This window comes from Acinetobacter sp. WZC-1 (assembly GCF_052544965.1).
This window is the reverse complement of record NZ_CP199370.1, coordinates 634387-865072: the sequence shown is the minus strand read 5'-3', so window position 1 is coordinate 865072 and position 230686 is coordinate 634387. Positions and strand designations below refer to the sequence as shown.

206 protein-coding genes, 6 tRNA genes, 1 other RNA gene and 3 pseudogenes (2 of these 216 running past the window's edge) are annotated in these 230686 nt (G+C 46.8%); 90 read left to right on the top strand and 126 right to left on the bottom strand.

Features of this window, described 5'->3' with window-relative positions; all coding sequences use genetic code 11:
- Positions 1 to 325, bottom strand: the start of a protein-coding gene (locus ACT6PV_RS04090; RefSeq protein ID WP_445115197.1) for an inorganic phosphate transporter. Its footprint begins 1298 nt before the window's first position; the window shows 325 of its 1623 coding nt (coding positions 1-325); it begins with the start codon at positions 323 to 325; the stop codon falls past the left edge of the window.
- 471 nt (positions 326 to 796) lie between these two features.
- On the opposite strand from ACT6PV_RS04090, the gene metH reads away from it, so the two are divergent.
- A complete protein-coding gene (metH, locus tag ACT6PV_RS04085; protein WP_445115196.1) occupies positions 797 to 4561 on the top strand; it encodes a methionine synthase in 3765 nt (1254 codons plus the stop codon).
- Between the two features lie 228 nt (positions 4562 to 4789).
- Here metH and ACT6PV_RS04080 read toward each other — a convergent pair whose 3' ends face one another.
- The 4 genes from ACT6PV_RS04080 to pnuC form a co-directional block, all read right to left on the bottom strand.
- Positions 4790 to 5641, bottom strand: coding sequence for a Cof-type HAD-IIB family hydrolase (locus ACT6PV_RS04080; RefSeq protein WP_445115195.1), 852 nt, complete (start codon positions 5639 to 5641; stop codon positions 4790 to 4792).
- Between the two features lie 306 nt (positions 5642 to 5947).
- Entirely contained in the window at positions 5948 to 8146 is a 2199-nt protein-coding gene (locus tag ACT6PV_RS04075; RefSeq protein ID WP_445115194.1) for a hypothetical protein, read from the bottom strand.
- A 711-nt stretch (positions 8147 to 8857) separates the two neighbouring features.
- Positions 8858 to 9136: a hypothetical protein gene (locus ACT6PV_RS04070; RefSeq protein WP_445115193.1), complete on the bottom strand. Its 279-nt coding sequence runs from the start codon at positions 9134 to 9136 to the stop codon at positions 8858 to 8860.
- A gap of 18 nt (positions 9137 to 9154) precedes the next feature.
- Positions 9155 to 9748, bottom strand: coding sequence for a nicotinamide riboside transporter PnuC (gene pnuC / locus ACT6PV_RS04065; protein ID WP_445117028.1), 594 nt, complete (start codon positions 9746 to 9748; stop codon positions 9155 to 9157).
- 154 nt (positions 9749 to 9902) lie between these two features.
- On the opposite strand from pnuC, the gene ACT6PV_RS04060 reads away from it, so the two are divergent.
- Positions 9903 to 10691 carry a crotonase/enoyl-CoA hydratase family protein gene (locus tag ACT6PV_RS04060; protein ID WP_445115192.1) on the top strand — a complete coding sequence of 263 codons (789 nt, stop codon included), beginning with the start codon at positions 9903 to 9905 and terminating at the stop codon, positions 10689 to 10691.
- A gap of 45 nt (positions 10692 to 10736) precedes the next feature.
- Here the strand turns inward: ACT6PV_RS04060 and ACT6PV_RS04055 are convergent, their stop codons facing one another.
- From ACT6PV_RS04055 to ACT6PV_RS04015, 9 genes are all read right to left on the bottom strand, one after another.
- Positions 10737 to 11192, bottom strand: coding sequence for a hypothetical protein (locus ACT6PV_RS04055; protein ID WP_445115191.1), 456 nt, complete (start codon positions 11190 to 11192; stop codon positions 10737 to 10739).
- A 247-nt stretch (positions 11193 to 11439) separates the two neighbouring features.
- Positions 11440 to 12570 (bottom strand): acyltransferase family protein, encoded by a 1131-nt coding sequence (locus ACT6PV_RS04050; RefSeq protein WP_445115190.1) that lies wholly within the window; start codon positions 12568 to 12570, stop codon positions 11440 to 11442.
- Positions 12571 to 12719: 149 nt separating this feature from the next.
- Positions 12720 to 13133, bottom strand: a complete 414-nt coding sequence (pgaD, locus tag ACT6PV_RS04045) for a poly-beta-1,6-N-acetyl-D-glucosamine biosynthesis protein PgaD (protein WP_445115189.1) — start codon at positions 13131 to 13133, stop codon at positions 12720 to 12722.
- 16 nt (positions 13134 to 13149) lie between these two features.
- Positions 13150 to 14415, bottom strand: a complete 1266-nt coding sequence (pgaC, locus tag ACT6PV_RS04040; RefSeq protein WP_445115188.1) for a poly-beta-1,6-N-acetyl-D-glucosamine synthase — start codon at positions 14413 to 14415, stop codon at positions 13150 to 13152.
- A 14-nt stretch (positions 14416 to 14429) separates the two neighbouring features.
- The gene (gene pgaB / locus ACT6PV_RS04035) at positions 14430 to 16451 is read right to left on the bottom strand and encodes a poly-beta-1,6-N-acetyl-D-glucosamine N-deacetylase PgaB (RefSeq protein WP_445117027.1); all 2022 of its coding nucleotides are present in this window, start codon (positions 16449 to 16451) and stop codon (positions 14430 to 14432) included.
- Between the two features lie 391 nt (positions 16452 to 16842).
- Entirely contained in the window at positions 16843 to 17184 is a 342-nt protein-coding gene (locus ACT6PV_RS04030; RefSeq protein WP_445117026.1) for an FKBP-type peptidyl-prolyl cis-trans isomerase, read from the bottom strand.
- 37 nt (positions 17185 to 17221) lie between these two features.
- Entirely contained in the window at positions 17222 to 18481 is a 1260-nt protein-coding gene (locus tag ACT6PV_RS04025) for a DUF2252 family protein (protein ID WP_445115187.1), read from the bottom strand.
- Positions 18482 to 18549: 68 nt separating this feature from the next.
- Positions 18550 to 19080 (bottom strand): YaeQ family protein, encoded by a 531-nt coding sequence (locus ACT6PV_RS04020; protein ID WP_445115186.1) that lies wholly within the window; start codon positions 19078 to 19080, stop codon positions 18550 to 18552.
- Positions 19081 to 19236: 156 nt separating this feature from the next.
- On the bottom strand, positions 19237 to 20265 hold the full coding sequence (locus tag ACT6PV_RS04015) for a CobW family GTP-binding protein (protein WP_445117025.1): 1029 nt from the start codon (positions 20263 to 20265) through the stop codon (positions 19237 to 19239).
- A 430-nt stretch (positions 20266 to 20695) separates the two neighbouring features.
- Here ACT6PV_RS04015 and ACT6PV_RS04010 point away from each other — a divergent pair, with 430 nt between their 5' ends.
- From ACT6PV_RS04010 to ACT6PV_RS04000, 3 genes are all read left to right on the top strand, one after another.
- Positions 20696 to 20929 carry a hypothetical protein gene (locus ACT6PV_RS04010; protein WP_445115185.1) on the top strand — a complete coding sequence of 78 codons (234 nt, stop codon included), beginning with the start codon at positions 20696 to 20698 and terminating at the stop codon, positions 20927 to 20929.
- A gap of 247 nt (positions 20930 to 21176) precedes the next feature.
- On the top strand, positions 21177 to 21650 hold the full coding sequence (locus tag ACT6PV_RS04005; RefSeq protein ID WP_445115184.1) for a DUF2846 domain-containing protein: 474 nt from the start codon (positions 21177 to 21179) through the stop codon (positions 21648 to 21650).
- Positions 21651 to 22034: 384 nt separating this feature from the next.
- Entirely contained in the window at positions 22035 to 22385 is a 351-nt protein-coding gene (locus tag ACT6PV_RS04000) for a hypothetical protein (RefSeq protein WP_445115183.1), read from the top strand.
- 72 nt (positions 22386 to 22457) lie between these two features.
- Here the strand turns inward: ACT6PV_RS04000 and ACT6PV_RS03995 are convergent, their stop codons facing one another.
- Both ACT6PV_RS03995 and ACT6PV_RS03990 read right to left on the bottom strand, forming a co-directional pair.
- Positions 22458 to 22973 carry an acyl-CoA thioesterase gene (locus tag ACT6PV_RS03995; protein WP_445115182.1) on the bottom strand — a complete coding sequence of 172 codons (516 nt, stop codon included), beginning with the start codon at positions 22971 to 22973 and terminating at the stop codon, positions 22458 to 22460.
- A 160-nt stretch (positions 22974 to 23133) separates the two neighbouring features.
- Entirely contained in the window at positions 23134 to 24093 is a 960-nt protein-coding gene (locus tag ACT6PV_RS03990) for a patatin-like phospholipase family protein (protein ID WP_445115181.1), read from the bottom strand.
- Positions 24094 to 24222: 129 nt separating this feature from the next.
- Here ACT6PV_RS03990 and chrA point away from each other — a divergent pair, with 129 nt between their 5' ends.
- Positions 24223 to 25479, top strand: coding sequence for a chromate efflux transporter (gene chrA, locus ACT6PV_RS03985; protein WP_445115180.1), 1257 nt, complete (start codon positions 24223 to 24225; stop codon positions 25477 to 25479).
- Between the two features lie 51 nt (positions 25480 to 25530).
- On the opposite strand, the gene gltS is transcribed toward chrA, so the two are convergent.
- Both gltS and ACT6PV_RS03975 read right to left on the bottom strand, forming a co-directional pair.
- The gene (gltS, locus tag ACT6PV_RS03980; protein ID WP_445117024.1) at positions 25531 to 26772 is read right to left on the bottom strand and encodes a sodium/glutamate symporter; all 1242 of its coding nucleotides are present in this window, start codon (positions 26770 to 26772) and stop codon (positions 25531 to 25533) included.
- A gap of 516 nt (positions 26773 to 27288) precedes the next feature.
- Positions 27289 to 28551, bottom strand: a complete 1263-nt coding sequence (locus ACT6PV_RS03975) for a DcaP family trimeric outer membrane transporter (protein ID WP_445115179.1) — start codon at positions 28549 to 28551, stop codon at positions 27289 to 27291.
- Between the two features lie 379 nt (positions 28552 to 28930).
- Between ACT6PV_RS03975 and ACT6PV_RS03970 the strand changes: the two are divergent.
- Positions 28931 to 29187 (top strand): annotated as a pseudogene (locus ACT6PV_RS03970) (nitroreductase family protein); the annotation flags it as partial.
- A 77-nt stretch (positions 29188 to 29264) separates the two neighbouring features.
- Here ACT6PV_RS03970 and ACT6PV_RS03965 read toward each other — a convergent pair.
- Positions 29265 to 30482: a multidrug effflux MFS transporter gene (locus ACT6PV_RS03965; RefSeq protein WP_445115178.1), complete on the bottom strand. Its 1218-nt coding sequence runs from the start codon at positions 30480 to 30482 to the stop codon at positions 29265 to 29267.
- 114 nt (positions 30483 to 30596) lie between these two features.
- Here ACT6PV_RS03965 and yccS point away from each other — a divergent pair, with 114 nt between their 5' ends.
- The 4 genes from yccS to ACT6PV_RS03945 all read left to right on the top strand — a co-directional run bounded on the left by yccS (position 30597) and on the right by ACT6PV_RS03945 (position 37299).
- The gene (gene yccS / locus ACT6PV_RS03960; protein WP_445115177.1) at positions 30597 to 32795 is read left to right on the top strand and encodes a YccS family putative transporter; all 2199 of its coding nucleotides are present in this window, start codon (positions 30597 to 30599) and stop codon (positions 32793 to 32795) included.
- Positions 32796 to 32932: 137 nt separating this feature from the next.
- Complete coding sequence (locus ACT6PV_RS03955; RefSeq protein WP_445115176.1) at positions 32933 to 33493, top strand: hypothetical protein; 561 nt, start codon at positions 32933 to 32935, stop codon at positions 33491 to 33493.
- 199 nt (positions 33494 to 33692) lie between these two features.
- Entirely contained in the window at positions 33693 to 36368 is a 2676-nt protein-coding gene (locus ACT6PV_RS03950; RefSeq protein WP_445115175.1) for a PepSY domain-containing protein, read from the top strand.
- A 145-nt stretch (positions 36369 to 36513) separates the two neighbouring features.
- Entirely contained in the window at positions 36514 to 37299 is a 786-nt protein-coding gene (locus ACT6PV_RS03945; RefSeq protein ID WP_445115174.1) for a YdcF family protein, read from the top strand.
- A 4-nt stretch (positions 37300 to 37303) separates the two neighbouring features.
- On the opposite strand, the gene ACT6PV_RS03940 is transcribed toward ACT6PV_RS03945, so the two are convergent.
- From ACT6PV_RS03940 to ACT6PV_RS03900, 9 genes are all read right to left on the bottom strand, one after another.
- Entirely contained in the window at positions 37304 to 37780 is a 477-nt protein-coding gene (locus ACT6PV_RS03940) for a DUF2750 domain-containing protein (protein ID WP_445115173.1), read from the bottom strand.
- A gap of 70 nt (positions 37781 to 37850) precedes the next feature.
- Positions 37851 to 37926, bottom strand: a tRNA-Val gene (locus tag ACT6PV_RS03935).
- Between the two features lie 140 nt (positions 37927 to 38066).
- Positions 38067 to 38143, bottom strand: a tRNA-Asp gene (locus tag ACT6PV_RS03930).
- Between the two features lie 52 nt (positions 38144 to 38195).
- Positions 38196 to 38271 (bottom strand) — tRNA-Val (locus ACT6PV_RS03925).
- Positions 38272 to 38399: 128 nt separating this feature from the next.
- Positions 38400 to 38476, bottom strand: a tRNA-Asp gene (locus tag ACT6PV_RS03920).
- A 52-nt stretch (positions 38477 to 38528) separates the two neighbouring features.
- Positions 38529 to 38605: transfer RNA gene (locus ACT6PV_RS03915), tRNA-Asp, on the bottom strand.
- A 24-nt stretch (positions 38606 to 38629) separates the two neighbouring features.
- Positions 38630 to 38705, bottom strand: a tRNA-Val gene (locus ACT6PV_RS03910).
- A gap of 246 nt (positions 38706 to 38951) precedes the next feature.
- The gene (gene elsL, locus ACT6PV_RS03905; RefSeq protein ID WP_445115172.1) at positions 38952 to 39449 is read right to left on the bottom strand and encodes a cell wall-recycling L,D-carboxypeptidase ElsL; all 498 of its coding nucleotides are present in this window, start codon (positions 39447 to 39449) and stop codon (positions 38952 to 38954) included.
- A 58-nt stretch (positions 39450 to 39507) separates the two neighbouring features.
- Complete coding sequence (locus tag ACT6PV_RS03900; protein ID WP_445115171.1) at positions 39508 to 39897, bottom strand: YbaN family protein; 390 nt, start codon at positions 39895 to 39897, stop codon at positions 39508 to 39510.
- Positions 39898 to 39998: 101 nt separating this feature from the next.
- Between ACT6PV_RS03900 and ACT6PV_RS03895 the strand changes: the two genes are divergently transcribed.
- From ACT6PV_RS03895 to dapE, 3 genes are all read left to right on the top strand, one after another.
- Complete coding sequence (locus ACT6PV_RS03895) at positions 39999 to 40850, top strand: DUF1853 family protein (RefSeq protein WP_445115170.1); 852 nt, start codon at positions 39999 to 40001, stop codon at positions 40848 to 40850.
- 127 nt (positions 40851 to 40977) lie between these two features.
- A complete protein-coding gene (locus ACT6PV_RS03890; protein WP_445115169.1) occupies positions 40978 to 41121 on the top strand; it encodes an entericidin A/B family lipoprotein in 144 nt (47 codons plus the stop codon).
- A 125-nt stretch (positions 41122 to 41246) separates the two neighbouring features.
- Positions 41247 to 42380 carry a succinyl-diaminopimelate desuccinylase gene (gene dapE / locus ACT6PV_RS03885; RefSeq protein ID WP_445115168.1) on the top strand — a complete coding sequence of 378 codons (1134 nt, stop codon included), beginning with the start codon at positions 41247 to 41249 and terminating at the stop codon, positions 42378 to 42380.
- 102 nt (positions 42381 to 42482) lie between these two features.
- On the opposite strand, the gene ACT6PV_RS03880 is transcribed toward dapE, so the two are convergent.
- The 6 genes from ACT6PV_RS03880 to pilG form a co-directional block, all read right to left on the bottom strand.
- Positions 42483 to 42938: a hypothetical protein gene (locus tag ACT6PV_RS03880; RefSeq protein ID WP_445115167.1), complete on the bottom strand. Its 456-nt coding sequence runs from the start codon at positions 42936 to 42938 to the stop codon at positions 42483 to 42485.
- A 2-nt stretch (positions 42939 to 42940) separates the two neighbouring features.
- On the bottom strand, positions 42941 to 47506 hold the full coding sequence (locus ACT6PV_RS03875) for an Hpt domain-containing protein (RefSeq protein WP_445115166.1): 4566 nt from the start codon (positions 47504 to 47506) through the stop codon (positions 42941 to 42943).
- 140 nt (positions 47507 to 47646) lie between these two features.
- Positions 47647 to 49728: a methyl-accepting chemotaxis protein gene (locus ACT6PV_RS03870; protein WP_445115165.1), complete on the bottom strand. Its 2082-nt coding sequence runs from the start codon at positions 49726 to 49728 to the stop codon at positions 47647 to 47649.
- Positions 49729 to 49775: 47 nt separating this feature from the next.
- Positions 49776 to 50306, bottom strand: a complete 531-nt coding sequence (locus ACT6PV_RS03865) for a chemotaxis protein CheW (protein ID WP_445115164.1) — start codon at positions 50304 to 50306, stop codon at positions 49776 to 49778.
- 6 nt (positions 50307 to 50312) lie between these two features.
- Positions 50313 to 50681: a response regulator gene (locus ACT6PV_RS03860; RefSeq protein ID WP_445115163.1), complete on the bottom strand. Its 369-nt coding sequence runs from the start codon at positions 50679 to 50681 to the stop codon at positions 50313 to 50315.
- Between the two features lie 21 nt (positions 50682 to 50702).
- Complete coding sequence (gene pilG / locus ACT6PV_RS03855) at positions 50703 to 51086, bottom strand: twitching motility response regulator PilG (protein ID WP_445115162.1); 384 nt, start codon at positions 51084 to 51086, stop codon at positions 50703 to 50705.
- A 343-nt stretch (positions 51087 to 51429) separates the two neighbouring features.
- On the opposite strand from pilG, the gene ACT6PV_RS03850 reads away from it, so the two are divergent.
- The 4 genes from ACT6PV_RS03850 to ACT6PV_RS03835 all read left to right on the top strand — a co-directional run bounded on the left by ACT6PV_RS03850 (position 51430) and on the right by ACT6PV_RS03835 (position 58122).
- Positions 51430 to 52014 carry a hypothetical protein gene (locus ACT6PV_RS03850; protein ID WP_445117023.1) on the top strand — a complete coding sequence of 195 codons (585 nt, stop codon included), beginning with the start codon at positions 51430 to 51432 and terminating at the stop codon, positions 52012 to 52014.
- A gap of 49 nt (positions 52015 to 52063) precedes the next feature.
- Complete coding sequence (locus tag ACT6PV_RS03845; RefSeq protein WP_445115161.1) at positions 52064 to 53185, top strand: efflux RND transporter periplasmic adaptor subunit; 1122 nt, start codon at positions 52064 to 52066, stop codon at positions 53183 to 53185.
- A gap of 15 nt (positions 53186 to 53200) precedes the next feature.
- Positions 53201 to 56305, top strand: coding sequence for an efflux RND transporter permease subunit (locus ACT6PV_RS03840; protein ID WP_445115160.1), 3105 nt, complete (start codon positions 53201 to 53203; stop codon positions 56303 to 56305).
- A 98-nt stretch (positions 56306 to 56403) separates the two neighbouring features.
- On the top strand, positions 56404 to 58122 hold the full coding sequence (locus ACT6PV_RS03835) for a proline--tRNA ligase (protein WP_445115159.1): 1719 nt from the start codon (positions 56404 to 56406) through the stop codon (positions 58120 to 58122).
- Between the two features lie 52 nt (positions 58123 to 58174).
- On the opposite strand, the gene ACT6PV_RS03830 is transcribed toward ACT6PV_RS03835, so the two are convergent.
- The 6 genes from ACT6PV_RS03830 to dcd form a co-directional block, all read right to left on the bottom strand.
- Complete coding sequence (locus tag ACT6PV_RS03830) at positions 58175 to 59119, bottom strand: DUF6160 family protein (RefSeq protein WP_445115158.1); 945 nt, start codon at positions 59117 to 59119, stop codon at positions 58175 to 58177.
- Between the two features lie 86 nt (positions 59120 to 59205).
- On the bottom strand, positions 59206 to 60648 hold the full coding sequence (locus ACT6PV_RS03825) for a hypothetical protein (protein ID WP_445115157.1): 1443 nt from the start codon (positions 60646 to 60648) through the stop codon (positions 59206 to 59208).
- 17 nt (positions 60649 to 60665) lie between these two features.
- Positions 60666 to 63125 carry a DUF6160 family protein gene (locus ACT6PV_RS03820; RefSeq protein WP_445115156.1) on the bottom strand — a complete coding sequence of 820 codons (2460 nt, stop codon included), beginning with the start codon at positions 63123 to 63125 and terminating at the stop codon, positions 60666 to 60668.
- Positions 63119 to 63823 carry a hypothetical protein gene (locus ACT6PV_RS03815; RefSeq protein ID WP_445115155.1) on the bottom strand — a complete coding sequence of 235 codons (705 nt, stop codon included), beginning with the start codon at positions 63821 to 63823 and terminating at the stop codon, positions 63119 to 63121. Before ACT6PV_RS03815 ends, ACT6PV_RS03820 begins: the two co-directional genes overlap by 7 nt.
- Before the next feature lie 12 nt (positions 63824 to 63835).
- Positions 63836 to 65935 carry a hypothetical protein gene (locus ACT6PV_RS03810; protein WP_445115154.1) on the bottom strand — a complete coding sequence of 700 codons (2100 nt, stop codon included), beginning with the start codon at positions 65933 to 65935 and terminating at the stop codon, positions 63836 to 63838.
- A gap of 262 nt (positions 65936 to 66197) precedes the next feature.
- Positions 66198 to 66767: a dCTP deaminase gene (gene dcd / locus ACT6PV_RS03805; protein WP_445115153.1), complete on the bottom strand. Its 570-nt coding sequence runs from the start codon at positions 66765 to 66767 to the stop codon at positions 66198 to 66200.
- Positions 66768 to 66986: 219 nt separating this feature from the next.
- Between dcd and ACT6PV_RS03800 the strand changes: the two genes are divergently transcribed.
- On the top strand, positions 66987 to 67538 hold the full coding sequence (locus ACT6PV_RS03800) for a DUF2062 domain-containing protein (RefSeq protein ID WP_445115152.1): 552 nt from the start codon (positions 66987 to 66989) through the stop codon (positions 67536 to 67538).
- Between the two features lie 203 nt (positions 67539 to 67741).
- Positions 67742 to 68515, top strand: a complete 774-nt coding sequence (locus ACT6PV_RS03795; RefSeq protein ID WP_445115151.1) for a DUF4882 family protein — start codon at positions 67742 to 67744, stop codon at positions 68513 to 68515.
- A gap of 336 nt (positions 68516 to 68851) precedes the next feature.
- On the opposite strand, the gene ACT6PV_RS03790 is transcribed toward ACT6PV_RS03795, so the two are convergent.
- The 3 genes from ACT6PV_RS03790 to ACT6PV_RS03780 all read right to left on the bottom strand — a co-directional run bounded on the left by ACT6PV_RS03790 (position 68852) and on the right by ACT6PV_RS03780 (position 72076).
- Positions 68852 to 69730, bottom strand: coding sequence for a 5'-methylthioadenosine/S-adenosylhomocysteine nucleosidase (locus tag ACT6PV_RS03790; protein WP_445115150.1), 879 nt, complete (start codon positions 69728 to 69730; stop codon positions 68852 to 68854).
- A 301-nt stretch (positions 69731 to 70031) separates the two neighbouring features.
- Positions 70032 to 71309, bottom strand: a complete 1278-nt coding sequence (gene apbC / locus ACT6PV_RS03785) for an iron-sulfur cluster carrier protein ApbC (RefSeq protein WP_445115149.1) — start codon at positions 71307 to 71309, stop codon at positions 70032 to 70034.
- Between the two features lie 302 nt (positions 71310 to 71611).
- A complete protein-coding gene (locus tag ACT6PV_RS03780; RefSeq protein ID WP_445115148.1) occupies positions 71612 to 72076 on the bottom strand; it encodes a hypothetical protein in 465 nt (154 codons plus the stop codon).
- A gap of 569 nt (positions 72077 to 72645) precedes the next feature.
- Between ACT6PV_RS03780 and metG the strand changes: the two genes are divergently transcribed.
- The 3 genes from metG (at position 72646) to ACT6PV_RS03765 (ending at position 77105) form a co-directional block, all read left to right on the top strand.
- The gene (gene metG, locus ACT6PV_RS03775) at positions 72646 to 74697 is read left to right on the top strand and encodes a methionine--tRNA ligase (protein WP_445115147.1); all 2052 of its coding nucleotides are present in this window, start codon (positions 72646 to 72648) and stop codon (positions 74695 to 74697) included.
- Positions 74698 to 74946: 249 nt separating this feature from the next.
- Positions 74947 to 75831 (top strand): 1-aminocyclopropane-1-carboxylate deaminase/D-cysteine desulfhydrase, encoded by an 885-nt coding sequence (locus tag ACT6PV_RS03770; RefSeq protein ID WP_445117022.1) that lies wholly within the window; start codon positions 74947 to 74949, stop codon positions 75829 to 75831.
- A gap of 65 nt (positions 75832 to 75896) precedes the next feature.
- Positions 75897 to 77105, top strand: coding sequence for an NAD(P)/FAD-dependent oxidoreductase (locus tag ACT6PV_RS03765; protein WP_445117021.1), 1209 nt, complete (start codon positions 75897 to 75899; stop codon positions 77103 to 77105).
- A gap of 262 nt (positions 77106 to 77367) precedes the next feature.
- Here ACT6PV_RS03765 and ACT6PV_RS03760 read toward each other — a convergent pair whose 3' ends face one another.
- From ACT6PV_RS03760 to ACT6PV_RS03750, 3 genes are all read right to left on the bottom strand, one after another.
- Positions 77368 to 77535, bottom strand: a complete 168-nt coding sequence (locus ACT6PV_RS03760; protein ID WP_445117020.1) for a hypothetical protein — start codon at positions 77533 to 77535, stop codon at positions 77368 to 77370.
- Positions 77536 to 77629: 94 nt separating this feature from the next.
- Positions 77630 to 79210 (bottom strand): mechanosensitive ion channel, encoded by a 1581-nt coding sequence (locus ACT6PV_RS03755; protein ID WP_445115146.1) that lies wholly within the window; start codon positions 79208 to 79210, stop codon positions 77630 to 77632.
- A gap of 224 nt (positions 79211 to 79434) precedes the next feature.
- Positions 79435 to 79578: a hypothetical protein gene (locus tag ACT6PV_RS03750; protein WP_445115145.1), complete on the bottom strand. Its 144-nt coding sequence runs from the start codon at positions 79576 to 79578 to the stop codon at positions 79435 to 79437.
- 160 nt (positions 79579 to 79738) lie between these two features.
- Between ACT6PV_RS03750 and ACT6PV_RS03745 the strand changes: the two genes are divergently transcribed.
- Positions 79739 to 80161, top strand: a complete 423-nt coding sequence (locus tag ACT6PV_RS03745) for a hypothetical protein (RefSeq protein WP_445115144.1) — start codon at positions 79739 to 79741, stop codon at positions 80159 to 80161.
- Positions 80162 to 80179: 18 nt separating this feature from the next.
- Here ACT6PV_RS03745 and ACT6PV_RS03740 read toward each other — a convergent pair whose 3' ends face one another.
- A complete protein-coding gene (locus ACT6PV_RS03740) occupies positions 80180 to 80941 on the bottom strand; it encodes a ferredoxin--NADP reductase (protein WP_445115143.1) in 762 nt (253 codons plus the stop codon).
- An 85-nt stretch (positions 80942 to 81026) separates the two neighbouring features.
- Between ACT6PV_RS03740 and gigC the strand changes: the two genes are divergently transcribed.
- Positions 81027 to 81911 carry a LysR family transcriptional regulator GigC gene (gene gigC, locus ACT6PV_RS03735; RefSeq protein ID WP_445115142.1) on the top strand — a complete coding sequence of 295 codons (885 nt, stop codon included), beginning with the start codon at positions 81027 to 81029 and terminating at the stop codon, positions 81909 to 81911.
- Positions 81912 to 81972: 61 nt separating this feature from the next.
- Here the strand turns inward: gigC and ACT6PV_RS03730 are convergent, their stop codons facing one another.
- The 15 genes from ACT6PV_RS03730 to ndhC all read right to left on the bottom strand — a co-directional run bounded on the left by ACT6PV_RS03730 (position 81973) and on the right by ndhC (position 98704).
- Positions 81973 to 82752: a hypothetical protein gene (locus ACT6PV_RS03730; RefSeq protein ID WP_445115141.1), complete on the bottom strand. Its 780-nt coding sequence runs from the start codon at positions 82750 to 82752 to the stop codon at positions 81973 to 81975.
- A 75-nt stretch (positions 82753 to 82827) separates the two neighbouring features.
- A complete protein-coding gene (gene upp / locus ACT6PV_RS03725; RefSeq protein ID WP_445115140.1) occupies positions 82828 to 83463 on the bottom strand; it encodes a uracil phosphoribosyltransferase in 636 nt (211 codons plus the stop codon).
- A gap of 119 nt (positions 83464 to 83582) precedes the next feature.
- Entirely contained in the window at positions 83583 to 85139 is a 1557-nt protein-coding gene (gene nuoN / locus ACT6PV_RS03720; protein ID WP_445115139.1) for an NADH-quinone oxidoreductase subunit NuoN, read from the bottom strand.
- Positions 85140 to 85142: 3 nt separating this feature from the next.
- The gene (gene nuoM / locus ACT6PV_RS03715; protein WP_445115138.1) at positions 85143 to 86753 is read right to left on the bottom strand and encodes an NADH-quinone oxidoreductase subunit M; all 1611 of its coding nucleotides are present in this window, start codon (positions 86751 to 86753) and stop codon (positions 85143 to 85145) included.
- 1 nt (position 86754) lies between these two features.
- On the bottom strand, positions 86755 to 88644 hold the full coding sequence (gene nuoL / locus ACT6PV_RS03710; RefSeq protein WP_445115137.1) for an NADH-quinone oxidoreductase subunit L: 1890 nt from the start codon (positions 88642 to 88644) through the stop codon (positions 86755 to 86757).
- Positions 88641 to 88949 (bottom strand): NADH-quinone oxidoreductase subunit NuoK, encoded by a 309-nt coding sequence (gene nuoK, locus ACT6PV_RS03705; RefSeq protein WP_445115136.1) that lies wholly within the window; start codon positions 88947 to 88949, stop codon positions 88641 to 88643. Before nuoK ends, nuoL begins: the two co-directional genes overlap by 4 nt.
- Positions 88949 to 89470, bottom strand: a complete 522-nt coding sequence (nuoJ, locus tag ACT6PV_RS03700) for an NADH-quinone oxidoreductase subunit J (RefSeq protein ID WP_445117019.1) — start codon at positions 89468 to 89470, stop codon at positions 88949 to 88951. Before nuoJ ends, nuoK begins: the two co-directional genes overlap by 1 nt.
- A complete protein-coding gene (gene nuoI, locus ACT6PV_RS03695) occupies positions 89470 to 90012 on the bottom strand; it encodes an NADH-quinone oxidoreductase subunit NuoI (RefSeq protein ID WP_445115135.1) in 543 nt (180 codons plus the stop codon). Before nuoI ends, nuoJ begins: the two co-directional genes overlap by 1 nt.
- Before the next feature lie 16 nt (positions 90013 to 90028).
- A complete protein-coding gene (gene nuoH / locus ACT6PV_RS03690; RefSeq protein WP_445115134.1) occupies positions 90029 to 91045 on the bottom strand; it encodes an NADH-quinone oxidoreductase subunit NuoH in 1017 nt (338 codons plus the stop codon).
- A 2-nt stretch (positions 91046 to 91047) separates the two neighbouring features.
- Positions 91048 to 93732: an NADH-quinone oxidoreductase subunit NuoG gene (gene nuoG, locus ACT6PV_RS03685; protein ID WP_445115133.1), complete on the bottom strand. Its 2685-nt coding sequence runs from the start codon at positions 93730 to 93732 to the stop codon at positions 91048 to 91050.
- 11 nt (positions 93733 to 93743) lie between these two features.
- On the bottom strand, positions 93744 to 95078 hold the full coding sequence (gene nuoF, locus ACT6PV_RS03680) for an NADH-quinone oxidoreductase subunit NuoF (protein WP_445115132.1): 1335 nt from the start codon (positions 95076 to 95078) through the stop codon (positions 93744 to 93746).
- Positions 95075 to 95584, bottom strand: a complete 510-nt coding sequence (nuoE, locus tag ACT6PV_RS03675; protein ID WP_445115131.1) for an NADH-quinone oxidoreductase subunit NuoE — start codon at positions 95582 to 95584, stop codon at positions 95075 to 95077. Before nuoE ends, nuoF begins: the two co-directional genes overlap by 4 nt.
- Positions 95585 to 95598: 14 nt before the next feature.
- A complete protein-coding gene (gene nuoC / locus ACT6PV_RS03670; RefSeq protein WP_445115130.1) occupies positions 95599 to 97386 on the bottom strand; it encodes an NADH-quinone oxidoreductase subunit C/D in 1788 nt (595 codons plus the stop codon).
- Positions 97387 to 97472: 86 nt separating this feature from the next.
- Entirely contained in the window at positions 97473 to 98150 is a 678-nt protein-coding gene (locus ACT6PV_RS03665; protein WP_445115129.1) for a NuoB/complex I 20 kDa subunit family protein, read from the bottom strand.
- Positions 98151 to 98155: 5 nt separating this feature from the next.
- Positions 98156 to 98704 carry an NADH-quinone oxidoreductase subunit A gene (gene ndhC, locus ACT6PV_RS03660; RefSeq protein ID WP_445115128.1) on the bottom strand — a complete coding sequence of 183 codons (549 nt, stop codon included), beginning with the start codon at positions 98702 to 98704 and terminating at the stop codon, positions 98156 to 98158.
- A 793-nt stretch (positions 98705 to 99497) separates the two neighbouring features.
- Here ndhC and ACT6PV_RS03655 point away from each other — a divergent pair.
- Positions 99498 to 99854, top strand: coding sequence for a hypothetical protein (locus ACT6PV_RS03655; RefSeq protein ID WP_445115127.1), 357 nt, complete (start codon positions 99498 to 99500; stop codon positions 99852 to 99854).
- A 170-nt stretch (positions 99855 to 100024) separates the two neighbouring features.
- Here ACT6PV_RS03655 and bfmS read toward each other — a convergent pair whose 3' ends face one another.
- Both bfmS and bfmR read right to left on the bottom strand, forming a co-directional pair.
- Positions 100025 to 101653: a sensor histidine kinase BfmS gene (gene bfmS, locus ACT6PV_RS03650; RefSeq protein WP_445115126.1), complete on the bottom strand. Its 1629-nt coding sequence runs from the start codon at positions 101651 to 101653 to the stop codon at positions 100025 to 100027.
- Positions 101654 to 101699: 46 nt separating this feature from the next.
- A complete protein-coding gene (bfmR, locus tag ACT6PV_RS03645; RefSeq protein ID WP_010115106.1) occupies positions 101700 to 102416 on the bottom strand; it encodes a response regulator transcription factor BfmR in 717 nt (238 codons plus the stop codon).
- Positions 102417 to 102993: 577 nt separating this feature from the next.
- On the opposite strand from bfmR, the gene ACT6PV_RS03640 reads away from it, so the two are divergent.
- From ACT6PV_RS03640 to ACT6PV_RS03625, 4 genes and pseudogenes are all read left to right on the top strand, one after another.
- Complete coding sequence (locus ACT6PV_RS03640) at positions 102994 to 105834, top strand: ribonucleoside-diphosphate reductase subunit alpha (protein ID WP_445115125.1); 2841 nt, start codon at positions 102994 to 102996, stop codon at positions 105832 to 105834.
- 69 nt (positions 105835 to 105903) lie between these two features.
- Complete coding sequence (locus tag ACT6PV_RS03635) at positions 105904 to 106035, top strand: preprotein translocase subunit YajC (protein ID WP_445115124.1); 132 nt, start codon at positions 105904 to 105906, stop codon at positions 106033 to 106035.
- 140 nt (positions 106036 to 106175) lie between these two features.
- Entirely contained in the window at positions 106176 to 107459 is a 1284-nt protein-coding gene (locus ACT6PV_RS03630) for a ribonucleotide-diphosphate reductase subunit beta (RefSeq protein ID WP_445115123.1), read from the top strand.
- 204 nt (positions 107460 to 107663) lie between these two features.
- Positions 107664 to 108661 (top strand): annotated as a pseudogene (locus ACT6PV_RS03625) (IS3 family transposase); the annotation flags it as partial.
- Here the strand turns inward: ACT6PV_RS03625 and ACT6PV_RS03620 are convergent.
- Both ACT6PV_RS03620 and ACT6PV_RS03615 read right to left on the bottom strand, forming a co-directional pair.
- Entirely contained in the window at positions 108651 to 108881 is a 231-nt protein-coding gene (locus ACT6PV_RS03620) for a hypothetical protein (RefSeq protein ID WP_445115122.1), read from the bottom strand. The pseudogene ACT6PV_RS03625 and the gene ACT6PV_RS03620 sit on opposite strands and share 11 nt — an antisense overlap.
- Positions 108878 to 110016, bottom strand: a protein-coding gene (locus ACT6PV_RS03615) for an IS3 family transposase (RefSeq protein ID WP_445114732.1) whose coding sequence is annotated in 2 segments (ribosomal slippage) — positions 108878 to 109758 and positions 109758 to 110016 — 1140 coding nt in all. Because the reading frame shifts where the segments join, the coding sequence is not laid out codon by codon here. Before ACT6PV_RS03615 ends, ACT6PV_RS03620 begins: the two co-directional genes overlap by 4 nt.
- Before the next feature lie 688 nt (positions 110017 to 110704).
- On the opposite strand from ACT6PV_RS03615, the gene ACT6PV_RS03610 reads away from it, so the two are divergent.
- The 3 genes from ACT6PV_RS03610 (at position 110705) to ACT6PV_RS03600 (ending at position 114723) form a co-directional block, all read left to right on the top strand.
- Positions 110705 to 112060: an alanine/glycine:cation symporter family protein gene (locus tag ACT6PV_RS03610; protein ID WP_445115121.1), complete on the top strand. Its 1356-nt coding sequence runs from the start codon at positions 110705 to 110707 to the stop codon at positions 112058 to 112060.
- 124 nt (positions 112061 to 112184) lie between these two features.
- Complete coding sequence (radA, locus tag ACT6PV_RS03605; protein WP_445115120.1) at positions 112185 to 113579, top strand: DNA repair protein RadA; 1395 nt, start codon at positions 112185 to 112187, stop codon at positions 113577 to 113579.
- Positions 113580 to 113706: 127 nt separating this feature from the next.
- Positions 113707 to 114723 carry a Tim44 domain-containing protein gene (locus tag ACT6PV_RS03600; protein WP_445115119.1) on the top strand — a complete coding sequence of 339 codons (1017 nt, stop codon included), beginning with the start codon at positions 113707 to 113709 and terminating at the stop codon, positions 114721 to 114723.
- A gap of 83 nt (positions 114724 to 114806) precedes the next feature.
- Here the strand turns inward: ACT6PV_RS03600 and ACT6PV_RS03595 are convergent, their stop codons facing one another.
- The 4 genes from ACT6PV_RS03595 to ACT6PV_RS03580 form a co-directional block, all read right to left on the bottom strand.
- Entirely contained in the window at positions 114807 to 115496 is a 690-nt protein-coding gene (locus tag ACT6PV_RS03595; RefSeq protein ID WP_445115118.1) for an aspartate/glutamate racemase family protein, read from the bottom strand.
- Between the two features lie 291 nt (positions 115497 to 115787).
- Entirely contained in the window at positions 115788 to 117203 is a 1416-nt protein-coding gene (gene glnA, locus ACT6PV_RS03590) for a type I glutamate--ammonia ligase (RefSeq protein ID WP_445115117.1), read from the bottom strand.
- A gap of 405 nt (positions 117204 to 117608) precedes the next feature.
- Positions 117609 to 118142: a GTP-binding protein gene (locus ACT6PV_RS03585; RefSeq protein WP_445115116.1), complete on the bottom strand. Its 534-nt coding sequence runs from the start codon at positions 118140 to 118142 to the stop codon at positions 117609 to 117611.
- An 84-nt stretch (positions 118143 to 118226) separates the two neighbouring features.
- The gene (locus ACT6PV_RS03580; RefSeq protein ID WP_445115115.1) at positions 118227 to 119171 is read right to left on the bottom strand and encodes a hypothetical protein; all 945 of its coding nucleotides are present in this window, start codon (positions 119169 to 119171) and stop codon (positions 118227 to 118229) included.
- Between the two features lie 502 nt (positions 119172 to 119673).
- Between ACT6PV_RS03580 and ACT6PV_RS03575 the strand changes: the two genes are divergently transcribed.
- From ACT6PV_RS03575 to folE, 6 genes are all read left to right on the top strand, one after another.
- Positions 119674 to 119838 (top strand): hypothetical protein, encoded by a 165-nt coding sequence (locus tag ACT6PV_RS03575; protein ID WP_445115114.1) that lies wholly within the window; start codon positions 119674 to 119676, stop codon positions 119836 to 119838.
- 719 nt (positions 119839 to 120557) lie between these two features.
- Complete coding sequence (locus tag ACT6PV_RS03570) at positions 120558 to 121142, top strand: aminodeoxychorismate/anthranilate synthase component II (protein WP_445115113.1); 585 nt, start codon at positions 120558 to 120560, stop codon at positions 121140 to 121142.
- Between the two features lie 9 nt (positions 121143 to 121151).
- Positions 121152 to 122198, top strand: a complete 1047-nt coding sequence (gene trpD / locus ACT6PV_RS03565; RefSeq protein WP_445117018.1) for an anthranilate phosphoribosyltransferase — start codon at positions 121152 to 121154, stop codon at positions 122196 to 122198.
- A gap of 11 nt (positions 122199 to 122209) precedes the next feature.
- The gene (gene trpC / locus ACT6PV_RS03560; protein WP_445115112.1) at positions 122210 to 123025 is read left to right on the top strand and encodes an indole-3-glycerol phosphate synthase TrpC; all 816 of its coding nucleotides are present in this window, start codon (positions 122210 to 122212) and stop codon (positions 123023 to 123025) included.
- Positions 123026 to 123590: 565 nt separating this feature from the next.
- Complete coding sequence (locus tag ACT6PV_RS03555; protein WP_445115111.1) at positions 123591 to 124277, top strand: Smr/MutS family protein; 687 nt, start codon at positions 123591 to 123593, stop codon at positions 124275 to 124277.
- Positions 124278 to 124371: 94 nt separating this feature from the next.
- Positions 124372 to 124920: a GTP cyclohydrolase I FolE gene (gene folE, locus ACT6PV_RS03550; protein WP_445117017.1), complete on the top strand. Its 549-nt coding sequence runs from the start codon at positions 124372 to 124374 to the stop codon at positions 124918 to 124920.
- Positions 124921 to 125081: 161 nt separating this feature from the next.
- Here folE and ACT6PV_RS03545 read toward each other — a convergent pair.
- A protein-coding gene (locus ACT6PV_RS03545) for an IS3 family transposase (protein ID WP_445114685.1) occupies positions 125082 to 126157 on the bottom strand; the annotation gives its coding sequence in 2 pieces (ribosomal slippage) (positions 125082 to 125905 and positions 125905 to 126157; 1077 coding nt in all).
- Between the two features lie 288 nt (positions 126158 to 126445).
- Between ACT6PV_RS03545 and ACT6PV_RS03540 the strand changes: the two genes are divergently transcribed.
- Positions 126446 to 127554, top strand: a protein-coding gene (locus ACT6PV_RS03540; RefSeq protein WP_445115110.1) for an IS3 family transposase whose coding sequence is annotated in 2 segments (ribosomal slippage) — positions 126446 to 126698 and positions 126698 to 127554 — 1110 coding nt in all. Because the reading frame shifts where the segments join, the coding sequence is not laid out codon by codon here.
- Positions 127555 to 127971: 417 nt separating this feature from the next.
- On the opposite strand, the gene ACT6PV_RS03535 is transcribed toward ACT6PV_RS03540, so the two are convergent.
- A protein-coding gene (locus tag ACT6PV_RS03535; RefSeq protein ID WP_445114732.1) for an IS3 family transposase occupies positions 127972 to 129110 on the bottom strand; the annotation gives its coding sequence in 2 pieces (ribosomal slippage) (positions 127972 to 128852 and positions 128852 to 129110; 1140 coding nt in all).
- A 71-nt stretch (positions 129111 to 129181) separates the two neighbouring features.
- Here ACT6PV_RS03535 and ACT6PV_RS03530 point away from each other — a divergent pair.
- Both ACT6PV_RS03530 and ACT6PV_RS03525 read left to right on the top strand, forming a co-directional pair.
- Positions 129182 to 129994 (top strand): D-alanine--D-alanine ligase family protein, encoded by an 813-nt coding sequence (locus ACT6PV_RS03530; protein ID WP_445117016.1) that lies wholly within the window; start codon positions 129182 to 129184, stop codon positions 129992 to 129994.
- 241 nt (positions 129995 to 130235) lie between these two features.
- A complete protein-coding gene (locus ACT6PV_RS03525; protein ID WP_445115109.1) occupies positions 130236 to 130412 on the top strand; it encodes a hypothetical protein in 177 nt (58 codons plus the stop codon).
- A 15-nt stretch (positions 130413 to 130427) separates the two neighbouring features.
- On the opposite strand, the gene ACT6PV_RS03520 is transcribed toward ACT6PV_RS03525, so the two are convergent.
- A protein-coding gene (locus ACT6PV_RS03520; protein WP_445114756.1) for an IS3 family transposase occupies positions 130428 to 131575 on the bottom strand; the annotation gives its coding sequence in 2 pieces (ribosomal slippage) (positions 130428 to 131329 and positions 131329 to 131575; 1149 coding nt in all).
- A 104-nt stretch (positions 131576 to 131679) separates the two neighbouring features.
- Here ACT6PV_RS03520 and ACT6PV_RS03515 point away from each other — a divergent pair.
- Positions 131680 to 132012, top strand: a complete 333-nt coding sequence (locus ACT6PV_RS03515; RefSeq protein ID WP_445115108.1) for a hypothetical protein — start codon at positions 131680 to 131682, stop codon at positions 132010 to 132012.
- A gap of 444 nt (positions 132013 to 132456) precedes the next feature.
- Positions 132457 to 132816, top strand: a pseudogene (locus ACT6PV_RS03510) (site-specific integrase); the annotation flags it as partial.
- 111 nt (positions 132817 to 132927) lie between these two features.
- Here the strand turns inward: ACT6PV_RS03510 and ssrA are convergent.
- Positions 132928 to 133288, bottom strand: a transfer-messenger RNA (tmRNA) gene (gene ssrA, locus ACT6PV_RS03505).
- A 140-nt stretch (positions 133289 to 133428) separates the two neighbouring features.
- On the opposite strand from ssrA, the gene glpK reads away from it, so the two are divergent.
- Positions 133429 to 134910: a glycerol kinase GlpK gene (gene glpK / locus ACT6PV_RS03500; RefSeq protein ID WP_445115107.1), complete on the top strand. Its 1482-nt coding sequence runs from the start codon at positions 133429 to 133431 to the stop codon at positions 134908 to 134910.
- 92 nt (positions 134911 to 135002) lie between these two features.
- On the opposite strand, the gene ACT6PV_RS03495 is transcribed toward glpK, so the two are convergent.
- From ACT6PV_RS03495 to ACT6PV_RS03485, 3 genes are all read right to left on the bottom strand, one after another.
- Positions 135003 to 136529 (bottom strand): DHA2 family efflux MFS transporter permease subunit, encoded by a 1527-nt coding sequence (locus ACT6PV_RS03495; RefSeq protein ID WP_445115106.1) that lies wholly within the window; start codon positions 136527 to 136529, stop codon positions 135003 to 135005.
- A 6-nt stretch (positions 136530 to 136535) separates the two neighbouring features.
- Positions 136536 to 137687: an HlyD family efflux transporter periplasmic adaptor subunit gene (locus tag ACT6PV_RS03490; RefSeq protein ID WP_445115105.1), complete on the bottom strand. Its 1152-nt coding sequence runs from the start codon at positions 137685 to 137687 to the stop codon at positions 136536 to 136538.
- 318 nt (positions 137688 to 138005) lie between these two features.
- A complete protein-coding gene (locus ACT6PV_RS03485) occupies positions 138006 to 138503 on the bottom strand; it encodes a thioesterase family protein (protein ID WP_445115104.1) in 498 nt (165 codons plus the stop codon).
- 118 nt (positions 138504 to 138621) lie between these two features.
- On the opposite strand from ACT6PV_RS03485, the gene hemB reads away from it, so the two are divergent.
- Positions 138622 to 139635 carry a porphobilinogen synthase gene (hemB, locus tag ACT6PV_RS03480; RefSeq protein ID WP_445115103.1) on the top strand — a complete coding sequence of 338 codons (1014 nt, stop codon included), beginning with the start codon at positions 138622 to 138624 and terminating at the stop codon, positions 139633 to 139635.
- A gap of 110 nt (positions 139636 to 139745) precedes the next feature.
- Here the strand turns inward: hemB and ACT6PV_RS03475 are convergent, their stop codons facing one another.
- Positions 139746 to 140207, bottom strand: a complete 462-nt coding sequence (locus ACT6PV_RS03475) for an ABZJ_00895 family protein (protein ID WP_445115102.1) — start codon at positions 140205 to 140207, stop codon at positions 139746 to 139748.
- A 567-nt stretch (positions 140208 to 140774) separates the two neighbouring features.
- Here ACT6PV_RS03475 and ACT6PV_RS03470 point away from each other — a divergent pair.
- Together ACT6PV_RS03470 and ACT6PV_RS03465 are read left to right on the top strand one after the other, a co-directional pair.
- On the top strand, positions 140775 to 142028 hold the full coding sequence (locus ACT6PV_RS03470; RefSeq protein WP_445115101.1) for an exonuclease SbcCD subunit D: 1254 nt from the start codon (positions 140775 to 140777) through the stop codon (positions 142026 to 142028).
- Between the two features lie 9 nt (positions 142029 to 142037).
- Positions 142038 to 145634 carry an AAA family ATPase gene (locus ACT6PV_RS03465; RefSeq protein WP_445115100.1) on the top strand — a complete coding sequence of 1199 codons (3597 nt, stop codon included), beginning with the start codon at positions 142038 to 142040 and terminating at the stop codon, positions 145632 to 145634.
- A 134-nt stretch (positions 145635 to 145768) separates the two neighbouring features.
- Here the strand turns inward: ACT6PV_RS03465 and ACT6PV_RS03460 are convergent, their stop codons facing one another.
- Positions 145769 to 146443, bottom strand: a complete 675-nt coding sequence (locus ACT6PV_RS03460; protein ID WP_445115099.1) for a YggS family pyridoxal phosphate-dependent enzyme — start codon at positions 146441 to 146443, stop codon at positions 145769 to 145771.
- Positions 146444 to 146561: 118 nt separating this feature from the next.
- Between ACT6PV_RS03460 and ACT6PV_RS03455 the strand changes: the two genes are divergently transcribed.
- Positions 146562 to 147599 (top strand): type IV pilus twitching motility protein PilT, encoded by a 1038-nt coding sequence (locus tag ACT6PV_RS03455; protein ID WP_445115098.1) that lies wholly within the window; start codon positions 146562 to 146564, stop codon positions 147597 to 147599.
- A 45-nt stretch (positions 147600 to 147644) separates the two neighbouring features.
- Entirely contained in the window at positions 147645 to 148763 is a 1119-nt protein-coding gene (locus ACT6PV_RS03450; protein WP_445115097.1) for a PilT/PilU family type 4a pilus ATPase, read from the top strand.
- An 81-nt stretch (positions 148764 to 148844) separates the two neighbouring features.
- Here ACT6PV_RS03450 and fur read toward each other — a convergent pair whose 3' ends face one another.
- Positions 148845 to 149282: a ferric iron uptake transcriptional regulator gene (gene fur, locus ACT6PV_RS03445; protein WP_445115096.1), complete on the bottom strand. Its 438-nt coding sequence runs from the start codon at positions 149280 to 149282 to the stop codon at positions 148845 to 148847.
- 112 nt (positions 149283 to 149394) lie between these two features.
- Here fur and ACT6PV_RS03440 point away from each other — a divergent pair, with 112 nt between their 5' ends.
- Positions 149395 to 149793 (top strand): outer membrane protein assembly factor BamE, encoded by a 399-nt coding sequence (locus tag ACT6PV_RS03440; protein WP_445115095.1) that lies wholly within the window; start codon positions 149395 to 149397, stop codon positions 149791 to 149793.
- A gap of 102 nt (positions 149794 to 149895) precedes the next feature.
- Here the strand turns inward: ACT6PV_RS03440 and ACT6PV_RS03435 are convergent, their stop codons facing one another.
- The 10 genes from ACT6PV_RS03435 to ACT6PV_RS03390 all read right to left on the bottom strand — a co-directional run bounded on the left by ACT6PV_RS03435 (position 149896) and on the right by ACT6PV_RS03390 (position 160197).
- Entirely contained in the window at positions 149896 to 150228 is a 333-nt protein-coding gene (locus ACT6PV_RS03435; RefSeq protein WP_445115094.1) for an RnfH family protein, read from the bottom strand.
- Positions 150228 to 151319 (bottom strand): hypothetical protein, encoded by a 1092-nt coding sequence (locus tag ACT6PV_RS03430; RefSeq protein ID WP_445115093.1) that lies wholly within the window; start codon positions 151317 to 151319, stop codon positions 150228 to 150230. The genes ACT6PV_RS03435 and ACT6PV_RS03430 overlap by 1 nt, the downstream gene beginning before the upstream one ends.
- Before the next feature lie 117 nt (positions 151320 to 151436).
- Positions 151437 to 152285: a class II glutamine amidotransferase gene (locus ACT6PV_RS03425; protein WP_445115092.1), complete on the bottom strand. Its 849-nt coding sequence runs from the start codon at positions 152283 to 152285 to the stop codon at positions 151437 to 151439.
- Between the two features lie 101 nt (positions 152286 to 152386).
- Positions 152387 to 153163: a GNAT family N-acetyltransferase gene (locus ACT6PV_RS03420; protein ID WP_445115091.1), complete on the bottom strand. Its 777-nt coding sequence runs from the start codon at positions 153161 to 153163 to the stop codon at positions 152387 to 152389.
- A gap of 131 nt (positions 153164 to 153294) precedes the next feature.
- Positions 153295 to 154200: an acetylglutamate kinase gene (gene argB / locus ACT6PV_RS03415; RefSeq protein WP_445115090.1), complete on the bottom strand. Its 906-nt coding sequence runs from the start codon at positions 154198 to 154200 to the stop codon at positions 153295 to 153297.
- A gap of 10 nt (positions 154201 to 154210) precedes the next feature.
- The gene (locus ACT6PV_RS03410) at positions 154211 to 155638 is read right to left on the bottom strand and encodes a phosphomannomutase/phosphoglucomutase (RefSeq protein ID WP_445115089.1); all 1428 of its coding nucleotides are present in this window, start codon (positions 155636 to 155638) and stop codon (positions 154211 to 154213) included.
- A 208-nt stretch (positions 155639 to 155846) separates the two neighbouring features.
- Positions 155847 to 156299, bottom strand: coding sequence for a dUTP diphosphatase (gene dut, locus ACT6PV_RS03405; RefSeq protein ID WP_445115088.1), 453 nt, complete (start codon positions 156297 to 156299; stop codon positions 155847 to 155849).
- Between the two features lie 83 nt (positions 156300 to 156382).
- Positions 156383 to 158422, bottom strand: a complete 2040-nt coding sequence (locus ACT6PV_RS03400; protein ID WP_445115087.1) for a UvrD-helicase domain-containing protein — start codon at positions 158420 to 158422, stop codon at positions 156383 to 156385.
- Positions 158423 to 158661: 239 nt separating this feature from the next.
- Positions 158662 to 159240 carry an OmpA family protein gene (locus ACT6PV_RS03395; RefSeq protein WP_445115086.1) on the bottom strand — a complete coding sequence of 193 codons (579 nt, stop codon included), beginning with the start codon at positions 159238 to 159240 and terminating at the stop codon, positions 158662 to 158664.
- 306 nt (positions 159241 to 159546) lie between these two features.
- Positions 159547 to 160197, bottom strand: a complete 651-nt coding sequence (locus ACT6PV_RS03390; RefSeq protein WP_445115085.1) for an OmpA family protein — start codon at positions 160195 to 160197, stop codon at positions 159547 to 159549.
- A 254-nt stretch (positions 160198 to 160451) separates the two neighbouring features.
- On the opposite strand from ACT6PV_RS03390, the gene ACT6PV_RS03385 reads away from it, so the two are divergent.
- The 7 genes from ACT6PV_RS03385 (at position 160452) to ACT6PV_RS03355 (ending at position 165536) form a co-directional block, all read left to right on the top strand.
- A complete protein-coding gene (locus ACT6PV_RS03385) occupies positions 160452 to 161378 on the top strand; it encodes an acyltransferase (protein WP_445115084.1) in 927 nt (308 codons plus the stop codon).
- Positions 161379 to 161410: 32 nt separating this feature from the next.
- Positions 161411 to 162475: a preprotein translocase subunit SecA gene (locus ACT6PV_RS03380; RefSeq protein WP_445115083.1), complete on the top strand. Its 1065-nt coding sequence runs from the start codon at positions 161411 to 161413 to the stop codon at positions 162473 to 162475.
- A 115-nt stretch (positions 162476 to 162590) separates the two neighbouring features.
- Complete coding sequence (gene minC, locus ACT6PV_RS03375) at positions 162591 to 163307, top strand: septum site-determining protein MinC (protein WP_445115082.1); 717 nt, start codon at positions 162591 to 162593, stop codon at positions 163305 to 163307.
- A 66-nt stretch (positions 163308 to 163373) separates the two neighbouring features.
- Complete coding sequence (gene minD / locus ACT6PV_RS03370) at positions 163374 to 164186, top strand: septum site-determining protein MinD (RefSeq protein WP_445115081.1); 813 nt, start codon at positions 163374 to 163376, stop codon at positions 164184 to 164186.
- 2 nt (positions 164187 to 164188) lie between these two features.
- Positions 164189 to 164461, top strand: a complete 273-nt coding sequence (gene minE, locus ACT6PV_RS03365) for a cell division topological specificity factor MinE (protein WP_445115080.1) — start codon at positions 164189 to 164191, stop codon at positions 164459 to 164461.
- Between the two features lie 97 nt (positions 164462 to 164558).
- Complete coding sequence (locus ACT6PV_RS03360; RefSeq protein WP_445115079.1) at positions 164559 to 164846, top strand: PA4642 family protein; 288 nt, start codon at positions 164559 to 164561, stop codon at positions 164844 to 164846.
- A gap of 150 nt (positions 164847 to 164996) precedes the next feature.
- Complete coding sequence (locus ACT6PV_RS03355; protein ID WP_445115078.1) at positions 164997 to 165536, top strand: hypothetical protein; 540 nt, start codon at positions 164997 to 164999, stop codon at positions 165534 to 165536.
- 26 nt (positions 165537 to 165562) lie between these two features.
- Here ACT6PV_RS03355 and ACT6PV_RS03350 read toward each other — a convergent pair whose 3' ends face one another.
- Positions 165563 to 168553, bottom strand: a complete 2991-nt coding sequence (locus ACT6PV_RS03350; protein WP_445115077.1) for a DNA translocase FtsK — start codon at positions 168551 to 168553, stop codon at positions 165563 to 165565.
- 567 nt (positions 168554 to 169120) lie between these two features.
- Between ACT6PV_RS03350 and trxB the strand changes: the two genes are divergently transcribed.
- The 4 genes from trxB (at position 169121) to ACT6PV_RS03330 (ending at position 173402) form a co-directional block, all read left to right on the top strand.
- A complete protein-coding gene (trxB, locus tag ACT6PV_RS03345) occupies positions 169121 to 170077 on the top strand; it encodes a thioredoxin-disulfide reductase (RefSeq protein ID WP_445115076.1) in 957 nt (318 codons plus the stop codon).
- Between the two features lie 117 nt (positions 170078 to 170194).
- Entirely contained in the window at positions 170195 to 171745 is a 1551-nt protein-coding gene (locus tag ACT6PV_RS03340) for a class I SAM-dependent methyltransferase (protein ID WP_445115075.1), read from the top strand.
- 85 nt (positions 171746 to 171830) lie between these two features.
- Complete coding sequence (gene aat / locus ACT6PV_RS03335) at positions 171831 to 172562, top strand: leucyl/phenylalanyl-tRNA--protein transferase (protein WP_445115074.1); 732 nt, start codon at positions 171831 to 171833, stop codon at positions 172560 to 172562.
- Between the two features lie 24 nt (positions 172563 to 172586).
- Positions 172587 to 173402: an arginyltransferase gene (locus ACT6PV_RS03330; RefSeq protein WP_445115073.1), complete on the top strand. Its 816-nt coding sequence runs from the start codon at positions 172587 to 172589 to the stop codon at positions 173400 to 173402.
- A gap of 81 nt (positions 173403 to 173483) precedes the next feature.
- On the opposite strand, the gene rimI is transcribed toward ACT6PV_RS03330, so the two are convergent.
- From rimI to ACT6PV_RS03295, 7 genes are all read right to left on the bottom strand, one after another.
- Entirely contained in the window at positions 173484 to 173951 is a 468-nt protein-coding gene (gene rimI, locus ACT6PV_RS03325) for a ribosomal protein S18-alanine N-acetyltransferase (RefSeq protein WP_445115072.1), read from the bottom strand.
- 164 nt (positions 173952 to 174115) lie between these two features.
- The gene (locus tag ACT6PV_RS03320) at positions 174116 to 175003 is read right to left on the bottom strand and encodes a metal-dependent hydrolase (protein ID WP_445115071.1); all 888 of its coding nucleotides are present in this window, start codon (positions 175001 to 175003) and stop codon (positions 174116 to 174118) included.
- Between the two features lie 231 nt (positions 175004 to 175234).
- Complete coding sequence (gene tuf, locus ACT6PV_RS03315) at positions 175235 to 176425, bottom strand: elongation factor Tu (RefSeq protein WP_445114724.1); 1191 nt, start codon at positions 176423 to 176425, stop codon at positions 175235 to 175237.
- A 95-nt stretch (positions 176426 to 176520) separates the two neighbouring features.
- Complete coding sequence (gene fusA, locus ACT6PV_RS03310; RefSeq protein ID WP_445115070.1) at positions 176521 to 178656, bottom strand: elongation factor G; 2136 nt, start codon at positions 178654 to 178656, stop codon at positions 176521 to 176523.
- 128 nt (positions 178657 to 178784) lie between these two features.
- Entirely contained in the window at positions 178785 to 179255 is a 471-nt protein-coding gene (gene rpsG, locus ACT6PV_RS03305; protein ID WP_445115069.1) for a 30S ribosomal protein S7, read from the bottom strand.
- A gap of 181 nt (positions 179256 to 179436) precedes the next feature.
- Complete coding sequence (gene rpsL / locus ACT6PV_RS03300; protein WP_000246374.1) at positions 179437 to 179811, bottom strand: 30S ribosomal protein S12; 375 nt, start codon at positions 179809 to 179811, stop codon at positions 179437 to 179439.
- Positions 179812 to 179979: 168 nt separating this feature from the next.
- Positions 179980 to 181416: an EcsC family protein gene (locus ACT6PV_RS03295; RefSeq protein ID WP_445115068.1), complete on the bottom strand. Its 1437-nt coding sequence runs from the start codon at positions 181414 to 181416 to the stop codon at positions 179980 to 179982.
- 296 nt (positions 181417 to 181712) lie between these two features.
- Between ACT6PV_RS03295 and ACT6PV_RS03290 the strand changes: the two genes are divergently transcribed.
- Both ACT6PV_RS03290 and hemJ read left to right on the top strand, forming a co-directional pair.
- Entirely contained in the window at positions 181713 to 182945 is a 1233-nt protein-coding gene (locus ACT6PV_RS03290; protein WP_445115067.1) for a beta-ketoacyl synthase N-terminal-like domain-containing protein, read from the top strand.
- Between the two features lie 14 nt (positions 182946 to 182959).
- Positions 182960 to 183412 (top strand): protoporphyrinogen oxidase HemJ, encoded by a 453-nt coding sequence (gene hemJ, locus ACT6PV_RS03285; RefSeq protein WP_445115066.1) that lies wholly within the window; start codon positions 182960 to 182962, stop codon positions 183410 to 183412.
- Positions 183413 to 183589: 177 nt separating this feature from the next.
- Here hemJ and ACT6PV_RS03280 read toward each other — a convergent pair whose 3' ends face one another.
- Positions 183590 to 185059 (bottom strand): coniferyl aldehyde dehydrogenase, encoded by a 1470-nt coding sequence (locus tag ACT6PV_RS03280; protein ID WP_445115065.1) that lies wholly within the window; start codon positions 185057 to 185059, stop codon positions 183590 to 183592.
- 196 nt (positions 185060 to 185255) lie between these two features.
- Between ACT6PV_RS03280 and ACT6PV_RS03275 the strand changes: the two genes are divergently transcribed.
- Positions 185256 to 185525 carry a hypothetical protein gene (locus ACT6PV_RS03275; protein WP_445115064.1) on the top strand — a complete coding sequence of 90 codons (270 nt, stop codon included), beginning with the start codon at positions 185256 to 185258 and terminating at the stop codon, positions 185523 to 185525.
- A 235-nt stretch (positions 185526 to 185760) separates the two neighbouring features.
- Here ACT6PV_RS03275 and lysM read toward each other — a convergent pair whose 3' ends face one another.
- The 6 genes from lysM to ACT6PV_RS03245 all read right to left on the bottom strand — a co-directional run bounded on the left by lysM (position 185761) and on the right by ACT6PV_RS03245 (position 189451).
- Entirely contained in the window at positions 185761 to 186234 is a 474-nt protein-coding gene (gene lysM, locus ACT6PV_RS03270) for a peptidoglycan-binding protein LysM (protein ID WP_445115063.1), read from the bottom strand.
- A gap of 190 nt (positions 186235 to 186424) precedes the next feature.
- Positions 186425 to 186661, bottom strand: a complete 237-nt coding sequence (gene acpP / locus ACT6PV_RS03265) for an acyl carrier protein (protein WP_445115062.1) — start codon at positions 186659 to 186661, stop codon at positions 186425 to 186427.
- A gap of 86 nt (positions 186662 to 186747) precedes the next feature.
- Positions 186748 to 187482 carry a 3-oxoacyl-ACP reductase FabG gene (fabG, locus tag ACT6PV_RS03260; RefSeq protein WP_445115061.1) on the bottom strand — a complete coding sequence of 245 codons (735 nt, stop codon included), beginning with the start codon at positions 187480 to 187482 and terminating at the stop codon, positions 186748 to 186750.
- A complete protein-coding gene (fabD, locus tag ACT6PV_RS03255) occupies positions 187479 to 188477 on the bottom strand; it encodes an ACP S-malonyltransferase (RefSeq protein WP_445115060.1) in 999 nt (332 codons plus the stop codon). The genes fabG and fabD overlap by 4 nt, the downstream gene beginning before the upstream one ends.
- Before the next feature lie 156 nt (positions 188478 to 188633).
- Positions 188634 to 188819, bottom strand: coding sequence for a 50S ribosomal protein L32 (gene rpmF, locus ACT6PV_RS03250; protein WP_445115059.1), 186 nt, complete (start codon positions 188817 to 188819; stop codon positions 188634 to 188636).
- A 74-nt stretch (positions 188820 to 188893) separates the two neighbouring features.
- Positions 188894 to 189451: a YceD family protein gene (locus ACT6PV_RS03245; RefSeq protein ID WP_445115058.1), complete on the bottom strand. Its 558-nt coding sequence runs from the start codon at positions 189449 to 189451 to the stop codon at positions 188894 to 188896.
- Between the two features lie 98 nt (positions 189452 to 189549).
- On the opposite strand from ACT6PV_RS03245, the gene ACT6PV_RS03240 reads away from it, so the two are divergent.
- The gene (locus tag ACT6PV_RS03240; RefSeq protein WP_445115057.1) at positions 189550 to 190200 is read left to right on the top strand and encodes an elongation factor P hydroxylase; all 651 of its coding nucleotides are present in this window, start codon (positions 189550 to 189552) and stop codon (positions 190198 to 190200) included.
- Between the two features lie 84 nt (positions 190201 to 190284).
- Positions 190285 to 190902 (top strand): L-threonylcarbamoyladenylate synthase, encoded by a 618-nt coding sequence (locus ACT6PV_RS03235; RefSeq protein ID WP_445115056.1) that lies wholly within the window; start codon positions 190285 to 190287, stop codon positions 190900 to 190902.
- Positions 190903 to 190956: 54 nt separating this feature from the next.
- Here ACT6PV_RS03235 and ACT6PV_RS03230 read toward each other — a convergent pair whose 3' ends face one another.
- Complete coding sequence (locus ACT6PV_RS03230) at positions 190957 to 191691, bottom strand: GNAT family N-acetyltransferase (protein ID WP_445115055.1); 735 nt, start codon at positions 191689 to 191691, stop codon at positions 190957 to 190959.
- Positions 191692 to 192035: 344 nt separating this feature from the next.
- On the opposite strand from ACT6PV_RS03230, the gene ACT6PV_RS03225 reads away from it, so the two are divergent.
- Genes ACT6PV_RS03225 through rluB form a run of 3 tightly spaced genes read left to right on the top strand, consistent with a single transcriptional unit; the run spans position 192036 to position 194394 of the window.
- Positions 192036 to 192827, top strand: coding sequence for a segregation and condensation protein A (locus tag ACT6PV_RS03225; RefSeq protein WP_445115054.1), 792 nt, complete (start codon positions 192036 to 192038; stop codon positions 192825 to 192827).
- A complete protein-coding gene (scpB, locus tag ACT6PV_RS03220; protein ID WP_445115053.1) occupies positions 192824 to 193414 on the top strand; it encodes an SMC-Scp complex subunit ScpB in 591 nt (196 codons plus the stop codon). Before ACT6PV_RS03225 ends, scpB begins: the two co-directional genes overlap by 4 nt.
- Positions 193415 to 193455: 41 nt before the next feature.
- On the top strand, positions 193456 to 194394 hold the full coding sequence (gene rluB / locus ACT6PV_RS03215; RefSeq protein WP_445115052.1) for a 23S rRNA pseudouridine(2605) synthase RluB: 939 nt from the start codon (positions 193456 to 193458) through the stop codon (positions 194392 to 194394).
- A gap of 60 nt (positions 194395 to 194454) precedes the next feature.
- Here the strand turns inward: rluB and ACT6PV_RS03210 are convergent, their stop codons facing one another.
- The 7 genes from ACT6PV_RS03210 to ACT6PV_RS03180 form a co-directional block, all read right to left on the bottom strand.
- Positions 194455 to 195228, bottom strand: a complete 774-nt coding sequence (locus tag ACT6PV_RS03210; RefSeq protein ID WP_445115051.1) for a transporter substrate-binding domain-containing protein — start codon at positions 195226 to 195228, stop codon at positions 194455 to 194457.
- 129 nt (positions 195229 to 195357) lie between these two features.
- Positions 195358 to 195816, bottom strand: coding sequence for a nucleoside deaminase (locus ACT6PV_RS03205; RefSeq protein WP_445115050.1), 459 nt, complete (start codon positions 195814 to 195816; stop codon positions 195358 to 195360).
- A 137-nt stretch (positions 195817 to 195953) separates the two neighbouring features.
- On the bottom strand, positions 195954 to 196655 hold the full coding sequence (bioD, locus tag ACT6PV_RS03200; protein ID WP_445115049.1) for a dethiobiotin synthase: 702 nt from the start codon (positions 196653 to 196655) through the stop codon (positions 195954 to 195956).
- A complete protein-coding gene (gene bioC, locus ACT6PV_RS03195) occupies positions 196652 to 197440 on the bottom strand; it encodes a malonyl-ACP O-methyltransferase BioC (RefSeq protein WP_445115048.1) in 789 nt (262 codons plus the stop codon). Before bioC ends, bioD begins: the two co-directional genes overlap by 4 nt.
- A gap of 9 nt (positions 197441 to 197449) precedes the next feature.
- Positions 197450 to 198607, bottom strand: coding sequence for an 8-amino-7-oxononanoate synthase (locus ACT6PV_RS03190; RefSeq protein ID WP_445115047.1), 1158 nt, complete (start codon positions 198605 to 198607; stop codon positions 197450 to 197452).
- Positions 198604 to 199884 (bottom strand): adenosylmethionine--8-amino-7-oxononanoate transaminase, encoded by a 1281-nt coding sequence (gene bioA / locus ACT6PV_RS03185; RefSeq protein WP_445115046.1) that lies wholly within the window; start codon positions 199882 to 199884, stop codon positions 198604 to 198606. The genes ACT6PV_RS03190 and bioA overlap by 4 nt, the downstream gene beginning before the upstream one ends.
- A 169-nt stretch (positions 199885 to 200053) precedes the next feature.
- The gene (locus ACT6PV_RS03180; RefSeq protein WP_445117015.1) at positions 200054 to 200773 is read right to left on the bottom strand and encodes a hydrolase; all 720 of its coding nucleotides are present in this window, start codon (positions 200771 to 200773) and stop codon (positions 200054 to 200056) included.
- Positions 200774 to 201178: 405 nt separating this feature from the next.
- Between ACT6PV_RS03180 and ACT6PV_RS03175 the strand changes: the two genes are divergently transcribed.
- Positions 201179 to 201724 carry a peroxiredoxin gene (locus ACT6PV_RS03175; protein ID WP_445117014.1) on the top strand — a complete coding sequence of 182 codons (546 nt, stop codon included), beginning with the start codon at positions 201179 to 201181 and terminating at the stop codon, positions 201722 to 201724.
- Between the two features lie 127 nt (positions 201725 to 201851).
- Here ACT6PV_RS03175 and ftn read toward each other — a convergent pair whose 3' ends face one another.
- From ftn to ACT6PV_RS03145, 6 genes are all read right to left on the bottom strand, one after another.
- Positions 201852 to 202316, bottom strand: coding sequence for a heteropolymeric bacterioferritin subunit Ftn (gene ftn, locus ACT6PV_RS03170; RefSeq protein ID WP_445115045.1), 465 nt, complete (start codon positions 202314 to 202316; stop codon positions 201852 to 201854).
- A gap of 359 nt (positions 202317 to 202675) precedes the next feature.
- Entirely contained in the window at positions 202676 to 204712 is a 2037-nt protein-coding gene (gene ligA, locus ACT6PV_RS03165) for an NAD-dependent DNA ligase LigA (protein WP_445115044.1), read from the bottom strand.
- A gap of 80 nt (positions 204713 to 204792) precedes the next feature.
- Entirely contained in the window at positions 204793 to 205881 is a 1089-nt protein-coding gene (locus ACT6PV_RS03160) for a cell division protein ZipA C-terminal FtsZ-binding domain-containing protein (RefSeq protein ID WP_445115043.1), read from the bottom strand.
- A gap of 1 nt (position 205882) precedes the next feature.
- On the bottom strand, positions 205883 to 209335 hold the full coding sequence (gene smc, locus ACT6PV_RS03155) for a chromosome segregation protein SMC (RefSeq protein WP_445115042.1): 3453 nt from the start codon (positions 209333 to 209335) through the stop codon (positions 205883 to 205885).
- Between the two features lie 10 nt (positions 209336 to 209345).
- Positions 209346 to 210041 (bottom strand): GntR family transcriptional regulator, encoded by a 696-nt coding sequence (locus tag ACT6PV_RS03150; protein WP_445115041.1) that lies wholly within the window; start codon positions 210039 to 210041, stop codon positions 209346 to 209348.
- A gap of 151 nt (positions 210042 to 210192) precedes the next feature.
- Entirely contained in the window at positions 210193 to 210996 is an 804-nt protein-coding gene (locus ACT6PV_RS03145; protein WP_445115040.1) for a sulfite exporter TauE/SafE family protein, read from the bottom strand.
- 501 nt (positions 210997 to 211497) lie between these two features.
- Between ACT6PV_RS03145 and ACT6PV_RS03140 the strand changes: the two genes are divergently transcribed.
- Both ACT6PV_RS03140 and ACT6PV_RS03135 read left to right on the top strand, forming a co-directional pair.
- A complete protein-coding gene (locus ACT6PV_RS03140) occupies positions 211498 to 212253 on the top strand; it encodes a biotin--[acetyl-CoA-carboxylase] ligase (protein ID WP_445115039.1) in 756 nt (251 codons plus the stop codon).
- 18 nt (positions 212254 to 212271) lie between these two features.
- On the top strand, positions 212272 to 213024 hold the full coding sequence (locus tag ACT6PV_RS03135) for a type III pantothenate kinase (protein ID WP_445115038.1): 753 nt from the start codon (positions 212272 to 212274) through the stop codon (positions 213022 to 213024).
- Here ACT6PV_RS03135 and ACT6PV_RS03130 read toward each other — a convergent pair.
- Both ACT6PV_RS03130 and ffh read right to left on the bottom strand, forming a co-directional pair.
- Positions 212991 to 213563: an RBBP9/YdeN family alpha/beta hydrolase gene (locus ACT6PV_RS03130; protein WP_445115037.1), complete on the bottom strand. Its 573-nt coding sequence runs from the start codon at positions 213561 to 213563 to the stop codon at positions 212991 to 212993. The two genes, ACT6PV_RS03135 and ACT6PV_RS03130, sit on opposite strands and share 34 nt — an antisense overlap.
- A 192-nt stretch (positions 213564 to 213755) precedes the next feature.
- Positions 213756 to 215165 (bottom strand): signal recognition particle protein, encoded by a 1410-nt coding sequence (gene ffh / locus ACT6PV_RS03125; protein ID WP_445115036.1) that lies wholly within the window; start codon positions 215163 to 215165, stop codon positions 213756 to 213758.
- A 144-nt stretch (positions 215166 to 215309) separates the two neighbouring features.
- Between ffh and ACT6PV_RS03120 the strand changes: the two genes are divergently transcribed.
- The gene (locus tag ACT6PV_RS03120) at positions 215310 to 216122 is read left to right on the top strand and encodes a cytochrome C assembly family protein (protein WP_445115035.1); all 813 of its coding nucleotides are present in this window, start codon (positions 215310 to 215312) and stop codon (positions 216120 to 216122) included.
- A gap of 101 nt (positions 216123 to 216223) precedes the next feature.
- Positions 216224 to 217159 carry a tRNA dihydrouridine synthase gene (locus ACT6PV_RS03115; protein ID WP_445115034.1) on the top strand — a complete coding sequence of 312 codons (936 nt, stop codon included), beginning with the start codon at positions 216224 to 216226 and terminating at the stop codon, positions 217157 to 217159.
- Between the two features lie 68 nt (positions 217160 to 217227).
- Here the strand turns inward: ACT6PV_RS03115 and ACT6PV_RS03110 are convergent, their stop codons facing one another.
- The 3 genes from ACT6PV_RS03110 to ACT6PV_RS03100 form a co-directional block, all read right to left on the bottom strand.
- Complete coding sequence (locus tag ACT6PV_RS03110; RefSeq protein ID WP_445117013.1) at positions 217228 to 217560, bottom strand: transposase; 333 nt, start codon at positions 217558 to 217560, stop codon at positions 217228 to 217230.
- An 836-nt stretch (positions 217561 to 218396) separates the two neighbouring features.
- A complete protein-coding gene (locus tag ACT6PV_RS03105; protein ID WP_445115033.1) occupies positions 218397 to 219461 on the bottom strand; it encodes a phage portal protein in 1065 nt (354 codons plus the stop codon).
- On the bottom strand, positions 219458 to 221236 hold the full coding sequence (locus ACT6PV_RS03100; protein ID WP_445115032.1) for a terminase large subunit domain-containing protein: 1779 nt from the start codon (positions 221234 to 221236) through the stop codon (positions 219458 to 219460). The genes ACT6PV_RS03105 and ACT6PV_RS03100 overlap by 4 nt, the downstream gene beginning before the upstream one ends.
- 126 nt (positions 221237 to 221362) lie before the next feature.
- Between ACT6PV_RS03100 and ACT6PV_RS03095 the strand changes: the two genes are divergently transcribed.
- The 14 genes from ACT6PV_RS03095 to ACT6PV_RS03030 all read left to right on the top strand — a co-directional run bounded on the left by ACT6PV_RS03095 (position 221363) and on the right by ACT6PV_RS03030 (position 229373).
- Entirely contained in the window at positions 221363 to 222280 is a 918-nt protein-coding gene (locus tag ACT6PV_RS03095; RefSeq protein WP_445115031.1) for a GPO family capsid scaffolding protein, read from the top strand.
- Between the two features lie 15 nt (positions 222281 to 222295).
- Positions 222296 to 223324 carry a phage major capsid protein, P2 family gene (locus ACT6PV_RS03090; RefSeq protein WP_445115030.1) on the top strand — a complete coding sequence of 343 codons (1029 nt, stop codon included), beginning with the start codon at positions 222296 to 222298 and terminating at the stop codon, positions 223322 to 223324.
- Positions 223324 to 224190, top strand: a complete 867-nt coding sequence (gpM, locus tag ACT6PV_RS03085; RefSeq protein ID WP_445115029.1) for a phage terminase small subunit — start codon at positions 223324 to 223326, stop codon at positions 224188 to 224190. The genes ACT6PV_RS03090 and gpM overlap by 1 nt, the downstream gene beginning before the upstream one ends.
- A 5-nt stretch (positions 224191 to 224195) precedes the next feature.
- Entirely contained in the window at positions 224196 to 224603 is a 408-nt protein-coding gene (locus ACT6PV_RS03080; RefSeq protein WP_445115028.1) for a head completion/stabilization protein, read from the top strand.
- Complete coding sequence (locus ACT6PV_RS03075; protein WP_445115027.1) at positions 224600 to 224803, top strand: tail protein X; 204 nt, start codon at positions 224600 to 224602, stop codon at positions 224801 to 224803. The genes ACT6PV_RS03080 and ACT6PV_RS03075 overlap by 4 nt, the downstream gene beginning before the upstream one ends.
- Positions 224804 to 224842: 39 nt before the next feature.
- The gene (locus ACT6PV_RS03070) at positions 224843 to 225214 is read left to right on the top strand and encodes a hypothetical protein (protein WP_445117012.1); all 372 of its coding nucleotides are present in this window, start codon (positions 224843 to 224845) and stop codon (positions 225212 to 225214) included.
- A gap of 16 nt (positions 225215 to 225230) precedes the next feature.
- A complete protein-coding gene (locus ACT6PV_RS03065) occupies positions 225231 to 225746 on the top strand; it encodes a glycoside hydrolase family 108 protein (protein ID WP_445117011.1) in 516 nt (171 codons plus the stop codon).
- A gap of 2 nt (positions 225747 to 225748) precedes the next feature.
- Complete coding sequence (locus ACT6PV_RS03060) at positions 225749 to 226144, top strand: phage tail protein (RefSeq protein WP_445115026.1); 396 nt, start codon at positions 225749 to 225751, stop codon at positions 226142 to 226144.
- Positions 226144 to 226581, top strand: a complete 438-nt coding sequence (locus ACT6PV_RS03055) for a phage virion morphogenesis protein (protein ID WP_445115025.1) — start codon at positions 226144 to 226146, stop codon at positions 226579 to 226581. The genes ACT6PV_RS03060 and ACT6PV_RS03055 overlap by 1 nt, the downstream gene beginning before the upstream one ends.
- Positions 226578 to 226709, top strand: coding sequence for a Com family DNA-binding transcriptional regulator (locus ACT6PV_RS03050; protein ID WP_445115024.1), 132 nt, complete (start codon positions 226578 to 226580; stop codon positions 226707 to 226709). The genes ACT6PV_RS03055 and ACT6PV_RS03050 overlap by 4 nt, the downstream gene beginning before the upstream one ends.
- A 27-nt stretch (positions 226710 to 226736) precedes the next feature.
- Positions 226737 to 227573: a DNA adenine methylase gene (locus tag ACT6PV_RS03045; protein WP_445115023.1), complete on the top strand. Its 837-nt coding sequence runs from the start codon at positions 226737 to 226739 to the stop codon at positions 227571 to 227573.
- A gap of 83 nt (positions 227574 to 227656) precedes the next feature.
- Entirely contained in the window at positions 227657 to 228175 is a 519-nt protein-coding gene (locus ACT6PV_RS03040) for a phage baseplate assembly protein V (RefSeq protein ID WP_445115022.1), read from the top strand.
- Positions 228172 to 228540, top strand: a complete 369-nt coding sequence (locus ACT6PV_RS03035) for a GPW/gp25 family protein (protein WP_445115021.1) — start codon at positions 228172 to 228174, stop codon at positions 228538 to 228540. The genes ACT6PV_RS03040 and ACT6PV_RS03035 overlap by 4 nt, the downstream gene beginning before the upstream one ends.
- A complete protein-coding gene (locus ACT6PV_RS03030; RefSeq protein WP_445115020.1) occupies positions 228537 to 229373 on the top strand; it encodes a baseplate assembly protein in 837 nt (278 codons plus the stop codon). The genes ACT6PV_RS03035 and ACT6PV_RS03030 overlap by 4 nt, the downstream gene beginning before the upstream one ends.
- On the opposite strand, the gene ACT6PV_RS03025 is transcribed toward ACT6PV_RS03030, so the two are convergent.
- Both ACT6PV_RS03025 and ACT6PV_RS03020 read right to left on the bottom strand, forming a co-directional pair.
- The gene (locus ACT6PV_RS03025) at positions 229360 to 229818 is read right to left on the bottom strand and encodes an IS630 family transposase (protein ID WP_445117010.1); all 459 of its coding nucleotides are present in this window, start codon (positions 229816 to 229818) and stop codon (positions 229360 to 229362) included. The genes ACT6PV_RS03030 and ACT6PV_RS03025 overlap by 14 nt on opposite strands.
- A 68-nt stretch (positions 229819 to 229886) precedes the next feature.
- The gene (locus ACT6PV_RS03020; RefSeq protein WP_445115019.1) at positions 229887 to 230264 is read right to left on the bottom strand and encodes a helix-turn-helix domain-containing protein; all 378 of its coding nucleotides are present in this window, start codon (positions 230262 to 230264) and stop codon (positions 229887 to 229889) included.
- A 146-nt stretch (positions 230265 to 230410) separates the two neighbouring features.
- On the opposite strand from ACT6PV_RS03020, the gene ACT6PV_RS03015 reads away from it, so the two are divergent.
- Positions 230411 to 230686: the 5' portion of a phage tail protein I gene (locus ACT6PV_RS03015; RefSeq protein ID WP_445115018.1), read on the top strand. It continues 252 nt past the right edge of the window; only the first 276 of its 528 coding nucleotides appear in the window; the start codon lies at positions 230411 to 230413; its stop codon lies beyond the right edge, outside the window.

The window sequence follows — 230686 nt, the reverse complement described above, 5'->3', positions numbered from 1 at the left end:
CCCACATGACGGCAACCGGTGCAGGCAAGGCATTGGTATAAATCACGGTTGCAACGGCATTGGCAGTGTCATGAAAACCATTGACGAATTCAAAACCCAGCGCAATCAGCAGCGCCGCTGCCAGTAAAATGACTGAATACAGACTTAAGGGAGGAACATGCGCCAGATCTGTACTGACCTGTACGCCTATATAAATAAGCGTTGCAATAATAACCGTCAGAAAGACCGGTATAAAAAATTTTGGCGTCGGAACATGGACATTGGTCGATTTTTCAATCGCCGATGGATAAGTCGAATCTGGAGCAGAAGGTAAATTTAGGTTCATGCAGACGATTAAGAGGAAAAAAATCCCCTTATTGTTGAATTAAATTGTGACAATTATATGACAATTCACTGACAGGCGACGTGGATTCCCTGCCCCCTCACCTGGATACTGGTTGGGTAAATTTTCAGCATAAAGCCAAAAAATAAAATTAAAACAATGAATTAAGTGCAAAAAAAATACCGCCATATGTTTGTCAGAATATAATAATTTACCCCGTCACCCTTTTCTCATTATTTTTATTTTCTTTTTTTGGGCGTAAATTCTTCCATAAAATTATGACAAATTGATGAAAAATCAATCTGCCGTGCCTGATATCCCTGACTGAACACAGCCTGATGCATAAAAATTTCAATATAAACATTCATTTTAAGCTGGCATGATTCGTCATCTGAATTCTGCTGAATCCCCCTTGAATTCTGCTAAAATATCGCCCATTTTATTAGATTCATCCGCATTGCCGGGGTTTTATTTATGTCCACGCTTAGTACGCTGAAAGAGCTTCTCGCCAGCCGCATCCTGATTATCGACGGTGCCATGGGGACCATGATCCAGCGCCATCAACTGGAAGAGGCGGATTATCGTGGTGAGCGCTTTGCAGACTGGGCATCCGATTTAAAAGGCAATAACGACCTGCTGGTGCTGACTCAGCCGCAGATTATCCAGGGCATTCACGAAGCTTATCTGGATGCCGGGGCAGATATCATTGAAACCAACAGTTTCAATGGCACCCGGGTGTCCATGTCGGATTATCACATGGAAGAACTGGTTCCCGAAATCAACCGGGAGGCGGCCCGTCTTGCCAGAGCAGCCTGTGAAAAATATTCAACGCCGGATAAGCCCCGCTTTGTTGCCGGTGTATTGGGACCAACCTCACGCACCTGCTCCATTTCGCCCAATGTCAATGATCCGGCATTTCGTAACATCACCTTTGATGAACTGAAAGATAACTATATAGAAGCTGCGCATGCGCTGATTGAAGGTGGTGCAGACATTATTCTGATTGAAACGGTATTTGATACCCTGAACTGTAAAGCGGCCATTTTTGCCGTCAAGGAGGTTTTCAGGGACATTGGCCGTGAATTACCACTGATGATTTCCGGCACCATTACCGATGCATCCGGCCGGACCCTGACCGGGCAGACTGCAGAAGCTTTCTGGAACTCGGTACGTCATGGTGACCTGCTCTCCATTGGCTTTAACTGTGCACTGGGGGCAGATGCCATGCGTCCGCATGTTAAAACCGTGGCCGATGTAGCAGATGTTTTTGTTTCAGCACACCCCAATGCCGGCCTGCCGAATGCCTTTGGTGGTTATGATGAAACACCGGAACAAACTGCCGCATTTCTAAAGGAATTCGCTGAAAGTGGTCTGATCAATATCACCGGGGGCTGCTGTGGGACCACACCGGACCATATCCGTGCCATTTACAATGCGGTTAAGGATATTCCACCCCGTCAGATTCCCGACATTAAACCCGCCTGTCGCCTCAGTGGTCTGGAACCCTTTAATATTTATGATGATTCACTGTTCGTCAACGTCGGTGAACGGACCAACGTCACCGGGTCCAAAAAGTTCCTGCGCCTGATTCGTGAGGAAAATTTTGCTGAGGCATTGGACGTGGCTCGTCAGCAGGTGGAAGCCGGTGCTCAGATTATTGACATCAACATGGATGAAGGCATGCTTGATTCAGAAAATGCCATGGTGCATTTTCTGAACCTGGTAGCATCCGAACCGGATATTTCCCGTGTCCCGATCATGATTGACTCCTCAAAATGGGAAATCATTGAGGCCGGATTAAAATGCGTTCAGGGCAAGCCCGTCGTCAACTCGATCTCGCTGAAAGAAGGCTATGATGAATTTGTCCACAAAGCCCGGCTGTGTCGTCAGTATGGTGCTGCAATTATTGTCATGGCCTTTGATGAAACCGGTCAGGCCGATACCTCAGCCCGTAAGCGGGAAATCTGTAAACGCTCCTATGATGTGCTGGTCAACGATGTCGGTTATCCCGCTGAAGATATTATTTTTGATCCGAACGTATTTGCGGTGGCGACCGGGATTGAAGAGCACAATAACTACGCTGTGGACTTTATTGAAGCCACCGGCTGGATTAAGCAGAACCTGCCCAATGCCATGATCTCAGGCGGTGTCTCCAACGTATCCTTTTCATTCCGTGGTAATGAACCGGTCCGTGAAGCCATTCATTCCGTGTTTTTGTATCATGCCATTCAGCAGGGCATGACCATGGGAATTGTCAATGCCGGGCAGATGGCTATTTACGATGACATTCCCAGAGCGTTAAAAGCGGCAGTTGAAGATGTCATTCTCAATCAGAATCAGGGGGACGCTTCATCAGCAGCCGGAGCACATGATGCAACTGAAAAACTGCTTGAAGTTGCCGAACAATACCGGGGGCAGAGTGCGGCCCAGAAAAATGTGGAAAATCTGGAATGGCGTAATGAATCCGTTGAAAAGCGCCTTGAATATGCCCTGGTCAAAGGGATTACCACCTTTATTGATGAAGATACTGAAGAAGCCCGTCTGAAATCGGTACGTCCGCTGGATGTGATTGAAGGTCCGCTGATGGATGGCATGAATGTGGTCGGTGACCTGTTCGGTTCCGGTAAAATGTTTCTGCCGCAGGTGGTGAAATCCGCCCGGGTGATGAAACAGGCCGTGGCATGGCTCAACCCCTATATCGAAGCTGAAAAAACCGGCAGCCAGTCCAAAGGCAAAGTCCTCATGGCAACGGTCAAAGGCGATGTCCACGACATTGGTAAAAATATCGTGGGGGTTGTACTGGGCTGTAATGGCTATGACATTGTCGACCTGGGGGTCATGGTGCCCGCTGAAACCATTCTACAGACTGCAATGGATGAAAAAGTCGATATCATCGGTCTCTCCGGTTTAATCACCCCATCGCTGGATGAAATGGTATTTGTCGCAAAGGAAATGCAGCGTAAGGGCTTCCATGTTCCATTGCTGATTGGTGGCGCAACCACCTCCAAAGCTCATACTGCAGTGAAAATTGACCCGCAGTATTCCAATGATGCGGTGATCTATGTTGCCGATGCCTCACGTGCCGTGGGTGTGGCAACCACCCTGCTTTCGCCTGAAATGAAACCGAAATTCGTGGCAGAGCATCGGGAGGAATACGCCAGAGTGCGTGAACGGATTGCCAATAAACAGCCTAAGGCAGCCAAACTGTCCTATGCCGAAGCGGTGGAAAATGGCTTTCATATTGACTGGGAAGCCTATGTGCCCCCAGTACCGAATTTTATCGGTCAGCAGGTGCTGACCCACTATCCACTGGACCGACTGGTGGATTACTTTGACTGGACACCATTTTTTATCTCGTGGAGCCTGGCCGGTAAATTCCCAAAAATTCTACAGGATGAAGTCGTCGGCGAAGCCGCCACGGACCTGTACCACCAGGCACAGGAAATGCTGAAGGACATCATTAAGAACAAACGCTTTGATGCCCGGGCCGTGTTTGGCATTCACCCGGCCCGACGTACAGCGCAGGACACCGTATCTGTCTATGACGAAAACGGCCATGTGACCCATACCTTTCAACATCTGCGTCAGCAATCTGACAAAGTCACCGGCAAACCCAATCTGTCACTGGCAGACTTTATTGCGCCCGAATCGGGATATGCAAAACAACGGTTTGCCCGGTCACAGCAGCAAAACGAAAGTACAACTGAAGCCAGAGACATTCCCGATTATCTGGGTGGATTCACCGTTTCCATCTTTGGGGCGGAGGAAATGGCAAACGAGTTCAAGGCGAAAGGTGATGATTACTCAGCCATTCTGGCGCAGTCGCTGGGAGACCGTTTTGCAGAAGCCTTTGCTGAGCATCTGCATGAACGCATCCGTAAGGAGTTCTGGGGGTATCAGGCAGCTGAACAGCTCTCCAATGAAGAGCTGATTAAGGAAAAATATGTCGGAATCCGCCCTGCGCCGGGTTATCCTGCCTGCCCTGAACATTCAGAAAAAGCCATCTTGTTTGACTGGCTGGGCTCAACCGACAAAATTGGCACCTATCTGACCAGCAGCTTTGCGATGTGGCCACCCTCATCTGTCAGTGGTTTTTATTATAGTCTGCCACAGAGTGAGTATTTTAATGTCGGTAAAATTTCACTGGATCAGCTTGAAGATTATGCAGCACGTAAAGGCTGGACCCTGGATGAAGCCAGACGCTGGCTGGCGCCGAATCTGGATGATTCAATTTCCTGACTGCGCCCCCTGGAATGAGGGGCTTAAACATAAACTTCGATATGGTTTTGATTTATGGAGTATTCTTAGGCCCTGTACCCTAAAAATACAGCAATAATGCCATAGATCATAAGCGTATTAGAAAATCCCGAACAATCCGGTTAAATACACGGATAACGTCGCCCTTTTCAATCGGACAATAAAACCTACTGCAGCAACAGCCTAAAAAACCTGACACAGTCAGAACGCTTAAATCTTCTCCCCACTCAGGCCAGTCATTTCTACAGGGAAGATTTTTCCGTGCAGAACCTGATCAATCACATCCAGTACGGCCTGTTGTTCATTGCTTCCCGTCTGATAGCCGGCAATCTGTTTTAATTCAGCCACGGCGTTACTCATGGCAAAGCCATAACCGGCTTTCTGAACCATCTCCATGTCATTGTAATTATCACCAATGGCCAGTACATCTTCATCGGCAATGCCCCATCGCTGTTGCAGAATCTGCAGGCCATAGGCTTTGTGTTTCCCGGGAATGATCAGGTCAATAAAACCAAAACCACTCGACACCATATGCACCTGTTGCTGCCGGACATAGGCTGTCATTTGCAGGTCACTGCTGATTGCCTCAAAATCATCAGGGCTTATGATCAGCGTCACTTTACAAATCAGCTCGTCCAGCTGGCTTAAGTCATCCACACACTGTAGTTTTTTAAAATAAACGTTCAGTTTCTCCCGGGTCGACTGAGGAACATGGCGACTGATATAGACACAATGCTTCGCACAGAGAACCAGCTGATCTGCATAGCGAGGATATAGCTCGGAGAGAATTGCGGTTAATCGCTCAGGTGCAAAATGTGAATACTGCAGTTCCGTGTTGCCATCCACCACATAGGCGCCATTTTCAGCGACATAGGCAATCTCATGTTCAATTTCCGGGAAATAGGATTTCAGGGTATACAATGGATTACCGCTGGCAGCCACAAAATAAATCCCACACTGTTTCAGTGCAGCATATTGTTGCAGGAACCGCTGTCGATTATAGGTCTTCCCTGAGTTTAAAAAAGTGCCATCCATATCCACCGCAATCAGTTTGATGGGCATTCATACCTCATTTCATTGTCATTTTATTTTCGTGGTTATCATTTACATCAGTTAATCAGAACCCTGCTACTCATCCTATCAGCTGCTTTATATTTTATCAAAACAGTTTCATGTAAAACAGTTTTCTGTATCAGCCGGCCCCATCCACATGACATGCATTTAGAAAGTACTGCAGTTTACAGGACAAAAACCACTGCTCAGATTGTACAATCGAATGCACAGACATTTGCAGCCGTCATGTGCACTGGCCGCTCACGTTGGAGCGGCCAGTACGATGGTCATCTGTTCAGAAATGTCGTTTAAGGATTAATTTCTCAACGCCTGCAACTCAATATCATTCATCACAATCGAGCCATTTTCCTTAGGGAAGGTAAATGTCAGTTTGTCCAGGTATTCAGGATCAATGCCCTTGAATGCTTTCAATGGAATACTCACCATATTCAGTGCTTCTGCTGTTTTACCTTTATAAACTTCATCCCCTGCTACAATTTTAAGTGGAATGCCTGCGGCCTTTTTCCGTGGGATGGTATACAGAGCATCAGAGAAATCACTTGCAGTCACACGGGCTGTTTTACCATTGTGATCCGTCAATTCCACATAAATTTCCTGACCGACATCCACCGGCAATGCAACCCGGAAAGTCAGACTGTCATATCCCTGAGTCGGCATATTATTCAGACTCAGACTATAGACTGGATTCGGCACGTTCCATGACAGCTGCAACTGATCCGGGAATGAGACCAGACCACCGGTATAGGCCGAATGATCATTGGCGAACAATGGTACAACCGGGCTTGTACATTTACTGGTCTTGTCGGTGTCCTTAAAACCAAGGAATGAGCTGCATTGAATAATGCCGCCATCCTTTAAAAAACCATCCAGTCGGTTCAGTCCACCCAACAGGTTGGTGGTCAATGCACTACTGTCTTCAAAACGCTGGATCAATTTACTGTCATTTTTTTGCATGGTGAGGATAACACGCTCATCACATGTTTCATCTCCCTTCGGACATGCAGAACCCGGTAACTGTCCAACTGCATTCCAGTATGATTTAAACTGAGCTTCATCTCCAACAAAGTAACGCATAAAGCTGCCAATAATGAAGGAACCGATTCTACGCTGATCAACCGGATTCAAGCGCATTGAATCAGGACGGTCCCTATTACAGTAGGAGGTATCATTATAAGCTGCATTACCTACGCTATAGTCATCATTCAACCAGGTTGTGTTAAAGAAATTATGGTTTGCACCACGAACCAGCACCTGATATCTCGGCGCAGTATCATATTTAAAACCAAAGCGGTTATTGTCATAACCATATACACCCTGCAGGTCCGATACATCGCCATCACATGAGGGCACCAGTGTTGCAACCGGCACGTTGGTCAGACCTTTGAATTCCTCAAAATCCGTGGGTGCCAGGGCAAAAGCTGCCTTAAAGTTGTAAGGCTGAACTGAATCCGCTGTTTTGGAAAAACTGATGTTTCTTGCCGCCATCAAATCCTTCAGCTTATTGTCATCCCCATCTTTTGCCGCACTGATCAGATCAGGATAAGCCTTGAAATTCTCAGCATTTCCCTGCAACAATCCCTGTTTTAAAGTTCCCAGGTCATTACCGAAACGGGCGGTATTAAATTTAATCGCCAGTCGAATCGCCTGCCCACCACGTGAATGTCCCATAATCCCAATACTGTCAAAGTCCAGTTTTCCCCTGAGGGCTGTCAGTACACCTGCACCGCCATATTCATCCAGCTGTTTCAGTTTATCAATGGTGCCAAGGACCAGTTGTGCCCGGCTCTGCGAAGATGCGTCCCCCCCACTGCCATTAATATTATTTGCATCAATGGACAACACCACATAACCCTGTCCTGCCAGGCTCTGGGCCAGGTAATCATAGCCCTGATAACTCGGATCAGCTGGGGTGTGCTGTCCATGTAAAAAGACAATAATCGGAAATTTTTTCGTGGTGTTATTTAAATTTGCCTGCGGATAACGAATCCAGCCATGAAACGGTACAATACGGACATCTTTCGGAGCGCTCGCAACCGGTTGCCCCCGATTACTATAATCAGATTTGCCATTGACCACCAGCTGACCGAAGTTATATTCAATTGCAGGCGACGCCACATATTTTGCCTCGTCAGTCATCCCTGGCGTCTGTTCCGTAAACCGCCGATCTTCTCCAATCGGTCCAGATGCTGCCACACCAGCATCCGCCGGCTGGTCAGTGGGTGCTGTTTCCACCTTATTGTCCGGTGCTACTGCCCCGGGCTCAGATGCTGCACTGGATTCAACTGAAACCTCAGGTTCAGATGCTGCATAATTCGACTCAGGCACTGGCGCTGCTGTGTTACTGAGTTCCTCACTCTCTGTTGCCGAAGAAACAGTTTTCGCAGTCCCCTGAACGGGTCCTGTATAGTTTGCATTGTCAGATCCACAGCCTGCCAGCAAAGCGCTGCACATCAACAATGACAGTAAGGTTGAAGATTTACCATTAAATTTCATTACGGCCCTGCATATTATTACCAATGAAGATATTTTCAGATGAGCAATAACAATGCCAGAAATTTATTTCCAGTAAAAATAATATGAAACTTAATATTTATAAATCATTTCAATCATATATTTTTAATTAGAATAACTACACAACTGTAAGGCAGACTCATCCTCAATCCTTTCCCCCGGACAAGGCATCACGCTCAAAAAAATACAGCAATAACTCATACCGACAACGGCATCACAGGATTCCAGCTCTGACGCTGCTTCGGCAGTTATACGCGGGTATTCCGATGCATTTTTTGTGGACAAATCAACAATAATTCTGTGCTGAATAAACTACAGATGCTGAACTGAAAATCCAGTTGACTATGTTTTGCTCAACCCCGGAAAATGATTAATGCAGAAAATTCAGCAGCACAGATGCAGGAATAATTCTGTTGATCCTATCATCAGCCCCGGAACCCAACTAAAGCCAGTATTAAATTTTTATTGATAATATGGCGAATACATAGAAATTTTAATACACCCCACCAAAAACCAACCAACTATATGATTTTTAAAAAATTAATAAATTTATCTTTTTTTAGCCTATTTTGTTCATGAATTGTGACCAATGCAAATCATTGGGCATTTCTCTCCGGTGCGTGCTAAAAATAATTCTACATCGTGTAATTATTTTGCTCACCTGAACCAGCTTCGGGCAAGTTTGCATACCATTTATGACCGGACTGACACACCTGTGCTGACCGTCACCTGCTCAGCACAATGAATTTTCAGATAATGATGCTGATATTCAATCAGGACATAAAACTCTGCCGCACCATCATCCAGCCCAGTCACGGACCAATGAGTTCCCTGTGGAAACTCAGCCAGCCACTCAGCTTTGTAAAAGTCGGAGACCGAGTCAAAATTCAGATAATCCTCCGGCCGCATGACAATTTTCGCTGCCATTTCATCAAATTTCTGTCGCTGGTATTCAACCAAGTGCATAAGCATGACTTTATCCCGTTCATATTAATTGATGCTACTGTCCGTCACTGTGGCCTGTTTGCGTTTTACCTGCACCCATTGCCACCAGCCATAAGTAGCCAGCCCCACAAAGGCTGCATACAGACCTGCGGTTGGCCATAAATCCTTATAAATGAACATCCCCACATAAACAATGTCCACAAAAACCCAGAGAATCCAGGTGGCAATGTGTTTGCGGCTGGTCCAGTACGTTGCCAGTAAACTAAAGGCAGCCAGCTGGGAATCCAGTAAGGGAACAGCGGCATCCGTAAAGTTTTTTAAGAGCAGGCCGGCAGCCAGACCACCTGCTGCGGCCAGCAACATCTGCAACCCAGCGCGACTGGCAGCAATGGGTTCAATCCGAATTTCATGTCTGGCATCCTGCTGTCTGCCTTTCAGCCACTGATAAAAACCATAAAAATTCATCGCAATAAACAACAGCTGCAGAATTGTTTCAGCGTACAGCTTCACCTCAAAAAACAACCAGACATATAAAATAAATGCCAGCAGATTAAACCACCAGCACCACATATTGCGTTGAATGGTCAGTACAACACCAATAATACTGATGATAACCGCAACAATTTCCAGTAATGACATCTGCATAAGGTCTGAATATCTGAAACAATGATGATTGATTGTAGTGCCTTATACATGAATGATCACAAAAAATTATCAAAGCGCCATAAATTTGACAGTGTCCGGCTGCTCCTTTAAAACTATTGAATAAAATGATCATCCGTGAGAACAAAAAATGCAGCATCCACATGGCAAAGTCAGTCGTGAAATCCGCGGTCATATTTTTTTAATTGGCCTGGACCGGGCTGAAAAAAGAAATGCCTTTGACAGTCATATGATTCATGACTTATCCCTTGCACTGACGGAATACGAAGACAACCCGGAACTGCGCTGTGCTGTGATTTTTGCACATGGTCAGCATTTTACTGCCGGACTGGACCTGGTTGAACTGCAGCCAAAACTGAGTGAAGGTGTATTTAATTTTTCAGATAACAGGGTCAACCCCTGGGGAACCACTGGCCGCCAGCGAAGTAAACCATTGGTCACTGCAGTACAGGGTTATTGCTATACCGCAGGCATTGAACTGATGCTGAACTCTGAACTGGTGATCGCCAGTGAAAATACCCAGTTTACCCAGATTGAAGTCCAGCGCGGTATCCTGCCGTTTGGTGGGGCAACAGTCCGCTTTGTACAGGCCGCCGGGTGGGCAAAAGCAATGAAATATATACTGACGGGGGATATGTTTTATGCAGAAGATGCTTACCGCATGAACCTGATTACCGAAATAACAAGTGACAGCAATCCACTGAATCGGGCACTGGAACTGGCGGAACGCATTGCAGCTGCTGCACCACTTGCCGTTCAGGCTGCGCTGAAATCTGCACATCAGGCATTTCTGCACAGCCCCGAAGTTGCTTTTCAGAGCCTGCAGCAACTGCTGATGCCGCTGCTCAACTCAGAAGATGCCCAGGAAGGCGTTATGGCCATGCTGGAACGCCGTACTCCCCGGTTTAAGGGAAAATAATCTCTCCCGCCCCGGATCGGCATGACGACTACAGTTATGCCGCCGCTATTTAAATTCTGTTTTATGCTCGACCCCATGCCGGTCAACATGTGTATAAAACACGCCATAGCGACTGACATAGTATTCAAGTGACTGCTGTTTGTAATTCCAGAAAATTGACCATTCTCCCTGATCAAATTCACCGATCTGACTTTGCGTCGGAGCTGGCATTTTGTTCAGGAATTCACACTGAATCTGTTCAGCCTGTGTCCTGTTCTTTCTGGTAATGGCTTTTTCAAACAGCAGCTGTGCAACATCATCAAAGCGGCGCTGGTCTTCTTCATCCATCACCTCCCTTTCCACCTGATGCTCAAGTGTGCGGGGCTGCGCCGCTGCTCCCGGCAAAATGGGAGTATCATAGCGCTGATGGCTGGACTGTCCCTGGATCCGGTTTTTTAACAACAGTCGCCACAACAGATACAGTGTGACAATCACCAGCGCAAAAACAATCAGTCTGGTCATGATATTATTCCCTCATCCGTAAGCCGGCATGGAGCTGCAATCCGATCATGCTTAAAATGATCTGCCCGTATATACTTCTGCCTTCAATATAACGTATTTATGGCCGCTGCAACTAACTTTCATCCATAGCGATTCTGGATCCCACGTGAATACGGGCAATCCATGTGGTACAACACAGAGATAGTATATAAGCAAGCTTACTTATAAATGGTGTGAATCCGGCCCTTATGCCATAACCGGACAGCATTTATTTTTTCCTGATGATGAATGCGGCCAGACGGTTACTGAAATCAATGGCGAACTGATCAACCAGGCGACTGTATACATCTGCGCTCAGCAACATCACCAGGATACTCAGTACCGATGCCAGTACGGCAGCGCTGACATAGTGCATGCCGATTGCCAGCAGAGCGTTAAAGACAGGCAGACACACCAGGTAAATCAGCAGTAAATGCAATAAATAAACAGAAAAAGAAAGTTTCCCCAACCAGATCAACGGCTTCCGATCCAGTTGTGCAGACAGCTGACGACTCATTAAAATACTGTAGACGATTAAAATTCCTGCAAAAAAATTGCAGTATTCATAGGTTCTTTCCCCCATCAGCCTGTAAATCCAACCATAAGACTCACTGCTATTGTGCGCTCCGGCCAGATACAACCCAAACAGCAGCATTGGCGCCGCCACAGACAGACTCAGACGGCGGCCATACAGATAGATATAGATGCCGGCAATAAAACTCAGAACGCCCAGGCTGAAACCTTCCCCTCGCCAGTACCAGGTCAGGCAGGCCACAGCCACTGAACCGATTAAAAACAATATCTTTTTTAACTGATACAGGTAAATCAGCAAAAACAGTGCAAAGGAACCCAGCAATTCAATGGTCATGGTCCACAGGACCCAGTTGGTATCACTTTCAGCGAAAAAGAATGAACCAATGGTGCCTTCATACACGGCATGTTTCAGGGTGAAATCCTGAGTAATATAAATTTTTAACCAGCTGTTGACAGGCCCGCTGTCAATTTTCACCAGACTGAATACCAACCAGGTCAGCACACAGGACACCAGCGCCGGAATCATAAGCCTTGGATAGCGTTTCACCATCATATTGCTGATTTTATTCCTGACTTTTGCAGGATCTTTCAAAATGGCATAACTCAGAACAAAGCCGCTTAATACGAAAAACACATAAACCGCGGCCGTGCCGGAATACCAGAAGGCAAATGGTGAATGATGTATTGCATAAATCAGCGCATTATTTGCAACATCAGTTGCCTCGAAATGATGCAGATAAGGGAAAAAACTCAGACTGAGGTGTGAAAAAACCACAGCCAGACATGCCAGACCGCGGATACTCTCCGCAGCATTAATTTTACCCATTACATTTTTCCCTGAACACTGCATCATCCCTGTCTTATTGAAAATAGCCGTATTTAAAATCGTGGTATGTAAATAGATGTATTTCACATAACCATGGGCATATATAAAACAAAAGTCCCACATTGTGGGACCTCTGTGCTGCCGGGCCATCAACTGATCTGTGTAATCTGACCATCTGCATTATGATGAACCGTCACAATTTTCTGCTGACGGGACAGCGTCAGCTGACCGGCATTCAAACCAAAATGATCTGAATATTCCTGCATGCTTTTCGGCTGCGCCTGCCTCTTCGTCTTGGAGGGAACAAAATTGCTCCACAACCACAGAGAAATAGCGCAGGCCAGTAATGCAGTAAATCCACTTTCCAGTACCTCGGTAAAGGTACCGAGAAAATGATTGATCAGGTGCGGTTTCTGCAGACTGATATAGCTAATCACCAGTACGATTGGCCGCCATAGCAATAACCAGCCAGCCCACAGCATTGCCGTGCTGGTATTGGACACATAGCGCCTGTGCCAGGGCAATTGATTACGTAAATCAATAATTAACGAACTCGTTTTCATATATACACTCTAAAGATTAATCGTCCTTACGCATGCCGCGATCAGGACTGATCCAGCGTGCACGCTTGCCACTGCCCTGCAATAACACTTTTGGGAAGGCAGCAATGCTGGCGGAAACGGTGATTAACCAGAAAACAAAAGGATACCAGATCATCCAGTAGTAATTTCTGGCCAGCTGAGATTCATAACGACTGTCCATCCATTTACTGATCGCGAATTGTAATAGACAAGTTGCGCCAAGTAAAACCCCTGTTCCAAACGGCAGGAGTGGTGAACTGAGTTGTGGAAATCCGGCATAGGGTAAAATCAGATGCAGAATCCAGATAATGACCATGGCCAGCATCAGATAGGACCACACCAGCGTCAGACATAGTTCAATGAGTAAAGGCCATAGAAAGTTCAGTTTCGGTTTCAGGAAAACATCAATATTTTTCAGCAGCACCTGGGCACCGCCCATTGCCCAGCGCAAACGTTGCTTCCATAGACCATTCAAGGTCTCCGGCATCAATATCCACACCAGTGCATTGGGTTCAAACCGGACATCCCAGCCGGCCCGATGCAGTTTCCAGGTAATGTCAATATCCTCGGTCAGCATGTCGGGTGACCAGTAACCCACATCATGCACCGCACTTTTACGAAAGGCCGTAATCACTCCCGAAACGGTAAATAACCGGCCAAACGTTCTCTGAGCACGTTTAATCATGCCGACAATGGATGAAAACTCACCGACCTGTATCCGCCCCAGCAGCGTGGAACGATTCCGTATCCGTGGATTTCCGGTCACGGCGGCCACAGAAGGGTCGCCCTGAAAATGACGAATCATCCACTGTGCAGCATGCGGGTCCAGCAAAGCATCGCCATCAATACCAATTAAAAACTCAGCCTCGGTCAGCAGGCTGCCTGCCTGCAACGCCATTGCCTTACCCTGATTTTCCGCCAGATGAACCACTTTCAGCCGTTCATGTCTTTCAGTAAGCCGGTTCAGCACATCGGCAGTATTGTCAGAACTGCCATCATTAATTGCAACCACCTCAAAATGAGGGTAATTCAGTTTCAGTGCATGACTGATGGTTTCCTCTGCGTTGTCGCTTTCATTAAAACAGGGCACCAGCACCGCAATCAATGGATAATCTGTTAATTGCGGTGGACTGGAATAGGCAGGTTCCCTGCGCTCACGCCAGTAAAATATTAATGCACCAATCATCCATAAATACGACATAAACAGCGGATAATAAAAAATAAAATCCAGTGCTGCCTGCCAGAGGTGCTGAAAAGATGTCATGACTGTACTGTACCTTAGGGAATCAAGCGTGGAGATTTTGTATCAAAAACCTTACGCATTTCACCCGTATCAGGATGGTCCTGAATTGGATCATCAGGATAGTATCCAATATGCAACACTCCCTGCTGGTACAGTGACTGAATGGTATCCGTAATTTCCCGGGTAGGAATCTTCTGACTGTTTCTCCAGTTTACGGCCTGCAATTCAAATACTGTTTTTTTCATGCCCCCCGGATACTTGTTCACCCGGTTGATCATGTCATGAAAAAACTTGTTTTTATCCGGCACCTGCTCCATATAGGGCATGGCCATAATGGCGGTAAAATCATAGTGTTTCAGCGATTGCTCCAGTGACTGGGCATACCAGTTTTCAGAATACGGCGACAGCACCACCTGTGCATACATATTACGGGCGGTCAGTAAAAACGGCTGATAATACCGAACCTGACTGGCCAGTTTCATGGCAAAATCATCAATGGTTGTGGTTTTAAATGCCGTCCATTTCTGTAAATACTGATCATTGGCCCGAATCTGCGCCAGACTTTTCGGCAAACCGATTTTTGCATAGGCCTGCAATGCCTCGGGGCTGGCATCCTCATAATCGGACAGAGTGGCATCATCATGGAATAAAATTCCATTAAATGGCGTTGATTTTGCCAGATCCTGATAAATGCCTTCAATCACTTTACGGGCTTCAGCTGAATATGGACTTAAACGATGATAACCCATGTTCAGATGATCGCCTTTATGAGCCTGTTCTGTCACCACCAGTTTTCTGGATACAGGATTGTGTCTGGGTAATTCCCAGGCCAGTAACGGCATCCACGCATAAACACGGCTCACCTGAGTCCGACTCTGAATCTGCCACGCGACCCGGTTAAACAGATCGGCACGCATGGGAATATAACGGTTGGGGAAATACACCATATCTGCCGAACCATTTGCATCCGGGTCCGAAAAAGCCTGTAAATAAACTGTATTGACATTCATGTCCCGAATACGGTCCAGTAAATGACCCAGATTCCGTTCCTGCTGTTTCGGGTCCTTGTCGTAGATATAATCGAGGTCAACATGCATGATTTTCTGTGGCCGATTATTATCGCCCAGATTCATCTGCCGGTTCTGAATCTCCTGCGCCAGATCATCGGTACTCATATCGCCTTCTACCAGAATCCGGTTGAGCTGACCCAGTGATTTTTTAATATGATCAGGCCCATCATCCAGACTGATGGTAATCGGCATACCGACTTTTCTGGCAATCTCAATCCCCTGCTGGTTATAGCGACCATATGGCCATACCATGACCCGCGGCGGACGAAGACCGTGTGCTTTCAGCACAGTATTATTTTTCTTTAAATCCTTATAGATCCGGTCGGCATACGCCTTATCGGACTCATAGGTTCCGGACGCAGGATGATATTCACGGGTTATCGCTGCCGGTTCCGAGTTACCCTGTGGATTGCCCATAATCCCGCGATGCAGATTATAGCTATGGTTCCCAATTTCGACCAGGCCACTGCCCTGCATGATTTTCAGTTCTTCCCAGCTCAGCAATCGGTTCCGTGGCAGCTTCTGGTCTCCAAACTGTACCGGATGATTTTCTCCGATTTCCAGCCATGAACCCACCACCGACAGCACCACGGGAATCTTCCGTTTCTTAATGATCGGATAGGCATACTGATAAAATGACTGATAGCCATCATCAAATGTCAGCAATACCGCTTTGGGCGGTAATTTATATTTACCTTCACTGGCCCGGATCAGCTGATCAACCGTCACAAAGTGGAAACCGTTTTTCTGTAACCACTCCATATGCATATCGAATTGCTTCGTCGTTACAGCATACTGGGGAATAACTGCATTTTTTTCAGGCGTGACCTCATGGTAACCAATGACTGTCAGCGTGTTCAGATCCATCTGGGGCATCTTTTGCTCCGGATTATTCTGTTCAGTATTTTCGTCTGCCAGCGCATAACCCGAATGAAGTGGACACAGCAGCGCAGCACACATAATTGTAGCAGGAGAGAAATAAGGCATTCGCATAGATCATATCTCTATTACCAGCTTTGATGGACTGGCAGTTGCGTCAATAAGCCCTGATCCCTTGCACAGATAAGACCCAGAGCTATACGTGATGATTAAAAAGGATAAAGCTGAAGATAATCTTAAAAACAATTCAGAACAGAATTATTTTGGATGTGTTGTACCATTTTTGAAGCATGCTTTCTGTACATAAATGTATATTTTAGTATATTTTTAATCAAAAAAATAAACCATGTATTCACTCAGTGGTATTTTCATATCGCCACTGTCATCCGGCTCATATTCGCCTGCACCATGACAATCATCAAAACATCCATTGCACGATGATCATTTACACGACAATCAGCTGACAGATGGATCAGGACAGACGAATCAGCCTGAACGGTCATTCATCCCGGGTTTTGACATCAAATAGTTCAATTTCAAAAATCAGGCTGGAATTAGCCGGAATCACCTTACCCATTTTACGTTCTCCATAGGCCAGATGTGCCGGAACAATCAGTTTACGCCTGCCACCGACTTTCATGCCCATCATACCCTGATCCCAGCCTTTAATGACCCGCCCTGTGCCAATAACGGTTTCAAAGTAATTGCCGCGGTCAATTGAAGAATCGAACTGTGTGCCATCCTGTAACCAGCCGGTATAATGTACGGTGATTAAAGCACCCTTGACCGCTTCTTTTCCTTCGCCGATCTTTAAATCGATAATTTCCAGTTCATCTGACATCATCATTCCCCTAACCGTTTATGCTGCATGAAATTGATCAGGCACTGAATGCTGGCTTATCCGCCTGACAGAAATGCTGATAATCCTGTACAACCTGTAAGTGGTAATTATACGCATATTCCAGCACTTGTGTTTTCCATTCCCCGGCCTGTTCTGCAAAATCAATCAGTTCATCAACCGTAGATGAGCCCTGGCGTCCTGCGGAACGAATCTGTGCATAGGCCAGTAAGCAAGCCATATGATGGCAGGCCTGCATAAACTTTTCAGGCTTTGCCACGCACAACTTAAAATCCATCTTGTCCTGTTCGGATTGCAACTGCTTAATGATATAGGCTTCACCCTGGAACATGATCTGATCCAGACCGGATGGTGTCACATATTGCATGAAATGCTGAATGGTCTGAATCCGCTGCGCCTCATGTTCCCAGACCGGCTGTTTTATATTCAGGGTGGACATGTGATTCAGTGATGAAGGCTGAGCCTGTTTCATGTCAAACAACGCATAGCAATCAGACTGTGCATCATAGGCCAGAAAGCCGTAGCGCTTAATCCCGATACTGCCGGTCCCGGCCTGGCGGATGGCCACATCCACAGCCTGATAACGCCCATCCCCATAATCAGCTTCCTCAGTATCAGCCACCTGAGTATTCGCCTTCCCGGTTTTGCTGCGTGTGAAATACTCACTCAGTTGTTGCAACAAGTGCTGCTTTAACTGCGGGTCATCCACCGGAAAATATTTTTTCTGATCAATCCGCAACAACCGCTGCCCGTCTCTGGTCTGTTCAGAATGTGCATCCAGAAAAACCTGAGGGTCTCTTTGTTCAACACTTTTAATATACTTTTTCAGAATTCCGTCAATGGTTTCCTTTTCAACGGCATAGGCCTTGCCATTTTTTAACGCTGTCAGATAGTCTTCCAGCAAAGCGATATTGATACTTTTCAGTTCATCCAGTTCCAGCTTCAGCTCACGACCTGCCAGCAACACACTGCATAAAAAGCGGGCCAGCTCCCACGTGGGGTGAGCCAGTAAGCCTTCATCGAAATCATTAATGTCGAAATACACTACACCATGACCACTTTTATAGGTACCAAAGTTTTCCACATGCAGGTCGCCGCATATCCAGCTCACGGCCGGATCTTTCCAGTTCTGCTGTTCAGCCAGATCCTCATAAAACAAATGGCATGAGCCACGGAAAAAACGAAAAGCGCTCCGGGACATCAAACTGAATTTCAGTGCTAAAAACCGTGGATCACGCCCCTGATTAAAACCGAGAATCCGCTCATAAGCGTCACGCATATCATTTCCCCCGTACTGCACGTTAAAAAAGTCCGGATCATGTTCTGCGCACAGACCCGTTGATCATTTTACTGCAATTGAGTCCATTCTATTTCAGCCTGTGCATGATTACCGATCAGCGTCCACTCACCATCCATGACATTCAGCTGCAATTGCATAGTGCGTTCACACAATTGCTGAATGGCCGCGGTGGTTTTTTCTGACAATTGCCACACCTGCACATTGCTCAGGGTTTTTAATCGGGCATTCTTTTTGTACCATTCTGCAACACCGGAACCATAGGTAATAACCGCCACCTGTTTACAGCGCGCACTGGCTTTTTTCACTTTGTCTTCATCCGGGGTACCCACTTCAATCCATTTCACCAGTTGGCCGGTCAGATCCCGTTCCCAGAGCGCAGGTTCATCGGTCTCAAACAAGTCCCGGCTAAACTCAAGCTGTTCATCGGCAAAACGGGCATAGGCCAGCAGGCGGACCATCAGCCGTTCTATGGTTTCCGACGGATGCAATGCCATCGTCAGTTGATAATCCGCATACTGGTGGACATCCATATTGGCAATATCCAAATCTGCCTTATAAATTGTTGCTTTCAGCGCCATAAACAAATCCTCAAATTGCGCCTAAGCATACTCGATTTTTCCATGCAGTTTCGTTGCCCACACAAATTTTTCCGGGAAAAATAATACTGGCGTTCTCCATACAGGTTTACGGACTGATTTCTGTTGTCAGTTCTTACCCATACTGATTTTGCCTGTTTATACAGCGGCAGAATCAGTCACATCCTGTTGATCAATCCGGCATTTTAACAAAGCTGACTCAAAATGCTCCCATGCAACATGCTGCTGTCGGGTAATCAGCTCAATCCGGTTATCAATATTTTCCTGACCGGACTTATAGTTCAGTTGCTCCGGATTAAAATTAAAAGTCATCCAACCCTGATCCGTATTAAAAATAGCCTTGATCCGCAGCCAGCCCTGCTGCTCACACAGCACATCCAGCAAGGTATGAAAGTTGAACTGCCATGTGCGGGAAAATTTCCACCCAGCCACGGTATACCCCTGCGAAGTTTCGACATAATGATAGGGTAACTGCTTAATCTCAGGCATGCTTTCATCTGTGGCCAACCGCCGCTGTACCTGCAATAAAGGCTGAACCTTGCGCTGGACACCCTGAAATGGCAGGTCAATCTGTGCCAGTTCAAGATGACCCTGCACACTCCTCAGCCACTGCTGAACATGCACCGGATACTCGTCCTGCAATTGCTGCAATGCCACGTCATCTGCTGCGGTCATGCTGTCTGCATGAGAAATTACAACAATCTGTGCCGCCCTGAGCTGATCCTGATAAAGATGCTGCTGCGTCCATGCCTGATCATGCAATCTGGACCCATCCACCACAGTCACCGACGCCCGCATGTCCAGCAGACTCTGCCAGTGCGGTTCCGTCAGCTGCTCCAGTAATTGCGCCGGATGTCCAAGACCTGTGGGTTCAATAAACAAACGATGTGGTCGTGTTTCACTGATCAAGCGGGACAATGCAATCTGCATGGGTAGTTGACTGGTACAGCACAGGCAACCACCAGTCAATTCCTTAATCTGATAACCGTTCTGTTGTGGCAATAGTTGCTGATCGACCCCGATCTGGCCAAATTCATTCATCAGCACCGCCCAGGTTTCATCCTCAGGCTTCTGTAATAACAGCTGCTGTAATAACGTGGTTTTACCGGCCCCCAGAAAACCGGAGATAATGTGTGTTTTAACCATTGGGTGATGAATAAGCTTCACGCTGATGTTGAACTCATGGACTGACCTGTATGCTTGCATCATATGTAAATCAATGCATATTTGCCAGCACCGTAATCTATAAAAACCATTATAATTTATTTATTAATCTAAAACTCCAATACAAACTTTCTGCCCACTCAGCACATTTTGTTTGGTCCAGGTAAAAACAGCGGCTATTATTTGAGCGTTTTTTCATATTTCCATACATCTTAAGTCAGCTGAGCATCAGCCTTTTTACAAAACAGGAACAGAACACCACGCTTTGTCTTATAAACGTAACTCAAACTGTTTCGCTTTGTTGAGAAGGTTGCCCATTCCCCTGTCAGCACTTAGCATAACCCTATCTCCTGTAATTGCTGTGACGGAACTTAAATTCTGAGCAGAACAGCGTTTTTACAGGTTTTTTTTTAATGAACGAAGGATGCCCAATATGAAACTGGTTAAAACACTTTTAGCAACAACTTTTGCTTTAACTGCTGCAACTGCTGCTTTTGCTGCGACTCACTCTACTGACGAATCAGACAAAGTCGTTGTTTCCACTCAGGAACAACCAGGTGATGTCAACGAAGCATCAGCTGCTGCTCAACCTACAGCAGAACAGCCTGCAACTGAAAGTGCTGCTGAAGACTCTTCTTCTGCACCTGCTACACAGGCAAACCAATAATTTCTTCACACCGAAGATAGGTATTGTTTAAGCCAGTCTATATTGGCTTAAACATGAAAAGACTGGGTCATGCTGCGACTCAGTCTTTTTTATGCTGAATCACCCAATGCTCCGCCCACAGGGCCACATAATCAGCATCAAAACTGATGAGCTATCTGGCTGGATTCAGGCCAGACAGGTCAAAAATCATTTCTTTTTCACTGTAAAAATCAGTAAAATCACGCTCCCAAAAAAATCCAGGCTTAATATGCTTAAACATTTATTTATTTCAGCAACACTTTCTTCCCTGATGATCGGCTGTGCAACAGTGCCTACATCAACACCTGAAATCACCAGACAGGTTCAGCAACTCAATGCCCCATCAGCAGGGCAAGCCGGCATCTATATTTACCGTAACAGTAATCCAGTCGCTGGCATGGTCAAAAGAGATATCTGGATTGATGGCAAATGCGTCGGTGAATCTGCCCGGGGTGTGTTTTTCCATCAGGAAGTCGAAGGGGGCAAGGAACATCTGCTTGCCACTGAATCAGAATTTTCACCGAATACACTGAAGTTAAGAACAGAAGCAGGTAAAAACTATTTCGTACAGCAATTAATGAAACCTGGCTTCGTCGTCAGTGGCGCAAAACTACGACAGGTGGATGAAACAAAAGGAACAGCCGCAATCCGCAGTCTGAAAATGGCTGAAAACGGCACCTGCTCCGGCCAGTTCAAACCGTAATTTTCCCTGTTTATCGTCTGATTTCCCAGCCAAGAAAAGACCATGTCCGCATGGTCTTTTTTATGCTGCATGGAAAATGACGGTATGTTCTCACCATCCAGCTACCTGCTGATCGATTTTCATTGTCCTGGTTCCATTACCCGGGTTTAATTACATTGATTTCATTACCCCGGTTTAATGATATGGGCCACTTGTTTTAGCCGAATTTTAAGTATAATTAAGGCTTATCTTTCTGCAGATTCCTACAGCAGAACGACCGGCTGAGCAATGTGATGTTTTATGCTCACTGCATTTAACTGCCGTCCTCTCATGCTGAATCACCAGGCAGACAGGCCATGCACAATAATTTATTGCGTACTTCATATTAATAATTTTTGGGGCTGAATGATGAAAATCAAATCCATTTTATCCACACTATGTTTATCCATCTTTTTATCTGGATGTGCCAAACCCTTACCGGCAGATAAAAGTAATTTTGCAGGAACATGGCAGAGTACTGATGGCCGTGTCAATATCAGCATCACACCGGAAGGCCGAATCGAATACAGCCATGAACAACCCGGTAAAAGTACATCGCTTTCATTGCCCATCAAGGACTTCCAGGGCGATAATTTCAATGCCGGTGTCGGGCCATTTACCACAGAGTTCAAAGTGACTCAGCCACCGGTTCAGGATGATCAGGGCAACTGGAGCATGGTGGTTGATGGTTACACCATCCAGAAAATCAGTCCTTAAAATCAAAAAAAGAGACTGTTGCTACAGTCTCTTTTCAGGGCCATTGGATGCCATAAATACACTACAGCATTACTAAACCGTTTTTTTATAGGTACCACAGGATGGATGATGATTTTCATGCAACCTGGCGACCTTTCGCTGCTCAGCTGCTTCAAACCGGCAACGCTTCCATTCATTGTCCAGATCCAATGGTGGAACCTGTCTGGGTTTACCGTTTTCATCCACTGAAACCATGGTGAAATAGCAACTGTTGGTATGGCGCACTGTACGTTTCTGAATATTCTGTGCTTCCACTCGAATTCCGATTTCCATGGACGTACGGCCCACATGATTGACACTTGCCAGAAAAGTCACCAGTTCACCCACATAAATGGGTTCTTTAAAATTGACCTTATCTACAGACAAGGTCACCACATAACTGCCGGAATAACGACTTGCACAGGCATAAGCCACCTGATCAAGCAATTTGAGAATGGTTCCCCCATGTACATTGCCTGAAAAGTTTGCCATATCAGGTGTCATTAAAAAGGACATGGTCAGTTCAGACTGATCGTCTGCTGCCGGGGCGACTTGATCCAGTGGAGACATGGTTTTAGACTCAGTTTTAAAACAGGAGAATGGCTTTATTATATATCACTCTGACCATATATATTCAGAATTTTAAGCATCAACAGCATCGTGACAGACGATTGACCCTGTTGGCTTATTCTCCGCCACAGGAAATAGCCCCCCGCTTTTTCACAAAAAATTATTGTGCCGCGTTCAGCCTGGCCTGCTTATTTTTCAGCACAACCTCAATATCCTTTATTCTTTCCATCGTTGCCTCCACACCGGCGTCTATGGTGTCCTGCCGCCCTTTCACATCAAAAATATGTGCTTTTCTGCGTAAATCAGGCTGAATGATAATATCGGCATTTTTCATTTCTTCAATCGCCAGCTTATTCTGCATGATATTAATATTCTGATTAAACAGTCCCCAGACATTTGTGGTCTCGGTATGCACCGGTTGAGCAAGAATATCCACAGCAATAATGACATCTGCGCCCAGATCCCGTGCGACATTGACAGGAACAGGGCTGACCAGTCCGCCATCCACATATTCCTTACCGGCAATTTTTGTCGGAACAAACATACTGGGAATGGAAACAGATGCCCGCACGGCCTGACCGGTGTTGCCATAGTTAAATACGACCTTTCGGCCTTCCTTTAACTCAGTTGCCACCACATACATGGGAATCTTCATGTTCTCAAGCGGGGTTGAATCCACCTGTTGATTGACATAGCTTTCGACTTTTTTTCCATCAAAAAAACCTTTCAGCCCAATGGTAAAATCACGTACATCTGCGACTTTCATCTCCATGGCGATGTCACGTAATTGTGCTGCATTTTTACCACTGGCATAAATTGACCCGACAATGCTTCCTGCACTCACGCCGACAATAAAGTCAGGTCGAATCCCGTATTTTTCCAGTACTTCAATCACACCAATATGTGCATAGCCACGCGCGCCGCCACTGCCCAGCACCAGTGCAACAACAGGTTTGCCGGAGCTGCGCCGGTATTTATAAAAACTTTTGTCAAGTCTGGACTCAGCTTCCATAACAGGTGGTGCTGTGACTTGTGCTGATTGTATTGGCCGTATGGACGCATGCTGACATGCTGCCAGCATCAGACTACTGATCAGAATAGAGGCCTTTAAGAATTGCATGTACTTCAAAATTAACTGTGAAACTCCACGCTATCTAAGCATATTTTTTTTCATGTGACTGTGATATTTATTTAAATTGTCATTTTTATTTTTTATATTGCTAAAAACTATAACCAATAAAAAAGTATCATGCAGTCACCTTCCATCCGGCAGATTTTCTGGGTTTTTCTCACACTGGGTTGCAGTGCTTTTGGTGGACCTGCCGCACACCTGGTTTTCTTTCACCGGACACTGGTACAAAACAGGCAATGGCTATCTGACACGGACTATGCACAGATTCTGGCACTGACCCAGTTATTACCCGGCCCCAGCAGCAGCCAGGCCGGAATTGCAATTGGTTACCACAGCAAAGGCTATGCAGGTGGCTTTGTGGCCTGGCTTGGTTTTACCCTGCCCTCGGCATTACTCATGTATCTGTTCGCCCTGAGTATCGGACACTGGCATTTCAATATGAATGCTCCGATTATTCATCATATTTTTACCATGGTACTCGGAATCGTCTGTTTCGCATGCTGGCAAATGCTGAGAAGCTATTGTCAGCAGGGCTGGCAATATCTGCTGATGCTGGCCAGCTGCCTTGCAGTGACGTTTGCTCCTGTTCCCGGCATGCAGATGCTGGTGATTCTGATTGCCGCCGGTATTGGTCTTATATTTTCAGCATCCATTCACAGGCATACTGCCACACAGCCAAATCAGACCACACAGTTCCCCCCGACCGGGACCACAGCACAAATCCTTCGGCAGCCTGCACGTCAAACCACCCGGCCGATTGATTCCATGTCCCGTGCCTACCTATGGCTGCTATTACTGGTGGTGATTTTTATCCTGCTTTTCATCTTCAAACAAATGCATGCTTCTGTCGTCAGCCAGTCCATTTATGATTTTTACAGCACCGGCAGCCTGGTATTCGGTGGCGGACATGTTGTCCTGCCCCTGCTCTATCAGAATTTTGTTGTCACAGATGTCATTGACCGCCAGCTGTTTGAACTGGGCTATGCCTTCGTTCAGCTGATGCCCGGCCCCTTATTTACCTTCTCGGCTTATCTCGGGGCCTTACTGCCCTCCGGGCTGCCACCGGTCATTGGTGCAGGACTGGCTGTCATCTTCATTTTCCTGCCTTCTTTCCTGCTGGTTTTTGGCAGCTTGCCCTACTGGTCTTTTTTCCTGAACAATCCCCGGTTTTTCAATGCCGTCACAGCCATCAATGCCGCAGTGGTCGGTTTCCTAGTCGCCATGATTATTCCCATGGCCAGTACCAGTCTGCTGAACTGGCTCGATCTGATCTGCCTGATCACGTTCATCAGCTGCTTATATTTTAAGCTTTCATTGTTGGTCAGCGTTCCACTGACGCTGTTCATCACCTGCCTGCTGGAATGGATTATATAAAAAAGCCCCGGGTTTTTCCGGGGCTTTCAGGATTTTTACAACCGACTGGATTTATACAAAGAATTTCAGAATAACCTGAATCACAGTTGCATTGATTAAATCCACAAAGAATGCACCACATAATGGAACAATCAGAAATGCCTTATGTGAAGGACCGTACATATTGGTAATGGCCTGCATATTGGCAACCGCTGTCGGTGTTGCTCCCATGCCAAAACCACAATGACCTGCCGCGAGTACAGCCGCATCATAATTTTTACCCATGACCCGGAAAGTGACAAATGCAGCATACAATGCCATGGTCAGCGTCTGTGCACTCAGAATCACCACAAGCGGTCCGGCAAGATCTGCCAGTTGCCATAGTTTCAGTGACAGTAATGCCATAGCCAGATACAGCGACAGTGACGCATTACCAAACACGTCAATGGCGCGGTCAAAAATACCGACTCTGAAGATACCTTCAAGCACATTACGCAAAATCACACCGCCGCCAAGCGTCCACACAAATGTCGGCAGTTCAAACCATGTGCCTTTACTGAAACCGGTCATAAACTCAGCAAATGCCAGACAGGCCGCAAACATTCCCAGCGTGGTAATGGCGTTGTCCGAAGTAATCAGACGAACCTGGTGTGGATATTCAAAAGGTGCAAATTCGGTTGAATCATTTTCAGCTTCAGGCTGTGAATCACGCTCCCGTACCTGTTTTTCAGTCCGTGGCTGAGCCAGCTGATAGCGATTAATCAACAACTTTGCCAGCGGACCACCAATGATTCCGCCAATAATCAGACCGAAAGTTGCACTGGCCATCCCCAGTGCCAGTGCACCCTGAATGCCGTGCTGTGTTTCCAGGATTTCACCCCAGGCACCAGCCGTTCCATGTCCACCGGTCAGGGTAATCGAACCGGCAATCAGACCAATTAATGGATCCAGCCCCAATACCGTTGCCAGCCCCATGCCGACAAAGTCCTGTACCACAATAAATGAAGCAACACAGATCAGAAACAGGACCAGACCGATCCCGCCTTCCTTCAGTTTCGCAAAGTTTGCACTTAAACCAATAGACGCAAAAAAGATCAGCATAAAACTGGTCTGTAACTGGCTGCTGGTGGTAATGCTGTATCCCCACAGATTATGCACAAGTAACGAAATAATTGCTGCAACCAGGCCACCCGCAACCGGTTCAGGAATATTGTATCTTCGCAGAAAGTCAATTTTCTTAACCAGAAAACGCCCCAGCAACAGTACGATTACGGCTGCAATCAGCGTGTAAAATGCATTGAAAGTAAATTCCATCATTGTTTTCCATTCAATTATGGTGAATACTTTTTGTACTACAGTCTTATACCGATCATATCAGATCAATTTATATGTTCGGCTACGCCCAATATTTAAAGCTGTACGACAAAAAGAAATGAAGAAAATGTTCAACCTTTTTTCAGAACTGAAAAAAATAAAACGGTAAAAACAAAACTAAACGTATTTATGAATGTGCGACTGAAAACGACTTAAACACAGAAAATTATTTCTGGCAAAGTACCGGACTCATGCAGAACATAGACTGTAATTTTTTGAAGCTACAGCGATTGCAATCCGCAAAACACAGAAACCATACATAAAAAAGAGTGGCTATTATGCATTTTTTTCAAAAAAAGTCTTTATTTTTTTACATTTTTCATATATCAACCGCATTTATAGTTTTCCCGGAAATATTTCTTAAAAAAATAGATACATAATATCGGGAACTTAAAATAAAAACCGGGGTCATATCTGACCCCGGTTTTTAAATCGTTCGTTCAGCTTCAGAACGGATTAGAAATCATACTGCGCCATCACGCCTAAACGGCTGTCACGACCTTTTTGACGGTTCGCCTGTTCACGCTCACCATACACATATTCCACACCGAAGGTAATCGGCTTAACCGGGTTAAACATCACGTTTAACCAGGCCTGTTGCAGATTGTCATTCTGAGTATCGACTGACTTATCATAGAACACTGCACTATAAGCCAGGGTACTGCGGACTTTAGGGGTAAATTTATAAGTCGCACCGATCAGGAAGGCATCGTATTCATTCAGGTCAATATCATCCGCAGAGGTTCTCTCATATGGATTTTCTGTATACAACAGATAAAAGTCATCGCCTTTGACGTGTGAATAATCCGCACTCAGAGACAGCTGCTCAAGAATGTTGTATTTGGCCCCCAGACCCACACCCCAGCCAAATTCCTTGGCATCATCTGCATCACGGGCACGGACTTCCTGAAGCAGCGCACGGGCACTCAGCACACCGGCACCATCATCAAGTGTATGAACCAGTTTCCCCGCAGCTGCCGGTAAACGATTGCCATCACGCCCTTTTTCCAGGCTGACAAAGTACTTGGTGCTGGCATCAATCTTATTGCTATAGCGGGCCATTGGTGTACGTTTTGTACCAATTCCCAATGGTGAACCGAAGTCCATCATTTCTGCCTGCGTATCAGTGGATAGGAATGTAGATGTGGTCTGACCAAATAACCAGTCGTTATAGGTCAGGTAGGCATGACGAATACGAATGCTATCGTTGGCATTGTTGAAATCAATTTCAATTTTACCGCCAACATCCGCATCCTGCACCGGTGCCTTAAAGTCCAGGCCAAGACGGGTCCCCTTGGCAGTCCCATACAAACGGTCTTTATTTCTGTCATTACCGTTTAGATCCACTTTATTAATGTTGTTAAAAACACCATCACCGCCCTTAAACTGATATTCCGCATCTGCACGGACATAACCATACAGATTGACACTGGAGCCTGCTTTGGAAATAAAGGATGTCACCGGAGAAGAGGCCGGTGTCGGTGCAGGCGCTGCTGCCAGCTGGACCGGTTTGGTTTTTACTTCCTCAATCTGAACCTGCTGCTGTTGCTGGACCTGTTGTTGTTGCTGGATTAATGATTTTAAAGCCTGTACTTCTTCACGAAGTTTCTGGATTTCCTCTTTGTCTGTTGCTGCGTTTGCTGAAGACATCATTAACGCAGTGACAGCAACTGCTACACCCTGCTGGATAAAGGATTTATGGCGAAGGAATAGACTCATGAAATGCTCCTGGTCTTATATTTAATGTAATGCATCCGCGCACGCTGACTTTTTAACCCCATTTCTTGCCAAAAAATCAATTTTGTTTTGATCAGGCAGTAATTCACTTACTGCATTAAAAAAAACAATGCACAGACATGCCTTGTTGTTAAATTATGAAAAGTGTGAAACCAAGCAAAGGTTAAAAGTAATATTTTGTAATAGATATTACGCTGATGTAATTTAGCGTATCAGTCACCTTATTACAATCAGTTTTACCGAGCGAAAACAATAATTCAATTCTTTATTTAGATTATTTTTTCTGTAATTATGATATAGTCCTGTATTTACAGACACATAGAAAAACGCCTGTTCAGGATAGACTACACTATTATAAATGATGGCAACCGATTCAAAAATGGACATTTCCATGATGGTACAGAACGTCATGATTACAGCAAAGGCACGTGGTCTGGACACCTGCTCTCCGGCTTGCCTGAAATCATTTTCACTTCATTATTGCCGATGCACTGCAGGCCCTGAATGATGAAGAGCTGATCTGTACGGTTACACTCGGTTATACCGACCCTGAGCATCTTGTAAACACATTGGTCACGCCCAGAATCGGCTGAAAATTTTGCAGTTTTCCTGGATTAACTCCATACCGCACCTATAAAAAGACCGGAATCCGGTCTCTTTTTAATAGCCTGGTTCAGGCTATACTCTGAATCAGGTCAGGCAATACCGTGTGCATGATCATCCCGTGCTGATAGCATCCAGATCATCAGCAAGCCAGTCACAGTAAAAAACAGCATCAGCAGCCCCATATTCAGCAGCGGGCCCCAGATCAGAAAGTTTAGTGCCACGCCCCCCACCAGGCCGCAGACAAACTGCATACTGCCCATGACTGCACTGGCCGTTCCTGCCCGCTCTCCCTGTTCAGCCATCGCCAGTGCCGCCGAATTGGGTCCGGTAAAACCTATCCCGGCAACAGCAAGAAATAAACCACTCATGACAATCCACAGCGGCGCATAACCCAGCAGGGCTGCAACAACAATCATCAATGCACCCATCAGCTGGATGCATCCGCCAATTTTAAGCCGTTGTATGACATTGAATTGACTTGCCAGCTGTTTATTCAAGGCAGACAGTAAAATAATCCCCATGGCATTCAAACCAAACGCCCAGGCAAAGTGCTGCTGACTCAGATGATAGTGATCCATCAATACCGCAGCAGCAGAACTGATATAACAAAACAGCGCAGCCCCGGTCAGACAGCCTGCCAGCATGGGTAGTCTGAAACTGCTGTCTCTGAAAATAGTGATATACAGCTTCACCACCTGCTGAACATTCAGCTTCAGCCGGCGTTCCGGCTCAAGAGTTTCTTCAAAGAAAAAATGTACACAAACCAGACAAGTCAGCCCCACCATCATCAACACAGCAAAAATCGCCTGCCAGCTGAAAAAATGCAGAATCAGGGCACCAATGGTCGGCGCCAGAATAGGTGCAACCCCCATGACAATCATCATACTGGCAAAGGCCTGGGCAGAACCCTGTACATCCAGCCGGTCACGAATGGCAGCCCGTGCCACCACCACGCCGACACAACCACCGAGTGCCTGCAACACCCGGGCAGCGATCAGCGCCCACTGATCCGGTGCCAGCATGCACAACAAGCCAGCAATCACATACAGTACCATACCAAAGTACAAGGGTTTTTTCCGTCCGATCCGGTCACTGAGCGGACCATAAATCAGCTGCCCAATGGCGAGTCCAGTAAAGTAAGCCGGCAGGGTATTGGCAATCTGCTGCGTGCTGACACTGAAATCCTGTGCCATCTGTGGCAATGCCGGCAAATACATATCAATGGATAATGGGGCCAGTGCAGTCAACAGGGCCAATAATGCAATCCATTGTGTGGAGTATCTTTTCCCGGCATTTTTTTCAGACATAAAAGTTGATTTCAGATTTAATTTATGGATACAGACAAGTTTACACACTGCATAGTATGATTGTATATCCGGAAAAGTGAAGATTCACATTTTCAGGGCAATATGATATTTCAGATGGCACAGAATAAGGATTCAGATTTGAACGCCTGGCTGACCCGGCTGCGCAAAGCGACCTACAACACGACACTCATGTATAACCTGCGTATGCTGATTGCATTTTCAGGTGCAGCCGTCGTTCCTTATTTCATGGGCGATCAGCTGATGACCATTCCACTGGCACTGGGGGTGCTCACTGCCGGTTTAAGTGATATCGATGACCGCTTTTCGGTCAGACTCATGAATCTGGTCTATACCTATATCGGCTTCTTTATTACCGCAGCTTCGGTGCAACTGCTGTCGCCCTACCCGGTTATATTTGCCTTCGGATTACTGATTTCCTGTGTCGGCTGGATTTTACTCGGCTCACTGGGGCGCCGCTATGCCACCATTTCCTATGGTTGCCTGGTTATCGCTGTATATGCCATGCTGGGCACACATCTGTTTGACGCCTGGTATATGCAACCGGCCCTGCTGGTTGCCGGTGCTGCGTGGTATGGTCTGCTTTCAACCATCAGTTACCTGTTGTTTCCTGCCCGCCATGTTCAGGACAACCTGGCACAATGCTATTCGTCACTGGGGGATTTTCTGTTTTCAAAATCCAGCCTGTTTGATGTGGATATGACTGCCGAAAGCTATCAGCAAAGCATGATTGATCTGTCCATGGAAAATGGCAAACTGGTCAACCTGTTCAACACCATGAAAACAGCACTGCTCACCCGCCTGAAGGGAGACCGTGGCCAGAAGGACACCCGGCGCAGCCTGCAATATTATTTTGTTGCACAGGACATCCACGAACGGGCGGATTCCGCTCATATTGACTATCAGAAACTGGCCGGCATGTTCGAACACAGTGACGTCCTGTTTCGTTTTCAACGAGTTCTGTTTTTACAGGGCAAAGCCTGTAAGGAACTGAAAAACAGCATCCTCGACCACAGCAGCTACCAGCATAACAATCGTTTTGACTATATTTTCAACAATCTCAGCAAATCACTGAAAAAATTACGCAGTGAACAGCATTATGACCAGATCTGGGTCAATGCCCTGTATGCGCTCTATCAGAATTTAAAATCCATTGATGCCCAGCTGCGAAATATTGAAACCATACGTAATATCAACCACGATAAAGCCAGGCAGGTTGAACATCAACTGCGTGATGACGACCTGAAAGGCTGGAGTGATATTAAAATCCGGATTAAACAGAATCTGACACCGGAGTCAATTTTATTCAGACATGCCATCCGGGTTTCAATCGTCCTGTTTATTGGCTATGTCTTTATACAAATTGCCAATATTGAATATGGTTACTGGATTTTACTGACTGCACTGTTTGTCAGCCAGCCGAATTTCAATGCCACCAAAAGACGACTGCGACTGCGAATTCTCGGTACCCTGGCCGGTATTGTGCTGGGCTATGCTGTACTCCATTTTGTGCCATCCGTCGAAGGTCAGCTGTTGTTGCTGGTCATCAGTGCAGTTCTGTTCTTTGAACTGCGCAGCCGACAATATGCACAGGCCACTGCATTCATTACCATTCTGGCCCTGATTAACTTTAATCTTGATGGCCAGGGTTTTGCCGCGGCACTGCCCCGTTTAATTGATACTTTGATTGGCTGTGCGCTTGCCTGGTTCGGTGTCAGTTTTATTTTTCCCGACTGGAAATTCCGCCGACTGCCCCGCACCATCAGACGCTCACTGGAAGCCCAGTGCAATTATCTGAGTGAGGTGGTCAACCAGTACCACCATGGGCACAACAATGGACTGAATTATCGTATTGTCCGCCGCACTGCCCATAATACCGATGCAGAAGTTGCATCCCTGATTTCCACCCTGGCCACCGAACCTGATTTTGATCCCATCCGCAAAACCGAAGCATTCGAATTTCTGTGCCTGAATCATACTTTTCTGAGTTATATTGCTGCACTCGGCGCACACCGCACACAGATTCAGGACACTGAAATTCTGTCGCTGCTGGACCAGGCCCTGCACGACATCAAAGGTGCCCTATTACGTGATGAAATGCCGGATCTGACAGCTGACAAGATGTTGCAGGCAATCCGGGCACGCCAGAACCATGCAGAGGACAGCCCACCTGAGATTCTGATCAGCCTGCAACAGTTGTCCCTGATGTTCGGTATCTTAAAGCAACTGCATACCCTGAAGCAGAGCCTGAGCTATGAGAGTGATGACCAGGCCAGTGAACTGGCTTCACTCTGATTCAGCTGGTTCAGGGAACTGGACCTGACATGCTGCTTTTTTACCGGACAAATCGCTGTATATTTTTCGATTTATGAGCCTTATCCATTCTGATTAATGCTAAACTCTAGCAAGTTTGATCGCTTATTACTGACACTATGACTGCAAAACAAATTTACGCCTATACCTTACAACCTGTTCCTTATGAGGTTTCAGAAGCTGAACAGCGTTATGCCCAGTTATTAATCTGGCGCAGCACCAATAAGATCAGTATAAAAGCCTGGATCATTATGGGGGTCATTGTTGCACTGTCACTGCTGGGTATTATTTTTATTAAAAACTACTCCACTGTTATTTTCTGGGTTGCATTGGCCTGTGTCGCCATTTATTTACTGATCCGTAGATTTGGACTGGAATGGTATGTCAAACGTAAAATGAATGAATTTCCTGCTCAGGAAATTAAGGGAATTAAACTGGGCGTACAGCCACATGGTATTGCCATGCGCCAGCAAATGGGAATTCAGGAAGGTATGGCAACCATTGGCTGGAAAGATATTTATGAATGGTATGACACACCTGATTTCCTATTGGTGAATTTTACAGTCAAAGGCCAGCAGGGTGCCTACATTTTACCCAGACGGATGGACAGCAGAAACTTTTCTTTTGACACGGTGCGCAGACACCTGAATGACGCTGTCGGTGCCCCTAAAAAGCTCTGATCAAGCACCGATCAGGATACACAGAAAAAACCTCCCGGACTGATGATCAAATCATCATAAATGGAGGTTTTTTTATAAATCACCTACAATACGCAATAAAAATGATAATGAGAATAAATATTATCCTCAAAATTCACATTCTCTGCCAGATCTTCAGGTATACTTTTTTACATCCAAAAACCTATATACATTTACAATCATGCTAAAGAAATTCTTTTTCCAGATCCACTGGTTTCTGGGAATTACCGCCGGCCTTGTCCTGTCCATCATGGGTGTTACCGGCGCAATTTATTCCTATGATGAGCAGATACTGAAATGGATGAATACTGAAAGTTATATCGTTACAGTCGAAAACAGGGAAAAACTGACACCCGCCGAACTGTATCAGCATTTCCAGCAGCAACATCCTGAAATGAAGATCAACAGCATCACCATTGCCACAGCCCCGGAACAATCGTCCAGCATTAATATTGTGAAAGAAGGTGAACGCCGCGGCTATAACATGATGGTAAATCCCTATAACGCCGCAGTATTACCTGAAATCAAGGGACAGGCATTTTTCCGCTTCGTGCTGCAAATACACCGTACGCTGACCGCAGGCCCGATCGGCAAACAGATTACCGGCGCCTGCACCCTCATGCTGATTTTCTTTGTCCTGAGTGGGTTATATCTGCGTTGGCCAAAGAAACATAAGCTGAAACAATGGCTTGCCATTAAACCCCAATTAAAGGGACGAAATTTTCTGTGGGATTTGCATGCAGTCGCCGGGACATGGGTCATTGTATTCTATCTGTTGCTCGCATGTACCGGGCTTTTCTGGTCTTATGACTGGTGGCGCAGTGGCATGTTCAAAGTACTGGGGGTTGAACGGTCGACTTTTCCAGGACCAGGCGGCAGGCCACCACCCGGCCTGCTTCCGCCTGGATCACCTCCACCTGGTTCACTTCCACCAGGTGCAGCCAGACCATCGTCTCCACCGGCAGCTGGTCCTGCAAACCGGCCCGGAATGGTCAGGGGAACCAATCCTGAGCGTGGCAGTAGAATCGGCCGGGAAAAAATGGCATTGCAGCCGGCACAGATCCATTTTGCCCTGAACCAGAGCTGGACCGGCTTTAATGACCGGATTGGGCGTGACTATTCCAGTATTACCCTGCTTACGCCTCAAAAACCGGGAGTAGTGGATATTTTCTTTGTGGATGCCATCCCGCAGCATGAACGGTCACGCAATAAAGCAAGCTACAACTATCAGACTTTGCAGATTGAAAACCTGGAGCTATACCAGGACAAAAAGCTCAATGAAAAAATTATGGGCAGTATGCTGGCGGTGCACCGTGGCAGTTTCTTTGGCCCGATCTACCAGTTCCTGGCCATGCTGGCCTCCCTGATCATGCCGTTGTTCTTTATAACCGGGTGGATGCTGTACCTGAAACGACGCAAACAGAAAAAACTGACCTCAGCCGCCCGTAATGCAACGTCCATTGTTCAGATTGATCCAGATGCCACCCCGTGGCTGATCAGTTATGCATCACAGACCGGTGTCTCTGAGCAACTGGCCTGGCGCACTGCAACCAGCCTGCAGGAAGCACATCAGCCTGTGACTGTAAAATCCGTACAGCAACTGACTGCAGATGATCTGAGCCAGAATAGCCGCATCCTGTTCATTGCAAGTACCTATGGCACCGGTGAAGCACCGGATCTGGCACTGAGCTTCGAGAAAAAATTCCTGCACAGCCAGATGGAATTAAGTCATCTGAGCTATGGCGTACTTGCACTCGGTTCAAAAGAGTATCCGGACAGTTATTGCAGTTTTGGACACCGCATTGATGCCTGGCTACAGCAAAATGGCGCACAGCAGCTGTTTGCAACCATTGAAGTGGACAATGCCAGCAACCATGATATTCAAAAATGGAATAATGCACTGGCAGAGTCAACCCGGCTGCAATTACATGCCATGTCCATTGACAAAGTTTTTGATTCATGGACCCTGATCAGACGTGATCTGCTCAATCCAGGCAGCCTGGGTGAGCCGGCCTATAATATCGAATTACAGGCTGCACATGAGGCCAGTTGGCATGCCGGTGATATTGCAGAAATCCAGCCCGGTAACAGCACAGCCAGAATTCAGGCTTTCCTGGAAAAACTGCAAATTGCCGCAGATACACCGGTGGATTCATTGCAGCAAAGCATTCAGCAGGTCTTATGGAACCGTGACTTAACCGTGGAGCTGATGCCATTCACCGGGCTGGAACAACTGCTTGAGCAATTACCGGTCCTGCCTGCACGTGAGTATTCCATTGCCAGCATTCCATCTCAGCAAGTGCTCCGACTGGTGGTACGTCAGCAGACGGACACTCAGGGCGAAATCGGACTGGGTTCCGGCTGGTTAACCCGGCACGTTCAGCTGCGTGACAAAATTTCATTGCGCATCCGCACCAATGAATCCTTCCATCTGATTGCAGATAATCGCCCGATCATCTGCATTGGCAATGGGACAGGCATTGCCGGTCTGATGAGCCTGATTGCTGCCCGTGTCCGCGCCGATTATGTCGACAACTGGCTGATTTTTGGAGAACGTCAGCAGCGCTGTGACTATTTCTACCGCGACATCATTCAGAACTGGCAAAATACCGCCATGCTGAAACGGCTTGATCTGGCTTTCTCCCGTGATCAGACAGAAAAGGTTTATGTACACCATAAATTACGTGAGCAGGCAGACGAATTTAAACGCTGGATTGCCAACGGCGCCGTGATTTATGTCTGTGGCAGCATTCAGGGCATGGCCAGTGATGTGAATCAGGCACTGGTTGACCTGCTGGGTGAAGCACAAGTCGATGAACTGCGTCAGCAGGGTCGCTATCGTCGGGATGTTTACTGATCACCGGCTATCGACTGACTCAGAACCAAAACAACAAACCGGGCCTCTGTGCCCGGTTTTTATTTTTTATCCATGAAAGTACTCCGATGAAAACACTGCAGAACTCTGGTAGACTTGATGCTGAACTGACATGATATGCAAACTGATGCACCACTCCATCATTTTAAGAAGCCTGGTTTTTTTCGCAGGTCTGATTCTGTGGCTGGACGGCCTGATTTTAATCCTGCAGGGAAAAATTCACCTGGGAACAATCCTGCCATTGGTCATTGGACTATGCCTATGTATCCATGCCTTTTTTTATGCTGCCATTCAGCCTTTGCTCGCCCGGCAGCTGAGATTAAAACAGCTATGGCAACTGGGATGGATTCTTTTCATCTGCTGGATTCTCAGTCTGGCGGGATTTTTCACTTATTTAAGCCAATCCATCCGACAAACCACGCCCGATCAGCACATTGATGCAATAGTCGTACTGGGCAATCGTGTTATACAGGGTCAGGCCTCTCCGACGCTGGCCCAGCGGCTGAATACCGCGGCAAAACTTGCCCAGCGCCATCCCAGTGCCTTAATCATCGTCAGTGGCGGTCTGGATAACCGGGAAACAAAAACAGAAGCCGCAATTATGGCTGAATATTTGCAACAGCATTTCAGAATCAGTGCAGCACGGATTGTACAGGAAGATCAAAGCACCAGTACCGACTTAAATCTGAAAAACAGCCGGCAAATACTACAGAATCGGCACGTCTGGGATCAGGCCGTCATTGCTATTGTGACCAGTGATTTCCACATCCCCAGGGCAGCAGCAATTGCCCGGAAACAGGGATATCACAAGCTGGTCACTGTCAGCGCTCCCACACCGTTATCCACCCGTTATAATGCCTGGTTGCGGGAGTATTTTGCCTATATCAGTGGCTGGCTGCTGAATGAATACTGAACACTTACAGATCATGCAACCTGATTTTTCGGGGCAGTGGCAATTGCTGATTCCGGAATAAAGCTGGCTGGCTGGCATATAACTCATATAAATATTTTTTTAAATCAATGATCAGTTTATCCCCTGACACCAGCACATTCTGCCCTTCAGGTGTCAGATTTAAAGACAGGTTCAGATGCTGCTTTCGAATAAAGGGAATCATTTTCTCTACAAATGCAAGTAATGCAACTTCCTGCACCTCATAACCTTCCCACTGACCTTTCAACAACAGCTGAGCCAGACTGCGACTCTGCCAGACCGCCACGGTTTGTTGCCCCGACGGTGTGGCACATAAAGCCCAGCCGCCATCCTTATACAATGCATAAAGCTTCGTCTGCGCAACAATCTGCCTGATAAACTGGATATATTGATCATGCGCTACAGTACTGCCCTTCTGGACCGAAGAGGACGATACCGCCTTGCGTTGATAGGGATTTCTCATAAAGTCTTCTATATAAGATGATCAGTGCATTTTATATAAACATTAAAAAAAGGTATAGCATGCGGGGAAGTGGTGGGCGCTGACGGGATCGAACCGCCGACATTCTGCTTGTAAGGCAGACGCTCTACCAACTGAGCTAAGCGCCCTGAGCGGGGGTTAAACAAAGTATTGCCCTGTTCATCTATCAGGAAAATTTAACTGAATTTCCAACACAGCGCAAATGCAATCTGCTGTGCATGACCATTAGCGGCTTTGTTGGCATTCTGATTTCAGGCATGAAGATAAATGGCGCAGCGGACGGGGCTCGAACCCGCGACCCCCGGCGTGACAGGCCGGTATTCTAACCAACTGAACTACCGCTGCGTAATTGCTTTACTGGACGTAAAGCGAGGTCTTAAACATCAAAATCTGAATATGGTGGGCGCTGACGGGATCGAACCGCCGACATTCTGCTTGTAAGGCAGACGCTCTACCAACTGAGCTAAGCGCCCTGAGTGAGGCTGAACAAAGCAGTACTTTGTTCGAATGCAAGGAAAAATCCACGATTTTTCTTTTATTAACTCCATACATCGGGAGAATCAGGTGTTTTGCACTTCAACAACCTGTTATTTCAGTAAAATGGCGCAGCGGACGGGGCTCGAACCCGCGACCCCCGGCGTGACAGGCCGGTATTCTAACCAACTGAACTACCGCTGCGTTTTCACATTGTCACTTGTGTTACAAACAGTTCCGAAAACTCAGCATAAAATGGCGCAGCGGACGGGGCTCGAACCCGCGACCCCCGGCGTGACAGGCCGGTATTCTAACCAACTGAACTACCGCTGCACTGCATATTTCCGGTATAAAATCTGGTGGGCGCTGACGGGATCGAACCGCCGACATTCTGCTTGTAAGGCAGACGCTCTACCAACTGAGCTAAGCGCCCAAACGACTTTATCGTTTGTGAGGTGCATTATAGAGAATCTTTACTGACTGTCAAACGCTTTTCTCTGCGAATTTAATTTTTCAGGTCTGAGTGATTAAAAAATAGATCATTTCAATCATAACAACTGTTTTCTGTTTATTATTTATCTATTTAAGCCCTGTCTAACCCGCTGTATCCCCCGAAAGATCACCCGTCCATTGAGCGGATTTTTGCAGTCCATCGCCTGCACACCGCCAGTATCAGCGATCAGTCCACCCGATCTTCAGATAAATACACCAGCGCACCGTCATCCACCAGATCAAATACTTCCATCAGCTGCTGACCATGCATGCGGATGCAGCCATGTGATACCGGAATACCCATCGGCTCAGTATCAGGCGTTCCATGAATATAAATATAGCGCCCCAGTGTGTCATGCCCCTTGCCACGATTCAACCCTTCCTCCAGGCCATCAAGCCATAGAATGCGGGTCAGAATCCAGTCACGATCCGGATGCTGATCCGCCAGTTGCTGACTATAAATTTCTCCGGTCTGCTGTCTCGCCTTAAATACTGCATTCAGAGGCGCATCTGCACCAATTTTATGGGCAATCCGATGCCAGCCACGTGGGGTTTTTTCCGAACCTTCCTGTTCACCAATGCCATTTTTAGCCGTGGAAATCACATAGAATTTATTGCGTTTCGGCAAGGCCAGTGTCTGTGACGCCAGATCAATGATTATATCCGCCTGATCAATGCTATACATTTTATTGCCCTTCCATCTCTTGTCCTGTTTTTATCCCGGGTAAAGCCAGAAGTCCGACTCAGGACTCTGATTCAGCAGTGACCTGCACGGCAACTGGCTCCGGACGCATCCATAACCATATCGCGACGATCAGCATGCTGCAATCGGTAAATATTTTCACCAGTAAGGGGGCATGAGTAAATAACATGATCACTGCACTGATCAACATCATGATACTGGCCAGCCATTTTGCTTTCCTGGGCACAGTACCATTTTCACGCCATGCCCGTAGCACCGCGCCATATCGGGGATGATTCAATAGCCAGGCATCCATTTGCGGCCAGCCTTTTGAAGCCGCCCATGCTGCCAGAATTAAAAATACCGTTGTTGGCATCCCAGGCAATAACGCACCAATAAAGCCCAGCGTAACAAAAATAATCACCAGACTGCGCCAGAACAATATTTTCATGCCACAACTCAATTGAATGAATTCAGGTAGTATATAGGTTTTTAATCGGTATGCGCTGCTCTCCGGTTTTCATTATACCGCAACACAATACAGGCATTTCCATGACGGTTTTTTTTGAACCCTGGCTCAACTGGCAGCATCTCATTGTCAGGCAACTGGCCTTTGCCGTAGCCAGTCCGAATACCATTGGCAGCGTTCCCGGTGAGTTGCAGGTCAAATATGGATTTGCACTGCACGACAATCCATTCTGGCAACAGCAGTATCTGCGTTACACTGCCCGACTGCAGGCACTGGATCAGAACCCACAACCGCTGCTTGATTTTCTGGCCGGTCTGAAAAGCACCCGACTGGGGCTGCGCTTTGAACATCTGTTATGGTTCTGGCTGAATGACAGCCTGTATCATGACTATGAGTTACTGGGACATAGCATCCAGATCATTCATGGCGGCAATACCCTCGGTGAGCTGGATTTTTTGCTGTACAACCATGCCAGTCACCAGATCGAGCACTGGGAAGTCGCTTTAAAGTTTTATCTGGCAGAAGCTGATTTCAGCCTGCCCCATTGGTATGGTTTAAATCGCAGTGATACCCTGTATCGAAAACTGCATCATTTCGGTCATCAACAGTTTCAGTTTGAACGAGTACAGACACATCTCATCCAGCAACGCTTTGCCGTTTTAAAAGGTCAGCTTTATTTTCCTGAACCGCAAGTACAGTCCCGGATGACCGAAAATGCCGTACCCGACTGGGTCAACCCGGCACGCCGGACAGGCACATGGGGTAACCTGATTGCCGGCACAGATTATTACAGATTACAGCGGCAGGAATGGATTTGTGTTGCACAGGAGCAAAGTTCAGCAGATGCTCACTGGTGGACTAATGGCTTGTATAAAAACAAAAAAAATGAGCATTACTATATGCTCCGTCAACCCTGTATTTTACACAAAATGTAATAAAAGTGTAATTTTCACCTGAAAAACATACATATAATAACGTTTAAGTAATAAAACAGCTGTATTCACAACGCCGTATATTTCCTAAGCTATTTAAACATCAGAATAAATTTACAAACTGGAGATGATGATGAAAAAGGTTCTTGCAGCTTCATTAGTTGTAGCGTTCGTTTTAACTGGGTGCAATACGTTTAAAGGCATGGGCCAGGACGTTTCCAAAGCGGGTGATGCAGTCACCAATTCAGCAGATAAAGTCGAAAAGAAAATGTAATTTTCAGCCCGTCTGCAAAAAAGCCTTATCTTCCGATAAGGCTTTTTTATAATTAAATTTTTAATTTTGATTCGCTTTTATCTTCCTCTATTATAGTCCTCAATTTGATCAATCGATTTTTATGCATGAACCATTCTGATACGCTGCAACTCAGTCTGCAACTCCTCCGCCAGCCCTCAGTCACTCCGCTCGATCATACATGTCAGCAAATTATGGCTGATCGTTTAAAGGCGATTGGTTTTAATATTGAATCCATGCGTTTTGAAGATGTGGACAATTTATGGGCCAGACGCGGTACCCAGGCACCGGTGTTCTGTTTTGCCGGACATACCGATGTTGTCCCGACAGGCCATGCTGATGCCTGGGAATCTGACCCCTTTCAGCCTGAAATCCGTGATGGCAAATTATATGCGCGTGGCAGTGCAGACATGAAAACTGCCCTTGCGGCAATGGTGGTTGCCTCCGAACGCTTTGTAAAAAAACATCCGGACCATAAGGGTTCCATTGCTTTTCTGATTACTTCTGATGAAGAGGGACCTTCCATTAACGGTACTGTGAAAGTGGTGGAAACCCTGGAGGCACGTCAGGAAAAAATGACATGGTGCCTGGTCGGTGAACCCTCCAGTACGCACACGCTGGGCGATATTATTAAAAATGGCCGCCGTGGTTCATTGAATGCTGTTTTAACAGTCAAGGGGAAGCAGGGACATGTGGCTTATCCGCATCTTGCCGTGAACCCGGTGCATATGGCAGCCAGCGCCCTGACTGAACTCTGTAACACCGTGTGGGATAACGGCAATGAATACTTTCCGGCAACTTCATTTCAGATTTCCAATATTCAGGCCGGCACCGGTGCAACCAACGTGGTTCCTGGCACCATGACGGTAACCTTTAATTTTCGCTATTCCACGGAAGTCACTGCAGATGACTTAAAAGCCCGCGTACTGGAGATTCTGAATCGTCACCAGGTTGCATATGACATTGAATGGACACTGTCAGGCCTGCCTTTTCTGACCCCGGTCGGTGAACTGGTCGATGCAGCACGAACTGCCATTCAGCAGGTCACCGGAACACAGGCTGAACTTTCCACCAGTGGCGGAACCTCGGATGGACGCTTTATTGCCCCGACCGGTGCGCAGGTATTGGAGCTCGGTGTATTGAATGCCACAATTCACCAGGTGAATGAACATGTCAATGTCAATGAACTGGAACCGCTTGCTGAAATTTATGAACAGATCCTGGTGCGTCTGCTGACCTAAACGCTTCCGCCCAATGAAAAGGACGCTATCACTGCGTCCTTTTTCGTCTGGCTCATCTGCAGCACACACAAATTCAGCGCTTATGACAATCACCTGCATGCATTAAAGACCAAGCTGATGCTGAATCACCGATAAATCCGGCACATGGTATATTTTCTCTGCAATACGGACATATTGCAGAATCGATGCGTCCTGAATAAGTCGATGATCATCCACTACTTCAGAAATACGCAGCCGGATGGATAACGGCATTTCATTACACATCAATGCAAAACGCTGACTGGCCTGCTCTCCTTCAATGATCAGTGCCACCCCGAGTGTCCGTGCCGGATCACTGACGCTGAAAACAGGCAGCTGCTGTTCATGCCATTCAACCGTCTGCACATGGCTGGCATTATCCCGGGCAGAAAGCACGATATTCTGTGGAAGTAACATCGGCTCCCGTGCATGGCAGGCAATGACATAGGCATCAATAAACCCTGTGGAAACCGCAATCAGATGCTGTAATTCCTGACTGCTGACGTCTTCCAGCCCCGTACTGATATGATCCTGGTTCATTCTTATTCTCCGGTCGGTTCCAGTAATGCCTGAATATGTTCCAGCAGCTCTGCTTCCTGGAAAGGTTTGCCCATATAATCTGTCGCACCAAGGTTAAAGGCCCGCTCGCGATGCTTTTCACCGGTCCGTGATGTGATCATGATAATCGGTAACTGAAGGTGCAAATTATGGTGACGAACCAGATTAATCACTTCAAAGCCATCCATACGCGGCATTTCGATATCCAGCAGCATCAGATCCGGCTGAATATTTTCAAGCTGTTCCATTGCATCCACCCCATCCTTGGCGGTTACCACATCAAAGCCATTACGCTCCAGTAAGCGCGAAGTGACTTTCCGTACGGTAACTGAATCATCCACAATCATCACCAGACGGCGCTGATCATTCTGCCGCTGCAGATCACGCTGTTCCCCCGCATCCTGCACACGTAGATTCAGCTGCACCTGCCGTGCAATATGCTGCCCATCCAGAATCAGACAGACCTGACCATCCCCGAGAATGGTCGCCCCGGCAATGATGCCGATTCCGGCAAACTGCTGACCGATCGGCTTCATCACAATCTGTGAGCGGGAACCAATCAACTGGTCCACCAGCAATGCAGTGGCCTGGCCCATACTGCCCTTGATCAGCAGCACCGGCAATGAGTGGGCAATCCCCTGTAAGCGCGGCAGAGGCTGATGCGCAGTAAACTCTGCCAGATAACGCAGCTTATGGGATTGATGATCAATCTCAAAATATTCTTCCCGGCTGTTAAAAAACTCCTCCAGCGCAGCAGGTGAGATACGGACAATCCGGTCAATATGGGACAAGGGCACTGCAAACTGCTGATCTCCGACCCTGACCATTAACGCATCACTGACCGCAACCGTCGTCGGCACACGGATGGTAAAGGTTGAACCCATACCAACGTCAGATTCCACAGTCACCTGCCCCCCCAGCGACTTGATCTCGCTTTGTACCACATCCAGTCCAACACCACGCCCTGAAATATGGGTCACCTGTTTGGCGGTACTGAACCCTGGATGAAAAATCAACTGCAGAATTTCTTCCTGTTCCAGCTGCTGGTTTTTCTGAATCAGTCCGGCATCCAGTGCTTTTGCCCGAATCTGTGCGGCATCAATCCCCTGACCATCATCCTGAAAGGTCACCACCACATCCGTTCCCTGACGGCTGATGTTTAAATCAATACGCCCCGTGGCAGGCTTGTTTGCCTTTAAGCGCGCGGCCGTTTCCTCAATACCATGGTCAATGGCATTTCGCAGCATATGTTCCAGCGGAGAAATCAGTTTTTCCAGAATGGTGCGGTCCAGCTCGCCTTCTGTATTGTTGACCATCAGTTCCGTTGGCCGGCTCAATGCAGTTGAGGTCTGACGTACCACCCGTTGCAAACGGGGCAACAGCCCGGAAAATGGAACCAGCCGTGTCCGCATCAGACTGTCCTGAATTTCTGCCTGAACCCGCGACTGCTGTAACAGTAAGCCTTCGGTGTCCCGGATTTTTTCTGCAAGTGTACTTCTAAAATCCACCAGATCAGAAGCAGATTCCGCAAGTGATTTGGACAGCTGATTCAGGGATGAATACTGGTCCATTTCCAGCGGGTCAAAATCAGTATAACGGGCACTGAGATCGCCATGTTTTGCCATAATCTGGCTTTCCAGCTCTCCTTCCATCCGACGCAACTGATCTGCCAGACGTTGAATCGCCAGTTCCATATCGCTCAGCGTATTGCCCAGCTGACTCAGATCCATTTCAATGCGGGAACGGTTAATTGCATTTTCACCGGACAAATCAATCATTTTCTCAATGAGATCTGCAGAGATCCGGATCATTTCATTGTTCTGCTCCGTATGGAGCATTTGATCCCATTCACCCAGCATGGATGGCGGTTCGCTGCCATCGCCCTGTACAAATGCCGCAGCCTGCTGATCAGACCATAGCTCCGGACGCGTCAGTCCGGCAGAGTGCCCGGCACTGACATCAATATATTCAATCTGATTCAGTCGATGTTTCAGCCCATCAAAATGCTGAACATCCTGGTTTAAAATAGCCCCCCTTAACCAGCTGAATGCTGTTTCAAGCAGCGTATCATAAGTGCTTAAACTGAAATTATGTACAGCAAACTGTTCAAACGCATTTTCCAGTGCATAGGCAATTTCGGAAGCCGGCTCAAGTCTGATCATGCGGGCACCGCCCTTCAGACTATGCGCAATCCGCTGCAATTTCAGCAACAGGCTGCGGTTATTGCGCTGGTCAAACCATTGTTTGAGCAGAATTGCTGCCTCAGCCAATAATTGCTCAGCTTCTTCTGCATACGTTGCCCGGGTAATGGCTTCCACCTGATCCGCAGCAGACTGATTGGTGGACGCAGCAAGATTTTCGGTTGCTACCTGTTCTGTTGATGCTTCTGCTTCGGATGCCTGATGCTCAGCGTCACGATCCGCATCATCCAATACAGCCACAGTTTCCGGATGATCCACCGGAGTTATATCCGTAACAGGCGTCACCTGTTCATGTACAAGCTGTTCACCCGCAGATTGCTGACCAATCTGACGTAATCCCTGCAAGATATGTACTGCCGGATAATCAATACCCTGAGCACGAATCAGCTGAATACGGTCAGCCAGATCATCCTGAATCAGACGTATACTGTGAACCAGTTGTTCCGTCGGCTGCATCTGATGCTTAATCAGTCGTTCATAAATGCTTTCGAGCTCATGTGCAATCTGACCAATATGCACAGCCTGCGCCATATTGGCACCGCCTTTCAGGGTATGCAGGTGACGCATGAGATTATTCAAAGCCCGGGGATTCTGCAAATCAGATGACCAGTCATTCAGATCCTGATCCATACCAACCAGCAATTCTTCCGCTTCTTCAATAAAAATCTCAAGAACGTCAACATCGAAATCGCGCAGGCTCTCATTGCAATCCATGTCTTGCTTATCTGCATTGATCTGCTCAACAATTCGGCCGATTCCGGTTGTCGATTCAATCGCCATCTCAGGTTCAGTCAGATCTGCAGGTACTGGCAATGATTCAACAACAGCTTCAGAGTCTGCCTGGCCCGGCTGCACGTCGTCCTGCTGCGAATCACTCTGATTTAAATCATTATTTTGTATATTATTTTTATAAAAACCATCAGACTGTAAACCATCGTGTAATTCCTGCAGAATAGCTGTCGAAGCAGCATCCAGGCTGACCCGCTGACCAGACGCCAGCGTATCAAATAAATAAATCAGTTGCTGATGTGCCTGGCTAAATAGATGAAAAATAGGCACTGTATTTAAAAGTTCCGGTTTTTCCATCAGGACATCATAGCCCTGTTTCAGCGCAATACTGAAATCATGAATTCCCTGAGCAGCGCGATTCTCCGTATGTTCTGAAAGCTGTTGTGCCTGCTGACTCAACTGTCTGAGGTAGTCCGGAAACTCTGCCCGGGCACGCCGCTCAAATTCAGGCCCGGTATCCAGCAGGGTTTCGATCTGCAGGTTCAACAGCTGCGAAACCGGATGCTGCAGTTCTGAATGCTCTACCGGTTGTTGCAACTGAAAGCCATAACATGCCCAGGCATCATTAAACCTCTGACCAATCTCCTGCAACTGACGATGTGCAGACAGTCCTGAAGCTTTCAGGGTAAACAGATAGTTTCTGACAAATTCAGCATAGTGCGTCAGCAATACATTTTCATTGATACTCGATTCCGTATCTTCCTGTACCAGCATTCTGAATAAATGTTCCACCCGGGTACTGGCCTCAAAAATTTCCGCCACATGGGCCATGGAAGAACTGCCACGCAAGGTATGCAGTGCCCGTATCAGACGGTTATATTGATCAGAGCTATGCTGTTCCTGCTGCAAAAATTCTTCAATCACACTCAGGTGTTCTTCAGATTCTTCGGTAAATATGGCTAGGGTTTCAGACAACAGTTGATCACTTTCAGCCGATTGATCCACCTGTACCGGATGACGCTCAGCCATTGTTTCAGCAGCTGTTTCCGTAACCATTTCAACAGGTTCTGCATCGGCAATTTCAGCCTGTATTTCCAGCCCGGTGACATCTGCAGGCTGTTCCAGCGCTGTTGCAAGTGTCAGTAAGTCTGCCAGTACCGGCTCCAGTTCCTGATTCTGCTGTATATGCTGCCCCAGTAAAACCAGCGGTCTTAAATCCTGCTGATGCGCATGCCTGTTTTTAAAGTCCGGTAACAGTTTATATTGATACATACGGGAGACTGTAAGCACATACTGCTGCAATGGCTGTGTCACCGATAAATGATTTTCAATCACCCGGTTTAAAATGTCTTCAACCATCCACGCCAGTTCAGCTGAACGGCGGGCACCCACCATACGTCCGGACCCTTTCAGAGTGTGGAAATAACGCCGGATATCCGTCAGGTTATAGTCATTTTCCTGAACAGGATGCTGCAGCCATTGCTCCAGTTGTGGCTGCAGATCTTCGAAAATCTCATCGAGTTCTTCTGTAAAAATTCCTAAAATCTCATCCTCCTGATCCATATAACTGTCGTCAGGCAAAACGATTGTTTCCACTAAATGTTTTAATATTTCTTTCATGGCACAGGCTTCTATATTTTAGTTCCCTTCACTGGGAATGTTCCCCATAACCATCTGAATCCATCACCAGATCGCCACAGGGTAGGTCATTTATCCCCGGCAAATCCGCCTGACAGCGGATATTGCCGTCCCGAAGGGGATTATTTCAGTGATTCAGGTAATTTAAAGTCTGATACAGACTGACGCAGTGAGTCCGCCATACTGGCCAGTTCAGAAACTGAACGTGCCGTGTCCTGTGTAGCCGTGGTTGTTTGTGACGTAATTTCCTGGACCACATTCATAGTGGTCGCAATATGACCGGCCGAAATGGACTGCAATTTTGCAGACTCAGAAATACTGCCAATCAATTTGGCCAGATTACCGGATACAGACTGAATTTCATCCAGCGCCACCCCGGCATCCTTGGCCAGATTCGCACCGCGGACAACTTCTGACGTGGTCTGTTCCATGGAAATCACCGCTTCATTGGTATCCGTCTGAATGGTTTTTACCAGTGTTTCAATCTGTCGGGTTGCCGATGCAGAACGTTCTGCCAGTCGCTGGACTTCATCTGCCACCACGGCGAAACCACGGCCGGCTTCTCCTGCCATGGACGCCTGAATCGCAGCATTCAAAGCCAGGATGTTGGTCTGATCGGCAATATCGTTAATTAAGGAGACAATATTTCCAATTTCCTGGGATGACTCACCCAATCGCTTAATACGCTTCGAGGTTTCCTGAATCTGCTCGCGGATGGTGTCCATCCCTTCAATGGAACGGTTCACCACCTCAGCACCATTGGAGGCAATTTTTACTGAACGCTGGGCAACCTCTGCGGACTCTGAAGCATTGGCCGATACGTGATCAATCGATTGGGCAATTTCATGAATTGCTGTTGAAGCCCCTGCAATTTCCTGAGCCTGATGCCCGGAAGCTTCTGCCAGCTGACCGGTAATCTGCTGAGTATTCTGCGTATATTGTGCCACTTCCTGAGACGTTTCATGAATACGTGAAACCAGATCGCGCAGCTGATCAATGGCAAAGTTAATCGAGTCAGCAATCGCCCCGGTAAAGTCTTCAGATACCGTTGCATATGAACGCAGATCACCATCAGCCAGATCCGCAATTTCATCGAGTAAACGTAAAATTGCATTCTGATTGCGGTCATATTCATCCTGCAGACGGACCACACGGACTTTATCTGCTTCACTGCGCAACATCAGTAACTTAAATACGCTGAACAGGAAAACACCCAGTGACAGCAACAACAGCAGACCCAGCAACAGACTTCCCCAGCCGGTATTGCCGGACAGTTTGTCCAGGTGCTGCAGCAGTTTATCTGACAGTGCAAAAATATCCGAGGATGCCTGACGCACTTTGACAATCTGAGACGAGCTCTTTAACACCGAACCGGAGGCAGACAGTAAAACTTCGTCATAATCGGCTTTAATACTGTCCAGCGACTCACGCAGGGCAGGCTGATCAATACGCTTCACACCAAGTTCCGCATTGCCATTCAACTGAGCATTCAGATAGATACCAAACGTTTCCGTATCTGCATTAAAGTCATCAGCAGATGCCCGTGAGCTGTCTGACCCACCCAGTACGGAACTGATTGAACGTAAAATACGTTCCGCAATAAACACCTGGTTTTTGGCAATAACCACCTGGCTGCTCGGCATGTTTTCACGTGCCATCTGGTCAACCATCAGGTTATATTCCGCCTGAATACCGGGAATCGCTTCACCAATGGCAATACTGGTGTCATACAGATGGTTAATGACTTCCTGCTCGGATGTAATCAGGTTAATGTCCGTAGAGGTCTGTTTCCACAGTTTTTCAACATCCTGTACCGTGGCAGTATCTGAATGAGTTTCACTGACCACTTCCAGATTTTCAGCAAATTTCTTCTGCGATGCCATCAGCGCATTAATGGATTCCCTGGAGCCCGAAGCAGTCGCTTCAGTTGCCTGACGGGACATGGTCTGAGATAACAGACGCAACTCCCCCAGGCTACGGGTCAGCTCATTGTTGCGGGGAACCGTATAAAACAGAATAAGTAAAAAAATCAGTGCGACCATCAGGCTGATAATTGCCATTTGCAAATAAGGCCTGGATTTCTCACTGTCACCAAACAGTTTTGAAAATTGTTCAAAGCGTGATTTCATTTTTACAGTCAATGCTGCCGGACTACTTTTTACGGCAGTCTCTCCCGTATTTTTCTTTTTCAGCTTAAAGCCCATTCAGCTTCTCCCCACAGCGCATCTGTACATTCTGCGCCAAAGCCAGTTTAAAATTTTTCTGATGTATTCATGTATTCCGGATCATTCAACAGACGACTGAACAGAAAAATGTTACAGGCCTGATTATGCTGACGGAAATACCCCTGACAATATGGTCTGAGCTTTTCTTCCAGATGCTTATTCTCTGAAAAAAAGCCCTTTTTATTAAAATGCTGAATCCCCAATACCTGATCCACCACCAGACCGGTATAATGATCATTATGGTTAATGCACAAAACTTTCTGAGCAGGTGAAAACTGACTTCTCTTTCCAGAAATGAAATACGCCAGATCGGAGACCGATAACAACCGTCCACGAATATTGGCCAACCCTTTCACCCAACCCTGAACACCGGGAATCGGAGTACATTTCGGCGGATAAATGACTTCAGCCACCTCACCCAGGGGCGCAACAAAATATTGCCCCATCATTTCAAATGCAATACCTGACCATCGGTTTACTTCCTGTTCACTGTCGGCATAGTTCTTATTGCCACGCTTTGATAAACGAAGTAATTCGATAAATCCATTGGCTGCCATAGCTAATTATCCCGCACTGAGGCACTGCTGAATCACACTGATTAACTGCGTTTCATCAATCGGTTTGGTCAGATAGTCACTCGCGCCCTGTCTTTTGCCCCAGACCCGGTCTGTGTCCTGATCCTTGGTACTGACAATAATCACAGGAATATGACTGGTGGTATCACCACGTGAAATCTGACGGGTCGCCTGAAAGCCATTGACCCCCGGCATGACCACATCCATGAGCACCAGATCCGGCTGTTCTGCCTGTGCCAGGGTGACACCATCTGCGCCATTGGTTGCTTCCAGCACCTCATAGCCATGTTTACTGAGAATTTCCCTGAATCGATACATTTCTGTTGGTGAATCATCAACAATAAGAATACGTGTCATTTTTCCCCCATTCAGTGCGTATTACGCACCTACGTGATTGCGAATCGCATTTAATAATTCGTCTTTACTGAATGGTTTGGTCAGATATTCATCTGAACCCACCACCCTTCCTTTTGCCTGATCAAATAAACCGTCCTTACTCGACAGCATAATGACCGGAATATTCTGATAATTCTGAGAATTTTTAATCAGGGCACAGGTCTGGTAACCGTCCAGACGAGGCATCATAATATCCACAAACACAATATCAGGATTAGCTTCAGCAATTTTGGATAATGCTTCAAATCCATCCACTGCTGTTACAACCTGACACCCCTCCCGTTGTAATAGAGTTTCAGCCGTACGACGAATGGTTTTGGAGTCGTCAATGACCATGACTTTTAGATTTTGAAATTTTTCGTCCATTTAATGACCCTTCCAGCATGGCTGGATTCAGCAGAACTCAACTTATTTATTTTTTACAAATAATCCGCTTTTTTTAACATATATTTACCAAGTTGATCAATGCACATTTATTGTCATAAATCTCATTTTAGCCCTGAGATCCTGAGTTGCTCACAGATAAATCAATTTATTCTGCTTTATTTTCATAGTGATCTGTTTTTTAATCACGACGAACACTTTAAAATGTGCTGATATTCATTGAATAACAAATAAATGATTCATTTTTTCAGGGGAAGCAATGTTCAATAAAAAGAAGACTGAGACCATGACTCAGACGAGTATCCATGTAAAACAGCTGATTCATATGTTCATTGTTTCTTTTCTATGTTTCGGCACCAGCCAGCTGGCGGCAATGAACGAACAACCCAAAGCCGTCTGGTATCGTTATTATGATCACAAGGGAATTGCCACCATCAGCAGTTCGGTCACCCCTGCGCATATGCAGCATGGCTATGAGGCCCTGGACCGCAATATGCAGGTGATTCAGCGTAACCCGGCCTGGCAGGCTGAACAGGACAGCCACCGGTCTGAAATCCGGGCTGCCAGAGCCAGGCAAGCTGAACAGGATACCCGACTCAGACAGGCCTACAGCAACAGTAACGTTGCTGAAAATAAACGCAATGAACAATTACAGAGCATTAAAAAACAGATTATGCTGCAACAGCAGCAACTGAAACGGCTTCAGAATGACCGGATCCTGTTTAAACGCCAGGAAATGGAGTTTTACAGAAAGGGGAATGCTGTCCCGGCACATTTGAAGGAGCGGCTCAGATATAATGAGCAAAACACCCTCAATACAAAAAATACAATTCAATCGTTACAAACAAGCTATCGTAATACCCAATTGCAATACGACACAATTATCAAACGATTAAAAGCCCTGGAATAAGAAAGCTGCTTTATTTTCAGCCCAGGTCATTCTGACAGGATGGATCTGCATGCCGCATGCATACCCGACAGCACCACATTTACAATTTATAAAAAAACTGAGCATCATCTGTTTTAGCCTGCTACTGATTGCCTGTGACAAGCAGCAAACTGCCGGCCCTGCCGCTTCAGTACAGAAACAGCATATTGAGCTGATTCAGCAGGACCTGGTCAGCGTCCGGCAGGGTACATCGGTATCCAGGGCGGTTTTTACCGGAACCATCCGCGCAGTCCATCAGGGTTCAATCCAGGCGCAGGTCACGGCAACAGCAACCAGCGTCCAGGTCCAGGTGGGACAAAAAGTAACCCGGGGACAGACCCTGGCTGTGTTGAATAATCAGGATAATGCCGCACGCCTGGCACAGAGCCGTGCCAGCCTGGCTTCAACCCAGGCGCAGGCAACACAGGCCAGTCACATGCTGCAACGCAAAAAGCGTTTATATGATCAGGGATTTATCTCCAGGCTTGAATATGAACAAACTCAGGTGGACTACCAGGCGCAGCTTGAAAATGTCAAAGCGCAACAGGCCAGTGTCGATATCGCACAGAAAGCCAGTCAGGATGGCATCATCAAAAGCCCGATTTCCGGTGTCATTACCAGACGACAGGTGGAGCCGGGACAGACCGTGACCGCCGGACAGACCCTGTTTGAAGTGACTGATCCGGATCAGCTGGAAATCCAGGCAAAACTGCCATCTGATCTGCAGGCAGCGCTGAAAGTCGGCAATAAAATTGAATACCGCATTCAGGGAAATCCGCAGCGCCTGACCGCAACACTGAGCCGTATTTCACCGGTTGCTGATCAGGTCAGTCGGCAGATTGAATTTTTTGCCCGTCCTGTTGAAAGCATTAATTCACTCAGTATCGGGGCATTCGTGGAAGGTGCCATTCTGGGAGCCGCACAGATCGAAGGACAACTCATCCCACTGGACACCATTCAGGATGTACAGCGCAGCCCCTACGTCTGGGTCATCAGGGACAATAAAGTTCAGCAGATTAAAATTACAGTACTGGATCAGCAGATCTCAGACAATACCGCCATTGTTCGTGGGCTGAAACTCACGGACCGGATCAGCAAAGTCCGGCTGAACCCGGAAGATCTGAATAAAACTGCTATCATTTCATCCAGTTAAAACAGGATTACTGCCATGTGGTTTACCCGAATCAGTGTTAAATATCCTGTTTTTACCGTAATGATGATGCTATGTCTGATGGTGCTTGGCCTGGCTTCATGGCAACGGATGAATGTTGAAGAGTTCCCGGATATCGATTTTCCCTTTGTGGTCGTTTATACCAGCTATCCCGGTGCCTCCCCGGAATCAGTGGAATCGGAAGTCACCCGTAAACTCGAAGATCAGATCAATACCATTTCAGGACTTAAACAGCTGACCTCACGTTCCAGTGAAGGTCTGTCCATGATCGTTGCACAGTTTAACCTGAATGTTTCATCTGCAGATGCAGCTCAGGATGTCCGTGATAAAGTTGCAGCGGTCAGTGCCGGTTTCAGGGAAGAGATTGATAAACCGGTTATTGAGCGTTACAACCCATCCTCCAGCCCGGTTCTGTCCATCGTTTTTGAATCCAATCATCTGTCACTGCAACAGCTCAGTACCTATATTGATCAGCGACTGGTGCCACAATTGCGAACGGTGTCCGGCGTAGGTACTGTCAATTTACTGGGCGATGCCAGACGTCAGATCCATATCCGGATTGATCCGCTGAAACTGCAGAGTTACGGCATTGGTATTGACCAGGTCATGAACACCCTGAAAAAAGAGAATGTCCAGGAACCCTCAGGTTCACTGACACAGGACAACAGGGAAGTTGTGGTTGAAATTCATTCCAGGGTGATCCAGCCATCGGCCTTTGGAGACCTGATTATTGCCAGTAAAAATGGCACACCGATTTACCTGAAACAGGTTGCCGACATACAGGACACCCAGGCAGAGCAACAAACCAGTGCATTCCTGCGGGGCAAGGCTGCGGTATCTGTTGATATTCTCAGAAGCGCCGACTCCAATGTCATTGAAGTGGTGGACAACAGCTATAAGGTACTGGAACGCATCCGCAAACAATTGCCTGAGGGTACAACACTGAAAGTCGTTGCCGACAGCTCAGCATCCATCCGTGCATCCATCAGTGATGTGGCGCGGACCATTATCGAAGGTGCTGTGCTTGCCGTAGTTATTGTACTGGTGTTCCTGGGTTCCTTCCGTTCCACGGTCATTACAGGCCTGACACTGCCGATTGCATTACTCGGTACCCTGACTTTTATCTGGGCCTTTGGCTTCAGCATCAACATGATGACTCTGCTGGCGTTATCGCTGTGTATTGGTTTATTAATTGACGATGCCATTGTCGTACGTGAAAACATTGTCCGGCATGCCGAAATGGGGAAAGATCATGTGACTGCCGCCCTGGAAGGCACCCGGGAAATTGGACTTGCCGTATTGGCAACCACACTGACCATTGTTGCCGTATTTTTACCTGTGGCCTTTATGGGCGGTATTATTGGGCGGTTTTTCTTTCAGTTTGGCGTTACTGTCAGCATTGCCGTGCTGATTTCCATGTTTGTCAGCTTTACACTTGACCCGATGCTCTCTGCCCACTGGGCTGAGAAAAACAGACCTGATCAGAAACCCTCCCCCATCAGGCGTTTTTTCAACTGGTTTTCAGCTCAGCTGGACAAACTCAACCATCTGTATGCAAAACTGCTGAAACTCGCATTGCGTTTCAGGTTAGTCACCATAGGTATTGCCATTGCCTCATTATTCGGGGCCCTGGCCCTGTCCGGCATGATCGGAAGCGAATTCGTACCGGTGCCGGATAAAGGTCAGATCCGCATTAAATTTGAAACTCCGGTCGATGCATCACTGGCCTATACCGAAGCCAAACTGCAACAGGTGGATCAGATTATCCGCCAGAATCCGATGGTTCAGTCTACCTATGGCGTCATCAATGGAGTGACCAATAAGGGGAAAAACCATGCAGCCCTGCAAATCACAGTTGTACCACGGCATGAACGCAGTCAGCGCCTGGATGACCTGAATAATGCATTCCGGGAACGGCTGAAATCAGTGGCAGGAATTACCGTCACCTCCGTTGCTGCCGCAGATGAAACGGTAACCGGTGGACAAAAACCCATCATGATTTCAATCAAGGGCCAGGATCTGGATGAGCTACAGAACATTTCGGATCGCTTTATGCAGAAAATGGCCAAAGTAAAAGGCGTGGTTGATCTGGAAAGCTCCCTGAAAGCACCCAAGCCCATGCTGTCCATCACCATTAATCGCCTGTTGGCCAGTGACCTGGGGCTCTCTGTCAACCAGATTGCCAATATCGTCCGGCCATTGCTGGCCGGGGACAACGTCACCACCTGGGAAGATGAGCAGGGGGAAACCTATAATGTCAATTTGCGCTTAAATGAAGAAAAAAGAAGCCTGCCCCAGGACATCCAGAATCTGTACATTAACTCCAGTAAGATCGACGCCAGTGGACAAAGCACGCTTATTCCCCTGTCGTCTGTCACCACACTGCACCAGACCCTGGGTGCTGCACAGATTAACCGCCGTGATTTATCCCGTGAAATACTGATTCAGGCCAATACCTCCGGTCGCCCTTCCGGTGATATCGGCCAGGATATTCAGGAAATTCAGAGTCATTTTGACCTCCCTGCCGGGTACAGTTTTGACACACAGGGGGCAAATGCAGACATGGCAGAATCTGCCGGTTACGCCCTGACCGCCATTACGCTGTCCATTGCCTTTATTTATATTGTGCTGGGCTCACAGTTCAACAGTTTTATCCACCCTGCTGCGATTATGGCCTCCCTGCCGCTGTCACTGATCGGGGTATTTCTGGCACTGTTCCTGTTCAACAGTACCATGAATTTATTTTCCATTATCGGCATTATCATGCTGATGGGACTGGTCACCAAAAATGCCATTTTATTGATCGATTTTATCAAAAAAGCCATGGAACGCGGTGAAACCCGACACGATGCCATCATCCAGGCCGGTACCACCCGTCTGCGTCCGATTCTGATGACCACCAGTGCCATGGTCATGGGTATGGTGCCGTTGGCCCTGGGCGCTGGTGAAGGTGGAGAGCAAAGTGCTCCCATGGCACATGCAGTGATTGGTGGCATTATAACTTCCACCCTGCTGACGCTGGTGGTGGTTCCTGTCATTTTTAGCTATCTGGATGATTTTAAAATTTTTATGCTGCGTCAGTTCAGGAAATTCAGCGCCTGAATGGATAATTTAAATTCAGACCGAATTATCAAATATCCATCTGTGGTTTTTATCGTATAATTGCCGCTTTCAACCCCTATATTTTCAGGACAGTTTCCATGCGCGCGAGTCGCTTTTTGTTTGCAACCTTAAGAGAAACCCCTAACGATGCTGAAATTATTTCTCATCAGCTGATGTTACGTGCCGGGATGATCCGCAAACTGGCTTCAGGTTTATACACCTGGTTGCCAATGGGCGTGCGTGTATTAAATAAAGTGGAAGCCATTGTCCGTGAAGAAATGGATCGATCCGGAGCACTTGAAGTGTTCATGCCGGTCACCCAGCCTGCGGGCTTATGGGAAGAGTCCGGCCGTTATGTGCAATATGGTCCTGAACTGCTGCGCTTTCGGGACCGCCATGACAATGCCTTTGTGCTCGGTCCAACACACGAGGAAGTTATTACTGACCTGGCCCGCAACGAACTGAAAAGCTATAAGCAGCTGCCGGTCAATTTTTACCAGGTGCAGACCAAATTCCGTGATGAAGTCCGTCCACGTTTTGGCGTGATGCGTTCCCGTGAATTCATCATGAAGGATGCCTATTCATTTCACACAGATCAGGCATCACTGCAACAAACCTACGATGCCATGTATGACACCTATTGCCGTATTTTCACCCGGCTTGGCCTGGATTTCCGTCCGGTACAGGCCGATACCGGCTCCATTGGCGGTTCAGGCTCACATGAATTCCACGTACTGGCCTCAAGCGGTGAAGATGACATTGTGTTCTCTACTGAATCAGACTATGCCGCCAATGTGGAAAAAGCCGAGGCGGTTCTGGTGGGTGAACGTGCTGCACCTGCCCAGCCATTCAGCATAGTGGGCACCCCGAACCAGAAAAGCATTGCTGAGGTGGCTGCATTTTTAAATATTGAAGCCCGGGATTCCATCAAGGCGCTGCTGGTACAGGGCATAACAGATGAAAAAGGCAATACACCGGTGATTGCCCTGTTTCTGCGTGGTGACCATGAACTGAATGAAGTCAAGGCAGAAAAACATCCACTCATTGCTGCGCCGCTGACCTTTGCCACTGAAGAACAAATGAAGGAACTGGGTCTGATACCCGGTTTTACCGGTCCTCAGGGGCTGACTGAAAAAGGTCTGACCGTGATTGTTGACCGGGCGGCTTCGGTATTATCTGATTTTGTTGCCGGTGCCAATGCAGCAGATCAACATGCAACCGGCGTGAACTGGGAGCGTGATGCCCGCTTTACTGAAATAGCTGACTTACGCAATGTGGTCGAAGGTGATCCATCACCGGATGGCAAAGGCACACTGCAGATTAAACGCGGTATTGAAGTCGGCCATATCTTCCAGTTAGGCACCAAGTATTCTGAAGCCTTAGGCTGTAAAGTACTGGGTGAAGATGGCAAACCGTTTACAGTCATCATGGGCTGTTATGGCCTGGGGGTAACCCGTGTGGTAGCTTCCGCCATTGAACAGAACTTCGATGATAAGGGCATCATCTGGCCGGCAGCAATCGCACCGTTTGCAGTGGCAATTGTACCGATGAATGCACATAAATCCCCACGCACCCTGGAAGCCGCAGAAGCCCTGTATGCCGAACTACAGGCCGCAGGTTATGATGTATTGCTGGATGATCGTAATGAACGTCCGGGAGTTAAATTCTCCGACCTTGAACTCACCGGTATTCCACACCGCATTGTCATTGGTGAAAAAGGCCTGGATGCAGGAACCTTTGAATACAAAGGCCGGAGCGATGAAGCATCTGTAAATATTTCCAGAGCGGAACTGCTGCAAAAACTGGCAGAGTCATAACAAATAACAGGCTGCGCAGCATTCCGTTTTATACGGAATGCTGTCTGTCATCTCACATGCCTTTTATGGTCATTTTCATGTTGGAAACAGCTGCTCCCGTCACGCCGACAGTGCCCATGCTGCTGTTATTCAGCCCCTGAAATGCCGTGGCTGAAGCCGCACCACTGTCCCCAAGCATGATATTGCTCATGGTCATATTCATTTTACTGGATGTCCCCGGATTCGTTATTATCAAACCACCAGGTGTCACCCCGGCATAAAAACCATCCAGTACAAAACCATCAGTGGGATTATAGGCTTTCATCTGAAAATCAAAACCGGTACCGCTCTGACCAGACACAAAACTGATCGGGCAGCCTTCGCCACTGCCACAGATTGACTGAATCGCGCCCTTAAATGCCATCATATGACTCTGAGGAATATTCCCCAGCTGAATCTGGACTCCCGGTTTGTTCACCGCATGAAAATCGACCGTAAAATTATTTGCAGCACTGCCAATGGTTAAAATTTTGACCACATCGGTATTTAAACTGCCACTGGCGCCATAAATGTTTTTACTCGCATTCAGCGAAGAAACTGAATTACCACCGGCAAGATACAGTGAAAATGGCGACACTTTAAAACCTGTCACATGGTTACCATAACCCAATGCAATATTGGCAAACGGCTGGCCGTGCCCACCATCACTGTCCATCACCAGCTGAATGTCCGGTGCAGAACTGGCTGCACCAAGCAATTCAACCTTCACCGGCGTTTTGACCGGCCCGGCCAGCACCACTGCTGCCCGACCGGCATAGCCGGGCTGGCTCGTCAGGCCGTCGGTATCAATCACAGCAAGCTGGTCCAGCTCAACTTTCCTGAGCTGAAGGCCAAGATTAATACCATCCTGGCCCACCGTTGCAGCCATCCGCTGGTCATCCAGTGCTTCCATTGCCATGACCGGCATGGACAGCATACTGGCCACCAGGCCATACATCATTATCGGTTTTATCGTCATTTGTCCCAATCCTTAAGACAACCGGCTTTGCTTCAAACTAAACAATTTTATGCAAAGCATCAACTGAATCCGGATAAATCGCACACTCAGCAAAACTTAAGATTACCAAAACAGTTACTCACCGGCCGCTGGTTACTGTCCAGCAACAGGTTTTCCAGTACCATCACTGCCCGGGCATTGTCTGCCAGATGCACATCACCAATCCCTTTATAAATCGGCAACCCCACAAGTGCATTCCATGTATTCCCCGCATCAAGGGCAATATTATTCAATGATAAATAATTGGTAATAAATGTCGCAATCTGCGGTAAGACATCCTGCATTGGAATTCCGGCCGTCGGATTCAGGGCACCAAAATCCAGCGGGTCCTTAAAGGACAGCCACCAGCCACGCTGAGCCGTGTCAGCAGCATCACTGCCCGGCCATTTCACAGCAGTACTCTGTAAGCCCAGATAACCACCGCTGGTAATGGGCAGGTTATGAATCAGATTAAAATTCTGCTTCACGGTCACATTGGCTTTTAAATTGGTAATGTAGGTACAGCCACTGACAATGGTTGCGCCACTGCCGCATTGTGCCATGGTTTTTTCACCCATATAAAACGTTGAATCGTTGATACTGGTAACTATCGCATTAATCGGTTCATCCAGTTTCATTTTTATCGCACCGCTGTCAGAACCAATAGTAATGGTTGGAATCGGTACGTCTTTTACCACCAGATTCAGCTGCGACAATCGGTTCCCTGTCACAATGGTTTCCGGAAAGTTAAACTTAACCTCCTGCCGTGGCACCGCAATTCCCCATTGCGCAATATTCAATCCGGCAGGTGGCGCATTCAGCATTGCACCGGCATCTGTAAATACTGTCCGGGGAATCCCCAACGAGCTAATTTTAGCAAAAATCCGCTGATCGTCCGTCGTTCCAAAAGAAGTTGGATCGGTAAATGAGTTCACCGGTGTCTCAGCCACTTTCAGAAATCCACTGAAACTTTTAATACCATCTGTCGGATTCGCCACGTTTGCGGTACCTGCCGACAAATAACCCAGAATTTCTTCAGCACTTAAGCGGAAACCACTGACCTCCCGGGTTGCAGGAGAGTTTGGGTTTTTAATGGCAAACTCAATAAATGGGTTGGTAATCACCGCACTTGAGTTGGCACGTCCTTTGGACCATATTGGCGTGCCGTCTGCAGCCTTGCCATCGGCAGGTCCACTCAGGGAAACATTGGACATGTCAATATCACAATTGCCTGCACCATTCACACCGCCACAACCCAGCTGCATATTTTTAATATTGGCGTTTAATTCCATTTTGCCTTCAAGGCCCAGTTTATAAAATCCAAAATCACTCGGATTTGCCCCGGTTCCCGAGCCTGAAGGAGCGGTAAATCCCATGGACAACAAAGCCTGACCTGTCTGCTCAGACAGCTCCTGATCGGTCAACTGTTTCAGTTCAGACATCGCAGAGGCTGAAACAGGTAACAATGCTGCAATCGCCAGTGCCAGCAATGATGGATATTTTTTCTTCATTTTAGTCCCTCTGCTCATCAGTTACGGGGAGACAGCGTTAAATTGCTGCTCAGCCGTCCTCCGGTAATCACCATTTCGCCCAGCCGCTGTCCTGTGGTATTGGTAGAATTCGGTGGATAAAAGTTGATGTCCCTGACCCGGAATACATCCCTGGCATTATTTTCCGGATTAAAATTCATAGCGTAATTAAAACTGACATTGCCCTGCTGGCCCGGTGTTTCGTCAACGGTTTTTTTGCTGATGCCAATGCTGTTGTTAAATCTGACCTTACCTGAAAGATTGTCCAGTCCAATCATTGAACCATCGACAGGATCACTCAGCTGCATGGCACCATCTGTCATAGCATAATCACCGACAATGCTGAGCATGGAGCCATCAGACACTGCATTGTTCGGAATCAGTGCAAACCCCATATCTCCCAGCAGTTTGATTTTTATCCCCAGCAATATATCCTGGTTCAATTTAAAGTTATCCAGTGGAGAAACATAATTGGCCGTTTTATATTTTGCGCCCGGCAAATAACCTGCGGCCAGTTCGGCAGACATCACCATTAATAAATCAGGCAGGGTCAGATTCACATGACCATTTTCAAAACCCATACTGCCATAACCACGTAACAACATATCAATATTACGAAGCCCCAGATAATAGTCGACCGGCTTATTGGCATTTGCCGCAACAGGGCCACCGTCAATGAGCATAATGGACGTGGTTTTACTGCCATCGGCATTACGCCCCTGAGTACTCAGACCGAGCGACAGCCCCAGCCGCTGTGAATCCGTCACGGTTGATTTGCTGACCACACCATTGTTCAGATCAAAAACATTACCGCTATAAGTGGTGGCATAAGTGGCCAGATTGGCATTCATGTTATAAATCGGCAGTGCCAGCCCCCAGTAGTTCTGCTGACTGGTAAATGCACCCGCGGTTAAATTCCCGGTATTTCCGGTAAAACGCCCCTGTTTGGACAGGGCCTGAAATTCCATGCCCCGTATTGCCATAATCAGGCTATACGGATTAATCGTGGTGTTATTAATCTGCTGTACATAATCACTGGCACTGGTCAGATAAGTCCCTGCCACCCCACCAAAACGTGAGTTTCGAAGCACAGAGTTTTCAGGCAATCGAATGCTTTTTGTGTCTGCCAGGTTGAGCAGTATATCGCCACTGTCAAAATATGCCCGGGCATTTGAGCCGGAAACCAATGGACTCAGGCTGGAAAATTCGAAACCATAGGAATTACGCCCGGCACCGCCAATTTCCAGGGTGGTTGCCTGACCTGCTTTACTGCCTCCCAGCATTGAGTCACCGCGATTGGTGAATTCACCACGCATACGGAAACCAATCCCGCTACTGCCGATGACAGTTGAGTTCTGGGCTGTGGCTGTACCGCTGTTTGCCATGCCCAGAATATTATTCAGGGTATGAGTATCCGTGACATTGTCATCAACCGGGTTAGCTTTGCCTTCAGCACTGGTTCCCCTGACCTGAACATAAGCATTGACAATACGCCCACTCGCACCGACCCGGATCAGTCCTTTTGAATCTGTCGCATTGTAAACGCCCGGGACGGCATTCTTCACTGTCGCCAGTTCAATTTTAATACCCGGACTGGTTGCAGCATAAGAACCATATTCACTGACCGGAATGGCCGATTTATTCGGTTCATCCACCCGGTCAAAATCGACATAACCCAGCGTTGCAGAGGGTGTGGACGTCATTGACGCCATCTGACTTCCCTGGTTGGTGGTCAGCAACAATCCCCGGTTACTGTCTACGGAAAGAAACCCCTTGCCTGAGAGGTTGAAATTCAGCCCGGTCAGCAACTGATTCTGTGTTGCAGCTGAAAGTGACTGCCGCTGTCCCAGAAAGATATTCAGGTTATTCAAACCCAGTGTCATTGTGCCCTGATCAGTACTGCTGAACAACCCATTCGGTGTGGTGAGTCTCATGTTCAGTGCATCGGCCACCTGTATGCCCAGACTTCCCATACTGCCATTATATTTACTCAGACCGGCTGGGTTACAATTGGCCACCGCACTGCTGTTGCACACACTGATATCGCCCATTGCCAGGATAAACGGGTTTAATCTGAGCTGAGCATCCAGTCCGGCCCGGGCACCATCACTGCCGACATTCAGTTTCAGATTCAGATCAGGATTCTGCCCATTCATCCCCCGAATGGTCAGTGCATCTGCATTCAGGCGTAAACGCTGCTCAGTATTACTGGCACTGCCGGCTTTGTCTTCCCAGTAAATCCGGTCAAAATTTGCATGATCAAACCCCAGGGTGATATCCACACCATCCTGCCCATTAATGTTGCTCAGGTCACTGTCATTCAGCTCCTGTAAAGCAAAACCACTCTGAGACATCAGTATCAGACTGACCGATAAAGCAGACAAGGCGAATTTTTTCCGGGTATTCCATCTTTTCAACTGATATTCCATATCCATCCGTCTCCCTTCTGCTTTCAGCATCTTGCATGATCCACACAGGAAAAAATCTTGACTGAGCCGGTCATGGACAAATTGCCATTCATGTTCACCCCAAGAAATCCTTTTTCCCGTCCTACCCCGGTATCCGGGTTATAGGCATCAAATGCACTGGTGGTACTGGTATACTGTGCTTTGTTCAGATAACCGGCCACATTGGCAACATCCGTGGCGGTACTGCTGTCTGTTTCAATCGACAGTGACTGATAACCAAAATTCCTGATTTTGATTGGCCGATTCGGATCAAAGCCAAAGTTCAATGCGCCACGATAAGTATCATTGCCAGTGGTCTTATTTTTAAATGTTACATCTGCACCGTCCAGGGAAAGCTTGTCAATGATCACCGTCCCCTGAATCCCCTTGAACACCAGCCATTGCTGCTTGCCTGTTGCAGAAGGTACCCTGACCCCGGATGCATTATAGCTGTCATTGGAGCCGTCATCGTACCGGTTGTTGAACGACAGCGCCAGACGGCAATATTCCAGACCATTTAATTTGCACACGGAAGTATCAAATTTATACTGACTGTCCTGGTTCAGGCTCAGTGTCAGACTCAGGTCCACCCCGGCCTGACCATTGACAGACTGCAAATCCCGGTCATTCAATTCAGTCAGCGTTCCGGCCCATCCCTGGTGACAGAGCACAGTCATACAGCATAAAATTGATGAATATATCTTTTTCATTGTTGCCTCTGACTAAAGACCCGTGGTGGTAAATTTAAAATGCTGAATCAACAGACCATCAATCGCCACAGACCCCAGGTTATTACCAACGGTCTGTCCAACAGGCTGCATACTGTTCAACATAGTCTGCGGGTTGGCCGGCATGGTGGTCTGGACCCCCAGAATCTGCCCATTCATATTCTGACGATTGGTGGTTTCATAGGGATTCGGATTGGTGGCTGTAGCTGTTTTCGGCGTAACCGCTGACCATGCACCCCAGTCTCCCCAGCAGGTGCTGGTCCATAAAAAACCACAGGCATAGGTTGATCTTGACTGTTGCCACACCTGGGTATAATCCTGAACAAGCTGACTGGTCAGATTGGTTCCTGATTTCAACTCGCCAATGGAAACACCAAACGCGCCAATGCCGTTATATGCTTTGAGATAACCATACTGATCAAGCACTGTGGAACCAAAGGAAATACTGCCATGTGTCGCTTTTGAATCCTGATAGGTCACACCGCCAATATTTACGGTGCCACCGCATTTATTCACCGTACAGGTATTGCCCAGATAGGTAATATTCTGATCAACCAGCTGATCTTCGGGAATATCTGCATAGCGCTGATAAATCCGGCTGTATACATTGACGTTATTGGGAATACGGGTCAACTCCATTGAAAAGTTTGAACCATCTGTATTAAAGATCAGCGGCTGGCTTAAATTGCCCAGCACCAGGTTGATATTGGGATTATATAAAAACACCCCTTCTGCATTGGCATTGGGTCTGAAATTGGGGATGGCACCTCCGAGTGCCGGAGTACCATCTGTATTGATACTGCCGGTCAGCTCCTGAGTACTTAAGCGTATGACACTTCTGGCCCCGGGCATGTTCCAGGAATTACTGGCTGATGCCACAAACCTGCGTGCGGTTACCCCTTCCTGCACCATACAACCGGCCGCATCACGGTTGTTCGCCTTCGGATCGGTACACATCCCGCCACTCGGATAACTCCCGCCTGGCGGCAGACCATCATATGTATTGGTTTTTGGCGAATTGGTCGGTGGTCTATAGGTCTGCAATACACCACTGGCGGTATTGGGGGCAGCAGTCACATTGGCGCCCTGGGTATAGATCACATTGCCGGCTTCATCGCGTTTTACACTGTTGTCTGCATTACGGCTGAAATCCAGCTGATAAATATTGCCTGTGACCGCCCCCGTGGTGATCGTCGCCCGTGAGTTCGCGCCAGTGGTATCGCCACTGTTCATACGGAATACACCTGCCAGCCCCAGGGTCTGATTGTAGGACTTGTTCAGTCCATAATTAAATGTTTTAGGCGTGATCACGTTATTGATTTTCAGGTTTGCCGTGTATTGCCCGCCAATATTATTATCAGTCACGCCATCCAGGGTTCTGAACAGTTTCAGGCTTGAACCATTGATACCAAAACCGTCCCAGACCAGACTCAGGCGCAGCCGGTTTGACAATCCCGCAGTTAAATTGCCGGTTGTACTTTCAGCAACGGTTTTATCCCGCATGAATGCATCTGAATACAGGCCCATTTTCAAATTGTATGCAGAAGCTTCCGGCCCGGTGGTCGGAATCACATTATGCATGAGCGGGGCTTCCAGGGTTAAATAGGAAACGCTTTTGACTACCCCGGAAAAATCCGGAACATTATTGTTGGTTACCGTCTTTAAGATCCACGGATTACTGGCGCTTCCCCATGAAGTAATCGTTCTGGCAAAATCATTCGCCGCTGTACCGATATTTCCATAACCGACACCCCAGTCAGTTGCATCACGGGCAACCCCTACATCTTTTTTGGACTGTCCCAGTGAAATACCGTTTACAAAAACATCAGCCTTTGCATAACCCTTACTTTCAGCAGCCTGAGACAGCGGCCCTACCGGAATGAAACGAATGGAGCCACCACCGGCAGCATCGTTGCTGCCATTAAAGCGCATACTGTAATTTTCAGGCAAAAGTGCAAGACCTTCTCCTGTCGATTCACTTAAGGATTCATCCGACAGAGCTTCCAGTGCAAAACAGGAGTGACTGATGCACAGTCCTGTCAGACTCGCCAGTAAAGTCTTCTGAAATTTTGTCGTATAACCAAGCCCAGTCATCCTGATTTCCTTTTTATACAATGCTCTGCATCATATTTTCTTTTTATTGCAATCCCTTATTCAGGTGTAATCTTTATTCCGCATGGGAATAGCTGATCACCCTGAAAATGCCAACTCCTTTTTGCTGACATTTCTTCAGTGTTAATTATGCTACTTTTTTAAACAAAAGCAAAACAAAATTCAGTAAAGCGGTATATTTCCGACAAATGAAAAGCGGACCGGGGGTCCGCTTTTTATCATCAGTTCAATATCGCTGCACCGTTTATGCCTTGGGCAGGGTAACACCCGTCTGTCCCTGATATTTACCACCACGATCTTTGTAAGAGGTTTCACATACTTCATCAGATTCAAAAAACAGCATCTGTGCAACCCCTTCACCGGCATAAATACGTGCCGGCAAATTGGTCGTATTTGAAAATTCAAGGGTCACGTGCCCCTCCCACTCCGGCTCAAGCGGGGTGACGTTCACAATAATACCGCAACGGGCATAGGTTGACTTACCCAGACAGATGGTCAGGACATTGCGTGGAATACGGAAATATTCCACCGTACGTGCCAGTGCAAAGGAATTCGGGGGAATAATACAGACATCGGATTCAATATTGATAAAACTGTTGTCATCAAAATTTTTAGGGTCAACAATCGCAGAATGCACATTGGTAAACACTTTGAACTCACGTGCACAGCGCACATCATAACCATAGCTGGACACACCGTAAGACACAATTTTTGCACCCTGTTCATCCAGGCGGACCTGATTTGCTGCATAGGGTTCAATCATGCCGTGCTTTTCGCTCATTTCACGAATCCAGCGATCAGATTTTATGGCCATTTGGAATATCCCGGAATCAGTAAAAACCATCAGTAAAAAACGTTTATTGCGCTGTACTTTAACGTAAAACCGGGATGAAGGAAATGTCTGTCTTTAAAACGGGGGCCAATGCCTTAAACAGACATGCCATCAAGCCAGGTCATCGGATAATGTTCAGAAAAGCTGTCGTTTTTGCATGCGTTCGGGCACAATATAGCGACCTCCCAGCATTGAACCGTTATGGCAAAGCATTTTTTTCAATCCTGGCTTCCCTCACCCGAACAAGTCAGCAAAATCCGTACGCTTAAAATTTTTGGTGACAAAATTTTCAATCCACAGCTGTGGTATGTCAATCGAAGATCCATTTCAAAGGCCATGTTCATTGGAACCTTCTGGGGCATGCTGCCTATTCCATTGCACAGTCTGCTGATTATTGTGACCGTACTGATTTTTGAAGCCAATTTACCCATTGGTTTATTACTGGCCTGGATCATGAATCCACTGACCATTATTCCCATCCTTATTTTTGCCTTCTGGATTGGTACCAGAATCTATCATGTGCAGATGATTGATCAACACATGTTACTCGGGGTATTTCACCAGATCGGCCATTGGATCAAAAGTTTCGGACACAGCCATATCGATTTCAGCCTGGCTGAAATCCTGCTCACAGGCCTGGTGATTGAAGCACTGTTTTTCGCCGTATTATTTTTTATACTGACCCGGATTTGCTGGCGCTGGAGTGTGGTGGAAAAATGGAAACGACGACATAAACCACAGCAGTTCATCTGAATATTCTGATCCCAGTCAAAACAATGGACATACAGCCCCTCTAAAGCTAAGGTCAAGGTAAGGTTCACTCTGGAGAAAAAATATTAGAAATGCTTAATTGAAAAATAGATCACTTTATTTCAATACCGCCATTCATCTGAACTTTTACCTCACAATCAAATTTTATTTTATATTTTTACTTCACAACCATAAAGGATAGAAAAATGAAAACTTTATTATTAGGAATGATGATAGCATCGATGAGTGCGGTAAGCTGGAGTGCCTGTACTTATAATCTGGATGCAACTCAGGCTGAATTATCAGCGACATCTTCAGGTGGAACCAGATTTCCAAATGTTAGCGGACAAAAAGTTTCATTTAATGTTACTCCTGTTACTTCAACAAGAAGTGTTGCATATAATTCACTGAGTGGAGCTTACGCCAGAGCGGTAGCACAAAATCCTGGTGCAGCTGGCGATGCCACCATTAGCCCAACGGGTATTTTTGCTTATGAATACAAAATAAAGGTACCGTTAAATAAATTACCTGATAATGAAACAACAGGGTTACTTCTACTAACAGCTTTCAACGAGGATGGAAGACAAAAAACAGGGATGCTTATTTCCTACCTGAACATGAAGAATGCAACAGCAATTGGGTTTGGTTTTACACCTCTTATAAATGGTGATAATGGACCAGGGCAATTTGGAACTGATATTCAAGATACTTCCGATGGTTATCAGCGTATAGGTATTTATTTTAACCAGGACTCCAGACAAATGGGCGCAATAGTCAATGGAACAAATTACGGTTATTTTGCAAACTATTTAGATGTTCCAACCAATTTATGGTTCATGAATGGAGCGGGTACAGGAAATTTTCCTGAAAACTCACCAACCATTGGTACTGAGGTATCAGTTGAATTGATTACAGATCATGCGCAGATGACACAAGCTTATCCTACAGGCACTAAAGACATCTGTGGCAATACAATCTAAAGTTAAATTAAATGGCCAGGATCAGGCATTGCTTATGCCGTGTTTACGGCAAAGCATGGGTACCCGGTGCCTGTTTCAGCCTGTTTCAGCCTGTTTCAGCCTGTTTCAGGATGGACAGCATCTGACTGTCAGTAAAGCGTGATGTTTTCATGCAGGATCTCCTGTGTATATCTTAAGAGAAAATTCCACTTTTAGATCCTTTTATTTTTAGGGGAGATTACCGAGTAACTCAATAAATTAATTTTATCAATAAAAGAAAAGCTAAAAAAGTTTAACCCTTAAAGTCAGTTTCTGTACAGTGTTCATGCATGAACAGATGAAATACAGCTGCTGTAATTACAGCGCTTTTTGTTTTTGCTTCATATATTCTTCAGCAACGTCCAGCACGAAATGCTGACAGGCTTCTCCGGTTCCCGGATCATAGGCACCGCCATTGGTGATGTTGTTTGACAGAATGCGGATTCCCAGAAATGGCACGTTAAACTGACTGGCAATCTGAGCCACTGAAGCAGCTTCCATTTCCTCGACCGATGTACCGTACTGGCGATGCAGAAACTGAATCCGGTCCAGCTCATTGTTCCATACATCCGCTGAACCAATGGTTCCTTCCACAACATTGCCTCTGGTGTATTTCGCCTGAGCAATATGTGCAGCTGACAGCAGTTCCTGATCTGCTTCAAACTTGCGAATGGCGATGGGTTCCGGGTCTGACTCATCATCCGGCAGCACGTCAAAAGCCTCAACCCAGCTCAGCGAATTCGAACCGCCACCCACAGGCTGCTTCGGGGTTCTGAATGCACCAATATTGGTGGCATATTTACCCAGAACAATATCATAGACCTGTAAATCCGGATCATGCCCACCGGATGTACCCTGATTGATAATGGCAATTGGCTTGTAACGTTCAATGGCAATTGCGGTAGCTGCCGCTGAATTACTCATGCCCATCCGTGTTTTTGAAATAATCACCGGATATCCCTTATAGGTCCCTTTCCAGAACTTCCAGCCTCCCACGGTTTCCTCTGTGACATCACTTAAAACCGCAGCCATACGTTCAGATTCCACCGGCAAAGCCCCCTGAATGATAATCGGCTGTAAGGTGGTTTCTGCCTGCTGGGCAGAAGGTGCTGCAACCGAAGATTTATCATCATTGCAACCGGCCAGACAGATGCTGCCACAGAGGCCAAAAATCCCCAGAAAACGCTTTACTTGCATGAGTCACCTTCCCATATTAAAAAAATCAGAAAAATTCATAAATTCATTTATAAAAACAGCCAGTCGCCTCAGACAATAACCACTGCAACCCTGACATGCGATAAGAACAACCGCGACAATAACGCTGAGGACAACGGGACCATAACACAAGCAAGTGATATACCAGTTTTAAAGCAGCTGACTTTTTCATGGATAAAAATCACATTCAACCGATGATTCCACAAACCGGTTCGATCAGCTTCACATCAAGCCCGGGACAACTGAAACTCTGCACCTGCCGGACGGACTGTCCCACCAATAATCAGAAAATCCGCTTATCATCCCGGGGAGCCTGTGGTGTTTTCTGTACCTGTTGCCATACTGCCCGGGCAATATCCATATAATGCTCTGCTGCTGCATCACCGGTAATGACCGATGGTTTTCCTGCATCTGTATTTTCACGTATCTGAATATTCAGCGGTAAACGCCCAAGCAGGGGAATATGGTATTGCTCAGACAGCTGATCACCACCGCCCACGCCGAAAATTTGCTCTTCATGACCACAGTTTGAACAGATGTGGGTGGACATGTTTTCTACAACGCCCAACACCGGTATGCTCACACGATTAAACAGTTCAATGCCCTTAATGGCATCCATCAGCGCCACATTCTGCGGTGTAGTGACAATCACGGCACCGGTAACCGGAATCCGCTGCGCCAGGGTCAGCTGAATATCTCCGGTGCCGGGTGGCATATCAATCAGCAGTATGTCCAGGTCCGGCCACAGGGTCTGATTGAACAATTGCATCAATGCGCCGGTTGCTTTGGGACCGCGCCAGGCCACCGGGGTGTTGTGATCCCCGGTTAAATGCCCGATGGATAAAACAGCCATTCCGTAGGCGTCAAGCGGAACAAAATGCTCAGACTCGATCATGGGGGTCTTGCCGGCATTCCCCAGCATGGTGGGAATACTCGGACCATAAATATCTGCATCCAGCACACCGACTTTCAGACCCTGTTTTTGCAGTGCCAGGGCAAGATTGACTGTGGTGGTTGATTTTCCGACACCGCCTTTGCCGGATGACACTACAACTACATGCTGAATGCGTGGATGTCGGGGAATATCCCGTTGTTGTGGCGCAGCTTTACGAATGGGTGGGTTGTTCGGGTCAGTTTGCTGTCCGGCAGCGCCTGGCTGCACCGAGGCATCCACCACCGGTGGCAATGCCGATTTCTGCTCTGCGCCCTGTTGCGGTTCTGAAGCAGTCGTTCTGACGGGCTTTGCCTGATGCTGCCCTGTCTGATTTTTTGCCGGTGCATGTTTCTGCTGAATCACATGCATGTTCAGCTCCTGAATACCGCACTTTTCCAGTGCAGCGGCAAGATCATCATGAATTTTTTGCAGCTGTTCAGCCTCGGAAGGATGCGTGTTGATGGTGATCTGTAACAGACGTCCTTCCACATTGACCTGACTGATCCGATCTTTCAGGAGCTGGTCAGAACCAGGTAAAACATAATGCTGAAGTACATGCTGAATCTCTTGCTCTTTAACCTCCTGCGCAGGTGAAAACACAGATTTAAGCGAAGAAAGCCATGACATAAAGTTGCTCCAGCAAGAAAGAAACGTCCGGGGCTTTAGTTTAGCCCTAAATGGGCGCAAGGTTAAGCAAAGTTCCATCAGGCTTTTTGAATGTCGATATCAACGCTGTGCATTTAGTCATCAGCAGCATAGGAAAACATGGTTTGCGTTTCTTTTTATGCTTCACCTTATGCTTCATCCAGAAATTATATTTCATCCACAAAGAAATACACCCGATCCTGAGAGGGTCGGGTGTATTTGCCGGGGATGCTATCAAATGAATGACTGAAACAGCATCATCAACTGACCGTCAATAAAACATTTTAGCCTTTATCACTGTTTTTAAAGCTATTGATGGTATCCGTGGCTTTTTTCTTCAACTCATCAAATTTGTCTGTGGCCTGAACTTTCAGTTCATCCAGTTTCACTGACGCTTCATGTTTCAGTTCACTGGCCTTCAGTTTTGCCTCATCAAACTTATGATTCGCCTCAGTTCTCAGCTGATCAAATTTGTCCTGTACACTGCCCTGAGCTTCACTTGCTTTCGCCTTCAGATCACTGACCTTCGCATCCAGCGAGGCCTTTTCTTCGGCATGTTTTACTTCAACATCCCGTTTCAGATCATTAATGGCCTTTTCTCCTTCAAGCTTTGCTTCAGCAGCTTTATGTTTCAGATCATCCACTGCTTTTTCACCCTGAAGCTGGGCATCTTTCGCCTTGTATTTCAGATCATCCCCCAATTCTGATGCCTTATTTTTTAAATCATCCAGTTTACTGTCGTTTGTCATGAGTCATACCTCCTGAATGTTGCTTTTGCATGTAAACCCATCGTACTGATGGACTTTTATTGAATTGAATGTTTATTTATACACGGATCCAGGGCAGTTTCAGCTTTAAAATGCAATTTGAAACAATTGCGATACAGGATGTTTAAGATGATGCTGAACATAACGACTCAGTGAAATAGTCTGGACCTTATAAAGCATCCTTTTGAAAATCAATATTTTTTACAAATGCCAATAGCGCCATACAGGCTGACTGAGTCATGCATACCGCACCAGGCCCTGCAGATCCAGATCATCATTACTGCCCAGGTTTCTACCTCACAGACATCACTTTCGCCTTACTGTGAACCTGCGAAGCAAATCACTCCCTGTACTCAGGACAAAGCGTTGCTTTGTTTCCCCTCTTCACTCAAGTATAACTTTCGCCTTGCGCTCGGACAAAGCGTTGCTTTGTTTTCCCTCTTCACTCAAGTATAACTTTCGCCTTGCGCTCGGACAAAGCGTTGCTTTGTTTTCCCTCGCTCAGGTAAAATCGGGAACCTTGCATAACCGCGAACGAGAGATTTATATCCGTGCGAAATATTTTAGTCACCAATGCCCTGCCCTATGCCAATGGTCCCATCCATATGGGTCATTTACTCGGTTATATCCAGGCGGATATCTGGGTTCGTGCCATGCGTGCAATGGGACATGATGTGATTTATGTCTGTGCGGATGACGCTCACGGTACCGCCATTATGCTGCGGGCAGAAGCCAATGGCATCAGCCCTGAACAGCAGATTGCCACGGTCCGGCAGGAACACATTCGTGACTTTGATGGTTTTGGCGTGCATTTTGATCACTATGATTCAACCCATAGTCAGGAGAATAAGGCACGTGCCTCTGAAATTTATCTAAAAAACCGGGAAGCCGGCAATATTGCCATTCGTCCGGTCACACAATTATTTGACCCTGAAAAAGGCATGTTCCTGTCTGACCGCTTTATTAAAGGCACATGTCCAAAGTGTAAGGCCGAAGATCAGTACGGTGACTCCTGCGAAGTCTGCGGCAGCACCTATAATGCCACCGAACTTATCAACCCACGCTCAACCCTGAGCGGCGCAACGCCGGTGGAGAAATCTTCAGATCATTACTTTTTTAAGCTGCCAAATTTTGCTGAATACCTGCAAAAGTGGACCCGTGATGCGGGCCGCCTGCCGGTTTCCATTGCCAATAAACTGGATGAGTGGTTTGAAAATGGTTTAAATGACTGGGATATTTCCCGTGATGCACCTTATTTCGGTTTTGAAATTCCTGATGCGCCGGATAAATATTTCTATGTCTGGGTCGATGCTCCAGTCGGTTATATGTCCAGTTTTGAAAATTATATCAAAACCAGCAGGCCTGAGCTGAACTTTGACGATTACTGGAAAAAAGAGTCTGGAAATGAAGTCTATCACTTCATTGGCAAAGACATTGTCTACTTTCATGCCCTGTTCTGGCCAGCCATGCTGGAAGGAGCAGATTACCGTACGCCGACCAGCCTGTTTGTCAATGGCTTTCTGACCGTCAATGGCCAGAAAATGTCAAAATCCCGGGGAACATTCATTAAGGCTGAAACGTATTTACAGCATTTAAACCCGGAATATCTGCGCTATTATTTTGCATCGAAACTGTCAGATAAAGTTGAAGACTCAGACCTGAACCTTGACGATTTTGTCCAGAAAGTCAACTCAGACCTGGTGGGTAAAGTGGTGAATATTGCCAGCCGTTGTGCCAGATTCATTAACAGTAATTTTAACCATACCCTCTCGGCAGATTGTGCAGAACCTGAGCTGATTGAAAGCTTTATTGCTGCCGGTGATTCAATTGCCAGCGCCTATGAAGCACGTGAGTTTTCCACGGCAATCCGGGAAATTATGACACTTGCAGACAAAGCCAATCAGTATATTGATGAGAAAAAACCATGGGCACTGGCCAAACAGGAAGGCCAGCAGCAACAGGTGCATGACGTCTGCTCAGTCGGTATTAACCTGTTCCGTCAGCTGGCGGTTTATCTGGCACCGGTACTGCCAACACTGGCCATGCAGGTTCAGCACTTCCTGAACCTTGACCGTTTTGATTTTGCATCACGTCAGACTGTTCTGCTCAACCATGAAATTGCACAGTTCCAGCCGCTTATGCAACGTGTCGACCCCAAAGCCGTAGCTGCAATGGTGGAAGCATCCACAGAATCACTGGCTGCTGCACCGGCCAAAGCTGAAAAGAAGGCCGTAACAGTAAAAGAGAAAAAGACTGAAACCAGCGCCGGGGAAACAGCAGTTATTGGTATTGAAGACTTCATGAAAATCGACCTGCGTGTTGCCCGGGTACTGGACGCCACAACGGTGGAAGGCTCTGATAAATTACTGCAGTTAACCCTGGATGCCGGTGAAGCTGAGCCACGCAATGTCTTCAGCGGTATTCGCAGCGCCTATACACCGGAACAACTGAAAGACAAACTGGTGGTCGTAGTGGTTAATCTGGCACCACGCAAAATGCGTTTCGGTATATCCAATGGTATGGTACTGGCCGCCGGCAATGGTGACGGTATTTTCATTATCTCGCCGGACAGCGGTGCTAAACCAGGTGACCAGGTCAGCTGATTTTTGCATGACTTTTTTGCATCACTGATGTCAGAAGGCTTCTGATTCATCCATCAGCAGCCTTTTTCTACTTTGCTTTTCTTTTTTCTCCTGCAGGCCTTATATTTATTGGGCTGAGCTGATGAAATCTATTTTTAAAGCGATCGACTGTTCAAAGCAATTGATGCCAGCCTTTCATCGACAAAAAAACTGCTGCCGGATCACACGCCCTGGGATACAATCACTTTGACGCCTTTCAATGCCCGTCCCATGCTTTTTGATTCCATGCAACAGTCCATTCCTGACCAGCCGCTCGTACTTGACCATGCTCAGCCTGAGCTGACCATCAGACGACTGGATTTAATTCATCCTCAGATTTCCGGAAACAAATTTTTTAAACTGAAATACAACATACTGCATGCGCAGCAATCCGGCTTTCAGGGATTGATCACTTTCGGTGGGGCACACTCAAATCATATTGCAGCCACAGCGTATGCTGCACATGCCGCAGGACTGCAAAGTACCGGCGTCATCCGGGGTGAAGAACTGGCCACAAAAGCACTGAATCCGACCCTGGCCACAGCACGGCAATTCGGTATGCAACTGCATTTTGTATCACGTGAACAATATCGGCACAGAACTCAGCCAGAATTTTTACAGCAGCTGGCCGTAATGTTCCCCGACCATTACCTGCTTCCCGAAGGCGGCACTAATCAGCTGGCAGTCCAGGGCTGCATGGAGATTTTATCTGCACAGGACCGCAGTGATTACGATATCATCTGCTGTGCAGTCGGCACGGGGGGTACTATTTCCGGCCTGATCGAAGCCAGTGGCACACACCAGCAGGTCCTTGGCTTTTCTGCATTGAAAGGAAATTTTTTAACCCAGGACATCCGGCACTATACCGCCAGGACCAACTGGAGCATTACCGCTGATTATTGCTTTGGTGGTTATGCCAGAACCACGCCGCAATTGCTGACCTTTATTCAGAATTTTCAGCAGCGGCACCAGATTCCACTGGAACCGATTTATACCGGCAAAATGCTGTATGGCATTCATGATTTAATCGACAGGCAGTATTTTCCGGAACAGAGCCGTATCCTGGTCATTCACTCCGGGGGCTTACAGGGATGGCCTGTCCCCACCCCGGACTGAATAAATCTGAAAACCGCCACAGAATTGTCTATAATGCCGGGCTTGCATTGCCAGTGAGTTTAACTATGTCCTCCACACACCACCATGATGTCATTGTCCTGGGCGCAGGGGCTTCCGGTTTAATGCTGGCTGCACTGGCTGCCCGGCGTGGACGTAAGGTACTCGTAATTGAAAAGGCCAATAAACCCGGCAAAAAAATTCTGATGTCCGGTGGTGGGAAATGTAATTTTACCAATCTGCATGTCGAACCTGAACACTATATTTCCCACAATCCCCACTTTGTAATTTCCGCACTCAGCCGTTACAGCTGCTGGGATTTTATCGGTATGGTCTGTGAATATGGAATCGAATACGAAGAGCGCAAACACGGTCAGTTATTCACCCTGAATGGTGCCAGGCAGATCCTGGCCATGCTGATCAGTGAATGCGAAAAAACCGGTCATGTCGATATCAAAACCCAGTGTGAGGTCAAAACCGTTACAGTCACTGAAACCCCGCAGCAGGCATTTCAGGTGGTCACCCCACTGGGCACTTTTAAAGCGGAATCACTGGTGGTCGCCAGTGGCGGGCTGTCCATTCCGACCCTCGGCGGGTCAGGTTTTGGTTATACGCTGGCCACTCAGTTTGGACATCATGTTTTTCCCACCCGGGCCGGCCTGGTTCCCTTTACCTTTTCCGATCAATTTGGAGAAGCGGCGGCCCGGCTGAGTGGCAATGCAGTGGAAAGTACACTGAGCAATGAACTGAATGCATTTACCGAAGCGCTGCTGTTTACCCACCGCGGTTTAAGTGGCCCCTGCACATTGCAACTGTCCAATTACTGGCAGAGTGGTCAACCGTTTAAAATCGATTTTCTACCGTCCATGCAGTTGTCTGATTTTCTGAAAAGCAAAAAACAGAGCCAGCCCAGAGTACTGCTGAGAACTCTGCTGAATGAACATTTACCCAGAAATGTTGTGCTGGAATTACAAAACCTGATCTGGCCGGATGTCGCAGATACCGCCATCGGCAATCTCAGTGATCAGAAACTGCTTGCCATTGCCGGACAACTGCACGCCTTTACAGTCAAACCTTCAGGCACAGAAGGTTATCGTACCGCCGAAGTCACACTGGGCGGTGTGGACACCACGGAAGTTTCATCCAGAAGTATGGAAAGTAAAAAGCAAAAGGGATTATTTTTTATTGGGGAAGTCCTGGACGTGACCGGACATCTGGGGGGATATAATTTTCAGTGGGCCTGGGCCTCTGCCTATGCGGCAGCGGGTTATGTCTGAAACAGGCCAGACGACCTCTGCTCTGCTGGACACATCCGGTTTATTCTATGGAAAATCAGCCATGGATTTTCCGGGAAATGGTTTTAATGTTCGGGTTCATGCATTTGACCAGTTGATCTCATTTATCCTGACGTCCTGCTGAGTTAAGCCATCCTCTATATACAGGCCAGAACCTGCAACTTTCTATAATCTTATCCCAATCAATGAATCGTGAAATTTGCTATATGGGCAATACGGGGCCCTTCAGCCCACATGATGATGACTAATTCGTCTTTTTCTCTTCCAGCTGAGCTGGCAACTGCCGTGGCGCCGGGGCTGATTGCTCTGAGCTTTTAGGACGGGCAAAGACAAACTTATAGGCACTGACCAGAAAACCGACAGTAATACCTGCAATCACAATCGGTGCCAGTAATTTACCGGGTTTTTTCACTGATTTCTGATTTGACATGACGACATCCTCATCACTTAAAATAAAAAAGATCGATCAGCCTATAGACTGATCGATCTGAATGAAAAATTACATGTTATTTCGGGTCATTGTCATTACTGGACGAAATATCAATGTCATTTTTCACGACTGATGTATCTGATACAGGTGTATTTAACGGATTCGGCTGATTACCGCCCTGTTTTGCCTTATCAATTAAATCAGTCAGTACACGCTCTGCCGGTTGACGACCACCCAGACCGAATGCCAGTGCGAAAGCCACCGCCACAGAACCCAGGGTCAGACCAAAGGCAAGATTGACAATTGAATCTGCAATACCCATCGCTCTTAAGCCCATGGCAATCACCAGGCCCATAATCAGGACACGAACCAGGTTGCCCAGCCAGCGTGAACTGTTATATTCACCGCGCTGTACCACGTTGGCCACCACATTGGCGAGCCAGAAACCAATCACCAGGATCACTGCACCCAGCAGAATATTACCGCCAAAGTGAATGAACATTGAAATCAGATCACTGACCTGCTGAAAACCAAGTCGGTTGGCAGCTTCAGATACCGCAAACAGCATGGTGAAAAATACGATCAGATAACCGATTACACCTGAAATCCGGGTTTCTCCCAGGAAGCGCTGCAGATCCAGTTTTGCAGGCACTTCATCCACACCGGTACCGGCAATCACTTCTGAAACCAACTGACCGACAAAACGGGAGACGACATAGGCAACAATTAAAATCAGGCCAGCTGCGATAATATTTGGAATCGCATTCATGATCTCTGCAAGCATCGCGGTTGCAGGCTGTGAAATCGCCTGAATGCCCAATGCCTCAAATGCAATGATTAATGCCGTGATAATCACCACCGCAAAAATGAATGAACCCAGCAGGCGGGCCAGATTGCTGCTTTTAAACAAGCCGATTTTTTCTGCCTGTGCCTGCAGATTTAAGCTGTTGGCCAATCCTTCCACAATACCGCGCACAATTTTAGCCAGGATATAACCGACAAAAACAATGACACCGGCAATAAACAGATTTGGAATAAATGAAATGGCCTCATTCATCATATTCTGTACTGGCAGTAATAATCCTTCCAGTCCAAGAATGGAAAGCACAATCGGCAGAAACAGCAGCAGGATTAACCAGTAAACGATGTCAGCCACATTCTGACTGATTGGACTGACGCCTACTTCTGAGCTGAGCTTTTCATCCAGCTGGGTGCTGGCCAGCAACCTGACCAGTCCGACCCGTACCAGTCTTGCAATGATCCAGCCCAGAAAACCCACAACAACTGCGGCAATAATACTTGGAACGAAAATCAGAAACTGTCCGATCATGTCACTGAAAGGGCCGCTGACACTATTGATATTCAATACATTCAGCGCGGCAATGACAGCCAGTACCAGAATAAACCAGAAAATAAACCTGGAGATGATCGACTCATAATTCGGCGAAGCTTCTGCAACGGTATGGCCTGCTGCATTGGAGAGTTTGCTGTTTATATTTACTTTTTGAAGCAATTTTTTGATGGTTGCAGCAATAATCAGGGCAATAATCCAACCCACCAGTAAAATAACCACGGCAGCAATAATCGGTTGAAATTGATCCCAATAATACATGGCATCAAGTCTCCCCCGGGAGCCTCCAGTAAAAAATTCGTTCATTGTCGTTATTCCTCGTTGTTATAGATTGTTAAACTGTATAAATTGCGCATTTCTTATTCAATATTCAACAGCATAAATACAACAAAAGCGCTGCAAAAGGTTGCAAAGAACCCTGGTCGTCCACAAACGGATCAACCAGGATTATTGCCTGTCTGGATATCGATTTTCTTTCAAAAAAATCAGTGAAATTTCCACTTTCAGAATAGGCGGATGAGCCATGCAGCTCATACCCAGTCTGCAAGCATATAAACAAGAAGTGCCATCAGAAACAGTCCCACCAGCATTAACATATAAACAGGCAACCGTTTCTTATGGTTCAATTCTTCTTCCGTGGTCACATGAGATGGCCGATTGAAATCATGTCGCATAATTCCTCCCTCCCTGTTGTTTTGCTGAAATTTTATACTATCAGCTGATCATATTGCTGTGTGTAAAAATATTTTAACCGGACGAGCGTTTGATGAAATTTTCTGATCTACATTAAAAATCAGGTATAATGTCGACCCTATTTTCTGACTGCCGTGGACAATGACCTATCTTCGTCAAAGTGTCTCTCTCGAGCTAAATACAGATGTCACCGAGCAATGTTTTCTGCATACCACCCGGGATGGGCATTTCATCGGTATTATTGAATTCAGTCAATCCGGGCATACGCTGAAATGGGAAGATCTGGAGTATTTTCGCCGGCGTACTGAAGAGTTTTCAGTCATGCCCTTCCCGGATTGCATCAATGCCATGATCATTGATATTCGCAATGTCACCGCGCTGTTGGATAATGAAGTACCCATTATTCCCTGGCGTTTGCTTGAAGAGGAATGTCCAATCCGGCTGGTGGTGTCTCAGGAGCGTATGCAATATTATGCCGGTTTATTTGAACCCACCTGGCTGACCACTGATATTGAAACAGCCATTTCCGAACTGCGTGAATTCATGGACATGTTTGTGCATTAATTCGGCTGCAGAAAAATACTACCAGTAATTCTCCACCGCTATATTTCCCTCGCCACGACGATTCATGCTCAGGCCACGGGCTTTCAGTGCCGCACGGGTATCATCCACCATCTGCGGATTACCACATAACATGACATGGGTTGTAGCCGGATTAAATTCAGCACCTGCAGCCTGTTCCAGTTCCCCGCTACTGATCAATACAGGTAAACGCTCATGCAGGGCTGCATCCGGATCCCGGGTAACCACCGGAATAAATCTGAAACCGCCATGTCCTTCACCAAATGTTGCTGCAATCTGCTGAATACGCTCCACATAGGCCAGTTCTGACTGGGTCCGGACACTGTAAACCAGATAAATCCGGGCATACTTTGTCCAGGTGTCAAAGTCCTGCAGCATGGAAATAAACGGCGCCAGACCGGTACCAGTCGCCAGTAACCATAAATCCTGAGGCAGCGGCAGCTGATAGCGGGCCAGTGTTAAAAATCCGTAGGGAATTTTTTCCAGATACAATTCATCACCAACTTTTAAATGCTGCAAGTTCGATGTAAATGCGCCATCCGGCACCACAATTGAAAAAAACTCGAGCTTTTCATCAAATGGTGAGGAAACCACGGAATAAGCCCGTACCACCAGTTCATCACCGACTTTCAGTCCAATACGTGCAAACTGCCCGGCACTGAACTTAAAATGTGCCGGTCGGGTCAGGGTAAAACTGAATAAATTACCGGTCCAGCGATGTACTGATAATACCTTTTCCCTACTGAATTTTTCAATTGGCATGATTTCTGCGTGGCGTGGAAGATACTGCTCATGGTAGCATGACAGCATAATTTATTAATATTTTTTAAATGTTAAGGCAGTATCCATGCGCATGACTTTACGCCAGCTGGCTGTTTTTGTTGCAGTTGCCCAGGAAGGCACTGTCACCCGGGCAAGTGATGCCGTCAGACTGACCCAGAGTGCGGCCAGCATGGCGCTGGCTGACCTGGAAGATGGGCTGGGGACACCGTTGTTTGACCGTCTGGGAAAACGTTTACAGTTAAATGACCTGGGTCGTTTCCTGCTGCCTCAGGCGCTGGAAATTTTAGGTCGCTGTGAAGCGTTTGAACAGGCCGCCAAAGGCGAGTTACAGAGCGTCGACCTGCGTATCGGGGCCACACTGACCATCAGTGATTATCTGATGCCCGATCTGATGGCTGATTTTTTACAGCGTCAGCCTCAGGCACATTTACAGCTTCAGGTGGGCAATACCCGTCAGATGATTGAAGCGGTCAATCAGTTTCAGCTTGATCTGGCGCTGATTGAAGGGTCCTGTCACTTACCTCAGCTGCAATGTATTCACTGGCGCAATGATGAACTTGCAGTCTGCTGTTCGCCGAACCATCCACTGGCTTTACTGGACACACCACTGCAAGCAAGTGATTTTCAGCAGGTCGAATGGATTCTGCGTGAAGAAGGCTCAGGCACCCGTGAAGTTTTTGACAATGCCATACTCAAGGACTTACAGGATGCCACTATTCGTCTGACACTGGGGCACAATGAAGCCATTCTGAAAATCGTCGCAGGCGGCCTGGGCATGTCCTGTATTTCCAGGCTCGCCATTGAACCCTTAAGGGAAAAACACCAATTGGTTATCCTGGACACGCCGTTCTGGCAGCTGACCCGTCCGTTATTTATGTTGGTGCATCGACAAAAATACCAGGGGCCCGGCCTGAAAGCCTTTATGCAATTCTGCAATGAGCAGGTTTAATTGAGTGGATTCAGAGCAAACGCAGCTAAAACGGTGTGCAACATATAAAACAGAAATGATCCTAATGCGATTCAGCAGCCCTGTTCCGATCTTTCCCCAGCAATTCATCCAGGCTTTTTTCAGATAAAATACGATCCGGTAATTTCCCCTGCGCACGGCGCTGTTCAGCAATTCTCCGTTGCTGTTCCAGCATATATAGCTGCAGTTTGACCTCCTGCTCCTGCTGATATTTCCGGTATTGGTCATAACCATATAGCCCCAGATACACCGCAATACACAGACTGAGACCACCTGCCGGCAGCCAGGGCGGAATAATCGATCCTGTCCTCCGGTGCAGCTGCGACTTTTCCCTGCTGTAAATCCGATAGGCTACCCGGGTCTTTATTTTTCGGTAGGAGGAACGCAGTTTTGATTTTCCCGGGTGGCCAACACCGGCAAATACTTTGCTGAAATGGCTGCCTGTGTCCGGTTTCTGCAGTGTTCCAGATTGTGTTGCTGTTGTATCTGTGGCTGACTGTGCAACTGCGGCATCTGCATTCGGTGCAGGATCCTGCTGCTGATCCTGTGGCAGTCCCAACATAGTATCCACAGTTTGATGGACGATATTGTTTTCATCATCCTCCATCACATTCTTAAAATCGAGCCGGACCACATAATTTGCCCGATATTCACCATTTTGTTCCGTAATCAGACACTTGATGCGCTCCCCCAGTTGAGGTGCCAGCCGACTTCTGGGAAAGTCTGTTTCCAGGAAGATCAGCACCTGCTCACTGTCATTCAGCACAATTTTTCCCGATTTTAGACTCGGGTCATAACTCTGGACTGTCCCCTTATGAAACATTTTTTGTTCTCATTATTCTTCAAGTCAACTTAAAAAAAGGAAGCATATTATTGCTTCCTCCAATCCTGCTCAACTTCAGTCTTTTTGCACACTGCCAAAAATTTTATCACCGGCATCCCCCAGCCCGGGAACAATATAGCCATGCTCATTCAGCCCCTGATCAATCGAAGCGGTAAATATGGTCACGTCAGGATGGGCCTGTTCAACTTTTTCAATGCCCTCAGGTGCAGCAACCAGTACCATGACCCGAATGTCCTTACAACCACTGGCTTTCAGGGCATCTATCGCCGCGACCAATGAGCTTCCCGTCGCCAGCATCGGGTCAATAATCATGGCTATTCGGTTCTGAACATCCGGAACCAGTTTTTTATAATAGGTCCGGGCTTCCAGTGTTTCCTCATCACGCTCCAGCCCCAGTACCGACACTTTCGCACTCGGAATCAGGTTTAAAAAACCCTCCAGCATACCAATACCGGCCCGAAGGATGGGAACCACTGTAATTTTCTTGCCTGCAATACGCTGTGCCGTGACCTTACCTGCCCAGCCATCGACATCCTGATCACAGACAGGTAAGTCCTTAGTGGCTTCATAAGTCAACAGCATGGTGATTTCCTGAGCAAGTTCACGAAAATTCTTGGTACTGATCTCTGCACGACGCAATAAACCCAGCTTATGACGAATAAGTGGATGCTGAATTTCCTGGATAGGCACGAATGGACACCTGAAACATAAAAGTAAATTTTAATAATTATAAAGGTTTTTTACCTGAAAAAGAAAAGCCCTCAATCCATGAGGGCTTTTTTTTGTTACACGCATCATCTTATGGATGATTAATGCTGCTGACTCAGAATGGAATGCATCGGTGACAGAATCTCTGACTTTAAAGCCAGGTTAATAATCGGGTCCGGGTAAATACCGATCAGCAGGACCAGTAGAGCCGCTCCCAGCACCATCAATCCACCGACTTTCTGCCCCCAGTGATCAACCGCATCAATACGTGGTTTGTCCGGTGGCGTCATGTACATCACCACCATGACCCGCAGGTAATAATACAAACCGATCCCACTGCCGACAATCACCATGGCTGCCAGCAACCAGTGTTCTGCCGTCACGGCAGCAAGCACCACCATGAACTTACCAATAAATCCGGCAGTCAGTGGAATACCCGCCAATGACAGCATCATCACGGTCAGGGTCGCAGTCAATACCGGACGACGCCAGAACAGCCCGCGGTAATCCGCCAGTGATTCAGCTTCATCCAGATTATTGTATGGGCTGGACATTAACGCAACCGCACCAAAAGCACCAATGGTGGTCAGGGTGTAGGTAATGACATAAACGCTGACACTTCCCAGGCTGGCATAAGTCAGACTGATCAGGGCAATCAGCAAATAACCGAAATGCGCAATGGAGGAATAACCCAGAATCCGTTTCAGATTGACCTGACGTACCGCCAGCAGGTTACCGACCACAATGGACAGTACTGCAAGCACAGTCAGCAGGGTAACCGTTGATGGCACCAGCATGACCCCTGATGTCAGAAGAAAACGAACCATCAGACCAATGGTCGCCACCTTGGCAACAGTCGCAAGGAAAGTTGCAATGGGTGCAGGTGCGCCCTGGTACACATCCGGTGTCCATTTATGAAATGGAGCCAGCGACAGTTTGAAGGCAATGGCCATAATCATCAGACCCATGCCCAGCAGAATCATCGGCTGTACAAAGAACAGCTTTAATTGATCCACAAAATCCTTCAGATCAGTAATCTGACCGGCCTGGGCCAGCTGGTTGCCATATAAGCCCGGGAAGTTGCTGAACGACAATGTTCCGGTGTAGGCATAGACATAGGCCATCCCCATCAGCAACATGGCAGATGCTGTGGCAGAAAGCACCAGGTACTTAATGCCCGCTTCCAGCGATCCGGCACGCTGATGCGTATAGGCCAGCAGGCCATACACAGGAATGGACATCAGTTCCAGACTGATAAAGAACGAAGCATAATGGGAACTGGTCACCATTAGCATTGCCCCGGCCACGGAAATCAGCATCAGGATATAAAGCTCTTCACGATGATCCCGATAGCCTTCAATATAGGCATGTGACAGTGTACAGCAGGCCAGTGCAGCAATCAGTATGATCAGCTGATACAGCAGGGTAAATGAATCAATCGTGAACAGGCCCATGACATTGGGTGATGCATGGATACCACCGAACATCACCAGTACAATATTGATGACGGCCAGGTTCAGCCCCACCACAGATACTGTTGCAATTAAATTATGGCTGCGCCTGACTGCGGTCAGAATCATGACCACAATCGCAGTCAGGGCCACAATCATAACAGGCGCCAGCGGCATAAGCTCAGAAAGAGAAAGTGTGAAGTTCATGGCTTACTGGATCTCCACATGTTGTTGGGTCACGACCTGTTGAGTAGCATCAACGATTTCCTGGACCGGCAGATAACTGTTGACAATCCACCCCATACTCGAACTGGAAATATCCAGGAAAGTCTGCGGATAAATTCCCAGCCACACCAGACCAAAGGCACAGATCAGCAGAATCAGCGTTTCACGGGCATTCAGGTCCTTTAACGGATGCTGATAATGTTGCTTCTGTTCTTCATCCGGCGTACCGAATAATGCTTTGTGAATCAGAATTAAACCGTAAAGACCTGCAAAAACCAGGCTCACTGCAGCCAATACAGTAAATACCGGGAAGTTTTTAAAGGAACCCATCAGAATCAGGAATTCACCAATAAAGTTCCCCAGGCCCGGAATACCGACCAGGGCTGCAACAAAGAACATCAGGAAAAATGACAGATACTGGAACTGCCCCCGGATCCCCCCCATCAGACGCAGATCCCGGGTATGCAGACGCTCATAAACCTGACCGCACATAATAAACAGTGCCGCAGAAGACAGACCGTGGGCCAGCATCATAATCATCAGTCCCTGGAAGGTCAGAATATTACCGGCATACAGGGCCAGTAAAATAAAGCCCATATGCGAAATTGACGTATAAGCCAGCAGGCGCTTCATATCGGTTTGCTGGAAAGCACACCATGCCCCGTAGAAAATCCCGATTAAGCCGAAAACAATGGCAATATCTGCAAACTGTGCAGAGGCAGCCGGAAAAAATGGAATCACAAAACGCAATAAACCATAAGCAGCTGTCTTAATCAGAATCCCCGCAAGATCAACAGAACCGGCGGTAGGTGCCTGGGCATGTGCATCCGACAACCAGCCATGCAAGGGGAAAACTGGCAGCTTGACTGCAAAACCAATGAACATACAGATCATTAATGCATAAGCGATGTGTGGTGCCTGCGTATCCAGTGTATTGGCCACGGCAAGCAGATAACTATAATCAAAACGGATCATGCCGGTCATCATGTAGCCATAAACCACCAGGCCCAGAATACCGATCAGCATGATTAAACCCGCCACCTGGGTGTAGATGAAGAATTTAGTTGCTGCATAAACACGCGATTTACCATCTGCACCTTTATGCCCCCAGAGGGCGATCAGGAAGTAAATCGGCACCAGCATCATCTCCCAGAAGAAGAAGAACAGGAACAGATCGATGGCAAGGAATACCCCGATTACACCACCCAGTGACCACAACAGGTTCAGATGGAAGAAACCAACATTTTTCTGGATTTCACCCCATGAACAACCCACCGCCAATACACCCAGCAGTGCAGTCAGCCCCACCATCAGCAGGGACAGACCATCAAGCGCCAGATGAATGCTGATACCCAGCGATTTAATCCATGGTAAATGAAATTCTGCAGCCCAGCTCGGTGCTCTCTGGCCCAGTTCATAACTGAAACCGCCGTGATGCCACAGCAATAGCGTAAGTGCCAGGGTAATGAGCATACCGGCCAATGCAATATAACGCGGTAAATGATCGTCAATTTTGTCGACCAGCCAGCAGATGAAACCTGCAATGAATGGAATCAGAACCAATGCGGGCAAAATTAAATTGTTTGTTGTTTCCATCTTATTTCCCCACGACCTGAGTCACAATCAGCAACATCAGCAGGACCACGCCCCCCAGTAACATACTGGAAGCGTACTCACGTAATGAACCGGTCTGACGTGCACTTGTAAACTGGTTGCCGCCTTTGACAATTGCCGGCAATACAAGCCATAGACGATCCACCGGATCACGACCGGAAATTCGGGTCAGTAACAGGTATGGCTGCACAAATACAATATTGTACAGGGCGTCAAAACCGAATGCATTGCGGCAGATATTGACAAGCCCTGCCCCGAATGACGTTGCTGCAAAGCTTTTTATCGCATGATAGGCAAATGCAAACAGCACAATACCGACCACCAGACCCGCCAGTGCAATACCGACTGCGGTATATTCAGCACTGTGTACGCCTGCTTCAAGCGCTTCAGGAATCACAAAATCAGGAATCCGGGCCGTATTCAGCATATTCATCACCGGCGCTTTTAAGAAATATGCCAGACCGGTGGAAAGCACGGCCAGAATCGCCAGTGGCGCCCAATAGGTCGCTCCCTTAATCTCATGATAAGGCGTTTTCTCTTCACCGAAAAATACTACCCAGATCAGACGGAAGGTATAGATTGAGGTCAGGAATGCTCCAGCCACACCCACCCAGTATAAACTGTGATACAGCGCAACCGATTGTCCCTGAGCCCATACAGCGCCCAGAATCGCATCTTTTGAGAAGAAACCGATGGTAATGAATGGAATGGCAGCCAATGCGCCACCGCCAATCAGGAAGCAGGCAAACAGGAATGGATTTTTTTTGCGTAATCCGCCCATTTTGAAAATATTCTGTTCATGGTGATAAGCAAGAATCACCGCACCGGAAGACAGGAATAATAATGCCTTGAAGAACGCATGAGCCAGCATGTGAAACAGACCGGCCTGATAGGCTTCTGCACCCACGGCCATAAACATATAACCCAGCTGACTCATGGTGGAGTACGCCAGGATCCGTTTGATGTCGGTCTGTACCAATGCTGCAAAACCTGCCACCAGTAAGGTTACCGCACCGGTAATTGAAATGAATTGCATCACTTCAGGCGCCAGCTCAAATACAGAGAACATACGACAGCACAGGTAAACACCTGCGGTTACCATGGTCGCCGCATGGATCAGTGCTGAAACCGGTGTCGGACCAGCCATTGCATCTGCAAGCCAGGTCTGTAATGGAATCTGTGCAGATTTACCGGCAGCACCCAGAAACAGCATCAGTGCCGTCCACAGGGTCAGTGAGGAGCTCTGTGTCATCACCTGTGACGCATGCGTCACAATGGTTTCAATATGCAGCGTACCAAATTGCTGATAGATCAGGAACAATGCAATCAGCAAAAATACATCCCCCACACGGGTCACGGTAAATGCCTTGATGGCAGCCATGCCATTTGCCGGGTTCTGATAGTAGTAACCGATCAGCAGATAGGAGCACAGCCCCACACCTTCCCAGCCCAGGAATAATAACGCCAGGTTGTCCGCCAGCACCAGCACCAGCATGCTTGCAACAAACAGGTTAAAGTAAGAGAAGAAACGTGCAAAATCTTCTTCGCCACGCATATACCAGGATGCAAAAATATGAATTAAAAGACCAACACCGGTAATCATGCCCATCATCAGCAATGACAGACCGTCCAGATGCAGACTGATACCCGGCGCAAAACCACCGACATTGAACCATGTCCACAGATGCTGAGCAAAGTACTGCTGACCGCTGCTGCTGAACTCCAGACCGGCAATCAATGCAAATAATGCAGACAGTCCCACTGAACCCACACCTATGACTGCGGCAACAGATTCAGAAAATTTATTCCGACCCGCTGCCAGCAGAATAAAACCAATCAGCGGAAATAAAATTGTGCAATATAAGTAACTCATCCGCGCATCTCACTGGCAGCATCCACATCCAGATGATGGAAGCGATGATAGAACTGAAGAACAATCGCAAGACCGATACACGCCTCTGCCGCGGCAAGTGTCAGGATCAGAATGAACATAATCTGTCCATCCGGCTGCACCCATGCACTGCCTGCAACAACAAATGCAAGCGCCGCTGCATTCATCATGATTTCAAGGCTCATTAACATAAATAACAGGTTCCGTCTTACCATCACCCCATAGAAACCGAGTGCAAAAAGGATGGACGCAACGACCAGACCATGTTCCAAAGGAATGTTGCCCATTATTCTCTTTCCTCTTCTTCTGCAGCGGGTTCACGCTTGCCCAGATGAAATGCTGCGACCAGTGCCGCAAGCAACAGCATTGCAGCAACTTCAACCAGCAATAAATAATGTGTAAAAAGCGCCTGGCCCACTGCTTTGGGACCGACCATTTCAGTGCCGAGCATCACACCGCGGGTGGTATACTCCGGAGACAGCATCCACACCAGGCTCAGACCCAACAGAAAGCTCAGCAGTGCCGGATAGGCCCAGGTTTCCGATGTCATCCATTTGCGCTCCTGGTCCACCGTATGCTGACCAAGATTCAACATCATGACCACAAAGACAAATAACACCATGATCGCACCTGCATAGACAATCACTTCAAGTGCCGCAGCAAAAGGAGCGCCAATGGTCAGGAAAATACCGGCAACTGCCAGTAATGAAACGATCAGGCTTAATAGTGCATGAACCGGGTTTGCATTGGTCACCACACGAATCGTTGCAATAATGGCCACAAGTGCCATCAGATAAAATGGCCACATCATGGTAATAAGCTCCGTACATCAACAGGGGCAGTTTCACGCTGTGCCTGTCCTTTGCCCTTGCCATCAATTGCCATACCGGCAACACGATAGAAATTATAATCGGGATATTTGCCCGGACCGGAAATCAGCAGGTTTTCTTTTTCATAAACCAGGTCCTGACGTACATATTCACCCAGCTCAAAGTCCGGGGTCATCTGAATGGCAGTGGTCGGGCAGGCTTCTTCACACATTCCGCAGAAAATGCAGCGTGAGAAATTAATCCGGAAAAACTCCGGATACCAGCGTCCATCTTCCTTTTCAGCTTTCTGTAATGAAATACAGCCCACCGGACAGGCAACCGCACACAGGTTGCATGCCACACAGCGCTCTTCTCCATCCGGATCACGTGTCAGCACAATACGGCCGCGATAACGTGGCGGTACAATCTGTTCGCCCGGGACTTCAGGATACAGGATTGTGTCACGCTTACGTGTGGCATGGGTAAACACCATCCACAATGTCCGAATAATTGATCCGACTCCAGCCAGAATTTTATACATTTTATACTCCCTGTGCCTAAGCCGCCTGATTGATCAAAATCACAGCACCAGTCACCAGAAGGTTAACCAACGCCAGTGGCAAACAAATTTTCCAGCCGAAATTCATCACCTGGTCATAACGTGGACGCATAAGGGAACCACGGGCCAGAATAAACATCATCATAAAGAATGCTGTTTTGACAATGAACCAGAATACCGGTGGAATAAATGGAATGTCCAGGTTGAATGGCGCCAGCCAGCCACCAAAGAACAAAGTCACCATCAATGCAGAAATCAGGATGATGTTGACGTATTCAGCCACGAAGAACATCCCCCATTTCATGCCACCATATTCCACATGGTAACCTTCGGCCAGTTCCTGTTCTGCTTCCGGCTGGTCAAATGGATGACGGTGTGTGACCGCAACCCCTGCCACCACAAAAATCATGAAGCCCAGGAACTGAGGCACAATGAACCACATATCCCGTTGTGCTTCCACAATCTCACGCAGGTTGAAAGAGCCGGCAATGGCCACGACGCCCATCAGGGAAATCCCCAGGAAGACTTCATAGGAAATGGTCTGAGCCGCAGAACGCAAGCCCCCCAGCAATGCATATTTGTTATTGGATGACCATCCGCCAAACAGCACCGCATACACAGCAATACCCGCCATTGCCATAAAGAACAACAGTCCGATATTCAGATCTGCAACCCCCAGGGTTGGACTGACCGGAATCACCATAAATGACAGCACCGCAGTGGCCATTGCCACCGCTGGAGCCAGTCGGAACGTCAGTTTATCGGCAAATTTTGGTGTCCAGTCTTCCTTGAACATGATTTTCAGCATGTCAGCAACAATCTGGAACATCCCGCCCGGACCGACACGATTGGGTCCATAACGGTCCTGCCATAAAGCCAGTAAACGCCGCTCAATAAAGGACATCAACGCAGCCATTAAAACCACTGCAAGCAAAATAACAACGGCCTGTACCACGGCATAGGCCACCGGCCAGTCCTGTGCCCATGTCGGCAGGGCGCGTAAAGATTCATTCATGTTTACACTCCCACCGCAACAGAGACAGGCTCAGTCAGCGACACAGTTGGGGCCTGCCCCACCGGATAACCAATATACCCCGTCGGTAAATATTCGATCACCTGTACAGGCAGACTGATGGAAGTCTCTCCTGCTTTCACCGTAATTTTCTGCCCATCCTGCACATTTAAGCGTGCTGCATCCTGTTCGCCCACGGCAAAAGCTGCTGCGGGAATACGGGATTGCATGGCCGGTGTTTTCAGCGTGAACTCACCCGACGCAAAAATATGATGCATCGGGACCAGACGGAAACTTTCGGGGTTAGCCAGCAATGCAGCAGGTGCCACATAACTGCGTGCCGGGCGTTTCGGCAACCGGTCAAATAACCGGACACCGGCATCACCCCCCTTTAAGTGACCTCCGACTTCATCCTGATATTTATTCCAGGACTGTGGTGAATTCCAGCCAGGCGCCCATGCAAATGGGATCAGTGAAGAGGCTTTTTGTGGGCCGACATAACCTTCCATTGAGAAAGTCAGTGCCGAATCCACATCAATCGGTTGTTTCGGCTCATGCACGGAAATTGGCGCCCGCATTGCGGTACGACCTGAATAACGCCGTGGTTCACGTGCGATTTTCAGCCCATGAATACGGTAACCTGCATCCGGTGCAACATCCTGAATGGCTTCCAGCGCCGGTACATTGCCGGCCACGGATTCAATCACATCATCCAGCAGAGTCCAGGAAATCGGCTTGCCCTTCATGCCGGTTTCAATGGCATGCAGCCAGCGCCAGGATTCCTTAATCGCATATTCAGGCTTGTAATAACCCGGATCATAAACCTGATAAAACCGCTGCGCCCGGCCTTCCTGGCTGACTACGGTGCCATCACCCTCTGCAAAGCTCGCCGCTGAAAGAACCACAGTCGCTTTATCCAGCGTAGCTGTTTCAGAATGATCCAGCACAATCACATGCTGTGCTTTTGCCAGTGCAGCATTGACCTGACCGGCCGATAGGCGGCGGTATAAATCATTTTCCACAATGATCACGGCATCATAGTCCTGGGCAAATGCCTGTTCCAGGCTTAAACCACCCAGAATTGCTATACCCATGGAGTTAACTTCCGGCACAGTCAGGGTCAGACCGGCATGCGTACCAAGATTCCGGGCAACCTGAGCTGCCGCTTCCATAATAGCCGGATCCTGCAAACTGGTCCCGGAGATAATCAACGGTTTTTTCGCCGCTTTTAACGTATCGGCAATGGTCTGTGCAAATGCTGCTGCATCATCATCCAGACCCGCCACTGCTTCACCTTTCACTGCGGCTGCAACAGCAAAACCCAGTCGGGCAATATCATTGGGGGATGCAACCACTTCACCGGCTGCGATATCCGCAAGACGGGTCTGTGTAGTCGCCAGAATATAAACCGGAGATTTTTCATCCTGCGCAATACGCCGCACAGGTTCAGCCAGCCAATCCTGGGTACGGCGTTCTGCCGCCATTTCCCTTGCTTTATTCTTTGCAGCCTGACGTACAGACAAAGCCATACGTGGTGCTGTCTGCGTCAAATCTTCACCCAGAATCAGTACCGCATCATAAGACTCAATTTCACGCATGCCCGGGTTATACACCCCTTCGGTCTGCATGATGGAAGCTGCCAGTTCCACAAGATTCTGTTCTTTGGTGGATAAACCGGTTGAGAAATGTGTAGGCCCAACCAATTCACGCAGGGCAAAATTACTTTCAAGGCTGGCACGCGGTGAACCGACACCCAATACTTTTTTGCCCTGGATAAGGGTAATGACCTGATCCAGTGCCTGGTCGACAGATACGGTCGTCACCGAACCATCTGAACGGAACTGCGGCTGACGCGGACGGTCAGCAAGGTTGACATAACCGGTACCAAAACGGCCTTTATCACACAGAAAATACTGATTGACTTCACCGTTAAAACGATTTTCCACCCGGCGCAGCTCGCCATAGCGTTCTCCCGGAGAGATGTTACACCCCGAAGAACAGCCCTGGCAGACACTTGGCGCATACTGCATATCCCATTTACGGTTATAGCGTTCTGAATGGGTTTTGTCGGTAAATACCCCGGTTGGACAGACTTCAGTCAGGTTACCGGAAAACTCGGACTCCAGCGTGCCTGATTCCGGGCGGCCAAAGTAAACGTTTGATGCAGCGCCATAGACACCGAAATCGGTTCCGTCTGCATAATCATTGTAATAACGCACACAACGGTAGCATGCGATACAACGGTTCATTTCATGTGCAATGAATGAACCCAGTTCCTGGTTGTGATGCGTCCGTTTGGTAAAACGATAGCGACGCCGGTCATGTCCCGTCATGACGGTCATGTCCTGTAAATGACAATGCCCACCCTCTTCACAGACCGGACAGTCATGCGGGTGGTTGGTCATCAGGAACTCAACAATGGACTCACGAAAGTCCACTGCTTCCTTATCTTCAATTGAAATATAGGTATTATCCGCTGCAGGTGTCATACAGGACATCACCAGCCGTCCACGGGTATCTTCAGGTTTTGCATACTGAATCACCGCACACTGACGGCAGGAACCCACAGAGCCCAGCGATGGATGCCAACAAAAATACGGAATATCAATGCCAAGAGACAGACATGCCTGCAACAGGTTTTCAGACCCGCTGACTTCGTACGATTTTCCATCGACATGAATTGTAGCCATAGTCGAATTCCTTAAGCTTGTTCTGTGTGGCTGGGCTGGGCAACCGGACGATCCGTCACTTTTGCCTCAAACTCGTTACGCCAGTATTTTAGTGCACTCTGTAAAGGTTCCATTGCACCGGGTGCATGGGCACAGAAGGTCTTGCCGATCCATAACTTTCTGGTCAGCTCGGACAGGTGTTCAATGTCTTCCATTTTCCCCTGACCATTTTCCAGTGCCCGCAGCGCCTTGACACTCCAGGGCAGACCATCACGGCACGGCGTACAGAAGCCACAGGATTCACGTGAGAAAAACTCTTCCAGATTACGGGTAGCTGAAACCATGCACTGATTTTCATCAAATACCATCAGCAGGCAGGTTCCCAGCCGTGAACCGGCTTTCATCATGCTGTCTGAATCCATGGGCAGATCAATATGATCGGCCGTCAGGAAGTCAGTCGATGCACCGCCCGGCAACCAGCCTTTCAGGCTTAAGCCATCACGCATACCACCGGCATGCTCTTCAATCACTTCACGTGCCGTGGTGCCAAATGGAAGCTCCCATAATCCCGGGAATTTCACCTTACCGGACGCACCATAAATTTTGGTGCCCGGATCCTTGGATTTATCTGCCGACAGACTGATATACCACTCAGGGCCCCGCAGCATGATGGCCGGCAGGTTATTGAAAGTTTCGACATTATTGACGATCGTCGGACGTCCCCAGGCACCCGCCACCTGTGGAAATGGCGGCTTGGTCCGCGGGTTGGCACGGCGGCCTTCCAGCGAGTTGATTAATGCCGTTTCTTCACCGCAGATATAACGCCCTGCTCCGGTATGCACATGCAGATCAAAGCTCCAGCCGGTCCCGAGAATATTATCTCCCAGATAGCCTTTGGTCCGGACCTGCTCAAGTGCCTGATTCAGATAAGCAGCCGCTTCAATATATTCACCACGGATAAAGATATAACCCTGCGTTGCTTCCAGGGTATAGGCTGCGATCAACATTCCTTCAATCAGCTGATGCGGAAGTCGTTCCATCAGCAGACGGTCCTTGAACGTCCCCGGCTCCATTTCATCGGCATTACAGATCAGGTAACGGGCACCGGAATGATCATTCGGCGCCATCAATGACCATTTAATTCCTGCCGGGAAGCCGGCACCACCACGGCCTTTTACCGTTGCGGCCTTAATCACTTCCAGTACTTCTGCCGGTTGCATGCCAACTGCTTTTTTCAGGGCAGCATAGCCTTCGAGTGCTTCGTAATCATCCACGCTACGGACATGTTCCTGTTTACTCAGACGCCACGTCAGTGGATGAGTTTCCGGGTTGCCGTCGCCATAAATTGGTTTTGGTTCAGTATTCATACATACTTCTCCAGTAACTGTTTCACTGATGCCACATCCACAAGGCCGTGGGTATCTTCGTCAATCATCAGGGTTGGACCTTTGTCGCAATTCCCCAGACAGCAAATCGGCAGCAGGGTAAAACGCCCATCTGCGGTGGTCTGACCATACTGGATACCCAGTTCACGCTGAAACGCTTCTGCCAGGGTTTCTGCCCCCATCAGAAAGCAGGCAATCGAGTCACATAATAAAATCACATGTCGACCGACCGGCTGGCGATAAATCCGGTTATAAAAGGTGGCAACACCTTCCAGCTCAGCGGTGCTGATTTCCAGCAACTGGGCAATAGCGTTCAACTGTGCATCATCCACCCAGCCATTCCGGCGCTGCACATGTTTCAGTGCATCCAGTGAGGCTGCACGTGGGTAAGGATAGTGACCAATGTGATGCTGAATTTCATGAATCTCATCAGGGGTTAGAATCCCCTCAACATGCACACGTGGTTTTTTATCAGTCAAAATCATCATAATGCGTTTACCCCTTAGCGATCCACGTCAGCCATGACCACGTCAATGGTGGCCAGATAAATGATCAGATCTGAAACAAGGCTGCCGTTAATCACGGAAGGAATTTGCTGCAGGTGCGTAAAAGTCGGTGTGCGAATTCGGGTCCGGTAACTCATGGTTGACTTATCTGAAGTCAGATAATAGTTGGACGCCCCTTTCACCACTTCAGCCATGACAGAGGACTCTCCTGCCGGCATGACAGGCCCCCATGACACACTCAGGAAGTGAGTGATCAGGGTTTCAATATCCTGCAGGGTTTTGTCCTTCGGTGGCGGTACCGCCAGTGGATGATCGGCCTTATATGGGCCGGATGGCATGTTGTCCAGGCACTGTTTTACAATTTTCAGTGACTCATTAATTTCATGGAAGTGAACCAGTACACGGGCATAGGCATCGCCTTCATACTCAAGCGGCACTTCAAAGTCATAATTTTCATAACCACTATATGGACGGTACTTACGCACATCAAAATCAATACCGGTCGCACGCAATCCGGTACCGGTCACACCCCAGGCCAATGCAGATTTTGCATCATACTGTGCCACATTACGGGTCCGGCCGATAAATACCGAGTTTTTCAGTGCTGCGGTGTAATATTCATTCATGCGTTTCGGCATCCATTCGAGAATATCCCGAATGAGTTTTTGCCAGTTATTCGGCAGATCATGCGCCGTTCCACCAATGCGGAACCAGGCCGGATGCATACGGAAGCCGGTAATGGCCTCAATCGCATCATAAATTTTCTGACGGTCAGCAAACATATAAAATACCGGTGTCATCCCACCGGCATCCTGGATTGCCGTACCGATGTACAGCAAGTGGTTATTGATGCGGAATAATTCAGACATCATAACCCGGATACACTGTGCACGGTCGGGCACCGTAATCCCTGCCAGTTGTTCCACGCCCATCACATAGGGCATGTTCTGCGCACAACCGCCCAGGTAGTCCACACGATCGGTATAGGGAATAAATGAATGCCAGGTCTGACGTTCCGCCATCTTCTCCACACCACGGTGGTGATAACCGATATCCGGTACGCAGTCCTTGACTTCCTCACCATCCAGCTGAAGAATGATACGGAAAGCACCATGTGCAGACGGGTGGTTAGGGCCTAAGTTCAGGAACATGAAGTCTTCATCGGCATTGCCGCGTTTCAGCCCCCAGTCTTCCGGAACAAAGCGCAGGTGTTCCTGCTCAAAATCCTGTTTTGCCCTGTCCTGCATATACGGCGTATATTCTGTGGCACGGGCCGAATATTCCTTACGCAGTGGATGGCCTTCCCAGTAGGTTGGCAGCAGAATCCGACGCAGCATGGGATGTCCATCAAAATTGATCCCGAACATGTCGTAGGCTTCACGCTCATACCAATTGGCATTTGGCCAGATCGTCGTTGCCGTGGCAATATTCAGATCGGACTCATTCAGCGCCACTTTAATACGAATATCGCTATTACGTTCCAGCGAAAGTAGGTGATAAAACACCGTAAAATCCGATGCAGGCAAGCCATCACGCTGGGTCCGCAGGCGCTCATCCACAGCAGACAGATCAAACAGCATCACATAGGGACGTGATACCGTACGCAGGTACATCAGAACATCCTGTACCCGTGCGCGTTCAACCCAGACGGTCGGAAAATTTTCACAAGTCGGTTGCACGTAGAAATTCTCACCAAACCTGGTTTTGAGATCTTCTACAATGGCAAATGCAGGGCGGGAATCGGCAGGTACCGATTCTGGCATAGCAATTTCTGTTTCAGCCATTGGCTTGGCTTCCTATTTAATACAAATTCTGTCATTTTTCCCGATGACCATATCCACTCGATATGTCAATCATTCATCGGGGACAATTACTTAATTTCATCCATGGAACGCAGGTTTTTCACCGCAATGCGTTCAGCATTCTTACGCTCACGTTCCGGCATCATCTTCGGCTTATACACCGGCTGAAGATCATCACCGATCACGGCAGAAAGAGGACGCCGTTCCAGCTGAATCTGATCCTGCAGCAACAGCAGCGCCTGCGTCAGTGCTTCCGGACGTGGCGGGCAACCCGGCACATAAACATCTACCGGAATAATTTTATCAACGCCCTGCACCACGGAATAAATATCGTACATACCACCGGAGTTTGCACAGGCCCCCATGGAGATGACCCATTTCGGTTCAAGCATCTGTTCATATAAACGCTGAATGACCGGCGCCATTTTGACAAAGCAGGTTCCTGCAACAATCATCAGATCGGCCTGCCGCGGCGACGCACGAATCACCTCGGCACCAAAGCGTGACAGGTCATGTACTCCGGTCAGGGTTGTGGCATATTCCACATAGCAGCAGGATGTGCCAAAGTTAAATGGCCAGACTGAGTTTTTACGCCCCCAATTGACCACGTTATGCATGACATCTTCCAGACGGGTCATAAACACGTTTTTATTGACTTCTTCTTCCAGTGGATCCGTCACAATCTGACGTTCCTGAAGCGGATACTGGCTGGCTTCTGGATTCGCGCGGGTCAGCGTATATTTCATCCCGGTTACTCCTTATCAGATGTCGTGGTCAGTGTTTTGTTCTTCACACGACCGGATGACTGGGCAGGAATCTGTCCTGTAGGGTCCATCACCAGCTCTTCAATGGAATTGAAGCGGGTAATTTCTGCGAGGTCCATATTCGGTGAACCGACTTTAGCTTTAATCCCTGCTGCCTTACGACGATCCGAAGGAGCCCAGTTCAGCGCACCGGTCGAAAACTCATAAATCAGACCAGCCAGTAACACCAGAATAAATATCGCAGCTGCTGTAAAGCCAATCCAGCCGGTTTCACGTACTGTATTGGCCCATGCATAGAGATAGAGCGCTTCCAGATCAAACACGACAAAAAAGATGGCGACCAGATAGAATTTTGCAGACAACCGTATGCGTGCACCACCGGCACTGACCACACCTGACTCAAATTGTTCCTGCTTGGCACGCCCCCACGCCTTACCACCGAGGAGTAAGGGAACAGTCAGCATAAAGACACACAGAAATGTAACACCGATCACGAAGGCAATAATTGCCCAATCGTATGGAGTAATGGCACTCATGCGGGGATAACTCCTGGCAGGCCTATTTATTTAACAGAGAAATCTATGTATTGGCGCTTAAATATGCCAGACATAAAATAAATTCCAGACAATTGTACCTGATTTATGATTTCTGTTGCTAGTTTACGGGGTAAAGTCTTTCAGGTGATTTTTTAATCAAAACCGGTTATTCACGTGATTTCAGGCGATTATGGCACCCTGTAATCGCTTTACCAAATCCCCGGGTGATTCATGATGATTTTTTCCGAACATTTTTTACTGCTGCCACATTATGAATCATAAATCAGTCACTTAAACCGGACCAATCCAACAGCACCGACTTTTCAGACAGACACCTGTCATACACTTTTCATTTCACCCCACCGACTGTCCGGATTGCCAATAACCATTTATATTTTGTTACACTTTGCACGAACAATGTTCAGTAATTGACCTGAAAATTTTAAAAAACCCCGGTTTCCCCCAGGAAAAAGACCACTACAAATTCTCGATTTATGATATTTGTAATCATTTTTCAACGCATATTGCCAAAAAATAAAGCTCTCATCTCACAGAACTTCCAGCCCCGGTTGCAATCAGACCCTGTTACAGTCAGACCATTTCAGAAACCAGCGAATACCGCAACCCCACCAGATCCGATATGAAAATCAGCCCCGCCCCATGCCATATACCGATATTTTTACTGGATCTTCAATTCAACAACACGCTTCAATAACACGCATTAATTAACTTTATACAATTCAGCCCGGTTTCATGTGTATGCTTAAGCCAATAAGAACGGAGTACAACAGTCATGAACCTGAACTATGCACATAAACCCAATTATTTTTTATTTGCACAGCTGTTAATTCGCCACATTGAGGGGTATGTCAAAAAGCATCCTGATGCCAGTAATGCCATTTTTGACCTGCGTGATATTTATGAAATATTCCGTCATGACCTGGCATCGACCACGACCAATCTTGAGGGAATTCTGAATATTGCCGATGAATACACCATTGAGACCATCAATGGCGATAAAAAAATCATCAGCAGCTATAAAATTGATGCTGAACAGAACAGCCTGTTAATTGATTTTAATACAGATGCATTGGGCGCACTCAAAGACGGCAAGCGCATTATGGAACCGGATGCCACCAGCTACGAATAAACATTCAGCAACATAAAAATAATCAAAGCGCCTGACAGGCGCTTTGATTATTTGGATACATGTTTATTTGCTTTTAACGCTTGCCTTACCGGCTTCTTTCACCAACTTGCTATCATCGCGCTCTTTGACCGATGATTTTTTATCCATACTTTTATTAACAATATCCAGCCTCAGACTTTTTTCTTTTTAAATCGCTGCATTGGCCATGACATGGTAAAACGTGCACCGCCCAGTTCCGGACTCTGATCCACTTCAATCTTCCCGCCAAACCAATAGGCAATACGACTGACAATTGACAAGCCCAGTCCATAACCGCCTGAAGCCCGGGTACGACTGTCATCCAGTCGGGAAAATGCCTCAAATACCCGTTCACGGTCTTCCTCAGGGATTCCCGGTCCATCGTCTTCTATACAGACATAGGCCATGCCGCTGACAATATTGACACCACCGCTGATCTTCACCCGATGATCACAGTATCTGACGGCATTGCCCACCAGGTTCTGTACCACCCGATGCAGATAACGTCTTTCAGCATCCACCGTGACATTGGTCGAAAGCGGTTTCAGATCAATGATTTTCTGGGTTTTCAGGGCTTCGGTTTCAACAGCCACCTGTTGCAGCACATCCACCAGCACAATGTTCTCAAAATCCAGTGAAGGCGTTCCCTGTTCCAGCTTGGCATAGGTCATGATCTCATCAATCAGGGTATTCAGTGCTTCAATATCCTTATCGATCATTTCCATCTGATGCATACGGTGTTCATATTCATCTTCATCCGCCAGCATTTCCATACCGAAACGAATCCGGGCCACCGGGGTCCTGAGCTCATGCGATACCGCCCGCATCAGCTCCCGCTGTGCTTCAATCAGACGCTGAATATGATCCGACATGCTGTTATAACTGGAGGCCAGGCTGGCCATTTCGTCATATCCCTCCACAGGAACCCGGATGGACATATCCCCGGTCTTCATGACATCCAGTGCATCATTGACCTGCCGGACCTTGCGCTGAATGGGAACAATCAGACCGTAAACACCAAGGCTGAGCAGGAACATACTGAGCAGGGTAATTCCGGCGGCCAGTTTGAATGGCATCCAGTTGAACATGGGAACCGGCCCCATCACCAATACGGACCCCGGCACATTGGACATCGGAGAAACAATGGAGATGGTGGTGCCCCGCTCTGTTGCACTGTCCCGGTATAAAATAACGCTCTGATCTGCCCGCAGCCTGCCAATCTGTTCAGAATCCAGATTCATTTCTGTAGTTTTCCGAACACTGACCGGATAGTAAAAGTGCTGCTGGATTTTTTCCAGATACTGTTGTTCCTGGCCCGGGTAGTACACCAGATAATCCAGAATAAAGACCGGCAATGCCTTCATCTGACGTTCGCCGATGGCATCAATTTTGATATAAAGATAATGTGTGGGGTCGTTCCTGATCCCAATCACCAGATAGGCAACCCCCTGTTCAGCATCGTAACGAACCACGGCTTTCTGATTTTCTATGCGCTTCTGTTCAGTACGTGACAAATCAATTTTATGGGTATCCAGATAATAAATCGGGAGTTCCAGCAAATCCGCAGCATCCGAAATCCAGTCCATTTTCTGCTGATGCGTCTGCTGCCTTGCCACGCCCTCGCTGATGACATAGGAAATACCGTCAGTCAGTGATTCACGATATTCCTGCGCACGCTGATAGTTGATGATCTGAACCAGCAGATATCCAAAAATCGCCACCAGAAATACAAGAATAACGAGTCCTGCGTAAATACGCAGAAATATGCTGTGTTTTAACACATGATTTTCCCTGATAAAGGAATAGGCTGCCTAAGCCGGAATCAGCTTACAGCCCATTGGTTTCCTTAACAAAAAGATAACCCTTACTGCGTACTGTTTTAATGCGTTTCGGATTTTCAGGATCATCCCCGATTTTCGGACGGATCCGTGAAATACGCACATCAATTGAACGGTCCTGACCGTCATACTCGATGCCACGCAGGCGCTCAAAGATGTCCTCACGGGAAAGAATACGTCCGGCATTGGAGGCCAGTAACCATAACAGGTCATATTCAGCACTGGTAAAATCAACCAGTTCACCATTCAGCGTGACCGAACGGCCACCATTGTCAATCACCAGGTCGTCAAATTCGATACGCTGCGCCACTTCATCCTCAGGCGCTTTATCGGTACGGCGCAGCAATGCGCGAATCCGTGCCAGCAACACCCGTGGCTGCACCGGCTTGGCCACATAATCGTCCGCACCCATTTCAAGACCCAACACCTGGTCCATGTCTTCGGTCCGTGCGGTCAGCATCAGAATCGGCTGATGATAATGCGGTCTGACTTCACGGCATACGGTCAGGCCATCTGCGCCAGGCAACATCACATCCAGCACCACCAGATCCGGCTGCTCTGCAATAATACGGCGGATTGCGCGATTGCCATCCGGTTCCACACCAACTTCCAGCCCATTTCGGATTAAATATTCCTGAGTCAGACGTGCAAGACGTTCATCATCTTCAACAATTAAAATTTTGGGTAACTTCTCTTCCTGGCTCATAATTTGCCCCTGTATTTGCTATGGTTACTGCATAAAGTCCGCAGATTCAATACGCTATGCATTGCAATATACACACGTTTACATTGTAAACAAGACCCTTTTCACCAAACTGATACATGAGCGTTGCGTTTTGTTATACTTTTATTAATTGTTGAATTTTCTCTACTTTTCCCATCCCCTGTTTCATTCAGGCTTCTGCTGAAGACATTTGTCCTGCATGAAATATTTTTATACAAAATATTTCATCGTCAGTGACACCCGGGAAACCCATAAAAATTGTTTTCAGTTATTCACAGGGTTATCCATAAGCAGTTTTTCCAATCGCTGTTATGCTATCTCATTGTCAAATAAGACATATAAAAAAAGTGGCTGTAACGGGATCGGTTCTCCTCTGTTTTTTTCATATTTTCAGCAAAATTTTTTATTGAAAGTCAATATTGATCTCCCCGGAAAATTCCCGTATCTTGTGTTTTAAATTCAATCAAACCACTAAGTCTTGTGTTTAGTCCTAAAATATCGTGGTCCATGACCCCCGGTTCAAACGGTCCATAAACATAACAATGATGCCAATGGAGCTATGCTGACAATGAGCACTATTACAACCCCGGGCCAACTCCAGGTGATTAAACGCACCGGTGATGTTGCCGCTTTTGACGCAGATAAAATTGCTGTTGCAATTGGTAAGGCTTTCCTGGCCGTTGAGGGCCAGCAAAGTGCAGATTCAAGCCGTATTCATGACCGTATTACCCAGTTAACCGAAATGGTGATGAATACCTTCAATCGTCGTCTGCCTTCAGGCGGCACCATTCATATTGAAGAAATTCAGGATCAGGTTGAACTGGCGCTCATGCGTACCGGTGAACAGAAGATTGCCCGGGCTTACGTCATTTACCGCGAACAACGGACCACAGCACGGCAACAGACCGGCGCGCATCATCATCCGACACTGCAGATTACCGATTATAACGGTCAGCTTCAGCCGCTGGACCTGGGCAAGCTACAGGCCACCATTGAAAAAGCCAGTGAAGGCCTGGAAGGTATTAATGTTCAGGCCATTGTCGATGAAACCGTTAAAAACCTCTATAACGGAGTAAAACAGTCTGACATCTCCACCACCATGCTGATGGCGACACGGACCCGTATTGAACAGGAACCGAACTACACCTATGTAACTGCACGCTTACTATGTGATGACCTGGTGGCAACCGGACTGAAATTCCTGGGCTTATCAACCGACACCCCGGAAGGCGATGCGCTGGAAACATTCCTGAAAAAAGGGGCCGAACTGGAGCTGCTGTCACCTGAACTGCTGAACTTTGACCTGGTTAAACTGGCTGCAGCCATTCAGCCGGAACGTTCCGCTCAATTCACTTATCTGGGTTTGCAGACCTTATTTGACCGCTATTTCATTCATTCGGATGGAGTTCGTTTTGAACTGCCACAGCTGTTCTTCATGCGTGTTGCCATGGGCCTGAGTGTTGAGGAAGATAACCGGGAAGACCGTGCCATTGAGTTCTACAACCTGCTGTCCAGCTTTGACTATATGGCCTCCACGCCAACGCTGTTTAACTCCGGCACCCTGCGTCCGCAATTGTCCAGCTGCTATCTGACCACCATTGATGATAATTTGTATGACATTTACGGGGCAATGCGGGATAACGCCATGTTGTCCAAGTGGGCTGGTGGACTGGGCAATGACTGGACACCGGTTCGTGCGCTGAATTCGTACATCAAGGGAACCAATGGGAAATCCCAGGGTGTGGTGCCTTTCCTGAAAGTGGCCAACGATACCGCTGTTGCCGTGAACCAGGGCGGTAAGCGTAAGGGGGCCGTCTGTGCCTACCTGGAAACCTGGCATCTGGACATTGAAGAGTTCCTGGAATTGCGTAAAAACACCGGAGACGACCGTCGTCGTACCCATGACATGAACACAGCCAACTGGGTTCCGGATGTATTTATGCAGCGTGTGTTTGAAGATGCGGAATGGACCCTGTTCACCCCGTCCGAGGTCCCGGATCTGCACGATCTGACCGGCACCGTATTTGCTGAACGCTATGCCTATTATGAAAGTGTTGCCAAAGAAAAGAACCTGCTGCACAAGAAAATCCGGGCAAAAGACCTATGGCGTAAAATGCTGTCCATGCTGTTTGAAACCGGGCATCCGTGGATCACATTCAAGGATGTCTGTAACTTACGTTCACCGCAACAGCATATCGGTGTGGTTCACTCATCCAACCTGTGTACTGAAATCACACTGAATACCAATAAGGATGAAATTGCCGTATGTAACCTGGGTTCCATCAACCTGGTACAGCATGTGCAGGGCGGCGTGCTGGATCGTGAAAAACTGGCACGTACCGTTAAAACAGCGGTTCGCATGCTCGATAACGTGATTGACATTAACTACTATGCTGTGCCGCAGGCCAAAAACTCCAACCTGAAACACCGCCCAGTCGGTATGGGCATTATGGGTTTCCAGGATGCGCTGTATGAAATGAAACTGGCCTATGGTTCAGATGAAGCGGTGGATTTTGCCGATGAATCCATGGAAGTCATCAGCTACTACGCCATTCAGACCTCCAGCGATCTGGCCATTGAACGCGGTGTTTATGAAACTTTTAAAGGATCCTTGTGGGATCAGGGCATTCTGCCGATCGACTCACTGGATCTGGTCGCAAAAACACGGCCGGAACGTATGTTTGAGGTAGATCGTACTCAACGTCTGGACTGGGACAGCCTGCGTGCCAAAGTTCAGAAAGACGGAATGCGCAACTCCAATGTGATGGCGATTGCACCGACTGCCACCATCTCCAATATCTGTGGTGTGTCTCAGTCGATTGAACCGACATTCCAGAACCTGTACGTCAAATCCAATCTGTCCGGTGAGTTTACCGTGATTAATCCTTACCTGGTCCGTGCATTGAAGGAACATGGTTTGTGGGATTCGGTCATGGTCAACGACCTGAAACACTTTGAAGGTTCGGTACAAAAAATTGCCCGGATTCCTGAACAGCTTAAAGCCATTTTTGCAACTGCATTTGAAGTGGAGCCCCGTTGGATTGTCGATGCTGCATCACGTCGCCAGAAATGGATTGATCAGGCACAGTCACTGAACCTGTATATTGCCGGTGCAAATGGTAAGAAACTGGACATCACCTACAAAATGGCCTGGTTACGTGGTCTGAAAACCACCTATTACCTGCGAGCACTGGGTGCAACTTCTGCAGAAAAATCGACCATTAATACCGGTGCATTAAATGCAGTCAAAACCACCACTGTTGCCGCCCCGGCTGCCGCTGTTGTTCAGCAGGAAATCAAAGCTGAAACCCCGGCTGTTGCAGAAGATGGCTTCGCTCAGGCCGCCCCGGTACCGATGGCGTGTTCAATTGACAATCCTGATTGTGAAGCCTGTCAGTAATCTAAGGTTCTTCTTCAGGCTGACGATTTAAACCGTCAGTCTGAAATCAATTCACGGGAGGCCGGCACCATGTTTCATTTAAGTCAGAACTATGAACTAGGTGTGATTGTATTGATTATGGCCTTTCTGATTTTTTATGTGCCTGTGGCTTATGCCTTTATTGCCATTCGCAAACAGCGGAAGCGTAATCAAAATAAGTAGTGTCAGCTGCTGTATTTTTTACGAAATCAGCACAATAACCGATAAAACTTAATTTTGCTTACACAGAACAAGCGTAAAATGGTGACATCTTCGAAGCTGAGATGTCAGTCACCGACATTTACAACGAAGAGAGAATTGATATGTCTATCCTGAGTTGGGACGATTTGGAAAATGATGAACAGAAACCAGTTGCACAAACTCACCAGTCTGCGCCCGTCGAGCCGCCGAAAACGGCTCATGCGCAAGTGGTATCTGATGCACAGCAGCCATCGTCGGGTGTGGCAGCTGCACAACCCGCTGGAACCGGTTCAGCAGGAACAGCACATCCAGCCGATCCACTGGCAAGAGCATCTGCTTCCCTAGACACACTGGATGTTGCACCCGGCCTTGAAGAACTGGAAATGGGTGCTGAACGTGTTCAGGTTGATGATAAAGCCATGATCAACTGCCGTGCTGACTTAAATCAGCTGGTGCCTTTCAAATATGAATGGGCCTGGCAAAAATATCTGGATGGTTGTGCTAACCACTGGATGCCGCAGGAAATCAACATGAACCATGACATTGCGTTATGGAAATCTGAAAATGGTCTGACAGATGACGAACGGACCATCATCATGCGTTCCCTGGGCTTTTTCTCAACAGCAGATTCCCTGGTAGCCAACAACCTGGTGCTTGCCATTTATCGGCTGATTACTAACCCGGAATGCCGTCAGTACATTTTACGTCAGGCTTTTGAGGAAGCCATTCATACCCATGCTTACCAGTATTGTATTGAGTCACTGGGCATGGATGAAGGTGAAGTGTTCAATATGTACCGTGAAGTCCCGTCGGTTGCCCGTAAGGCTGCCTGGGGTCTGAAGTATACACAGTCACTGGGAGATCCCACCTTTAAGACCGGCACACCTGAAGATGATCAGCAGTTATTGCGTAATCTGATTGCATTCTACTGTGTGCTTGAAGGGATTTTCTTCTATTGCGGTTTTACCCAGATTTTAAGTATGGGCCGCCGCAATAAGATGAATGGTGTGGCTGAGCAATTCCAGTACATTTTGCGTGATGAGTCCATGCATGTGAACTTCGGTATTGATATGATTAATCAGATCAAAATTGAAAACCCGCATCTCTGGACGGCTGAATTCCAGCAGGAAGTCATTCAGATGCTGCTTGAGGGCACCATCCTTGAAATCGAATATGCACGTGACACCATGCCACGTGGTGTATTGGGTATGAATGCAGCCATGATGGAAGAGTATCTGAAATTCATCTGTAACCGTCGTTTATCCCAGCTCGGTTTACCGGAACAATACCCTGGTGTGAACAACCCATTCCAGTGGATGTCTGAAATGATGGATCTGCGTAAAGAGAAGAATTTCTTTGAAACACGGGTGACAGATTATCAGACGGGTGGTGCGTTGAGCTGGTAAGTTGAATCCGTCACGTCACGCGACACATAAGTTGACATTTACGACACATGTAACGACATTACGCGACACATGTAACGACATTACGCGACACATGTAACGACACTGAAATAAAAAATCCGACTTAATGTCGGATTTTTTTGTTATTAACTCAATAATTAATGTGAAATAGAATTAATCAATTAAAATCTAATTATTACCATGAATTTGTGCCGAGAACACGGTATGAGCTCTGCTACGTTCTACAAGTGGAAGAGCAAATATGGCGGTATGGATCATTCCATGATAACCCGACTGAAAGAGCTTGAAGCCGAGAATGCCCGCCTTAAACGCATGTATGCTGATGAGCGCCTTAAAACAGATATCCTTCAGGATGCACTTTCAAAAAAGTTGTGAGGCCAGCTCAACGTAAACTACTTGCTCAACAAGCTGTTGAGCAATATCAAGTCTCTGTGAGTAAGGCCTGCCTGATCTTTGATGTCAGTCAAACGTGCTATCGCTATGCAGCTCAATTAAAGCAGCAGAACGTGGTGATCGCAGACTGGCTAATAAAGCTTACCAGGGACCATCAGACCTGGGGCTTTAAACTTTGCTTTTTGTATCTTCGCAATGTCAGGGGATATGGTTGGAATCATAAACGTATCTATCGTATTTATAAGGAATTGGAACTTAATCTACGTATCAAGCCAAAGAGGCGCATTAAACGGGAACAGCCTGAATCCCTTGCAGTACCGACAGCTAAGAATGAATCATGGTCCATGGACTTTATGCATGATCAACTCAGTGATGGGCGTAGCTATCGAGTACACAACGTGATTGATGACTATAATCGCGAGTCACTGGATATATTGATTGATTTTTCATTACCCGCAGAACGTGTGCTGAGAGGGCTTAATCAATTGATTGAATGGCGAGGTAAACCTAAACGTATTAGAAGCGACAATGGTCCGGAATATATCAGTGAGCTAATGGAAACGTGGTGTGATCAGCATGGTATTGAGCATGTATTTACTCAGCCAGGCAATCCACAGCAAAATGCCTATGTTGAGCGATTTAACCGTACAGTACGTTATGAGTGTCTAAATCAGTATTTATTTCGAGATCTGAGCGAAGTTGAGGACTATACAACTGGCTGGCAGTACTTTTATAATCATGAACGGCCTCATATGTCAGTAAATGGCTGTCCACCTATTTTTAAACAATAACAGGGGCTTTGGATTTTCTACCCATTAATTCAATTAAAAATGGGGGTATTACCGTTTCTCTTTCCAATTTATAGCCCAAACTACCATAGTCATCAATCAATCTCCTCAAAACATCCCTATCATTTTTAAAGTTATTATTAAATTCATTAAAATAAATATCAAACCCATTAGGAATAAAAATTGGACTGCTCCCAGTATCCTGGACACGAGACAGCCTCATTTTGAAGCTGCCTCAAATGCTTCTGGGCTCATCCCATCAAGATGCGAATGACGTCTGATTCGATTGTAAAACATCTCGATATAATCAAACACATCTGCACGGGCCATTTCTCGAGTTTTATAGATTCTCTTTTTAATTCTTTCCTTCTTCAGGCTGCTGAAAAAGGATTCAGCAACGGCATTGTCCCAGCAATTTCCGCGACGACTCATACTCGGAACCAAATTATGCTTCTGACAGAATTTCTGCCAGTCTGCGCTGCTGTATTGTGAGCCCTGGTCTGAGTGTATGATCACAGGTTCATTGGGTCTGCGTCGCCATACTGCCATTAAAAGCGCATCCAATACGATATTCCTGGCAAGCGTAGGTTTCATTGACCAACCGATAACTTTTCTCGAATATAAATCAAGAACCACAGCCAGATATAACCAGCCTTGCCAGGTGCGAATGTAAGTTATATCAGTCACCCAGGAGGTGTCAGGTGTGTTTACGACAAACTCTCGATTTAAATGGTTTGGTGGAACAATCTGAGGACGACCGTGACTATGGCTTTTATGCTTCTTATATCCTCGAACAGCGGTAATACCATTGTTCTTCATGATCTTCAGCACACGATTAGGTCCACAGCTTTCACCCAGCTCTTTAAGATCCAGCGTGATGCGACGATAACCATAGATGCCATAACTGGCATCATAAGAAGAACGGATGAGCTGTAATAATCGCTTATCTTCAATAGTCCTGCCTGATTCAGGTTCATGCAACCAAACGTAATAGCCAGCACGGGCAATCCCAAGAACCCGACACATCGTTTTAATCTTAAATTGATGGCTGTATTCAAGAATAAACTGATACTTTACTCGGGCAGGCTTGCAAAGTACCTTGCGGCCTTTTTTAAGATATCCCGTTCCTCTTCAGTCTGTTTAAGCTGACTTTTAAGACGCAGGATTTCTTTCTTTGCCTCAAGCAGTTCATGTTCATCCGGGTTGCTGCGTAAAGGCTGTACTGCCTTTAGCCATTTATAAATGCTGTGCTGTGATACCCCTAAACGTTCTGCGACATCAGTGACAGAATATCCACGTTCAGTAATCAATTTAACAGCTTCATCTTTAAATTCCGGGGTGTATCGTTGTCCGCTCATAATGTTCTCTCCTATGCAAAAATAATAGACGATATTTGTCCAGGAGAGTGGTGGCAGTCCAATAATAGACGATATTTGTCCAGGAGAGTGGTGGCAGTCCAAGAATAGACGATATTTGTCCAGGAGAGTGGTGGCAGTCCAATCAGCGCAGGAAGGAAAAGTTAAAATTGTTGTTATAGACTGCAATAGAATCACACTTTGAAAGCACCTTTTCAAAAATTGACAGAGGTTGTGTGGCGGATCAATGTCAATATGTGTCGCAGCAACACCTAAGCTATTGAAGTTAATAAACTCGAAATGACAAACAATGTGTCGTATGACATTGAATTCGCCGTTGAACGACACATCAGCTGTACTAGCTTAGACCTGATCTGACAGTCTCAATCAAATATCGGTAATTGTCAGATCAGGTTTAAGCTACTACAAATTCATGAGGCAATAAGCTGCCCTGGCATTGGGGTGTTCAATATCTGGCAGCGCCATGATGCCGACGAAATACTTAAATCAGTTGAATCACGCCCCAGAGATTGGGTTCCCTCGTCCCAGCCAATCAATACCAGAAAAAAATAAATGCTCCCTGTATAACAAAAAATGCATATGTGCTTTAATCATTTATAATCGGGATGGCATAACAATTGCTTATCTGCAAGCGTTATCTATAACAATGGACGTCAGAAGAAGAAGGCCTATGCAAAGTATTCAATCTCTTATGGAAACACTCAGTGGCTGGGTCTGGGGACCCTATATGCTGGTCCTGCTTGTGGGAACCGGCGTGTTTCTAACCCTGCGACTCATGTTTCTGCAATTCCGGCTGCTGCCTTTTGCGTTTAAACAGGTGTTTGGCAAACATGACAAGGCCAGTCAGCATGAAGGTGATATTTCACATTTTGCGGCATTAATGACTGCCCTGTCGGCAACCATCGGCACCGGTAATATTGCCGGGGTTGCAACAGCATGCGTACTGGGTGGGCCCGGTGCAGTCTTCTGGATGTGGATGACCGCACTGGTGGGTATGGCAACCAAGTACGGCGAAGGCGTGCTGGCCGTAAAATACCGCATTACCAATGAAAATGGACAAAAATCCGGCGGTCCGATGTACTACATTGAACATGGGCTGAAATGGAAATGGCTGGCGATTCTGTTTGCCTTGTTCGGAACCATTGCATCATTTGGTATTGGCAGTTCGGTCCAGTCCAACACAGTTGCGTTGGCTGTACAGAACAGTCTGGGCATACAGACCTGGGTGACCGGCATCATCATCACCGCTTTTTCTGCCCTGGTCATTCTGGGCGGGATTAAATCTATTGCCAAAGCGTCATCCTTTATTGTACCGATTATGGCTGTTGGCTACGTACTGGGCGGACTGGCCATTATTCTGACTAATATTGACCTTATTCTTCCGGCTTTAAAATTGATTTTTATCGATGCATTTACAGGTCAGGCCATTGCCGGTGGCGCCATTGGTACCGTCATCCGTTATGGCGTTGCACGTGGCGTCTTCTCTAATGAAGCCGGCATGGGTTCTGCACCCATTGCTGCTGCCGCTGCAAAAACTGACCATCCTGTGCGTCAGGGCCTGGTGTCCATGACCGGAACATTCATTGACACCATTATTGTCTGCAGTATTACGGGCCTGGTACTGGTCATGGGCTATATTGTCGCCGGAAATAGCTTTGGTACCGAAACAGGTGCCGTACTGACCACACATGTCTTTGATCGCTTATTGCCGGGTATCGGTGGCTGGGTGGTGACCTTCGGTATTATTTTCTTTGCCTATTCCACCATTCTGGGCTGGTGCTATTACGGTGAAAAGTGTGCAAGCTATTTATTCGGTGAAAAATTTGTCCCGATTTACCGCGTCATTTACATCTGCACGGTGTTTATCGGTACCGTGGCGACACTTGACCTGGTGTGGTTATTTGCAGACACCTTCAATGGTCTGATGGCAATACCCAACTTAATTGCCCTGTTACTGCTTTCCACAGTCATTGTCAAAGAAACCAAGGACTTTCTGGCACGACGCAAATCCGGTGAATTGTACTAGCGTCTCAGACAGTATCCTGATTCAGAACGAGCTGCCGGATGGCAGCTCTCTGATTTCCCCCTATATTTTTAACGCTGAATGTGCTGTATAGTTTCAGCATTTCCTGCACTCCCCTTTGAAAATTATGGCAAAAGCAAAAACCGTTTACCGCTGTGAACAATGTGGCACCGAGCATCTTAAATGGGCAGGTCAGTGTTCCGAATGCGGTGAGTGGAATAGCCTGGTTGAAGCCCGGATTGAACCGGTTACAGCACACCGGGCCAAAGCCGGTCTGAGTGGTGGCTACGCCGGGGAAAATGCACAGATCACCACACTGAATAAAGTCACTGTCTCCACTGAAACCCGACTGGAAACAGGCATCAGCGAATTTGACCGTGTACTGGGCGGCGGCCTGGTGACCGGATCCGTGGTATTAATTGGTGGTGACCCTGGTATTGGCAAATCCACCATTTTGTTACAGACCGCCACACACATGGCAGCACATGCTCACAGCTCCGCACTGTATATCACCGGTGAAGAATCGTTGTCTCAGGTGGCTTTAAGGGCAAACCGACTGGATTTACCGACCGATCAACTGAACGTCATGGCTGAAACCTGTGTGGAAAGAATCTGTGAAGTGCTTGCACAGCAACGCCCTGCTGTCGCCATTCTCGACTCAATTCAGACCCTGTACACAGAAACCCTGCAATCTGCCCCAGGCGGTGTCTCCCAGATCCGCGAATCTGCGGCCTTGCTGACCCGCTTTGCCAAGAACAGTGGTACGGCGTTATTTATTGTAGGTCATGTCACCAAGGAGGGTGCACTGGCCGGTCCCCGGGTGCTTGAGCACATGGTCGATTGCGTGCTGTATTTTGAAGGTCAGTCCGACTCACGTTATCGGATGATCCGTGCCGTCAAAAATCGATTTGGTGCTGTCAATGAACTGGGCGTTTTTGGCATGACTGATAAAGGGCTGAAAGAGGTGGCCAATCCATCTGCCATCTTTTTAAGCCGTTATGATGAAGCCATTCCCGGTTCTGTGGTCATGATCAGCCGCGAAGGTACCCGCCCTTTGCTGGTTGAGGTTCAGGCACTGGTGGATGATGCCCACAGTCAGCCACGGCGGGTTGCACTGGGTCTGGAACAGAACCGGCTGAATATGTTGCTTGCGGTCATGCACCGTCATGGCGGTGTCCAGACCTCAGGACAGGATGTCTATGTGAATGTGGTCGGCGGCCTGAAAATTACCGAAACCGGTTCTGATCTTGCGGTACTGCTTGCCTGTGCATCCAGCCTGCGTTCAAAAGCCTTGCCACAGCAGCTCGCGGTCTTCGGTGAAGTCGGCTTGTCCGGTGAAATCCGCCCGGTACCGAATGGACAGGAGCGTTTAAAGGAAGCCATTAAACATGGTTTTAAATATATTATTGTGCCCAGGGGCAATGCACCACAAAAAGCCATTGATGGTGTTCAGATCATCCCGGTCGCCCGCCTGCATGAAGCGCTGAGCGAAGCCATGCAACTCTGTGATGTAGTGGACTGAAATCGCTGATCGCTCAGAAAATACATGGCTGTGCATATATTTAAGAAAAATTCACGATTTTGATTGAAATTCCGGACAAAAGACTGCATATATAATAGCGACTCTACATTTTAAACAGGAAAAACCGATGGAAGTTCGACAGCGTAGTTTGATGGCAGGTTTATTAATGGCTACCCTTGTGGTCGCACCCCTGGCTGAAGCCAAGCGTGCAGGTGGCGGTAAAAGTCATGGCATGAGCCGTTCCTACTCTTCAAATCAATCTTACTCTCAACCCCGTCGTGCAACTCCTGCGCAACAACCTGCTGCTCCGGCTACTGCACCACAGAAATCCGGCCCGGGTGTAGGTGGTATGGTTGCAGCCGGTGTTGCAGGTGCAGCTATTGGTGCAGTCGCTGCAAACGCCATGGCGGATGACCATAATCCACATGCTCAGACCAATGACGCAGAACTTGCTCAGCAACAACAGGCTGCACAGCAGGAACAGCAAAAAGGTGGAATCCCCGGCTGGATCTGGCTGATTCTGATTGCCGGCGCTGCATTTCTTATTTTCCGTAAATTCGGTTCAAAAAAAAAATTAGCCAACGCTAATCCATACGCCCCCAATAACTCAGGTTCGTCATCTGCTGCCTTCGGTCAGGGCAATCCGCTGCAACGCAGCAATGACAATACCAATGTTTTTGGTCAGTCCGTCGGTGGCACGACTCAGGCACCTTTTGCAGATGCACCAGCCCAGTCACCGTTTGGAGCGGCATCTGCACAAAGCGGCAATCAGTTACCGGATGGTACCGAACCAGCCGCTTTCCTGCGTATTGCCCGTCAGCGTTTTAACCATATTCAATCCATGAATACGGCAAGTAATCTGGCAGAAATTCAGCGTTATCTGACACCTGAACTATACCAGTCCATGCGTGACGACATTATGGGCAATCAGGATCAGGACGTTGCAGAGTTCAGTAATTTAAATGCGATGGTGGTTAACGCTGCGACTGAAAATAATCAATACGTGGTCAGTGTGCGTTTTACCGGTACGGTCAGTGAAGATTTAAACAGTCTTCCACAGCCTTTTGCAGAAATCTGGCATTTCATTAAGCCTGTCGCGTCCACACAGGATTGGGTGGTTGCCGGAATCCAGCAGGAAAGCTGAGCATTCATGACCGGGCCTGTTCCCGTCAGCTCAAAACCCGGTGATTGATGAATCACCGGGTTTTTTATGAAATTTACATCCAGTCAGGAAAGTGAAAAATCAGCCAGGGCATCAACATGGATGCGTGTAGTATCAAATAAAGGCACTGCACAGGACTCCTGACCAATCAGCATGCCAATTTCAGTACAGCCCATAATAATCCCCTGTGCACCGGATTCAATCAATCCCTGCACGATTTCAATATAACGCTGCCGGGACGACTGCATAATTTTTCCCTGACAAAGTTCATCATAGATAATGTCATGCACGTCCTTTCTGTCACTGTCCACTGGAATCATCACCTCCAGACCACTTTGCAGCAGCCGGGATTTGTAGAAATCCTGCTCCATGGTAAAGGCTGTGCCCAGCAAACCAACTTTTTGTATACCCTGCTGCTGAATCTGCCGAATCGTTGCATCTGCAATGTGTAAAAAGGGAATGGAAATCTGCTGTTCAATCTGAGCGGCCACCTTATGCATGGTGTTGGTACATAATGCAATCACATCAGCACCCGCCTGTTGCAACCGCATGGCAATATCTGCCAGCTGCATACCGGCCTGGTCCCATTGCCCCTGCACCTGCAACTGTTCGATCTCAGAAAAATCAACACTGTACAGCATGACTTTTGCTGAATGCAGACCACCCAGCCGTTGCTGAATCTGATGGTTCAGATGCTGATAATACAGATCAGAAGATTCCCAGCTCATTCCGCCAATTAAACCGATTGTTTTCATGCATGATCATCGTTGCAATGCCGTGGCCTATTTTTTAACATATCCCACACTTTCTGAACAGGCACTGACCACATCAGCAGTAAATAGCGGTGGTCCTGCATCAGCATACGATCTGACCATAACCTGATATTGAAGCGACTCTGGCAACTCACCGCGCTTGTCACCAACAGCATGGCCAAAGAACCATAAAAAAATCCCGCATCAATTGCGGGATTTTTTCATCGGCTTCCATCAGCCCATTCACGTTTAAAACCTGCTGAACAACAGTCAGGCTTTTTCCAACAAATGGATTTACACGCTGTAATACATGTCAAATTCAACCGGATGCGTCGTGGTGTTCAGACGACGTACATCTTCGGTTTTCAGATCAATATAGGCATCCAGCATGTCTTTGGTGAATACACCGCCTTTTAGCAGGAAGTCCTGATCTGCCCGCAGTGCATCAAGCGCCATTTCCAGGCTGTGCGCCACGGTCGGGATGCTTGCTTCTTCTTCAGGAGGCAAGTCATACAGGTTTTTATCCGCTGCTTCACCCGGGTGAATTTTGTTCTGAATTCCATCGATACCTGCCATCAACAGTGCAGCGAACGCCAGATACGGGTTAGCCGCAGGATCCGGGAAACGGGCTTCAATACGCTTACCTTTCGGGTTTGAAACGTAAGGAATACGAATGGATGCCGAACGGTTACGTGCTGAGTAAGCCAGCATAATCGGTGCCTCGAAATGAGGAACCAGACGCTTATAGGAGTTGGTGGATGGGTTGGTAATCGCGTTCAATGCACGTGCATGCTTGATCACCCCGCCAATGAAGTAAAGCGCAAGCTCAGACAATCCTGCATATTCATCACCGGCAAACAGATTTTTACCGTCTTTGGCGATGGACATGTGAACATGCATGCCTGAACCGTTATCACCAACCATTGGCTTAGGCATAAAGGTCGCGGTTTTTGCATATTGGTGGGCAACGTTGTGCACCACATATTTAAACTGCTGTACTTCGTCAGCCTTACGTACCATGGTGTTGAAACTTACACCAATTTCCAGCTGGCAGGATGCAACTTCGTGATGATGCACTTCCACACGACCGGCACCCATGATTTCTTCAATTTTGTTACACATCTCTGCACGCATATCGTGATGAGAGTCCACCGGTGGCACCGGGAAGTAACCGCCTTTAACACGTGGGCGATGACCTGAGTTACCGGAATCATAATCCTTATTGGTTGACCATGCCGCTTCTTCTGCATACAAAGTGTGACGGGCGCCGGACATGTCGATGTCCCATTTCACTTCGTCAAATACAAAAAACTCAGGTTCAGGACCAAAAAATGCGGTATCCCCGATGCCTGTGGATTTTAAATATTCTTCTGCACGGCGGGCAATGGAGCGTGGATCACGTTCATAACCCTGACCTGTGGATGGCTCAATGACATCACAAGTCACAACGACGGTAGGCTCTGCAAAAAACGGGTCGATAAAGCCTGTTTCTGCATCCGGACGCAAAATCATGTCAGAGGCTTCAATCCCCTTCCATCCCGAAATTGAAGAACCATCGAACATTTTTCCATCTTCAAATGAGTCTTCATCAATTGAGTCAGCCGGGTAAGTTACGTGCTGCTCCTTGCCCCGGGTATCCGTAAAGCGAAAATCGACCCATTTTGCGCCACTTTCCTGTATGAGTTGAAGGACCTTGTTCGCCATGCTCATCTTGCTCCAATGAAGTATTATTGCACTTATCGAGTGCGTGTTAATCGTTGCCAATTATAAAGCAATTCCCATACCAGCTTTTTGCATAAATTCCAGAACCTTGAATCAGCTATCAGAATTCAGGCAATCTTTGTTTTTTTACCGGATTCATTATACTGTCTGTACAGATATTTGCACCACATTCAGACATATTTCAGGTGTCTGGTTTTATAAATACCACAGTAATGCACTATTTGTGTGCCAATTCATATTTTTGTCTTAATTTGGTGCTATGAAGATCCAGGTCTGCCCGAATCCTTTGCGGAATACCAGGGGGATACTGAATGACACAGGTCATAAACCGTACAGGTCAAGCCCATTTCAGCATACTGATGATGAAAAAACAATCAGCAACCGCCTGGATAATCAACCGTGCTCTATTTCAGCGCGGGCAATCAGGGATTCAACCATCAACAATACATCATTGCGTTTACGGGCATCCACAGCAAAAACCGGCATGATGCAATTCTGTATCGCCATCCAGTCCCGGTATTTCTTTAACAACTGGCTGGAGTCTTCATCCACATGAGTAATGCCCACAATAATGTTGCTGACATACTCACTGAACGAATCATAATAAAATTTCAAATCATCCAGCGCCCCTTTCCGGGAGTGATCAATCAGAATCACCGCACCGATTGCCCCTTTACAGATCACAGGCCAGATAAAATCAAACCGATCCTGCCCGGGTGTACCATACAAGCCGATCACGACATCGTCTTCAAGCAGAATTTCGCCATAATCGATACCCACCGTGGTCAGCACTTTGCTGTGCGCCTGTTCATCGGTATTGATTGCTTCTGTTGACACCACGTCCACTTCGGAAAGCGATTTAATCGCTTCGGTTTTCCCCGCCCCAATTGTTCCGCCAAAGACAATTTTATATTTTTGTAAAATCACAACCGCTCCCGATTCCCGGTGTATTCTTCATCTCAAATGAGACCCACTCATTAAATAACCTGTATACAATAAATCAACGTGGCATTAAAGCCCAAGCCGCCTTCGTAATTTCCCCAGAAAACTCCGCACCGCGCTTTCAGATTGTTTTGCCCCGGTACTGCTCAGCCTGGCCTGTCTGGCGTCAATTTTCTTCAGCATATCCATCATCAGGGCGACATTAACAAAATGCCGGATTTCCTGCAGTGGTAAATCCAGTTTTTTCTGAACCTGTGACAGGCTGGCTCCCTGCTCAAAACAGGCCGCAATTTTAAAGACATGTTGACGGTTATGCGCCGAATCCGGTTGTGGCCAGTATTGTAATTGATAAAAAGCCTGTGTGTGATTGATCTGCGGCAACTCAGGCGAATGCCACAACACATTCCACAGCCAGCTCCGTAAGTCCTGCCCCTGCACAGCACTGGCTTTCTCTGCTGTCTGCAGCGTGGCATAAGTATAGTTCAGACTTGAATCCAATCCCTGCACTTTTCGGTCACTGTCAACCCAGACCTGTTCAGTCCGGGTATTGACCAGCCCAATATTTCCTGAACTGTCAAAAATTTGCAGATTGCCATTCCGTTCGTAAAACAGTTCCTGGACAATTTTTTTTAAATCCTGTGTTTGTACTGTCTGATCTGCTTTCTTGTCTGCCGGCTGAACGACTGGAACGTGCAGATGACGATCCCGGAACCATTGTCTGATTTCATCCGTTGCCATAAAAGGTAAATACAGTTTGTCACCTTCAATGTGCCCTGATTTTTCATTTTTATTAATCAGCCTTAAGTAGGGAATCTGCTGGGAACCGACTAAGTTTTGAATAGTCGGTGAGCCGAAGAACATATCATTCACCAACAGAATATCCAGTTGAGGATCTGCAATATTTGACCAGCTGATTTTCAGCGCATCATCATACAGTGAACGAACTTTTTGTTTAATACTTTCCAGTACATTCAGGCTCAGGCCAAAAATGGCAATATTAATTTCTGCTTTCATTTACCCCACAAGGACCTTATCTAATTATTTGTGACTAGATTAACACTTTTATTTATTAAAACAAAACAAATCACTTTGTTAATTTGCAAATTTTCTGTGTATCTCCGGTTTGACTGAAAATATCAGCATTCAATCGTGTTTTTTCCATATCTGCACAGCCTCAACTGAACAAAAATCCGATACAGGCCTGCGATTCAACAGGAAGTTGAAGAATCCAGGTCAGAATCTGATACCGAAGGGTATAAAATAAATTCTCCGATCACAATATTTTCACCATTTGTAGTGATTGCGTACCAGGAAGATTTAAAGAAATAGTACTAAAAATTTAAATAGTGATACCAATCATGCAATTGTAAATTTATAAGAAAAATTCCTGAAATATAAATGAGATATAAACCCACCTACCCGAACATATCTCCACACTTCACTCTCACAACAACCTTAGTGTAAGTCGATAAAGAGCATAGTATAAAGACTCCAAAACATAGTTGAGAAGATTAAAATGTCTAATTTTAAAAGTTTTTCAAAAAATGCTTCAAATCAAGCCAATGATCAAACCCTACCCAACAAAACTGACAACAAACCTGATCCAGCTACTCCAAAACCATCCGGTGATCAGACAGATAAAGACGTTCAACCGAATCCCAACACTCCAAAAACCAAATAATCTTTTTTGAGTCCATAGAAAGGAAGTTATCATGATCTTCATGAAAAATAGTCTCAGTAAAACCAGGCTTAGGACAGAACAGGAACGTAATAGAACAAATTTTATTCAGCAAGAAAACTCAAACCCTACTACTAAAACACATGAATCTCAGAAACCTAAAGTTTCCGAATCCTCTGTTGATAATAGGGTTCATTTTGACCAGCTTAATCTTAACATTGCTTATCCCAAACGTAACCATATAAAATAATAGAAAACTATTCAGTATGTGTTAATTGCAGTAAAAAATGACCACTTTAATCAGTACATCTTTTACTGCTATTGGCAGTTCTGAACCAAGAGGCTGACTGCTATTTCGTGAGCTTCTTTTTTATTGGAATATACGGTTCACCATTGTAATAATTCGTCGTGTATTCCTGATGCACGCCGAGACAATTTAGACAAAATTTCGAGATAATTAAGCATAAAAAACTTTTCAGCATGTGAAAAGTTTTTCCATTTTAGAAGTTGAGTAACTTAAGGATGGCAGGAAAAGTTACTGGATGTTGAGCTACGTGCAAACGGTTGTTAAAGACACGCCAAACAATGCTAATATAGCCACCAATTAAGGTGGCTTTTTTATACCTGCAATTCAGGTCACTTTAATCACATTGAGTACAGAATTGAGTACGATTTTATACCAATCTTAAAACATCATTCTTTTTCATGGGTTTAATTTAAAAATGCTCCTAATGATCGACAATTATGACTCTTTCACCTATAACATCGTCCAATATTTTGGCGAGTTAAATCAGGAAGTCAAAGTAGTCCGTAATGATGCCGTGACCCTGGAAGATATTGAACAATGGCAACCCAGATATCTGGTGATTGGTCCAGGCCCCTGTTCTCCGACAGAAGCCGGCATTTCAGTTCCGGCAATTCAGCATTTTGCAGGGAAAATTCCCTTACTCGGGGTATGCCTTGGTCATCAGGCCATTGGTCAGGCTTTTGGCGGCGACATTGTCCGTGCCAAAACGGTCATGCATGGCCGCTTGTCAGATATGTATCACAGTAATACAGGCATCTTCAGCAATCTGCCATCTCCATTTTCCGCAACCCGCTATCACTCCCTGGTGATTGACCAGCATACTCTGCCCGACTGTCTGGATGTCACCTGCTGGACCCATGAAGCGGATGGTTCCATGGAAGAAATTATGGGAGTGAAACATAAGACTCTGCCCATTGAAGGCGTGCAGTTTCATCCGGAATCCATTCTAAGCCAGCACGGTCACCAGATTTTCAGAAACTTTTTAGAAATTTATGCATAAATGAAAACTATGGACATTCAACAGGCGCTGGGCCTGATCAGCAAAAGTATTCATCTGACTCAGCCACAGATGGAAGATGTCATGCGCAGCATCATGCAGGGTGAAGCCACCGATGCCCAGATTGGCGCCCTGATGATGGGTTTACGCCTGAAAGGTGAAAGTATTGATGAGATTACCGCAGCAGCACGGATCATGCGGGAGTTCGCCATTAAGATTGATGTCAGCGATCTGCCACATCTGATTGATATAGTCGGCACAGGTGGCGATGGTCAGAGCCTGTTTAATGTATCCACTGCTGCCAGTTTTGTGATTGCAGCAGCAGGGGCCACCATTGCCAAACACGGCAACCGTGGGGTTTCCTCCAGATCCGGTTCTTCCGACCTGCTGGAAAAAGCCGGGATTCAGCTGGATCTGAATATGGCCCAGCTTGAACGCTGTATCCGGGAAATAGGCGTCGGTTTCCTGTTTGCCCCCAATCATCATAAAGCCATGAAATATGCAGTTGGTCCCAGGAAGGAACTCGGTATCCGCAGTATCTTTAATCTGTTGGGCCCACTGACCAATCCCGCCGGGGTAAAACGTGCCGTAATCGGGGTTTTTTCCAGTGAGCTGTGCCGGCCCATTGCCGAAGTAATGAAGCAGCTTGGCGCAGAGCATGTCATGGTGGTGCATTCCAGGGATGGGCTGGATGAAATCAGCCTGGCCTCACCGACCAGTGTTGCAGAACTGAAAGATAATGAAATCACCGAATGGATCATCAGCCCGGAAGATGTCAACATTGAATCCCGGGCGCTGACAGGACTGACTGTCAACAACGCTGAGGAAAGTCTGCGCCTGATTCAGAATGCATTGTCCAGGAAGAAAACAGCGGAAGGTGAGAAGGCTGCCAGTATGATCGCCCTGAATGCAGGTGCCGGTATCTATGTTTCCGGTCTGACCCGGGACTATCGGCAGGGTGTTGCATTGGCTCAGGATATTATTGATGGCGGACAGGCACTGGAAAAAATGAGTGTGCTGTCTGAGTTTACCAAAACGCTGAAAGCATATGAAGTTTAAGAGTCAATGACATGATTGATATCCGCAATACGATTTTAGGTAAAATTATTGACCGTAAGCATGCTGAACTAACGACACGCCTGCAACAGCGCAGTCTGAACGATATCGAAGAACTGGCCCGGGCTGCAACGCCGGTGCGTGGCTTTGCACAGGCCGTTCAGGCAAAGCGTCCGGGTGTGATTGCCGAGATTAAGAAGGCTTCACCTTCCCGGGGCATTATCCGTGAAAATTTTAATCCTGCGGAAATTGCAGAACAGTATGAACAGGCCGACGCAGCCTGTCTGTCGGTTCTGACGGATGTCGATTTTTTCCAGGGTGCAGATGAAAATATTGCCATTGCCCGTCAGCATTGTACGCTGCCCGTGCTGCGTAAGGACTTTCTGATTGACCCGTATAATGTGATTGAAGCGCGTGCCCTGCATGCAGACTGTATCCTGCTGATTGTAGCATCCTTGTCAGATACTCAGCTGGCAGAAATGTCAGTCACAGCATTTGAACACCAGCTGGATGTGCTGGTTGAAGTACATGATGAAGCAGAACTTGAACGTGCCCTGAAACTGTCAGAACGTTGCCTGCTTGGGGTCAACAACCGTAACCTGAAAACCTTTGAGGTCGATTTAAATACTTCACTGCGCCTGAAAAAGCTGCTGGATCCATCCCGCTTACTGATCACGGAAAGTGGTATTGCCACTCCGGATGATGTCCACATGATGCAGGAACATGATATCCATGCCTTCCTGGTCGGTGAAAGCTTTATGAAACAGCCCCGCCCTGATCATGCATTCACTGCCTTATTTGGAACGCCGGCACCCTATGGCCCTGAATAAGATCCGTGTTGCTTCAGGCCACCTCACGGTTTATTGTGGCTCAGTAAAACGATACAAAATACCAATACTGCCCAGCACACCAACCGTTCTCACCACATGATCGGTATATTGGGCCCAATTTCCCCTGTGCAAGGTCTAATAACAAATCCGCTGTAGCCCTGATTTAAATCCAATTGAACAAGCATGGTCGGTACTAAAAAGAAAAGTCAGGAATATTGTAGGTCAGCAAAAGATTTCTATCTGTGAGGCTTTGGATATCGGATTTAAAGAGATGTAGTTTTTAATTCACATGCAGCTATATTACTAAGATCCGCACCTGAGTTAAAATCAATCTCCATCAATATAAAAACATTTGTTTTTATTCATATTTTTTCATCCTATTTCAGCTCAATATCCACCGGCATATATTTCATTCCATACCATCGAAAACCCCTTCTCAGCATTAAATTGCCATGTTTACTGACGTTTCCATTCATTCTAGTATAGAATTTACCATGTACTACATGCTGAGAGATCCCTGCCGATTCCCTCAGCGCAATTCACTTCTTATTTTTCACGATTGATTATGAGCAACAATGATTCTGCGCTTTCAAAGGAACAGCAAAAGTTATTGAAAGCGTTTAAAAAACAGATCACTCATGCTGATGCGGCAACCATCACAGCAGATGTCACGCCTGATAAACAGGTGTCTGCCACCCCGGAACCGGATGATACTGATTTGTTTAAAACCGCCCTGCAAGGAGTCAGAGCTTTCGATCATGGCAATACTGCAAAACTGGAAAAATCCCCGCATCGTAAACCCGATGCCCGGACACTTGCCCGGCGTGCCGCAGCAGAAGGCCCTCGTGAAACGGATCATGCTGCCCTGTCCAACACTCAGGCTATGCTGAATCCGGTGGCAAGCCAGGCAACATTGAGCTATCGTATTGCGACTTTACAGCACAAAGTTTTTGAGAGTTTAAAGGCCGGCCGTTTACGCTGGTTTGAAGCGGTTGATTTACATGGCTGTACGGTGGAAGAAGCCCGTGATGCCGTATTACGAATTATTCAAATGGCAAAAGATGAAAATCAGAATGTCATTAAAATTGTACATGGCAAGGGGCCGGAAGCCATTTTAAAAACCCATGTCAACAGCTGGCTTCGTCAGCATGGTGATGTTCTTGCTTTTGTCAGTGCGCCTGAAAACCAGGGCGGAACCGGTGCCGTACTGGTTTTACTGAAACGTGCAGAAAAAAATCCCGGATTTAAGTAATCGGCAGTTTATTGGCCAGCAGTCAGACTTTTCATGTTTTTCTGCTACAATGCCGTCCTTGTTCAATCAGCGTAAGTGAACACGTTTTATGTCCATGCAGCAATCCTATGCCAACATTCTTACTGCCGTCGGTGAGGACCTGAACCGTCCGGGCCTGGTCGACACGCCGATCCGTGCTGCCAAAGCTTTTGCGTTTTTAACGTCCGGTTATAGCAAAACCCTGGAAGAAGTGACCAATCAGGCGATTTTTCCTTCTGATAATCCTGAAATGGTGCTGGTCAAGAATATTGAGTTTTATTCTTTGTGCGAACACCACTTACTACCTTTTTATGGTCGTGTGCATATTGCTTATTTACCTTCCGGCAAGGTTCTCGGACTGTCTAAATTTGCCCGTATTACCGAAATGTTTGCCCGTCGTCTGCAAATTCAGGAAAATCTGACTCAGCAGATTGCTGAAGCTGTGGCGGAAATTACAGAGGCTCGTGGTGTGGCTGTGGTGATTGATTCTGCACATATGTGTATGATGATGCGTGGTGTCGGCAAACAGGAATCCACCACCCGTACCGTATCTTTTGTTGGTGATTTTAAAACCGATAAGGAAGCCCGTCGTGAGTTTCTACAGGCTGTACCAGAAGCGATTTAAGCAGTGGGAGTTTCGCATTCCCGGGTTTTCAGGGTTTGTATGAAATAAAACTGTTCTCTCCAGAACAGCATGTTACTTCATAAAAAGCGTAGTATGGTCGGGTTAATGGGTAATACCCCCATTTTTAATTGAATTAATGGGTAGAAAATCCAAAGCCCCTGTTATTGTTTAAAAATAGGTGGACAGCCATTTACTGACATATGAGGCCGTTCATGATTATAAAAGTACTGCCAGCCAGTTGTATAGTCCTCAACTTCGCTCAGATCTCGAAATAAATACTGATTTAGACACTCATAACGTACTGTACGGTTAAATCGCTCAACATAGGCATTTTGCTGTGGATTGCCTGGCTGAGTAAATACATGCTCAATACCATGCTGATCACACCACGTTTCCATTAGCTCACTGATATATTCCGGACCATTGTCGCTTCTAATACGTTTAGGTTTACCTCGCCATTCAATCAATTGATTAAGCCCTCTCAGCACACGTTCTGCGGGTAATGAAAAATCAATCAATATATCCAGTGACTCGCGATTATAGTCATCAATCACGTTGTGTACTCGATAGCTACGCCCATCACTGAGTTGATCATGCATAAAGTCCATGGACCATGATTCATTCTTAGCTGTCGGTACTGCAAGGGATTCAGGCTGTTCCCGTTTAATGCGCCTCTTTGGCTTGATACGTAGATTAAGTTCCAATTCCTTATAAATACGATAGATACGTTTATGATTCCAACCATATCCCCTGACATTGCGAAGATACAAAAAGCAAAGTTTAAAGCCCCAGGTCTGATGGTCCCTGGTAAGCTTTATTAGCCAGTCTGCGATCACCACGTTCTGCTGCTTTAATTGAGCTGCATAGCGATAGCACGTTTGACTGACATCAAAGATCAGGCAGGCCTTACTCACAGAGACTTGATATTGCTCAACAGCTTGTTGAGCAAGTAGTTTACGTTGAGCTGGCCTCACAACTTTTTTGAAAGTGCATCCTGAAGGATATCTGTTTTAAGGCGCTCATCAGCATACATGCGTTTAAGGCGGGCATTCTCGGCTTCAAGCTCTTTCAGTCGGGTTATCATGGAATGATCCATACCGCCATATTTGCTCTTCCACTTGTAGAACGTAGCAGAGCTCATACCGTGTTCTCGGCACAAATTCGGTACCGGGGTACCTGCTTCTGCTTGTTTCAAAATACTCATGATTAAGCTGTCTGAATATTTAGATGTTTTCATGGAAAATCTCCTTAAATCAAGGGTATTCGATTTTCTACTTTTAAGTTCAATTATTTTTGGGGAGTATTACCAATGTAGCAGTGCATCAGGCAATTTTTTATTTAAACTGAATTTATTTAAACCCTGGATTTAGAGAAGTGAATCGATATTTTCATAAACCCTCTCAACCTATATCATTGCTATTGGAATTATAATAGAGTGATTTTTTAGAAGGTAAAATGTCGACTTCCCTTAAACTGAGACATCCATAATTGGAGTTTTCTGATTAAATAAGGTCAGGAGACAGTCATGAAGAAATCACGATTTACCGAGAGCCAAATCATCAGCATTTTGAAAGAAGCAGATGCTGGGATGAAAGTGGATGATATCTGCCGTAAGCATGGTATTGGCAATGCCACCTATTATGTCTGGAAAAGCAAATACGGCGGTATGGAGGCATCTGACGTTAAGCGCATGCGTGAGCTGGAAGAAGAAAATGCCAGACTTAAAAGGATGTTTGCGGAACTCAGTCTGGAGAACCATGCCATGAAGGAACTGTTCTCAAAAAAGGGTTGGTGACAGCAGATCAACGAGAATGCGTTCGTATTCTGGCTTCACTTGGGTTAACTGTATTACAGGCCTGTCGCCTGAGTGGACTAAGTCGAGCCAGCTATTATCGGCAAAGTACGAGCTGGCGCAAACGGGATGCTGCTGTCATTGATGCATTAAATCAGGTGTTAAAACAATCTCCCCAGTCTGGCTTTTGGAAGTGTTTTGGTCGCATACGTCGGCAGGGCTATGACTGGAATCATAAACGTGTTTATCGAGTGTACTGCCAGATGGGATTGAACTTACCCCGTCGACAGAAACGAACGTTGCCCCAGCGTATTGCACGACCACTGCAAGTGGTTGCACAAGCCAACCATCAATGGGCGCTGGATTTTATGAGTGACAGTCTGTATTGCGGTAAACGATTCCGTACCTTGAATATAGTTGATGAGGGGACTCGCGAATGTCTGGATATAGAAGTAGACACATCGTTACCGGCTGAGCGTGTTGTCAGAGTATTGGATCGACTGGCTCAACAACGTAGCTTGCCGAAGCAGCTTCGTGTTGATAATGGTCCCGAACTAATATCTGCGCGATTGCTGGACTGGTGTAAAGATCAAGGCATTGAAGTGGTGCATATACAACCTGGGAAGCCACAGCAGAATGCTTTTATTGAGCGATTTAATGGTTCGTTTAGGCGAGAGTTTCTCAATGCGTATTTGTTTGAGAATTTGACTCAGGTCAGAGAAATGGCGTGGTTATGGCGTTTGGATTATAACGAGCAAAGACCACATGAAAGTTTAGGCAATTTACCCCCTGCGGTGTACAGGGCAAAACTGGAAAACTCCAGTTTAGAAGTGTCTCAATAAATGGGAAGTGGACAAAAACTTCGAGCAAAAAGAACCAAAAGCCAGGAAATTAAAATATTAGACCTCTTGCAAAACTCAAAATTCAGACATCTATAAGCTATGATTTTTCAGGCGTTGTTAGGGGCAAAAATCATAAAAAACGATACTTTCACAATAGGTCTATTGAAAATTTTTCTCTATATCTTTAAAAAGAAGGATTTGGTATATGCAAAATGTAAAGAAAACTCTTAATATCGCTGTAATTTGTGGAGGACTTTCAAGTGAATCAGAAGTTTCCAGAAGCTCAGCTAATGCTGTAGCACAAGCTTTAAGAAATTCTTATAGCAATGTGCAAATACTTGAGCTTGATAGTAATCTTACTCAAAGCTTGCTTAATACTAAGTGGACTGCTCCCAGTATCCTGGACACGAGACAGCCTCATTTTGAAGCTGCCTCAAATGCTTCTGGGCTCATCCCATCAAGATGCGAATGACGTCTGATTCGATTGTAAAACATCTCGATATAATCAAACACATCTGCACGGGCCATTTCTCGAGTTTTATAGATTCTCTTTTTAATTCTTTCCTTCTTCAGGCTGCTGAAAAAGGATTCAGCAACGGCATTGTCCCAGCAATTTCCGCGACGACTCATACTCGGAACCAAATTATGCTTCTGACAGAATTTCTGCCAGTCTGCGCTGCTGTATTGTGAGCCCTGGTCTGAGTGTATGATCACAGGTTCATTGGGTCTGCGTCGCCATACTGCCATTAAAAGCGCATCCAATACGATATTCCTGGCAAGCGTAGGTTTCATTGACCAACCGATAACTTTTCTCGAATATAAATCAAGAACCACAGCCAGATATAACCAGCCTTGCCAGGTGCGAATGTAAGTTATATCAGTCACCCAGGAGGTGTCAGGTGTGTTTACGACAAACTCTCGATTTAAATGGTTTGGTGGAACAATCTGAGGACGACCGTGACTATGGCTTTTATGCTTCTTATATCCTCGAACAGCGGTAATACCATTGTTCTTCATGATCTTCAGCACACGATTAGGTCCACAGCTTTCACCCAGCTCTTTAAGATCCAGCGTGATGCGACGATAACCATAGATGCCATAACTGGCATCATAAGAAGAACGGATGAGCTGTAATAATCGCTTATCTTCAATAGTCCTGCCTGATTCAGGTTCATGCAACCAAACGTAATAGCCAGCACGGGCAATCCCAAGAACCCGACACATCGTTTTAATCTTAAATTGATGGCTGTATTCAAGAATAAACTGATACTTTACTCGGGCAGGCTTGCAAAGTACCTTGCGGCCTTTTTTAAGATATCCCGTTCCTCTTCAGTCTGTTTAAGCTGACTTTTAAGACGCAGGATTTCTTTCTTTGCCTCAAGCAGTTCATGTTCATCCGGGTTGCTGCGTAAAGGCTGTACTGCCTTTAGCCATTTATAAATGCTGTGCTGTGATACCCCTAAACGTTCTGCGACATCAGTGACAGAATATCCACGTTCAGTAATCAATTTAACAGCTTCATCTTTAAATTCCGGGGTGTATCGTTGTCCGCTCATAATGTTCTCTCCTATGCAAAAATAATAGACGATATTTGTCCAGGAGAGTGGTGGCAGTCCAAGAATAGACGATATTTGTCCAGGAGAGTGGTGGCAGTCCAAAGTATGATGTTGTGTTTCCAGTTTTGCATGGTGCAATTGGTGAAGATGGAACAATCCAGGGTTTTCTGGAGATATTAGGATTACCCTATATCGGTAGTGGAGTAAAGGCGAGTGCTTGTGCACTTCATAAGCCTACAGCAAAACTTTTATTTGATTCAATTAAACTTCCATGTGTTTTAGGAATAACAGTAAACAAAGATGAAAAAATAAATGACATTATAGTGAATATATTAGAAAACATAGGTGATGATGTAGTAATAAAGCCTTGTGATCAAGGGTCTGCTTTAGGTGTTAAGTTTGCTCAAGGGAAAGAAAAAATTGCGACAGCAATACAAAATACTTTAACTACAAGTTCAGAAGCTATAATAGAAAAAAGAATTATTGGTCGTGAAATAACAATTGGGGTTTTAGAAGATCATGATCAGATTAAAGCTCTCCCTATTGTTGAAGTAATAACGCCTATGGGCCAATGGTATGACTTTGAGCATCGTTATACTGATGGAGCAAGCCAGCACATTGTGCCTGCTCAACTGTCAAGAGATTTATATGATCGAGCCTCAGAAATTGCAATCAAAGCGCATCAGATTCTTGGTTGTAAAGATCTTTCAAGATCAGATTTTATAATTACAGAAACCTCAGAGATTTATATTCTTGAAACAAATACCATGCCTGGTATGACACCAACCAGCCTTTATCCTGATGCCGCTCTAGCTGCAGGGATTTCTTTTACAGAGCTTGTAAGTCAATTGGTAGATAATGCTGTAGATCGTGCTGGAAAGTGATATGAAAAAAAGTTATTGGCTATCATGATTTCGATATTGATTTTGTAATTAAATCTGGTGGAAAACGAATTTAGGCTGAGAAGAATTTAGCTAAAATTTAAACTGACAGGCACTATAAAAATGGGGAACTGTCAGATCGGGTTTGAGCTAGTACATCTAATCAGATATATAGTCTAGTAAATCTTCACTTTACCTTTACTCTTTGTTATATTGATTACACTTTATAACAATGGGTTTTTTAATGAAAAATTTGATTTTAGCTGCATTAGTTGGTTTTGGTATTGCTTTAAGTGGATGTTCGACCACCATGCCTATTAATTATGTGGCATCCCCAACTATTAAGGGACAGGGAGATGTTGGTGTGGGTGTTTTCAAGTATATTCCAGCGGACAAGGGTTTGGTTAAGGCTAATGAGTGAATAGCCACTAAGAATCTAGATACACGCCAGCTTCATTTCATAAAACGTCTCGAAGTCCTTTGGCGACCGCTGGTCGTTAGCACCATGGCGACGTTTCACGTTGTAGAACATCTCAATATACTCAAATATATCTGATCTAGCTTCAGCACGCGTTGAATATATTTTCCGTTTAACTCTTTCTCGTTTCAGTAATTGGAAAAAGCTCTCTGCCACAGCATTATCGTGACAGTTGCCGCGACGGCTCATGCTGCTTTCCAAACCATGTTGCTTCAGAAAGGCTTGCCATTCATGACTGGTATATTGGCTACCTTGGTCAGAGTGAACCAATACTTTATTTGTTGGCGATCTACGCCAAACTGCCATCAATAAAGCATCAAGAACTAGCTCTTTAGTGATCATTGGTTTCATAGACCAGCCAACGACTAACCTTGAGAAAAGGTCAATCACAACAGCTAAATACAGCCAGCCTTCATGAGTACGGATATAAGTGATATCTGTTGCCCATGCTTGATTTGGCTGTGCAGGATTAAACTGCCGATCTAATGTATTGGCTTGAACAATAGGTTGATAGCCCTTTGAATATCCTGGTTTTCGATAGCCACGTTGGGATTTCAAGCCTTCCTGTCGCATCAGTCGATGTACACGATTAACTCCACAAGGCTCACCAATATCACGCAAGTCACAGAAAATCTTGCGATAGCCATATACACCGCCTGACTCTAACCAAAACTGTTTAATCAGGCCTGACAGTTGTTTGCTACGTTTGGCTGTAGCACTCAAAGGTTGTTTCAACCATGCATAATAGCCACTGGGATGAACCTCCAGTACCGAGCACATTCTATAAATTGACCAGACCTGCTGGTGATCCTTGATAAAGGCGTACCTCATTTTGACTGGCTGGCGAAGTACGCCGCGGCCTTTTTTAAGATATCACGCTCTTCTGTAACTCGTTGCAGCTCTTTCTTTAATCGAGCCAACTCTTTGGTTTGATCTTCAAGAGCAGTAGCTTGGGGTGTTTTAGGAAAGTATTTCTTAACCCAAGCATAAACACTATGGGTCGTTGTGCCTAATCTTCCCGCAACCTCTGCAACACTGTAGCCTTTCTCAATGACTTGCTGCGCTGCTGCAATCTTGAACTCTTCGGTAAATCGTTTGCCACTCATAAAAACACCTCTTAATTAGCTATTTTATCTAACTATTCGGTATCGACAAACTTAGTGGCTATTCAGAGTTTCAAAAGCCTGCAGCTGCACTTGGAACAATGTATATGTCAGATAAGGCTGATGCATTGTTAAAATCCTCACTTACAAAAGAGCTAATTGCTGCGGGATTTAATCCAGAACAAAATGCAGGAATTCAAATTTCAGGTAATATTCAAAAATTTGAATATGACTGGATAGGCTTTATTGAGGTTGATTTTTACTTAGATGTTGATTATTTGGTAACTAAAAGTGGTCAAACTGTTTATACAAATACTATCAAAACTCATGTAGCCTCGCCAAAAGCAATGGGCGGTACTGATTCAGAAGCTGTGAGATCTGCAATTTCATCAAATATTGGTGATTTATTTCAAGATTTGAGATCCAAGAAAATTCTATAAAGATTTACCAGATATGAAAACCACAGCTAACTGTGGTTCCAACAAACCCTTAAAGCCTCGCATTTGCGGGGTTTTTCTTTGGAGTGAACATAAAAAAAGACAGCTTATATTTTGCTTGAATATGTTTTTGACTGTTGGAGCGCTAGCATTTACGCTTTATGTAAATAACCATAGCAAGGTATTAGTGTTTACTTTATTTGGTATAGCGATTGCATTTATTACAGTCTTTATTATTGGCTTGATCAATAGGGTTTGTATATATGAGAGTATTGATTGATAAGAAAGCACCTCACGGTGCTTTTTTCATACCTATTTATTTGGATTGGTTGGAGGCAAAATATTCTCTGCAATCTTATGACCTATATCTATCAATGATGGCATTCGATCTGTTTTAACCAGCCAGAGGCTTTGTTACACAAAGCTATCTGAACCGTACCGCTTTTATCGGAGAGAGTTTATTTAAATGAAAGATCGAAAAATGCATTAACAGAAATTAAAAAACTAAAATTAATCAGTAGTTATGTGATGATCTGCCCTGAAACCAACGAGCCATTTTTTAATGAAAAGCCGCCAAGGAATAGGATGGTTGAAGCAATGAAGGCTTGCGCAATACGTCACCGCCCTGCCTACAATGCACGTCATACTTATGCGACGATGCTCTTAATGGATGGAGTTAACCCTGTATTTGTAGCTGATCAGTTAGGCCACAGCCTTCAAATGCTAATAAAACGATATGCAAAATGGATTCATGGCGATAAGAATAAGATAGAAATGGCAAAACTAAACACTTCAAAAGGCACTTAAAGTGCCTTTTTAATAAATATAAAAATATGGTAGAAAATGACACTTGATGCGGGGAAAATTTGGCAATAAAAAAGCCACTTAATATAAGTGGCTTTTTTATAACAAGAAATTTGGTGGAGATGGCGGGAGTTGAACCCGCGTCCGCCAACACTACACTCGAGAATACTACATGCTTAGATATCGTCTATTGTTTTAACACCTTGTGACCCGACGAACAGGGTACGAGATGCGATCCTCTGAGTTTGGTATAAAGCCCCGAGGCGTGGCTCTATACGGACTTGTGTGCGTGCGCTTCGGTCGGGTTCACTGACCACAAGTATTCAGTGAAGCGGACAAGCGGCCCTTAGGCAGCTAGAGCGTAAGATTCGTCGTTTGCGACTATTTAAAATGCAAATTTTATTTACGAGAGGAAATGCGCTCTCGGCATGCATCTATGAGTTTCATCATCAGCGTCGAAGCCAATAACATCCCCAAAGTACAATCATATCTTAGCACACATGCAGAAAATTACTATCTATTACACTGCAATTTCCAGTCATCTGCACAATGTGGAAGCGATTGATTATATAATGGCACCCATATTGCATTTTTCAAGAGCCACAATAACAAAACATGAGCTACTTACTTGCACTCGACCAGGGAACCACCTCCAGCCGGGCAATTATTTTTGATGAACACGGAAAAGTCCATGCAACCGCTCAAAGGGAAACCCAGATTAAAACCCCGCATTCCGGCTGGGTGGAGCAGGATGCACAGGAAATATGGACGACACAGATTGCTGTAGTACAGCAGGCCATTGCTTCTGCGCGCCTGCTGGCCCGGGACATCAAGGCACTGGGCCTGACCAGTCAGCGTGAAACTACCGTGGTATGGGACAGACGTAACGGACGTCCGCTGGCACCCGCCATTGTATGGCAGGACCGCCGGGCAGCAGACTGGTGTAATCAACTGCTGCAGAACAACCTTGAAAATAAAATTCATAAAACCACAGGTCTGCGCATAGACCCCTATTTCAGTGCCGGTAAATTGGTGTGGTTGCTGGAACATGTCAATGGATTACAGGCACTTGCCGAACAGGGTCATGTTGCGTTTGGTACCATCGACAGCTGGCTGATCTGGAACCTGACTCAGGGCGCAGAGCATGTAATGGAAGCCAGCAATGCATCACGCACCATGCTCATGGACCTGAGAACCCAGCAATGGGATGATGAACTGTTGGCACTATTTCATATTCCAGCGTCAACACTGCCCCGGATCATCAGTTCAGATGCCTATATTGCCAATACCGCCACCGGATTGCTGGGAGCAGAGATCCCCATTGCCGGTGTACTCGGCGACCAGCAGTCGGCTCTCTTCGGTCAGTCCTGCTTTACTGCAGGAACAGCCAAAAACACCTATGGCACCGGTTGCTTCATGCTGTTTAATACCGGCATGGAAATTCAGTACAGTAACAACCAGTTGCTGACCACACTGGCCTGGAATTGTCAGAACCAGACCAGTTATGCACTGGAAGGCAGTGTGTTTATGGCTGGTGCCATTGTGCAATGGCTCCGGGACAATCTGGGCATTATTAAAAACAGTGCTGAGGTGGAACAACTGGCCTGCCAGGTTAAAAATACTGACGGTGTGGTATTGGTGCCGGCATTTACCGGACTGGGAGCACCGCACTGGGACAGTGAAGCCCGTGCCCTGCTCTGCGGCATGTCCCGCGGTACCAACAAAACACATATTGCCCGGGCTGCACTGGAAGCCATTGCCTTCCAGGTCTCTGACGTATTGACTGCCATGCAATCCGACATTGCCAGTCCCTTAAAGGAATTGCGGGTGGACGGCGGCGCCAGTCAGAATGACATGCTGATGCAGTTTCAGGCCGACATTCTGAATGTCCCGGTGTTGCGTCCTGAATTACTGGAATCCACCGCCTGGGGCGCTGCAGCCATGGCTGGATTAAAAGTAGGAATATTCAGCAATCTGGACGAAATATCCGCATCCTGGCAACTGAATAAAGCCTTTGAGCCGAATATGAGTGAAGATCAGCGTCAGCAGCATTTACAACTGTGGAATAATGCTCTGCACAGGGCCAGGTCCTCCTGATTTCGCCTGATACAGACCAATAAAAAACAACCCCGGATTTTACCGGCGTTGTTTTCCTTTTCATGCAATGACATCAGACTTGCGCATGCCCACTAGTGTACATGACCGGCGCCAACATTGGCCTTCGGTTTTGGACACAGCCAGATGATTAATCCGGCCAGCACGAAAATGACTGCAAAGATTAAAAAAATGTGATTCACAGATAAAGTCAGCGCTTCCTTATCCACCAGATTTGAAATCACCCCCAATGCTCCATCCGGACTGAAACCGTGACGGATTAAATTCTGCTGGGTCTCCTCAATCTGCATCCTGGACACCATTTCGCTGCGTGCCAGTTTGGCATGGTCATCCCATAGAGTTACAGCAACAGAGGCACCTATTGCACCGGCCATGGTCCTGACAAAATTCATCAGCCCGGCTGCTGAGGCAATTTCATGACTCTGCACAGCACCCAATGCAATATTGGTCAATGGAATAAAGAAGAAAGGCACGGCAAAACCCTGGATGATCTGCGGCCAGGCCAGTGCCATGAAATCAGCATCAGTGATCCAGAAAGCCCGCATCAGCGTTACCACACCAAACAGCATAAGACCAAAGCAGGATAAGGCACGGGGATCATAACGGGTTGCAAGTTTTGCAACAACAGGCGACATGGTAATACTGCCAAACCCCATGGTGGCGGTCAGATAGCCGGCCCATGTTGCCGTATAGCCGAGGTTAATCTGCACCCATTGCGGTATGAGTACAATGCTGCCAAAAAATGCCCCAAAGGCAAAGGCCAGCGACAAAGTGGAAATGGTAAAACCCCGGTATTTAAAAATTTTAATATCCACCACCGGGTTTTCTTCATACATCTCCCAGATCACAAATGCAATAAAGCCCACGACCATGACCACCGCCAGTATACAGATCAGGCTGCTGTTGAACCAGTCGTGATCATGGCCCAGATCGAGCATCAGCTGTAATGCACCGATCCATACAATCAGCAGCAGCAGGCCAATGCTGTCAATTTTGAGCCTGGCCGTAGGGGTTTCAGCTGCTTTAAGTAAGCTTAATGCCCCCATTGCACAGACGATACCCACCGGCACATTGATAAAGAAAATCCAGTGCCATGACAGATTATCGCTGATTGCTCCACCAAAAATTGGCCCGAGCACCGGACCGACAACCGTGGTCATTGCCCACATTCCCATCGCCTGAGACTGCTTTTCCGGTGGAAAAATCTGCATGAGCAGCGCCTGACTGAGTGGCATGATCGGGCCACCAAATAAGCCTTGACCAATCCGGCAGATGACCAGCATGGCCAGACTGTTGGACAGCCCACACAGAACGGAAAAAGCAGTGAAGCCAATCAAACAGGTGGTAAATACCCTGACGGCGCCAAAACGGCCAGCCAGCCAGCCGGTCAGGGGCACACAGATGGCCTCGGCAACAGCATAGGAGGTAATCACCCATGTACCCTGCGAGGTCGAAACCGCCAGACTTCCGGTGATATGCGGCAGGGATACATTGGCAATGGTCATATCCAGCACGACCATGAAATTCGCCAGTGCCAGGAAAAAAGCAGCCATCAGTAACCGACCGCCCCTGAGTTCACCCTGAAAGGCTGAAGTATTCATCAGTAATTACTTCGACGCCAGGTCAATCGTGACATCCATGGACAAGCCCACACGCAGTGGATGTTCCGCCAGTTGTTTCGGATCCAGCTGGATCCGTACCGGTAAACGCTGTACCACTTTAATCCAGTTTCCTGTTGCATTCTGAGCAGGAATCAGCGCAAATGCCGACCCCGTACCGCCGGCAAAACCTGTAACCGTACCCTGATATTCAACATGCTTCCCATATAAATCTGAGGTCAGTGTCGCTTTTTGCCCTACCCGGACTTTCGTTAACTGACTTTCCTTAAAATTGGCATCGACATACAGTGCTGAAATCGGAACAATTTTCATCAGTACAGAACCCGGTGCAACCCGTTGCCCAATCTGAATACTGCGGCTTGTCACCACACCATCCAGCGGCGCCCTGATTTGTGTCCGTTCAAAATCCAGGCGGGCCTGATTCAGTCTGGCCCGTGCAACCCGTACATCCGGTGCTGTAGCCTGACTGGTGCCTTTAATCAATGCTTCATTTGCCGCCAGGTTACTCTGAGCAGCCTTGCGTTTCGACTCTGCCTGTGCCAGACCTGCCCTGGCCACTTCCAGACGTGCCCTGGCAGTATTAAAAGAGCTCTGTGAGGTCGCCAGTTCCTCTTTTGAAATGGCACCGGAAGCATCCAGTCGGGTCCGGCGTGCCAGTTCGGTCTGTGCACGTTCCATATCAACCTGTGCCTGAACAACCTGCGCGCGGGCACTGTTAATATCATCATCACTGACCAATACCTGTGAACTCAGGGAACTGCTGTTTGCAGAACTCTGCGTATACTGGCGTTCCGCCTTTGCCACTTCAGCTTCAGCCTGAGCCACTGCAATACCGGCATCACGCGGATCAATCGTTGCCAGTAATTCACCCTTTTTCACCAGCTGAGTATCACTGACCTGAATATCCGCTACCTGGCCCGTCACCATCGATGTAATTTCTGCGGTTTCGGCGCCCACATAAGCATTGTCAGTATGTACCGAGTTGTTAAACAACAAGGCCCATATTGCATAAAGGATTGCTGCAACAATGACCACCAGCAGAAAGATGGACAGCATTTTTTTGCGTCGGGATTTCATGGCCGCATCCGTATGCGCACCCGACGGGTCTTCAGTGGCAGGTGTATTCTGGGCTTCTGTCATCGCATATTCCTGGAGGATGGATGAATCAAAGTCAACACTGAATCATTCATTACACAGAACATTTTTCATTTTTGTGAAGTGCTGAATGTAAAATGATGACGATGACTCAGTGAGTCTTGTTAAAATTGTCGTTCACAATATTACCGAAAAAAATCATATTATGAGAATAAAAATGTAACTCCAGGGTTATTTATCCAAAGAAGATTTAACTTTATTCTCATATTCTCCGTTAATGATCAGCCTTTTCCAATGGTTCGTTAGACATGAAGGCCATCAATCATCAGCCTGAGATTGGCCATCATTTTAATTGACAGCAATTTAAAATGCGTAGGAAGCAATTGCGGTGGCAATCGCCAGGCCTTCATCATTGCTCATGGTCATGCGCATGGTACAGCCCTTACGCCCCATACGCAGTGTTTCGGCTCGGGCAATAAAGTATTTCCCACGACCAGGTGCCAGATAATCCACCCGCATATCCACGGTCGCCAGTCTGGAGACCTGTTTCAGTGTCTCAGCCAGCGTTTCCGGTACCGCACGCTTATACAGCTCACTCATGGCCACGATCCCGCCAAGGCTGTCAAGCAGCGTTGCCGCAACCCCGCCGTGCAGAATCTGAAAAGCAATATTTCCAATAAGAAATGGCTGCATCTCAATATAAGCTTCAATTTCTCCGTCCACGACGCGCATCTGCATACCGTTATGCGCAAAATAAGGGGATGCATTAAACGCCTGAGTCAACTGATTTAAGACAACCTGAATATCAACTTCCGTACCCGGATGAATATTATCTGTCCATTTATGCTGCAAATCACTCATGACTTCTCAAACCCTACCTGAATTAATCGACCACAGAAAAAGCGCCTGCTTTCCCCAGTGTCTCATTATGACGCTACAATAGCACCAGACTAGTTTAATACTGAATATTGAGATTGTTATGACTTATACGTTCAATCGACCGGCATTTCCTGCCACCCGCATGCGTCGTATCCGCTCCAGTGACAAACTTCGGGCAATGGTCAGGGAAACCCAGCTGACAACCGAGCATCTGATTTATCCAGTATTTGTACTTCCCGGGCAGAACCAGTGCCAGGATATTTCCAGTATGCCGAACATACAGCGGCTATCTGCTGACCTGCTGTTGAAAAAAGCTGAAACACTGCTGCAACTGGGAGTCTCCCGACTGGCCCTGTTTCCGGTGACACCACAGCAGGATAAAAGCCTGACCGCAGAAGCCGCATGGCGTGAGGATGGCCTGGTGCAGAACACGCTGCGTTTATTGAAAAAAGAATTGCCCGAGATGCTACTGATCACCGATGGCGCACTCGACCCCTACACTACACATGGTCAGGATGGTCTGATTGATGATCAAGGCTATGTACTCAATGATGAAACCGTCAATTGCCTGATTCAGCAGGCACTGAGCCATGCCGATGCCGGCGCGGATGTGGTGGCCCCCAGCGACATGATGGATGGGCGTATCGGTGCAATTCGCCAGGCGCTGGAAAGCCACGGCCACATTCACACCGCGATCATGGCCTACTCGGCCAAATATGCCTCTGGTTTCTATGGGCCTTTCCGCGATGCGCTTGGCTCATCCGGCAACTTAAAGGGGGGCAATAAATATACCTATCAGATGGATGTCGGCAACCGGGCCGAAGCCCTGCATGAAATTGCCCTGGATATTCAGGAAGGTGCTGACATGGTCATTGTCAAGCCCGGTATGCCTTATCTGGATATCGTGCGTGAGGTTAAGGATACTTTTGGCGTTCCGACATTTGTCTATCAGGTCAGCGGTGAATATGCCATGCTGGCAGCTGCCATTCAGAACCAGTGGCTGCCTGAAAGTGTGATTATGGAATCACTGCTGTGCTGCCGCCGTGCCGGTGCCGATGGCATCTGGACTTATTTTGCTGAGGATGCCGCCCGCAGTCTGAAACAGATGAACTGATCCCGGCACCATCACCATGATAAGATCGACCAGAATCAGCAATAACCGGACCTGAGTTGCTCAGGTCCGGTTATTGCTGATTTCTGCATGTCTGAACCATACCGTCCGGATCATTGTTCCGGTGATATTCCATACAGCTTTGCCGCCATGCGCTGGGCCTGTCGGCCATAAAACCACCAGGTCACCAGGTAAAGTGGAAGTGCCAGAATCACTATCATGATCAACACAATACTGATAAATGCCGGCTGCTGCATATATTCCAGAAAGAGTTGCCAGACCTGTGGATCCTGCTGAGCAAAAATCGCAATGGAAATCAGCATACCCAGTAAGTTATAGCCCCAGAAAATCAGCGTATAACCCAGTGTAAACTTTTTTCGTTCCTGAGTCGTCGGTGCACGGCGCTGTTGTTTTAAAAAGCGCTGTAATACAATGATCATGGCAATCAGATAGGGTAATACAGTCAACACCCCGCCCATGCCCCGTGGCAGCAGTGCAGCAACCACGCCCACCAGCAGGGTCAGCCCCAGACTGATCAGAAAGAACCATAAAAAATATTTATTTAAAGATGGCATTGGCATCATCCGAATCAACATAAACCATGAGACATACAGTATAGGAAAAAAAGTGCATTTTTTTTAATTTTATTGTCAACCAAATGAAAAGACCTGTCGTTATATAGGTATAAGGTCAGCAGCAACTGTAATGAATTTGCAACGGCATCCGCAAATAATTGCAGTGACCTTCCTCCATGAGACTAAAAACTCATACTTCCGGCATTGGATTTGGTAGAGCAGCCTGAGTCCCATAAAACGAAGTATTTTTGGCCGACGATTTCATCATCACTCGAATCGTCGGCCTTTATTTTTTCAGTTTTGATTTCCAGTGATTTTATGGCCAGTCATGCTGCCATCACCATTGAGTGACATGCATCAGTCCATTGATATGAAATCAAAATTAGACCTCCACATGATCGACCACACGCCTGAAACATGGCACACAGCAATAGCCTGATGTAAAGCATCACATTCATGCATTTTTTGGCATCAACGTCCATTCATGTCGCTCAGCAATCATCCCAGCCTCATTTCCCGCTAAAATATGCTAAGTTATACAGGGCATTTCAAATACTTCAGGGCAGCATGACTGTACGTTTTTTTCATACTTCTGACTGGCATCTGGGACAGTTTTTCTATAACCACTCCCGTCAGTATGAACATGAGCAGTTTTTAGCATGGTTACTGCAGCAGATTAAAGCCAGACAGCCGAATGCCCTGCTGATTGCCGGTGATATTTTTGATGTCATCAATCCCAGTTCGCAGGCACAAAAACAGCTATATCAATTCCTGGCGGATGCCCATGAACTTGCGCCACAGATGCAAACATTAATGATTGCAGGCAATCACGATTCCGGCTATCGGATTGAACAGGTAGAACCTTTATTAGCAAAATATAATGCAAAAACAGTCGGTGTGATACGCTGGAATGAAGATAAAAGTCTGGATCCTGAACATTTAATTTTGCCAGTTTATGATGAACAGAGACAGATTATTGCATGGTGTATTGCCCTGCCATTCTTACGTTCAGCGGAGATTACCGGCTTTAATGAGCACACCACCAACAGCCAGAATGCGATTGCCTACCTGCATCAACAATTAATTAAGGAAGCCAGACGGCGTAAAACCGATGATCAGGCGTTGATTCTGATGTCACACGCACATATGCAGGGCGGGGAAACTTCCGACTCGGAACGTCCCATTATCATCGGAAATGAAGAAGCGCTGTCCACTGCCCTGTTTGATGACAGAATTGACTATGTCGCCCTCGGCCATCTGCATAAACCCCAGCAGGTACAGCATGCACATATCCGTTACAGCGGCTCTCCCATTCCCTTGTCATTCAGTGAGATTAATTATAAACATCAGGTTGTTGAAGTCACTATTGATCCCCTGGCCCCGGCTGAAACACGTGTGCAACTTGATGTACTGAAGATCCCGCGCAGTGTTCAGCTGCATAAAATCCAGGGTGAGCTGAATGAAGTTATACAGAAGCTACGGGCTTTACCAGCCGGCATGATTGAAGCAATTGACCAGCGGGAATATGTCGATATTGAATATCACAGTCTCACACCGCCCCAGCCAAATCTGAGGCAGCAATTTGAAGATGCTCTGCCGGCAGATCGCTATCGACTGGTCCGCATTTCACGGCAATATCCACTTTCAGCAAATCCGGAGCAGTCACCATCATCCATCAGCCTGGAACCACCCACACCGGAAAAACTATTCCGGCAACTCTGGGAAAAACAGGGCTATCATCCGGATGAAGCCGTTTTAAAGGATTTTATGGAACTGGCCCAGCAGGCACAGCGCGCACTTGAAGATGAGCCGGGGACTTAGTAATCAGCCATGAAAATTTTATCGATCCGCATAAAAAATCTGGCTTCTCTTGCCGGTGAACATTTCATCGATTTTGAATCTGAACCGCTGGCCAGTGCCGGGCTGATTGCCATTGTTGGTAAAACCGGGGCAGGAAAATCCACCATTCTGGATGCCATGTGCCTGGCACTGTTCAATAAAATTCCACGCCTGAAGGACAGTGACGGTAAATTACAGGATGTCGATGGTACTGAACTGCTGACCAATTCCCCACTGACCGTGCTGCGTCGGGGGACTGCTCATGGCTTTGCCGAGCTGTGCTTTGTGGCGCAGGATCAGAAACATTATCTGGTACGCTGGGAGATTAAGCGCGCCCGTGAAAAGGCCGAGGGTAAACTGCAGAATGTGCAACGCTACCTGAAATGTCTGACCGATGGTATTGTCATTGCCGATAAAGCCAAAACAGTGGATGCTGGCATTCATCAGATTACCCAGCTGAGTTTTGAACAATTTACCCGGGCAGTCCTGCTGGCACAGTCCGAGGTGACCGCTTTTTTAAAGGCGCGGGACAATGAACGCGGAGAATTACTGGAATACCTGACCAATTCGAATATCTTTGCCAGAATTGGACAGTTGGCATTTGAAAAAACCCGGGAAATAAGCAACCAGCGAAAACAGCTGGAAAATGTTTCAGGACATATCGAAATCCGTTCCGATGAAGAAATTGCTGCATTACAGTCTCAATTCCAGCAAGTACAGCAACAGACCCAGCAACTTGAAACCGAGCAAACCCAACTCAGGCAACAACAACAATGGTTTGAACAGCAACAAAAGCTGCAAAGTGAAGTGATCTTTAAACAGCAACAGCATGAAACCCAACGCAATGCCCATGCCGCATTGGCAGCGGATCGCCAGTTGCTTGAACAACTGGAAGTCTTTTCAGAAATTCGTCCTGTTGTTTTCCAGCAGCACCAGATTCAAAAAACACGACAGCAGCTTGAGCCACAGCTTCAACAGAAACAACAGCACTTTGGTACCTTAACAACACAATTTGAGCAGGAAAAAGTACGCTACACCCAGGCAGAAACGGCACTGCAACAGTTTCATAATTTTGAACAACAATATCAGGATGAGTTAAGTCAGGTTCGTAAATATGTGCAGGAACGGGATTATATTGCCGAAGAATATAAAAAGACCAGAGTTCGAATCACACAAATTGAAACTCAACAACAACCTCTGTTACAACAGCAAAGGCAGCTTGAACAGGATATTCAGAACTTAACGGCACAGCATGCGTTGTACCTGGATCAGTTGCAACACAGCATACAATTTTTGCCTTTAGATAAAGGCCTGAACGCCCATGTACAGCAGTTGAATCAATTTATTCAACATTATCAAAAATTTAAAAATATGCCAGGCGATATTCAACAAGCGAAGTCCAGACTTGAACAGGATAAGTCCCTGCTCAATGAGCTGGTTAAACAGTTTGGCACCACACAGCAAATTGATACAACGCTTGAGCAAAAGCAGCAACTTAAAGAGCAACTGTTCACTCAGTTGAATCAACTGGATGTGATTCAACAAAAACTACAGCAGCATTTTGAATTAATACATGAAGTATCTGATCTCAATCAAACGCTTAGCACCCTGCAACAACAATATCAGCAACTTGAACAAAACACGGATAAAGTAGAAAGCGACTTTCAAACCGCCAGAACTGAACGCGAAAAAGTACAGCAGATATTACAACAACAACGTTTATTGCATACGGAAAATGTAGAACATTTACGGGCCGGGCTAAAGCAAGGTGAAGCCTGTGTGGTCTGTGGCAGCACCGAACATCCTTACCGCGACAATAAGAGTGAAATTTCCAGAGCTTTATATGAACTTCAGCAACAGCAGGAACAACAAGCCTTGCTACAGGAACAGCAATGTCTGCAACTCTGGCAAACGACACAACAGCAATTTACCCAGATTCAGACAGAGCAAAAGCAGCGCCAGATTGCGTTACAACAAGCCACTGAAAAATTAAACAGTCATCAAAATGAATTACAGCAGCATCTGGCTCAATGGCATATTCAACTCGATTTGAATTTGGCACAAAATGAGATCAATGCGTCATTACAACAACTCATAGCACAATCCACTCAGGCTAAACAACAACTTGAAAACGAATTACAACAGCTGAATCAAGCCCATAAACATCAACTCAATTTAAATCAGTCTATTCAAAGTACCACTTATCAACTCGAATCAATACAGCAATTACAGCATCAGATTCAGCATATCGTGGAATGTCTGGATACAAATGAGAAAACCCTGTGGCTGGAACAACCGCTTACCCTGTCACAACAGCTTGTCCAGCGTTTAACACAACGACTTCAGCAATTGGACCAGGCTGAAGGCTTAAATAAACAACAGGAACAGATTAAACAACAACTCAATGTGTTAAAGTCAAATCTGAATGGTTTGAGTACCCAACAGACTGAGCTGAATCAGCACTTACAGGACATTGCGAACAAGGGACAACAAAATAGCGAAGCTGCCAGTCAACTCATTGTTGCAATAGCAGGTTCAAATGAGTTGAAAGCCAATGAATGGCTACAGCAGCATGATCAGCAACGCCAACATGTGCAACATCAATACCAACTGATTAAACAAAATTTTGAACAGGCACGGCAAAACTTTGAGTCACAAAAAAATCAACTGGAACAACTCAAAGCGCAGCAGCAGCAAAATCAACATGCCTACACCCAATGCAAAACAGAAGTGGCTGCATGGTTAGCACAGCACGCGCATTTTGACGAGCAACAGCTCAATGAATTGCTGGCCATTTCTTCAGCGCAGGAACAACAGATTCGCTTAGCACTACAAAATGCAGATCGTTTATTGAGTGAAGTGGCTTATGCCCTCAAAACCACGCAACAACAATTAAACGAACATCAGCAGCAACAACCTGACATCAAATATGAGCAGCTTGCTGAACTGATTGATTTAAATCAGGACAAGCTGAAACAGCACGCCGAGCAACGGGATCAGTATAAAGTCCAGCTTGAATTACACCAGCAAAACCTCGCCAGGCAAAAACAGTTTGCTGATCAAATTCAACAGATTCAGCAACAGGAGCATCGCTGGAATAAAATTTCCAGTTTGATTGGGGACGCCAGAGGTAAAGATTTCCGTGATTTAGCCCAGCAATATCATCTGGATATCCTGTTGGAATATGCCAATCAGCAATTGACCATGCTATCGCAGCGTTACACCTTAAAACGCCTGGATCATTCACTCAGCCTGGCGATTATTGACCATGATATGGATGGTGAAACCCGTTCGGTGGCCTCGCTGTCTGGTGGAGAATCCTTTCTGACCGCACTGGCACTGTCACTGGCCATTGCCAGTATGGCTTGCGGTTCAATGAAAATTGAATCATTGTTTATTGATGAAGGCTTCGGCACACTGGATTCATCCTCACTGCATATGGTGATGAATGCGCTGGATCAATTGCAGCATCAGGGCCGTAAAGTGGTGCTGATTTCACATATACAGGAAATGCATGAGCGTATTCCGGTGCAGATTCAGGTCAGGGCAACCGGTGCCGGGGCAAGTCGTATTGAAATTACAGGCTGATGTTCTGTAGAACCATCTCTCAATCTGTTATTCCGGATATTGATTGCTGATTATTGGTTCCTGATGATTGGTCCCGGGCGATCAGCTCTGACTGCCTTCTGCACGCCTGGTTCTGAACCAATGCATCCAGTCCATCACCGGGTGCCAAATAACGCCGTGCCGACCCGTACCATGGTGGAACCGGCAGCAATTGCCTCATTCATATCTCCGGACATCCCCATACTTAAGGTATCCCAGTCCTCAGGATGCAGATGCTGCACCCGCACAGCATCAAACAACTTCCGGGCATCCAGAAAGGCCTGATCATTGCCCGGTGCAGGAATCACCATCAGCCCCCGCAGTTTCAGATGGGGGAGCTGACTGATCTGCCGAACCAGTTCGGCAATCTCATCCGGCTGGCAGCCGTCCTTACTTTGCTGCGCATCAATATTCACCTGCAGACAGATATTCAGTGGCGGCTGTTGTGCTGTTCGCTGCGCCGACAGGCGCTCCGCAATGATCAGACGATCCACTCCATGCACCCATGCAAATTGCTCAGCCAGCGGTCGGGTTTTATTACGCTGCACATGTCCAATGAAATGCCATTCAATCTCCAGTGCTGCAAGCTGCTGCATTTTTTCCACTGCTTCCTGAAGATAGTTTTCGGCAAAGCTGCGCTGGCCCGCCTCATACATCTCCTGCAGCATGGCTGACGAATGGGTTTTCGAGACGGCCAGCAACTGCACGTCCCGGGCATCCCTGTTCGCATGAACACATGCCAGCTGAATTTGTTGTAACACATTATTTCGGGCTTGCTTCAGATCATTCATCCGTCAGGGTCTCATTAAGAAATACAGCACGCAGCGCATTAAACTGTTGGTTAAGTTGTATGAAAAGCCTTATTATTCTACAAAATAATGAAGCAAATAGCTTTGATTCAGGATCATTATGGATATTACAGAACTTCTTGCATTTTCAGTGAAAAACGGGGCATCGGACTTACACCTTTCCGCAGGCATGCCACCCATGATACGGGTGGATGGCGAAATCCGCCGGATCAATTTGCCGGCCTTTGAACATAAGGATGTGCACCGGCTGGTCTATGACATCATGAATGATAAACAACGCAGGGATTTCGAGGAACAGCTTGAAACTGACTTTTCATTTGAAGTCCCCGGTGTTGCACGTTTTCGTGTCAACGCCTTTAACCAGAACCGCGGCGCCGGCGCTGTATTCCGGACCATTCCATCCAAAGTACTGACCATGGAAGACCTGGGCCTCGGACAGATTTTTAAGGATATCTGCAATTATCCGCGGGGAATTGTATTAGTCACAGGCCCCACCGGTTCCGGTAAATCCACCACGCTGGCAGCCATGCTTGATTATATCAATGACAACCGCTATGACCACATTCTGACAGTGGAAGACCCGATTGAATTCGTACACCAGTCAAAAAAATGTCTGATTAACCAGCGCGAAGTACATCGGGACACACATGGCTTTAATGAAGCCCTGCGTTCTGCACTGCGTGAGGACCCGGATATTATCCTGGTCGGTGAAATGCGTGACCTGGAAACCATCCGCCTGGCCCTGACTGCCGCAGAAACCGGGCATCTGGTATTTGGGACCCTGCATACCACCTCAGCTGCCAAAACCATTGACCGGGTAATTGACGTCTTCCCTGCCGAAGAAAAGGACATGGTCCGTGCCATGCTGTCTGAATCCTTACAGGCGGTTATTTCCCAGTCACTACTCAAAAAGACCGGCGGTGGCCGTGTTGCCGCCCATGAAATCATGATCGGTGTACCTGCCATTCGTAACTTAATCCGTGAAAATAAAGTGGCACAGATGTATTCTGCTATTCAGACCGGTGCCAACCATGGTATGACCACGCTGGATCAGAGCCTGAAAATCCTGGTCGCCAAAGGACTGATCAGTCCTCAGGTAGCCCGCCATGCAGCCAAACAACCAGAATCATTCCTATAATTAAATCTGGGTACCGCCAATCACGGAATTCGGGGAGATTGAAATATGGATTTTAACGACTTATTGAATCTGATGATTCAGCACAAGGCATCCGACCTGTTTGTAACCGCCGATGTTGAACCCTCCATGAAAATTAATGGACAGATTGTGCCTGTGGCCAAAGCAAAGCTCACCGGTGATCTTGTGGGGCAGCTGATTCACTCGATCATGAGTGAAAAACAACGCAATGAATTTGCTGAAACACGTGAATGTAACTTTGCCATTACCAACAGGGACAAAACTGCCCGCTTCCGGGTCAGTGCCTTTCAGCAGCGGGACATGCCCGGCATGATCCTGCGCCGGATTGAAACCGTGATTCCGACCATGGAAGAATTAAAACTTCCACCGGTGCTCAAGGATCTGGCCATGACCAAGCGTGGTATCGTCATTTTTGTGGGAGCAACCGGTACCGGTAAGTCAACCTCACTGGCATCCATGATCGGTTACCGCAACCATAACTCCAAAGGGCATATCATCACCATTGAAGACCCGATTGAGTTTGTGCATGAACATGCCGGCTGTATTATTACCCAGCGTGAAGTCGGTATTGATACCGACTCTTTTGAAATCGCCCTGAAAAACACCCTGCGCCAGGCCCCGGATGTCATTCTGATCGGTGAAATCCGCTCCCGGGAAACCATGGACTATGCCATTGCCTTTGCAGAAACCGGACACCTGGTTTTTGCCACTTTGCATGCCAATAACGCCAACCAGGCCATTGACCGGATTATTCACTTCTTTGAATCTGACCGTCATCATCAGCTGTTTATGGATCTGTCACTGAACCTGAAAGCCATGATTGCACAACAGCTGATCCCAACACCGGATGGCAATTCCCGCCGTGCCGCCATTGAGATTCTGATCAACTCACCACTGGTGTCCGATTTAATTCGCAAGGGTGAAATCCATGAAATCAAGGATCTGATGAAACGCTCACGGGAACTGGGCATGCAGACCTTTGATCAGGCCTTATTTGACCTGTATAAAGCCGGTCAGATTACCTATAAGGATGCATTGAAACATGCAGATTCGCCCAATGATCTACGCTTACAGATTAAGCTGGATGAAGAAGGCGGTGCGCAGTTGCTGAATAGCAGCAGCAAACTGACTTTTGATGGGCAATAGCATAATCCACAGCACTGAAAAAACCTTAAGGAGAATCTGTCCACTTCAGCTCTCCTTTTAATTTGTTGTATTTATGTAGGTTTATTTTTTGCGTAACGCTTCCTGGCAATCCTCTTTGTCGCAATATCCGTAGAGATTCAGGGAGTGACCGGTCAGGGTAAAACCCAGTGTTTTTGCAACGGCATGCTGTTCGTGCTCAATGGTATCATTTGAAAATTCAACGACTTTATTGCAATTCAGGCACACCAGGTGATCATGATGGTCTTCCTGCATGATTTCAAAGACAGAATGATTGTTCTCAAAATGGTGCCGCTGAATGATTCCCGCTGCTTCAAATTGTGTTAACACGCGGTATACCGTTGCCAGACCGACATCTTCACCTTGTTCAAGTAATGTTTTATAAATGTCTTCCGCACTCAGGTGGTGCTGCTCTGAATTCTCCAGTAATTCCAGAATCTTGATTCGTGGCAGGGTGACTTTCAGTCCAGCTTTTCGTAAATCCTGATTTGAAATAGGCATATAAAAAGGTCTCTCAACAAATTTTAAGTTGGAATATGCAACAGAGTTGAGATGCAGTATGATCTATCGTTGGATCAATTGCATCATAATTAATTTGGGATAGTGTAGCAAAATGCAAAAAATCATGCTGACGTTATTCGTCGCTTCATTGCTTGGTGGTTGTTCAATATTTGGAGTATATAAGGTTGATATTCCTCAGGGAACCCCCTTAACCCAGGCACAAGCTTCAAAAATTCAGGTAGGTATGACTTACCAGCAGGTACGTTTTTTGCTGGGCAGCCCAACAGTAGCGGATCCACTGAATCCTCTGCGTTGGGATTACATCTATAATTATATCCCAGGAACCTATGCGAAAAAAGCAAAAATTCCAGCCGCACATGGTCAGCATTTAAAGGTCTATTTTGATCAATCCGGTATTGTCAATAAAATAGAAGGCCTGGACAGTATTCCTGCAACCCAGCCCGGTTTACCGGCCTCCAGGGAAGCCATTCTTAACGCGCCTCCGCTATAGTCATCTATCGCCCTTATTGGAGGCGGACTGGCAAGCAGACGTATTAAGCAAAACCACATAAATAACCATGCTGTAATCGGCCCCCTTTTTACGGGGGCCATATCATTTTAATGACCTGAAACGATTGCCCCGGCCATAGCGCCCCACCGGGTTTGCTGCAGCACGATTACGACGGATATCCCGTGGATTCACCAGCAGCGGTCTATAAATTTCCACCCGGTCACCCGGCTGCAAAAGCTGATGACGATCCTGTATGCTGACGCCAAAAATTCCCAGACTGTAGTTTTCAGGCAACTGTACCTGCTGTTCAATTGTACTGCGCTGAATCGCATCCTGTACGGACATGCCCGGCACATATTCCACCTCAATATGAAACTGCTGTTCCGGTGTGGCATAAGCCACCCATACTTTTTGCGGTACCTGAGCCGCAGACATCAGATCAACTGTCCGATAAAGGCCACCATGGCCACAATAATCGATAAAGGCAGCACAATACGCACAGCAATGCGCCACAGGTTATAAAACAGTTCACTACTGAAATTCATAGCCTTACGCAAATGGCTGATTTTCATGATCCAGCCGGCAAAGACCGAATAAATTAAACAAATCACCAATCCCCACAGCATCAGCAGCGGTGTCAGCAGCATCTGTATACCCGGAACCGCCCACACCAGTAATGCAAGAATCAGTACCGTATACTGAATCAGGACTGCGACACGGCGTCCGGTCAATTGCTCCCGTGCCAGTTGCAACAATAAAGCTGCAACAATAATCGCCGTGAATAACAGCACATAAGCGGACAACGGACTGGAGACTGCAAAGAAACCAAATGCAACCACTGCCAGTAATTGCGCAATCCAGATCGGTATAGCCGCTCGGGTTGCAGCACGCTGGGACTGGACACCTGCCAGGCTGGTCTGCCAATACAGTCCCAATCCCAGGCCACTGGCCACCAGTGCCAGAATGGTGGCATTGCCCCACTCACTGAACTCAACCGGTGTTACATGCCACGGCTGTAAGGCAGTGCCGGCAATATTCGCCAGCAGCAGTGAAACAATGACGCCTGTCGCAGTGAATAACACCAGTAATTGACGTGAAACAAAAGACAGGGCCAAAGCCAGAATCACTGTCACAATCAGAATCATATCGCCCGGAACCGGCAGCTGAATATTCTGCAGTGCCGGTTGAGCAATATGATTTAACAGACCACCGGCCAGAAAGGGAATAAAAATAACCGCCATCCAGCCAACCATCCGCCATTTTGGCGATGCATCCGCATCACGGGTCAGACTGGAGAGTGCATTCAGTGCAGTGGTCCCGGTACGCCTGGCCAGTGCCACTTCCAGATAACCCAATGGCAGGGCCAGCAGTAACATGGTCGCCAGCCACAATAACCAGAAATCAATTTGTCTGTCGATCTGGATATTCAAAGCCGGTGCCAGGCCGGCAATGACCATAAACGATAAACAGAATGCCATGAGCGGCGATAACCATCCTGACCTACGTGACATGGAATTGTCCTGCATGAGCTGTCCCGTGAAAAAAGTTCTGAACCATTTTGCCTTTGTCATGCAGGAAAATCAAAGGTTCGCGATGAAAAAGACAGCGCATCACTTTCAGATCATCCACACATGCCCTGGCAACTAATATTCATCAGCCCTGGTCAGACGTTTCAGCTCAGGATTTTCTGCTTCACGGATCAAACGCTGGACCTGGGTCATGGCCTTTTGCACAGGGCGGCCGGATTGAAATAAAATCATTTCCCCGGCGGTAAAGGCTGTCCAGGTTTCATTCTGAGTCAGGGGTTCTGTGGTAATCACAGCCACACGATCTTCCGGCACTGTTACCTGACTGAAATCCACTTCTATATCCAGATCAATTAAATGTGCCGGCTGAAATGGGTGTTCACGCACCAGCCAATGCAATTTGCTGGTTGCGTAACTGAACAATGCCTGTCCATTGGATAAACAGTAATTAAAAGTCCCGAACTCGGCAATCTGTGGTGCAACTTCTTCCAGCACTGAAAATATCTGTGGCAGTCCCGGCTCGATATAACCAAATCTTTCGACCAACTGGTCAAGCAGATAACAGAATGCCCGTTCGCTGTCAGTATTTCCAACAGGAGTAAAACGGCCTGATAACTGCGGCCTGAAATCATGCAGATCCCCATTATGTGCAAAAATCCATTGCCGCCCCCATAATTCACGGATAAAGGGATGCGAATTTTCCAGGGTGATCTTCCCCTGTGTGGCTTTGCGGATATGGGCAATCACATTGCGGGATTTAATGGGATAATTGCGGATCAGCTCGGCAATCGGCGACTCCACCGCAGACTGATTGTCAACAAATAAACGACAGGCTTTGTCTTCAAAAAAGGCTATCCCGAAACCGTCGGAATGATCTGATGTAATGCCTGCGCGCTGAGAAAAGCCACGGAACGAAAAGGTAATGTCCGTTGGTGTCGCACAGTTCATTCCAAGGAGTTGGCACATATTGAATGTCATACAGCATTTTAGTTATATATACATTGTGCATGAGCGCAGGCCCGCTTGCAATTCCCCAGTGTCTGCAAACGGGTTGCGATTTGTAAGATTTAACGATGTACCATTTTTTTCATGACAAAGTTTTTGGCAATGCCATTGACATCCATAAACACAAAATAGTCCAGGCAATTGAAGGTTTCATCATGAAACGCCTGGGGTGACAGTCTGGCATTCATGGACAGATACACCTGGAATAACTTTGGAATGCGCTCATCCTGTGGAAAACTGAATTCCGGATGCATCGGTTCGTAAGCCGGTTTTGCCGCTATATTGATCAGCTTTTGCGGATCAAGATGCTTCAGATACTGATGGGTATAATAAGCCCGTGCCTTATTATCTTCCAGGCGAATACTGACACAGCCGATCAGATGCTTTGCCTTCATCTTCCACAGCACCACCGGGATCAGGTTCAGCCACAGAATGGACAGGGCTTTGCCTGAGCGATAACGCGGATGCACGCAGGTCCGGCCAATTTCCACAATATTGGACAAATGTGCAAACTGTGAAACATCAAATTCCTGAGCACTGTAACTCTGCGCCAGTTCGTGTCCCTGAAACAGTTTTAAGCGGGTATAGGCAACAATTTCATTGCTCCATTTGTCACGCAAGACTGCATGTTCGCAATCCAGGTCATATAAATCCTGATCCAGTCCATTTTCAAAGCGGATACCAAACTGATCTGAAAACTGTATTGCGCGGAATTTCTGTATTTCTTTTAACTGTTTGAGATCTTCAACCCATTCAAAGCGATATTGTGATTGTGATTTTTTTGGGCGGGCCAATGGGAAGCTTAAGTTTTGACGATACTGATTGAGTTTTGCAAACATAGTTCAGACTCCTTGTACTTTTAATCACACTAGGCAATTCTTATGACAGAAAAATGACAGTTTCCTAACCACTTTAAAATAACGCCTGAGTTATTCTGCTGTCATCTGCTGTATGAGAAGTCTGAAAAAGTTTAGCGCACTGATTTACTTCGATTGGTAATTAAGGTACCGACACCATGATCGGTAAAAACTTCCAGCAGGGTCGCATGCGGCACCCGGCCATCCACAATATGTGCACTGACCACCCCGCTCTTGACCGCATCCAGTGCACAGGCCACCTTGGGGATCATACCGCCATAAATTACCCCGGTTTCAATCAGACGATCGACTTCCTGGGTACTCAGACCGGTCAGCAGGTTTTTCTGCTCATCCAGTACTCCGGCAATATTGGTGAGCAGAATCAGCTTTTCGGCACTCAGTGCTTCGGCCACCTTCCCGGCTACCAGATCAGCATTGATGTTATAGGTATTGCCTTCTTCATCCACACCCAGTGGCGCAATCACCGGAATAAAATCACCATTGGCAAACATTTCCAGTACATCGGTTTTAATACCGGTCACTTCTCCAACCTGCCCCAGGTCAATGCGTTGTACAGTGCCATTTTCAGCCGTTTTTTCCATCAGTAATTTACGGGCACGGATCAGGTTACCGTCTTTCCCGGTCAGACCGATGGCACGGCCGCCGTGCTGATTAATCAGATGCACGATCGATTTGTTGACGCTACCACCCAACACCATTTCCACCACGTCCATGGTTGCAGCATCCGTAACCCGCATGCCATCAATCCGGTCAGACTCACGTCCGAGCTGTTTCAGCAGTGAATCCACCTGGGGGCCACCACCATGAACCACAATCGGGTTTAATCCAACGGTTTTCAGCAAGACGATATCACGGGCAAATGAACTTTCCAGCCCGGGATCGGTCATTGCATTGCCACCATATTTCACCACCACCGTTTTACCTGAAAACCGCTGGATATACGGCAAAGCTTCAATCAGAATTTTTGCTTTGTCGACACCGGTATGCTGATATGGCATGCACCTCTCCTTACTGGGCATTTAAAATATCCTGCGCGATCATCGGATAACGGTCCCGCAGCATGGATACAAATGTATGACGAATTTCATTTAAACCGGACGGGCTGTCTGCATCGAATCTTACCGTAAAAAATTCGCCGGTATTTGATGCCCGAATAATGCCAAAACCATTTTTAAAATCAAGTCTTATCCCATCAATTCTACTGAGTTTCGCACCAGTCTGCTGGCCGGAATGTTCAATTTCATTCAGAACCGTGGCAGGATCGGTACTATAGGTGCTGATATAGGTGTCTTCAGTATGACAACGCTCAGGATAAACAGACAGCACTTCTGACAGTGTGGTTCCGGGTAGCTGACTGAGGTATTCCATCACCCTTAAGGCGGCATATAAGCCGTCATCATAGCCCATGCCCCGTCCATCATTAAACACATAATGACCGGCATATTCCCCGCCAAAAACAGCCCGGCCCTCTGACCGGGACAAATATTTACGCAAAAAGCTGCTACCGGTCCGGATCATGCTGGCCTGCCCACTCAGTGCTTCCACAGTCTGTCTGACCATGGATGAACATTTAACGTCGAACACCACTTCATGGTTTGGATGGTCCTTCAGACAAATCTGTGCAAACAGTGACAGCAAGCGGTCAGCAGAAATAATGTGGCCCTTTTCATCCACCAGTACCACCCGATCGCCATCCCCATCCAGGGCAATGCCAATATCAGCCTGCTGTAACAGCACCTGTTTTCTGAGTTCAGTCAAATGAATGGCCTGGGAAGGGTCCGGTGCATGATCCGGGAAATGACCATTGGCATGGCAGCGTAAAGCGGTCACTTCACAGCCCAGTCTTTGCAGGGTTCCCTGCCCACAACAGCCGGCGGAGCCGCTTAAACCATCTATTACCACACGCAGTGGCCTGTTCAGCTGAATGTCCGTGCATAAGGCATGCTGATAGGACTGGCAGAATTCGGATCGGGTCTGGTGAACGGTGCTCGGCAGCTCGATTTCAACAGCCGTCTGCTGAATGAACTGATATGCCTGCTGCGCAATCTGCTGAATCATTTCCGGAGATGGCGGTTCCGCCTGCACAATCCATTTAATTCCATTGTCGGTTTTCGGGTTGTGGCTTGCGGTGACCATAATGCCATTGCCATTGCTCTGACGGGCGGCAAAATACATCTGAGGGGTGGAGCAACAACCCATTTCGGTCACCTGAAACCCCTGCGCTGAAAACACTGCTGCAATGATTTCAGCATACTGAGGACTGGTGAGCCGGGCATCATAGCCAATCACAACCTGCATTTGTCCCTGTTGCCGGAGCTGATCTGCCAGTGCATGTGCAATAGCATAAATCAATTGCGGCCCCAACAGCTCCACTTTGCCGCGGATGTCGTAAGCACGAAAAATATGGAAGGGAAAAATGGATTGTGATGTATTCATAGGCAGGCATCCGGTTGCTTAAATCCCAGCCTATTCAGAAGTGAAGCAAACTGACAATAAAGATATGCGGTATTGCAGCCGACATTCATCGCTGCTATAGCTGGGCATTCATTTGATACCAGTATGCTCCGATTTTAAATATATTTTTTGTTACATTACCGGCCGATAGCTCTGTCAACCTGCCACTACACACCCGCCATTCAGCCAATTAATTTTTCCCGGTATGCCCAAAACCGCCGGCACCGCGTTCAGTGGCAACAAAATCAGTCACGAGGTTAAACTCTGCCTGCACCACAGGCACCAAGACATACTGCGCCAGCCGCTCACCTGGTTCCAGACTGAATGTGGTCTGGCTACGATTCCATACAGAGACCATTAACTCACCCTGATAATCCGAGTCAATCAAGCCCACCAGATTGCCAAGCACAATCCCATGTTTATGCCCCAGCCCTGAACGGGGCAGAATTAAACCGGCAAAATTCGGATCTTCAATATAAATTGCCATCCCGGTTTTAACCAGTACTGTCTGTCCCGGTTCAATCTGAATCGTCTCTTCCACACATGCACGCAGATCCAGCCCCGCTGAACCCGTGGTTGCATACGTTGGCATTGGCCATTGCTGACCCAGTCGTGGATCCAGTACTTTCAGCTGAACTTTCATATTTACAATCCTGTCAGTTTTTAAAATTCAAAGATGTACACTGCAATTGCACATTGCAGTCCTTCATGTTTTAAAGCAGCTCCTTAACGTTTTAAAAGTGCTTTCAGGTTCTGCAGATACTGCTGAGCCTGTAACTTTGGATCTACATTTTCAGCCAGTTTTTTCCTGCGCCCCATCCAGTCCAGTTCATCCTGTGGTAACTCATCCAGGAAACGGCTGGGGGTCATCTGTTTCATCTGACCGCCATTTTTCCGCTGTTCCGCCAGGGTTAAAGTCAGCCCCTGCTGAGCACGGGTAATGCCCACATACATCAATCGCCGTTCTTCTTCAATGGTTTCCGCCGCAATCGAGTTTTTATGTGGCAACAATTCCTCTTCCAGCCCCATGATATACACATAGGGAAATTCCAGTCCCTTGGATGCATGCAGCGTCAGCAGATTGACCTTATCGGTATCTTCTTCTTCCTGCTGTTGCTCCAGCATATCCAGCAGCACCATTTTACGAATCACACTTTCAATATTTTTTTCATCGACATTTTCGGCCCGGTTAATCAGACTCTGAATACTGCTGTACAACATTTCAATATTGTCCAGCTTAGTTTTTTCCTGTGCCGGAGTCGCCGCCTGCTCCCGGATATAATCAATATAGCCGGCTTCATTCATCATCTGGCGAACTTTGGGTACGGGTTCATCATCATCCAGCAACTCACGGGTAAATGCCTCAATGAAGCCTGAAAATTCAGCCAGTTGGGTAGTAGCCTTTTTCGGAATGACCATGCTCAGACGCTGATCCTGCGCCGCAGCCAACAGGGACAGATGATTCTGCTGGGCAAAAAGCCCCAGTTTTTCCAGTGTCACAGGACCAATGGCCCGTTTCGGAGTATTGATAATCCGCAGGAATGCACTGTCATCTTCAGGGTTAATGATCAGGCGCAGATAACTCATGATATCCTTAATTTCAGCCCGGCCAAAGAAGGACTGTCCGCCGGACAATTTATAGGGAATCTGCATCTGACGGAGTTGTGTTTCCAGCACCCGTGCCTGAAAATTACCCCGGTACAGCACTGCGTAATCTTTCCAGCTTTTACCATTCATCAGTTTATGCGTCAGCAGATCCTTGACCACACGTTCTGATTCATCATCATCATTACGGCAGGTAATTACCCGGATCACATCGCCATGCCCCTTATCACTCCACAGTTTTTTGTCAAAAATATGCGGGTTATTTTCAATGACGTGATTGGCCGCCTTTAAAATGCGGCTGGTGGATCGATAGTTCTGTTCCAGTTTGATGACTTTCAGATTGGGAAAGTCCTGCTTGAGCAGGGCCATATTTTCAGGCCGGGCACCACGCCAGGCGTAAATGGACTGGTCATCATCGCCCACAGCTGTAAACTGCCCCATGACTCCGACCAGCAGTTTCACCAGGATATATTGTGCGGTATTGGTGTCCTGATATTCGTCCACCAGCAGATAGCGAACCCGATTCTGCCACTTATCGCGCACTTCTGCATTTTCCTGCAGTAATCGCGTCGGCATAACAATCAGATCATCAAAATCCACGGCATTATAGGCGCGCAGATTCCGTTCATAGAGCTGATACAAATGGGCAAATTGAACATCGTCCTGGGTTTCACAGGTATTGTGTGCCTGTTCCGGTAAAATCAGATCATTTTTCCAGTCTGAAATCTTTTTCATGGCCTTTGCAATCAACTCCTTACTTTCTGCGCCGGACAGATTGTCACGATGCATCAGGTCCATGAGAATGCGCTTACAGTCATCTGCATCGAGAATGGAAAAGTTACTTTTCAGTGGCGTATGTTTCAATTCCATCCGCAACAGGTTCAGGCCGAAAGTATGGAACGTGGAAACCGATAAACCCTTTGCTTCCTCCCTGGACAACAGCCTGGTCACCCGTTCCTTCATTTCCCGTGCGGCTTTGTTGGTAAAGGTCATGGCGGTGATACGATATGCCGGAATGCCGCATTGCTGTACTAGATACGCAATTTTACGGGTAATCACTGATGTCTTGCCTGAACCGGCACCGGCAAGTACCAACAAGGGGCCCTGAGTATATTTCATGGCTTCAAGTTGCCTGTCGTTTAATTGACTTGCCTTTGACATCATTGTTCCTCGTTGCATTCAGCGCTAGATTATAGTCATCTGCACCTGACTTGCATAACCTTAATCAACGAAAATAACGAAAATTAAAATCCACTGACATGGACAAGCCTGGCAGGGAAAATCCCCCCATTGATCACTTTAAAAACCGGTCTCGCCGAAAGCGGCTGAACAACAGTTTCACCCAGAATCACGCATAGGCTGAGCCGAATGCCCGGATCTGACTTTAACCTGGCAGCTTGTCATGACCGGACAACAGACACCGTAATTTCCACACGGCGATTCCGTTCACGGCCTGACGCCGTGGCATTATCTGCAATGGGTGCGCCGGAGCCATAACCCTGCGCCATCATATGCTGTGACGGAACCCCCTGTGCAGCCAGGTAAGCCACCACCGCACGTGCCCGACTGTGGGACAGGGGAATATTAATACTGTCATTTCCAGAGCGATCGGTATGGCCATGAATCACCAGACGCAATTGACCGGTGCTGTTGCCCTCGTTCAGCACCCGGGCAATATGGTCCAGTGCGGTCTGAAATGGTGGCTGAATGGTCGCCGAGCTGCTGGCAAAGGTGGCTGCAGGCATCACCAGTTGAATCGCACCATCCGGATCACGGCTGACACTGACCCCACTGCCAGTCAGTTCCTGCCTGAGCCGTGCTTCCTTGCGGTCAAGCAACATATCATCGGCGCCGGCCACTGCGGATCCCGTAAGCGCACCGAGTCCCACCCCGGTTGTTGCTATCCTGTCATTCTGCACATGCTGACAGCCGGCGAGGACACAAACACCGGCCACCATTGAAATCAACAAGGCACGCATTGGAAAAACTCCGTCAAATCAAATCATTTTTAAGTTCAGTGATCATGAAAATAAACCATGATCAAAATAAAATCACAAAATAACTTTCATTCAGCCACCCATATACAATAACGCATGTTGCCATTATCTGCATGCCCGGATTGATGTCCCATATTTGTATGATCTATTTTTGCAGGGTGGGTCTATTTTAATAGGGCCTGTTTAATCAGCAGCTGCCCATCACCCGAAACTGATACGCATAAAAAAACCGAATCATGGTTCCCCACGATTCGGCTCTGTGCGACTGATCCTTAGATCAGTGGATCATCAGCTTGTCGCATAAATGCTGATTTCAACACGACGGTTCTGTTCACGGCCTGATGCCGTATTATTATCTGCAACCGGATTTTCAGCACCATGGCCCTGAGCATTAATACGCCCGCCTGGCACACCCTGACCGGCCAGGTAGTTTGCAACTGCCTGTGCACGTGCCTGAGACAATGGAATGTTGATGGAGTCATTACCGGTACTATCGGTATAACCAGTCACCAGAATTGCACTCTTGTTGTCTTCAGTCAGTGTCTGAGCAACCTTGTTCAGGGTGGTATAGAAGTTCGGTTTAATGCTTGATTTATTGGTGTCAAACGTAATATTACCCGGCATCACCAAACCGACGGAACCATCCGGATTACGGTTGACTTCCACACCGGTACCTGCCATTTGCTGACGCAGTTTCTTCTCTTTGTTGTCAAGATACAGACCTGCACCCGCACCTACAAGTGCACCAATAGCCAACGCACGATTGTTTTGTGATGATTTATTGGCATTTCCCTTGGAAATACCGTAACCGGCAGCAGCACCAATCAGGGAACCCAGGGCAGCTTTGTCATATTCAACACCGCCAATGTTATTCCCTGTAGATTGACAGCCTGATAATACTAATGCCCCTACTACAGTCGAAATTGCAAGTGCACGCATGATACGTCTCCAGAAATTGTGTTTTTTGTCAGTGACCATAATGGTCCAGTAGGTATAGTTTAAACATTGATATTTTGTTTAAATTCAACTTAGTGTTTACATTTTGTAATGTTTTATAAAAAACCAATGCCCACTTTATCATATTTTACACATCATCCGTATTTGATGCTTTTTTATTTATCTGGCTGCGACTATATTATCCAATGTGTGGTGTATTCATTAAACTTATTTAATTTATAGTCAGGACTTGCTCCATGTCGTCTCAGCAGAAAAAACCGCCCCTTTTAAAAAAAATCACCAATGGCCTGACCATTGGTTCTATCATTACAGGCAGTACTTTTTTACATGGTCCACCTGTTCTGGTGCTGGGATTAACCAAAATTTTCGGAGCCTCCAGAAAAATCGATGAAGCCAATATCAACATCACAAACAACTGGCTGAAGGTAAACAACTGGCTGATTGATCATGTTTTGCCACAATTAAAATGGGACATCAGCGTTGACGAAAACCTGGACCTGAGCATGCAGGGCCGTTACCTGATGACCTGTAACCATCAGAGCTGGGTGGATACCACGGTCAATCAGTACTTTGGTCTGAAACGCATGCCACTGACCCGGTTTTTCACCAAATGGGAACTGATTTTCATCCCCTTCGTCGGCCCGGCGTTTAAAATCCTGGGGTTCCCCATGATGAAACGTCACAGTAAGGCACAGATTGCCAGAAATCCGGCGCTGAAATATCGTGACCTGGAAGAAGCCCGTAAAGCCTGTGAACAACTGCTCAGCCAGCCATTCACACTGCTGAACTATCTTGAAGGCACCCGCTTTAGCCCGGAAAAACATGCGCAGCAAAACTCTCCCTATGACAATTTGCTGAAACCCAAAGCCGGCGGCCTGGCCCTTGCATTGAATATTCTGGGTGATCAGATTGATGCACTGGTGGATATGACCATTGTCTATCCGGACGGTGCCCCCGGTTATGGCAATTTCTGGCTGGGGGATGTATCCAGCATTGCCGTCAATCTGCGTAAAATTGAAATTCCGGAATGGGTTGCCGGCGGTAACTATGAAGAAGATGCCGAATACCGGGAACGTTTTCAGCAATGGGTGGATCAGCTTTGGCGTGACAAGGATCAGCTCATTAATCGCATGAAACAAAACCATGCTCAATCGGCACCTTAAACCCCGCTTCTTGAAATTATGACCAGGGACATATGACGGATCAGACTCAGCCTGCCGCTAAAAAAGGCTTATCGGCAACACAGCACAACACAGCTGCATGGAAATTGTTTTTAATTTACGACATTTTCATGATGATCCTGATTATCGTCAATCTGATCTGTCTTGGCGCCAACGCACTTTTGATGAGCAATTTCGGTGGCTGGCTGTTTGATCAGATTCATTTATCGCCACTGCTGCAATTTTACAAATCGGATCTGCATCCCTGGGTGATCAAAACCGAAAGCTGGTTTATCAGCTTCCTGGTGGCAGAGTTACTGCTGCGCTGGCTGATTGCGATTATTTACAGGCATCATAAACGCTGGTTCTTTTTTCCCTTTGTTCACTGGTATGAAGTACTGGCCATTATTCCCTATCTGCGCTTTTTAAGGCTGATCCGGGCCGCAATCATTGCCTATCGGCTGCATGAGCTCGGTTATCAGGTGGTCCCTGCCGGTCTGAAAAAACAGGGATTGTTTTATTACCGACTGGTGATGGAAGAGCTTTCAGACCGGGTAGTCATTACCGTCATTGACAGTATCCGCACTGAACTGGAAACCAGTTCAACCCATAAAAAAATCATTCATGATCTGGTGGATCACCACCGGGAACTGTTTGCCAGGGCACTGACTGAACTGTTGCAGGAGTCACTGGCAACAGAGTTGAACAGTCGACAACAACTGATTTCCACAAGCGTCGGTCAGATTGTCAGACAGGCGGTTGAAGACACCCCGCAGCTGACCCAGTTGCTCAGACTGATTCCCATTGCCGGCAGCATGATTGAACATCAGATTCAGAATATCGGTCAGCAACTGGGCGAAAATATCACCCAGGGCCTGATCCAGCCCCTGGCCACCGGTACAGCGACCCAACCCAACGCCATCTATCAGCTGATTTCAGAAAAAATCAGTCATGTGAATATAGAAAATCAGGTCCTTGAGCAACTGGTTGAATCCGCCGTCTATGAAAGTTTAGAATCAGTCAGGAAACAGGTGAAAATTAAACAATGGCAACTTGAATTAGAAAAAAATGATCAGGCGAAAGATGAATCAATCCATTGAAATTATTTGTATCTTCGCTGGAGAATTCAGTCAATATGTTCTAGCATTTGCGCTGATTCACCCATTGATGACCCGGTCACAGCAATTTAAGTCACATGCCTTTTAAGGAATAATTATGGCTGATATACGGATTACAGGCAGAATGGTTAATTTTACCCGATTAACCCTGGATACAAATGACCACGATGCCATCCGCCAGCAACTCTCTGAAATGATGGGTGAAACCTCCTGGCAGGGGGCACTGGTCATTCTTGACACTACGGTTGAGCAGGAGTTGATTGCTCTGATCCAGTTATTAAGTAGCCTGGATTTACAGCCAATGGCTGTAATTGATGGTTTACTGGGAGATCAGGCACGGGCCATTCAGTTTCCGGTATTGCCGGCAGATCGTCCATTACAGCGCATCAAACCGACCCGGGAACAGATTGTGGAAACCCCTGCTGCGGTTGCCGGCCCTGGACAGAAACCAGCGGCCGGGACCAGCCGGGGTCTCAGTTATGCAACCACCTATCATGATGAGATTCTGCGCACCGGGCAAAGTATTGTCCAGGATCATGGCGATGTCATCCTGAATGCCGGAATCAACAGCGGTTCCGAAGTCATCGCTTCAGGAAATATACATATCTATGGCAGTATTCGTGGTAGAGTCATTGCCGGTGCAGGTGGAAATACTGCCGCAAGAATTTTTTGTCATTCACTGGAAGCCGAGCTGGTTTCCATTGCAGGAACATATTGTGTCGCAGATGATATCCCACAGCATGTGATCAGGAAGTCTGTGCATATTTACCTGAATGATCAGCAGGAACTTGTATTTGACGTCCTGCAATTTTAAAGTATAGATTAAGACCCCATAAAACCTTATTTTTAAGGGTATATGACCATAACAGGAGTGGATTCGGTGGCCAAAATTGTTGTCGTTACATCAGGCAAGGGTGGCGTAGGTAAAACTACAACAAGTGCATCTTTTGCAACAGGCTTAGCCCGTCGTGGACATAAAACTGTTGTTATCGACTTTGATGTCGGTTTACGTAACCTGGATTTGATTATGGGCTGTGAACGCCGTGTCGTTTACGACTTTGTCAATGTCCTGAATAATGAAGCCCGCTTACAGCAGGCACTGATCCGTGACAAGGATATTGAAAATTTATATATCCTGCCCGCTTCACAGACCCGTGATAAGGATGCCCTGACAGATGACGGTGTTGCCCGTGTCATGGAAGAACTGTCTCAGGAATTTGACTATATTATCTGTGACTCACCGGCAGGGATTGAACGGGGTGCGATCCTGGCGATGTATCATGCAGATGAAGCCATTATTGTGACCAACCCTGAAATTTCTTCAGTCCGGGACTCAGACCGCATTATTGGCATGCTCGACAGCAAAACCAAAAAAGTGGAACAGAATGAAGGCCGTATCCGTAAGCATCTGTGTATTACCCGTTTCAACCCGGAACGTGCAGACAAACAGGAAATGCTGACCATTGATGACATTTCCAAGGATATTCTCCGGGTGCCGACCTTAGGGGTGATTCCTGAGTGTCCAATCGTATTACAGGCTTCCAACGAAGGTAAACCTGTAATTCTCTATGAAGAAACCAGTGCCGGACAGGCATATGATGATCTTGTGGCCCGTTTCTTAGGTGAAGAGCGTCCTTATCGTCATATCACCGTAAAACCCAAAGGCTGGTTAGCACGACTATTTGGAGCATAACAATGGCAGGATTCTGGAGTAAACTTTTTAGCAGTGATGATAAGCCGTCCAGCGCACAGACTGCAAAAGATCGTTTAAAGGTCATTGTTGCCTCTGAACAGGGTCTGGGCAGACGTCTGAGCCAGGAAAAAATTGACCAGATGAAAAAAGAAATTATGCAGGTGGTCAATCGCTATGTCCGCGGTGTGGATGAGCAGCACATTCAAATGCAGGTCCGTTCCGAAGCAAATCTTGAAATGCTGGAAATGAATATCAATTTACCTGAAGAACGTTAATTTCATTATTGATTAGTCAATTGAACGGATCGCAGGCAAAATAACGCAGGTTATTTTGCCTTTTTTAATTCAATGCCCAGATTGAGGAGATATGGTCATGGCACTTTCCCAGCCAGCAACGTTCAATGAAGAATGGTCAGACGAGCGTGTTTTTGCCTATTTAAACCAGCTTCCTCCTGAAGGCACCCACGCAGATTTTCATGTGCTGTATCATGCCTTCAAGCATATGCGTCCGGCAGACTATGAACGCCTGCTGACCCGCTTTGTTGCCGAAGGCAGGGACCTGAACGCCACCAACCCCGAAGGAAAGCGCATTCATGATGTCATTGCAGAATTTCCACGTCAAAAAGATGAGTTTTTAGTTGTTTTAGCAAAATTTGCTTAATCACTATCCATAAAAAACCTGCTCAATGCAGGTTTTTTATTCGAAATCATCTTCACTACTATTCATTTAATTATTACAATACTTTAAATCACAATACAAATATCAAAATAATTTTGATACTTCCAACATAACTTCATTCAAGGAAGAATCATGACGATAACCAATGATAATACAGCTGAAACAAGTTCAAATACATACCAAATAGAAGAGCAAAGAATTATCAGCCGAAATAAATTTATATTTTTATGTTTGATTTCGTTAGGTTTATATGAAGTGTGGTGGCTATTTAAAGCATGGCGTTTTTTTATGCGAAAAGATCGTTTAAATATTATGCCTGCACTTCGGGCAGTATTTGCTATATTTTTCTTATATTCGCTATTTAATCATATTAAGAGTTATGCAAAAGAAAAGCATTATTCCGATGACTTTTCTGCTGGCTGGATGTTTATCGGCTATATTGTTATGCTCTTATCAATTCACCTTCCCGACCCATATTGGCTGATATCAACATTCAGTTTTGTATTTCTTTTGCCTGCCTTTGAAGCACTGAATTATGCAAAAAAACAATCAAGTAATTTCGTTGTCATTGAACAAGAAAAATTTAATACAGCACAAATTATTCTCATTATTATCTGTTCCATTTTTTGGATACTTACTTTAATCGGACTCTTTTTCTTAGAGTTGCAATAGTAATTTTATTATTGCAACTCCAGGATTTAAACTAAAACATCACGCTTACCATTGGCACCCATTGAACTGACAATGCCATTTTCTTCCATCTGATCAATGATCCGTGCCGCACGGTTATAGCCCAGACTGAACTTCCGCTGCAGTGATGATGTGGATGCCTTACGGGTTTCCAGTACAAAGGACACGCACTGATCATACAATGCATCCCGGTCAGAACCGCCCTCTGCATCTTCAAAACCACGGACGGTGGGTTCTTCATCAAATGGCGTTAAAATTTCATCGACATAATCCGGATCACCGCGTTCCCGCCATGCATCACAAATACGGTTCACTTCATCATCTGAAATAAATGCACCATGCACACGTTCCGGCTCAATTTTTCCCGGCCCCAGAAACAACATATCGCCATGACCCAGTAAGTCTTCAGCACCACCGGCATCCAGAATGGTCCGGGAGTCAATCTTACTGTTGACCCGCAGGGCAACCCGGGTGGGAATATTGGCCTTAATCAGACCAGTAATGACATCCACTGAGGGCCGCTGAGTTGCAAGCAATAAATGAATCCCGGCTGCCCGTGATTTCTGTGCCAGGCGGGTAATCATTTCTTCGGCTTTTTTTCCGACCTGCATGATCATGTCGGCAAATTCATCCGCCACAATGACAATGGAAGGTAAGGGTGTCAATCGCGCTGCACGCTCCTGTGTCGCCGAATCACCGGGCTTCCAGGTGGGATCAATCAGGTCTTCACCATTGGCAATGGCTTCTTCCACCTTGCGGTTATAGTCAGACAGCTTCCTGATTTTCAGAAATGACATCAGCTTATAGCGGCGTTCCATTTCATTGACACACCAATTCAGCGCACTGACTGCATCCTTCATATCGGTGACAACCGGTGTCAACAGATGTGGAATATCGTTATAATTGGCCAGTTCCAGCTGTTTCGGGTCAATCAGAATCAGACGCAACTGATCCGGTGTATATTTCAGCAACATCGATAAAATCATGGCGTTGACAGCAACCGATTTACCGGAACCTGTCGTGCCGGCAACCAGCATATGCGGTGCACGGGCCAGATCAGTCAGCACCGGATTCCCGGAAATATCCTTACCCATCGCCATGGAAATCAGACTGTTGGGGTCACGGTAAGTCGGCGTTTCAAGCAATTCAATCAGACGCACCATTTCCCGTGAACTGTTGGGTACTTCAATACCAATATAGGGTTTACCAGGAATCACCTCAACCACGCGCACCGAAGCCATGGACATGGAACGGGCAAGATCCCGCGAAATATTGGTCACTTTGGAAGCTTTCACTCCCGGTGCCAGATCAAGCTCAAAACGGGTCACCACAGGACCCGGCTGAGCCTCAATCACTTTGGCTTTGACATTGAATTCCTGCAGTTTGATCTCAAGTAGTTCGGACAACCGCGCCAGCTGTTCCGCAGTAAAGTTGACTTTCTTATTCGGATCAACATCATCCAACATGTCCAGACCAGGTAATGGCGATAAATCACGACGTTTCTGTGCCACCTGCATGGCCCGTGACATTGGTCGCCCAAAGGCATCGGTCAATGGTGCATCCAGATCAAAGTCATCATCCGGTTCAATTTCTTCCAGTGCAGCTGACTGGTCCGCTGTTTCCTGCCAGGCTTCCCTGAATGCGTCCTTATTCGCAGAAATCCGCTGTTTTTCTTCTTCAGAAACGGCTGAAGCGCCTTGCAGTGTGGTCTGAATTTCCGCCTGGACAAAAGGTGTTGACTGCGCATAATTGCCTGTGGTGCGTGCTGCCGGTGTGCGGATGTCTTCATCCACCAGTAAAGCCAGGTCATCCAGCTCAGCAGCCAGATTATGACTGGAGTTGGTCTGATTATGATGGGTCTGGTCAGGACTGACCTGATCCGGCATGACTGGAGAAGCAGCATCCGCAGAGACCGCGGCCCCAGGCACCACAGCCAGTAATTCATCAAAGACCTGATCATCATCCCAGTCAATATTGCGTTTCTGTGGTACAGACGGAGCCTGTGTATGATTCAGACGTTGCCGGGTCTGCAATAACTGGGTCGGGTCAGGTTGTGAATGACCTGAGGAATCATCATCGGCAGCCCGAAGCAGGGCATCAATTTCCTGGTTATGATTATGTTCACGTCCGACGGCTTTCCACACCTCTCCGGTCGGGACAATCCGCTGACTGTCCCGTTCCATGCAGTGTGCTTTTTCCAGCATGGCTTCAAAATCTTCATCCGGCATTTCAGCAGCAGGATATTCCTGAGCATCAGCAACATGCACTGCTGTAGCTGCCTGCTGTGCTGATGCAGCCTGAACAGCAGTTCCCGCCAGTGTGCCCCCCGGCTGTTGTGTCAGTGCATTCCCATTTTCCCGGGCCTGTGCTGATTTCTGCTGTGCTGCGGATGGTGTGGTCAGATCATACGCAGATTCACTTTCAGGCACATTCTTATAAAATAAATCCTGAAGATAGGCCGGCGTTGCCTTTAAGGTTGCCCAGCTTCTGTTCCACTGCACCCCAAAAGCCAGGGTAAACAGAATCCCCAGCATCAGAATAAGTAAGGCAACTGCCCCATAAGTCGTCAGCTGCTGAGACAGACTGGCTCCCAGTTCATAGCCAATAATGCCGCCAGCGGCATTGTCCAGCGTATCTGCCGGAACATTCCATAACAGATAAAACAACCCTGCAGCACTTAAAAGAATAAAGAACTGAGCCGCATAACGAAACGGACGATTCAGAAAGCTGAACGGCCACCAGACCTGCACGGCCTCAATAAACAGGAAAACCGGAATGAGCAGGCTCGCCCAACCCAGGAATCCAAACAGTAAGTCGGCAATCCAGGCACCTGCGACACCACTTGCATTGGACACCTGCTGGGTATCACTGGAAATATGCATCCAGCCAGGATCAAACGGGGTATACGTTACTGTTGCCAGAAACAGATAGATCCCGGATGAAACCAGGAATAATGTGAATAATAAGCGCTGTGCATAAACACTTGACACCGCAGTCATATATTGTCCTGTAACCAGTAATTCGTCATATTCTTTTATTAAAGCAAATGCTGCTTTCAAAGGAAATCTTTTATATTATGCACCTGTTCTGCCAAAAAAGATGCACGATACACAGGGATAAAATCACAATTCATTGATGAATTGCCATATTCACGCTCTGTCGAAGCTGTTTCTGAGACACCGGGGCTGTTCTCATGAACATGATCGGTCAGCAGATCAACAGAGCTTCATCAATCAACAGATGACCATCAGCACACCACGGTCATCAGCTGAACAATGTGGCAATTTTAGCAAACCCCTCAGTGTCCGGTGTTTTTTTACGTTACTTCCCTGCTTCCTTCACGCTTCTCTTACTTTACGGTCTGCCGGCAAGACCAAACTGCACCATGCCGACGACCCTGGGTACACCGTCATGAACGGGGGCAATGATTCATAGGGTTCCCGGTGTTCATAGTCCAATTCGATACAGATGATCAATATTATCCACATCAAATCCACACCACGACGGCAGCGTTTCACGTATAATTTTAGCAGATTGTATAATTTTCTTTATAAAGGATGGCAGAAATGAGCAACGCTCGTCACTCACGCTTAATTATTTTAGGTTCAGGTCCGGCAGGTTATAGTGCAGCAGTCTATGCAGCCCGCGCCAATTTAAATCCGGTTTTAATTGCGGGTATGCAGCTGGGGGGTCAGCTGACAACAACAACAGACGTTGAAAACTGGCCCGGTGATCCTGAAGGTCTGACAGGCCCTGCCCTGATGGAACGCATGCAAGCGCATGCTGAACGTTTTGGTACAGAAATCCTTTATGACCATATCAATGAAGTGGATCTACAGGTACGTCCATTCGTATTAAAAGGTGATATGGGCGAGTACACCTGTGATGCACTGATTGTTGCCACCGGTGCGACCGCACAATATCTGGGACTTGAATCCGAGCAGGCTTATATGGGTCAGGGAGTCAGTGCCTGTGCCACCTGTGACGGTTTCTTCTATAAAAACCAGAACGTCATGGTAATTGGAGGCGGAAATACCGCTGTTGAAGAAGCGCTGTATCTGTCCAATATTGCTTCACACGTGACACTGGTGCATCGCCGCGATAAATTGCGCTCTGAAAAAATCATTCAGAATCATTTGTTTGATAAAGAAAAAGAGGGCAAGATCAGCATCATCTGGAACCATGAGGTCGATGAAGTGCTGGGTGACAGCAGTTCCGGTGTAAACAGCATCCGCCTGAAATCCACCCGGGATGGCAGTACACAGAATGTCGATGTTCAGGGGCTATTCGTGGCCATTGGCCATAAACCGAATACGGCAATGTTTGAAGGTCAGCTTAAACTGCATAACGGTTATATTCAGGTGCACAGTGGAACCAGTGGCAATGCCACTGCAACCTCTGTCCCGGGCGTCTTTGCTGCCGGTGATGTGGCAGATCATGTGTATCGTCAGGCGATTACTTCGGCTGCTTCTGGCTGTATGGCAGCGCTGGATGCTGACCGTTACCTGGATAACCTGGAATAACCCGGCCTTCCTCTGATGACGTTTTTTGTAACAATAAACCGCCTTCATGGCGGTTTATTTATTTTTGATTTATAAATAGATCAGGACAAGACCGACAATGAATCTAATGAGGAAACAATGACAACAAACTGGACAGATGGCTATCAGACCGAGGTGAATTATACCTATGGTTATTATCGGGACTTAAGCCCAAACTATCAAAAATTCTGCCTGTTGTTAAATGGCGTCGATTGTCCCGCATCCAGTCAGGACCATATGCACTGTGAACTCGGTTTCGGACAGGGAGTTAGCCTGAATATTCATGCTGCATCCAGTTTTGGCTTATTTACAGGGACCGATTTTAATCCTGCACATGCTGCACATGCCAATGTATTGGCCGAACAGAGTGATGTACCGCATCAGTTTTATGATGCCAGTTTTGAAGAACTACTGAATAAAAATTTACCGATGTTTGACTCCATCAGCCTGCATGGCATCTGGAGCTGGATCAGTCATGAAAATCAGCACATTATTCTCCAGTTCATGCGTAAATTTCTGAAGCCGAACGGTATTGTCTATATCAGCTACAACTGTGTCACCGGCTGGGCGGCCAATATGCCCATTCGCGAATTGTTCCATAGCCACTTCAAATTCAACAGCACCAGTACCAATCCACTGCAAAAAGTCAGGGACTCACTGGACTTCAGTGAAGCGCTGTTAAAACAGAATCCCATTTTTGCCCAGAAAAACCCAAATGTCTTAAATAAGGTCCAGGATCTGAGAAATCAAAATCCCAATTACCTGATTCATGAATATCTGAATCAGGACTGGCAGTGTTTTTCATTTCAGCAGGTAGTCAGAACGCTTGAAGAAATTAAACTTTCCTATGCCGGATCAACAGATCTGAATACTCACCTGGACAACATTAACTTTTCCGAAGCGCATCAGCAGTTTTTAAACGGTATTGAACATCCGATATTTAAGGAACAATGCCGTGATTATTTTGCAAATACTCAGTTCCGGCGTGATTTATTCATCCGGGGCAAAAATAATTTACCTCCCCTCCAGACCCGGCAACGCTTACGTGATACTGCCTTTGTCTTGCTGACATCACCGCAGACCCTGCCAAAAAGTATTAACGGCTATCTGGGGGAATTTAACTTAATCCAGGAAATTTATGAGCCACTGGGAGCACATTTTAAAAATGCAGATTACCAGCCCCAGACCCTGGCCGAACTGGAACAGGCAATACCTCAGCATAATTATTCAAAACTGCTGAATGCCCTGGTCATTCTCTGTCATCTGGGCCTTGCCCAGCCCTGCCAGGCTGAACCTACAGCAGAAATGCTGCAGTATGCACAGCAGCTGAATCATTATCTGCTGCAACAGGCCAGTTATCATGCCAGTTATCAGGCATTGGCCTGTCCGGTGACCGGCATTGGCATTCCGACAGACCAGTTCACTCAGTTGTTTTACCGGGCATATTTACTGGAAGGTCTGCAAACACCAGCAGAGATGGCCGCCTATTTACAGAATATTCTGAAACAACTCAACTGGCTGGTGCTGGACAAAGACGGTAAATCGGTTTCTGATGAACAGGACAGCCTGAAAATTATCCACGGCAAAGCACAGGCTTTCCTGGACAGTGATAAAATTCAGATTGCCCGTCAGCTGAAACTTTTTGCATAAAACTTTTCCGCTTATTTCAGGACGGAACAGCGAAGGATCAGTTAAAATGAAACAGATCTCCCTGTTTTGCTTAAAATGAACATCAATGACCCGATTAGCGCCATCAGAATTTATCTTTCCGGATCCCATCATCACAGATCCTGATGCACAGGGACTGATCTGTATTGGCGCAGATCTTTCTGCTTCCACGCTGTATGAAGCCTATACCCACGGTTTATTTCCGTGGTTTTCAGAAGATGAACCCATTTGCTGGTGGAGCCCGGAACCCCGCTGTATTATCCGGCCACAGGATTATCACGCCAATAAATCACTGCTGCGCAACATGAAAAAAATGGATTACCGAATCACGGTGAATCATGCATTTGAACAGGTGATCCGCTCATGTTCCCTGCCCCGCAGCTACACCAGTGAAACCTGGATTTCCGAAGACATTATTCAGGGTTACTGTCAGTTATTTGATGCAGGTTATGCCTACAGTATTGAAGTATGGCAGCAGCAACAGCTCATCGGCGGATTATATGGGGTGACCATTGGCAAAGGCTGCTTTGGTGAATCGATGTTCAGCACGGAAACCGATGTATCGAAAATGGCTTTTTATACCCTGATGCTGATTGGACGGCAACATCAGCTGCCGTGGATCGATTGCCAGCTGGTTAATGACCACCTGCTCAGCCTGGGCGCCTGCACACTTTCTCGGCAGCAGTATCTAAAATCGTTACAGGATGTTGTGAAACAGCCAGCAATCGATTGGAAAAGCTATCAGGAAGGTGTATTTTCAAGTAAGCTGATTGCAGAAAATCTGCAACTAATGGAATGATCATACGGGGGGACACTGAAAGCCATGAACTCTTATCATCCGAAGTCCCTGTTAAATGACTTGCAGTACTACATCACTCCCCCACACGACTGTAGTTATCTTGAACATAAATCTGCGCGCATGGTCTTCCTGGATCCTGTCCACCGTATCGATGTGGTGACCCTGTCCGAGCTGTCCAGGCTCGGTTTCAGACGTAGTGGTGACTTTGTATACCGCCCGGAATGCCATTTATGCCGGCAATGTCTGTCCTGCCGGGTTCCTGTGACCAGCTTCCAGATGAGCAGCACCCAGAAAAAAGCCTGGAAACGCAACCAGGATCTCAGCATGCGCATCATTCCGACGTCTCAGGCAAGTTCTGTGCATTATCAACTGTATGAAAGATATATTATTGAACGGCATGCCGATGGCGACATGTTCCCGCCCAGTTACGACCAGTTTGAAAAATTCCTGCTGCACAGCTGTACCGACAGTTTTTTTCTGGAGCTGTGGAAAGATGAGCGACTGATCAGTGTCTCCACCTGTGATCTGCTGGATGATGGCCTGTCAGCGGTCTATACTTTTTTTGATCCGGATGAAAGCCGTAGATCGCTGGGGGTATTTGCCATTCTCAGTCAGATTGAATATGTCCGATCCCTGGGACAGCAATTTGTCTATCTCGGGTATTGGGTACCGCATTCAAATAAAATGAATTATAAATCCCAGTATGCCCCCATTGAATTATTGCTGGATGGCCAATGGCGCCGTTTAAACCGTAGTCTGGGTCAGCAGGAAATCGAGCAGCTGGGGGAAATGCTGATGACCACACTGTCCTCTGAATGGGATGAACTGATGATGAAATAAGCCGGATTTGATTCGGTTTCCTGCAAACAGGTATGCCATGCGACGCTTACTTTTCAACATGGAAAAACAAAAATGCAAATGCTATGTGGGCGATCTGAATAATGCGGCAAAATCATCATTACAGGATTTCACCATAATCATGGCATGCTCCCGGCCACCATCCGTTTTCGGATAATAATGGGGTCGCAGGTCAATCTGATGAAAACCTGATTTTTCATACAACCTGATGGCAGCATGATTACTTTCCCGCACTTCCAGGAAAATCTGCAGCGGTTGATTGTTTAATTGTGCAATGGACGCATCCAGCAACTGAAACCCTAAACCCTTACCCTGCTGCCCGGGATGGATGGCCATCAGCAATAAATTGGCTTCATCAAGAACAGGCTGCAGAATGCAGAAGCCAACCACCTGACCCTGGTGCTCAATCACGGTACTCTGATAGGCCTCCACGGATTCTTCAAACTGTTGCAGCGTCCATGGATGACTCTGCACCATGTTTTCAAGTGCTGCAACAGTCTGGACATCAGCTTTTCGCATTGACCGGATCATTTTTCTGCATCTTTCAGGGGAAAACTGAATTATAGGAAATTACCGCAGCAAAACCTATAGCAAGACAATAATCTGTCGGATGCATGCAGCACCCGCCCACTAGCAGGATACAGCATACAGCAATCCGTCTGCCTTAAAATATATGCGTTAAGACACCAGGCCACTCAGGAGGGCAATCCCAGCCGGGCTTTCCAGCCATCAAGCAAAGCATGGGTATCATGATCATTCGGATGGAATCCCGGTCTGAAATACGCCAGCATTTCCCGCCCCATACCACTGATAATTCCCCTGGATGGACTGTAGGCATAGGTATAAATATCCCTGACCGATGCAAAATTCAGTTTTTTATCTGCATACAGCAGGCGCATCACAAAATATGACTGCACAACAAACAGGATCAGCATGGCAACAGTCAGCGAACTGCAACGCGCCAGATAAGCCTTCATGCCCTTGCCGAATATGCTTTCAAATACATCATAGGCCACCGCTTTATGCTCATTTTCCTCAACGGCATGCCAGTACCACATGGCGGACATGGTGGGATCAGTCATCAGTGACTGAATATGCTGATTCACCAATAATTGTGATGCAATGGTTGCAGTAAAATGTTCAAGCGCCGTGGTGCCCAGCAGATCAAACATTTCCTGAGTAATCCCCAATGGTTTAAGGGCCCGTCCTGCATATTTACGTGCCGTCTGAATAACCATATCCGTATGTGCTTCCAGTGCAGCCACATCATGACCGAATTTCTGAGCTGCTGTATTGAATCCGGCATGTTCATGTGTATGCATGGCTTCCTGGCCAATAAAGGCGCTGATCTCTTTTTGCAGTTCTTCATTGTCCTGAACGGCAGGATGCTGTCGTACCGCCCGTACACTGTCTATAAAATATTTTTCACCAGCCGGAAACAAGGCCGATAATGCGGTCATAAAGTGAGTGAGCCCTGCGGAACCATTCACCCAGTATTCCGGCACTGCAGCAAAATCGAAATGCATACGGCGTACCGGGAAGGATGCGCCCGCACGATTTGAAATATTGACCTTGACATTCATGGTGTAACCTCCTGTTCAATGCGCTTTCACTGCACACTTTTATCTTTGTTGTTCATTGTTATTTTAAGTTTTTCTCAATTTAGCATAAGTTCAGTTAAGGTCATGCCAATATCACTTAAGGACAATCTTCAGCCTGAATTGTCAGACAATCTATTCAACAGACCGAAAAAAAGCGCCCCATAAGGAGCGCTTTTTTACACGATAGCGTATCGTATATAACTCAGCAGTGGATTATGCAGTAACTTTCGCAACAACACCAGCACCTACGGTACGGCCACCTTCACGGATCGCAAAACGCAGACCCGGATCCATCGCAATCGGGTGGATCAGTTCAACTGACATTTCAACGTTGTCACCCGGCATCACCATTTCAACACCTTCCTTCAGCTGGATCGCACCGGTTACATCCGTGGTACGGAAGTAAAACTGTGGACGGTAGCCGTTCAGGAATGGCGTATGACGACCACCTTCTTCTTTGGAAAGTACATAAACTTCCGCATCAAATTTCGTGTGTGGCTTGATTGCGCCCGGCTTGGAAAGTACCTGACCACGCTGCACTTCCTCACGCTTGGTTCCGCGCAGAAGTACACCACAGTTCTCGCCTGCACGACCTTCGTCAAGCAATTTACGGAACATTTCAACGCCGGTTACAGTCGTCTTCACGGTATCCTTGATACCAACGATTTCCACTTCTTCGCCCACTTTGACAATACCGGATTCAACACGACCGGTCACAACAGTACCACGACCGGAAATGGAGAATACATCTTCAATCGGCATCAGGAAGGCTTTGTCAATGGCACGCTCAGGCTCAGGAATGTAGGAATCCAGCGCTTCAACCAGCGCAAGAACTGCAGATTCACCATACTGACCGGCATCACCATTCAGCGCAGCAAGTGCTGAACCACGGATTACAGGAGTGTCATCACCCGGGAAGTCGTAAGTGGACAGCAGTTCACGCACTTCCATTTCAACCAGTTCAAGCAGTTCTTCGTCATCAACAAGGTCACACTTGTTCAGGAAGACCAGAATGTAAGGTACGCCCACCTGACGGGAAAGCAGGATGTGTTCACGGGTCTGTGGCATTGGACCATCAGTTGCCGCACATACAAGGATCGCGCCGTCCATCTGAGCTGCACCGGTAATCATGTTTTTTACATAGTCGGCGTGGCCCGGGCAGTCTACGTGTGCATAGTGACGGGTTGGAGAGTCGTATTCCACGTGGGAGGTATTAATGGTAATACCACGTGCTTTTTCTTCCGGTGCAGAGTCGATTGCTGCATAGTCCTTCGCTTCACCGCCGTAAGTTTTTGCACAGATTGTTGCAATCGCAGCGGTTAATGTTGTTTTACCATGGTCAACGTGACCAATTGTACCCACGTTAACATGTGGCTTATTACGTTCAAACTTAGCCTTAGCCATGATGATCTTCCTTTTTAAACTACTCATGGAGGGTCACTCCATGAGCACTTGGTTTTTTAACTATGAATTAGTTTGGGCTTATAGTAATCGAAAGATTACTCGTCGTCACCTTTTTTACCACCTGACTGGAATTTGGAAATGATGCCGTCAGCCACGTTACGTGGAGTCTCTGCATATTTGGCAAATTCCATTGAATATGTCGCACGCCCCTGAGACATGGAACGCATCTGAGTTGCATAACCGAACATCTCAGCAAGCGGAACTTCAGCACGGATGGCTTTGGTACCACCAGGCAGATCATCCATCCCCTGAACCATACCACGACGACGGTTTAAGTCACCCATGATATCGCCCATATAGTCTTCCGGCGTTTCAACTTCAACTTTCATGATCGGTTCAAGTAACACAGGATCTGCTTTCATGAAACCATCACGGAAGGCATAGGAACCCGCCATTTTGAACGACAATTCGTCAGAGTCGACATCATGGTAAGAACCATCATAAAGAACAGCCTTGACGCCCACAATTGGGTAACCGGCAAGAACACCATTCTTCATACGTTCCTGAATACCCTTGTCAACTGCACCAAAGAATTCCTTCGGTACCACACCGCCGACAACTTCTTCCGCAAATTCGTAATCTTTACCTGCTTCAGGATCAAGCGGTTCCAGACGTACATAAACGTGACCGAATTTACCCTTACCACCTGTCTGACGAACAAACTTACCTTCCTGTTCCACAACCTTACGGATTGTTTCACGGTAAGCAACCATCGGTTTACCAATGTTTGCCTCAACACCGAATTCACGCTTCATACGGTCAACGATAATGTCCAGGTGAAGTTCACCCATCCCCGCAATAATGGTCTGACCTGATTCTTCATCAGTACGAACACGGAATGATGGATCTTCTTTGGCCAGACGCCCTAAAGCGATTGACATTTTTTCCTGGTCAGCCTTGGTCTTGGGTTCAACCGCCAGTGCGATTACCGGCTCAGGGAATTCCATACGTTCAAGTGTAATGATGTTTTTCTCATCACACAGTGTATCACCCGTGGTTACGTCTTTCAGACCCACACACGCAGCAATGTCACCCGCACGGATTTCATCCAGATCCTGACGTTCATTGGCATGCATCTGTACGATACGACCAATACGTTCACGCTTGGATTTAACCGGGTTATAAACTGCATCACCCTGTTTCAGTACGCCGGAGTAAACACGGACGAACGTCAGGTTACCCACGAATTTGTCATTCATGATTTTGAATGCAAGCGCAGAGAACGGTGCTTCATCAGATGCTTCACGGGATGCTTTGGTTTCTGCCTTGTCATCCAGAACCCCTTCAATCGCCTTCACTTCAGTCGGTGATGGCAGGAACTGAATCACGGCATCCAGCATACGCTGAACACCCTTGTTTTTAAATGCAGAACCACACAGCATCACCTGAATTTCAGACGCCAGTGTACGCGCACGCAAACCTGCAATGATATCTTCTTTGGAAAGATCACCCTCTTCCAGGTATTTGTCCATCAGCTCTTCTGATGCTTCTGCAGCGGCTTCAACCATGTTGGTACGCCATTCAGCAGCAGTATCCGCCAGGTCAGCAGGAATGTCACCGTATTCAAACTTCATACCCTGAGATGCTTCATCCCAGATGATCGCTTTCATTTCGATCAGGTCAACAACCCCCTGGAAAATATCTTCTGCACCGATTGGCACAACGATAGGCACCGGGTTCGCACCAAGGCGTGTTTTCATTTGTTCAACAACACGGAAGAAGTTGGCACCGGTACGGTCCATCTTGTTCACAAATGCCAGACGCGGCACTTTGTATTTGTTTGCCTGACGCCATACGGTTTCAGACTGAGGCTGTACACCGCCCACTGCACAGTAAACCATGCACGCACCGTCAAGCACACGCATGGAACGTTCCACTTCAATGGTGAAATCAACGTGTCCCGGGGTGTCAATAACGTTAATACGGTGCTGCTGAAACTGGTTGCCCATACCGGACCAGAAACATGTTGTTGCAGCAGAAGTAATGGTAATACCACGTTCCTGCTCCTGTTCCATCCAGTCCATTGTTGCTGCACCATCATGTACTTCACCAATTTTATGGGATACACCGGTGTAGAACAAAATACGTTCAGTTGTTGTTGTTTTACCTGCATCAATGTGCGCAGAGATACCAATGTTACGGTAACGAGAAATTGGGGTTTGACGAGCCATGATTTCTTGCATTCCTAAATTTTGTTTGTTTAAAACAGGACGCTTTAAGCTGACGACAACTTAAAGCGATTAGATGACAAAGCTATGAAATGTCTGCATCTTTCCTGATTAAGGCCTGTTTTAGCCGCTTAGAAGCGGTAGTGAGAGAAAGCTTTGTTGGCTTCAGCCATACGGTGCACATCTTCACGTTTTTTGATCGCTGAGCCTTTACCTTCAGCTGCGTCAAGCAACTCTCCGGCAAGACGTAACGCCATGGTTTTTTCAGAACGCTTAGCAGCAGCGTCTACCAACCAGCGCATCGCCAGGGCAGTACGACGGGATGGGCGCACTTCCATAGGAACCTGATAAGTAGCACCACCTACACGGCGTGCCTTCACTTCGACCATTGGACGAACTTTTTCAAGCGTTGCTTCAAAAAATTCAACCGGATCTACTTTGTTTTTTTCCTGAACACGTTCCAGCGCACCGTAAACGATACTTTCAGCGATGGATTTTTTACCATCCTGCATCACGTGGTTCATGAATTTAGCGATTGTTTGGCTGCCGAACTTAGGATCCGGAAGGATTTCACGGGCAGCGACTACGCGACGTCTTGGCATTTTAATACACCTATAAATATGACACTTCAGGTTGATCCAGCATGAGTACAAAGTGTCATGTACTATTCGCTGGCCTTACTACACGTCGCTTGAATTTCACAGAAATATATGCAGAAATCAGACAAGCGAAACGATAAAGCAATACGGATTTTAATCCTTTAAGAAGCTGTTCTTAAAAAGATTACTTCTTAGGACGTTTAGCACCGTATTTGGAGCGTGACTGATTACGATCCTTAACACCTGCGCAGTCCAGTGAACCACGAACGGTATGGTAACGTACACCCGGTAAGTCTTTAACACGACCACCACGGATAAGCACAACACTGTGCTCCTGTAAGTTATGACCTTCACCACCGATATAGCTGGACACTTCAAAACCTGAAGTCAGGCGTACACGACAAACCTTACGCATTGCTGAGTTCGGTTTTTTAGGTGTAGTGGTATATACACGTGTACATACACCACGGCGTTGCGGACAAGCCTTCAACGCAGGAACTTTGGATTTTTCAACCAAAGTTGTGCGACCCTTACGGATCAACTGATTTGTTGTTGCCATATGGCAATTCTCCCGTTATGAAATAGCCTCAAAAAATACCACTTTTTGAGGGCATGCAATTGTACGCCAGGAACCGGAAATGGTCAACATTCAACACCGTGTAAATACCGGTCTCGACAATAGATGCCGTCTTTCTGAACGGATGATCCATATGCAGCACACACGCCCTTATTGCTCTGTCTTTTTCACCGCCGGGCCAGTCTGATCGGCCCCACCAGAAACAGTGCTGTTACGCGTAGCACGTTTTTTTGTTACTGTTTTTTGCGCGGCTTCCGCATTGGACGCAGCGGCTGTTTTCCTGCTGCCTGTGGTTACAGCCGCCTTCGCAGTCGTTTTACGCACAGCAGCCCCCTGTCGTTTATTTTTTGAATTCTGCTGAGGCTGTGCACCCGTCTGTGTACTGCTTCCGACCTGTTTTTTGCGCGGCGCCGCTTGCAGGCTTACCGTTTCGTCACTGACAGTTTTCTGATCCGGTTCAGCCACCTGACCGGCATCAGCAGTATTTTTCAGCTGCTGTGGTTGCTGTTCGGTCTGTACATCAACAGGCGCAGACAATAACGCAACCGACTGTAACTGTACGGCTTTTTCATAGACTGCCCATGTTCCTGCTCCTGCCTGCCCGGGATGCTGCAATAAATACTGACGGGCCAGTGAAAATACACGATCTGCCTGATCAGTTGCATCATCAACCAGTTTCCAGCTGTATACAGCACTGATGCCCATGCTGACCAGTGGGGTCAGTCTGGAAAGCCCGTTCAGTCGGGGCACATGACCCAGCCAGGACCATTTCGCCGTACCGTCTTCACTGAAGAACCATCTTCGCAGAATCTCAGTATTATTTCCCGAGCCCAGCAACTGCTGTAACTGACTGACATCATGCGTCTGGGTCATACTGGCAACATTACGCACTACAGCAAGCAGCGCCTGTTTTTCGGCCACAGCCCCCAGATCAATCTGTTTAAAAATATATTCAACCACTTCATGGTCATCGGGTTTCAGCTCAAAGCCATACGCGCGCCCGGTCTGATAAATGCTTCGCAATGCCAGGGCGATGGACGCAGGGACATCAATGGCCGCCCCAATGACACCCCCTCCTCCGGACAGTGCGCCCAGCAAGCCGGCAATCAGCTTATTCTGACTGGCAATGGTTCGTGTAATCCGCCGGGAACGCGCAGGGTCCTGAACCAGCTCAGATAAATTCTGCACCCCGGTCTCACGTAACAGGGCATCCACAGAACTGAGCTTTGAAACAAAATCATTTAATTGATCAAAAAAATAATCGGATAATTTGTCATTCAACTGCGGAGAAATAAACGATGCAATCTGATTGACTCTTTTATAATGGCGACCAAATAGCTGACTGGAGACTTTTGGCAGATGCTCACGCATCATCTGCTGAGGGTGATCATAGTGTTTCTTCTCAAAAGCAGCTTTTTCACGTACTTCGCCTTCCAGCACCTGAGCCTTGTCTGATGCCTGAAATGTACTGACTGTTCCCGGCGCAACATGGTTCAGGGCATTCAGGCCCACGGCGCTGAACTTTTTAGCCACTCCAAACGCACTGGAAATTAAACCGCGTGATGGTCTGTTACTGGAATCTGCCATTTCTCCCCCCGCATTCTTCTGTTTCCGTATTGCCTGTAAATACTAGGCGCAGTCCGGATTGAACACAACTTTAATCTGTATCTTACAGGTTTATTTCCGTGAACATATCTGCACACCGTACTTTGCTTCAACAGACATGGATTTGCCATAAGAATTTAAAATTGTTTCTGCTATGATGGATGATAATTTCAGGTAGATCATCTGCTGACGGGCAGTCATGCCGGGAAATCACACTGTATGATATTCAGAACATGACTGGCACAGATTCAAATCACACCATAAAGGGAACTGTATAAATGAAACGTGTTGTAATTACTGGCATGGGCATTAATTCATGTATTGGTAACGCCCTGGACGAAGTCAGGCACTCACTTGAACATGGTATCGCCGGTACACGTTTTAACCCGACTTATGCTGAGCTGAATTTTAAAAGCCACGTCAGTGCAGCAGCCGAACAGAATTTTGACAACATTGACCGCAGACTCAAGCGCTTTATGGGTGTCTGTGCAATGTATGCCTATAATGCAGCCGTTGCCGCCGTGGAACATGCCGGTCTGACGGTTGAGCAACTGGGCGGAAATCCACGTTATGGCATTGCCGGTGGTTCAGGCGGTAACTCAACGGCATCGGTTGCGGAAATGGTCAAACTGCTGGAAGAAAAAGGCGCCCGTAAAATCGGACCGTTTTTTGTGCCGCGCAACATGTCCAATACCATCACGGCCAATGTAGGTGTCGCCTTTAAACTGCAGGGGATTGCACATTCCATTACCAGTGCCTGTGCCACTTCAGCCGATGCAATTGGCTATGCCTATAATCTGATTCAGATGGGCAAACAGGATTTAATGCTGGCCGGTGGCGGCGAAGAAGACCACTGGTCGCAGAGTCTGCTGTTTGATGCCATGGGCGCACTGTGCTCAAAATATAATGATGTTCCGGAAACAGCTTCACGGCCCTATTCAAAAGACCGCGATGGTTTTGTGATTGCCGGTGGCGGTGGCTTTGTGGTGCTGGAATCGCTGGAACATGCACAGGCGCGTGGTGCAGACATTCTTGCAGAAGTCGTCGGCTATGCAGCAAACAGCGACGGTGCCGACATGGTTGCACCCTCAGGAGAAGGCGCGACCCGTTGTATACTGATGGCACTGGAAGAAGCAAAACAACATGGTGTCGACAAGATTGATTATGTCAATACGCACGGTACATCCACCCCTGCCGGTGACGTCACGGAGCTTCAGGCCATGGCACGTGCATTTGGCGAAGGCCAGGTGCCGCCGCTCAGCTCCACCAAGTCCATGACCGGTCACAGCCTGGGGGCAGCCGGTGTACAGGAAGCCATTTATGCCATTCTGATGATGCAGCATAATTTTATTGCACCCAATATTAATGTCACTGAACTGGATGAAGGTGCAGCAGCATTTGATGTCGTGCTTGAAAAGCGTGATGCAACACTGAATGCGGTCATGAGCAACAGTTTTGGTTTTGGCGGGGTCAATGCCTGCCTCGTTTTCAGAAAATGGGCAGATGCCTGAGAGCAGGATCATTCATGGATGCAGCTTCAGATGCTTTCCTGTGGGTAAAAGCACTCCATATTATTGCCGTAGTCTGCTGGTTTGCAGCCTTATTTTATTTACCCCGTCTGTACGTGTACCATGCCATGAGTGATGACGCCGTCAGTCATCAGCGTTTTGAAATCATGGAGCGTAAGCTGTACCGTGGTATTATGTGGCCTTCAATGATTGCCACCCTCATCACGGCGCACTTCCTGGTGGCCTGGGGAGATGCGACCCGTCACTATCACCAGGCGTTGTGGTTTTACCTGAAAGTCGGCTTAGTCGGTTTATTGGTCATCTATCATTTTATCTGCGGCTATTACCGCAAAAAACTGATTGGCAATGCACATTATAAATCGCACAGATTCTGGCGTTTTTTTAATGAAATGCCAACGCTGATTTTATTTGCCGTGGTGATTCTGGTGGTGGTCAAACCACAGTTTTAAACCCCGGCAACCATCCTGCAACAACACAGCAGTTATCATGGTCATACATCGCCATAATATCTGCCTGGCTGCGCAGAGTATCGGAGACATCCACTGATCTCAGATCAGCAGAATTCAATGCTGCTGATCCAGTACAAAACTTCCCCGGGTATTTACCATCCTTTCCTTAAGAACAGCTCATGACTTAAAACGCAATAAAAACTTCAGCATGCGATCTGCAAACTTTCCATAAGGCGGCGCCAGAAACTTCATTCCCGAAAACCACGCCTGATAAAAGACAGGCCTTAATTTAGAAAACAACAGAAATCCTTCATGGCCATGATAATGCCCCATACCACTGGCACCAACCCCACCAAAAGGTAAATCCAGCTGACTGACATGAAACAGCGCATCATTTACAGACACGCCACCTGACATGATATTTTCCACATAGAAACTCACCAGGGATTTGTCATGACTGAATGGGTAAAACGCAAGAGGATGATCACGCCGGGCAATATAATCGACCACCTGTTGTTGATCCTGATAGGTTTTGACCATTAGAACCGGCCCGAATGTTTCCCGGGTATCAATCTCCATTGTATCGTTACTGTTCAGCACCAGTATCACAGGAAACTTGCGATTTTCTGCATCGGGCTGCTGATTACTGAGGTTAATCACTGTTGCACCTTTTGCTTCTGCATCTGCCAGACAATGCATCAGCCGATTAAAAGCAGTGTCATCAATAATGGAGGTGTAGTCCCTGCTCTGAATATCCGGAACATGCTTGTTTACCCAGTTCTGTGCATGATGAATAAACATATCCTGTTGCGACTCATGCACAAATAAGTAGTCCACATTGGTACAGATCTGGCCTGCATTGAACTGTTTTACAAACATAATCCGTTCAGCTGCCGTCGACATGGGATAACTCGGGTCAATCACCGCCGGGGATTTTCCGCCCAGTTCAAGCGTGACCGGGGTCAGATTGGCAGCGGCAGCGGCCATGACTTTGCGGCCTGTAGCACCTGAACCAGTAAAAATAAGATGATCAAAGGGTAACTTTGAAAAAGCAATACCGACCGTACCGGTTTCCTCAAAAAACTGTAATTTTTCAGGCGGGAAATATTGCGGCACCAGCTGTATGAGCAATCGGGTCAGATTACGGGAGTTTTCCGACATCTTTACCATTGCCCTGTTTCCCGCTGCAAAGACTGCTGAAAGTTGGGAGAAGGCTAAATTGACCGGAAAGTTCCAGGGAGTAATCAGCCCGATCACCCCCAGCGGCTGGGGGATAACCCGGTTTCTGGCACCAAAATACATGGTCTGATCCACTTTGCGCTTTTGCACCTTCATCCATTTTTTCAGATGCTTTAAGCTATGATTTATATCATCGCTGGCAATAATAATTTCGGCCAATAAGGTTTCGTGTCTGGAGCGATTGCCATAATCCTGACTGATCGCATCCATCAGTGCATCACGATTATCCAGAATCAGCGCCTTTAAATTAAGCAGGTGCTGGCATCGTTCTGCATAGGATTCAACACCGCTACTCTGAAAATCTGCACGCTGCAACGCCAGACACTGTGATAACTGCTGTTCAATTTGCGAGGTATCCATCTGTGTTTCCATCCCTGTTTTTCCGCTGTGGGAATCAATATGACTCATGCCCTTCCAGCATGAATCGGGCTGAGTTTATTTCCTGAAATTTACATTAACAAAATGCTTGCACTTTATTTGACATTTCAGGACATCTATTTTTCAGACCTTCGGTTGCGATATTGATTTTAACGCAGATATGAATGCCCTCTTATTTCCCAACTGCTTTTTTTACAGCACAAACCTCACTTAAATGAAAATCTGATTGATCAGCCAGCAACTTGCCACCCAGACCTCAAAAAAACTGCATGATGAAATGATACTGATTGAAAGCTCCATTCGGAAACTGCTGGCCACAGGAGAATGCAACAAGCAGAATATTGCACTCTGTGCCGGCATACATCCGAAAAAGTTACAGCGACTATTGAAGGAACATGACACCAGTTATCGTAATTTGCTGGAAGACATCCACAAACAGGAGGCTCTGCGAATGCTGGACGATGAGTCGATCAGCATGACAGACTTGGCACTGTGAACGGAAACTCCGAGCTGTCCATTTTCAGTCGCCGCTTCCAGGACTGGTTAGTATGGCACCGACCCAATGGAAGGACCGGTATCAGTCCACAGTGCATCCCGAATAAAATCAGTATTGAACCGCAGCCGCCAGCAGGTTTCACATGCCCCAATAAAAGAGCAACTCCAATGAAAAAGGCGCAATACAGCGCCTTTTTCAGATTTCCGGGTTATTTTTTACATTACAATGTCAGACATCAAGCCGGAATACGCAGCACCTGTCCTGGAAAAATGTCATCTGCATTTTTCAGCAATGGACGATTTGCTTCAAAAATTTTGTTGTACTGATTCGCATCACCATAAAATTCCTTTGAAATCTTCGACAGATTATCTCCGGATTTCACCGTATAAAACTTACTTTCCGGCTCTGGTGTCGCAACCGTCATCTGATCATCCACTTTGGCAACATGATCAATATTCCCAACGGCCAGAATAATTTTTTCACGATCTGCCTGGCTTTGTACCTGACCCTGAATGGTTGCCTGATCCGTGGTGCTGTTATAGCTGACAGAAAGGCCGCTGACCGGTAAACCCAATGCCTTGATATACCCCAGCAATTTGTTGGCAATCTCCTGAGCAGATGGCTCAGCCGGTGTTGCAGGCGCAGCCTGCTGTTCAGCCGGTGCTGTATTTTTCTTACCAATGCCTTTAACGAAATCAAAAAGACCCATTGTATTTCTCCGTATTTTTATCGGTGATGTTTAAAATCTATCGCTCTATTTTTATACCGAATATCCACTCAGCAAAAGGTTGTCTTTGGTAAGGCAAACGTAACAATGTGTAATTATAGTTTTGATTTCAAATAAAAAAAGCCATCTGTAACGATGGCTTTTACAACAACATGGCTGTCAATCCAGTGCATTAACCCAATTTTTTACTAATGTAATCAATGGCAGATTGCACTGTTGTGATTTCATTAGAGTCTTCGTCGGGAATGGTAATGTCAAAATCGTTTTCAAAAGACATGACCAGTTCGACCAGATCCAGGGAATCAGCGCCCAGGTCATCCATGAAAGATGCTTCGTTTTTAATCTCTTCAGCTTTCATACCAAGTTGTTCGGCAACCGCTTGTTTAACGCGTTGTTCGATATCGCTCACAGGAATTCTCCTCATTGCTTGTGGCGTTTTAATAATTACCACTAGTTTAATTGAATATGGAAATTTTTCAAAGTTTATCCATGGGATTAAGCCATGAATAAACCACCATTTACGTGTAACACTGTACCTGTGATGTAAGCAGCCCTGTCTGAAGCCAGGAAGCTGACCGCATCTGCAATATGCTGCGGCTCTCCCAGACGGTTCAGCGCCACCTGATCACTCATTTTTTTACGGATGTCTTCACTTAACTGCTCAGTCATTTCTGTGGCAATAAAGCCCGGTGCAATACAATTGACGGTAATCTGGCGACTGCCCATCTCTTTTGCCAGACTGCGGCTGAATGCTTCAATACCGGCTTTGGCCGCAGAATAATTGGCCTGCCCCGGATTGGCAAAATGTGCAACCACGGAACTGATATTAATAATCCGGCCGGCACGTGCCCTGGTCATTCCCTTCAACACCCGTTTTGACAGACGGAAAACCGCCTTTAAATGAATATTGAGAATGTCATCCCAGTCATCTTCCGACATCCGCAGCAATAAATTATCCCGGGTAATGCCGGCATTATTGACCAGTACCATGACTGAACCGTATTTTTGTTCAATATCCGATACCAGGGCATCAATTGCCGTGCCATCCCGTACATCCAGTACCGCACCGGCCCCCTGCTGTGCAAACTGGGCAGTCAGTTTTTCTGCACCGGCTGCTGAGGTTGCAGTGCCCACAACAAAACAACCATCCTGAATCAACTGCTGAGCGATGGCTGCGCCAATCCCTCTGCTTGCACCGGTCACCAGTGCAACCTTATATTCCTGTGTCATGCAATTTTCCCTTCTGCAACCATAATCACATTCAGTGCATCTTCCAGCCGACTCTGAGTATCCACTGGAAATGCCTTTTCAATATCCGGCAAGCGTTTCGCAAGATTGGCCAATACATTACCCGGACCACATTCCACCACATAGCGAATGCCCTGATCCTGTAAATACTGCATGCTGCGGGTCCACTGTACCGGCTGATACAACTGCGCGGTTAACGCCTGACGCAATTGCGTCACATCTGTCGCAATAGCCGCGTTGACATTTTGTATTACAGGAATGACAGGCAACTCAATGGCCGTTTGTTCCAGTGCCTCAGCAAATTTTTCTGCAGCCGGTTTCATGAGTGAACAATGTGAGGGAACTGAAACCGGAAGCGCAATGGCTTTCCCAGACTGCTCTTTTGCCAGTGTCATAACCTGCTGGACCAGTGCTGCCGAACCGGCAATCACCACCTGCCCCTGTGCATTATAATTTGCAGCTTCCACCGCAGCTGCTGCATGGGCGCCTGCCTGCCCGGACACCTGTCGACACAGTGCAACCACCTGTTCATCGGATAACCCCAGAATCGCCGCCATGGCACCTTCACCCTGTGGTACAGCAGACTGCATCAGTTTGCCACGTAGATTCACCAGTTTCACGGCATCCGTCAGTGTCATGGCCTCTGCGGCCACCAATGCACTGTATTCACCCAGTGAATGCCCGACAAGGTATTTCGGGGCAATACCGCCCAGTTCCAGCCATACTCGCCATAATGCGATACTGGCGGTCAACAGAACCGGCTGGGTGTTTTGTGTCTGATCCAGGCCTTCACCGCTCTGTGCAATATGCCACAGGTCATGACCCAGCGCCTGAGAAGCTTCAGAGAAAGTTTGCTGCACACCAGCAAACTGTTCTGCAAGATCAGCCAGCATTCCGGTTTTCTGCGAACCCTGACCAGGGAATAAAAATGCAGTTTTCGTTGCCTGAGCCATTTGCCCAAGTCGTTTAGCAGACATATTTGTGTCCTTTACTCTTGCTCAGCCCGTTGCCAATGCAGCAATTTAACATTAAATACCGGTGTTTTTAATTGCGAAATACAACAAAAAGGGAGCTTACGCTCCCATTTTTTCTACTCAGTCTGACACTTAATGCATACGCTGATGCAGTATCACTTATTCAGCATCAGCTGATTTTGTGAATAACTGGCGACCACGATAGAAACCATCCTTAGTCACATGGTGACGACGGTGAGTTTCACCTGTAGTCTGGTCTACGGTTAATGCACTCTCAGTCAAAGCGTCATGTGAACGGCGCATGTCACGGCGAGAGCGACTTTTACGGTTTTGCTGAACGGCCATGATGGCTCCTTACAAAGATCGAAAAAATGGATCAGAACAAATTCAGTTGTCTTATACCGGCAGTATAACACAAATCAGTTAAGTTTACCCTTCAGACTGGCCAGGACTTCAAACGGGTTATCCCGCTTGTTTTCCATGACAGCCTCAACGGCAGGTTGATGCTTATGCTCACAAACGTCATGTTTCGGCGACAAGGGCATCAACAATAGCAATTCATCTTCTATCAGCGATAGTAAATTGACGGATGCAGGGGTATCCATATCACCCTTGATCGTCGCTTCACTTTCACCCAGCACGATGAAATCAGCATCTTCATCCAGGCGCTCTACCAGAGATTCGTCATCCACCAGCGCCAGATGAAAATCTGAGTTCAGCGTGATTTCAACCGGATTCAGACAGCGCTGACACTCCATTGGAACTTTCGCTTCGACAGAACCATCCAGCCATACAATACGATGATACGCATCCATTGATAGCTTACAGTCTATACGGATCAATTGATCATCAATTGATCCAACAGCTTCACGGGAAATGCGAACAAAGCGTGACAATGGCAGGGTACCTGACCATGTAAAGCCCTGTTCAGCCCATTTAAACGGCTCAATCTGTGCCGGAAAAGTATTTGCTGACATAATTAAGGCGGCAATTCTACAAATTCATCGGTACTCTGTCAAAGATTATAAGATACAATTTTGTACTTATTCAGACAGATCATTTGGTAATTCAGCTCATGCATCAGTTGCAGCTGCAATCTGAAGTCATCACTTCATTACATTCAACCCCGGACACTCCGGTATATCCTGCGCCTGTCCAGCATTCAGCATGGATGGGGCTGCAAACAGAAGCTCAGCAGGTCGAGTGGCTTATCTTACACTTTAATCGGTGGTTTTCCCACTTAAATGTGACACTGATCCGGGGCAATGCCGAACCTGAATATTTTCCGGCAACATCTGACCGGCCTGCCCGGATTCAGTTTGCCCACGGCTTTTTTAACAGCGCACTGCATGAGATCAGTCACTGGAGCATTGCCGGTGACAAGCGGCGGCAACTGGCAGACCTGGGATACTGGTATACACCGGATGGTCGTACCGCAGAGCAACAACAGCTATTTGAACAAGTCGAGGTGAAACCACAGGCCATCGAATGGTTATTTGCCACAGCCTTTGGTCGGAAATTCCGTGTATCGCTGGATAATCTGACCGGTGAAGGCAGTGACGGATCTGCATTTAAAAATAATGTGCATGCACAGGTTCAGCGTTATTTGAATGGTCAGACAAAGCTGCCACGTGATGCCCGGTACTTTATTGCATGTGTCTGTGCCTGTACCCGTGATGACCGGCCCCTGCAAAGTCATGAATTCCGCCGTGAAATGCTGGACTAAGCGGCAGGATTTCAACGGACTGACATTGCAACATTTTCCCGATTCAAGCGATAATCTGCTGAAAATATATCAGGAGAGAATCATATGCTGCATTTAAGAGTACATCCTGACAATCCTCAGCCACGACTGATCAGCCAGGCGGTGGAACACATCCGCGCCGGAGATGTTGTGATCTATCCAACCGATGCCGCCTATGCCATCGGCTGCCAGATCGGCAACAAGCATGCCATGGAACGCATTAGCCAGCTGCGTGGTCTTGGGCCCAAACACCAGTACGCCATTCTCTGCGCAGACTTATCTGATATTGCCACGTATGCCCGGGTGGACAATGCCATGTACCGGCTGCTCAAAGCCAATACGCCGGCAGTCACCACCTTTATTTTACCGGCCACCAGTGAAGTCCCCCGCCGTTTAATTCATCCCCGAAAAAAAACCATTGGTCTGCGGGTGCCCCGTAATCCAATCTGTCAGATGCTGTTGCAGGAACTGGGCGAGCCGCTGTTAACCAGCACCCTGATTCTGCCAGGTCAGCATGATCCGCTGGATGATCCTTTTGATATTGTGCAGCAACTTGAAAAACGCATTGATGTGTTTATTGACAACGGGCTGGGCACCTTAAGCACCACGAGTATTGTCGACCTGTCCGGGGTGAATCCTGAAATTGTGCGCCGTGGTGTCGGAGATGTCAGTGCTTTTGAATAAGTGCTGTTAAACCCAGACACTTAAATCAGTGTGTTTTAAATAGATATTGGTCTATCAAAGCGTGCTATACAATTTAATAAAATCACTCAGCGTAATTTTCTGCTGACCATCTGCATCGAAATTCTCCGGTTTCAACCAGTCCAGATAGGCCTTCTGCAAGGCAGGCCACTCTTCATCCAATATGGAAAACCATGCCGTGTTCCGGTTACGACCCTTGCTCATGCGATCCTGACGGAATACACCTTCAAACTGAAAACCGAAACGCTCCGCTGCCCGTTTTGAAGGTTCATTCAGATTGTCGCATTTCCATTCCACCCGGCGAAAGCCCTGATCAAAACAGGCCTGTAATAACAAATGGAGGGTTTCTGTAGAGGCCCGACTGCGTTTCATCTGATGTGAAAAATACACATTTCCCACCTTAATGGCCCGTTGTTCCGATCGTGGATTCAACAGCGCAATCCATCCCAGTACTTTATGGTCAACCTCAATCAGATAATGCACCGATTTCGGAAAGTTAAAATTATTTTTCAGGGCTGTCTCCAGCTGAATGGAAAAATCAAAGCCACTATAGGGCAAATAAGTCCAGCAACTTTTATCCGGCTCAGTTTCAACAACCTGCCATAAATATGAATAAGGCATGTTTTTAAATATTGCACTGTCAATCAGCCGCAATGTCACAGACACCCCTGCCAGGGTTTCCGGCTTAAACTGAACTGCACCGGATGGAACGACTTTCAGTCCGACTTTTTGCCCGAATTCGTTCATTTCTATTTTTTGATAGTTCAACATTCTGCTGCTTCATCAAGAGCCTGTTCAAAATCATCATACGCATTTTCCCACTCCCTGCTTTATGCAAATGGTTAAAAAATGCAAAAATATGCCGGAAGTCTGCCAAATAAAACTGGGCGCCATCGCCCATTACTGGAATATTCTCTTTTTATTTTCAGGTTTTTTACCATTTTCCCGATTTAATAATTTATTCAGATCAGTTTTTACTTTAGAATGAAAAACGTTGTAACCGCTGTTCGATCTTTATTTTTTTGCTGACTGATGTCTGACACATGAGTTCCGGAAAGTGATTTTTCGAATCGCCCCAAACATGCTTTTGAAAATTCGCGTGGCTAAAAACAGTAATGACTCAGGCAATCCATGACCGTCTGGAACAGATCCCGCACATTCGTGTTCTGGATGAATGGCAGGACTCCATCCCGGCGGATTTATATATCCCTCCTGCTGCATTCGAAATTCTGCTGGAACATTTCGAAGGACCACTCGACTTTTTAATTTATCTGATTCAGCAAAACGGTTTTGACCTTTTACAACTGGATATTGCCCCGATTGCTGCCCAGTATTTATCCTACATGGACAGCATGAAATCCCTGAACATTGAACTCACTGCCGATTATATGGTGATGGCAGCCCTGCTGGCGGACCTGAAATCGCGCTTGTTACTGCCCAAACCGCAGACCCCCAGCCCTGAGAAAGATCCCCGCCAGGAACTGATTGACCGGCTGGAAACTTATTTACGGATTAAACAGGCCGCGGAACATCTTGGGCAGATGCCTGTGCTGGAACGTGATACCTTTCCTGCTGCGGTTGCCCTGAGTCAGATTGCCATTGCCCATGAAGGCTATGAAGCAGAAAGCCTGCGTGATGCCCTGTGTTGTATTTTTAACCGGCCTGAACCGGTCACACATAAAATCGAACAGGAACCCGTATTACTGGAAGAGCGGATTTTCCATATTGAGCAACTGCTGAATTCAGGTGCAACACTCAGTTTTGGACAATTACTGAAACCGAGTCAGGGGCGTATGGGCATGGTGGTGACCTTTATGGCCATTCTTGAACTGAGCCGTCAGCAGAAAATCAGTATTGTGTCCACAGGTGTTGAAACAGCCCTGACCATCCGGGGAGTACAGGCATGACCATCGATCAGCACAGCAGTTTTCATGCAGATGAGTTGCATCATGAGGTGCTCATGCAACTGGAAGCCATTATTTTTGTCAGTGATGCGCCGATATCCATTGCCCGTCTGAAAGAGGCCTTTCAGGGCCAGTATTCAAAACAGCAATTACGTCAGTATCTGCAACAACTTGCTGTGCTGCAGCATGGCCGTTCCGTTGAACTGGTGGAAACAGCCCAGGGCTATCGCTTTCAGGTACGCAGCAAATATCGTAATATCATTGGTCAGATCTGGCCGGAACGTCCGGCAAAACTGTCGCCATCACTGCTTGAAACCGTTGCAGTGGTTGCCTACCATCAACCGGTTACCCGAGCCGATATTGAACAAATTCGGGGTGTTACCAATAACAGTCAGATTCTCCGGACCCTGTTTGAATGGAACTGGATTAAGGAATCCGGATTCCGGGAACTTCCGGGAAGACCTGCGTTGTTAGTCACAACGCCACAATTTTTAAATGCTTTTGGTCTGGTTTCACTGGACCAGTTGCCTCCCCTTCAGGATGCCAGGGAAGCGTTTATGGCACTGGATGCGCAAGCACCCAAATCATAAACAGGTGAACTGTTGATCATTATTTCTAAGGTTATGCTGTCATGAGTGAAAAATTGCAAAAGGTACTCGCACGGGTTGGTTTAGGTTCCCGCCGTTATATGGAGGAAGTCATTGCTGCCGGTCGTGTGAGTGTCAATGGGCAGGTTGCTCAGGTGGGCGAACGGATTGAACCGGGCGATGAGCTTCGCATCGATGGTCGTAAGGTTCAGTTCCAGATTGAAGATGAAATCCGTCGCCGTGTTCTGATTTACTATAAACCTGAAGGTGAAATCTGCTCCCGTAATGACCCGGAATCACGTCCGACTGTGTTTGATCATCTTCCACCGATCAGCAATGACCGCTGGGTGATGGTGGGCCGCCTGGATATTAACTCCACCGGTCTGTTACTGTTTACCAATGATGGTGAACTGGCCAACCGTTTAATGCACCCGTCCAATGAAATTGAACGTGAATATGCCGTACGTGTCATGGGAGAAGTGACACCTCAGCTGCGTCAGAACATGATGAACGGCGTGGTACTGGATGATGGCCCGGCCAGGTTTGAATCTTTTTCTGAAATCGGCGGTGAAGGAATTAACCGCTGGTATCAGGTGGTGGTCAAGGAAGGCCGTAACCGTGAAGTCCGCCGTATATTTGAATCCCAGGGCTTAAAAGTCAGCCGCTTACTGCGTACCCGTTATGGTACGGTAATTTTACCGCGGGAACTTCGCACCGGCCGCTGGATTGAACTGGACAGAGCGGAAATTGATAATCTGGCCAAAAGTGTTGAACTGAAACCCCGCCAGGGCACCGGCTTGTTTGGTATGGCAAAACGCCGGACTGAACGCATGCAGGAAAAACCGATGTCCGCACGCCGTGGCGGTTATTTACGCCAGCAACGCCGTGACAATGACATTCATCCGGAGCAGGAAAAAGAGACTCATCAGCGCAGTTCAGCTGCAGGAAAACCACCCGGCATAAAGAACAATTTTAACCGCTGATTCATCCACCATAAAAAATGCCTCAGATCTGAGGCATTTTTTTATTGCCCGGAAAATCAGTTAACGCGGCATCCACTGTTGTTGCAGCTGCTGATATTCACCGTTGGCCTGACTCAGATGCAGCCACTGATCCACATACATTTTCCAGGACATATCATTCTGCGGCAATAAATAGGCTTTTTCACCATATTGCAGCGGCTGATCCGGCCGGACCGCACACAACCCCGGTTTTTGCTTCTGCTGATACAGCGCTTCGGAGGTGTCCGTGATCATTACATCGGCTTTTTTATCCAGCAATTTATCAAAAATGGTGATGTTATCCGAGAACTCCAGACTGGCCTGCGGCAGATGCTCACGTACATAGGCTTCATTGGTGCCCCCTGCCGGCTCAATGAGCCTTACCTCAGCACGGTTCATCTGGGCAACAGTCTGATATTTCTGCTGGTCTTCACAGCGCACCAGCGGAATTTTTCCATCCACGCCCAGCGGCGAAGAATACCACGCCGTCTGCTGTCGTTTCAGGGTCACGGAAACACCACCCATGGCAATATCACACTGCTGTGCCTGAAAATCCTGCATCAGGGTTTTCCAGCTGACCGGGATAAAATTCACTTTTGCATCCAGGCTTCTGGCAAGCGACTGTGCCATGGCAATGTCGAGTCCTTCATATTGCTTCTGATCATTCAGGAAGCTATACGGTTTATAGTCTCCGGTGGTACAAACCTTCAAGGTCTTATTTTTCAGCACATCATCCAGATGTGAAGTCTGCGCCCACGGCTGTTGCGCACTGAACACAGCCGTCAGGATAAAAGCAGTGTAATATCTGATTTTCATGTGAACACCCTCATTGAATGAACGGACAGAGGTGCGGCATCCCGACTGGCTTTTGTTCGCAAACAGTCATGAATATCAACAGTCTCTGATCTGTATCATTGAAAAGCCATTTATGGTGATGCCTGATATTCAGCTTTGTTTGCCTGCCCATAATACGTAAAGTTCCGGTTCCGGGCCAGGTTTTAACTGAATAAATTCCAGACCCTGCTGCTGCCGGGGTTCTGCCCTGAGCTGAATGGCAATGTTTTCTGTTGACAGTCCGAAGGGTTCTGCATCCTGATTTGAATAGGCATAGACAATACGCTCAATACCCGTCATCCGCATGGCCGCCAGACACATTGGACAAGGCTGCCCGCTTGCATAAACCGTACAGCCTTTCAATGAAATACTTTGCAGCACGTGACAAGCCTCACGCACAGCCTGTAATTCTGCATGGGCAGTGGGATCATTGGTCTGCAGGATCTGATTGACCCCACGGCTGATCACTGCATCATTTTTCACAATAACAGCACCAAATGGGCGCCCACCGGACTGTACATTCTGCTCTGCCAGCTGAATGGCCTGCTGGATGTAATCCATGTCTGCCATGATTGATCTCCTTAAATAAAACCCGATTAAATTTTTACAACCGAATGAAACGGCCGGGGTATCCATATCATTTCTGACGATTGAAACAGTGAACGCATTATATGAGCGTAAAACCATACTGGGTCCGGCTGATTTTATCAGTCGCTATCCTGTGTATCCGTGTGTCCTGATACACAGGATCCATTGCTCTTTCCAGCTGACAGGACAGGAATCTCCATCCACTGCGCATCCGGGAAATGTTCAGTCAACCGACCCTGAAGATAAGTCGCAGCATCCCTGGAAATCAGCTCATCCTGCGATTCATCGTTCAGATTATAAGCCAGTGCATACAATTCAATGCCCCGCACTTTTAAGGCTTCCAGACTCAGCAGGGTATGATTGATACTGCCCAGCCGCCCGGAACTCACCAGAATCACCGGAAATTTTCTTTGCTGAATATAGTCAATCGTGAGTAAATGCCGGGTTAGCGGCACCATCAGGCCACCGGCACCTTCCAGTAAAACTGCCTCATAGTTTTCAGCGAGCTGTCGGGTAGCCTGCTCAATTTTTTCAAAATCAATGTCCCGGCCATCCAGTTGACTTGCCAGATGCGGTGAGGCCGGATAGCTGAAAATCTCCGGCATGGTCAGCCGGGTCTCATCTTCCGGGAACCACCCCATGCCCATCAGGTCACGATGCTGTTCAATATCTTCTGAAACATCAGTATTGCCGGTCTGAATCAGTTTCTGGGTAATGGTTTTTTTACCCATCTCATTCCATAATCTGGCAATATAGCCGGTTGCAAAGGTTTTACCAATACCGGTATCAATCCCGCTCACAAAATAGACGGGTGCTGTCATGGTTTTCTCCGGGCAATACAATAGATGGGATGGTAACTCAGCGGATAACGCAGATGAGCATGCGGCGCTGATGCATCAGACTGCAGGAACTGGGCATAAGCCTGATAAAACTGCTCCAAGCCCTGTCGGGTCCAGCGATATCCGCCGGCAGTGGCAGTCACTCCGGTGGCCTTTAAATGCTGCAAGATCTGCTGAGGATGTTCAAAAGTCAGCGTTTCGATCTGTTCAGACAAATGCAGAGTCTCAAATCCCTGTCGGATTAATTGCTCCCGGATGCTTTCAATATCATCATAATCCAGTCCCTGACCCGTCAGGGTTTTAATTTCCCGCAGATTCTGCGGTCCAAATGTGGAAAAACACAAATAGCCGCCCTCAGTCAGGGCAGCTGCGGATTTTCTGAAAATTTCCTCGAGCCGGGTCATCCATTGCAGCGCAGAACTGGACACAATCATATTCAGCTGCTCCGGAAAGGTGAGTTGTTCTATGTCACCCATCCACCATTGCAACTGCTGATCTGCTGGAAAATGCTGCTGTACCCCGTCATACAGATCATTCAATATCAACCGGCTGATCTGAAAATCATGCTGAATTAACCGGGTCAGATTGCCTGACCCACAGCCAATTTCAAAAACACGCTCAAAAGCAGCCTGCGGAAGGCAGGCATGCATAAGATGCAACACATGATGAACAATCTGTTTCTGTACAATGGCATGCCGGGCATAGCTGTGCCCTGCCTGGGAAAAACGCAGTGCCACCCGGGATTTATTAATGCCGGCATTATTCACGCGTTATCCTCACAACAGGTGAATCAGCTGTTCAAGATCGGCCTGGGTTACCTGACTGGTCAGGGAAATCCGTAATCTTGAGCTGTGCTGTGGTACTGTCGGTGGACGTACCGGCATGATATAAAAACCGGCCTGCTGGATTTGCCTGGCCAGTGCCACTGTCCGCTGTGACTCACCCGTGATCACAGGCACAATATGTGACGTGGACGGACAGCCAAAGCCCTGATTAAGGACAGCCTGCTGTAAATACCGACTGAGCTGCTGTAACTGCGAACGTGCCTGCTGCATCTCCACCACTTTCTCCAGCATAAAATCTGTCCAGGCCATACAGACCGGTGGCTGCGCCGTACTGAAAATCAATGGGCGCATACTGTTGATCAGATAGTCACGGATCACCGGATGACAGATCAGATAACCACCGACAGAGGCCATGGCCTTACCAAAGGTTCCGGCCAGCAGGTCAATCTCATCCAGTACCGCATATTGTTCTGCACAACCGAGGCCACGGTCACCACGGACACCCACGGCATGTGCTTCATCGACATAGAGCATCACTTTGGCAAACTGTTTTTTAATGCTGACCAGTTGCACCAGGTCCGTTTCATCACCATCCATACTAAAAATGGATTCCGTCACCACGATAATCCGATCCAGTGATTCATCTTCATGATATTTCATCAATAATTCTGTCAGATGGCTCAGATCATTGTGCCGGTAGCGTACAGACTTTGCAGACGACAATCGAATACCATCAATCATACTGGCATGGACCAGCTTATCGGCCAGAATCAGGGTGCGGCCATCACTCAGTGCCGGCAATATGCCAATATTCATGTGATAACCACTGTTCAGCAACAAGGTTGAACGACCGGCAAACAGCTGACTCAGGCGTGTTTCCAGGCGCACATATGCCGGAAAATTACCGGTCAGCAAACGTGACGATGAAGAACTCATCACCCGGAGTTCGTTCGGCGTCTCATCAAAAAACTGTTCCCGCAGCTGAACATCGGCTGCCAGTCCCAGATAGTCATTGGACGCCAGGTTGAGCAACTGCTGACCATTAATTTCAATATAACGCCCCTGTTGCCGATTCGATGTCAGCTGACGCAGATTTCCCTGCTGTTTCAGCACATCCAGCTGTGCAGCATAATGATCGAGCAAACTCATGTCGGCTCCTGCATGGTCTGCACCACGGCAACCAGTTGCTGTAATAAAACCGTTAACTGCTGATCTGTAATAATATAGGGCGGCATGACGTACACCAGCCGGCCAAAGGGCCGCACCCAGATGCCACGTTCAACAAACTGCTGTTGCAGGGTCTGCATATCAACATCAAAAGTCAGTTCAACCACTCCAATTGCACCAAGAACACGCACATCCTGCACAAAATCCAGCCGGACCAGCGGCTGCAGATATTCACAAAGCTGCCGTTCAATCCGCTGAATATTGCCTTGCCAGTCCTGCTCCAGCAGTAACTGCGTACTTTTCAGTGCCACCGCACAGGCCAGTGGATTGGCCATAAAAGTTGGGCCATGCATAAATACACCGGCCGTACCCTGACTGATGGTTTCTGCAACATGACGAGTGGTCAGGGTCGCCGACAGCGTCATATAGCCTCCGGTCAGCCCCTTGCCGATACACATGATATCAGGCTCGACCTGAGCATGTTCCCATGCGAACAGCTTACCGGTCCGACCGAAGCCAGTCGCAATTTCATCAAAAATCAGCAGCACCCGGTATTGATCACAAAGCAATCTGGCCTGACGCAGATATTCAGGATGATAAAAACGCATGCCACCCGCACCCTGTACAATTGGTTCAAGAATCAGCCCGGCAATACTGGCATGCTGCTGTTGCAGCAGCTGTTCAAGCCCGGCGATATCCTCCGGATCCCATGCTGCATTAAAACCCGTCTGAGGTGCCGGCACAAAGAAACGGCCCGGTAAACCTGCGCCAAAAATCTGATGCATCCCCGTGACCGGATCACAGACTGACATGGCATTCCAGGTATCACCATGATAACCGGAACGTGGTGTAACAAAATTGGTTTTCTGGTCATTGCCCTGTGAAGTCCAGTACTGTACCGCCATTTTCAGTGCAACTTCCACTGCAACCGAACCGGAGTCAGCATAGAAAATCTTATCCAGACCCGGCGGGGTAATTTTTAATAATAATTTTCCCAATTCAATGGCCGGATCATGAGTAAAACCGCCAAACATGATATGTGCCATCTGTTGCAACTGATCTGTCACCGCCTGATTCAGCTCAGGATGATTATAACCATGAATGGCGCACCACCATGACGACATGCCATCGATCAGCCGACGTCCGTCTGCAAGCTCAATGATCGCACCATAAGCTTTTTTGACCTTGAAGGTCGGCAAGGGATGTGTCATGGACGTATAAGGATGCCATAAATGCTCATGGTCAAATAAATCGGTCATCCATCACTCCATTGAATACAGCAGAAAACTCAATACCGTCAAAACCCGATACAGTAAAAAGCAAATAGCCTAAAAACACAAAAAACTGAACACAGAAAAACAGCTCTTCAGATATTAAACCGGTCAGCAGAAAAAATAAATTGCAGGATCTGACCAATCCGGCAATATGTTAACTGAGTTTCTGTAAATACTGCGAAATACTGTGACTTGTTGCTTCTGCATGAAACACAGGAAAGCCGTGCGAACCTGAAACCAGCGCCACCTCTGAAAACTCTGCATGCAATTTCTGAATTTCTGCGGCAACTTTGCAACTAACCAGCACATCCTGTTCAGCAAACAGATGATACTGTGACCCACGATAGTTTTTCAGGATACCGACAACATTTAAGTGTTCCAGTAAATCCAGTCCCTGTTGCAGCACATGCATCTGCTGTGGCTGGATTAAACTTTGCAGTCTGACAAAATCGGCAGCTGTGCTTTCCACACCCTGACAGACCATATAACCAAATTTTTTCAGGGTCGCACTGGCATCCTGTTCAAAGGAATGCCTAAATGCCTGAAATATATCCGGCCGCATTGCAGATTGCCAGTCCGCATTTGCTACAAAACAAGGGGTGGACGCCAGCGTCACCAGTATTTTTTGTTCCGCATATTGTTTTTCAAGCTGATCCACCAGTAAAGTGGCCAGTTGCCCACCCAGTGACCAGCCGATCAACACATCATACTGACGGGCAAACTCAACCTGTTGCTGCATGGTCTGCTCATCCGCAGCATTAAAGATGTTGATCAGTTCAACCTGATATCCCTGTTGTTGCAGGGACTGTGTTAACGGCTCAAGCAGTCGGGTACCGCCGCCCCAGCCTGTAATGAGTAAAATATTCTGCTTCAAGATAATGTGTCCATTGTTACCGGCAGCTGCTGCCGCCGTGGCCTGGATTGGCTGATCCAATTAATTCCGGATCCACCTGAGTTGAGTACAGTCAGGCTGAATCTGCCCTACTGAATACAGTAACATGATCCGGTAAAACCCCGGCACCGGACGTTTTCTTCATGCCTCCCGCATATGACGGATTACTGAAAGTGCCCTGCGCAATAAAAACACAATAAAAGCATAATCAAAGCAAAAATATAAGCACATCCAACCATTCCCGGTGGGGTAATCATGCGACGCATCAACATTTCAACACTTTGTGAATGGACAATGGCTTGCTAATATACAGTGATCAGCCCCACTCATCTGATCAATTCCACGGTGAAGCATATGAATATTCTAAAAATCTGCACCACCGGACTAATGTGTCTCAGCACATTATCCGGCTTTCCAGCCCTTAGCCACGCTGAAAACGCCATTTTTCCTAAAAATAATTCTGCGCAGAAACAATGGGTCGGAAAGCCCGCGCCTGCCTTTAAGCTGCAGGACCAGAACAGCAAATGGCATCAGCTCAGTCAGTATCAGGGCAAATGGGTTGTACTGTATTTTTACCCCAAGGATAATTCACCGGGCTGCACCCAGGAAGCCAATCAGTTTAAAGCACTTTACCCACAGTTTCTCAAAAATGATGCCGTGGTGCTGGGCGCCAGCCTGGATGATGTTCAATCACATCAACAATTTTCCGAAAAACTGAAACTGCCCTTTCCGATTCTGGCTGACCATGACCATCAGCTGGCCAGCCAATTGGGTATCATCCGCAATCTGGGTATCACGAAAATTGCCAAAAGAGAGACTTTTCTGATTGATCCTCAGGGCACCATTGTTTATCACTACAGCAGTGTCAATACTCAGACCCATGCCGACCAGGTACTGGCTGATATTCAGAAGTTTGCCAAAAACAAATCATAAACAGAATATTTCCCGGCACAATGCTGCTCAACAAAACATTCCGCCAATAAAAAAGCTGTGAGTGACTCACAGCTTTTTTAGAACCAGGCCTGAGAAGCTTCCCCCTGATTCAGTATACAGCCAATGCTTACATCTGAGACTGTATGTAGTTCTGTAGACCGACAAGCTCGATCAGACGGATCTGTTTTTCCAGCCAGTAAGTATGGTCTTCTTCGGTGTCTGTCATTTGCTGACGAAGCATATCACGGGTCACATAGTCACCCTTTTCTTCGCAGAGTCTGACGCCTTTTGCCAGTTTTTCACGCACGTGATATTCAAGCTTCAGATCAGATTTCAGGCAGCTCACCACATCGGTACCCACCTCAATATCATCCCGATGCATATTCGGCGTTCCTTCCAGGAACAATACCCGACGGATGATTGCATCGGCATGTTCTGCTTCTTCCTGCATTTCATGATCGATACGTTCATAAATTTTGCTTAATCCCCAGTCTTCATACATCCGGGAATGAATCAGATATTGATCACGGGCAGCCAATTCGCCACCGATCAGCATATTTAAATAGTCTACGACTTCTGGATTGCCACGCATCTCAGGAACTCCTGTCAATTTGCGGATATTATGGACAACTTTATCGGACAATGCAAAACAATAAGCAAAGTAAGTTCATGATTTTTATAAAATAAAAATGAGAAACATACGCATTTACAGTTAGAATCACTTCAGTTTCCACATAAAAAATAAGCCCTTGCAGAAATTCACGCTTCTGAGTAGGGCTGTTTCTCTGAAAAAAACCATATTTTATTTTTTGTAACGATTGACAATGCTTCTTATTTCAGCTGGTCTGGAATCTGAATCACCGATTTTTCAATACAGATCGCAATCAAAAGTCGCTGCGAGCCATGCAGTGCCCGGTATTCCTCATTACATTATGCTTGATTGCACTGTGTTTAAGCTGAACGTTGACCATACTCCGCCATCAACGCCAGAAATGCCGTTTCATCCAGCACCGGAATTCCCAGTTTTTCTGCTTTTTCCAGTTTGGAACCGGCTTTTTCCCCTGCCACCACACATCTGGTTTTCGCTGAAACGCTACCGCTGACTCTGGCGCCCAATGCCTGTAACATCTGCGTGGCTTCATCACGTCCCATCTGGCTCAGCGTTCCGGTAATCACCCAGCTTTCACCATTGAAAGGCTGCCGTGTCGGTGCAATCGGCGCATCCCAATGGATGCCTGCGGCCAGTAAACGGTCAATCACCTCCATGTTATGCGGTGCCCGGAAGAAATCAATAATCCATTCTGCGGTAATGTCTCCCACATCCGGCGTTTTTTTCAGTGTATCGATCTCTGCATTGCGCAACGCCTCAAAGGTCTGGAAACTATTGGCCAGCATCCGGGCAGTGGTTTCTCCCACACCACGAATCCCCAGTGCATAGATAAATGCCGCCAGTGTGGTTTTCTTACTGGTTTCAATGGCATCAAACAGGTTCTGAACCGATTTCTCCCCCATTTTTTCAAGACCGAGCAGTTGCTCACGATGCGTATGCAGCTGATAGATATCTGCAACATCCTTCAGTAGATCAAGACGCAGTAATGATTCGACCCAGCGGTCTCCCAGTCCTTCAATATCCAGTGCCTTACGCGAAACGAAATGACGAATGGCTTCAATCCGCTGTGCAGCACAATATAAACCACCGGAGCAGCGTGCCAGTGCCTCACCTTCCGGCATCACCACCGGGGATGAACACACCGGACATTGTGCCGGCAGGCTAATTTGCATTGCATGCTCCGGCCTGAATTCCGGCCAGACCTTTTCCACCTTGGGAATCACATCGCCACTGCGATAAACACTGACTGTATCGCCAATACGTACATCCAGCCGATGGATTTCACCGATATTATGCAGGGTGACATTGGACACGGTCACCCCACCGACAGACACCGGATTCAGCCGGGCAACCGGCGTTAAGGTTCCGGTTCGCCCCACCTGCCAGTCAATATTTTCCACCGTGGTCAGGGCTGCCACCGCCGGAAATTTATAAGCGGTTGCCCAACGCGGTTCACGGCTTAAAAAACCCAGCTGCTGCTGCTGTTTTAAATCATTCACTTTAATGACCATGCCGTCAATTTCGACACTTAAGGCCGGACGCTCCCGGTTAATCTGCTCATAGGTATTCTGGACCTGCTGAATGCTGTCACAGATAAACTGCCGCTCACCGACAGCAAAACCCAGATCTGACAGCCATTGCAGACTTGCCGACATTGAACTCAGTCCATGCGGTGGCTCACACTGGGCAATGCCATAAGCATAAAATGCCAGTGGGCGGGCTGCGGCAATTGCAGGATCAAGCTGACGCAGACTGCCTGCTGCTGCATTTCTCGGGTTGGCAAATGTCTTTTCTCCACGGGCTTCCTGCTCGGCATTCAGGCGTTCAAAGCCTGCTTTCGGCATCAGCACCTCACCACGGACTTCCAGCAGTTGTGGAATCTCCATGGTGTCAGAGGACAGCACTTTAGGCAGGTTCCGAATGGTCCTGACATTCTGGGTAATGACTTCTCCCGTTTCACCATCACCCCGGGTCACACCCCGGGTCAATACGCCATTTTCATACCACAGCGAAATCGCCAGACCATCAAACTTCAGCTCCACATCATACTGAATGGTCTGATTCGGCAGACGTTCTTCGATACGGCGGGCAAAAGCAAACAATTCTTCCTGATTAAAGACATTGCCCAGTGACAGCATCGGGACCATATGTGTCATGGTTTCAAATCTCGATAAGGGCACATCTCCCACTTTATCCGTAGGTGAGTCTGACTGAATCAGTTGCGGATGCTGCTGTTCCAGCGCCTTTAACTGATGAAACAGCTGGTCATATTCGCTGTCTTCAATGACCGGCTGATCCATCACATGATAGGCATGATTATGCACCTGAATCAGTCGAATCAATTGACGCATCTGAGCAACTACCGCAGTTTTATCCATGTACACTTTCACCATCTAAAAGGGCGGAAAATTCCGCCCAGAGATTTATGTTGTCAATGATCAATATTTGATCTGAAATTTTAAACTTTCTGCCCCGGACGGTAATCAATGGCCTTATGGCGCCAGTGTTCCTTCAGCTGTGGGGTAAATTCAAGGTTATTTTCATCATAAACCGTCCCATCGGTTTCCCGGGCAATCAGGCCGGCAATGCTGACCATGGTATCAAAACCCTTTTGTACATCCGGGTGCGGTAAGGCCAGAAAAAACGCCAGTCCCTGCACCTGCTCAGTGGACAGGGTTTCAAGATCAAAGCCGGCCGGACCTTCATCAGTAATCCGTAATACTGAAAACATCAGCTGACTTTGCGCTCCTGTATTTTCATAACGGTGAAAACAGGACAGCTCCCCATAGCGCAAACCATATTTCAGCAAGACTTTCAGAGCCTTGTCACCAGACAGTATTTTTTTTGCATTTGGATAGATATGCAGCGCAATAATATTTTCTGCATTCGCCAGTGTACTTTCATCATCAAAGCGCTGTTGTTCATGCAGATGTACATCCAGAATGCTGCTGTCGGCATCGAATTCCTGAATCTCGGCCGTTTCAATGTCCGGATTCAGCTGGAATTCGGGTTCAGTATGCAGCACCGGCGTTTCAGCTGTATGATCCCCGGTATGATCTTCGGTTGTGCCTTCCTGGTCAATTACAGCATGCTGGCTTGCCATATGGGCTGTATGATGATCAGTCAGGAGAGATTCGTCAGATGTCTGCACAGCAGCTTCTGTCTGAGGATCTGTTGCCTTACTGTTTATGGTGTCAGGTTCAGCTGTATCGGGCGCTGGCGCTTCATTCTGCTCATTTGCCACGACACGATCCACTACAGCATCATCCGCCACAACAGCATTTGCTGCAACAGTATCTGTATCTATGGTCCCCAGTGAATCCAGTTTCGGCTCGACCCGCCCGGTTTTTTCAGCAGCACTGGCTGCAACAGGCTGTAACTGATCCCGGACATGACGGGGAATCACCGGCTGATTACAGTCTGAGTTGATATGCAATTCAGATTCCAGTGAGGGGGCTGCATCATCAGGTTTTCGCAGTACCATCCTCAAACCCACCAGAATGATAATAACTGCAACAACAATTCCAATAATTGTGGTGATTTCCATACTAAGACTCCGCGGCTAAACCGTACTCTCTTGCCTCTTCCAGATTCACAGTGACGAGTTTTGATGTTCCTGGTTCCGGCATAGTCACACCCAGTAAATCGGTTGCCATCGTCATTGCAACTTTATTATGTGTAATGTAAATGAACTGGACCTGTTCTGACAGCTCTTTCACCAGATGACAGAATCTACCAACGTTGGCGTCATCCAGCGGTGCATCGACTTCATCCAGCACGCAAAAAGGCGCCGGATTTAAACGGAAAATCGCAAAGACCAACGCCAATGCAGTCAGGGCCTTTTCACCACCGGAAAGCAATGCCAGTGAACTGTTGCGTTTACCCGGTGGACGTGCCATCAGTTTAACACCAGACTGCCAGTCATCTTCAAGACTCAGATTGGCCTCCCCCCCATTAAACACTTTGGGGAACAGGTTCTGCAATTCTGCATTGACCTGATCAAAGGTTGCCATGAACAATTTCCGGGTTTCCTGGTCAATGCTCTTCATGGCATCCTTCAGTTGTTCAACGGTATTCTGCAGATCCTGAATCTGATGGCTCAGTTCTTCAAAACGCTTTGAGACTTCTTCATATTCTTCAGATGCCGCCAGATTGACTGCACCCAGTTTTTCAAACTGCTGCTGTGCCTTTTCCAGTTGTTGCTGATGGGCAGGTACGTCAATAGCAAGCCCCTGCAATACCTCACTGTTCATTTCCTGCAGCTGGTCAGAATAATGCTGCAAATCCGATTTGGCAGCCTGCCAGGCCAGCCGCCGCTCTTCCAGCTGACCACGCAGCTGCTCATCATTCTGCTGATGGACATGCCGCTGCTCTGTCAACTGCTGCTGCCGGGCCTGCACCTGGTTTAATTCAACCTGCCATTCGTTCCAGGTCTTCTGGAGTTTTTCGGTCTGCTGTGCCTGCTCTGCAAACTGCGACTCCAGACTCGGTAGTTCCAATTGAATCGGATCTACAAACTTCCTGGCTTGCTCCATTTGCGCAATAACTTGTTGATATTGCGTTTTAGAGAAGGACAGGTCTTTGTCTAATAGTTCAATGTGCTGTTTATTTTTTTCAGCCAGACGACGTGTGGTTTCAGAGTCTTGTTGTTTAAGCTGTAATTGTTGTTGCTGTTCTTCAACCTGCTCATTGAGCTCATCCAACTTAAATTGCAAGGTTTTAAATTCAGGAAGATTTTGTTCAAGCTTGAGGATGACGGAGTGCATATCAATTTCAAGATCATCTTTCTGCATTGCATCTTCTTCAAGCTGCTCATCCAACTGTTGCAATTGACTATTGAGCTGAACTTTCTGCAACTCAAATGCCTGTGAAGCACTTTGCTGCCTGGCAATTTGCACATCAAATTGCTGTAGTTGTTTTTGTTGATGTTTCAGCGTGTCCTGCTCAGTTTGAATCTGTTTTTGCAGGCTCAGCAATTGCTGATTTAAATCTGGCAATACAGTTTCAGCTTCAATTAGTTGTGGTTGTCGCTGTGCAAGTTGTGTTTCAATTTCTTCAAGACGAATACGATGACTGAGTGCACCCTGTGCAGCCTGGCTCGATTCATCAAAGAACAGACCAATCACCCAATCCTGACCAACATGATAACCATCCAGCGTCAATAGGCTTTGCCCTGCTTTTAACTGTGCCTGTACAGTTAAGGCTTGAGCGAGGTTTTCAATTACAGCAACCTGATTCCACAATGAATACTGTGGAGATTCAATCCAATCTGCCAGACATGCCAATGCATTCAATTGAATTTTATCCTGCGAGCTTGATGCTTTAAGCTGACGTGCCACACTTTCGGCAAAATCAGCATCCTGATCAACAATGTGGGCAGACAACCATTTGGCTAAAAACTTTTCAACCAGCTGTGCATGTGCTTTGCCTTGTGCATTCAGTGTTAATACCTGCATCAATTGCACAGTATCAACCTCGCTATTTACAGCACTTTTCGCCATTAATTGCGTGAGGTTTTTCTGTTCAGACTGCAACACCTGTACATCAGATTTTAAACCAGAAATCTCAGTTTTTTGCTGATGAATACTTTCCTGAAGTTGTTCAAACTGCTGCTTTGCCTGATTAATTTTTTGTTCCAATTCAACAATCGCATCCTGGGTTGATCGTTTATCCTGCTCAAGTTGCTGAACATCCTCAGTTTGAAATTGACTTTGAATCTGAACTGCCTGGTTTTTCAAGGTGTCTTTTTGCTGTTCAATACGAGCCACATTTTTTGCCAGTTGTTCAATTTGCGCCTGCATTTGTGCTTTTTGCTGCTGTTGCTTTTCAACCTGAACTTTGACCTGTTCATACTGTTGTTGTGCTTGCAATTGCTGCGCTTTTAAGTCTGTAAATGCCTGACTACGTTGTTGTGTTTCAGACTCAGCATGTTGTAAATGTTCAGCCTGCTGTTCCAATTGACTGTGCAGGGTTTCCAGTTGTAATTCCATCAACTGAATTTTTTCTTTGGTCTGAGCTTTTTGCTGTTCAAAGTTTCCCAAAGCTTCTGAGTTTTGTTGAAATAAACTTTGTTTCTGCTCCAGAGTCATTTTCAACTCAGAGAGTTTTTTCTCAGCTTGTTGCCACTCATTTTGTAAAGGCGTGGATTGTTGAATCAAACGCTGGAACAACTCATTGGTTGAAGTCAAATCATGTTCCAAAGTACTCATGTCAGAGCGCACCAGTTTAAAGTGCTCCCCCAATTCATTCATTTCAACCGTATATTGTTCTTGTAAACGGGAACTACGATCACACTGGAAAGACAGAATTTCAATCTTTAACGTACGGATTTCAGTTTCTAAAGTCTTATATTGAACCGCAGTTTCAGACTGACGTTTCAGAGTTTTTAACTGGGATTTTAATTCGGTGGCAATATCTTCGAGACGGTCTAAGTTCTGCGTCGTATGTTCTAAGTGTTGTAGTGTTTCACGACGACGAGCCTGATAACGGGAGACCCCCGCCGCTTCCTCGATGAACACCCGCATTTCTTCCGGTTTGGCATCCACCAGTCGGTTAATCATGCCCTGCTCAATAATCGCATATGAACGCGGGCCTAAACCGGTGCCCAAAAAAATATCCGTGATATCACGACGGCGGCATTTCGTACCATTCAAAAAATATTCAGACTTGCCATCCCGGTTGACCTGACGGCGCACGGCCAGCTCAGCATAGGCATTGTAGGCACCGCCGAGTTTGCCATAAGTATTTTCAAAACGCAGCTCAACACTTGCCATACCTACAGGTTTACGTTTTGCCGTTCCCGTAAAGATGACATCCTGCATACTGCCGCCCCGTAACTGGCGCGCACTGGATTCTCCCATCACCCAGCGTATGGCATCAATCACATTGGATTTACCACAACCGTTCGGGCCAACCACAGCAGTACGATTCGCTTTAAATTGTAATGTGGTACTGTCAGCAAAAGATTTAAAGCCGGAAAGTTTTAAGCTGCTTAAACGCATAATGTCCTGATTAACGGCGCGATCTACGCGCCCAAGCGAGTTCAATTTGTTTCATTCGTGTCAGTGATTCCAACACGAGATTACGCAAGTGTCGACAAAAATCTTCCATAAATAAAGTAGCTTGTTGTGATTTTCGGATTAAAATTGCATCAATCACCAGTTTCAGCAGTTCCAGCGCCTCCTCTAACTCCCGTCTGGAGGTGTTCAGGGTCAGAAAATAACTGCGACGGATGGACGGTAATAGCTCTTTATAAAACTTCATCAGATACGGGTTGGCCACCATCGCCTGCTGTTCAGATAAATACTGAAAAATTCCATCATAAAATTTTTCAGTATTGCCCTGTTTCACCTGTTCCACCAGATGATTCAATAACTGCTGTAAGGCCTCTGCTTCGTGACTCCGCCAGGTCTCACTCATCCGCTGTACGATCTGCCCCAGCAACAACGCACAGATATCAAACAAGGCCCGGACCTGTTGAGCAGACATTTCAGACACAATGGCGCCACGACGTGGATAGATCTCAATTAAATGAGTCCGTTCCAGCAACAGCAATGCCTCACGTACCGACCCACGGCTGACATCGAGTTCCTTCGCAATGCGTAATTCCTGTATCCGTTCACCTTCAACCAGTTCGCCACTGATAATCTGTTCACCAATATGCCTGGCGATTTGTTCTGAAAGGCTCTCCACTTCGTCCAATTGCATAGCTTTCCTGTCTTATTTTTTGTGACCAATGCCCTGGTCATTCTTCCAATATTTAACCGATTCGGTACAGGCTTTACTATGTCATTGTCAGACAATTTCTGGTTATTTTAAGTCAATCTGTATTGAACCCCATATTATGTAACAGCCTTTTTTAGTGGCCAAGACCCTGATAAATAAAGTAACAGCCAATTGCAATCAATAAACCGGCAAAGCATTTTTTCAGCATGACCGAAGAAAGCGCATGGGCAACTGCCACACCCAGCTTTGCTGTGATAAAGCTCATCACGCCAATACCCAGAAAGGCATGAATCTGCACATAACCAATGGCATTTTTAATTTCGACATGCTGCTGCGCGCCAAAAAACATAGAGCCCAGTGCACCGGCCACGGCTATGGGAAAACCACAGGCTGCAGAAGTTGCCACGGCCTTTTGCATCACCACACCATATTTATTCAGATAAGGTACCGTCAGACTGCCACCACCAATACCGAATATGGCAGAAGCAACCCCAATGCCTCCACCGGCAAGCATTTGCATGGGCGCAGAAGGTAAATGCCTGGATTCGTCCACCTGCACACTGGCTTTTCGGAACATTCTCAAGGCAATCAGAATGGCAAAACCACCTATGATCAGCTGCAGACCGGCACCCGACAAGCCGCCGGCAATCCCGGCGCCGGCAAATGAACCGATCACCAGTCCCGGTGCCAGGTTTCTGAATACCTGCCACAACACTGCACCTTTTTTATGATGCGCCATCAACGAACTGATCGAGGTAATGATAATGGTCGCCAGTGAAGTCCCCAGTGCCATATGCATGATCACGGCCGGATCATAATGCAGATGACTGAATACCACATACAGCATGGGAATAATAATTAAACCGCCGCCCACACCAAATAAGCCCGCAGTAAATCCGGCAATTGCACCAATGGCCAGATATATGATGAGTTCCATACATGACATTCCAACGATTCTGAAATTTTTGCAGCATCAGCCCCGGCGAGCTCTCCACTTTTTAATCTTTATTCAAAAATCCAAATGGCTGTCCTATTGGCAGATATACTGCCGGACCCATCCACCCTGCCCGGGAAACCTGATCATGCCAGACAGGAACTTTAGCACAAAGATCATCCCTATAAATGAAGTAAATCAAAAGGCCGGCAGCAAGGAAAGCAAAGCGATACCTTTAGATATCGCCCCCCACACAAAAACAGGACCTGAAAAAATAAGGAAAATATCAATCCACTGTGAAAATTCTGATCGCGTTTAAGCACAAATCAGCTTATCTTTTTTTCAATATATATGATTCCAGATAAATTTCGCCTTTAATCAAAACCCATCTTCAAAAACCAAACCATCCAGATTATTTTCAACACTCATTTATCCGGCAATTGCACCCATGGCCAGATCTATGCTTAACTGCGTGACTGAACTTCCTACTTCTTCAGATTCAATATGGATTCAGAATCCCGATCCCTCCGTCAGCGCCTGAGCGAGGCACAACAGCTACCTGAAGTGCTGATCCTGAAAAAAAGCACCACTTCAACCAATAATGATGTACGGGAACTGGCACAAAAAGGGACCAGGACCGTGCTGGTCTGCAGTGAAATGCAGACCCAGGGACGTGGCCAGCATCAGCGGTCGTGGGTTTCACCTGCCGGCAACATTTATTTAAGTACATTGCTGCATACCCGAACAGCCCTGGATGGCCGGTTGGCGCTGGAAATTGCCCTGAATATTCTGCAGATTGCCAGCTTCAGATCACTGCCGCATTTACAGATTAAATGGCCAAATGACCTATATAGCACGCAGGGCAAATGGGGGGGCATTCTGGTGGAACCGTTAAATGCCCATCAGGCCATTGTCGGGGTTGGCATTAACCTGTTACCGCTGAGCCAGCCATTGCCGGAACAGCAGACCACTTCGCTGACACAGCTGGGACTTACACAACCGGATCGGATTCAGATCATCAGTGAGCTCTATCTAGCCATTCAACAGGCCTGTCAATGGTTTGATCATGGCTCGCATAGTCTTGCCGCCCGCTTTAACCATTATGCAGCCTTTTTGCAACAGCACGTTGCCTTTGAACAGTCAGATCAGACCATCACCGGGAAATTCCTGGGCGTTGCAGATGACGGTTCCATCCAGATCAGCACCGATCAGGGAATTTCAGCTTATTATCAGGGCCGTTTGCGCTCACTGACGCAGTAAGGGGCCGAGGCAGAAACAATGAAAAACCTATGGCTTGATATTGGCAATACCCGACTGAAATACTGGATTACTGAAAATCAGCAGATTCTGGAACACACAGCAGAATTGCATCTGCAATCCCCAGCTGATCTATTGCTGGGCCTGATTCAGCACTTCAACAATGCAGGCCTAGACTGTGTCGGCATTTCTTCCGTACTGGATAAAAACAACAATGCGCGCATCATCAGCATACTGAAACGGCTGCAGGTGCCCGTGACCTTTGCCCGGGTGCATGCTGAATATGCCGGATTAATCTGTGCTTATGACCACGTGGAACAATTGGGGATTGACCGGTGGCTACAGGTACTGGCCAGTGCCAGCCCCGAACAGAATTTATGTGTGGTCAGTTGTGGAACCGCGCTGACCATAGATTTAACACAGGGTCTACAGCACCTGGGCGGCTATATTTTGCCTAATCTATATTTACAACGTGATGCACTGACTCAGAACACCAAAGGCATTCAGATTCCGGATGCTGCCTTTGCAGAACTCAGTCCCGGCAGAAACACCATTGATGCCGTCCATCATGGCATTTTACTGGGACTGCTCAGCACCATCCGTCAGGTGATGCTGCAATTCCCTGGAAAACTGGTGCTGACCGGTGGCGATGCTGCACTGTTCGCCCAGTCACTGTCCGAGTTTGATCCAGTCATTGAACCGGATTTACTGTTAAAAGGACTGCAATTTTATATGCAGCATCATGCAGAAGGCCCATCCGACAATAAAGGCTGAAGCTGTTCCCACAACTGAGGAAACTCCAGCCAGCCATCGTCCTGGGTAAAATGTCCGGCATCCCTGATTTCAACCATCTGCGCATTGATCAGATGCCCAAGCCGTATGCTTAAAGGTGCCGGCACCACCGGGTCATTGCTGGATAAAAATAACCAGCGCTGCCGGATGCGTGAACGAATGACCGTGTCCTGTATATAGGTATGATCAATAAATGCATCCAGTTCAGGTAAGGCTGCCAGTTTTTCATAAAAACCGGCAATCAGAAAAATCGCTTTCAGACTGCGCCCCTGCAGGGCCTGAGACAAATAATCCAGCGTGCTGATGCAGCCCAGACTATGTGCAATAATAATGCTGTCATCATTTAATGGCGCCAGTTGTATTTCAAGACATTCCTTCCATACTGGATATTCGGGATGTTCCGGCTCTTCCAGATGCACAATTTCACAGACTGCACCCATCTGCTGGATTTTTTCTGCAATCCACGGAAACCAGTGCTTTTCCGGCGCGGCCTGATAGCCATGTACAATCAAAACTTTCATACGGGCAGATTCTTTTATCAGATCATTATAAAATTTCAGTCTTTCATTAACTTAACATTTTTTTCAGATTGATGACCACAGACAGAATAAGATTCATGCGATTTGCCGACATATGGCGCAGCTGAGCAAAAGCCATAAAAAAAGATACATGATCATGCACCTTTTTTACTGAACGGAATGGGCAGTATCCGATTATTTTTTGTCCTTGCCACCGAACAATGGCCCCATACCGGCTGCACCACCACCAAATTGCTTCTGCATGCCCCCCAAAGAGCGCATCATTTTTGCCATACCGGATGGATTGGCAAATTTCTTCATCATTTTTGCCATCTGTGCATGCTGTTTGATCAGCTTATTCACTTCGGCAACATCCATACCACAACCTGCAGCAATCCGTTTTTTCCGGCTGGGATTCATCAGGTCAGGGTTCCGACGCTCCTTAATGGTCATGGACTGAATAATGGCTTCCATCTTTTTGACTTGCTTTTCAGGGTTCGCCTGCTCCAGCGCCTGCTGCATGCCCGAATTGCTCATACCGGGAAGCTTGTCCAGGAAGCCCATCATGCCGCCCATCTTATGCATCTGTTCAAACTGCATCAGCATGTCTTCAAAATTGAAGCTCCCGCCCTTCTGCAATTTTTTGGCCATTTTCTCGGCTTTTTCCCGGTCGATTTTACGTTCCACTTCTTCGACCAGGGAAAGTACATCGCCCATGCCCAGAATACGCTGTGCAACACGCTCTGGATGGAATGGTTCCAGCGCATCCAGCTTTTCCCCCATACCCAGAAATTTGATGGGCTTACCGGTAATCGCCCGGACGGACAGTGCGGCCCCTCCCCGTGCATCACCATCTGTTTTGGTCAGAATCACCCCGGTCAATGGCAGGGCATCATTAAAGGCTTTTGCAGTATTGGCAGCATCCTGACCGGTCATGGCATCCACCACAAACAGCGTCTCAGTCGGCTGAATCGCAGCATGTAATGCCTTGATTTCATCCATCATGTCATCATCGACATGTAAGCGCCCGGCAGTATCGACAATCAGCACGTCATTAAAGTTAATTTTTGCCTGACCAATTGCACGCTGTGCAATTTTGATGGGATCTTCAGCGGCATCCGATTCAATAAAATCCACACCGACATCATGCGCAACGGTCTGTAGCTGCTTAATGGCCGCAGGACGATAAACGTCCGCCGAGACCATGGCTACTTTTTTCTTCTGACGTTCTTTCAGAAAACGTCCCAGTTTTGCAGCAGTCGTCGTTTTACCTGCACCCTGTAAACCCGCGAGCAGAATGACAACCGGTGGTTTTGCCGCCAGGTCCAGACTTTCATTGGCTTCACCCATCATTCGGGTGAGTTCATCATAGACAATCTTAACAAAAGCCTGTCCCGGAGAGAGCTGTGCCATCACCTGCTGACCCAGTGCTTCATCCTTAACCTTTGCAATGAATTCACGGGTGACCGGCAGGGCCACATCTGCTTCAAGCAGTGCCATGCGCACTTCACGCAGCGTATCCTTAATATTATCTTCGGTTAACTGTCCTGAGCCGGTGACATTTCTTAAACTCTGCGTGAGTCGTTCTGTTAAGGTGTCAAACATTGCAAAATCCGCTTAAAATGACTGGTTGCAAAAAAATCTTTTCCGAAATAGAAAATTTATGCATAAGATGCTATAGGATACTTTAGTTCGCATGGAATTTATATCCCATCCCATGAATATTCATCATCCCTGAAAAGGTTAGACATGATTAGCCTCCCATTGGTCTATACGATTTTAGCATTGATTGCCTATACCACATCCTTCTGGTATCTGTTTGTGCATCTGATGTCTAAACGTATTCCAGATCATTGGTTTATGGGCATTATGCTGAGTCTGGGACTGATTTTACATGCGGCAGTACTGTATAACGACATGCTGACCCCGGCCGGCATTAATTATGACGTATTTAACTTAATGTCGTTTACCTCCGGCTTAATGCTGCTGTTCAGTTTATTGTTCAGCACCTACAGACCAGTCATTGCCCTGAATCTGCTGGGGATTCCCGTGGCTGCCTTTGGTCTGATTCTGGGTTTTGCATTCAGCAAACCCTACCAGCTTATGGAAGAACAGCACTCACTGGGTCTGGACATTCATATTATTTTGTCGCTGTCTGCCTATGCCGTCTTACTGATGGCCACCATCCATGCCATTTTACTGTGGCTGCAGGACCGGGAGTTAAAGAAAAAACAGAAAAAACGCATCTGGGCCAGTCTATTGCCCCCTTTTCAGGCGATGGAATCATTGCTTTTTGATATGCTGACAGCCGGTTTTGCCCTGCTGACTGTGGCCCTGCTGTTTGGCTTTTTCACCATTGACAACTTTTTTGGCCAGCATCTTGCCCATAAAACCGTATTCAGTATTATTTCCTGGTTTATTTTTGGTATTCTGTTAATTGGCCATCACCAATTCGGATGGCGTGGCCATAAAGCCATTCATTTCACTATTACCGGCTTTTTCCTGCTGGCGATGGGTTTTATTGGCAGTAAATTTGTGTTGGAAATGATTCTGCATCGCTGAATCCGCTTTTAAATCCCAGCGGAAGCACCGCTGTAAAAGGATTCGCTGGACACACTGCCTAAAAATGCGTATAACGCTGTTTTTTGCCTCGGTCATCTGCGTTGAAACTGATTCTTGCCCCCATGGAAGGCCTGACTGACCCCATTATGCGGGACGTACTCACCCATGTCGGCCATTTTGACTGGTGCGTGACTGAGTTTATTCGTGTGACCGACACTGTCTTACCCGATCATGTCTATTACAGCTATTGCCCTGAATTACAAAATGGCGGAAGAACCGCAGCCGGAACACCGGTACATGTACAATTACTGGGCAATCACCCTGAAATGCTAGCCGCCAATGCCATGAAGGCAGTTGCACTGGGAGCGCCCGCCATTGACCTGAATTTTGGCTGCCCGGCGAAAACCGTCAACCGCCACCGGGGTGGTTCAGTCCTGCTGGATGAACCGGATATCGTGCATCTGCTGGTCAAGGCCGTTCGTGATGCAGTCCCTGAACATATTCCAGTTTCAGCGAAAATGCGACTGGGTTATCTCGATGAAAACCACAGCCTGGAAAATGCGCATGCCATTGAAGATGCCGGTGCAAACTGGTTAACCGTACATGCACGAACCAAGGCAGATGGCTATACACCACCGGCTTACTGGCACAAAATCCACCCCATGACCCAGGCCTTAAAAATCAATATTATTGCCAATGGTGAAATCTGGAACAATGCCGATGCCAGGCAATGCCAACGGGAATCCGGCTGTCAGGATTTAATGCTGGGCCGCGGGGCAGTCACCACACCGGACCTGACCGCCTGTATTCGGCAGAATACCGATCATGCCCTGTTCAGCTGGCCGGAACTGGTCGATTTACAGATTCGTTTTTTAAATGGCCCGGCCAGAACTGAAATTGGCATCACCGGACGTTATAAACAGTGGCTGGGCATGATGACCCGAGCTTATCCTGAAGCCGGCCAGCTGTGGAATGAAATCAAGCGTTTAAAAAAACTCGATGAAATCCTGCCAAAATTAACGACCAGCCCGCTTTAAAAGCCATAACCATCCACATGAATGGTGGGAATTTTCTCAACCTTATATCTTAATTATTCTAAACAGTTTCATATATTAGGGTTCTTGCAAAAGTCAAAATTTTTACAAGTGTTAAATCTTTGTGCAACAAAGCCGTTTTGAATTGGTATTGTGCATTTTTTAGCAGTATTTGATGTTGCTAAATAAATGACCTTTGTCACTGAATCATCAGAAGAATATATCTTTTTCTTTTTAGTTGGATGGCGGATCATGCTATTCAACGAATCAATTGCATGTGTTGTATAAATTGCATGATGTATTTCAGCAGGATAACTAAAAATCTTTCGGATATCTCCCCAAGAGGTTTTAAGTATCCTGTGCAACGCTATATGTGGTCCCGGAGGTCGGAAACATAAAAATATTAAAAAACATTAGTTTATGTAATAAATGTGGACATATGTGGACGCTGTATATAAAAAACACCCGGAAAATTGGCGAAGTTTTGAAGCCATTTCCGGGATAAAAATTAACAAGTTTCTAAAATTTCAGGTCATAAAAAAAACGGGTTACCAAAGTTACCAATTTTTAAAACAATACTTATCTAATTGTATTTACTATATTTTTAATCATATTTTAAAAGTTACTTTCAGGTTACTTTTAGGTTACCAGTAACCCATTTTTGTGGTTACCATCAGTAACCTACTAAATACATGTTTTTATTTAATTTATTGTTTTTTCTTTCTCTTTGGTAACCCGTGGTAACCTGCTGAAGGTTACCACTTTTTATTTTATAAATTATATGCTTATATAGTGTTTTTATGGTCGGTAACTTTGGTAACCCGTTTTTTTATGACTTTTAAAATTGGGTTTAAGCATCTGTTTTGCATACCTGTTTTATATCCCTATTTAAATGTGTCAAATCGCATCACAATGCATCCATAGCTTATAGCATTTATCCCCTCTAACCCTTATTAAACATAGAGCCTGGAGCGTTAAATTAAGTGCATTTAAAACGAGATATTTAGTAAATGCGCAGGTGAGAGAGGGGACTGCGTTTTGCCCCCTGGCCCCTCAGAAGTTATTACAAATCTTTTTCATCCCCCCTTGCCTTACCTTTTTTTGAAAAAATGCTCGACAGCTCAGTCCAGGCATAAAAAAAAGCTGATATTCTTCATATCAGCCAAAAGTTAAATAATTGAATTAAAACAATATAACTATATACTTATCACCTAAACTATTGTAAAATATTAATGCATATTTACGTTTGATTTGTAGATAGTAGTTCATAATCCTTGAACTTAATTACTTCGACTCCAATACGCTCATTAATCTGTTTTAGCAGATTCTGATAATAAATAATCTCATTATAGTAAAAGACCTTTGCTGCTTTCTCGACATCACCAAAGCCACCGGCATTCTGTGGTACAACACCGATTAACTGGGGTGGTACCCTATGCCCTGCCAATTGGTCATCACGACTGGCAATCTTGATATTATAGAATTCATCTTTAGCCGCGACCTCAGCCAATGGTATAACATTGACACCTTTTTCCTTTCCACCTGGCGTGTAAAGTAATAGATTTTTAAAGTTTCCAGCTCCCTTAGACTGTTTAAGGGCCTCTTCCAGGTCATCTACATCCTGTTGGGATTGCAGAGCATCAGTCATATGTAAAATAAAACCTGCATGCGCGCCATTTCTATAATATCGTCGGCGAAATAAAGTAGCGGCTTCGTTCAGCAGTATTGCATTCACACTGCTAAGATAATTTGGAATCCCGTATATTTCCTGACCTATGTCTGATTCATAGATATGAATAATATCCTGGGATTCAAATTTATAATTATTGGTCTGATCATAATCCAGCTGATAATAACTGATCAGATCCAGTCCCCTACGCATATTCAGTGCCGGCCGAGATCCCAGGCCAAGAATACCGCCGAAACGATTGCGTTTGATGTGCGCATAACAATTGGCAAATGTTAAGATATTCAAAGCCAGTGCATTGAATTCATGTCGGCTTAACCAGGGATGTGGAATAAAGTCACCAGTCAGAATATTGCGCTTAACAATCAGGGCGCTGGTGTGGTGACTTGTTGCCCGATACAGCCGGGCTGTGGCGAGCATGTCATAAGGTAATTCATACCAGTCCTGCCATTTTGGGCAATAGCCATACTCAAATAACATATGGCCGTCCAATACCGGTTCAGCATCGCCAAAACTGCTCATGACAATATTTCTGTTATGCTGGACATCATCTGCCGTATCCGGTTTTGCTATGCCGAATCGTTGCAACGGGGCAAGTAAAGAACTAATTTTCATCATTGGTATACTCTGATTCGGCTGCGTTGTGCGCCTTGTTGTGAAACATCAGTCGTGTCGACAATTGGGGCATTTTCCAAACCGTTCATGATTGCCCAGGCAATGTCGCCATGACCCGTTAATGCTGAACGGGTGGTAATTAAAGTTTTATTTCCACCCCCACTGGTAACCGCTTTTTTAATTGAAAGGAATGATTTTGCAACAACGGTCAGACCTGCATCGAACTGTAAACGTCTTTTCTGGAATAACTCCTTGACTCTTAATCCCATCCTGATTTTTAAATCAGGGTTATAGTTCAAACGGGTCAAAGCCGGGAAAAATTTAGTAACATGTTCAGATACAGCTATACCGTTACCTGTGTTGTCGATTCCAATAAAAGTGACGTTGTAGCGACTGCAGACTTTTTTGATATACAGTGCCTGTTCCTGTGCTGTCTGTCCTTTGAATTGCTTAATCTCAAGAATACGATAAGGCGACAATGGTGTCTGAGGTGGGGCAATAACGGCAAGTGCAGCATTATCCCCTGAAAATGACGGGTCATAGCCAATCCACACTTCCCCCGAATAATGTGGGGTTTCTAGAGGATTGAAATCTTTCCAGATCTGCCACGAATCCACCATGTTTGGCGTAATGATTTTTAACGGAAAATAGGACCCGGCATCATCAATAAATTCACAATCATATAGATTGGCATACTCATCATCACTATACTGATTTTTCAGTTTTTCCCGGTTGAATAAATGACAGCCTTTTGCCTCAGCATCCGCAAGAGTAACAATATGTCTCGTCTTACCGTCAGCACACTTCACTGGTAATTTTAAAGCTGTTTTACTGACATCAATTTCAATCGGCAGTTTCCGTTCACCGTCAGTACCTGTCCAGAATTTATAGGCTTCATGCAAAATACTGGATGGGGTGGACATATAAATTTCTTTATACATTTCCTGGGAAGCCATTGCCGATGCTACTTTTTTAAACTTCAGAAAATTACGGATCCAGAAGAATTCGTCCATGATGACATCACCATGACGCCCCTGAGCAGTCAATGCATTAGTTCCCAGATGATAGACTGTTGCTTGCTTAACTGGCCCATTAATGACAATAGGATCTCCGGTCAGTTCAAAACCGCAGATTTCCAGGACAAAAACTTTGATGTATTCAATAAACTGATATGCCTGTGCCCTTGATGCAGACATAAAAATTTTATTTTTCCCTGTTTTCAGCAGATCAATTAAAGCCCATAACGCAATGATATGTGTGGCACCAATCTGCCGGGATTTAATCAAAATGAAAATGTCGCATTCAGCAATCGCCTGCATCCATTCCTGTTGGTATAGAAACAGAAAATCATTGAATGCCTGCTCCAGTTTTTCCAGGTCTTCAAGTGTTAATTGATTTCTGAGTTTCCTTTTTTTGGGTTTTGCATTGCGATTATCAATTTTAGGGTTTAGATCCGCCTGGGTACCACCTGCCCGGTATCGTTCTATTCTTGCCCAGCGTTCAAACTGAACCCCGATAAAATCCATTTCCTTATAATTGGCATTACTCTTATTTTCCATGAACGTCAGCATCATGTAACGCACTTTCATGGCAAGCATTACATCATCAAATATATCCGCCTTTTCCCAGCCATCACGTTGTTTCCAACTTTCAACTGTCGACCTTTTTTCATCCAGCTGCTTTGAAATTTCAGACACAGACATGCCCATCGCGAACAGGATTCGACCATGCTGGCGAGGACTTATATTGTCGAAAGTAATCGGATTGACTGTATTCATGCGCCTAATGTAGCCCCAGCCAGACATATTTCACGAATGTAAAAATCCTGTTTAAAGCTTAAACAGGATTCAGGTCGTTGCGACTTCACCCGCTCAACAAGCAGACTGCATACATCAGAAACAAAGATGGAAACTTTAATGGGACTACCAGGAGAAGGCCGTGTAGAAAAACGCTTCCGAGTTGCCCGGGAGGGTCAGACAGTTGACGGTCGTGAATTAAACCGTCAGGAAATTCAGGATATGGCTGATACATACAACCCGGAACATTATGCAGCCCGAATCAATATCGAGCATTTTGCAGGCTGGTCACCTGAACCACCCTTTAATGCCTATGGTGATGTCATCAAAGTAGAGGCAATCGAGGTAAACGGGAAATTATGTCTTTACAACACAATTTCAGCTTTGCCGAATTTTGTGACCATGAATAAAAAAGGTCAGAAGATTTTCCCATCTATTGAATTCTACAGAAACTTTGCCGGCACCGGAAAAGCTTATCAGTCCGGTCTTGGAATGACTGACAACCCTGCATCCCTGGGGACAGAAGCCCTTAAATTTTCATCAAATCAGTTTGCATTACGTACTCAACCCGATGCGGAGATTTATATGACCATTGCGAATCCAGCAGCTGATACTCCATCAGCAACAACCCAACAAAAGGGTGCTTTAGAGCAAATTAAATCCTTTTTGACCCCACAGCCCAAACAGCAGGAACCGGATGACGATTTTGAAAAAGCAATTACTGCCGGTGTCATTGCTGCCCTGAACGGAATCAAAGAACTGAATGAAAAACTCAGCAAATTAACTCCACCAACAGCTGAATCAGCTCCGTCAGCAGTGGCCACTGTAACACCAACTATACCCCCTGCTGTGCAAAACACTGAACAACCAGCAGCAGCTGCACCACAGGATCAGTTCACCCAGGCCATGACTCCCTTACTTGAGGCTATCAACAGTTTAAGCACACAACTTCAGACACTTTCTTCAACCCCTGTAAACACTCCGCCTGCAGCTGCTGGTGGCAATGCAGACCAGGTTGACTTTTAAAGGAAACTCATCGTTATGGCAGTCGTTCTCAGTGCAATAGCACGTACAAAGTTTAATTCTTACAAGGCAGATATTGCCCGTGTAAACCAGGTTGAAAATGTAAGGGACAGTTTCGCAGTTCAGCCTGTTCCTGAACAGAAAATCATTGCTGCTTATCAGCAGGCTGCTGACTTTCTAAAGCTGATCAATATGTTCCCGGTTGATAATGCAAAAGGTCAGAAAATTGGCATGCAGGTGGGGACTACTGTTGCCGGAACAACTGACACCCGGCAGACCCCACGCAAACCGACACCTGTTGGTTCGCTGGACCTTCTTGACGAATATGACTGCACCCAAACCAACTATGATGTTTCTTATTACTGGTCATTACTGAATGCCTGGAAACATCATCCAAACTTTAAAGCCATGTTGCAGGCAATGGTGATTAAGGCCGTCGCATTGGATAAATTGTGTATTGGCTTCAATGGTCTGTACCGTGCTCCTACATCTGACCGTGTGGCAAACCCACTACTGCAGGATGTAAAAAAGGGTTGGTTACAGAAAATCCGTGACGTTGCTCCAGAACAGCATTACGAAGGGATAGATGATGGAACCGGTGAAAAAGTTGTCAAGATTGGTGCAGGTAATGAATTCAAGACAATCGACGGCCTGGTTGAATATGGTATTGAGGAATACATTGCGGAACAACACCGTGACAGTGGCCTGATTGCAATCTGTGGCCGTGGCGTACTCAGTGATAAATATTTACCACTGCTCAATACGGTCCAGGATCCTACTGAACAACTGGCAGCACGTACTATTTATGCCAACAAACAATTAGGAACATTACAGGCCATGCATGTTCCTAAATTCCCAGCAAAAACCATTCTGATCACCACACCTGACAATTTATCGATTTACACACAGTCCGGCACCCTGGTCCGTTCAATTTCAGAACAACCTGAATGGGATCGTGCAGTGGACTTCCAATCCGTGAATGAGGACTTTGTAGTCGAAGATTACACGAAGACACTTTTAATCGAAAACATTGAGGTACAAGTCTGATGGCGACCAATTCAATGCGCGAGCATCGTGAAAAAATGCTGGCCCAAAAGGCAATTAAACAAGCCCAGAGTCAGGACCCACGCCTAAAAAAGAAAGCCACATTTTTAGGTATGGACCTGGCAGCAGGTGAAAGTACCACTGCTGTGAATGCCGTGGTCAAGACTGAAACAGGTGTGGAAAATATTGAACTGCGAATGTTCAATCATCTGAATCAGCTCAAGGACACACGTTCAATTCAGGAAAAAATAGCAAAAAAGAAAGAATGGCTTCCTGAATACCGTGGTTATATCGAAGGCTGCCTGGCCGTCTCACCTGCTGAGCAGAATAATACCCTCGTGTATTTGATGATCTGGGCAGTTGACGCTGGTGAATATGAGTTGGCTGTACGCATTGCTGAATATGCAATTTTGAACGAAATGACCATGCCGGATGGTTATACCCGTGGAATCGCTGAGTTTGTTACTGAACAAAGTGCTACAGATTTCATTGATGATCAGGAACTGGCTGTGGCCAATGCTGATTTAATTCAGCGGATTGTTGAATTAGGTGTCGGTGAACAGATGGTCGATGAAGTCCGCGCTAAAATTTTCCGTGCCCTTGGGGATGCACTATTTGAAGCCCAACCGGCTGAAGCCCTGACCGCATACAAAAATGCCTTGCGTCTCAACGTTAAAGCAGGTTGCAAAAAACAGGTCACGCAACTTGAAAAACTGTTGAATCGTCAAGCGAACGAGTCGTCTCCCGACGCCACTGTCGGCTCGCAGGCAGATGCATCCGCTGATCCGTCAGCTGGTGGGTCTGTTCCTGCGTCCACCGACACCAACGCAGCTGCACCAACAGCAGAAGCCAATACGTCAGCGGAGTAAGTAGTATGTTAATCAATGCACCAATACCTGACAGTGATGTACACAACCCTGATCCTGACCGTCCAAATGTCAGTGTCAATGAGCTGCTGGGAATGGTGCGTTTAGATCAGTCAAAGGGTGAATATCTGATCACTGAAAAAATTGTATTGGCTATGGACAATATCAATGATCAGACCCTTTTACTAAATATAGAAACTGAAACTCAAATCCGATATTACAAACGGGCAGTCTGCTACGAAGCTGCTGCCCTGATCTGTGAAGACAACCTGGATTTTGACACAACCACAACAGGCCAGATCCGGGGTGAAAATCAACAGGTCAAGACTCAGGCTTTACGCAGAACAGTGAACTACAGCATCGGCAAACTAATAGCGAAAGGCAGGCCCAACCGAAACCGGGTTACGTTGCTATGAACACAGTACACGCAATACAGGACGATACTTTTGATTCAATTGCCTATCGTTATTACGGTAAGCAATCCGTTGTCATGTTGCCAGCCCTACTTGAGGCCAACTCTGAACTTCAGGATGTCGTTTTGCAGGAATATCAACGAGTAAATTTACCTGAGCTTGTGCATGCTCAGCGTACACAAACTTTAAAACTATGGGATTAGGTTATGTCTGAACGCATAACACCCCACAAGGTGAAGCCAATGAATGACCCACTTTCAATTAAGGGGATGCCGTGGATCGTCAAGATTATGGCAGCAATAATCGGTGCAATTTTTGCGCTGACACTTTCGGGTGATATCGATACCCAGGGCAGAATTAAAATCACCTTCGGTGTGATTCTTAAATTTACATTCAGTGTTGCAATCAGTCTGTATGGTGGGGCCGCTTTTATTGAATATTACGAATTGGTTGTGTATTCGCATATGGCTCAGGGCTTTGTCATGTTACTTTTTGCAGTCTTTGGCATGCTGCTGATTGGCATCTGGTATCAGTCATTACAGTTGTTAAAAGGTAAACCACTGACTGAAATTATTTCTGAAATTAAATCAGCACTTGGGGCTATTTTTAAATAAGGATCAGGTTATGGCATTGACATTCGACGAGGCTTTTAAGCGGCTTATCGGCCATGAAGGCAAGTTTACAAACGATCCGAAAGACCGTGGGAACTGGACGACAGGCATCATTGGCAAAGGCACACTGAAGGGAACAAAATTCGGTATTTCTGCAATGACCTATCCGGACCTTGATATTCAGAATTTGACCCTGGAAAATGCCAAGACCATTTATAAACGTGACTGGTGGGAAAAAATTAGCGCGGATGATCTTCATCCAGCAATTATTTTCCAGGTCTGGGATTTCGCAATTAACTCAGGCATGGGCACAGCAAAACGTAAGCTACAGAAAGCTGCCGGAGTTGCTGAAGATGGAATCATTGGGCCTTTATCACTTAGAGCCATAAAAAAGATGGATCTCAATGACATTCTGATGAAATTCAATTCAGAACGTTTGATGCACTTAACCAGTTTAAGTACCTGGGGCCGTTATGGTCGTGGCTGGACAATCCGAGTCGCAGTACAATTAAATTATGCGGCAATGGATAACTGATCATGATTGCCATGACCGACTTAAAACTTTATCTACAGAAGCAATTACCCCATATGACTGCAGATAAATGTCATTTGCTTATCGTGAATGGCAGTCAGAAAGAAGGCTATATGGAGTACACGGCACGGCTTCTATTTATCGATTATCGTGGAGATCCGATTAAGGTCATTATGCTGATCAGACAATGGCTCAGATCAAAGAACCTGCACCTTGATGCAGCAAAAAATGAACTTCCACTGACATTCAGCAGTGAAGTGATTGACACACAGACATTCGACCTTGAAGTCGATTTCCCGCAACGGGATAAAATTGTTATCTGTGACGATGAAGTCCATATCTGCCCAGAGCTGGTCTGGAGTGACAGGCAGGGCAAGTTTATAGCTGCTGGAACTGAATAATGGATGTGATTTCGGGCTTAAACAGTTGGCTGGATCAGATTGCTCTGCGACTTGAACCTGCACAGCGTCGTGAGTTAATGCGTCGTCTTGCTCAGGGACTCAGGATCAGATTTAAAGACCGGATTAAACAGCAGCGAGATCCAACCGGATACCGCTATGTACCCAGAAAACGAAATCAGATTGGGAAAATCAAACGCCAGGGGGCCTTATTCCAGAACATTGGTAAACAGTTAAAAATAGGATATTCAGCCGATCATGCTGCCGTCGGTTTCGGTGGACGTACAGCAGCCATTGCCCGGGTACACCAGGATGGTCAGACCATTCGGCCCAGTAAAAACGCAGGACCAACCAGTTATCCAATACGGCAGCTGGTCGGTTTCAGCAAAGATGATGAACAATGGATTCAGTCTGAAATACAGAGATTTCTGAACACATGAAAGAACTCCGATGTCATTGCGGTAAGCTACTCGGCCGCATTGAAAATATTACAGTAAAAATTGAAATCAAATGCCCTCGATGTCGAGTGCTGAATCACTGGAACGCCCCGGAGCGTCAGGTTAGATAGCCAGGAGCTACCAACGGAGCTGACAAAATGTCCCCGAAAACTAACCAGGAAAATCAGGTAAAACCCACTTACAATGCTTCAGGAAAGCCATTTTCCGGATGGCTGGGTGGAAAATCACAGCTGGCCAGGACCATCATTGACATGATGCCGGAACATAGACATTACTGTGAAGTCTTTGGTGGTGCAGGTTGGGTACTTTTTAAAAAGACACCTTCCCCGATTGAAACCATTAACGATATTAATGGAGACCTGATTAATTTATACCGTATTTTTAAACATCACCCTGATGCACTAATTCATGAGTTTGAAACATTATTGCTTAGCCGGGATGAATTTGAGCGTCTGAAAAGTACTCCACCCAATATATGTACTGACATTCAACGCGCAGCACGTTTTTATTATCTACTGCGGAGCTGCTTTGGGGCCAATGTAGCGAGTCCATCATTTTTTGCACAGGTAGAACGACCCAATGGACTAAAACGTGGTAATGATCTGAAAACCTTACTTTCTGCCGTGCATAAACGTTTACAAAATGTCTGTATTGAAAATCGGAACTTTGATGCATTAATCGAACGCTGGGATCGCCCATCCACTTTGTTTTATTTAGATCCCCCCTATTACAACTGCGAAAAATATTACGGTAAGGATATATTTAGCCGTGATGATTTTATAAAGCTTAGGGATATTCTGAAAAATATTAAGGGCAAGTTTATTTTAAGTCTGAACGATGTACCGGAAGTCCGTGAAATATTTGCCGGGTTTTATTTTCATGCTGAAAAAATTCGTTGGTCATATAATTCAAAAACTCAGAATGAAAACAACGGAAAGGAACTGATCATTACCAATTTTAAAATTCCTGATTAAGGCTTAAACAGGATTCAGGTACTGGATAGCCCAATGTAAATTGCCCATGATTTCAGTCATGGGCAATTTACGTTTATATGAGCATGAATAATCAACTTTTCAGACAGTTTCAGAATGTGGCCAGCGTCGGTACCGTGATTGAAGTCGATGCACCGGCCTGGAAAATGCGTCTAAAAATTGATAAAAATGAAACGGACTGGATACCCATTCCGGCGATGGCTGCAGGTGTCGTCAGTATCTGGCGATGCCCATCGCCTGGAGAACAGTTTTCTCTATCTGCCCAGGGTGGTGAGCTGACCAGTGCCATTCCACAGATCAGTCTATTTTCCGAAAATAATCCCCCACCCAGTACAAATCCGGATGAAGTTTTTGTTCAGTTAGGGGAGCATAGTTTCAGCGTTAATATAAAAACTGGCGAAGCTATTTTTAAATTAAAGAAATGCACATTTGACATACAGGAAACGGTATTTACAGGCAGTGTACATGCAAACAAGGATATTACTTCAGCATCGGACATTATCGCCAAAACTGTCAGCCTGTTTAAACATATCCATCTGTTTGTCAGATCCGGTAATGACAACTCTGGAGGTCCGAAACCATGAAAGGCATGCATCGATCTACAGGACGCAGTATCCGGGATGATGTGTCATATCCGGATCACTTATATCAGTCAATCCACGATATTTTAAGCACTCTGATTGGTACTCGGCTGTGCCGGCGCGAGTATGGTTCAATCGTGCCGCATCTGATTGATGAACCCTGTAACGAGTTCACCCAGTTAAAACTCATGAATGCGTCAGCAACAGCACTGATCCGTTTTGAGCCAAGAATTAAAATTTCTCAGGTCATGGTCAGTCAGTCAGCAGATACACCGGGATACTGGGAATTTACCATCGCCGGCAAACAACTTAGCAGCTCCGGTGACCAGCCATTTAATCAAATTCATTTAATCGGAGCTGCTGCATGAGTTCTAATCGGATTGACCTGTCAACCCTGCCGTTTCCGGATGTACTCAAGCAGCTGGATTTTGAAGCTGAACTGGCAGAATGTAAAAATGATTTAATTGCAAGAGACCCAGAACTTGCCCCTGCCCTGGATCTCGAAAGTGAACCTTTGGTCAAGTTATTACAGACATTTGCCTATCGGTTACTTTTAAAAGGGTCAGAAATTAACGCTACAGCAAAAGCACTGATGCTGGCCTATGCCAAAGGCTCTAACCTGGACCATCTTGCAGCAAATCGAAATGTCTACCGCAAAACCATTATTGAAGCACAGCCGAATGCAAATCCACCAATTGCAGCGGTTATGGAACCGGATGAAGATTTAAGACGACGGGTACAGCTTGAACCGGAAAGTAAGTCTGCTGGATCAGCCGGTGCTTATCAATTCTGGGGACTTGGTGCACATGGCCATGTCAAGGATATCGCAGTCGAAACCCCTAAGCAGGGAGAAGTCGAAATATGGGTTCAAAGTCATATCGACAGTATTGCGCCACAGAGCCTGCTCAATACAGTCAACCATGCACTTGATCCGAATACTCGTCGTCCTTTTACAGACCATGTGACTGTCCGTGCTGCCACCCCACAAGATTGGAAACTCAATGCTGTACTGGTGTTATTTCCCGGCCCGGATGCTGATGTTGTTAAAGCATCTGCCCTCGAATCACTGCAAGAGTATATTATCCTGGTAAATTCTCTGGGCTTTGATGTAACTCGCAGCGGAATTCATCGGGCATTGCATCAAGGTGGGGTCCAGAATGTGATTATAGCCACATGCAAATTAAGAGCTACATTTCTTTAAATCCGATATCCAGAGCCTCACAGATGGAAATATTCTGCTGACTCACAATATTTCTGACTTTCCTTTTCAGTACAGACCATGCCTGTTCAATTGGATTCAAATCAGGGCTATATGCCGGAAGGTAGGCGATTCGTACATTGTACGTTTCAGCAAGCTGTTCTATTTCCCGGCCTTTATGAATGGATGCATTGTCCAGGATCAAAAGATACCCTGACCCGGGTAAATTCCGAAATAAATAATCAAGCCACCCTGTAAATAAATGTCTGTCACATGAACCCTGGAAAACCAGCGGTGACAGAAAACTGTAGGGAGCACTTGATCTGACCGCACTGATCATGCTCATTCTTTTTCCATGACCGCCTGACTTTAAATCCTGACAGCGTTTTCCTTTAATGGACCATCCATATTCTGCCGTGTCAGTTGTATTGATTCCTGATTCATCGATATACAGAATATTTTCCCTGCCATATTCCTGTTCCCACTGAGGAAGAATCCACTGAAATACGGTTCTGCTTATTTGACAGGCCTGTCTGTAGAGGAAACTCTTTTTTTATGCGTCCATCCCAGCTTATGAAGTGTTGCCAGTATGACATCATAGGAAACTGCATATCCGAACTGGTTTTTAAAGAGTGGAACCAGATCTTTTGCCTGTGAGAATTTTGTATTTTCAACAAATATTTTGAAAGCAGGAAGATCCCTAATGGTTGAAGGTCTGCCCACATTGACAAGTTTAGGCTGAGCCAGCTGTCCTGTCTGCTGTTCAAGCAGAATCCAGTCATCCAGTGTTGTCCGGGCGATATTGAAAGTTGTGCAGGTATTCGATTTATGACCACTCTTTCGGTAGAATTCCATGACTTTCCGGCGTAAATCTTCTGAATATATTTTGGGCATCTGGATAAACAATTTAAAGGACTTTACCCATTGTAGCTCAAAAAATGCATTTTGCTATATCAGTGAACCAGCTTCAGACATATTGCTACAAAAAAACCGTTATGCACGAAATGTTGGCGTAAATATCACGATAACGGAGTTCCGCGATGTCTAAACTATTAGCTCCCAATGCCACAAAACTTGAAAAAAATATAGAACAACTGGGTGAAAAGATCTCCACCCTTCCAGTGCCTTTTATTAATTTACATCGGATTGATCGTTGCCCCATTACCCATTTGCCGTGGCTGGCGTGGGAACATCGTGTTGAATATTGGCGATCTGACTGGTCAGAACATGAAAAACGCAGTGCAATTACTGAAAGTAAAAAGTTTAATGAACAACGTGGAACCCGGGCTTCATTACAGAGTTTATTAAACACAGTC

Excerpts from the sequence above, each read along its gene's own strand:
- bioA (WP_445115046.1), bottom strand. The coding sequence starts at position 199,884 with ATGACCGATTTATTTGACCATGAGCATTTATGGCATCCTTATACGTCC.
- nuoH (WP_445115134.1), bottom strand. The coding sequence starts at position 91,045 with ATGAATGAATCTTTACGCGCCCTGCCGACATGGGCACAGGACTGGCCG.
- ACT6PV_RS03765 (WP_445117021.1), top strand. The coding sequence starts at position 75,897 with ATGTCCTCCACACACCACCATGATGTCATTGTCCTGGGCGCAGGGGCT.
- rpsG (WP_445115069.1), bottom strand. The coding sequence starts at position 179,255 with ATGCCAAGACGTCGCGTAGTCGCTGCCCGTGAAATCCTTCCGGATCCT.
- chrA (WP_445115180.1), top strand. The coding sequence starts at position 24,223 with ATGCAGTCACCTTCCATCCGGCAGATTTTCTGGGTTTTTCTCACACTG.
- nuoL (WP_445115137.1), bottom strand. The coding sequence starts at position 88,644 with ATGAGTTACTTATATTGCACAATTTTATTTCCGCTGATTGGTTTTATT.
- ACT6PV_RS03770 (WP_445117022.1), top strand. The coding sequence starts at position 74,947 with ATGCTTTTTGATTCCATGCAACAGTCCATTCCTGACCAGCCGCTCGTA.
- ACT6PV_RS03835 (WP_445115159.1), top strand. The coding sequence starts at position 56,404 with ATGCGCGCGAGTCGCTTTTTGTTTGCAACCTTAAGAGAAACCCCTAAC.
- ACT6PV_RS03190 (WP_445115047.1), bottom strand. The coding sequence starts at position 198,607 with ATGAGTTTGCTCGATCATTATGCTGCACAGCTGGATGTGCTGAAACAG.
- ACT6PV_RS03795 (WP_445115151.1), top strand. The coding sequence starts at position 67,742 with ATGAAAACTTTATTATTAGGAATGATGATAGCATCGATGAGTGCGGTA.
- ACT6PV_RS03600 (WP_445115119.1), top strand. The coding sequence starts at position 113,707 with ATGGAAGTTCGACAGCGTAGTTTGATGGCAGGTTTATTAATGGCTACC.
- ACT6PV_RS03640 (WP_445115125.1), top strand. The coding sequence starts at position 102,994 with ATGCTGACAATGAGCACTATTACAACCCCGGGCCAACTCCAGGTGATT.
- ACT6PV_RS04060 (WP_445115192.1), top strand. The coding sequence starts at position 9,903 with ATGCAGCATCCACATGGCAAAGTCAGTCGTGAAATCCGCGGTCATATT.
- rimI (WP_445115072.1), bottom strand. The coding sequence starts at position 173,951 with ATGATCCGGTCAATGCGAAAAGCTGATGTCCAGACTGTTGCAGCACTT.
- ACT6PV_RS03990 (WP_445115181.1), bottom strand. The coding sequence starts at position 24,093 with ATGCAATTCTTAAAGGCCTCTATTCTGATCAGTAGTCTGATGCTGGCA.
- ACT6PV_RS03030 (WP_445115020.1), top strand. The coding sequence starts at position 228,537 with ATGAGTTCTAATCGGATTGACCTGTCAACCCTGCCGTTTCCGGATGTA.
- ACT6PV_RS03320 (WP_445115071.1), bottom strand. The coding sequence starts at position 175,003 with ATGAATGTCAAGGTCAATATTTCAAATCGTGCGGGCGCATCCTTCCCG.
- gigC (WP_445115142.1), top strand. The coding sequence starts at position 81,027 with ATGCGCATGACTTTACGCCAGCTGGCTGTTTTTGTTGCAGTTGCCCAG.
- minC (WP_445115082.1), top strand. The coding sequence starts at position 162,591 with ATGGCTGATATACGGATTACAGGCAGAATGGTTAATTTTACCCGATTA.
- pgaB (WP_445117027.1), bottom strand. The coding sequence starts at position 16,451 with ATGCCTTATTTCTCTCCTGCTACAATTATGTGTGCTGCGCTGCTGTGT.
- ACT6PV_RS03945 (WP_445115174.1), top strand. The coding sequence starts at position 36,514 with ATGCACCACTCCATCATTTTAAGAAGCCTGGTTTTTTTCGCAGGTCTG.
- dapE (WP_445115168.1), top strand. The coding sequence starts at position 41,247 with ATGAACCATTCTGATACGCTGCAACTCAGTCTGCAACTCCTCCGCCAG.
- fur (WP_445115096.1), bottom strand. The coding sequence starts at position 149,282 with ATGCCTATTTCAAATCAGGATTTACGAAAAGCTGGACTGAAAGTCACC.
- ACT6PV_RS03130 (WP_445115037.1), bottom strand. The coding sequence starts at position 213,563 with ATGAAAGTTTTGATTGTACATGGCTATCAGGCCGCGCCGGAAAAGCAC.
- ACT6PV_RS03145 (WP_445115040.1), bottom strand. The coding sequence starts at position 210,996 with ATGGAACTCATCATATATCTGGCCATTGGTGCAATTGCCGGATTTACT.
- ACT6PV_RS03235 (WP_445115056.1), top strand. The coding sequence starts at position 190,285 with ATGCTGCATTTAAGAGTACATCCTGACAATCCTCAGCCACGACTGATC.
- folE (WP_445117017.1), top strand. The coding sequence starts at position 124,372 with ATGCAGCAATCCTATGCCAACATTCTTACTGCCGTCGGTGAGGACCTG.
- ACT6PV_RS03860 (WP_445115163.1), bottom strand. The coding sequence starts at position 50,681 with ATGACACGTATTCTTATTGTTGATGATTCACCAACAGAAATGTATCGA.
- ACT6PV_RS03230 (WP_445115055.1), bottom strand. The coding sequence starts at position 191,691 with ATGTTGAACTATCAAAAAATAGAAATGAACGAATTCGGGCAAAAAGTC.
- ACT6PV_RS03750 (WP_445115145.1), bottom strand. The coding sequence starts at position 79,578 with ATGCGACATGATTTCAATCGGCCATCTCATGTGACCACGGAAGAAGAA.
- ACT6PV_RS03730 (WP_445115141.1), bottom strand. The coding sequence starts at position 82,752 with ATGTTTCATAAGGGGACAGTCCAGAGTTATGACCCGAGTCTAAAATCG.
- ACT6PV_RS03830 (WP_445115158.1), bottom strand. The coding sequence starts at position 59,119 with ATGACGATAAAACCGATAATGATGTATGGCCTGGTGGCCAGTATGCTG.
- ACT6PV_RS03525 (WP_445115109.1), top strand. The coding sequence starts at position 130,236 with ATGAAAAATTTGATTTTAGCTGCATTAGTTGGTTTTGGTATTGCTTTA.
- ACT6PV_RS03420 (WP_445115091.1), bottom strand. The coding sequence starts at position 153,163 with ATGTTTGCAAAACTCAATCAGTATCGTCAAAACTTAAGCTTCCCATTG.
- ACT6PV_RS03815 (WP_445115155.1), bottom strand. The coding sequence starts at position 63,823 with ATGAAAAAGATATATTCATCAATTTTATGCTGTATGACTGTGCTCTGT.
- ACT6PV_RS03455 (WP_445115098.1), top strand. The coding sequence starts at position 146,562 with ATGGATATTACAGAACTTCTTGCATTTTCAGTGAAAAACGGGGCATCG.
- ACT6PV_RS03755 (WP_445115146.1), bottom strand. The coding sequence starts at position 79,210 with ATGAACGAATTTTTTACTGGAGGCTCCCGGGGGAGACTTGATGCCATG.
- ligA (WP_445115044.1), bottom strand. The coding sequence starts at position 204,712 with ATGGATAAAACTGCGGTAGTTGCTCAGATGCGTCAATTGATTCGACTG.
- ACT6PV_RS03210 (WP_445115051.1), bottom strand. The coding sequence starts at position 195,228 with ATGAAAATCAGATATTACACTGCTTTTATCCTGACGGCTGTGTTCAGT.
- fusA (WP_445115070.1), bottom strand. The coding sequence starts at position 178,656 with ATGGCTCGTCAAACCCCAATTTCTCGTTACCGTAACATTGGTATCTCT.
- pilG (WP_445115162.1), bottom strand. The coding sequence starts at position 51,086 with ATGGACGAAAAATTTCAAAATCTAAAAGTCATGGTCATTGACGACTCC.
- ACT6PV_RS03810 (WP_445115154.1), bottom strand. The coding sequence starts at position 65,935 with ATGACTGGGCTTGGTTATACGACAAAATTTCAGAAGACTTTACTGGCG.
- ACT6PV_RS04080 (WP_445115195.1), bottom strand. The coding sequence starts at position 5,641 with ATGCCCATCAAACTGATTGCGGTGGATATGGATGGCACTTTTTTAAAC.
- nuoN (WP_445115139.1), bottom strand. The coding sequence starts at position 85,139 with ATGAACTTCACACTTTCTCTTTCTGAGCTTATGCCGCTGGCGCCTGTT.
- ACT6PV_RS04070 (WP_445115193.1), bottom strand. The coding sequence starts at position 9,136 with ATGCTTATGCACTTGGTTGAATACCAGCGACAGAAATTTGATGAAATG.
- ACT6PV_RS03610 (WP_445115121.1), top strand. The coding sequence starts at position 110,705 with ATGCAAAGTATTCAATCTCTTATGGAAACACTCAGTGGCTGGGTCTGG.
- ACT6PV_RS03890 (WP_445115169.1), top strand. The coding sequence starts at position 40,978 with ATGATGAAAAAGGTTCTTGCAGCTTCATTAGTTGTAGCGTTCGTTTTA.
- ACT6PV_RS03140 (WP_445115039.1), top strand. The coding sequence starts at position 211,498 with ATGGATTCAGAATCCCGATCCCTCCGTCAGCGCCTGAGCGAGGCACAA.
- tuf (WP_445114724.1), bottom strand. The coding sequence starts at position 176,425 with ATGGCTAAGGCTAAGTTTGAACGTAATAAGCCACATGTTAACGTGGGT.
- ACT6PV_RS04010 (WP_445115185.1), top strand. The coding sequence starts at position 20,696 with ATGAAACTGGTTAAAACACTTTTAGCAACAACTTTTGCTTTAACTGCT.
- ACT6PV_RS03330 (WP_445115073.1), top strand. The coding sequence starts at position 172,587 with ATGAACTCTTATCATCCGAAGTCCCTGTTAAATGACTTGCAGTACTAC.
- ACT6PV_RS04000 (WP_445115183.1), top strand. The coding sequence starts at position 22,035 with ATGATGAAAATCAAATCCATTTTATCCACACTATGTTTATCCATCTTT.
- ACT6PV_RS03955 (WP_445115176.1), top strand. The coding sequence starts at position 32,933 with ATGACTGCAAAACAAATTTACGCCTATACCTTACAACCTGTTCCTTAT.
- ACT6PV_RS03880 (WP_445115167.1), bottom strand. The coding sequence starts at position 42,938 with ATGAACCAGGATCATATCAGTACGGGGCTGGAAGACGTCAGCAGTCAG.
- nuoJ (WP_445117019.1), bottom strand. The coding sequence starts at position 89,470 with ATGTGGCCATTTTATCTGATGGCACTTGTGGCCATTATTGCAACGATT.
- ACT6PV_RS03100 (WP_445115032.1), bottom strand. The coding sequence starts at position 221,236 with ATGAATACAGTCAATCCGATTACTTTCGACAATATAAGTCCTCGCCAG.
- nuoM (WP_445115138.1), bottom strand. The coding sequence starts at position 86,753 with ATGGAAACAACAAACAATTTAATTTTGCCCGCATTGGTTCTGATTCCA.
- metH (WP_445115196.1), top strand. The coding sequence starts at position 797 with ATGTCCACGCTTAGTACGCTGAAAGAGCTTCTCGCCAGCCGCATCCTG.
- glpK (WP_445115107.1), top strand. The coding sequence starts at position 133,429 with ATGAGCTACTTACTTGCACTCGACCAGGGAACCACCTCCAGCCGGGCA.
- ACT6PV_RS03055 (WP_445115025.1), top strand. The coding sequence starts at position 226,144 with ATGGATGTGATTTCGGGCTTAAACAGTTGGCTGGATCAGATTGCTCTG.
- argB (WP_445115090.1), bottom strand. The coding sequence starts at position 154,200 with ATGCCATATCAGCATACCGGTGTCGACAAAGCAAAAATTCTGATTGAA.
- ACT6PV_RS03490 (WP_445115105.1), bottom strand. The coding sequence starts at position 137,687 with ATGACAGAAGCCCAGAATACACCTGCCACTGAAGACCCGTCGGGTGCG.
- apbC (WP_445115149.1), bottom strand. The coding sequence starts at position 71,309 with ATGTCATGGCTTTCTTCGCTTAAATCTGTGTTTTCACCTGCGCAGGAG.
- ACT6PV_RS03995 (WP_445115182.1), bottom strand. The coding sequence starts at position 22,973 with ATGTCTCCACTGGATCAAGTCGCCCCGGCAGCAGACGATCAGTCTGAA.
- ACT6PV_RS03635 (WP_445115124.1), top strand. The coding sequence starts at position 105,904 with ATGTTTCATTTAAGTCAGAACTATGAACTAGGTGTGATTGTATTGATT.
- ACT6PV_RS03045 (WP_445115023.1), top strand. The coding sequence starts at position 226,737 with ATGTCCCCGAAAACTAACCAGGAAAATCAGGTAAAACCCACTTACAAT.
- ACT6PV_RS03570 (WP_445115113.1), top strand. The coding sequence starts at position 120,558 with ATGCTCCTAATGATCGACAATTATGACTCTTTCACCTATAACATCGTC.
- ACT6PV_RS03630 (WP_445115123.1), top strand. The coding sequence starts at position 106,176 with ATGTCTATCCTGAGTTGGGACGATTTGGAAAATGATGAACAGAAACCA.
- gltS (WP_445117024.1), bottom strand. The coding sequence starts at position 26,772 with ATGGAATTTACTTTCAATGCATTTTACACGCTGATTGCAGCCGTAATC.
- ffh (WP_445115036.1), bottom strand. The coding sequence starts at position 215,165 with ATGTTTGACACCTTAACAGAACGACTCACGCAGAGTTTAAGAAATGTC.
- ACT6PV_RS04005 (WP_445115184.1), top strand. The coding sequence starts at position 21,177 with ATGCTTAAACATTTATTTATTTCAGCAACACTTTCTTCCCTGATGATC.
- ACT6PV_RS03280 (WP_445115065.1), bottom strand. The coding sequence starts at position 185,059 with ATGAGTCATATTGATTCCCACAGCGGAAAAACAGGGATGGAAACACAG.
- ACT6PV_RS04075 (WP_445115194.1), bottom strand. The coding sequence starts at position 8,146 with ATGAAATTTAATGGTAAATCTTCAACCTTACTGTCATTGTTGATGTGC.
- ndhC (WP_445115128.1), bottom strand. The coding sequence starts at position 98,704 with ATGAGTGCCATTACTCCATACGATTGGGCAATTATTGCCTTCGTGATC.
- ACT6PV_RS03290 (WP_445115067.1), top strand. The coding sequence starts at position 181,713 with ATGAAACGTGTTGTAATTACTGGCATGGGCATTAATTCATGTATTGGT.
- ACT6PV_RS03040 (WP_445115022.1), top strand. The coding sequence starts at position 227,657 with ATGAATAATCAACTTTTCAGACAGTTTCAGAATGTGGCCAGCGTCGGT.
- fabG (WP_445115061.1), bottom strand. The coding sequence starts at position 187,482 with ATGACACAGGAATATAAGGTTGCACTGGTGACCGGTGCAAGCAGAGGG.
- ACT6PV_RS03580 (WP_445115115.1), bottom strand. The coding sequence starts at position 119,171 with ATGAAAGCAGAAATTAATATTGCCATTTTTGGCCTGAGCCTGAATGTA.
- ACT6PV_RS03495 (WP_445115106.1), bottom strand. The coding sequence starts at position 136,529 with ATGAATACTTCAGCCTTTCAGGGTGAACTCAGGGGCGGTCGGTTACTG.
- rpsL (WP_000246374.1), bottom strand. The coding sequence starts at position 179,811 with ATGGCAACAACAAATCAGTTGATCCGTAAGGGTCGCACAACTTTGGTT.
- pgaD (WP_445115189.1), bottom strand. The coding sequence starts at position 13,133 with ATGAAAACGAGTTCGTTAATTATTGATTTACGTAATCAATTGCCCTGG.
- lysM (WP_445115063.1), bottom strand. The coding sequence starts at position 186,234 with ATGGGTCTTTTTGATTTCGTTAAAGGCATTGGTAAGAAAAATACAGCA.
- ACT6PV_RS03295 (WP_445115068.1), bottom strand. The coding sequence starts at position 181,416 with ATGGCAGATTCCAGTAACAGACCATCACGCGGTTTAATTTCCAGTGCG.
- ACT6PV_RS03975 (WP_445115179.1), bottom strand. The coding sequence starts at position 28,551 with ATGAGTCTATTCCTTCGCCATAAATCCTTTATCCAGCAGGGTGTAGCA.
- hemB (WP_445115103.1), top strand. The coding sequence starts at position 138,622 with ATGACTTATACGTTCAATCGACCGGCATTTCCTGCCACCCGCATGCGT.
- ACT6PV_RS03035 (WP_445115021.1), top strand. The coding sequence starts at position 228,172 with ATGAAAGGCATGCATCGATCTACAGGACGCAGTATCCGGGATGATGTG.
- ACT6PV_RS03900 (WP_445115171.1), bottom strand. The coding sequence starts at position 39,897 with ATGAAAATATTGTTCTGGCGCAGTCTGGTGATTATTTTTGTTACGCTG.
- ACT6PV_RS03410 (WP_445115089.1), bottom strand. The coding sequence starts at position 155,638 with ATGAATACATCACAATCCATTTTTCCCTTCCATATTTTTCGTGCTTAC.
- rluB (WP_445115052.1), top strand. The coding sequence starts at position 193,456 with ATGAGTGAAAAATTGCAAAAGGTACTCGCACGGGTTGGTTTAGGTTCC.
- ACT6PV_RS03475 (WP_445115102.1), bottom strand. The coding sequence starts at position 140,207 with ATGCCATCTTTAAATAAATATTTTTTATGGTTCTTTCTGATCAGTCTG.
- nuoI (WP_445115135.1), bottom strand. The coding sequence starts at position 90,012 with ATGTATAAAATTCTGGCTGGAGTCGGATCAATTATTCGGACATTGTGG.
- ACT6PV_RS03095 (WP_445115031.1), top strand. The coding sequence starts at position 221,363 with ATGGAAACTTTAATGGGACTACCAGGAGAAGGCCGTGTAGAAAAACGC.
- dut (WP_445115088.1), bottom strand. The coding sequence starts at position 156,299 with ATGAAAGTTCAGCTGAAAGTACTGGATCCACGACTGGGTCAGCAATGG.
- pgaC (WP_445115188.1), bottom strand. The coding sequence starts at position 14,415 with ATGACATCTTTTCAGCACCTCTGGCAGGCAGCACTGGATTTTATTTTT.
- ACT6PV_RS03450 (WP_445115097.1), top strand. The coding sequence starts at position 147,645 with ATGGATTTTAACGACTTATTGAATCTGATGATTCAGCACAAGGCATCC.
- ACT6PV_RS03435 (WP_445115094.1), bottom strand. The coding sequence starts at position 150,228 with ATGTCTGCGGCTCAGGTACCGCAAAAAGTATGGGTGGCTTATGCCACA.
- rpmF (WP_445115059.1), bottom strand. The coding sequence starts at position 188,819 with ATGGCCGTTCAGCAAAACCGTAAAAGTCGCTCTCGCCGTGACATGCGC.
- ACT6PV_RS03135 (WP_445115038.1), top strand. The coding sequence starts at position 212,272 with ATGAAAAACCTATGGCTTGATATTGGCAATACCCGACTGAAATACTGG.
- scpB (WP_445115053.1), top strand. The coding sequence starts at position 192,824 with ATGACCATCGATCAGCACAGCAGTTTTCATGCAGATGAGTTGCATCAT.
- ACT6PV_RS03395 (WP_445115086.1), bottom strand. The coding sequence starts at position 159,240 with ATGCGTGCCTTGTTGATTTCAATGGTGGCCGGTGTTTGTGTCCTCGCC.
- ACT6PV_RS03355 (WP_445115078.1), top strand. The coding sequence starts at position 164,997 with ATGACGATAACCAATGATAATACAGCTGAAACAAGTTCAAATACATAC.
- ACT6PV_RS03950 (WP_445115175.1), top strand. The coding sequence starts at position 33,693 with ATGCTAAAGAAATTCTTTTTCCAGATCCACTGGTTTCTGGGAATTACC.
- dcd (WP_445115153.1), bottom strand. The coding sequence starts at position 66,767 with ATGGCCATAAAATCTGATCGCTGGATTCGTGAAATGAGCGAAAAGCAC.
- ACT6PV_RS03175 (WP_445117014.1), top strand. The coding sequence starts at position 201,179 with ATGTGTCTCAGCACATTATCCGGCTTTCCAGCCCTTAGCCACGCTGAA.
- ACT6PV_RS03425 (WP_445115092.1), bottom strand. The coding sequence starts at position 152,285 with ATGTGCCAACTCCTTGGAATGAACTGTGCGACACCAACGGACATTACC.
- ACT6PV_RS03825 (WP_445115157.1), bottom strand. The coding sequence starts at position 60,648 with ATGAAGAAAAAATATCCATCATTGCTGGCACTGGCGATTGCAGCATTG.
- ftn (WP_445115045.1), bottom strand. The coding sequence starts at position 202,316 with ATGCGTGGCAATCCAGAAGTCGTAGACTATTTAAATATGCTGATCGGT.
- trpC (WP_445115112.1), top strand. The coding sequence starts at position 122,210 with ATGATTGATATCCGCAATACGATTTTAGGTAAAATTATTGACCGTAAG.
- ACT6PV_RS04020 (WP_445115186.1), bottom strand. The coding sequence starts at position 19,080 with ATGGCGCTGAAAGCAACAATTTATAAGGCAGATTTGGATATTGCCAAT.
- ACT6PV_RS03360 (WP_445115079.1), top strand. The coding sequence starts at position 164,559 with ATGGCACTTTCCCAGCCAGCAACGTTCAATGAAGAATGGTCAGACGAG.
- ACT6PV_RS04030 (WP_445117026.1), bottom strand. The coding sequence starts at position 17,184 with ATGTCAGATGAACTGGAAATTATCGATTTAAAGATCGGCGAAGGAAAA.
- bioD (WP_445115049.1), bottom strand. The coding sequence starts at position 196,655 with ATGACAGCACCCGTCTATTTTGTGAGCGGGATTGATACCGGTATTGGT.
- nuoG (WP_445115133.1), bottom strand. The coding sequence starts at position 93,732 with ATGGCTACAATTCATGTCGATGGAAAATCGTACGAAGTCAGCGGGTCT.
- nuoE (WP_445115131.1), bottom strand. The coding sequence starts at position 95,584 with ATGATGATTTTGACTGATAAAAAACCACGTGTGCATGTTGAGGGGATT.
- ACT6PV_RS03470 (WP_445115101.1), top strand. The coding sequence starts at position 140,775 with ATGACTGTACGTTTTTTTCATACTTCTGACTGGCATCTGGGACAGTTT.
- ACT6PV_RS04050 (WP_445115190.1), bottom strand. The coding sequence starts at position 12,570 with ATGGGTAAAATTAATGCTGCGGAGAGTATCCGCGGTCTGGCATGTCTG.
- ACT6PV_RS03840 (WP_445115160.1), top strand. The coding sequence starts at position 53,201 with ATGTGGTTTACCCGAATCAGTGTTAAATATCCTGTTTTTACCGTAATG.
- ACT6PV_RS03020 (WP_445115019.1), bottom strand. The coding sequence starts at position 230,264 with ATGCCCAAAATATATTCAGAAGATTTACGCCGGAAAGTCATGGAATTC.
- ACT6PV_RS03800 (WP_445115152.1), top strand. The coding sequence starts at position 66,987 with ATGGCAAAGCATTTTTTTCAATCCTGGCTTCCCTCACCCGAACAAGTC.
- ACT6PV_RS03120 (WP_445115035.1), top strand. The coding sequence starts at position 215,310 with ATGATTAGCCTCCCATTGGTCTATACGATTTTAGCATTGATTGCCTAT.
- glnA (WP_445115117.1), bottom strand. The coding sequence starts at position 117,203 with ATGAGCATGGCGAACAAGGTCCTTCAACTCATACAGGAAAGTGGCGCA.
- radA (WP_445115120.1), top strand. The coding sequence starts at position 112,185 with ATGGCAAAAGCAAAAACCGTTTACCGCTGTGAACAATGTGGCACCGAG.
- yccS (WP_445115177.1), top strand. The coding sequence starts at position 30,597 with ATGGCACAGAATAAGGATTCAGATTTGAACGCCTGGCTGACCCGGCTG.
- ACT6PV_RS03485 (WP_445115104.1), bottom strand. The coding sequence starts at position 138,503 with ATGAGTGATTTGCAGCATAAATGGACAGATAATATTCATCCGGGTACG.
- nuoK (WP_445115136.1), bottom strand. The coding sequence starts at position 88,949 with ATGGGCAACATTCCTTTGGAACATGGTCTGGTCGTTGCGTCCATCCTT.
- ACT6PV_RS03575 (WP_445115114.1), top strand. The coding sequence starts at position 119,674 with ATGTCTAATTTTAAAAGTTTTTCAAAAAATGCTTCAAATCAAGCCAAT.
- ACT6PV_RS03150 (WP_445115041.1), bottom strand. The coding sequence starts at position 210,041 with ATGCAATTGGACGAAGTGGAGAGCCTTTCAGAACAAATCGCCAGGCAT.
- ACT6PV_RS03790 (WP_445115150.1), bottom strand. The coding sequence starts at position 69,730 with ATGCAAGTAAAGCGTTTTCTGGGGATTTTTGGCCTCTGTGGCAGCATC.
- ACT6PV_RS03555 (WP_445115111.1), top strand. The coding sequence starts at position 123,591 with ATGAGCAACAATGATTCTGCGCTTTCAAAGGAACAGCAAAAGTTATTG.
- ACT6PV_RS03460 (WP_445115099.1), bottom strand. The coding sequence starts at position 146,443 with ATGAATGATCTGAAGCAAGCCCGAAATAATGTGTTACAACAAATTCAG.
- ACT6PV_RS03665 (WP_445115129.1), bottom strand. The coding sequence starts at position 98,150 with ATGAAATATACGCTGACCCGCGCGAATCCAGAAGCCAGCCAGTATCCG.
- ACT6PV_RS03400 (WP_445115087.1), bottom strand. The coding sequence starts at position 158,422 with ATGTCAAAGGCAAGTCAATTAAACGACAGGCAACTTGAAGCCATGAAA.
- minE (WP_445115080.1), top strand. The coding sequence starts at position 164,189 with ATGGCAGGATTCTGGAGTAAACTTTTTAGCAGTGATGATAAGCCGTCC.
- ACT6PV_RS03655 (WP_445115127.1), top strand. The coding sequence starts at position 99,498 with ATGAACCTGAACTATGCACATAAACCCAATTATTTTTTATTTGCACAG.
- pnuC (WP_445117028.1), bottom strand. The coding sequence starts at position 9,748 with ATGTCATTACTGGAAATTGTTGCGGTTATCATCAGTATTATTGGTGTT.
- ACT6PV_RS03225 (WP_445115054.1), top strand. The coding sequence starts at position 192,036 with ATGACTCAGGCAATCCATGACCGTCTGGAACAGATCCCGCACATTCGT.
- ACT6PV_RS03205 (WP_445115050.1), bottom strand. The coding sequence starts at position 195,816 with ATGGCAGACATGGATTACATCCAGCAGGCCATTCAGCTGGCAGAGCAG.
- aat (WP_445115074.1), top strand. The coding sequence starts at position 171,831 with ATGACCCGATTAGCGCCATCAGAATTTATCTTTCCGGATCCCATCATC.
- fabD (WP_445115060.1), bottom strand. The coding sequence starts at position 188,477 with ATGTCTGCTAAACGACTTGGGCAAATGGCTCAGGCAACGAAAACTGCA.
- ACT6PV_RS03745 (WP_445115144.1), top strand. The coding sequence starts at position 79,739 with ATGACCTATCTTCGTCAAAGTGTCTCTCTCGAGCTAAATACAGATGTC.
- ACT6PV_RS03340 (WP_445115075.1), top strand. The coding sequence starts at position 170,195 with ATGACAACAAACTGGACAGATGGCTATCAGACCGAGGTGAATTATACC.
- ACT6PV_RS03865 (WP_445115164.1), bottom strand. The coding sequence starts at position 50,306 with ATGGCAGCCAATGGATTTATCGAATTACTTCGTTTATCAAAGCGTGGC.
- ACT6PV_RS03465 (WP_445115100.1), top strand. The coding sequence starts at position 142,038 with ATGAAAATTTTATCGATCCGCATAAAAAATCTGGCTTCTCTTGCCGGT.
- ACT6PV_RS03595 (WP_445115118.1), bottom strand. The coding sequence starts at position 115,496 with ATGAAAACAATCGGTTTAATTGGCGGAATGAGCTGGGAATCTTCTGAT.
- ACT6PV_RS03105 (WP_445115033.1), bottom strand. The coding sequence starts at position 219,461 with ATGATGAAAATTAGTTCTTTACTTGCCCCGTTGCAACGATTCGGCATA.
- ACT6PV_RS03090 (WP_445115030.1), top strand. The coding sequence starts at position 222,296 with ATGGCAGTCGTTCTCAGTGCAATAGCACGTACAAAGTTTAATTCTTAC.
- ACT6PV_RS03845 (WP_445115161.1), top strand. The coding sequence starts at position 52,064 with ATGCCGCATGCATACCCGACAGCACCACATTTACAATTTATAAAAAAA.
- nuoF (WP_445115132.1), bottom strand. The coding sequence starts at position 95,078 with ATGAATACTGAACCAAAACCAATTTATGGCGACGGCAACCCGGAAACT.
- ACT6PV_RS03620 (WP_445115122.1), bottom strand. The coding sequence starts at position 108,881 with ATGAGGCTGTCTCGTGTCCAGGATACTGGGAGCAGTCCAATTTTTATT.
- ACT6PV_RS03875 (WP_445115166.1), bottom strand. The coding sequence starts at position 47,506 with ATGAAAGAAATATTAAAACATTTAGTGGAAACAATCGTTTTGCCTGAC.
- ACT6PV_RS03240 (WP_445115057.1), top strand. The coding sequence starts at position 189,550 with ATGCATCAGTTGCAGCTGCAATCTGAAGTCATCACTTCATTACATTCA.
- bfmR (WP_010115106.1), bottom strand. The coding sequence starts at position 102,416 with ATGAGCCAGGAAGAGAAGTTACCCAAAATTTTAATTGTTGAAGATGAT.
- ACT6PV_RS03050 (WP_445115024.1), top strand. The coding sequence starts at position 226,578 with ATGAAAGAACTCCGATGTCATTGCGGTAAGCTACTCGGCCGCATTGAA.
- ACT6PV_RS03895 (WP_445115170.1), top strand. The coding sequence starts at position 39,999 with ATGACGGTTTTTTTTGAACCCTGGCTCAACTGGCAGCATCTCATTGTC.
- ACT6PV_RS03380 (WP_445115083.1), top strand. The coding sequence starts at position 161,411 with ATGACGGATCAGACTCAGCCTGCCGCTAAAAAAGGCTTATCGGCAACA.
- ACT6PV_RS03780 (WP_445115148.1), bottom strand. The coding sequence starts at position 72,076 with ATGACAAACGACAGTAAACTGGATGATTTAAAAAATAAGGCATCAGAA.
- elsL (WP_445115172.1), bottom strand. The coding sequence starts at position 39,449 with ATGTATAGCATTGATCAGGCGGATATAATCATTGATCTGGCGTCACAG.
- gpM (WP_445115029.1), top strand. The coding sequence starts at position 223,324 with ATGGCGACCAATTCAATGCGCGAGCATCGTGAAAAAATGCTGGCCCAA.
- ACT6PV_RS03245 (WP_445115058.1), bottom strand. The coding sequence starts at position 189,451 with ATGTCAGCAAATACTTTTCCGGCACAGATTGAGCCGTTTAAATGGGCT.
- trxB (WP_445115076.1), top strand. The coding sequence starts at position 169,121 with ATGAGCAACGCTCGTCACTCACGCTTAATTATTTTAGGTTCAGGTCCG.
- ACT6PV_RS03740 (WP_445115143.1), bottom strand. The coding sequence starts at position 80,941 with ATGCCAATTGAAAAATTCAGTAGGGAAAAGGTATTATCAGTACATCGC.
- ACT6PV_RS03515 (WP_445115108.1), top strand. The coding sequence starts at position 131,680 with ATGTCAGATAAGGCTGATGCATTGTTAAAATCCTCACTTACAAAAGAG.
- ACT6PV_RS03965 (WP_445115178.1), bottom strand. The coding sequence starts at position 30,482 with ATGTCTGAAAAAAATGCCGGGAAAAGATACTCCACACAATGGATTGCA.
- ACT6PV_RS03060 (WP_445115026.1), top strand. The coding sequence starts at position 225,749 with ATGATTGCCATGACCGACTTAAAACTTTATCTACAGAAGCAATTACCC.
- smc (WP_445115042.1), bottom strand. The coding sequence starts at position 209,335 with ATGCGTTTAAGCAGCTTAAAACTTTCCGGCTTTAAATCTTTTGCTGAC.
- ACT6PV_RS03390 (WP_445115085.1), bottom strand. The coding sequence starts at position 160,197 with ATGCGTGCACTTGCAATTTCGACTGTAGTAGGGGCATTAGTATTATCA.
- ACT6PV_RS03870 (WP_445115165.1), bottom strand. The coding sequence starts at position 49,728 with ATGGGCTTTAAGCTGAAAAAGAAAAATACGGGAGAGACTGCCGTAAAA.
- ACT6PV_RS04055 (WP_445115191.1), bottom strand. The coding sequence starts at position 11,192 with ATGACCAGACTGATTGTTTTTGCGCTGGTGATTGTCACACTGTATCTG.
- ACT6PV_RS03430 (WP_445115093.1), bottom strand. The coding sequence starts at position 151,319 with ATGCAGGACAATTCCATGTCACGTAGGTCAGGATGGTTATCGCCGCTC.
- ACT6PV_RS03080 (WP_445115028.1), top strand. The coding sequence starts at position 224,196 with ATGTTAATCAATGCACCAATACCTGACAGTGATGTACACAACCCTGAT.
- ACT6PV_RS03850 (WP_445117023.1), top strand. The coding sequence starts at position 51,430 with ATGTTCATTGTTTCTTTTCTATGTTTCGGCACCAGCCAGCTGGCGGCA.
- ACT6PV_RS03385 (WP_445115084.1), top strand. The coding sequence starts at position 160,452 with ATGTCGTCTCAGCAGAAAAAACCGCCCCTTTTAAAAAAAATCACCAAT.
- ACT6PV_RS04025 (WP_445115187.1), bottom strand. The coding sequence starts at position 18,481 with ATGCGTGACGCTTATGAGCGGATTCTCGGTTTTAATCAGGGGCGTGAT.
- ACT6PV_RS03070 (WP_445117012.1), top strand. The coding sequence starts at position 224,843 with ATGAATGACCCACTTTCAATTAAGGGGATGCCGTGGATCGTCAAGATT.
- trpD (WP_445117018.1), top strand. The coding sequence starts at position 121,152 with ATGGACATTCAACAGGCGCTGGGCCTGATCAGCAAAAGTATTCATCTG.
- ACT6PV_RS03075 (WP_445115027.1), top strand. The coding sequence starts at position 224,600 with ATGAACACAGTACACGCAATACAGGACGATACTTTTGATTCAATTGCC.
- ACT6PV_RS03440 (WP_445115095.1), top strand. The coding sequence starts at position 149,395 with ATGCAAAAAATCATGCTGACGTTATTCGTCGCTTCATTGCTTGGTGGT.
- ACT6PV_RS03940 (WP_445115173.1), bottom strand. The coding sequence starts at position 37,780 with ATGAGAAATCCCTATCAACGCAAGGCGGTATCGTCCTCTTCGGTCCAG.
- hemJ (WP_445115066.1), top strand. The coding sequence starts at position 182,960 with ATGGATGCAGCTTCAGATGCTTTCCTGTGGGTAAAAGCACTCCATATT.
- nuoC (WP_445115130.1), bottom strand. The coding sequence starts at position 97,386 with ATGGCTGAAACAGAAATTGCTATGCCAGAATCGGTACCTGCCGATTCC.
- ACT6PV_RS03160 (WP_445115043.1), bottom strand. The coding sequence starts at position 205,881 with ATGGAAATCACCACAATTATTGGAATTGTTGTTGCAGTTATTATCATT.
- ACT6PV_RS03820 (WP_445115156.1), bottom strand. The coding sequence starts at position 63,125 with ATGCTGAAAGCAGAAGGGAGACGGATGGATATGGAATATCAGTTGAAA.
- ACT6PV_RS03350 (WP_445115077.1), bottom strand. The coding sequence starts at position 168,553 with ATGACTGCGGTGTCAAGTGTTTATGCACAGCGCTTATTATTCACATTA.